Below are 193,393 nucleotides of genomic sequence, written 5' to 3'. Positions count from 1 at the left end.
CGACGACTGGAACGGCGCCAACCAGCAATGGCAACTCGCCCGCGTCGACGGCGGGGGCAACCCGACCACCGCGCCGCCGACGACGCCGCCGCCCGGCACCTGCGCCCTGCCGTCGACGTACCGCTGGAACTCGACGGGTCAGCTGGCGAGTCCGAGGTCGGGATGGGTCTCGCTCAAGGACTTCACCCACGCCCCGTACAACGGCCGGCATCTCGTCTACGCGACGACGCACGACACCGGGACGAGGTGGGGCTCGATGAACTTCGGGCTCTTCTCGAACTGGTCCGAAATGGGCTCGGCCAGCCAGAACGCGATGCCCTTCGCCGCTGTCGCGCCCAGCCTGTTCTACTTCGCCCCGAGGAACATCTGGGTCCTCGCCTACCAGTGGGGTGGGACCGCCTTCTCGTACCGGACCTCGACCGACCCCGCGAACGTGAACTCGTGGTCGGCGCAGCAGACCCTCTTCACCGGCAGCATCTCCGGCTCCGGCACCGGGCCGATCGATCAGGCGATCATCGGTGACGACACCAACATGTACCTGTTCTTCGCCGGAGACAACGGCAAGATCTACCGGGCCAGCATGCCCATCGGCAACTTCCCGGGCAGCTTCGGGGCCACCTACACGACCATCATGAGCGACACGACGAACAACCTGTTCGAGGCGGTTCAGGTGTACAGGCTGCGGGGCGAGAACCGGTACCTCATGCTCGTCGAGGCGATCGGCTCGCAGGGTCGCTACTTCCGCTCGTTCACGGCCACCAGCCTGGGCGGTACGTGGACGCCGCAGGCCGCCACCGAGAGCAACCCCTTCGCCGGCAAGGCCAACAGCGGTGCCACCTGGACCAACGACATCAGCCACGGCGAACTGATTCGCAGCAGCGCAGACCAGACCATGACCGTCGATCCCTGCAACCTCCAGCTGCTCTACCAGGGACGCGCCCCCAACTCCGGCGGCGACTACGGTCTCCTGCCCTACCGACCGGGCCTGCTGACCCTGCAACGCTGAGGGTGTGACGCGGGCACGGCCCGAAAGTTCCTGACCGGCGGGCTCGGCGCAGGGCCGAGCCCGCCCGGTTCGTACGGAGAGCCGCGTACGTCCCGCGATCCGGACGCCGAGCCCGCCGGACCAGCGGCGCCGAGCCCACCGGCTACGGGTACACCGCCGGCGGTGTCGCCGCGACGCCGGGTGTCCCGGTGACCGGCCGGGCGGCCCAGCGCCGGGTCGAACACCACCACCTGCTCGGCAGGCCGGCCGGGCGCAACCGGCCCGGGGCGTACGACGGCTCGGCGACCCCGCGTACCACCGACCGACGCACACCCACGAGGAGGAACACATGTCCGGACCAAGGAGATGGCTGGCCGCCGTCCTGGGCGCCGTGGCGGTCGCGGCCGCCGTCGGCGGCGGGGTCGTCGCCCCGCGACCGGCGCAGGCGCTGGACAACGGCGTCGCCCGCACCCCGCCGATGGGCTGGAACACCTGGAACACGTTCGGCTGCGACATCGACGAGACACTGATCCGCCAGATGGCCGACTCGATCGTGCACAACGGCCTGCGGGACCTCGGGTACCGGTACGTCGTCGTCGACGACTGCTGGTTCGACCCGAACCGGGACGCGCAGGGCAACCTGCGGGCCCACCCGCAGCGGTTCCCGAGCGGGATGAAGGCACTCGGCGACTACCTGCACTCGCGGGGCCTGTTGTTCGGCATCTACCAGGCGCCGCTCGACCAGACCTGCGCCCAGTACTTCGACGCCTTCCCCGGCTCCACCGGCAGCCTGGGGCACGAGTACCAGGACGCCCGGCAGTTCGCCGCCTGGGGCGTCGACTACCTGAAGTACGACTGGTGCTCCCCCACCGGAACGATCAACGACCAGGTGGCGAGGTTCGGCATCATGCGCGACGCGCTGGCCGCCACCGGCCGGCCGATCGTCTACAGCATCAACCCGAACAGCATCCACGAGAAGACCGGGCCGCAGCGCGACTGGAGCGACGTGGCGAACCTCTGGCGGACCACCGAGGACATCACCAACGCGTGGAACACCGGCCAGACGAACGGCTACCCGATGGGCATCCAGAACATCGTCAACGTCAACGTGCCACTGGCCGGCTACGCCGCACCGGGCGGCTTCAACGACCCGGACATGCTGGAGGTGGGCAACGGCGGGATGACCGACACCGAGGCGCGCAGCCACTTCGCGCTCTGGTCGGTCATGGCGGCGCCGCTGATGATGGGCAACGACCTCCGCTCGGCGAACGCGGCCACGTTGGCGATCCTGAGGAACCAGAACCTGGTGGCCATCAACCAGGACCCACTCGGTCGCCAGGCGGTCGAGGTCTCCCACGACGGCACCCGGCGGATCCTGGCCAAGAGACTGGCCAACGGCGACGTCGCGGTGGCCCTGTTCAACCAGGGCGGCTCCCCCACGACGATCTCCACCACCGCGGCGGCGATCGGCAAGACCGGCAGCTCGTTCACCCTGCGTGAGGCGTGGACCAACGCCACCTCCACGACGGCCGGAGGCATCTCGGCGAGCGTCCCCGCCCACGGCACGGTGGTCTACCGGGTCAGCGGCGGCGGCACCACCGACCCGCCGCCCCCCACCACGTTCCGGCTGCGCAGCGAGTCGGCCGGCCGATGCCTCGACCTGGACAACTCGAACAGTGCCAACGGCACCGGAACCCTGATCTGGGACTGCCACGGCAACCCCAACCAGCAGGTCACCCAGAGCGGCCAGACGCTGCGGATCCTCGGCAAGTGCCTGGACGTGCCCAACAACGCGACCAACGGCACCCGGGTCCAGATCTGGGACTGCAACGGTGGCACCAACCAGCAGTGGACGTCGAACAGCAACGGCACCGTGAGCAACGTCCGCTTCCCGTCGCTCTGCCTCGACGTCGACAACGGCGGCACGGCCAACGGGACTCCCGTGATCGTCTGGTCCTGCCACGGCAACACCAACCAGCGGTGGAGCCGGCTCTGACTGCCACCGGGAACTGACGGCCGGGTGGTGTCGTTCACCGACGCCACCCGGCCGGAGGCCGTCGTCAGCTCCGGGGTGCCGCGTCGGCCACCCGTCCCGGCAGGCCGCGGTGTGCGAGTATGTGCGATGCACGGCCCGACGCGGACTGTGACAGTCGCGACCCTGTCGGTGACGGGCGGTGGCCACGCCGCCGCCGGCCAGGCTCCGTGCGTACCCGGCACGAGCCGGTGACCGCCGGCCCGCTGGGGGGCGCGGCGGTCAGGCGAGGGCCGCCCGGCGGTCGTGCGCGACGTCCGGCGGTCGGCGGTCGGCGGTCGGTGGGAGAGGATGAGCGTGAGCAGTCTGGAGTCGCTGCGGCAGTTGCTGCGGCAGTCACACCACGCGCGTCCGGACGACCTGCCGGAGATGGCGATGCGGGCGGCACCCCTGCTGGACGCGCGTGCCCTGGTGATCTACCTGGTGGACCACCAACAGCGGCTGCTGCTACCGCTGCTGGGCGGCAGCGCGCCGGACCGGGAACCGGTCGACATCGACGGCACCGTCGCCGGGCGCGCCTTCAGCACGGCGTCGACCTGCGTAGGCAGCCGCGACGAGGACGGTGTCCGGGTCTGGGTGCCGGTGGTCGACGGCAGTGAACGCATGGGCGTGCTGGAGGTCGTCGCCGACAGCTCGCTGGGAGACGACAGCATCGACGACTGTGCCGCGGTCGCGTCCCTGCTCGCCGAACTGATCATGACGCGTAGTGCCTACAGTGACACGATCGAGCGGATCCGCCGCCGCCAACCCATGCAACTGGCGGCGGAGATGCTCCGCGCGCAGCTACCGCCCCTCACCTTCTCGACCGGACACCTGATCATCAGCGGCATCCTCGAACCGTGCTACGACGTCGGCGGCGACGCGTTCGACTACGCCGTCAACGGCGACACCGCGCATCTGGCGCTGTTCGACGCGGCCGGACACGGTTCCAGTGGCGGGATGCGCGCGGTGGTGCTCGCCTCCATCGCCCTGGCCGCCTACCGCAACGCCCGCCGCACCGGCCTGGACCTGACCGACACCTACCACCACATCGACGTGGCGGTCCGCCACCACGACCGGTACGGGATGATCACCGCGGTGCTCGCCGAGCTCGACCAGCGCACCGGCGTCCTGCAGGTCATCTCCGCCGGCCATCCCGGCGGGATCGTGCTGCGCGCCGGCAAGGTCGTCAAGATCCTGCCCACCCCGACCGCGCTCCCCGTCACCCTGGGCGACCATCGTCCGCCGGTGGTGGTGGAGGAAGCCCTCGAACCCGGCGACCAGGTGCTGCTCTACACCGACGGCATCATCGAAGCCCGCACCCCCGAGGGCGAGACGTTCGGCGTGCACCGGCTGGTCGAATTCGCCACCAGAGCGCTCGCCGATCAGCTGCCCCTGCCCGAGACCGCCCGCCGGCTCGTGCACGCCATCCTCGAACACCAGGACGACCGACTGCAGGACGACGCGACTGTCCTGCTCGCCGAGTGGCGCAGCCCCGCGCCCGCACACTCGGACTCGGAAACGGTCAACTCGCCCACCCACCACCCCCTGCGGACGCAGTCGTGACCGGACCAGCCGCGCGGGCCGCACGGCGGCTCGTCGCCTAGGCGTACCGCACCGGCCCGCCGGACGGCGCACACCGCACGCGGCATCGTCACGTGCGGGGTTGAGCGAACGCGACGGAAGGCGGCCGCTCCCCAGCGGGCGCGGTTGCGCGCCGACCGGTCGGGCGGCGGGCCTCGGCGGCGGTACCGGGTCGCACCAGCCAGGTCGCGGGGCCCGCACCGGGCAACCGTCCAACCTGTGTCAGGGCGCGGGGAAGCCGTTCTCCAAGTCGAACGTCGCGCCCTCGGTCTTCGCCCTCAGCGCCGCCAGTATCCTGCGGGCCAGCGACTCCGGCGTCCGCACCCTGATGTCCTCCTGCCCGCACCAGGCCCAGCTGCGCAGCTCGTCGGGGGGCAGGCGGATGTCCGCGGTGTCGACCTCGTCGAGGACGCCGCCGTCGAAGACGAACATGACGCCCTCGGTGCGACCGGGCCGCGGCGGCACCCAGTCCACCACCAGCAGTCGACCGGGAACGAGCGGCTTGCCCAGCTCCTCCTTGACCTCGCGCACCGCCGCCTGCCGAGGTGACTCGTCGGCGTCGACGCAACCACCGACGATCTCCCAGTAGTCCTTGTAGACGGGCTCGACCAGCATCGCGCGCCCGAGAGCGTCGGTGAACAGCACCGCCGCGCCCATCCGCTTGCGTGGCAGCGTGGCCGTGTAGTCGCCGGATGGTCCACTCACCTCCGCAGGCTACCTCCGGCAGCGGGCCCGCTGACCGGTCGCGGTTCCCGTCGCCGGGCAGGTCGGGGCGCTGCGACCAGTTCGGGGATGCGTCACCGGCACGTGGCCGCCGGGTGTTTGCTGTCGGTATGAAGCCATCGTCGCTCCGGTCGCTGCGACGTCGGTCGTCCCGGCGTCTGGTGCCGCGGCTGGCCGCCGAGCGGCACATGCTGCTGATGTTGGTCAGCTTCGCCGCTTCGGTCCTGGGTACCCGGGCGTTCCTGGCGCTGACCGGCTACCCGCGGGCTGGGGGTGGGACACTGCACATCGCGCACGCCCTGTGGGGTGGTCTGCTGCTGTTCCTCGCCGCGCTGATCCCGCTACTCGTCGTCAGCCGGGTCGTGCTGGTCTGGGCGGCGCTGCTGACCGGGATCGGCGCGGGACTGTTCATCGACGAGGTCGGCAAGTTCATCACCGCCGACAACGACTACTTCTTCCCCGCCGCCGCGCCCATCGCGTACGCGCTGTTCCTGCTCGCGGTCTGGCTGTACGTGCACGTACGTGACGCGCGGTCCCGCGGCGCGCGTGCGCAGCTGCTCGCCGTGCTGGAGCTGCTCACCGCCGCCGTCGACGAGGGCCTCAGCGAGCGGGAGCGCGCCCAGCTGCGGCGGCGGCTCGCCAACGCCGCCGCGGACCCGGCCGGCGACCGTCTGCAGCCGCTGGCCGCAGCGCTGCGGGAGGTGACCCGGCCCGGGGTGCTGCCGCTGCGGGAGCACCGACCGGGACGGCTCCCCCGGCTGACAGCGTCCGTCCGGGCCTGGCTGGACCGGGCGCTGACCCGGGGCCGGCTGCGCGCCGTACTGGTCGCGACCCTCGCCGCGCTGGGCCTGACCACTCTCGCCGACCTCACCGCGATCGTCGCGGTCGCCGTCGACCTGCGTGACGGGACCACCGGGGAGGTGCTGACCACCGCCAACGAGTTCACCCGCGTCGACATCGAGGACCGCCGCGGCGTTCTCCTCCTGCTCGCCCGGGCGCTGCTGGACACCTGCGTCGGGGTCGCGCTCCTCGTGGCCGCCGGCCTGCTGCTGCGCGGGGTCGTCCGACGCGCCGTACGGCTCGCCCAAGCCGGCCTGCTGACCTCGCTGAGCGTGGTGAACCTCCTGGTGTTCTACCTCGACCAGTTCGCCGCCGCCGTCACCGCGCTCGGCCAGCTCGCGGTGCTGCTCGCGGTGCAGCGCTACCAGCGACTGTGCGCCCAGCCGAACGAGCGGCCAGCGCAGCCACCAGCCTGACGCGGGGCGATGAGAAACTCCTGGCTCTTCGAGCGTTGGGCACCGACCTGTTCCGGGCACGCGTCGGCGGGCTGACGCCCCGTCCGGTGCTCGTGGTCACCGTCGTCATGGCCTCGCCGTCGACTCGCCTCGGCCCGATGCCGCGTCAATCACCTCGTCCAGGACCTCCCGCGACCGGATCAGGTCGCTGATCATCCGATCGACACGGGCTCGTTCCGTGGCGAGGTCACCGACCAGCTGCGGCGTGGCGATCTCGGACGGGCCGCCGTCCGAGTCCCGCATGCAGGGAAGCAGCTGTGCGATCTTCGCGCTGCGTATTCCCGCGGCGAAGAGCTCCTGGATACGGATGACCCGGTCGACCGCGCTCTCGGCATAGTCGCGATGGCCGCCGGGAGTGCGCTCGGCCGTCAGCAGCCCCTGCTGCTCGTAATAGCGCAGCGACCGCTCGCTCACTCCGGTGCGCTGGGCCAGTTCACCTATCCGCACTCCCCACCCACCCGCCTCGCGTCTTGAAATTGACACTGATGTCAGGTTTTACCGTACGGGCATGACGAACCAGTGGCGGCCCGCCCTGAACCCGCCCACCTCGGCGCCCCGCACCCGCCCAACCGTGTGGTGACGGCGGATGAGAACCGGATACCAGGTCGAGCAGGACTCCCCTGCCGAGAACAAGGATCAGAAGCTGCCCGTGGCAGCGCTGCTGGCGTTGGCCACGGCCGTCTTCATCACCAGCCTGACCGAGACGCTGCCCGCGGGTCTGCTGCCCGCGCTGAGTGCTGACCTCGAGGTCAGCGGGTCCGCGATGGGGCAGTCGGTGACGATCTATGCGCTCGGGACCGCGCTCACGGTGATTCCGCTGGCCGCGGCCACGGCGGGTTGGCGGCGCAGACGCCTGTTGCTGACGGCGATGGCGGGATTCGCCCTCGCCAATACGGTCACCGCAGTCTCGACGAACTATCCCCTGACGATGGCGGCCCGCTTCGTCGCCGGGGTCGCCGCAGGACTGGCCTGGGCGATGCTGGCCGGATACGCCCGCCGCATGACCCCTGTTCATCTACAGGGCAAGGCGATCGCGATCGCGATGGCCGGCATTCCGGTCGCGCTCTCCCTGGGGGTGCCTGCGGGTACCTTCATCGGCGAGGCGTTCAACTGGCAGACGGCTTTTCTGATCGTTACGGCGCTCACCGTCGTCCTACTGGCGTGGATCACCGCGACGGTCCCGGACTATCCCGGGCAGCGGCCGGAACGCCGAACCCGGATGCTGCGGACCCTCCACATCCCCGGCGTGGCACCGGTCCTGCTCGTCACCCTGGTCTTCGTGCTGGCCCACACCATTCTCTACACCTACATCGCCACCTTCCTCGACGGCCTCGGCATGGGCGGCTCCACCGACCTCGTACTTCTGGTCTTCGGCGTCACCAGCCTGCTGAGCATCTGGATCGTGGGCGCTCACGTCCACCGTCGGCTGCGCGCTCTCACCATCGCAAGCGTCCTCCTGGTCGCCGTGGCAGCCGCGGTCCTGGCCCTGCCGGCCGACAGCCGCGCGCTGGTCTACGCCGCGGTGGTGCTGTGGGGGTTCGGGTGGGGAGGCGCTCCCACGCTCCTGCAGACCGCCGTCGGCGACGCGGGAGGCGAGTCGGCGGACGCCGCACAGGCCATGCTCGTCACGCTGTGGAACGCGGCCATGGCCGGCGGCGGAGTCGCCGGCGGAATCCTTCTCGACTTCCTCGGTCCCACCTCCTTTCCCTGGAGCGTCCTGGTGCTCCTGATGCCGGTGCTGGCGGTGGTGGTCGCCGCCCGCGTCCACGGTTTCCCCACCAGACGCGTGGGTACGGCCGCATGACCCGCCGGCTCCGACCGCCACTCCCCGCCGGACGGGCACCGCCACACCTTCCGTCGGGGTGCCGTCCAGCGGATGACGCCCCTCGGCGGGCGCCTCACGCGAGCAGCGTGACGGTGCGGCACGCGACCGGCGTTTCCGCACTTGTGTCGCGTACCGCGCGGCACGGCCGCGGCGGTCGAGGAACCACCAGCGCCGGGCAGGGCTCAGCGGCGGTGCATGACGCGGGGCGGCACGGGTATCCCGGGTGGTCGAGGCGGGTACCGGTGCGGTCCTCTGCCGAGGCCCGCGCGCGAGCGGGAAGGTCAGGTCCTCGGGCAGGGGTGCCTGGCCCTGACACCTGGGGGTTGACGTCGTGCGCATTCCTCGCGGCATGATCGACGATCTTCGCTGGAGCATCGTCGCGCCGCCGGCCGCCGACCCTGCCGCTGATCGGGTCGGGGACCGCGTGGCTCTGCGTCCGGCGAGGTCTGGGGATCTTCCGGCGATGGCCCGAGCCCACGTCGAGCTGCTCCCGATGGGGCTGTTCCCGTCGCTCGGCGCCCGCTTCGTCCGCCGCTGGCAGCGTACCTTCCTGCACTCGCCGCACGGCGTGGGTGTTGTCGCCGTCGACACCGCTGCCCCGCGCGACGAGGTCGTCGGATTCGTGCTGGGTACCAGTGCACACGCCGCCTACACCGCGGAGCTGGCGAAGGATCGGCGCGCGATGGCATCGCTCTTCCTCGCCGCGCTCGTCGCGCTGCTCGTCCGGCCCCCGGTCGCCCTCCGGGCACTGCGGACGCGGGTCCGGCCATGGGCGCGCCGGGCGCTGCGCCGCCGGACGGCCGCGGTGGCACCGGAGCGAGCCGGGTCACGGGCTGCTCCGCGCGTGGCGGTCATGACCGCGCTGGCGGTGCGGCCGGACTGGCGCAAGAGCGGTATCGGGGTCGTGCTGGTCGAACGTTTCGTCGAGCTGGCCCGGGACGCCGGCGCGATGTGGGTGGAGGCGCAGACGTCGACCGGGCCCCTGGGGGCGACCGGATTCTACGAGCGGTTGGGTTGGGAGGCCACAACTCAACGGCCCACCCCCGACGGTGACAGCGTACGCACGTACCGTCGCGACCTCGGTGGCGCACGTTGAGCCTCGACGGCGCGGGCGGTTGCGCAATCCCGCCGGCGCTGCCCCGTCCCGGGCCGACGACCCCGTCGACCGCGACCGGCCGCGGCCGGCGCACGCGTCGCGGGCCGGACGCCGGCTACGGCCGCGTGGACGGAGGTCGCTCCCCCAGCATGCGCACCGCGGTCGAGGACACCACGGCCAGTTCGGGCCGCGCGGGCAGAAACACCGTGGGGACGCCCAGCGACTGGTTCATGGCGGCGAGCTGGTACTCGTTCTGCAGGTCGGTGGTGTTACGCACGCCCCGGACGATCACTCCCACCTCGTGGCGACGGCAGTAGGCGGAGGTCAACCCGCTCCAGGCCGCAACGGTGACGCTGGTCCACTCGACCGGCAGGACGGCCCGGACAGCGGCCGCCCGCTCCTCCTGGTCGGCGCCCGGATGCTTGATGCTGTTGACCGCGACGAGCACGACCACCTCGTCGAAGAGGTCGCGCGCCCGGTCGACCACATTCAGATGCCCGGCAGTGAAGGGATCGAAGCTGCCGGGGTAGACCGCTCGCACGCGTACGCGACCGGGGGCGCGTGCCGTCGATGTGCTCATGGCCCGACTGTAGGTATCGGCTGTCGGCATCGCCGGCTCCCGGGTGTGGGCGATATGTCACAGCGCCGACGAGGCAGACCTGCCGCCGTTCAGGACGCGGGTTGAAGGGCCGGGTCGATCGCCGCGGCCCGGGGGGCCGGGGCGGCGTTCCAGTCCATCCGCGACCACGGCAGTCTCATGCCAGCCAGTTCGGTGATCTCGTGTGGCCGCAGGTCGTGCGCGGTGAGTGCCTGGGCGTGCCGGGCGTAGGCGGCGTCGACGTAGCGGTGACCGGTGTCGGGAGCCAGTATCACGGCGTGCCGCCGGGAGTCCGCCTGCCGCTCGAAGCGGGCGGCCAGGTAGGCGGCGCCGGTTGACAGGCCGGCGAAGATGGCGTGTCCGCGCAGCAGGGCGATGCTGCCGGCCAGTGCGGCGTCGAAGCCGATCCAGTGCAGTGTGTCGTACAGGGTGTGGCGGACGTTGGCGAACGGGATGGCGCTGCCGATGCCGGCGATGATGATCTCGGGGTCGCGGACGTGGTCGCTGCCGAAGGTGACGCTGTCGAACGGCTGGACGCCGACGAGGGCCACGTCGCGGCCGGCGTCGCGGAGGTAGGTGGCCAGTGCGCCGGTGGAGGCTCCGGTCCCCACCCCGCCGACGATCGTCAGCGGCTGCCCGTCGATCTCCCGACGGATCAGTTCGGCTATCGGGCCGTAGCCCAGGTAGTGGATGTCGTCGTGGTACTGGCGCATCCAGTGGTGGCGCGGCCTCGCGCGGAGGATCTCCTGGACCCGCGCGACCCGGCGGTCCTGGTCCAGCTTCAGGTCTGCGGTCGGTGGCATGGGCTCCACGGTGGCGCCGAGGATCTCCAGCTGGGTGCGCAGAGTGCTGTCGACCGTGGTGGAGGCGACGATGTGGCACCGTAGGCCGTGGCGGTGGCAGGCCAGGGCCAGCGCGTGGGCGTAGATGCCGCTGGAGCTGTCGACGAGGGTGTCGCCGGGTGCGATGACGCCTCGGTGCAGCAGGTGGCGTACGGCGGCGAGCGCGGAGGCCACCTTCATGGTCTCGAAGCGTACGCAGGTGGTGTGGTCGTCCAGCCGGATCAGGGCGGGCCGGCTGAGTGTCTCGCTGATGTGCTCGTCCACGTCTTCCCCTCGAGGTGGTCAGGACCGGGCGTGGTACCGGTACAGCACGGTCTGTTCGGCGCTGAACTGTGAGAACGGGAACGGCTCCGCGGAGAGCGCGGTGACGCCGGCGCCGAGGAAGTGTCTGGCCACCGCGCTGGCGGTCTGGGCGTAGACGATCAGCGGTACGCCGCGGTCGTGGCAGGTGTGCAGGATCTCGTCGAAGGTGCCGTTGCCGATGGTCATCCCGGTGGCGACGACCGCGTCTGCGACGTCCAGGACCTCGCGCATGTCGGCGGTGACCGGGTCACCCCACCGGGTGGTGCGCAGGGTGAGGTCGCAGGGCAGGCACTCGGCGCCACGTTCGCGGATGGCGGCCACGAGCGGGTCGACCACGCCGATCAACGCGACCTTCGCGCCGGGCGTGACGTCGAGGAGCCCGGCGACCGCGGCGTCGCGTGCCCGCGCCCGCGTCTCCGGGGTGCCGCTGGGCAGTACGACGGGTTCGGCGTCGGACTCCCGGTGCGGACGCACGTGGGCCAGGTACGCGTCGAGGGTCGCCACCCGCACCGCGGGCGGTGCGTCGGTGAGCAGTCGGGCGACCGGCTCGCCGGAGTACCGCGGACACACCGTCGGGTCCACGTCCCCGGCGGCGGCGAAGGCACACGCGCCGATGGCGGTGCCGACGCGGGCGAGGACGTACTGGTTGCGGTAGGTGGTGTTCCCGCCCGCGAGGCGGGTGCCGTGGTGCACCCAGAAGACGCTGGTGGCCACGACGGATGCCGGGTCCGGGCCGTGCTGGCCGTCGAGGACCGCCGTCACCAGGTCGTCGACGGCTGTCATCGCTGGCCCTGGGCGAGCCGGAACAGGAACGTGACGACGCCGTCGTGCCAGTCGTGGCGGTGGTGGACCGTCGTGGCGAAGCCGCGCCGGATGGCGTGGCCGAAGATGGTGCGCAGGTCGGCGGTGTTGGACAGGATCAGGTACACCTCACTGTGCTCGGCCAGCAGATCGCGGTCGACGAGCTGGTCGAGGAACCGGGTGACCAGGGGGGCACCGACGCAGACGTTGCGCACGACGTCCGGGTCGTCGCTGACCGGCTGGCTGACCGCGGGCGGGTTGAAGGTCACGACGTCGAGCCGGGGGCCCTCGGGCAGTGCGTCGAACAGGTCGGACACCAGGGGGACGAAGCGGGTGTCGGGTCGTTCCCCGGCGTGGGTGCGGTAGTGCCGAGCGGCGGCCCGCACGCTGGCGGGGTGCACGTCGAGCGCGTAGACGGTGTGCGCGCCGCGCAGCCCGGCCGCGACGGCCTCGACCCCCGCGCCGACGCCCATCGCGGCGTAGACGCGGCCGCGGGTCTCGATGTCGCCGTCGAGGAGCCGCTGGTGCAGCATTCTGCTGGTCTCGCCGGGGTGGAAGACACCGGGCGGCAGGTCGAACCTCATGCCGTTCCAGGCGTAGTCGCGGTGGGTGTGCAGGTCGGCTTTCGGTTGGTTGATGGCGATGACATGCTCGGCGGGCAACACCGGTGGCAGGTCGGCCAGGCTGATGTTCATGGTCCTCCCTCGGGTCAGCGGGCAGGGCTGCGGTAGGCGACGCTCAGGTGGCCGAGGCTGTCGCGGCCGATGTCGGCGTCGACGTCGAACACCGCGCGCAGCAGTGCGGGGGTGAGTACGTCGACGGCGGGACCGTCGGCGGCGACGGTCCCGTGGTGCAGCAGCACGAGCCGGTCGCAGTAGCGGGCGGCGAGGGCGAGATCGTGCAGCGCCACCACGACCGTCTGCGGGGTGCGTGCGACCAGTTCCATCAGGTCGAGTTGGTGGCGTACGTCGAGGTGGTTGGTCGGCTCGTCCAGCAACAGGCCCCAGGTGCGTTGGGCCAGTGCGCGGGCGAGATGGCTGCGCTGGCGTTCCCCGCCGGACAGCTGCTTCCACGGCCGGTCCGCCAGCGCGGCGAGGTCGAGCCGGTCGAGGGCGGCGGACACGATCGCCCGGTCGGTGGCGTCCGGGGCGCGCCAGCGAGACCGGTAGGAGGTTCGGCCGAGCATGGCGACCTCGGCGACACGCAGGTCGCTTTCGGTGTCGGCGGTCTGTTCCACGAACGCGACCCTGCGCGCCCGCTGGGCGGCCGGCCACGCCGCGATGTCGGCGCCGTCGTAGCGCACCGCGCCCGCCGTCGGGGTACGCAGGCCGGCCAGGCAGCGCAGCAGCGACGACTTGCCGGAGCCGTTGGGCCCGATCAGTCCGACGGTCTGGCCGGGCTCCACGGTGAGGTCCACGTCGCGCACGATGATCCTGCCCGGAACTCCCCAGCTCAGTCGCTCGGCGTGGATCCTCACAGCTCTCCCCGTCTGCGCAGCACCAGCAGGAACAGGGGAACGCCCAGCAGCGCGGTGAACACCCCGACCGGCACCTCCAGTGGCGCGAACGCGACGCGGGCCAGCGCGTCGGTCCAGACCAGGAACGCCGCGCCGACCACCGCACAGACCGGTAGCAGCAGCCGGTGCAGCGGCCCGACCAGGAGCCGGACCCCGTGCGGCACGATCAGGCCGACGAAACCGATGGCGCCGACCGCGGCGACCGCCACGGCCGTGAGCAGGGAGGTCGTCACCAGCAACACGGCGCGGGTGGTGCGCACGTCGATGCCCAGCGAGGCGGCGGTGTCCGCACCGAAGGCGAATCCGTCCAGCGCCGCCGAGCACAGCCACACCACGAGCAGACCGACCGCACAGGCGACGGCGCACAGCAGCACCGCCGACCAGCGCGCCGGCGCCAGCGAGCCGAGCAGCCAGTGCGTCAGCGCGCGGGTGCTGTCGGCGTCGCCGGAGGACATCAGGATCAGCGAGGTCAGCGCGGTGAACATCTGGCCCACGACCACGCCGGTCAGCACGATCCGCATCGAGTGCAGCCCGCCGCGTCGCAGCAGCAGCATCAGCAGGCCGAAGGAGACCAGCGCGCCGAGGAAGGCGCCGCCGGCGACGCTGAGCTGCGAGCCGGCGAAGCCGAGCAGCACGACGACGACGGCGCCGGTCGAGGCGCCCGAGGAGACCCCCAGCAGGTACGGGTCGGCCAGGGCGTTGCGGGTGACGCTCTGCAGGGCGGCGCCGCACACCGCCAGGGCGGCCCCGACCAGCGCCGCGAGGAGCACCCGCGGTACCCGCAGGTCCCACAGCAGGGAGTCGAGCAGAGGTGGCAGCGGCTGCACGGGCAGCCCCAGCCGGACGCCGACCGCCCGGCCGATCTGCGGCCACCCCAATCCCGCGCCGACGCGTGTCGCGAGGACCAGCGAGGCGGCGAGGAGGAGCAGAGACAGCACCACCGCCAGCGCCCGGCGGCGACGGTTCGGCGCCGGTTGCGCTGGTGGAGCCGGCGCGACGACCGGCTCCACCGCCGGGTCGAGCAGGACGGCGGCGGGGTCAGCCACGGCCGGCTATCCGATCAAGCCCTTCGCTGAACGCGCGCAGCGCGTCCACGGTGCGCACCGACGGGTCCATCTCGATGCCGGGCAGCTCGATGAAGCTGCCGTTCCTCACCGCGTCGAGCTTCGACACCGCCGGATGCTGCCGCATGACGGCGAGCTTCTCGCTGGCCTTGTCGCCGGGGTTGCCGCGCTCGGACAGGTCCCCGACAACGATGACGTCGGGGTCGCGGCGGGCGATCTCCTCCCAGGAGACCTCCGGCCATTCCTGGGCGACGTCGTCGAACACGTTCTCCGCGCCGGCGAGTCTGCTCATGTGGCTGGCCATGCCGTCGCGGCCCGCGACGTAGGGGATGCCGTTGAACACCGAGTAGACCCAAACCACCTTCAGACCCCGGGGTCGCTTCCTCGCCGTGGCTTCGACCTCGGCGACGACGCCGCGCTGCTCGGCGACCAGCTGACCGGCCCGGTCCTGCGCGCCGAGGATCCGGCCGAGATTCTGGTAGTCACGAAACAGCCGCTCGAACGGCGGCGTCGCGCCGTCGGGGCAGTTCACCGCGCTGACGTAGGTCGGAACGCTGAGCTTGGCCAGTTCGTCGCGGGTCCCCGCCCGGTCGGCGGTGAACAGCTCCTTGAACGAGGCGACGACGAAGTCCGGGCCGGCGGCACGCAGCGGTTCCGCGGTCAGGACCTTCGGCGACAACACGGGAACCTTCGCGTACGCCTCGGCGTAGCGGGGGGCGACCTTCGTCTTGAGGTTGGCGGTACCGGCCATCCGCTCCTGCACGCCCAGGGCCAACAGGGTCTCCGTGGAGGACTGGTCCAACGCCACCACGCGTTGCGGCGTGTTGGCGAACGTCAGCCGCTGGCCGCAGCTCTCGACCGCCGTCGTGCCCGCCGAGGCCGCCGGCGTCGCACCGCCCTGCGGGGCGGCGCAGCCGGTGGCCAGGGCCACGGCGACGACCGCCAAGCCGAGCCGGGTGGGACGTGACATGGACACCTCCGGGACGAGACGACGCTACGATCGCTTACTCTAATGAAAATCGTTATCAGGTCAAGGGGTCGAGGATCGATGCGCACGCTCGACAACGCTGTTCGGATTCGCCCGGAGCCACGCTCGGTGCTGAGGAGCGTGGCCTTCCTTCGGCTGTGGACAGGCACGACGGCCTCGGGCATGGCGACGTGGGCCCTGCCGTTCATCCTCGGTCTGGCGGTGCTCGACCGCTCACTGACGGCCGTCCAGCTGGGGATACTGCTGGCCGTACGGACCGTGGGGTTCCTCGCCGCCGTCCCGGTCGGCGGCGTGCTCGCCGACCGGCACTCGCGTCGGCAGGTGGTGTTCTGGTCGGGCCTGACGGGCGCGCTCGCCACCCCGGTGATGGTGCTCGGCCTGGATCGGTCGCTCGCGCTGGCGGCGGTGGCGGCTGCCGTGATGGGCGCGGGACAGGGCGCGTGCCGCCCGGCGTTCCAGGCGTTGACCGCCGAGGTCGTCGCCGAGCCACTACGGCAGCAGGCCAACGCCGCGATCACCCTCGCCGTACGGGTCACGACCCTGGTCGCCCCGAGCCTGACCGCGCTGCTGGCCCTGGCGGTCTCCATTCCGATGCTCCTGCTCGGCGTCGGCGTCCTGTGGCTGGCCGCCGCCCTCATCCCACCCGCCGGGGCCGGCCGACCCGACACGCCCGCCGCCAGGCCCGGCATCCTGGCGGAGTTCGTCGACGGTGTGCGCGAGGCCCGCCGGCACCCCTGGTTCCTCGCGGGCCTGGGCGCGCTGACCGCGGTCATCGCCACCGGATACTCGGCCACCGGCGTGGTGCTCCCACTGGTCAGCCGGGACCGCTACGACACCGGGGCCGTGCTCGCCGCCGCCATGACCGCGTACACCCTCGGCGCGCTCGCCGGCGCCGTGCTGGTCGGGCGATGGCACCCGCCCGCACAGGGCTGGACCGCACTGGCCGGGCTCGCCCTGTACGGGTTCGTACCGCTCAGCCTGCTCCTGCCGGTGCATCCCGTCCTGCTCGTCTCGGCCTACGTGCTCGCGGGACTCGGCATCGAGCTGTTCAACGTCCCGTGGTTCACCGCCACGCAACGCGAGGTCGACCCGACGAAACTCGCCCGGGTGTCCTCGCTGGACTTCCTCCTGTCGTACGGTCTCGCGCCCGTCGGCCTGGCGCTCATCGCCCCCGCGATCGACCGTTTCGGAGCTGCCGCCGTCCTGGCGGCGTGCGCGGTGGCGTGCTTCGCCGCACCCGCCGCCGCGGCGCTGGTGCCTTCGTCTCGCCGGTTCAGCGTGCGGCCATGACCGTCGCCGCGATCGTGCCCGAGCGTCTCGCCGCCGCCGACCCTGCAGCCCGCCGGCTGCTGGCGCAGACCGGTGCGGTGGTGCTGACCGGCCTGCCCGCCCATCCCGACTCACTCGCCGTCGCGGCGGCCACACTGTTCGGCACGGGCCTGCGCGAGCTCTACCCGCACCGCACCCGCCGCTCCGTCGACGGCGGGGCGGTCGGCCTGCACGCCGACAGCTTCGACATCGTCGTCGACCTGGCTGGCGCCGAGACGAGGCGACGGCATCCCAACGAGGACCACGTCCTGGTGATGCTCGCCAGGCAGGCGCCGTCGGGTGGAGAATCCTTCGCGCTCGACGCCCACGCCTTCACCGACTCCCTGCCGGCGGACCTGCGAGCCTTCCTTCGCGGCGTCGATCTCGACCTCTACGGCCGCTGGGCCGGCACCCGGGGCCTCCCCGCGACACCGAGGGTGGGCAGGCTCGTCGAATACACCCGGCTCGGCCGGCGCATCACCCGACGTACCGACGGCGCCGTCCCCCTGCACCGCGATCCCCACGCCGCGCGGACGACGACCGCGCTCGCCCGCCTCGACGAAGAGGTCACCGGGGCGCAGGCGGCTCTGCCCCGCTTCGTCCTCGGCGAGGGCGACATCCTCGTACTGGACAACTACCGGTCCTGGCACGGCCGAGACCCCCACTCCGGCGAACGCGTCGCCCACATCCAGACCCTCCGCACCGAGAACGCGTGACCAGGACCGGTGTGTGGCCGGTGGCAGGTCAGCCACTCCGGGCGGGGGCCGGCGACGCGGCCCGAGGCCCCCTCGAAGGGCCGTCCGGCGGGTCGTCGACGAGCCCCCGCCCGCCCGGACGCCTCCGGCGCCGGGTCAGCGGGCCGTGTCGCGGGACGAGCAGCCAGCCGACGAGGACGACGGCGGTGGCGGCCAGGACGACGGTGCCGCCGACCGGAGTGTCGTAGCTCCAGGATCCGGCGTCACCACGACGCCTTGCGTACTCCGGGCATCTCGCCGCGTAGTGCCAGCTCGCGGAAGCGCACCCGGGACAACCCGAACCGGGACAGCACCCCACGTGGACGGCCGTCGACCTGGTCCCGCGACCGCAGCCGCACCGGGCTCGAATCCCTCGGCAGCCGGCTGAGCCGGCGGACCGCCCCGGCACGTACGTCCGGGTCGGTGTCCGGGTGACCGACCAGCCGCTTCAGCTCCGCGCGTGCTCGCGCGTGCCGAGCCACCAGTTCCTCGCGGCGGGCCTGCCTGTCGACCAGGCTCCTCCTGGCCATCAGCGCGCCTCACGGAACTCGACGCGCCGGCGCGCCACCGGGTCGTACCTGCGCAGCCGCACGATCGGACACACGTCGCTGATGTCGACGGCGCGGCGGGCCCGGAAGTTGCCGAGTGACGACACCAGTCGAGCCGCGCCGGCGCGGACCTCGACCCGCCGAGCCCGACGCCGTTCGGCCCCGCCTCGCGGCTGGCTTCGACCGCTTCCATGTGCCTATAATGACAATCGTTTTCAGCTAAGTCGAGAGGAACCTGATGTCGTCGTCACCACAGGCCCCGCCCCATGCCGTTGCAGCCGACGCCGACACCCGCCCGTCGCTGACCGTGCTGTCCGGGTTCTGGCCGGCGGCGACCTTCGCCGCCGCCCGTACGCTGCTCGCCGCCGACGAGTCGCTGCTGCTGGTGCGACACGACCTCGCCGGCGTCCGCGACGGCGTGGTCCGCCGCGTGGTCCGCACCGGCGCCGGCATCGTCGAGGACGAGCGGGTCGAGCTGGGGCACGGCTGCGTCTCCTGCGCGCTGCGCGAGGACGTGCTGCCCACCCTCGTCCGGCTCGCCCGCGGCAACCCCGGCCACGACCTGGTGCTGATGCTGCCCGAGACGGTGGAACCCGAGGCGGTCGCCGCCGCCTGCGCCCACTGTCTCGTCGACGGCGCGCCGTTCACCGACCTCATCCGCGTCGACTCCTACGTCACCGTTCTCGACGCCGAGCACCTGCTCGACGGCCTGGCCAGCACCGACGACCTCGCCGCGCTCGGCATCCAGGCCGCCGAGGACGACCACCGCGCCCTCGCCGACGTCGTGGTCCGCCAGATCGAGTACGCCGACACCCTGCTGCTCTGGGGGCAGTCCCGGGACGGGGCATTCGACACCAGCCGGATGGCGGTCCTGCTGCGACGGATGGCGCCGTGGGCGGTTCACTTCAGCGTCGACGGGGAGTTCGTCGACGCGACCGCGCTCACCCGCCAGCTTCGCCGCACCCACCGGCACCGGCCGGAGACCCCCGGCATCCTCGCCCGGGGCCTGCGGGGCTATGCGCTGGGTGCGCACGAGCCGGAGTCCGACTGCGGGGTGGTCTCCACCGTCTTCCGGGCCCGCCGCCCGTTTCATCCGCAGCGGCTGCACGACGTGCTGGAGGAGGTCAACGCCGAGATGATCCGCTCCCGGGGCCACCTCTGGCTGGCCAGCCAGCCCGACACGGCGGTGGCCTGGGAGTTCGCCGGCGGCGGTCTGGCCATGGGCTCCCTCGGGCACTGGCTGGCCAGCCTGCCCGAGAACGGTTGGGAACACGTCGACGACCAGCGCCGCCTCGCCGCCGCCCTCGACTGGGACCCCTACTACGGAGACCGGCACCAGCACCTGGTCTTCATCGGCCTCGACATCGACCCCGCCGAGCTGCACCGCACCCTCGCCCGCTGCCTGCTCACCGACGCCGAACTCGCCGACGGCGAGGAGACCTGGCGCACCTACCACGACCCGTTCGCCGGCTGCTTCCCGCTCAGCACCGAGGAACTGACCGACACCGGAACCCGAGGAGCGTAGCCCGCATGAAGCCCGGCATCCACCCCGAGTACCGGCCCGTCGTCTACCGCGACAAGGACGCGGACTTCGCCTTCCTCACCCGCTCCACCGCCACCAGCGACCAGACGATCGAATGGACCGACGGCAACACCTACCCCGTCATCGACGTCCAGATCTCCGCCGCCAGCCACCCCTTCTGGACCGGCAGGCAGCGCCTGCTCGACACCGCCGGCCGCGTCGAGAAGTTCCGCGCCAAGTACGCCCGCCGCGGCCCACAGGGCGGATGAGCACCGACACACCGGCCGACCGGACCGGCCCGGGCGAACTCGCCAGCGGCCTCGGCCACCGCTGCGAGGCCGCGAACGCGGACAGGCGTGCGGCGGGCTCCTCACCCGCAGCGGCGCGACGGACACGCCCCGCCCCGCCCGGCGGACGTGCCCGTCGCGCGCGGCCCGGCGATCTCCGCGCCCCTGGAGCGGCCCCCGGCGGCTGGCGCCGCTCGTCGACACCCGAGCGTCGGGTGGTCGGCTCATCCAATTCGGTGGCACGTCCGGACAGGCAGCGCTAACGTCTGGGCCGATGATTCACGAGCATCCGTTGGCCTACCTGCTCGGGCTTGAGGGCCTCGCCCTGCTGCGCGCCTTCACCGGCGAACACGACCGCGACTTCGTGGAGTCTCGAATCGCCGAGATCCGCGGGTTACTCGACAACGAGGTGCTGTCGGGCGCAGCCGTGGACGTCGACCGGGTGGACACGGTCGAGGGCTATCGGCTGTGGTCGAGAACGTACGACGACGTCGACAACGCGGCGTTCGACATCGACGGACCTCTCGTCGGGAAGATCCTCGACACGCTGCCGACGGGTGTCGCGCTGGACGCCGCCTGCGGCACTGGCCGGTACGCCCGGCGCCTGGCGGACCGGGGCCATCGGGTGACCGGCGTGGACAGCTCCCCCGACATGCTCGCGCGGGCACGCGCCCGTGTGCCGCAGGGCGAGTTCCTGCTTGGCGATCTGCGCCAACTCCCGCTGGCCGACGCCCGGGTGGACCTGATCGTCTGTGCCTTGGCACTGACGCATGTTCCCGAACTCGACGCGGTGGTGGCGGAGTTCGCCAGGGTGCTGCGCCCGGGTGGTCATCTGGTGATCTCCGACGTCCACCCCGAGGCGGTGGCGCGCGGCTCCATTCCCACCCTGCGCGACCCGAGCGGGCGACCAGGGCGCCTCGTCACCTATCGCCACCTGCTCGGCGACTACCTACGCGCCGCCCTGCCGGTGGGCCTGCAACCGCGACGCTGCGAGGAACCCCGCCTGCCGGCGAGGGACCGTTCCCGGCCGCCGACCCCCGCGATGACGTCCGAGGCCGTAGCGGCTTGGGACCTCTGGCCGTGGTGTCTGGCTGAACTGGTGCCCGAGGCGGCGCGCGCCGCCAACGCCGGAGTCCCCGCAATGGTCGTCTGGCACTTCCAACGGGCCGATTCCTGAGATCCCTCGGCGAGACCTCTTCAGGTCGCGGACCGCGGCCGGCCAGGATCCGACCGGGCGTCCCGGACAACCACCCCGACCGGTGCGACGGTGTTCCGGTCGCCCGCGGCACGACCGGGCGAAATTCGGACGGGACCGGGGCGGCCGCCCTGCTAACGTCACCATCGTGGCACGAGGTATCTGGTCGCAGAAGGTCCGCTCCGCCCGCTGACGGCGGCGCGTCCCCTGTCTGCTGGTTTCGCGCGCGCCGTCCCGGTTCCCGCCGGGCGGCCACCTGACGCTGCCCGGCTCCACTGCGAGCTGCGGAGCACCGTTGAACCTGACCCCGAATCCTGAACCCGTGTCCATGCCCGTCGGGGCGGGCGGCAACGCCCACCTGCGCGCCGCTGGTGTCACCGTCGTCCGCGGATCCCGGCGGGTCCTGAACGACGTCACGGTCACTGTCTCCGCCCGGTCACGACTCGCCGTGGTCGGCGAGAACGGCCGTGGCAAGACGACACTGCTGCACGTCCTCGCCGGCCTGATCACGCCCGACGAGGGCACCGTGGACCGCGCCGGCACGATCGGCCTGGCCCGCCAGGAACTCGCCGCGAGCGGCGGTGAGACCGTCGGCACACTCACGTCCGACGCGTTGGCCGGGTCGCTCGCGGCCCTCGCCGCGCTGGACGAGGCGACCGGTGCGGTGGCCGCGGGTGACAGCGCTGCCGACGACCGCTACGCCGCCGCGCTCGACGCCGCCATCCGCCTCGACGCGTGGGATGCCGAACGCCGCGTCGACGTCGCCCTGGAAGCCCTCGGCGCCTGCACGGACCGCGACCGGCCGTTGTCGACGCTGTCGGTCGGGCAGCGCTACCGGGTACGCCTGGCGTGTCTGCTCGGCGCGCGGCACGACCTGCTGCTGCTCGACGAGCCGACCAACCACCTCGACGCCGGCGGGCTGGACTTCCTGACCAACCGGCTGCGCGAGCACGACGGCGGCCTCGCCGTGGTGAGCCACGACCGGGCGCTGCTACGCGACGTCACCGACCGGTTCCTCGACCTCGACCCGACCCGGGACGGCCGGCCGCGGCTGTACGCGGGAGGCTACGACTCCTGGCAGGACGCCCGACGTGGCGAACGGGAGCGCTGGCAGCAGGAATACGAGGAGCAGCAGGCCGAGCACCGGCGGCTGCAGGACGCGGTGTCGAAGGCCCGCGACCGCCTCTCCACCGGCTGGCGGCCGGACAAGGGGACCGGCAAGCACCAGCGCCAGTCCCGCGCGCCGGGCGTCGTGCAGGCGTTGCATCGTCAGCGGGATGCCCTGGCGGCGCACCGCATCGACGTGCCGGAACCGCCGCCGACGTCGCGGTGGCCCGATCCGGGCGTCCGGCCGGGTGCACCGCAGGTGCGTGCCCACGGCGTCGCCGTCGACGGGCGCCTCGCGGGGCTGGCCCACCTCAGTCTCGACGGCGGCGACAGAATGCTCGTCACCGGAGCGAACGGTGCCGGCAAGTCAACCCTGCTCGCAGTGCTGGCCGGCACCCTCCAACCCACCCGCGGTCACGTCCGGGTGGGGAAGGAGGCACGGATCGCCCTGATCACCCAGGAGACCGCCGAGCAGAACCCGGCTCTCACCGCCCGCGAGGTGTACGCCGGCCTCGTGGGGCGGCTGGTGGCCAGCGGGGCGCTCCGCGACGCCGACGCCGTTCCGCTCACGGCCCTCGGGCTGCTGGACTCCCACGCGATGCGCACACCGGTCGGTCGGATGTCACAGGGCCAGCGGCGACGCCTCGACCTGGCGCTGGCGCTTGCCCGGCGGCCGAGCTTGATCCTGCTCGACGAGCCGACCAACCATCTGTCGTCGGCGCTGGTCGACGACCTGACCGACGCGATCCGCGACACCAGCGCCGCCGTCGTGGTCGCCACCCACGACCGGCAGCTGCTACGCGACCTCGCCGACTGGCCGCGCCTGGAGCTCGAAGCGCGGTAGCGACGGGCACCCGGCCGTCCACCGCCAGCGGACGGCCGGGACGCCGACCACGGTCGGCAGGGCGCCCGGACCATTCCCGGTGACCGCTCGGCGATCATGACTTCAGCAACGGGAAGCTTCACTTATGGCAGATGCCAGCCGAGACGCAGTAGTACGTCATCATCGGCTGCGGCACCCGGAACGCGTTTCTGGCGCTCGGGCCGCTCACCGCCGGTCGAGGATCGACCGGCGGTGAGTTGCCGTCCGTTTCGGGCTGGCCTCGGCCAATTCCGGGTACCGCTAGCGGCAATGCTCGACCCGGAATGCCCCGTTGGAGTGCCGCCAGTAGAACCACCTGCTGGAATGCCCCTCCCCGTGGCCCTGAGCCCATACCTCGTGGTATCCCATGAAGTCGTCCACGCGTATCAGCTCACCCCTCTGCACGGTGTAGCTTGGCTCATGCCGGATGTTGTAGAACTGGATGTTCTCCATCGCCTGGCACAGCGCCCCGTCCCACGGAATGTTGTTGTCCGCGTGCGCGGGCCCGGCATTGGCTGTCGCAGCGGTGCCGCTCAGGGTGAGAGCAGCAAGGAGCATGGCGATCCGCATCCTGCGGATCTTCGGTGGCACGCGCAGGCTTTCTACCAGCATTTCCTCTGCCCTTTCGTCGGCTTGCACGGACGTGGGGAAGCAGAACTCGGCAGCCTGCCAAGCGCGCCCGATCCTCACGATATGGGCGCCGGAGCGCACGAGGCAAGGCCCTTGGGTATTTGCGGCAGCAGTCAAACGTCCCCACCAGCGAAAGGCAGTTGAAAATAACTCTCGGTGATCCGGGAACGTGTCGCTCCTCGGCACTGAGAAGTTCCGAGCCGGCTGACCGAACAATCCGCACGCGGTGAACACGGACGAATCACACGTGCGCCGGGTCCCTCACCGACGAGGAGTACGCCGCAGTCCTGCGCAGCGAGTTCGGCCTCGCACTGAGCCACCGGCGATCCGTACCCTCGTCGCCACCCTCCCCCAGCCCGGCGGGGCCACCCCACCTCGATCCCCGACCTGGTGTCCCTCCTCGACGACGGCGTCAGGGCTGACGGATACGTCCTCGGCACCGCGGACACGCCCACGCTGCCACCCGGCTCCGCGACGAGTGGCTGCCCCTGATCACCGACCGACATCCGCCACCGTCGGCGGTCCGAACACGTCGGACGCCGTCATGGCGCACCTGTTGCACACGCCCGAGCGGACGCTCCTGCCGGAACGTGGGGTCAGGAGTTGTCATGCGTGGGGCTCCAGGAGGCTCTTCGGCCGGATGTCGGTCCATGAGGCCTCGACGTACGCCAGGCACTCCGCCCGCCCGGCCGGCCCGAAGGCAGTCTGCCAGCCAGCGGGTACGGCGGCGAAGACGGGCCAGAGGCTGTGCTGACCCTCCGCGTTGGTCAGGACCAGGAACGTGCCGTTCTCGTCGTCGAACGGATTTGCCATGTCGTTTCCTTTCTCGGTCTTCGGTCGCCGTCACGATTCTCGGGTGAGCCTGGCGGCGAGGATCGCGCCGATCTTCGCGAGCGGTTCCTGCTCGGTCATGCGATGGTGGGTGGCGCCTGTGGGGTGGCATTCGATGGTGCCGCGCAGGTGTTCCCCCCAGAGCGTCGCTGACAGGTCCTCGTCGGTTCCGGCCCGGTCCGCGGAGAAGAACAGCAGATCGCCGGAGAAAACCACCGGCCGGTGGGCGGCCATGATGTCGGCGTGGTTGACGGCGGCGAGAACCAGCGCCCGGACCTCCTCCCGGGTGAAGCTGGCGAGGGCCGGGTCACGGCGGCGCAACACCTCGACCGCCACCTCGGGGTCGTACCGGTCGAGGAGCTCGTCCGGCAGGTCACCGGGCTCGTCGCCGATGAGCATCAGCATGGTCTCGCGCTCGCTGCGCGGCCGGGTCGCCTCCTCGGCGGAGACCGGGTAGGCGTCCATCATGGCCAGTAACTCGACCTCCTCGCCGGCCTGCTCCGCGGCAACGGCCATGGCGTGCGCGACGACTCCGCCGAAGGACCAGCCGAGCAGCCGGTACGGGCCGTGCGGCTGCACCCGCCGGATCTCGTCGAGGTACTCCGCAGCGAGCTCCGGCAGGCTTGCCGCCTGGTAGCCGGGCACCGTCAGCGCCCGGGTCTGCAGGCCGTAGATCGGCTGGTCGGGGCCGAGGTGTCGGGCCAGGCCGGCGTACGACCAGCTCATCCCCAGGCCGGCATGCACACAGAACAGAGGGCGGCGCGCCCCGGCGGGTTGCAGCGGCACCAGTACGCCGAGCGTGTTCGCGCCCCGCCCCTCGCCGAGGAGCCCGGCGACGGTGGGCCGCTCGAACAGGTCACGGACCTCGATGTCGCGGCCCAGGGTGCCGCGGATCCGGTTGACCAGCCGGGCGGCCAGCAGCGAGTGACCCCCGAGGTCGAAGAACCCGTCGTCGAGGCCGACCGTGGCGACTCCGAGGACGTCGGCGAAGAGGTCGCACATCAGCCGCTCGTCCGGGGTCCTCGGGGCCCGTCCGGAGTGCCGGTCCTGGTGCGGGGCGGGTAGTGCTGTCTTGTCTAGTTTGCCGTTGGCGGTCAGTGGTAGCCGGTCGAGTAGCACGAAGGCGGCGGGCACCATGTGGGCCGGTAGTGTTTCGGCGGCGGCGCGGCGTAGGTCGGCCACCGCGAGATCCGACCGCGCGCCGGCTGCCGGGGTCAGGTACGCCACGAGTTGCTTCTCGCCCGGTCGGTCCTCGCGGACCACGACGGCCACTCCACCGACTCCGGGCTGGCGGGCGAGCACCGCGGCGACCTCACCGGGTTCGATCCGGAACCCCCGGATCTTCACCTGGTCGTCGGCCCGACCGATGATCTCCACCGCGCCGTCGCGCGTCCACCGCGCCAGATCACCCGTGCGATACATCCGCGCACCCGCACCACCGAAGGGATCCGCGACGAACCGCTCAGCCGTCAACCCGGCCTGACGCAGATAACCATCCGCCAGCCCGCTGCCCGCGACATACAACTCCCCCGTGACACCGACCGGAACCGGCCGCAACCGATCGTCCAACACATAACAGCGACGGTTCACCAACGGCCTGCCAACCGGCACCGGCGCATGCCACGGAGGCGCCTCGATCCGATGACAGTTCGTGAAGATCATGCTCTCCACCGGACCGTAGGCATGCACCAACCGCAACCCCGACAACTGACAGGCCCGGGCCAGATGCTCCACCGAAGCCGCCTCACCACCGGTGATCACCTGCCCGACAGCGGCCAACGCATCCGGAAACTCATCGAGCATCAGATTGAACAACCCCGTCGACAGGAACAACGTCGTGATCCCATGACGAGCAACCAACTCCGCGATCCGCGCCGGCTCCGGCCGCTGACCCGGATGCAACACACACACCGCCCCGTTCAACAACGGACCCCAGAACTCCCACGCGAACGCATCCCAGGAAACCGGCGCGCACTGCAACCACACCTGCCCCGAACCAAAATCAACAAAATCCTGCCCCAGAACAGTGCCGACAATCGCCCGATGCGACGCCAACGCCCCCTTCGGCCGACCCGTCGAACCCGACGTGAACATCACACAAGCCCCATCACCAGGACCACCCGCCACCACCAGCGGATCCACCGAGGACCCGCCCCCCTCCGCATCCACCAACACCACCGGTTCGGCGAAACCGCCGGTGACCGCCCGAGCGAGCAGGTCGTTGTCGGTGATCAATGCGGCCAACGCCGCGTCCTCGGCCATCGCGGCCAGCCGGGCGTCGGGGAACTCGGGATCGAGCATGGCGTACGCGCCTCCGGCACGCAGCACGGCGAGGATGGCCACCGCCATCGGCAGGCCCCGCTCCAGCAGCACACCCACCACGTCCCCACGGCGCACACCGGACGCCACGAGCCGCCCGGCCAGCCGATGACCCGCCGCGTCGAGCTCGCCGTACGTCATCCGGGCCTCACCATCCACCACCGCGACCCGGTCCGGCCCAGCGGCGACCCACCGGGAGAACACCTCGGTCACCCGCAGATCCGACCCCGAAGAACCGGTGGCGTTGAAAACCTCCAACACCTCATGACGCTGCCCGGCGGTGAGCAACTCATGCCGACCGATCCGCACCTCCGGCTCGGCCGTCAACGCCGCGACCAACCGGACGAAAATCGCGCACAACCCGACGACAGTCGCCTCATCGAACAGATCAGCGGCATACTCGACGCCACCGACGATCCCAGCCGGCCGACCAGACACGTCATACTGCTCGGAGACAGCGAACGTCATGTCAAACTTCGCCACCCCCGCCCGAAACGACACCTGATCACCGGCCAACACGCCCGCCGGCGACGCCGAACCGCCATCACCCTCCTGCAACAACATCACCTGCACGAGAGGATGATGCGCGGGGGAACGAACGGGATTCAGCTCCTCGACGAGACGCTCGAACGGCAGATCCTGATTGTCGAAAGCAGCCAGATCGACATCCCGCACCCGAACCAGCAGATCCGCGAACGTCGGATCACCAGAGACGTCAGTACGCAACACCAGAGTGTTGACGAAGAACCCAACCACATCATCCAGGGCCTCGTCGCCACGACCAGCCACAACCGTGCCGATCGGAATGTCGGTACCAGCACCCGTCCGGGACAGCAGGGTCGCCAACACGGCCTGGAACACCATGAACACCGACACCCCGACAGCACGAGCCGTCCGCAACACCACCTCGTGGGCTTCACCGTCCAACGCGAACGGCACCACCGCCCCCCGATGAGTCGCCCGGACCGGACGCGCCCGATCCGCCGGCAACTCCAGCACCTGCGGCGCACCAGCCAGCGTCACCCGCCAGAACTCAAGCTGCCGGGCCAACATGCTCTGCGGATCATCGACATCACCGAGCAGATCCCGCTGCCACAACGCGTAGTCCACATACCGCACCGGCAACGGCGCCCAACCCGGCGCCCGGCCAGCCACCCGCGCCTCATACGCCGCCGAGATGTCCCGCAACAACGGCACCATCGACCAACCATCACCAGCGATGTGGTGCAGCACCACCACCAACACCTGAGCCCCACCGACCGGACGGAACAACCACGCCCGCAACACCACGTCATCCGCCAGATCAAACACATGACCCGCCGCCGCGTCCACAGCCTCGGACAACTCGTCGGCAGCCAGATCCCGCACCGTCAACACCGGCCGGACATCATCAAGCACCACCTGGAACGGCTCACCGTCAACAGTCCGGTAGACCGTCCGCAACGCCTCGTGCCGACCCACCACATCGGCCAACGCCCCCGCCAGAACCTCCGGATCCAGCTCACGATCCAACCGCAACGCCACCGGAATGTTGTACAGCGCACTCGGCCCATTGAACTCATCAAGGAACCACAACCGACGCTGCGCGAAAGACAACGGCACCCGACCCACCACACCACTGGCCACCAACGGCGGCCGCACCGGCACACCAGCCAACTCACGGACACGGCGGACCAACCCCGCCGGAGTGAGCATCTGGAACACGTCACGGATCCCGATCTCCACTCCGAAGGCCGCTCTGATCCGATTCACCAACTTCGCCGCGAGCAACGAATGCCCACCCAGGTCAAAGAAGCCGTCGTCCACGCCGACCCGACTGCGACCAAGCACCGCCGCGAACAGCTCGCACATCAACTGCTCGGCAGGAGTACGCCCCGCCCGCGAGGAAACCCCCACCCGGAACTCCGGGGCGGGTAGTGCTGTCTTGTCTAGTTTGCCGTTGGCGGTCAGTGGTAGCCGGTCGAGTAGCACGAAGGCGGCGGGCACCATGTGGGCCGGTAGTGTTTCGGCGGCGGCGCGGCGTAGGTCGGCCACCGCGAGATCCGACCGCGCGCCGGCTGCCGGGGTCAGGTACGCCACGAGTTGCTTCTCGCCCGGTCGGTCCTCGCGGACCACGACGGCCACTCCACCGACTCCGGGCTGGCGGGCGAGCACCGCGGCGACCTCACCGGGTTCGATCCGGAACCCCCGGATCTTCACCTGGTCGTCGGCCCGACCGATGATCTCCACCGCGCCGTCGCGCGTCCACCGCGCCAGATCACCCGTGCGATACATCCGCGCACCCGCACCACCGAAGGGATCCGCGACGAACCGCTCAGCCGTCAACCCGGCCTGACGCAGATAACCATCCGCCAGCCCGCTGCCCGCGACATACAACTCCCCCGTGACACCGACCGGAACCGGCCGCAACCGATCGTCCAACACATAACAGCGACGGTTCACCAACGGCCTGCCAACCGGCACCGGCGCATGCCACGGAGGCGCCTCGATCCGATGACAGTTCGTGAAGATCATGCTCTCCACCGGACCGTAGGCATGCACCAACCGCAACCCCGACAACTGACAGGCCCGGGCCAGATGCTCCACCGAAGCCGCCTCACCACCGGTGATCACCTGCCCGACAGCGGCCAACGCATCCGGAAACTCATCGAGCATCAGATTGAACAACCCCGTCGACAGGAACAACGTCGTGATCCCATGACGAGCAACCAACTCCGCGATCCGCGCCGGCTCCGGCCGCTGACCCGGATGCAACACACACACCGCCCCGTTCAACAACGGACCCCAGAACTCCCACGCGAACGCATCCCAGGAAACCGGCGCGCACTGCAACCACACCTGCCCCGAACCAAAATCAACAAAATCCTGCCCCAGAACAGTGCCGACAATCGCCCGATGCGACGCCAACGCCCCCTTCGGCCGACCCGTCGAACCCGACGTGAACATCACACAAGCCCCATCACCAGGACCACCCGCCACCACCAGCGGATCCACGGCGCCGTCCGGCGCCGTCCTGCCCGTCGGCAAGGACGAGCGCCCGTCCCAGACGGCGGCCTCGTCGACCAGCACGGACGGGCCCGCACAGGCGAGCCGACCCGCCAGATTCTCGTCGGTGACCAGCGCGGCCAGCCCGGCGTCCTCGGCCATCGCGGCCAGCCGGGCATCGGGAAAGTCCGGATCGAGCATGGCGTACGCGGCACCGGCACGCAGCACGGCGAGCATGGCCACCGCCATCGGCAGGCCCCGCTCCAACAGCACACCCACCACGTCGCCACGCCGCACACCAGCCGCCACCAACCGCCCCGCCAGCCGGTCACCGGCCACATCCAACTGCGCGTACGTCATCCGCACATCGCCGTCGACCAACGCGACCCGATCCGGACCAGCAGCGACCTGCCGGGCGAACGCCTCGGTCAACCGCACGTCCGGCCCAGGAGAACCCGTCTCGTTGAAGGCCTCCACCAACTCGCGACGCTGCGCGACCGTGAGCAACTCATGCCGACCGACCGGCACCTCCGGCTCAGCCACCAACGCCGCAACCAACCGAGCGAGGATCGCACAGAGCCCGGTGACGGTCGCCTCGTCGAACAGGTCGGCCGCGTACTCGACCCCGCCGACGACGCCGGCCGGCCGACCATCCGGGCCGTGAGACTCAAAGAAGGCGAACGTCAGATCGAACTTCGACACCCCCGCCCGGAAGGACACCTCGTTGCCGCCCAGCCCGCCCGCTGAGGGTGCCGGGTCGCCGTCGCCTTCCTGAAGCAGCATCACCTGCACAAGGGGATGGTGTGCGGTGGTGCGGCCGGGGTTGAGTTCCTCCACGAGGCGTTCGAAGGGCAGATCCTGATTGTCGTAGGCGGCCAGATCGGTCTCGCGGACCCGGGTCAACAGGTCGGTGAAGCTGGGATCGCCCGAGACGTCGGTGCGTAGTACGAGGGTGTTCACGAAGAAGCCGACCACGTCGTCCAGCGCCTCGTCGCCCCGTCCGGCCACGACCGTGCCGATCGGGATGTCGGTGCCGGCGCCCATCCGGGACAACATCGTCGCCAGGGCCGCCTGGAGCAGCATGAACATCGACACCCCGGCAGCGCGCGCGAGCCGAAGCATCGCCTCGTGGGTCCCGCCGTCCAGCGCGAACGGCACCACAGCGCCCTGGTGACTCGCCTGCACCGGGCGGGGCCGATCCGTGGGCAACTCCAACACCTGCGGCGCACCAGCCAACGCCGCCCGCCAGAAACCCAACTGCCGGGACAGCAGACTCTCCGGATCATCGGCGGTACCAAGCAGATCCCGCTGCCACAACGTGTAGTCCACATACCGCACCGGCAACGGCGCCCAACCCGGCGCCTCACCAACCGCCCGCGCCTGATACGCCGTAGCGACATCCCGCAACAGCGGCCCCACCGACGCACCGTCCCCGGCAATGTGATGGATCACCACCACCAGCACCTGGGCCGCACCAACGGGACGCAACAACCAGGCCCGCAAGACGACGTCGTCGGCCAGATCAAAGACATGCCCCGCCGCCGACTCCACCGCCTCGGACACCTCACCGGGCGCCAGATCGCGAACAGTCAACACCGGCCGCACATCATCAAGAACCACCTGATACGGCTCACCGTCGACGGTCCGATACACCGTCCGCAACGCCTCATGCCGACCCACCACATCCGCCAACGCCGCCGCCAGAACCTCCGGATCCAGATCACGATCCAGACGCAACGCCACCGGGATGTTGTAGACCGCACTCGGCCCGTTCAACTCATCGATGAACCACAACCGACGCTGCGCAAACGACAACGGCACCCGACCCACCACACCACTGGCCACCAACGGGGGCCGCACCGGCGCACCGGCCAACTCACGGATCCGGCGGACCAACCCGGCCGGCGTGAGAATCTGGAACACGTCCCGGATGCCGATCTCCGTACGGAAGACGGCCCTGATCCGGTTGACCAGCTTGGCGGCGAGCAGCGAGTGCCCACCCAGATCGAAGAAGCCGTCGTCCACGCCGACCCGGCTGCGGCCAAGTGCCTCGGCGAACAGGTCGCACATCAACTGCTCGGCGGGCGAACGCCCGCCCCGCGAGGGGGCCACCGCGCCGTACTCGGGAGCGGGCAGCGCTGCCCGGTCGACCTTGTCGTGGGCATTCGTCGGGATCTTGTCCAGCCACACGACAGCGCCGGGCACCAGGTAGTTCGGCAGCCGCTCCCGCAGGCCGGCGAGCAACTCGCCAGTCGACGTCCGCGCGCCGGGCGCAGCGACGACGTAGGCGACCAGGCGCCGCACCCCGGGCACGTCCTCGCGTACCACGACCACGGCTCGGTGCACGTCGGCCCGTTCGACCAGCTGTGCCTCCACCTCGGCGGGCTCGACCCGGAACCCGTTGATCTTCACTTGGTGGTCGACCCGGCCCAGGTACTCGATCTGCCCGTCCTCGCGCCAACGCCCCAGGTCGCCGGTGCGGTACATGCGCCTGCCCGGCTCGCCGAACGGGTCGGGCAGGAACCGCTCCGCGGTCAGCGCGGGTTGGCCCAGGTAGCCGCGGGCGATTCCGGCACCGGCCAGGTACAGCTCTCCGGTCACGCCGGGCGGCATGAGGTGCAGTCCGGGGCCGAGCAGATAGGCGCGGGCGTTCGGAATGGGGCGCCCGATCGGCGGCAGGCTGCCCGGCACCACCCGGGCGCGGTCGAGTCCGGTGCTGATCCACTCCCCCAGCAGCAGGTCACGTTCGGCGGACGACAACAGGTCGAGATCCCCGATCCGGCGATGCGGGTCGTCGGCGAACGCCTCCAGGATCCGACTCACCCTGGCCAGCAACTCCTCCGGTCCACCGGGCACGACGGCCCCGTCCCGGCGGGTGAGCCTCAGCGTGATCTCCTCCGACGCGTCGACGACGAGGCTCACCGGATAGTGCGTCGCGTCGTGGCCGGTGACGTCGACGACCTTCACGCTTCCTGCCGACTCGCCGTCCCGGGCGGTCGGGAAGTTCTGGAACACCAGCAGCGTGTCGAACACGTCGCCGACCCCTGTCGCCCGGCGGATCTCCGACAGACCGAGGTGGCCGTGCTCGCGCAGTGCCACCCACCGCTGCTGAAGGGTGGTGGCGGTGGTCAGCAACGAGGCCGCGTCCCGCACCCGTACCCGGACCGGCAGGGTGTTGATGAACAGCCCCAGCATCCGGTCGGCGCCGGCCAGCTCCGGCGGACGCCCGGACACCGTCGCGCCGAACACGACGTCCTCGCGGCGGGTCAGCCGGCCGAGCACCACCGCCCACGCGACCTGCAGCACGGTGTTGATGGTGAGGCCGTGCTCGCGGGCGATGGACTTGAGTCGGCCGCCGAACGGCAGGGTGGTCTCGACATGGATCGGCCTCGGCCGGCCACGCTCGATCGGCACCAGGTATGTCGGCTCGTGCAACCCGGCCAACTCGTCGGACCACGCGGCAGCCGCGGCGGCGTCGTCACGGGAGCCGAGCCAGCGCAGGTAGTCCCGGTACGGCGTGACCGGTGGCAGCCCCGCCCGGTGCGCCGCTTCCGCCGGCGAGGGCGCGCCGCCGTCGGCGTACACCGCGTGCAGTGCGGTCAGCTCCCGCACGAGCAACGGCATCGACCAGCCGTCGAGCAGGATGTGGTGGCTCGTGACGATCAGCGTGTGCCGCTCCGGGCCCAGACGCAGCAGCGTGAGACGCAGCGCTGGCTCCCGCGCGAGGTCGAAAGTCTCCGCGCGGTCGGCGGCGGCCACCTCCACCGCGTCAGCCGGGCGGTCGGAGAGGTCGACCACCCGGCGGGGCACCCGCACGCCGCTGGTCACGACCTGCACCGGGTCGCCGTTGCGGCGGCGACGGAACGTGACGCGCAGTGCCGCGTGGCGCTGCAGGAGCGCGTCCACCGCCGCCCACAGGTCGTCGGCCCGCAACGGCCCGTCCAGGACCACCTCGAGCTGTACGGTGTAGATGTCCTCCTCGCCCGTGCTGAGCTCGGAGTGGAACAGCAGTCCCTGCTGCAGCGGGGTCAGCGGGAGAACGTCCTCGATCTTCGGGGCAGTCACCGATGTCTCACTCCCTCGTCAACGGCGAGCCAGGTGGCGCGCGCGCTGCCGGTCTGACGACCGTCTGGTGCGTACATGCTGATGTGGACGGCCGCCATCCGGCCCCGGCGCCGTTCGGCGGCGGCCACCAGGACGTGGCACTCCCCCGCGCGGACCGTGCCCACCCGGGCCGCGAACGTCGAGAGCACCACCGGCTCCGCGACCGGGTCGAGCGTCCATCCGCCCGGGCAGTCAAGTGCCGCGCGGACGAGCGCCGGTGGCACCAGGCCGTCCTCCGCCGCCAGCGACCGGTCCGGGGTCCAGGTGCAGGCCACGAGGCCGCCGCCGACCGGGCCGGGCGCGATGTCCAGCGCCAACGGACGGTCCGGGTCGGTGCCGCAGACGAAGCAGCTGGGGAACGGGTGGCCGTGGCGCCCGGCGAAGCGGGCCTCCGCGGCCCTGGCTGTCCGCTCCGGCACCGGTGGCACGTCGATGATCGGGGGCACCCGGTGTGTCGCCGTCGCGACCAGTTCGCCCTCCGCGTAGACGCGGTCGCGGACCGGGGCGCGTTCCAGCACGAGTGGCACTCCGGTGGGCACCGGTTCGAGCAGCGTCACCGTGGCATCACCGAGGTGGTCGACGAGCAGTCCCGCGAGATAGCCGCCGTGCGCCCGTCCCGGCGGTCCGGCGTACTGCTCGGCCACCACGATCATCGCCGGCTCGTGTCCAGCTCGGCGTACAGGGCGATGTCGGCGGCCTCGGTCGGGCCGTAGACGTTCTGCACGCGGGCCCGGCAACGCGGCGAGTCGAGCCACGGCCGCAGCAGGGACATGTCCGGCGTCTCGGCACCGAGCGCGAGCGTGTGCAACGACTCCAGGGGACGGAAGTCGTCGGCGGACGCCAGCTCGACCACCGGGTAGAACATCGAGGGCACCGACGGGTTGAACACGGTGATCCGCTCCCGCCGGAGCCAGTCGGTGAGCGTGACCGGGTCGAACGGTCCGTCGTCGTAGAGGCAGAGCGTCGCGCCGGTGACCAGCGGTGTCAGGTAGCTGCGGACGGACGCGTCGAAGCTGGACGCGATCACCTGCAGCACCCGCTCGCCCGGCCCGATCCCGCACGCGCCGGCACACCAGTCCAGCAGGTTGACCAGCGACCCCATCTCGAGCTGCACGCACTTCGGGCGGCCGGTCGACCCGGAGGTCTGGATGACGTAGGCCGCGGCGTCGGGGTGGTGCCGGTCCGCCACCGGCGCCGGGTCGCCGTCGCGTGGCACGGTCGCGAGGTCCGCGTGCGGGAGGTCGGACAGCGTCCGGCCGTCGGCGGTGAGGATGACCGACGGCCGCGTCACGTCGACCAGGTCGAGCAGCCGGGCGTCCGGCAGGGACGGGTTGAGCGGTACGTAGACGCCGCCCGCGGCGAGCACGGCCATCATCGACACGACCAGCTCGTAGCTGCGCGGGAGCAGCACCCCGACGTGGACCTCCCACCCGACACCGCGTTCGACGAGGAACCGGGTCACGCGGTCGACGTCCGCGGCCAGCTCGCCGTAACTCCACCGGCCGGCGGCGCTGACCACGGCCTCGTCGTCGGGACGGAGGGCGACCTGCCGGGCGAACCGGGCGGCCACGGTGTCGGGGATCATGCGGTTCCTCCCGCGGGAGCCCACCGGTGCAGCAGCCGGGTGGCCACCCCGACCGGCAGGAGGACGATGGCCGCGAGCACCAGCCACCCCAGCCCGTACGGCACGGCCAGCACGAGCGCGGTGACCAGGACCGGCCCGACGACCTCCTGGACGTTCAGGCCGAAGCCGAACAGGGACTGGTACTCGCTCATGCGCCGCTCGTCGGCGAGGTTGAACGAGAGCCCCCACGCGCCCGCGGACTGGGTGATCTCGCTGATCGTCATCAGCACGACCGCGGCGGTGAGCAGCGTCCACGACAGCGGGTTCAGCCTGCCCCCGGTGAAGACCAGCAGCGCGCACCCGACCCCCATCACCAGGGTGCCGTACCACTGTCTGCGCGCCGCGTCCCGTACGGTGTCGGTGCCCTTGCTGAGCCGCACCTGGAGCGCGACGACGAGCACGCAGTTGAGCGCGATGATCGCGGGCACGCCCCAGCCCGGCCCGTTGGTGCGGTGCAGCAGCCACAGCGGCAGGCCCACGAACAGTGCGGCGTCGTGCAGCGACCCGAACGTGTTCGCGACGGTGGCCACGACGAACGGCCGGTCCTTCAGCGCGGCCCAGCCCCGGCGCTGCCCCGGCTCGACCGGCTCCGGCCTGGTGGAGGGCAGGCGCAGCACGATGAGCACGCACACCGCGAAGGTGGCGACGTTGATCAGCAACAGCGTCCGGAACACGCCGTCCCCGCCGACGAGGAGGAGCGCGCCCGCCGCGAACAGACTGCCGAGGGAGAAGCCGATGTTGTGCGCCACGTACGTCGCCGCCCGCAGCGCCACCCTGTTGACGGGGAACAGTTCCGCGATCACCGCCGCGCGGATGGGACCGATCAGCCGCTGGAACAGCACCACGAGAGCGGTCGTGACGAAGAACGTGACCACCGACGGCGGCAGCACGTAGCCGAGCAGGAACAGGGCCACCGCCGCGTTCATCAGGCCCAGCAGGAGTCTCCGGTCGAACCGGTCGGCCAGCCTGCCGAAGGGCAGGATCAGCGCGAGCGCGACGAAACTCGCGGTCGACAGCGCGGTGCTGGTCTGCTCGGGGCTGCGGTCGAGGACCTGGGTGAAGAACACGATCTGCACCGAGGTGAACGCTCCGGTGCCGAACGACTCCAACCCGTACATCGCGATGATGCCGTGCCGCGCAGAGCGCGCCGCCGGCGTCGTCTCGGCGGTCGAGGTCTGCGCACTCGCCACCGGGCTCACCGCGGGCGCCCGGCCGGCATGGCGCTCGGCAGCTCGGTCGCGGGCAGCCACACCTCGCTGCCGTCGCGCAGGCGGAACCCGAACCTCAACCGGGCCGACACGGCCCCGATCAGCGCGTACATTTCGTCCTGGTCGGCGGCGGTGGCGTTGAGCATGTCCAGTTCCTGGGTGGACACTCCCGGCGTCATGCCGGCGCCGGGGGCGAACAGCACCCGGTGGGCGATCACCCCGTCGAGCGCACGCACCTCGGCGAGGCCCTCGGCGCCGAGCATGGCCACCGCGTCCGGCGGCGCCAGGTGGTTGAACTGGAACACCACCCGGGAGCCGAGGTCGAATTCGAGGTCAGGCCGCTCACCCAGCGCCAGACGGGCGGCGGCGACGATCAGGTCCGGACCGTTGGAGTGCGCGGACAGCTCGTTCATCCACCCGCCGAGCCGGCTGTTCACCTCGATCACCCTCGGACCGTCCGCGGTCAGCTTCAGCTCGGTGTGCGACAGGCCGTAGCGGAAGCCGAGCGCGCGCAGTGCGGCCGTGGTGACCTCGCACGCCCGCTGTTGGGTGGCCTCGTCGAGGTGGCTGGGCCAGAACTGGCCCCGCTCGCGGAACGGCTGCACGAGGGGGTACTTCGACAGCACGGGCAGGTGCGTGGTGACGCCGTCGAAGGTGGCGCTCTCCACCGAGCAGAAGTCGCCGTGGCGGCCCTGGTCGACGCCGACGAGCATCTCCTCCAGGACCATGACGGCCTCTTCGCGACCGAGCAGCCGTTCGACCAGCCGGGCGCCCTCGTCGGCGTCGTCGATCCGGTAGCTGTTGCGGCTGCCCGCACCCGTGCGTGGCTTGAGCACCGCCGGCAGGCCGGTGTGCGCCACGGCGGGCTCCCAGTCCTGCGGCTGGTACAGGGTCGCCGTGCGCAGCGTGTCGACGCCGTGCTCGGCCAGCACCCGACGCTGCACCTCCTTGTCGGTCAGGGCGAGCGCCGCCTCGGGCGACTGGCCCGGCAGGCCGTACCGGTGCGTGAGCTGTGCCGCCGTCCGGGCCAGCAGGTCGGTGAAGGAGACCACGCCGTCGCAGCCGGAGGCGTCCGGCAGCTCGCCCTGTGGATCGAAGATCACCGGTTCGAGGAAGTGGCGCAGCATGGCGACGCCCGGGTCGTCGCGGAACTCTTCGGGCACGGCCACGACGAGGTCGACCACGGGCCGCAGGAGGCGCAGCATCTCGACCGGCCCCAGCGCGCCGGGGGCGTAGAGCAGCAGCAGACGGGGGCGCTCGCCGCTCATCCGTCCACCCGCGTCCGCACCACGTCGATGAAGTCACCGAGCACGGAATTCTCGAACAGGTCACGTACCGACAGTTCGGTGCCGAACCGCTCCTGGATCCGGTTGATGACCTGTAGCACGGCCACGCTGTGCCCGCCGGACTCGAAGAAGTCCGAGTCGGCGTCGACGGGGATCGCCAGGACCTCCCGCCAGATCAGGGTCACGGTCTCGCCGATGTCGGCGTCGGGTCCACCGACCCGGTGCACCCAGTCGCCGGGGGCCCGCTCGGTGCCCCGGTGGATGCCGGCGAGCAGCGCGCCGAGCCGTTCGGCGACGGGTCCTGGACTGCCGTCGCCGATCAGCCACTCGCGGTCGCGGCCCCGGACCCGTCCGACGGAGGTGATCTGGGCGGCCGTGCCGCAGGCGAACACCTCGGTGATGCGGCCGGTCCGGCAACCCTCCTCCCACTCGTCGACGGAGATCGGACGTTCGACGGCGGTCAGGCCGACGGTGCCCGCCAGCTCCAGGATCGACTGCCTTGTCACGCCGGGCAGGATCGTGCCCGCCAGCGGCGGGGTGACCAGTCGCCCGTCCTGCTCCTCGACGAAGAGCAGGTTCATCCCGCCGAGCTCCTCCACCCAGCGGCGTTCGCGTGCGTCGAGCCAGACGACCTGGTCGCAGCCCTCCTCTGCGGCCTGTGCCTGCGCGGCGTAGGTGACCGCGTAGTTGCCCGCGTACTTGGCGGCCCCGACGCCGCCGGGCGCGGCGCGCACGTAGTCCTCGCACAGCCACACGTCGATGGCCCGCTTGGCACCGAAGAACATCTCCGTGACGAACGCCATGAGCACGAACGTGTAGTTGCGCGAGGGGCGCAGTGCCAGGTCGGCGTCGGCCGCGAACAGCAGCGGCCGCAGGTACAGGCTGCGGTCGGCCTCGCGCGGCACCCAGTCGGCGTCGAGGCGGATCAGGTGCTCGATCGCGCCGACGAACTCCTCGGTCGGCAGCTGCGGCATCATCAGCCGCGCCGCCGAACGCTGGAACCGTTCGGCGTAGCGGTCCGGCCGGAACACGCCGATCCCGCCGTCGGCCAGCCGGTACGCCTTGAGCCCTTCGAAGACGATCTGGCCGTAGTGCAGGCCGACCGTCGCCGGGTCGATCGACAGCGGGGCCAGCGGCTCGACGCGGCCGTCGTGCCACCCGGACTCCTCGTTCCAGCGCAGCGTGACCATGTGCTCGGTGAACACCCGGCCGAACGTCGCGTCCCGGCTCCGCTCCGCCCTGGCGGCGGCGTCGAGCCGGGCGGCGGGCTTGATCACGTAGTCGATCCTGCTGGTCATCGCGTCGCTCCCCGCGCCGAGCCGGTGAGCGCACCGGCGATCAGCGACAGGACCTGGTCGGTCCGGTCGAAGTGGAAGAAGTGGCCGCCGGGGAACGTGTGCACGGCGCAGCCCGCCGTCGTCCGCTCCCCCCACGGATCAAGCGTCGCGACCGGTACGCCGGCGTCCTGTTCGCCGCCGAGTACCAGCAGCGGCACGTCGAGGAGCGGGTGCGGCCGATGGACGTAGGTCTCACAGGCCGCGAAGTCGGCACGTACGGTCGGAACGAGCATTTCGAGCAGGTCGGCGTTGCGCAGCACCGAGTCCGGGGTCCCCGCCAGCTCACGCAGGTGACCGACGAGTTCGTCCTCGGACATCCTGTGCACGGGGTGTTCCTTGACCACGGGCAGCTGCGGAGCGGACGCGCCGGAGACGACCAGCAGTTCGGGCGGCCGTCCCGCCGCGGCCATGGCGACCGTGACCTCGTACCCGAGCAGCGCGCCCATGCTGTGCCCGAAGATCGCGTACGGCCGGTCCCGCACCCGCCGCCGCAGCGGTTCGAGGAACTGTTCCGTCATGGCGGTCATGGACCACTCGGCGGGTTCGGCGCAGCGGCCCTCCCGCCCCGGCGGCTGGACCGGCACGACGTCGGCCGTACCGGCCAGCCTGCCGCGCCACGAGCGGTAGGCGGACGCGCCCGCGCCGCCGTGCGGCAGGCAGAACAGCTGCATCCCCTCGGTCTCGGCCGGGGAACCTGGAAACCAGCGCCGGTCCGTGTTCATCACGACTCCTCCCGTGCGAGCTGCTCCTCGGCCTGCTCGTCGGTCATGGTCAGCAGTTGCAGGACGAACTCCGCCTCGGTGGACGCGTTCTCCCCCAGCGCGGCGGCCAGGTGGTCGGCGAGCAGGCGGGGCGTCGGCGCGCGGAACACGGTGAGATCGGAGAGACCTTCCGCCAGGCCGAAGAGTTCCCGCAGTTCGATCGCGATCCGCGACGCGACGAGGGAGTGCCCGCCCAGTCCGACGAAGTCCGCGTCCGGATCGGTCACCTCGGTGTGCAGGTGCGCGCTCCACACCGTCCGCACGACGCGGATCAGGTTCTCGTCGCCCGCCGCCGCCTGGACGGCATCCTCAGCGGGACGCCCGACCCGCGCCGGCGCGGGTACGAACGCGGTCAGCTCGCCGACCGTGCTGTCCGGTCCGGCCAGCGCGGCGTCGAGCAGCGCGGCGAACTGCTCGGCCATCCGCTCGGCCGTCGCGTCGTCGTAGAGCGCGGGCGCGTACTCCACCTGGACGTGGTCGTCGATCACGCTGAACGTCAGTGGGAACGGCGACCGGTTGTTGTCGACCGGCTCGACGGAGTCGACGCCGAGGTCGGCGAACACGTCCTTGCGGGTCGGTTCGACCAGGGCGAACAGCACCTGGAACAGCGGGCTGTAACCGCTAGTACGGCCCGGCCTGACCTCCTCGACGACCGCTTCGAACGGCAGCCGCTGGTGGTCGAGCGCGTCGAAGACGATCCCGCGTTGCCGGCGTACCAGCTCCCGGAACGACACGTCGGCGACCTCGGTCCGCAGCACCACCGTGTTCACGAAGTAGCCGACGAGCCGCTCGAACCTGGCGCGGTGGCGGCTGGACACCGGGGTGCCGACGACGACGTCGGACGAGCCGGTGAGTCGGGACAGCAGGACGTTCAGCGCGGCGAGGTACACCACGTACGGCATGCAGCGCTCGCCCCGCGCGAACCGGCTCACGTCCGGCAGCTTCCGGGCACACGTCCGGCTGACCCAGGAGCGCTCCACGGCGGGTTCCCGGTCCGGCGGCGGCAGCACCACCGGTGGCGCCTCGGCCAGCCGCTCGCGCCAGAACGCCGCCAACGGGACACGACGCTGACCGGTGAGCAGCTCCCGCTCCTCGGTCACGGCGTCGGCGTAGCTCACCTCCAGCCTCGTCGTCCCGCCCCCGCCGTAGGCCAGCGCGAGCTCGTCGAGGAGCAGGTCGAGCGAGATGCCGTCGAACACGATGTGGTGCACGACGACGAGCAGGTCGTACCGGTCGTCGTCGAGGCGCAGCAGGCGGGCCCGCAGCAGTGGGGCGCGGTCGAGCGCGAAGCCGGTGGCCACGTCCTCGGCGCAGCGCAGCGCGGCCTGCCGCGCGGCGTCGGGCAGCCGGCGGAGGTCGTCGACCCGCATCGGCGGTTCGGCCGAGTCCTCGACGATCGCGACGGGCCCGCCGGCGTCCTGCGCGAACCGGGTCCGCAACGGCTCGTGGCGGTCTACGACGGCCACGAACGCCTCGCGCAGCGCCTCTTCGTCCAGCGCGCCCCGCAACCGCACCCGCCAGGCGAGCGTGTGCACCGGCCCGCCGCCGATGAGGCGGTCGAGATTCCACATGCTGCGCTGGCCCATCGACAGGGGATGGGTCTTGCCGGTCATCGTGCCCCCCAGTCCGACTCGAGCTCCAGTCGCAGGGTGTCGAGCTCGTCCTGATCCATGTCGACGAATACCTCGGACGCCGTCACCTGGGGCGTGTCCGGCGTGTCGGCCAGTCCCGCCAGCGTGGCCAGCGCCTCCGCCCACAGGTCGGCGAGCTGGCGCACCGCCGGCTCGTCCAGCACGCCCGGCGCCCACGTGAACGTGGTCCGCAGCCGCGCGCCCTCCGCGTGGTCGAAGGCGATCGCGGTCACGTCGAGCGCGTTGGTGAGCGGGGCGGCGGCGGGAGTCCCGCCGTCCAGCGCGACAAGGCCGCCCGCGCCGCCCGACCGGAACCGGCCCAGGTAGTTGAACGCGACCTCCGGCTCGGCGAGGGTGGCCAGCGGGCTGTCGGTGAGGTGGCGCAGCAGGCCGTAGCCCAGGCCGCCGTCCGGCAGGGCGCGTACCTGTTCCTTGACGGCCCGCAGCGCCGAGGCCGCGGTGTCCGTGGCGGTCAGGTCGAGCACCGCCACGTGCCGCACGGTGAACCAGCCGACGGTCCGGGACAGGTCGAGCCCGACGTCGTGACGCCCGTGACCCTCCACCATCACCCGCAGGACCTGCGAAGGCGTCCCCCGGCGTGCGCGCCAGGTCCGGACGGCCAGCGCCAGCGCGCACAGCAGCACGTGGTCCACGCCCGCGCGGAAGCGGTCCGGCACCTCGCTGAGCAGCGGGCCCGTCTCGACCTCGCACACCAGTTCGCCCGCGTTTCCCGCGGTGTCGGTGGCCGGGTCGAGCACACCGCCGAGGGCCGGTTCCGGCGCGGAGAGCGCGCGCCTCCACACGTCCAGCTCGGCGAGCCGTCCGGGGGCCTCCCGCACGAGCCTGTCCGCCCACGTACGGAACGAGGTCGGCACGGCCGGCAGCCGCACCGGACGCCCGGCGGCGATGTCGTCCCATCCGGCCGCGACGTCGTCGAGCAGGATCCGCCAGGACACGCCGTCCACCGCGAGGTGGTGCACGGCCAGCAGCAGCTGCCCGGGGCGGTCGGGGCCGCGGTCGAACCAGACGGCGCTGACCATGCGACGTGCCGGATCGAGGCTACCGGCCACCGGCACCTCGGCCGGGGAGAGGTCGTCGACCCTGGTGAGCCAGGACGCCGCGTCCACCTCGGACGCCGGCGGCACCGTGAGCGTCCGGCCGTCGTCGGCGGAGAGGGTGGCCCGCAGCATGTCGTGGCGCGCGGCCAGCGCGGCGAGCAGCGCGACGAGTGCGGGCTCGCCGGCGCCCGACGGGAGGTCGAGCAGGACCGACTGGTGGAAGCCGGTGACCGGGCCGCCGCCCGCCATCCACCACCGCATGATGGGCGTGAGCGGGACGACGCCGACGCCGTCGTCGGCTGCGGAGGCGAGGCCGGAATCCGGGACGGGTTCGGTGGCCGCGGCGGCAAGCGCACGCGGCGTACGCTGCTCGAAGACCGTCCGCTCGGAGAAGCCGATGCCGGCGCGACGCGCCTGGCTGACGAGGCGGATGGAGCCGATGCTGTCGCCGCCGAGCCGGAAGAAGTCGTCGTCCGGGCCGACCTCGTCGAGGCCCAGCAGCTTCGCGAAGAGGTCGCACAGCAGCTCCACGCGGGCGTCCCGGGCCACCGCGCGACGGCTGGCGAGCAGGCGCTGCTTGGCCGACGACAGCGGCACCGCCGGGGCCGGCAACGCCTTCCGGTCGAGCTTTCCGCTGCTCGTCAGCGGGAACCCGGCGAGCACCACCACCTGCTCCGGCACCATCACCGCGGGCAGCACGGCGCGCATCCGCGCGATCAGCTCCGGCCCGTCCGGGGTCGCGCCGGGCGCGGCGGTGACGTAGGCGACCAGCTGTGCCATGCCGGGACGGTCGCCGCGGACCACGACGACGGCGGCGGCGACCGACGGGGCGTCCCGCAGGACCTGTTCGATCTCGCCGAGTTCGATGCGCTGGCCGTGCAGCTTCACCTGGTGGTCGGCGCGCCCGAGGAAGACGAGGGCTCCGTCCGGGCGCCGCCGCACCAGGTCGCCGGTGCGGTACATGCGGCTGCCGGGCGGCCCCCACGGGTCGGGCGGGAACCGCTCGGCGGTCAGGCCCGGCCTGCGGTGGTAGCCCAGCGCGAGCTGGACGCCGGACAGGTAGAGTTCGCCGACCACCCCCACCGGCACCGGGCCGAGCCGGTCGTCGAGCACCCGCGCGCCGGTGTTCCACACGGGGTGCCCGATGGGCGGCGCCGCCGCGGTGTCCGCGGGCCCGCACTTCCACGCGGTGACGTCGACCGACGCCTCGGTCGGGCCGTACAGGTTGTGCAGCTCGACACCCGGCAGCACCTCGGCGAAGCGCGCCACCGTCGCCGCCGGCAACTCCTCGCCGCTGCACAACACGCGGCGCAGGCAGTCACCGGCCCGCGCGGCCTCCGGCTCCTCCAGGAACGCGCTCAGCATCGACGGGACGAAGTGCATCGTCGTGATCCGCTCCCGGACCACGAGCCGCGCCAGCGCGAGGGGATCGCGGTGCGCACCGGGTGGGGCGAACACGAGGGTGGCGCCCTCGACCAACGGCCAGAACAGCTCCCACACCGACACGTCGAACGTGGTCGGCGTCTTCTGCAGCACCCGCTCCCCCGGCACCAGACCGTACGCGTGCTGCATCCACCGCAACCGGTTGACGATGCCGCGGTGCGGTACCGCGACCCCCTTGGGCCGCCCGGTCGAGCCGGAGGTGTAGATGACGTAGGCGGGGTCGAGCGGACGCGGCTGGGGCAGCGGCCGCGGCGCGGTCGCCGGGTCGGCGTCGACCGCCAGGACGCGCACCCCGGCGAACACCTGCGCGGACACCGACGTGGTCAGCACACACACCGGGCGCGCGTCGTCCAGCAGGAAGCGCAGCCGGTCGCCCGGGTGGTCGAGGTCGAGCGGCAGGTACGCCGCACCCGCGCGCAGCACCGCACCCAGCGCGACGGCCAGGTCGAGCGAACGCGGCACGGCGACGGCCACGGTGGCGCCGGGCCCGGCGCCCGCCGCCACCAGGCGGTGCGCCAGCGCGGTGGCACGCCGGTCCAGCTCCGCGTACGTCAGTGATTCCTCACCCGACCGGACGGCGACCTCGCCGCAATGGTCGGCGACGGCCGCCGCGAGGGCCCGCGGCAGCGTCACGTCGGGGACGGGGACGAGTTCCCCGCTGCCGTCGGCGCGCCACCGCGCGATCTCGGCCTCGGAGAGCGCGCAGACGTCGGCCACCGGGACGTCCGGGCGCGCGGTGAGCCGGTCCAGCAGTGTCACGAACTGGTCGAGGAAGCGCGCCGCGGTGGCGGCGTCGAAGAGGTCCGTGCGGTAGGTCAGCTCGGCGACGAAGCCCTCCCCGCGCCCCGTCACGGTGAGGCTGAGGTCGAACTTCGCCTCGCGTACCGGCAACACCACGGGCTCGGCGGCCAGGCCGTCCCACTCGGGTGCGCCCTGGTCCGCGACCACGTCCAGGAACACCTGGAAGACCGGGTTGTGACCGGTCGCCCGGTCCGGGCGCAGGCGCGCGACCACCTGCTCGAACGGCACGTCGGCGTCCTCCCGGGCGGCGTGCACCGCCGACGCGACGCGGGCCAGCAGCGAGCGGAACGTCAGCCCGGGGTCGACGGCCGTCCGCACGACCCCGGTCGCGACGAAGCAGCCGGCGACGCGGGCCAGTTCCGCCCGCCCGCGCCCGGCCACCGGCATGCCCACGCAGACGTCGGACTGCCCGGACCAGCGGGACAGCAGCAGCTGGTAGGCGGCCAGCACCGCCGTGAACATCGTGACGCCCTCGGCGCGACACAGCTCGCTCAGCGCCGCCGCGTCGGCGCCGACCGACACCGTGTCGCCCGCCGTCGACAGCTCCGGCCCGCGCGGCCGGTCCGTCGGCAGGTCGAGCAGCGGCGGCGCCCCGGAGAGCCGCGCGACGGCGGCGTCGAGCCGCGCCGCGACCGCGGCGTGGTGCTCCGGCCCGTGCGTGTACGCCGCCCAGTCCGCGAATTCGACCGGTGGCGGCTCGACGTCCCGCCCCGCGTACGAGGCGGTCAGTTCAGCCGTCACCAACTCGACCGACGCGCCGTCGAACACCGTGTGGTGCGCGACCAGCAGCAACACGTGCTCGCGCGGGGACACCCGGAACAGCGCGGCCCGGAACAACGGCCCGGACGCGAGATCGAAAGGCACCGACGCCTCGGCGAGCACTGTCGCGGTGAGGTCGGGACCGGCCGGGCCGACCGCCAGCGCAAAGGCGTCGGGAACGGGCGCGACCCGCAACAACAGCCGGTCGTCCGGAGACTCCGCGAAGGACATGCGCAACGCGTCGTGGCGCGCCACGACCTGCCGCAGGCACTGCCGCAGGAGACCGACGTCGAGGTCGCCGCGCAGCCGCAGTGCGTGGTAGAGGTTGTACGCCGAGTTCGCTCCGGCGCCCAGGTACCGGTCGAGAAACCACAGCGCCCGCTGCTGGTGCGTCGCCTCCACCGGCACGTTCGGATCCCGCCGGGGGACGGCAGCGCCGGCCCCTCGACGCGACGACAGCAGGCGCTGCTTGGCGGCCGACAGCCGGTCGGTCATCGGACTCCCCGTACCAGCAGGTCGAGCAGCCCGTCCGGCGCACCGACGAACTCGTAGTGCCCGCCCTCGAACAGCACCGTCTCCGTCTCACCGCACCGCGACCAGCCGTCCATCAGCCGGGGCTCGACACCGTAGTCGTCCTGCCAACCGATCGACGTGATCGGGCACGACAGGACGGGCGGATCCGGCTTGACGTAACGCTTGTTCACGTCGACGTCGTGCCGCAGCACACCGAGCGTGAGGTCGATGAGCCCGGGGTGCGGCTGGACACCCATGCCGACGAGCAGCCCGGCCAGCTCACGCGACAGCCCTTCGTCGTCGAGGCCGAGAAAGTAGCCGTACGGGCCGTCCTGCGGGGCCACCTCCGAGGACACGAAGAGCCGCGCGGGCGCCGGCCCGGTCTCGCAGAGGCGCGCCGCGGTCTCGAACGCCGCGAGCGCCGAGCTGCAGTGCCCGAACAGCCCGAACGGCACGCCGAGGTACGGCCGCAGCGCCTCGGCGAGATCGAGGGCCATCTGCTCGTAGGAGTCGAACGCCGGCTCGCGCATCCGGTTCTCCCGGCCGGGAAGCTGGACCGCGCAGAACTCCACCCCGTCGCGCATCGACGGCCACTGCCGGTACATCGTCGCGCCACACCCGGAGTAGGGCAGCAGGAAGACCCTCGCGGAGGCGTCGGCGCGCGGCTCCTTCAGGAACCACTTCCCCCGTCGCGGTGTGACAGTCACCCGGAAACCTCGTTCGTCCGGCCATCGGCGATGGCTTCCTCGATCGCGGCGGCCATCTCGGCGACCGTGGGCTGGAGGTAGAGCGTCCGCGCGGACACCTCCACCCTCATGTCCCGGCTCACCTTGGCCATCAGCTCGGCGGCGAGCAACGAGTGGCCGCCGAGCTCGAAGAAGTCGTCCTCGACGCCGACCGGCTCCACGCCGATCAGCTCGCCCCACATCTCCGCCAGCCGCACCTCGGTCGGGCTGCTCGGCGGGACGTAGTCGTTCCACACGTTGCGGGGATGGCGGCGGACGGCGGGCAGCGCGTTGCGGTCCAGCTTGCCGTTGGGTGTGATCGCGAGCCCCGGCCGGACGAGCACCGCCGTCGGGATCATGTAGGCGGGCAGCGAGTCGCGCAGGCGGTCGCGCAGGCGGGCGCCGAGTTCCGGGGCGGCCTCCGCGGAGGGCACGGCGTAGGCGATCAGGGTCGCCGTGCCGTTCTCGTCGCGCTGCACCGTGACAGCGGCCTGGGCGACCTCCGGCTGGCGCAGCAGCACGTCCTCGATCTCTCCCGGTTCGACCCGGTAACCGTTGACCTTGACCTGGTCGTCGGCGCGGCCGACGAAGACCACGGTGCCGTCGGCCGCCCGCCGGGCCAGGTCACCGGTGCGGTACATGCGAGCGCCCGGCACCTCCGGGTGCGGCATGAACCGGTCGGCCGTGGCGCCGGGACGGGAGAGGTAGCCTCGGGCGAGACCGTCGCCGGCCGCGTACAGCTCCCCGCACACCCCCGCGGGGACCGGGTGGAGGCCCTCGTCGAGTACCGCGACCGAGGACCCGCTGACCGGGTCGCCGATCGACACGTTCCCGGTGGCCGGTGGCGTCCGGGACGTCCAGCACGTGGTGTACGAGGTGTTCTCGGTGGGGCCGTAACCGTTGGTGAACAGCAGCCCCGGGTGGTGGCCGAACAGCTGCCGCACGAGCGACGCGGAGGCCACGTCACCGCCGGTCAGCACGTGCCGCACGCCGGTGAACAGGCCCGGGCGTGCCTCGATCGTGTAGTGCAGCAGACCGGTCGGCAGCAGCAGTACGGTGACGCCCGCCCGCCGCACGGTCTCCTCCAGCCGGTCCGGCTCCACCCGGCCGGGCGGCAGCACGGCCAGGTGCCCACCGTTCACCAGAACGGAGAAGATCTCGACGGTGGCCGCGTCGAACGAGAGCGGGGAGAGCTGCAGGAAGACGTCGTCCGGCCGCAGGTCCATCCAGTTCGGGCGGCACACCAGGCGCGCGACGGCACGGTGCGGGACGCCCACCCCCTTCGGCACCCCCGTCGATCCGGAGGTGTAGCAGACGTAGGCCAGGTGATCCGGGCCGGCCGCGGGCAGCGGAGCCGTCGCGATCCCCCGGGTGGGGGCGAGCTCGTCCAGCGGTAGCGTCGCGACGTCCTCGGGCACCGCGTCGGCGAAGGCGGGCTCGGCGGCGACGAGCCGGACCCGGGCGTCCCGTAGCTGCGTGGCGAGGCGCGAAGCCGGGTCGTCCGGATTCAGTGCGAGGTAGGCCGCGCCGGCCTTGAGGATGGCGAGCAGGGCGACGACGCGTTCGGCCGAGCGCTCACCGAACAGCCCGACGACGTCGTCGGGGCGAATCCCGTGCCGCCGCAACACCTCGGCGCCCGCGTTAGCGCGCTCGTCCAGCTCCCGGTAGCTGATCCGGACGTCTCCGCAGCTCACGGCCGGAGCGTCCGGGCGCTCTGCCGCGTGCCTCGCGATCAACTTCTCCAGCCGCTCGGCCGGGACCGGGGCGTCCGGGTCTCCCCAGAAGGCGGGCTCGCCCGGTCGGGTGAGACGCATCCGGGTGACCGGAACGTCCGCCTGCGCGCGGCCGGCGACGAGCACCCGATCGACGAGGTCGGCGAACAGATCGGCCTCGGCGGCGTCCCAGCCGGCCGCCGGGTCACCGGGGTGAACGCGGACGCCCTCCGGGAGAAGCTCGACGACAGGGCCCGCGAACGGGACGACGGCCCCCGGCGGTACGACGCGGACCGAGGGCTCGGGAGCAGCACCGGTCACGGTGCCCGCAGCGCAGAGACGCTCACGCAACCCGGCGAACGTGCTGGTGCCCGGCACGTCGACGATCTCGAGCCCCGCGCGCCCGCCCAGCTGGACGTCGAGCACCACGCGCTCGTCGAGCGAACGTCGGTGCAGCGCCACGACGACGGCGGCGAGCTTCTCGGCCGTACCCAGGTCGATAGCGGCCTCGGTGGTGGAACCCGGGGCGGTCACCATTTCCCTCCGGCTGCCTCGCGGAGGCCGCGCGCGAGCCGGCTCGACCGCTGTCTCTCGTCGTTCAGGACCACCGCGAACCCGCTGGTGGAGGGGCCTTCGTTTGGCACGGTTCTCCTTACGTGACGTCTGCGAGAGGGAGATTCAGCCGATGTCACGGCCACGCAGGGTCCAGATCAGCGCGGCGGCGGCCGCCGACCTCTTGTGGAATACCTGCCGTGCGACCAGCGAGCCCTCGCCGTCGAGCACATCCGAGGTGGCCTCCTGGCCACGAATCGCGGGCAGGTCGTGCAGGAACACGGCCGGTTTCCCGTCGCCGAAGAGGCGCAGCGTCTCGCGCGAGACCGCGAACGGCCGAAAGGCCTCGATCCAGCCCTCGCCTGCCCCCTCGGGAGCGGATCCCATCGACTGCCACCGGCAGGTGTAGACGGCGTCGACGGGCTCCGGGGCCGCGGGGATCGTGTCGAACTGGCGCACCGCCTCCCGGCCGGCCAGCCGGTTAAGCTCGACCAACTCGGCCTCGCCCAGTCCGTGGCCCGCCGGGCTGTAGACGTCGAGCCGCATCCCGTCCCGCAGCGACACGAGCTGCGCGAGCGAACGCGCCGTGTTGTTCACCGGTCCGAGGTACGCGATGCCCGGCCGCGCGTCGGGGCCGAAGTACTCGCGCAGCGCGCTCAGGTCGGCGACCGACTGGGTGGGGTGTTCCTCCTTCGTCAGCGCGTTCACCACGGCGGGCATCGCGGTCGCCATCTCCTCCAGGTCCGCCTGTGGCCCGTTCGTGCGGGCGACCACGGCGTCCAGGTAGGTGGCCAGCACCGAACCCGTGTCGAACCAGGTCTCCCCCGTGCTCACCTGGATGTCGCCCGGCCCGAAGTGGATGATGTGGCAGCCCAGCGTGGTCGCGGCGCTCCAGAACGACGTGCGCGTGCGGGTCGACGGCGCCGTGAAGAGCAACCCGACCCGCGAGCCCGCCAGCAGGCCGGCGAACCGGCCGGGATCGCGGCCGAACTCCGACGCCAGGTCGGCGACGAAGCCGAGATCGTCCGGGGTGAGGCCGGCCAGCGACAGCAGCGGCCGGCCTGCGGGGGCTTCAGCGGACAGTGGTGAATCCGGCATTCTGGAACCTCTCTCGGGCGCCGGGAAGGTCGAGCACTCCGCAGCGCTCCAGTAGCGCCACCGTCTTGGCAGAGGCGACGACGATGCCGGCCATGACCGACGTGCGATCGAATGACTCGGCGACGATCTGGTCCGTCTGGGCCGGGGAGAACCCGGTCACCCCGAGCGCGGCACGCGCCGACTGGGTGGCGGGCTGGAGGGACCGGATGATCACCTCCGGGAGCAGCCGCGACACGAGTTCCCGTTCGGATCTGCCCAACTGGGCCCAGAGTTCCTTGAAGAACACCGCGAAGTAGGCGTGGTGGCGGCGCTCGTCCTCGGCGTGGTCGCGCACCGTGTCGCGTACGACCGTCATCACCTCGGAGTCCTTCGGAACGTCCTCGATGAGCGAGGTGATCAGCGTTTCGAAGACCACGACCTGTAGCAGCTGCACCAGCTCGCGGTGCTCCGGGTAACTGTCCCCGACGCCGTCGAGGTGCGCGAGGAACGGCGTGAAGTCGTACGGCAGCGGCGGAATGCCCGTGCTGTCCTCGATCAGATCGACGACGTCCACGCTGTACAGCGCGTGGTACCGCTCGTCGACGCAGATGCGCATCGCGTCCCGGCGCAGTTCACGCGCCAGCGGCACGCCGCTGCGACCGTCGGCGATCTGCTGCGTCGCGCGCATGACGACGGCGACCTCGAACTCCGCGGTGAAGTTCAGCCACTGGTACAGGTGCTGGGCGGACAGATACCGGCGCAGCTCCTCAGGTGCGGCTCGCACCAGCGGATGTCCCAGGTGCGGGATGAGGTGGTCCGGGAAGAACTTCCTGTCGAGGTCGTCCCCGGGTCGCCGGCGCGGTCCGACACGGACCCCGGCGTCCTCGTACCAGGTCTTGAAGGCACGCATCACGTCCCCCTCTGGCCGGCAACCGCGGCGGGTGAGCTTCGACGACGCCCCGTCACCTTGAGCTCCCGGATGCCGGCGATGATGTTCGACCGCAGCCGTACCGGTTTCGCCGCCAACCGCAGATCGGTGAAGTTGCCCAACAGTTCCGCGAACGCGATCCGCAGTGTCACCCGGGCGATCGTGTGGCCGATGCAGTAGTGCGGGCCGACGCCGAACGCGATGTGCTTGTTCGGCCTGCGTGCGATGTCGAAGTGGAACGGGTCACGGAACACCCGCTCGTCCCGGTTCGCCGAACCGAGCCAGGTGACCACCGCGTCGCCGGCGCGGATCGGCACGCCGGCGAGTTCCGTGTCCCGAACCACGTAGCGCATGAAGTGGTTCGTCGGCGACGCCCACCGCACCGCTTCCTCGACCGCGGTGTTCATCAGGCTCGGGTCGTCCGCCCACCGGTCCAGGTCGCCGGTGCCCGCCAGCTGCGCCACGGCCGACGTGACGACCTGCGGCGTCGTCACGATCGCGCCGATGAGCAGGCTGTAACAGTTGGCCGTGATCTGGCCGTCGGTCAGGCCCTTGCCGTCCACCCGCATGGTCAGCAACGTGCCGATCAGGTCGTCGCCCGGGTGCCTACGCCGGCTCGTGACGACGTCCTGGAAATAGGCGAAGATCTCCCGGTGCGACCGACGCAGCGTCGCCTCCGCACTGCCACGGTACTGGTAGGCGGGGTCGTCGGCGGCCAGCGCGGCGATGGCGGCCCTGGTGAGCAGCGGCCAGTCCGCCGAGGGGATGGCCATCATCGTCCCGGTGACCGCCATCGGGAGGCTGGACATCGCCGCGGCGAGGTCGAACGGACCGCCCTCGCCCAGGGGCGCCACCAACTCGGCCACCAACGCGCGGATGTCGGCCTGGTAGTTCTCGGCCGCACGGATCGACAGCGCGCGCTGCAGCGGCTCACGCATCTCGCCGTGCCGCGGTGGATCGGTGACGGCGAGCTGGCTGCCGCTCGCGGGGTCCCCCGCGCCGAGCAGGTTCAGCAGGGTGCCCTGTTGCGAGCTGAACGTCTCGTGTTCGCGCAGCACACGGCTGATGTCCGCGTGCCTGGTCACCGACCAGAAGCCCCTGTCGGCGCCGACCTGCTGCCAGCGCACCGGCGCGTCCCTGCGGTGCTCGGCCCAGATCGCGTGCGGGTCGCCGCTGCCGTACAGGTCGGCATCGACAAGGTCGACGCCCGCGCCTGCCGCGAACGGGCACCCTGCCACCGTGTCCATGCGGTCTCCACGGGTTGGGTTCGGAGGATCGGTCAGCGCTGCGCCACGAACAGGCGGCCCGTCGGGAAGGCCAGCTCGATCGACTCGACGTGGGTGAACCCGGCCGAGCGGAGCCGGTCCTTCCACTCGTCCTCGCTCTGCAGGCGACGCTTCATGAACTGCCGGTGGTAGTAGGTGACCGCGGCGCTGAACCGACGTTCACGCTCGTTGCGCACGTACGGAACGGCCTCGGTGAGGGCCATGATCCCGCCCTCGCGCAGTGCCTCGCGGCAGTTGGCCAGCACGCGTTCCGCCGTCGCCTCCTCCTCGGGGAACATGTCATGGAACACGAACCCGCCGTGGATGACATCCGCACCCTCCAGCGGCGACGGATCGTCCGCGATGGACTGGATCGACCGCTCCACGACCCGCAGCCGGTCCCCCACTCCCGCGGCCTCGCCCGCCTGGCGGGCAGCCGCACACGACGGACCGTCCAGGTCGAGCCCGACGGCCCGGCTGTGCGGCACCCGCTGCAGGACCTCGATCAGCAGGCGGCACGTACCCGCACCGAGGTCGACGACGACCTCCGGCTTCGACTTGAGGATCGTGGACAGCGCGGCGGGGTAGAACGCCTTGGAGCCCATCCACTCGGAGCTGACCGCGACCTCGCGGCCGTCGCGCATGTCGATGCCGGTACCGAGGGACGGGTCGGTCAGGAACTTCCGGGCGTTCTCGATGAACGGCCGGTTGGCGTTCATCGTCCAGGAGACGAAGCCGGCCTGGTGGCGGATCTGCGCGAAGTCGTCCGCCGCGCGGAAGGCCGTGCCGGAGGTCCCGACCGGGACGATGATGCCGGCCGATTCCAGTGCCTCGCAGTAGCCGGCCACCCCGGCCTCCGGCAGGTCGGCCGCTCTGGCCAGCGATCCGACGCTCACCTCCTCACCGGTCGCGATCAGGGAGACCAGACCGAGCCGATCTCCCATCTCCAGCAGCGCGGCGGCGGCAGCGATCCGTGGCGCCTCGCCGGCCGCCGCGCACTCGGCGTCGAAGTCGTGCTCGTACGTGTAGTCAGGAGTCAGCATGTCTTCCCCCAATGAGTTCGATGACGGCCCGCTCGCGGGCCGGCGGGACCAGGTCAGCTGGAATGGACCTGTGGTCTGGACGACGGTTGCGCGGTCCGAGCGCCACAGCGGGCGGGACCGGACTGCGCGGTGGGACGGTCGCGTCGTGGACGGTCGCCGGCCGTCTCGAACGCTTCGCCGAGTTTTTCCAACAGTTCCTGGATCTCGTTCTCGGTGATGACCAGCGGAGGCAACAACCGCAGCACGGCACCATGACGCCCGCCGCGCTCGATGATCAGGCCCAGTTCGAGGCAACGCCCCTTGATGCGGGCCGCGCGCGCGCCGTCGGCCGGATGGGCGCCCAGCGCGTCGGCGGATTGGCCGGGATCCACGATCTCGATCCCCCACATCAGCCCCCGACCGCGCACGTCGCCGATCTCGGGATGGCGTTCGGCGAGTTCGGCCAACCCCGCGGCGATCAGCTTGCCCTTCGTCACCGCCGCCGCCACCAAACCCTCGTCCTCGATCACGGCCATCGTGGCGGCGCCCGCGATCATGGCGATCTGGTTGCCCCGGAAGGTGCCGGCGTGCGCGCCCGGGCCCCACGTGTCGTAGCGGGAGTCGTAGGCGACCAGCGCGATCGGGTAGCCACCGCCGACAGCCTTCGACATCAGCACGGCGTCCGGGCGGACGCCCGCCTCCTCGAACGCGAACATGGCCCCGGTCCGCCCGAATCCCGTCTGGATCTCGTCGATCACCAGCGGGATGTCCAGCCGGGAGGTCAGCTCCCGCAGTCCGCGCAGCCAGGACACCGGTGCCGGGATCACGCCGCCTTCACCCTGCACGGCTTCGACGAACACCGCGGCCGGCGTCGTGATCCCGCTCTCCGGATCGGTGAGCACCCGTTCCAGGTAGTGCAGGTTCGCCCGCACACCCGCTTCCCCGCCGATGCCGAACGGGCACCGGTAGTCGTACGGATAGGGCAGGAAATGCGTGTCCGGCATGAGCGAGGCCACCGCCTGCTTGGCGGACAGGTTGCCGGTCAGGCTGAGCGAACCCGCCGTCATGCCGTGGTAGGCACCGTGGAAGGCAAGGACCGTACGCCTGCCGGTGGCGGTCTTGAACAGCTTGACCGCCGCCTCCGTCGCGTCCGCGCCGGACGGCCCACAGAACTGGATCTTCGCGGAAGCACTGAAGTCCGCTGGCAGCACATCGAACAGCTGGCGAAGGAACCGGTACTTGGCGGGCGTGGTCAGGTCGAGCGCCTGCTGCACCTGACCGGAACCGATGAAGCCAAGCACCGCCTGGGTGACGGCGGGGTGGTTGTGCCCCAGGGCCAACGTGCCCGCGGCCGAGAGGCAGTCCAGGTACTCCTGACCTTCGGTGTCCCACAAGCGGGCGAGCGAGCCCCGCTCGATGACGCGGTCCACGCTGTCGGCATAGGTACGAGCGCCGGACTCGCGCTCGCGAACATAGCGATAGACGGATTCAGCTGACATGGTTTTTGTATCCCAGCTCAAATGTCATCAGCGATCTCACCGATATTCACGCAACAAAGCTACCGTTCCTGACGTAGGTTCCGAAGGCCTGCCGCGACGCATACCGACTCCCCGAAAACTCCTGCGGCGGCATTGACGGGACTGCGATCTTTCGCTGCCCGTGACGCGCAGGATGCCCTGCATCAGGACCCGCGCCGACCCCCGGGAAGTTTCGACGCGGGACACTTCTTGAGCCAACACTGTTGATCGGCGGCAACGGTATCAGTTCAACCAATTGGGCCTAGTGTGACATGGATCACACCCCCTATTGTGTGGCGTGACCGCGAAAGATGGAGAGTGCGTCACGCCCAGACGGTGAATTTCAGCAAAGCGCAACCGGGCAAATACCCATGGTGACCAGCCGCCCATTCGGCAATAGGGGCCGCCTGCCGATATGGGTCCACCAAAATAGACAACCCCTCAGCGCGAGCACCGCGGCAGGCTGGGAGTGATCCGGATGATCGGCCCACCTTGAGGGGGTGCTCGCCGTTCCGGTTCCACGAAGCGCCGCCCCCGCGCCGACCCCTTCACCTGCCACGACCACGAACACCGCCACCCGGGGATCGTCCCCGCGCTCCGCCCGGACCGCCACGACACCGCCGCGGCGGCCCACGCACACGCCATCCCGTCCGGCAGACCATCGACCGGTCACCCGCCGCCCGACCCCAGTCCCAGCCGCCACCGTCCGGACCAACAACCCGCAACTGAGCCCCGCAGATCGACGAAACGTCCGGCCACGATTACGTCTCACTTGAATTGACGGTTTCCGCAGTCCTTCGTGGCCGCGTCGAGTCCCGGAGACAGGTCGTCGGTGCCCGCCATCCGCAGGTGGACCTGGTCCGTCAAGGGACTCCCGCATCAGGCGATCCTCGACGTAATCGTTGAGGTCGGTACGAAATCTGGCAACGCACCCCGGCTCCCGAGAACAACAGGCACCTGTCCCCGGCAGGCCTGTCGTTGTCACCGCCTCCGCAGCCTGCCCACACCGTCAGTTGCCCGCCGGCGGGCAACTGACACAGCCATACCCATCGAGCACGACGTGCCGCCGAGAGGTCACCAGAACCGGTCCGCTCACGTCCCTTTTCGGCAGCCGCAGCTACCTCTTGCAACAAGAACTCCGACAAGTCGGTCTTCGAGGTGACCCCCAGGGAGACCGGACGCCTCCTGACCGGGTCTGTGGAGGGTGTTTCGGCCCACCCGCCCGGCGTCGCGCCTGGCGGCCAGGGTGCCGGGGCGACCGCGACACCGGACGACCGGACCGGAGGAGAAGCGGCCCCGGCCGCTGGCGGAGGCGGAAGCCGCAGACGGGTCGGTCCGGGCGGCCAAGGAGCACGGCCCACCGCCGACCGGTTCGGACGGGTTGCTGAAGCAGTTGACAAGGTCGGCGCCGTGCTCGTCCGACTCCTTGAGTCACCCCCAGGGGCGTCCGCCGACGGAAGCCACAGGGGTTCCGGTCGGCAGCCGAGACCTCGTCGGGCGTCGTCCCCGGGCGATCATCAACGGGACCCGGAACCACCTGGCCGACAACGATGGCGACCTACGCAACGGCCCTCGAACTCGACCGCGGCTGCCCGCAGCCGCAGAATGAGACGATGGAGACGTCGCGGGTCGGCCTCTACCGATTCCGGATCACGCTCCCACGAGGCGACAAGATCGTCCGCCGGGAGGGCAGAACGACGTTCGTCCGGTGGGACGACGAGCCGGTCGCGGTGCTTACCGTGGTGTGGGTGGACGAGGATTCCCGGTACCGCCACTTCGTCGACCGCGACCTGGCCGACCGGTTCGGCCTGCGCCCCGCCGAGCGGGACTGGCTGTTTCTGGCGGTGGACCTGGACCCGGCGACGGCCGCGCGGTGGCGCAGCGCGGCGGAGAGCTACCTGACCGCGATCCAGGCCGCCGAGCGCGACCGGCACGCGGCCCGGGACCATCCACCGTGGTTCCGGCGCAGGGCCGCCGCCGAGCGCACACGGGTTCGGCACCGCGCGGCGCTCGATGCCGCCGACGAGGCCTACGCGCCGGCGCGGGAGGCGGCCTCGCGGTTGCTCGACGAGGTGTACGCCCCGATCGCGGCGCGGGAGAGGGCCGTCGCGGCAATCATCGGCAAGCCGATCTGGAGATACGTGCGCAGGGGCGACACCGCTCATGTGCACGCGGCCGCCTCGGGTGGGTCGACCGCGGATCAGCTCATCTCGGCGATGGTGCGGCAGAAGGGGATCACCGCGTTCCGGTGGGAACCCGATGCCGTGGCGAAGGCCGTGGAACTGCTCGGTGCCGAAGGATTCGAGCTGTGGTGGCACCGGTTCGCCGGGAACTGGCAGTACCGGCTTCAGCAGAAGGAGGAGCCACGGCGGCTGGGCGGCACCGGCCTCGCCGGCACCGGCGGCTTCGGGATCTGACGACAGACGAGCTCGCGGGGATCGCGTGGGACAGACCCTCGGGCGGATGTCTGGGCCGGGCCCGTTCGATGCTCCGGCAGTGCCGACGGGGGCAGCGGGCCCTACGGGCGACTCAGGAGGTCGGCGGCCATCCGGTCGACCGCGGCCCGGTCCAGCTTGCCGTTCGGCAGTCGCGGCAGTTCCCCGACCGCCTGCCAGCGGCTCGGCAGGGCGCCGCGAGGCAGGTCGTCGCGGAGCAGCCGGCGCAGATCGGGCAGGCTCTCGCGGGCGTCGGCACAGGCCACGAAGGCGACAAGACCGGGAACCGCCGAACGTCGGCCGGCGACGCCGACGGCGGCGGGTCGCCCGCCGACGCGCCGTACGATCGCCCGCTCGATCTCCGCCAGCTCGATCCGCATACCGCCGATCTTGAGTTGGGTGTCGCGGCGGCCCACGAAGTGGACGAGATCCTCGGCGTCCAGGCTGACGATGTCGCCGGTCCGATAGCTTCGCGCCCCCTCGACGTCCGGGAAGTGCGCGAGCCCGCCGGCCGCGGTCGCGTACCCGGCTGCGACGCCCGGGCCCGAGATCCGCAGTTCACCGGTGCGGGAGCCGGTCCGCTCGCCGTCGAGGTCGATGTACGCGGTCGTCCCGGGAATCGGCCGGCCGATCGGCACGTCGGACGAGCCCGCGTCCGCCGGACGGCACCGGTGGACCATCGTCCACACGGTGCCCTCGGTCGGTCCGTACTCGTTGTAGAGCGCCACACCGGGGAGCCGCGCGAAGTGCCGGCCGACGAGGCGCGGCGGGCAGGGCTCCCCCGCGACGATGACCGTGCGGAGGCTCGTGAGCTGCTCCGGGCCGGCCGTGTCCAGTACCGCCTCGTAGAGGGTGGGCAGCAGCAGGAGGTGGGAGCCGCGGAAGCGGTCCGCCGCCGTCACGATGGCCTCGGCGTCGAGCGGGTTGCGGCCGGGGACGACGAGGTGCGCCCCGGTCGCCAGCGACCAGTAGATGCCGGCGACGGAGCTGTCGAAGGATATCGACGAGCAGAGCAGGTAGACCGACGGCGCCTGCGGGTAGTAGTGGATGCGGGCGCGGGTGGAGTATCCGAGGCCTTCGTGGGTCACGACCACGCCCTTCGGCGTACCGGTCGAGCCACTGGTGAACAACGTGTACGCCGGGGACTCCCCCGCCGGCCGGGCGCGCGGGGACGCTCGGGACGGCGCCGCGGCGGCGCCCGTGATCCGGAGTCCGGCCTCGGGATGCTCGGACTCGGTGATGCGGCAGGTCGCCCCGCTCGCCACGATGACGTCCTCCTGCCGCCGGCGGGGGAACAACCGGTCGACCGGCACGTACTGCGCGCCGACCCGCAGCACGGCGAGCATCGCGACGATCGCCCACCGGGACGCGGCGGTCTGGATGACCACCGGTTCCGCCGCGCCGACGCCGGCCGCCCGCAGCTCCGCCGCCAGTGAGCGGGTCTCGGCGTCCAGGGCCGCGAAGGTCAGGCAGCCGCCGGGATCGGACACGGCGGGCCGCTCCCCGAAACGGCCGAGGGAGGCGTCCAGCAACGGAAGAATCGGCTCGCCGACGGCGAGGTCCGCACCCACGAGCCGGATCGATTCCACGTCGCCCCCCGAGCCTCCGCAGACAAGTCAGGGTAGCCGCCCCCAACCCTCCCGTCCAGCCGATGCCGACCCCGCCAATGGTCGATTAGCGCCAATGTGTGATGGCGGCTTTCAGATCTTGGCAAGGGCGCCGTGGCAGGCGCTTGACGAAACTCGGCGGGCCTTGTTGTACTGGGTCGGTCTTCACGATCGTGCACCGCGATTTCAGCGGCGACACGACCGGTAGCGGCGTCCGAGCGGCCGCCAGCCAATTAGCGTCCACCTCATGAATTGTTGGCGATCAGGACTCGCGAGGCCGATTGATGCAGCGTTCGGACGAGGGAACGGAGGTGCCGTCGCGGCCGGAGGCGGTCTCCGCCAGCCAGCGGCGCTTCTGGTTCCTGGACCAGATCACGCCCGGCGTCCCCGTCTACAACAGCTACTCGGCGATCGACCTGTCGGGCCCGCTCGACCCCGCGCTCGCGGTCCGGGCGTTGCAGGGGGTCGTCCGCCGGCACCGCATCCTGCGTTCCCGATTCCCGGACGAGGACGGCCAGCCGGTTGTCGGCACGTCGACGGGTGACCGACCGGCGGCGACACCGTTCATCGACCTCTCCGCGCTTCCGGACGCGGCACGCGGTACGACCGCCGACGGCCTGGTCGACCGACTCGCGCACCGCACATTCGACATTCAGCGTGGCCCGCTGTTCCGGGCGGCGGTCATCCGCACGGAAATCGACCGGCACATCGTGCTGTTCGGCGTGCACCACATCGTCTCCGACGGCTGGTCGGTGCAGGTGGTGTTCCGCGATTTCCGCGATCTGTACGCCGCCCTCGCAGAGAATGACGAATTCCTTCCGACAAATTCTCGGCCGCAGTTCTCGGACGTCGTCGCGAGACAGGAGAAGTGGCGGAACAGCGCCGGACACGACCGTCAGCTGGATTACTGGCGCGGCCGGCTGGACGGCATCCCCGGCGATTCCCGCGTACCGCCGGACCGCGGGGCGAGGACCGATGCCGGGCACGCCGCCGGACACGCCCGGTACGGCATCGCCGAGGACCTGGCCGGGCGGCTGCGGGCCCTCGCCCGCGCCGAGCGGGTCACGCTGTTCATGGTGCTGCTGACCGGCTTGAAGATCACCCTGTCGCGTCACCTGCAACGCGGCGACATCACGGTGGGCACGCCGATCGCGATGCGCGACGATCCGGACGTCCAGGACATGGTGGGGCCGCTGCTGAACACCCTGGCGCTGCGCACCGACCTGTCCGGCGCGCCGACCGTACGACAGGCCCTGCGCCGGGTACGCGACACCTGCCTCGCCGCGTACGACAACCAGGACGTTCCCTTCGACACCGTGGTCGCCGCGCTGGGCGGCGGGCGGGACCTGGAGAAGAGCCCGTTCTTCCAGATCCTGTTCCAGTACGTCGCCGGCACCGGCGAGCGGCACTGCTTCGCCGGACTGCGGGCCGCGCTGAGGGAGGTCGAGCTCGGTCTGGCCAAGCTCGACCTGACCCTCGACGTGGTGGAGGACGACGGCGCCCTGGAGCTCGTCGCCCGGTACCGAACCAGCAGCTACGACCGGGCCACGATCGACCGCCTGGCCGGGCACTGGCAGAACGTGCTCGCGGGCATGTGCGAGCGGCCGGACGCGGACATCGAGGACATCGACGTGCTCACCCCGACGGAACGGTCCGTGGTCGCCGCCGCGTCGACCGGGGCGCCCGTCGTCGCGCCGTCGGCGACGTCGGTGCTGGATCTCTTCGAGCGGATCGCCGACGCCGACCCGTACGCCGAGGCGGTCGTCTGCGGGAGCGTACGGCTCGGCTACGGGGAACTGGACCGGCGGGCGAGCCAACTCGCGCACCGCCTGCGCGAGCTCGGGGTGGCAGCCGAGACGCGGGTGGGCATCCTGATGGAGCGTTCGGTCGAGACGATCGTCGCCGTGCTGGCGGTCTGGAAGGCCGGCGGAGCGTACGTGCCGGTCGACACCGACATGCCGGCCGCCCGGCGGGAGGCGATCCTGGCCGACGCGGGCGTCACCGTCCTGCTCACCCAGGAGCAGCTCGCCGGCGACCTCGCCGACGGCCGGCGGCACGTGCTGACCCTCGACCCGGACCACACGGCGTTCGGCCACCTGCCGACCGACCGGCCGACGCGCACCACGGCGGCCGGGCAGCTGAGCTACGTCATCTACACCTCGGGGTCGACCGGACAGCCGAAGGGTGTCATGGCGACCCACGGCGGCCTGCTGAGCACCTGCCTGGCGTGGGAACACGCGTTCGGGCTCCGGGGGCGGATCCGGTCGCACCTACAGATGGCGAACTTCTGCTTCGACGGCTTCCTCGGGGAACTCGTCCGGTCCCTCACGTCGGGGGCGAAGCTGGTGGTCTGCCCCCGCGAGTTCCTGCTCTCGCCCGACCGGCTGCTCGCCCTGATCCGGGACGAACGGGTGGATGTCGCGGACTTCGTACCGACCGTCCTGCGGGCGTTGTCCGGGCACCTCGAACGCAGCGGCCAGGGACTCGGCGGGCTCCGGCTGGTCATCGTGGGCTCCGACACCGTACCCGCGGACGAGCTGGCCCGCCTCCGGCGGCTCGGCGGGCCGGACACCCAGGTGGTCAACTGCTACGGACTCACCGAGGCGACCGTGGACAGCACCTACTTCGTCTGCCCGCCCGACCGGCCGGAGGACACGTCCGTGCTCATCGGCGAACCGCTGCCCGGAATGACGGTCCATCTCCTGGACCCGGCGTTGCGGCCGGTGCCGCCGGGGATGCCCGGCACGATCTTCGTCGGCGGCCCCACGGTGGCTCGCGGATACCTGGGCGACCCCGGCCGGACGGCGTCGGTCTTCCTGCCCGACCCCTTCAGCCCGCGGCCCGGTGCCCGGATGTACCGGACCGGCGACCGGGGGCGTTACCGCCGGACGCCGCAGGGGTTGCGGATCGAGTATCTCGGCCGCGCCGACCAGCAGGTCAAGATCCGCGCGTACCGGGTCGAGCTGGGCGAGATCGAGGCGGCCCTGCGGCGCCTGCCGGGCGCCCGGGACGCGGTTGCGGTCGTGGACGACAGCGATCCCACCGACCGGCGGGTGCATGCCTTCGTCGCCGCCGCCGAGACCGCCGAGACGCGGGACTGGCATGCCGCGCTGCGCGCGGCACTCCCCCACTACATGCTTCCCGATCGCCTGGTGCTGCTGCCCGCGCTGCCGACCACGGCGACCGGTAAGACGGACCGCCGCGCCCTGGCGGGTCGCCCGGGCCGGGAGATCTCCCTGCCGGACACCGGGACGCCGCCGCGTACCGAGACCGAGCGGCGGCTGGCTCGGCTGTGGACGCGGGTGCTCCGCGGGCGGCGGACCGGTGTGCACGACGACTTCTTCGTCGCCGGCGGCGACTCCCTGCTGGCCATGCAGCTCGTGGCGCGCGTGCGGGCCGAGTGGGGCATCGAGTACGGCCTCCGGCAGTTCTTCCGCCAACCGACGATCGCGCAGGTCGCCGCGAGGATCGACGCCGAGGACGAGCGCGCCGACCGGGACCTCGCCCGGCTGGACGAGATCGTTCCGGTGGCCCGTGAAGTCGTCCGTCACCCCGCTGACGGAACGCCGTGATCCCGCTCGCCGACCGGCGCCGAAGGAGAGGCCGTGGACCTTCCGTACGTCATCCGCAGTGACCGCCCCGGGGAGAGGCTCACCGACCGGATCGCGGCCGACCGCCCCGAGATCCGGCACAGGTTACGCACCAACGGCGCGGTCCTGCTCCGCGCCTTCGACGTCGGCGGAGTCGACGGTCTCGAGGCGGCGGTGCGGGCGCTGTCCGGTGATCCGCTGCCCTACACGGAGCGTTCCTCGCCCCGGTCGACGATCAAGGGGAGGATCTACACCTCCACCGACTACCCACCCACCGAGGAGATCTTCTTCCACAACGAGAACTCCTACCAGAGTTCCTGGCCGATGACGCTGTACTTCCACTGCGTACAGCCGCCCCTGGAGCGGGGCGCCACCCCGCTGGCGGACACCCGCGGCGTGCTGCGGGAGCTCGACCCGACGGTGCTGGAGGAGTTCGCCAGGCGCCGGTGGATGGTCCGGCGCAACTTCACCCCCGACGTGGGCCTCCCCTGGCAGAAGGTGTTCGACACCACCGACCGTGACCAGGTCGACCGCTACTGCGCCGAGCACGGCATCGAGGCGCAGTGGCTCGGCCCGCAATGGCTGCGCACGACGTCGGTCCGCGATGCCGTGCACCGGCACCCGCAGACCGGGGAGCGGGTGTGGTTCAACCACGCCGCCGTCTTCCACGTCACCACCCTCGGGCCCGACGTCCGCTCCGGGCTGCTGGAGATGTTCGGGGAGGACGGCCTGCCCAGCAACAGCTACTTCGGCGACGGAGGCGCGATCCCCGACGACGTCATCGGCCACGTCCGCGACTGCTACCGCGCGGCGGGCACCCGATTCGACTACGAGCGCGACGACGTGCTCGTGATCGACAACATGCTGACCTCCCACGCGCGTGAGCCGTTCCGGGGCCCGCGCCGGATCGCCGTCGCCATGGCCGAACCGGTGCCGACGGTCGGAGCGGCGTCATGAGCGGGGCCGGTCCGGTCGTCTCGGGCGAGGCCTCCTCGGCGCAGCGCCGCATCCACTTCCTCGACCAACTGGTGCCGGACGGCGCGGTGCAGAACATCACCCGGGCCCTCGATCTGCACGGTGAGCTGGACGTCGCGGCGCTCGACCGGGCACTGCGGCGGACGGTGCGCCGGCACGAGAGCCTGCGGACCTGTTTCGCCGTCGTCGACGGCAGCCTGCGTCAGCTGATCACCGAGCGGGAGCCGCGGCTGCGCGTCGTCGACGTCCGTGACGTCCTGTCGGGGGACGCCGCGCCGTCGCCGGCGGGACTGGTGCAGGCGCTGACCGACCAGGAGGCGGTACGCGTGTTCGACCTCGCGCGCGCCCCGCTGCTGCGCCTCACCCTGCTGCACACCGGTCCGCGCCGGTACGTGCTGTTGACGTCGTTCCACCACATCATCGCCGACGCCTGGTCGGTCGACATCTTCTTCACCGAGCTGGCGGCGCTCTACCGTGCCGAACGGACCGGAGAGCCGGCGCTCCTGCCCGAACCGCAGTTGCAGTACGCCGACTACGCCGCCTGGCAGAACCGGCTGATGCGGGCCGGCCGTTGGGAACGCGGCAGCGCCTACTGGCGGGAGCAGTTGCGGGACGCGACGGAGCTGGCCCTGCCCACGGACCGTCCCCGACCCGCCCGGCCCGCGTACCGCGGTGACAGCCACCGCTTCTCCCTCGACACCGTCGTCGCGGCACGTCTGGGGGAAGTCGCCCGCGCGGAGGGTGCCACCGTCTTCATGGCGCTGCTCGCCGGATTCGCGATCCTCCTGCACCGCTGCACGGGCCAGCGGGACATCGTCGTGGGCGGAACGGCCTCGGGACGCGACCGGCCGGAGGTCGAGTCGCTGATCGGCGCCTTCGTCAACATGCTCGCCCTCCGGGTCCGGGTGGACGGCGAGCGGAGCGCCCGCGAGGTGCTCCGGCTCACCTCGGAGACCTGCCAGGACGCGTACGAGTACCAGGACGTCCCGTTCGAGCAGGTGGTGGCGGCGCGGGGCGAGGCACGCCGGTCGGACCGCCACCCGATCTTCCAGGTCGTGTTCCAGATGATCACGGAGTCGGACCCGGAGTTGGCCCTGCCGGGTGTCACCGGCACGTTGCGCGAGGTCGACCGGGAGAACTCCACCTACGACCTGGTCTGCACGGTCACCCGGACGCGGGAGCGGCTCGCCGGGCGGATCGACTACGACACCGATCTCTTCGCACCCTCGTCCGTCGTGGCGCTCGCCGACTGCTGGCTGGCCATCCTCGCCGACCTCGCCAGGGACCCGGACCGGAAGGTCCGCGAGCTGGCACCCGGCGGTGACCGTACGGCCGGCGCGGCACCGGCTCCGGTGCCACGGGCCGCGCTGGACCAGGTGCTCGACGTCGCCGCGCTCGCCGGACCCGACGCGGGAGACGACGTGCGCGGCGAGGTCGTCGACGTGCACGGGCTGCCGACGCCGGTGGGTATGCCCGGCGCGCTGTGGGTTGTCGCCGGAGGCCGGCGGATTCGCACCGGGCGGCTGGTCCGGCGGCGCCCGGACGGGACCCTGGCGCCGGCGTACCTGCCCGACCACCCCGCCGAGGGGGTCGAAACACCGGTCGCGGGCACCGGCCCCACGGACGCGACCGAGGCCGCGATCGCCGCGATCTGGAGCGAGGTACTCGCCCGCCCCGACATCGGCCGGCACGACAACTTCTTCGTGCTGGGCGGGCACTCCCTGCTGGCGACCGTCGTCGTGACCCTCATCCAGGAGCGTCTCGGGGCGCCGCTCAGCCTGGCCGACTTCTTCCTGTACCCGACGGTCGCCGGGCTCGCGGCCGAACTGACCGCGCGGCCGGCCGTCGCGGGGACCGACGGCGAGCTGGCCGACATGTTGGCCGACCTGGAGCGCGAGTCGAGATGACCGAGACGACCGGGGCGCCGACGTCCCGCACCGGGTCCGCGCCGACCAGCGCGACGACGGCAGGTGCCGCCGCCATCCCGGACGTGGTCGGGCTGATCGAGCGGTGTGCCGCGGGTACGCCGGACGCCGTCGCGGTGACCATGGGCGACGCCCACCTGACGTACCGGCAGCTCGACCGGCGCGCCGACGGGCTCGCCCGGCGGCTTCGGGACCTCGGCGTCGGCCCGGGACGGATCGTCGGCCTGCACGCCGACCGGTCGCCCGAGCTGATCGTCGGCCTGCTCGCCGTGCTGAAGTCCGGCGGCGCCTACCTGCCCCTCGACCCGGCGCTGCCCGACGACCGCCTGCGCTTCATGGTCGACGACGCCGCCGCGTCGATCGTGCTGACCCGACCGGGGCGGCACGGCCCGATGACCGGCGGCTCGTACGACCTGGTCTCCCTGCACGAGGACGGGGACGGGGACGGGGACGGGACGAGGCTCGGGGCCCCGGCCGGGGCCGGCCCACGGGACCTGGCGTACGTGATGTACACCTCCGGCTCCACCGGGCGGCCGAAGGGCGTCATGGTGGAGCGCCAAGGGCTGGCGAACTACGTGCGATGGCTGACGGCCGAGTTCTCGCCGGGCCGCCCGGTGCACAGTCTGCTGCACACCTCGATCGCCTTCGACTTCTCCGCCACCAACATCTACCTGCCGTTGGTCACCGGCGGGAGCCTCGCGCTGGCGCCGCCGGACGCCGACCACGAGGCCCTCGCCCGACTGCTCCAGGACTCGCGGCTGGACCTCGTCCGGGTGACCCCGTCGCACGCCGAGCTGCTGGACGCCGCGACGGGCGGGCGGACGCCACCACCCGGGCCGCGGTACGTCGTCGTGGGCGGCGAGATCCTCCGGGCGCACCAGGTGTCGACCCTGCGGCGCCTCTTTCCCGGATCGGTCGTCTACAACCACTACGGACCGACCGAGACGGTGATCGGGCGCTGCTTCCTGCGACTCGACGAATCCGCCGGGTTCCATCTGGACGACTACGCCGCCCATGATCCCGTGCCGGTCGGCGGCCCGATCCCGAACACCCGGCTCACGGTGCGTCCCCGGGAGCCGGAGGAGACCGCGGACGACACCGGCGAGCTGCTGATCGGCGGGCTCGGCCTGGCCCGCGGGTACCTGAACCTCCCCGCGCTCACCGAGCGGAGCTTCGTCACGCTGCCGGACGGTACCCGGGCGTACCGGACCGGCGACCTGGTGCGCCTGGACGACCGGCGGCGGCTCGTGGTGGTGGGGCGGGCCGACGACCAGGTCAAGATCCGTGGCCACCGCGTGGAGCTGGGCGAGGTCGAGGCCTGCCTGCGGGCGTCCGACGAGGTACGCGCCGCCGCCGTCGTGAAGGTCGCCTCCCCCGGCGACGCCCTGGTCGCATTCGTCGTACCCGAACGGGACGGGCATCCCGATCCGGCCGCGCTGCGCGCCGCCCTGGCCCGGAGGCTGCCGAACTACATGCTGCCGCACCGGTTCGTCGTACTGGACGCGCTGCCGCTCTCCGCCAACCGCAAGCTCGACCGGGCCGCCCTGGCCGCGCTGGCGGTCGCCCCCGCGCCGCGGCCGGTGGCCGAGCCGTCCGACCCGCGCCCGGAGAGCCGGGAGGAGCGGTTCCTGCGGTGCGTACGGGACGTGCTGGGGCTGAGCGACTTGTCGGCGGACGACGACTTCCTCGCCCTGGGCGGCGACTCGATCGCCGCGATGAAGCTGGCCGCCCGGTGCCGGGCGATCGGCATCGAGCTGCGGTACACCCAGATCCTCGTCGCCCGGAGCCTCGGCGAGACGCTGGACGGCGCCACCCGCTAGCGCGGCGTCGGCGACACGGCGGCGGAGCCGTACCGTGAGGGCCGCGAGTCCACGCCCGCGTACCAGTCGACCAGGGCCCGCTCCGCGGCCCGGCGGCGCTCCCGGGTGCCGGTGTCCTCACCGTCGTTGAGGACCATGAGGTCACGGCCCAGCCGGTGCAGCTCGACGACCTGCTCCTGGCTGAACCCGCGGCCGAGCAGGTAGGGCAACGCCCAGAAGTCGAAGTTCCACATCGGCATCCACAGCGACTCCGTCACCTCCGCGAAGACGCGGTCCACGGCGTCGCACGCGCCCGCCGAGTCCATCGTCGCGTGCCGCCAGCGGAAGTCCCTGCCGGTCAGCGCGTACTTCGCCGCCTGCTGGTGGATCGGGGCCCGGTGGTTGTACCACCACGGCTCGATCCGGAAGAACGTCGGCGCCACGTCGTTGACGAAGTCGATCGTGTTCTGCACCGTCCGCTCCGTCTCGCCGGGAAAGCCGGCGATGAACGAGGCGAACGACATGATGCCGCGCTCGTTGAGCCGCTCGATGCCGTTGCGGTACCGGTCGACGCTGGCCGACTTGCTCATCGCCTTCAGGACCGTGTCGTCGCCCGACTCGATGCCGAGGAAGACGCCGGCGCACCCGCTGCGCGCCATCAGGTCGAACATGTCGCTGCCCCGTACGTTGCCGCACCGGAAGTACGAGTACCAGCGGAACCCGTACCCCTTGCGGATCATGAGCTGGCAGATCTCGACGAAGCGCGGAAGCGGCACGTTGAAGGTGTCGTCGACGAAGACGACGTCCGTCGCGCCCAGTTCGGCCATGGCGTCGAGTTCCCGTTCGATCGTGGGCAGCGAGGCCAGCGACAGCGCGCCCGCCCGGATCGGGTAGTCGCAGAAGCCGCACTTGAACGCGCAGCTGCGCGCCGTCCGGGTCTGGAGCACGGGTCCCAGGTCGCCGCCGTCGAACCGACCCCACTCGATGGCGCACTCGTCGAGTGAGTTGTTCTCCGGCACCCGGCGGGTGCTCACCACCGTCTCCCCGTCACGCACCCACAGCAGGTTCGGCACGTCCTCGAGCGGTCGTCCTTCGCGGACGGCGGCGGCCAGCCGACGCAGCGTGTCCTCGCCCTGCCCGTCGTGCACGTACACGTCGGCGCCGATCTCGGCCAGCACCCAGGGCAGCGTGGCCGCGTCGGCGTCCACGATCAGGTTGGCGACCAGCGGCCCGCCGACCACCACCATCGTCTCCGGGTTGCGCTCCCGGACGAACTCGACCAGCTCGATCACCGGCCCCGGCGAGACGTAGAACGTGGTGGTGATGACGGTGAGCACGGGGTCTCGGCCGGTCAGCAGGGCCGCCAGCCGGTCCTGCTCCGGGCGGAACGCCGAGACGAAGTCCGCCTCGTACCCGTGCCGGCGCAGGTGGCTGGTCAGGTACACGGCGGCGAGGTTCGGGACCTCGCCGATGTGGTACCCGACGTGGCCGGCGCCCGCGCCGGAGCGGCGACGGTCCAGTTCCGACAGCAGGTCCATGTACGGCAGCCGCTGGCCGTCGAAGCGCACGTGGTCGTGGCGGGCGGTCCGGTACTCGATGGCCTGGCCGCCCTTGCGGCCCACCAGGTCCAGGTGACGCGAGAAGGGCGTGTCGTTGTAGCCGATGATCAGACAGTCGAGCCGCATCGTGCGTCCCTTCGTAGGTCCTCCGACGCGACGCCGCGCTACCGGCGCGCGCAGAGCATGAACATCTGACTCGGTGCCGCGGGGTCCCTGCCGGTGCGCTCCGCGTCCAGGTCGACCAGCCGGGAGAGGTGCGCCGCGCCCGTGCCGGAGACAGTGGAGCCGGCGATCAGCCAGTCCGGGAACGTGCAGAAGCTCTTGGTCGTGACGTCGCGGAACCCCGACCGGGCGCACTCCCCCGCCAGGGTCCCCGGCGGCGTGAGCCGCCCGCGCAGGTCGGCCGCCTCCCGGGGTGAGTAGAAGGACAGGAACGTCTGGAACCGGCAGTCGGGGTTCCACGCGCTCACCACCAGCCGGCCCCCGGGGCGCAGGGTTCGCCGGGCCTCGGCGAAGAACCGCCCGCGCTGCGCGGCCGAGAGGTGGTTGATGGTGCCCATCATGCAGCTGACCAGGTCGAAGGATCCGGTCCGGAACGGCAGGAAGGTCCCGTCGGCGACCGCGAACCGCCGCTGCCACCGCCCGTCGACACAGGCCCGTACGCCGGCGTCGCTCAGGTCGACGCCGAACGAACGGACGCCGTAGCGGCCGAGCACCTGGGGGTAGCGCATGGTGCCGCTGCCCACGTCGAGCGACGTGCGGTAGCGGTCGACGGGACCGAGGGCGTGCAGCAGCTCGACCGACTCGAGCTGCTTCTTCGCGGTGTCCGTCACCCCGGTGTTCTCGAACTGGAGGTAGAACGTGGCGTCGTAGGCGTCCAGCCGGGTCGCGTCGGCGTCGAGCAACCCACGGTCGGCGAGTTCCCCGACCAGCGCCGCCGTTCCCGGCGTACGCCGGGCCGACCCGGGTGCCTCGGCCGGGGCGGGCGCCGCGCGGCAGGCGGCGTGCCGCGCCTGGGCGTCGAGGTAGCTGACGTCCCAGGCCAGCAGGACCTCGAAGCAGTCGGCCGCCTCGCCGGGGCGGCCCTGCTCCTGAAGGCGCCGGGCCCGGTGGTAGAGCTCTCGGAGCTCCTCCTCGCCGGGACCGCCGAGCGACGCCTGCTGGAACGCGATCGCCGCCGCGGCCGGGGCACCGACCCGCTGGAAGCACTGCGCGGCGGCGTACCACGCGGAGGCCCTGAGCCGCGCGGACGCGGTGGCCGCCTGGAAGTAGGCGACCGCCTCGCCCGGCTCGCCCCGGTCGCGCAGCGCGCGGCCCACCTCGTACGCGGCGGACGAGTGGCCGTGCAGGGCCGCCCCGGCCGCCCGGGCCACCGCCACGACCGCGGCGTCGCCCTCTCCGGCGCCGGCCGCGCCGACGCGTTGCAGCTGGCGTATCCGGTGCACGGCGAAGGACGGGCCGGCGGTGGCGGCGTAGAGCCGGGCGGCGCGGTCGAGGGTGCCCGCGTCGACCGTGCCGAGCAGCCGACGCTCCGCGTCCAGGAGAGTCGCGGCCTGGGCGGCCGTCAGCGACGGCCGCAGCGCGTGCACGGTGCCGGTCGCGGTGCCGGCGAAGACCTTCGTGCCGTCGGCGCCCGCGGTGACGGCGGTGATCGGGCCGTCGAGGGTGGCGGCACAGAGCGGCGTGCCGTCCAGCAGCAGGGTGAGTCGCGCGCCGTCGGCGACCAGCTCGCACCACGCCGGGTCCCCGGCGGGCGGGGCACCGGACGACCCGGCGGTGGCCGGCGAGCCGTCGGTGCCGAGGAGGGCACGTCCACCGGGGTAGGACACCTCCAGCACGTCGTCGCGCCGCCACGCGAGCGTGCGCACCGGCATGGCCATCGGGGCCGTCCAGAGCGGCTTCACCGGTCACTCCCGCCGGCCGCGGGCGCCACCGGCTGCGCCCCGATCCAGGCGCTCAGCTTCGCCACGGTCGGGTGCCGCAGGAAGGTCTCCAGCTCCGCCTGGATGCCGAACTCCTCGTTGAGCCGGTTGGTGAGCACCGCCGCGAGCAGGGACGTACCACCCAGCTGGAAGAAGTTGTCGTCCGGGCCCACGTCGACGGCGTCGAGGACGTCCTCCCACAGACGGCGGACCGCGTCCTCGACCGACCCCTCGGCCGTCGCCGCACCGGTGCCGCTGAGCACCACCTCGCGGGCGGCCAGCGCGGCCCGGTCGACCTTGCCGCTCGGCGTCGTCGGAAACCCGTCGACCGGCACGACCGCCACCGGCACCATGTGCGCCGGCAACGCCGACGTCAGCTGCCCGTGAACGTCGGCGGGCCACCCGCCCGGACCGGCGACGGCGTAGGCGACCAGCCTGCGCTCGGCGCCCGGCCGGCCGTGCGCGACCACCACGGCGTCGGCGAGGCCGGGCACGGCCTTCACCGCGACCTCCACCTCACCCAGCTCGACCCGATGGCCGCGGATCTTCACCTGGCCGTCGTCGCGGCCGAGGAACGTGACGGCGCCGTCCACGTCGAGGCGCCCGCGGTCCCCGGTCAGGTAGAGCCGCCCGCTGGCGGCGCCGTGCGGATCGGGCACGAAGCGTTCCGCCGTCAACGCCGGACGGTGCAGATAGCCACGGGCCAGCACCCGCCCGCCGATGGCGATCTCCCCCGTCGCGCCGACCGGCAGGGGCAGCCCGCGGTCGTCTAGCACCACGATGCCGGCGCCGTCGATCGCGGCGCCGATCGACGGCAGCTCGGGCCACTCGCCCGGGTCGCGCCCGAGCTGGATCGACGTCACGATGTGCGTCTCCGAGGGACCGTACTGGTTCACCAGGGTGGCCGCCGGCAGTGCCGCGAAGAAGCGCCGCAGCGCCGGCGTGACGTACAGCTGTTCCCCGGCGGTGATGACCTCCCGGACCGCCTGGGGGAATCGTTGCTGCCCGGCGGCCGCGCCCGCCAGCGCCTGGAGCGCGACGAACGGCATGAAGATCCGGTTGATCCGGTTATCGTCGACGAACCGCAGCAGGCGGTGCGGGTCACGCCGCACGTCCTCGTCCACCAGCACCAGGCAGCCACCGGCGGCCCAGGTGCTGAACATCTCCTGGAAGGACGCGTCGAAGCTGAACGCGGAGAACTGCAACGTGCGGGCGCCCTCCGCACAGCCCGACGCCCCGCGCTGCCACTCGATGAGGTTGGTCAGCGGGCCGTGCGGCATCGCCACGCCCTTGGGGACGCCGGTGGAGCCGGAGGTGTACATCACGTACGCCAGCTCTTCGTCGGTGACCGCGGGCCACGGCTGCCCGGGCGGCGCACCGTCCGACGGCTCCTCGTCCAACCACACCGTGCGCACGCCAACCCGCGACGGCAGGCGCTCGGCGATGTCGGGCTGGGTCAGCAGCACCCGTACGTCACTGTCGCGCAGCATGAACGCGAGGCGTGCCGGCGGGTAGGCCGGGTCCAGCGGCAGGTACGCCGCGCCGGCCCGCAGAGCGGCCAGCACGGCGACGGGCAGATTGACGGAACGGTCGACGGAGACGCCGACGATCCGGCCGGTCACGCCGAGGCGCAGCAGCCGCCGCGCGAGCCGGGACGCCGCCGCGTCCAGCGCCGCGTAGGTGAGGGTCTCGCCGTGGTACTCCACGGCGGGGGCGTCCGGCGCGGCCCGGCAGCGGTCGTCGAACAGACGCAGGACGCTCATGACCGCCCCCCAGGTGCCCGCAGGGCGTCGGTGAGGATCGTGGCCAGCTCCCTGACGTGCGGTTCGGTCAGCATCGAGTAGTGGTCGCCCGGGACGAGGTGCCGCCGCACCGGACGCTCGGTGATCCGCTGCCAGCTGTCGGCGGCCCGGTCCCGTCTCAGCGGGTCGGCGTCCGACGCGAGGACCAACAGGAGTTCCTCCACCGGCCGGACGGCGCGGTGGCGGCGCCGGGCCCGGTCGTGCGCGCGGAAGAGCGTCAGCCAGGTCAGCAGTTCGGTGAGGTCGGTGCCGGGCGGCAGGGCGCCCGCGGCGCGGGCCGCGGCGAGGACCCGGGCGAGGCCGTCGTCGAAGGAGAGCGCTCGCAGGTCGTCGGCCGGCACGGCGAAGGGACGCCCCATGACGCCGCCCAGGTGGGTGGCGAAGGCCGCCAGGATCTCGGTTTCGCCCGGCGCGTCGGTCTCCTCGGCCGGGTAGCTGTCCAGCAGCGCCAACAGGTCGACGCGCGCGCCGGCCGCGCGCAGCCGCCCGGCCATCTCGGCCGCGAGCACCCCGCCCATGGACCAGCCGATCAGCGAGTACGGCCCGGCCGGCTGCGCCTCGGTGAGCCGGGCGAGATGGTGTTCGGCGATGTCGGACAGCTCCGGCTCGTACGGATCGGTCTCCGCCGGCGGCGCCGGCAGCCCGTAGACGGGCCGCTCGGACGGCAGCAGCCGCACCAGCTCGCGGAAGGCGATGAGGTCGCCTCCGGCCGGATGCACGCAGAACACCGGGTCGCCGCCACCGCCGCGCCGCAGCGTCACCGGGCCCGCCGGGGAGTCCGGCTGCCGGCCGCCGAGGCCGCGCCGGACCAGGCCGCTGAGCACCGAGACGCTGGCGGCCTCCTCGTCGGCGTGCTCGAAGAGCACGGAGACCGGAACCACCGTCCCGAACGTCTTCTTGATCCGGGCGAGCAACTGGACGGCCAGCAGCGAGTGCCCGCCGAGCGTGAAGAAGTCGGCGTGGACGTCGACGCCGTCCACGCCGAGCAGATCCTCGTAGATCCGCGTCACCTCCAGTTCCACGCTGTCGCGCGGCACACTCCTCGCGGCGGTCACACCGTCACCTCCCTGTCAGCACGATGGATGGGCAGGAGAACGACCTCGAGCCGGTCGATGCCGTGCAGGAACGTCGAGGCGCTGCGCACCGGCTCCCCGCGCAGCTCGATCCGGTCCACCTTGGCGAGCAGCACCTGCAACAGCACGCGCACCTCCATCCGGCCGACCGACGCCCCGACGCAGTAGTGCGGTCCCGCGCCGAGGCTGAGGTGCCGGTTCGGCCGCCGGTCGATCCGGAAGGCGTCCGGTTCGGCGAAGACCGACTCGTCGCGGTTGCAGGACGGGATCCACAGCACGACGCGGTCGCCGGCGCCGATGCGGGCACCACCCAGTTCCACCTCGCGCGTCGCCGTGCGCATGAGGTGCATCGGTGGTGACGCCCAGCGGAGCACCTCCTCGACGGCCGACGGGAGGAGCGAGGCGTCCCGCCGCAGCCGCAGCCACTGGTCGGGATGCCGGGCGAAGGCCAGCAGGGCGCCGGAGACGGCGTGCCGGGACGTGCCCAGCCCGCCGTTGACCAGACCGTCGCAGCTGAGCAGGATCTCCTCGTCGGTGAGCCGCCGCTCCGGGTCCGGTTCGTGCGCCAGCGCGCTGACCACGTCCGCGCGCGGATCCGCCCGCCGGCTCTCCAGCAGGTCGGCGAAGTAGCCGAAGACGTGTGCGCTGGCGGCGCGGCGCGAGGTGCGCTCCGCCGGGTCGGTCTCCTCGGCGAAGGCCGAGCGGACGAGGGCGGCCAGCCGGGCGGTGTCCGCGTCGTCGGTGCCGAGCATCCGCCCCACCACCCAGATGGGCACCGCGCTGGCGAGGCGCTGCACGATCTCCACCGGTTCGCCCGTCACCATCGGCTCCAGCTCGGTCTCGAGCCGCCGGCGCAGCGCCTCCCGCATCGCCGCCACCTCGTTCGACCGGAACCAGGGCGCGTGCGCCGCGCGCAGCCGGGCGTGCTCCGCGCCGTCGGCGACGACGAGCATCCGGCCGGCCGCGGCCGCCACCGCGGCCTCGTCCGCGCCCAGTCGCATCCCGCCCGTCGAGGTGAACCGGACGGGATCCTCCAGCACCTGGCAGGCCAGGTCGTGGGTGGTCACCGACCAGAACGGGCCGTACCCGGGGGAGTCGAGTCTGGCGATCGGGCGGTGGCGGCGGACCGCCCGCCAGAGCGCCAGGTGGTCGGTCCGGCGGTGGGTCGCCGGGTCGGTGAGATCGGGCTCCGCGAGCCCCCGGTCGGTGGATTCGGGTGTCACGGCCGCTCAGCCCGCCGCCGTACGGTCCGGGCCGGTCCGCCCAGGTCGAGGATCATCGCGTCCAGCGCCGCGGTGAAGTCGGCGATCACCCGGTCGACGGTCGGCCCGTCGAAGAGCGTCGTGTCGTACTCCAGGAATCCCGTCATCGCACCGGGCTCGTCCTGCAGGACGAGCGCGAGGTCGAAACGCACGGCGTCGGAGGCGACCGGCACCTCGGTGACGTCGAGGCCGGGCAGCGTCGACGGCCGGCGCGGCGTGTTGTTCAACACCAGCTTCACCTGGAAGAGGGGGGTGCGCCGGCCGGACCGGCGCGGCCTCAGCGCCTGCACGACCCGTTCGAACGGCACCTGGTGGTGACGCAGTCCGTCCAGCACGGTGGTGCGGGCCCGGTCGAGCAGCTGCCGCCAGGTGGGGTCGCCCCCGGTGTCCATCCGCAGCACGATCTGGTTGACGAAGAAGCCGAGCATGGCCTCGGTCTCCGGCATCGACCGGTTGGCCACGTCCGTGCCGACCGCGACGTCGTCCTGACCGGTGAGGTCGCGCAGGGTCGCCGCCAGCGCGGCCAGCAGCACCATGAACGGCGTGGTACCGGTCGCCTGACCGAGGCTCCGCACGCCGCGGCTGACCGACGGCGACAGCCGGACCGGCACGCTGCGCCCGGCGGGCCGCGCATCGGGTGGATCCGGTCGCTGCGCCGGGCGCGGGAACAGCTCGCGGACGCCGGTGAGCCGCCGGGTCCAGAAGTCCAGCTGGGCGGCGAGGTGCCCGTCGCCGTACGACCTCCGCTGCCAGACGGCGTAGTCGGCGTACTGCGGGGTCGGCGGCGTCGGATCGGGTGGGCGCCCCGCCACCAGGCCGGCGTAGGTCTGCGCCAGCTCGGCCGTGAGCAGCCCGAAGGACCAGCCGTCGTGGACGATGTGGTGCATCGACAGCAGCCACGCGTGGTCCTCGTCGTCGAGCCGGACCACCTGTGCCCGCAGCACCGGGCCGGTCTCGAGGTCGAAGGGACGGTGGTACTCCCGGTCGACCAGCCGCCGCAGCTCGGCCTCGCGGTGCCCGGCCGGCAGCGCGGTCAGGTCGACCAGCGGCATCGGCACCGGCGCGGCGGGCAGGATCCGCTGCCGGGGCACGCCGTCGTCGTCGGCCACGATGACGGTACGGAGCACCTCGTGCCGGGCGACCACCGCGTCCACGGTCCCGGCGAGGGCCCGGACGTCCAGCGGGCCCGCGATCCGGTCGAACACCGGGACGTTGTACTGGTGGTCGCCGGGACGCAGCTGCGCCATGAACCAGAGGCGCTCCTGGGCGAAGGACGCGGGCAGCGGGTCGCGCCGATCGACCGGCACCAACGCCGGGAGGTCGTCCCCGGCGGCGGACAGGCCGTCGAGGTAGCTCGCCAGGTCGGCCAGGGTCCGGTGGTCGAACGGCGCCCGTACCGGCACGTCCACGCCGAGCAGCCCGCGCAGCTTGAACACCACCTGCAGGGTGAGCAGGGAGTGGCCGCCGAGCCCGAAGAAGTCGTCCTCCGGCCCGACGTCGTCGCAGCCCAGCAGCGCGCGCCAGATGTCGGCGACGACCCGCTCGGTTCCGGTCAGCGGTCGCGCGGGGGCCGCCCAGACGTTCTCCAGCACCGCCGGGTTCGTCGCCATGCGGCGCAGCTGGGCGCGGTCGACCTTCCCGTTCGAGTTGAGCGGCAGCTCGGCGACGGGCAGGTAGCGCGCCGGCAGCGCGGGTTCGGGCAGCCGCTCGCGCGCGTACCCGGCGAGTTCCGGGATCGCCGCCGCGCAGGCCCGGCTCCAGAGCGGATCGTTGGCGTACGGCCGGGCGTCCCAGGGCTCCTCCGGCGGGCGGTGGACGGGCCGGCCGGGCGCCCCGACCGGCTCGCGGCGGCGCAGGACGACGTCGTACGCGCCCTCGGCGTGTCCGGCCGCCCAGCTCAGCTCGACGTCGACGGACCCGTCGCCGGCCAGCTCCCACCAGTCCTCCGGGGCGGTCCCCTCCGCCGGCAGGCCGGTGGCGTAGGCCACGAGTTCACCGGCGGAGGAGGCGGGATCCCGCTCGTCCATCGACCGCTTGAGGCGGCGGGCCCAGGACAGGCGCGCGTTCGGGACGGCGGCCAGGCGCACGGCGTCGAGCCGCTCGGCGTCGAGCAGGCGGAGCAGGTCGGCGGGGGTACGGCGATCGGGTCCCCAGTCGTGGGTCGGGGGTTCCTCGGCGGCGACGGGCGTACCGACGGTCAGAATGACGTCGTAGCGGAAGGTGACCAGTTCGTTGTCCTGACGGCCGCGCTTGGGCAGCACCCGGACCCGCGCGATCCTCGGCCACCGCGCGCCGATCTCCCGGAACAGGGCGGGATCCAGGCACAGCTCCGGCTCGTGGGCGACGGCGCGCCGGACCCGCTGGCGCAGCTCGCCCAGGCGCAGCCCGACCGGGGCCCTGTGCACCTCCACCGACGTGTGGAACAGCTCCGACAACGGCAGGCTGCGCAGGTCACCGAGGAAGACGTGGCCGCCGTCGGGCAGCACGTCGACGGCCTGGCGCAGCACCCGCAGCAGGTACCCGACGGACGGAAAGTACTGCACCACCGAGTTCATGACGACGGTGTCCGGCGGTGCGCCCGCCGCGTCGGCCCGAAGACTCTCGTGGGCCGGCGCGGCCCGGGTCTCGACCCGGTCGGACCACGCGCCGCCCACGTCGCGCAGGGCACGCCGGACGTATTCCACGGCGGCGGGCGAGTTGTCCGTCGCCTGGTAGGACTCGCACGTCGGGGCCACCCGGCCGAGGATCATGCCGGTGCCACAGCCGATCTCGAGCACCCGAGACGGGCGCAGCCCTCGGATCCGCCCGGCGGCGTCGTCCAGCCATGCCCGCATGTCGGCGGGGTCGAGGGGCCGCCCGGAGTAGCTGCTCAGCCAGCCGGCGAGGTTGAAGAAGGGGTCCTGGTCGCCGTCGAGGTCGCGGTAGGTGTCCTCGTAGAGTTCCCGCCACTCCCGGACGCGGTCACGGTCCCACCCGCCGTCCCGCGTCCGCTGGCCCTCCAGGCAGACGAAGGCCACGATCTGCTCGTCACCGGTGTCGCGGCGGACCAGTTCCGCGGCGCTGGACCGCACCGCCGGATGACTGTCCAGGACGGCCTCGATCTCCCCGCACTCGATCCGGTGGCCGCGCACCTTGACCTGCTCGTCGCGGCGGCCCAGATATTCGAGACAGCCGTCGGGCAGGTACCGCACGACGTCGCCGGTGCGGTAGAGCCGGCCGCCCGGCTCGGGGCCGAACGGGTCGGGTACGAAGGCCGCCGCGGTGAGCGCGCCCCGGCGCCAGTAGCCCAGACCGACCCCGGCACCACCGACGTACAGCTCGCCGGGCACGCCGATCGGGGTGGGGCGCAGGGCGGCGTCCAGAACGTAGACGCGCGCGTTGCCGATCGGCGTGCCGATCGGCACCCGGCCGTACGGCGTGACCTGGTCACCGTCGTACGCGGTGCAGGCCACGGCCGTCTCGGTCGGCCCGTACTCGTTGACCAGCCGGATCCCGGGCCGACCGCGACGCAGCCCGGCCACCGTCTCCCCGCGCAGCCCCTCCCCGCCGAGGATGACCGTCCGGCACGGCAGGGCCGGTGCGTCGTCCCCTGCGGACTCGACCAAAAGACGTAGGTGGGACGGGGTCAGCTTGACGAAGCTCAGATCGTCGGCCTCGTCGAGCAGGGCCCGCAGTTCCGCTCCGGGCACGTCGCGCTCGGCGGCGGCGAGGAGCAGCTGCTGGCCGGCGAGCAGCGGCGCGAACAGGCTGGTCACCGCCAGGTCGAAGGCCAGCGGCGAGTGCACCGCCACCCCGGTTCCCGCTGAGACGGTGTAATAGCGGGCGGCCCACCGCAGGTAGTTCACCACGTTGCGGTGGGTGAGCAGGGCGGCCTTGGGTCGGCCGGTCGAGCCGGAGGTGTACATCAGGTAGAGCAGGTGGTCGGCCGACACCGGTACGGGGAGGGGCTCCGCCGGCCGCGCCGCGATCGACGCGCGTTCGGCGTCCAGGCTCACCACCCGCAGGGCGCGGCGGTCCACACCCTCCGGCACTCCGTCGGGCACGACGAGCAGGGCGCTGCCGCTGTCGGCGAGCATGGCGCCGGTGCGCAGTGGCGGCTGCCGCGGATCGAGCGGGAGGTATGCCGCGCCGGTCTTCATGATTGCCAGCAGCACGGCCACCGTGTCCGGCGCGTGCGACAGCAGCACCGCCACCGTGCCGCCGGGCCGGGCGCCGGCGTCCCAGAGGTGGTGGGCGAGCCGGTTCGCCCACCGCACCAGCTCGCGGTAGGTGAGCACGGTCCCGGCGCAGCGCACCGCGGGCGCGTCCGGGCTCCGTTCGGCCTGCCGATCGACCAGCTCGTGCAGCGGCGCGTCGACGCCCGGCGCGGCGGTGTCGTTCCACTCGGACAGGATCCGGTGCAGCTCCTCCCCCGACATGACCGGCAACTCGGCCAGGCGCCGACCCGGATCGGCGGTGGCCGCCGCCAACAGCTCGCGGAACGAGGTGGCCAGCCGGGCGACGGTGTCTTCGTCGAACAGGTCGGTGGAGTAGTCGATCAGGCATTCCAGCCCCTGGTCGGACTCCCAGACGTTGACGTCCAGGTCGAAGCGGGCCGACTCGGTGCCCGTCTCCAGCAGCGTCACCGTGAGGTCGGAGAGCGACGCGGCCAGCGGCGGCGTGTTGTGCAGCGTGAAGTTGACCTGGTAGAGCGGGTTACGGCCGAGGTCACGCTCCGGGAACAGCCGCTGGGCGATGAGGTCGACGGAGACGTCCTGGTGGGCGTACGCCGCCAGGCAGGTGTCGCGTACGTGGCGCAGGAGTTCGTCGAAGGTCTGCCCGCCACGCGGGCGGATCCGGAACAGGACGGAGTTGGCGAAGAAGCCGATCAGGTCGTGCAGTTCCGGGTGCCGGCGGTTCGCCACCGCGCCACCGATGACGATGTCGTCCTGGCCGCTCCACCGGTGCAGGACGGCACCGAGGGCGGCCAGCAGGGTCATGTGCGCGGTGCCACCGCGGCGGCGGCTCAGCTCGCCCACCGCCCGCGTGAGGTCGGCGCCGAGCGCGAACCGGTGGGTCGCGCCGCGATGGCTCTGCGCGGCGGGGCGTGGCCGGTCGGTGTACAGCGTCAGGGCCTCGGGCGCGCCGCTGAGCTGGGCCTGCCAGAAGGCGAGCTGCTTGCGCGCCTCCGCGCCGTTCTCCCAGTCCGCCTGCCACCGGCTGTACCCGGCGTACTGCACCGTGAGCGGGCTCAGCGGGCTGGGCCGCCCGGCGGCGAAGGCGCGGTAGAGCTCGTCCAGCTCACGCCCGAGCACGCTGAGCGACCAGCCGTCGACCGCGACGTGGTGGAACGTGACGAGCAGGACCGACTCGTGCTCCGCGAGGAGGACGAGGCTGGTCCGCACCGGGGGGTCGACGCCCAGGTCGAACGGACGGCGCCGCTCGATCGACGCGAGCCGGTCGCTCTCCCGGCGCGCGACGTCCGGCTTCAGGCCCCGCAGGTCGATCACGGGCAGCGCCGGTACGAGGGTCGGCCGGACCCGCTGGCAGGCCACCCCGTCCACGACGGGAAAGGTCGTCCGCAGGATCTCGTGCCGGGACACGATCTCGCGCAGGCAGCGCCGCAGCACACCGACCCGCAGCGGTCCGGCCAGGTGGAACGGGTTGACACTGGTGTAGAACGCGCTCTCCGGCCGCAGCCGGTGCAGGAAGAGGATGCGGCGCTGCGCCGACGACACCGGGGCGTCGCCCTCGGCGGCTCCGCCGTACAGGGCCAGCGGGCCGACCATCCCCCGGTCGCGCAGCCGCTCGGTCAACGCACCACGTTGCTCGGGCGTGAGGCTCTGGATCCGCTGGGTCAGCTCACGCACGGTCGCTCCCCTCTGCCGGTCCACGCCGTGCCGTCAGCCCGCGTCGGCCCGCAACTCGGCGGGCACCTCGAAGCGGAGCTCGGACTCGCAGAACGTCCGCCACCGCGGGGTGTCCGCGTCCCACAGCACGCCCTCGTCGTCCTGCACCGGGTGCAGCACGACGGACAGGTCCTGGCGTACGTAGACGACCGTCTCGTCGGTCAGGCCGGTTCCTTGCGGCTCGACCCAGCCGGGGAACCGGCGCAGCTCGGCCAGCAGGTGCCCGCGGTAGTACGGGATCATCGCGCGGCCTCCCGCCCCGACCGGCGTCGCAGGCCGGGTGCCGGCGTCCCGCCGGAATCCATGTCCACCATCGTTTCCCCTCTCCCGTACCGGATGATCGGCCCCTACGAACGCGCGCCCTCCAGGGCTCTCTCGGCCGCCGGCGTCGCCCCGGCGCGCCCGATGCTGCTGAACGCCCCGGACAGCGCGATGGCGACCATGGCCGTACCCACCGCGAGGAGCACCGGGGTGACGCCGACCCCGGCGGCGACGGCGGTGATCGCGCCCGCGCCGAGCGGTCCCAGCGCGGAGTGGATCGTCCAGAAGGCGGCGGTCACCCGCCCCAGCAGGTGCCCCGGAGTGATCTCCTGGCGCAACGACATCGAGCAGATGCCCGCCACCCCGGTGCCCAGCAGCATGACCGCCATCAGCACCGCGAGCGCGGGCACGCTGCGTGCCAGCCCCATTCCGGCGACGGCGAGGCCGGCCAGGCTGAAGGCGCCGATCCAGCTGGGACCGAAGCCAAGCCGTCCGCGGACCCGGGCCACCACGAACGACGCCACGAAGGTGCCCACCGTCCCGGCGGTCAGGACGTAGCCGACCACCGTGTCCGGTTGCCCGAGTTCGTCCTTCAGCCGGAAGATGACGGCGTCGGTGAGCCCGTAGGTCAGGAACGTCAGCAGCGACAGCAGCAGCGTGAGCTGACGCAACAGCGGGTGGTTCCAGAGGAAGCGCGCACCCGCCAGGAACTCGTTGCGGACGTCGCCCGCGCCCGCGACGGCCGGCCGGGCGGCGTCCGGCCGCCCCGCCGCGAGCCTGATGAACAGCACGCCGACGGCGGCGACGGCGAAGGTGACGGCGTCGAGGCCGATGGCGGCAGCGGGACCGAAGGCGGCGGCCACCATGCCGGCGAGCGCCGGCCCGGCGACGCTCGCGACCGCGTACGTGGCGTAGAGGTGGCCGTTGGCCCTGGTGATCTGGTCCGCCGCGACGATGGCGGGCACCACGGCCACGTAGGTGACCTGGAAGATCATCGAGAAGACGCCGGCCAGCGGCACGACGAGGTAGATCAGCCAGGACGGCTCGGCGACGAGGAAGACGACCGCGACGGCTCCGTAGAGCACACAGCGGGCTCCGTCGCAGATCATCAGGAGGGCCCTGCGGTCGAAGCGGTCGACGACCACCCCGGCGAAGAGCCCCGTGGTGATGGAGGCGACGCCGGTCAGCCCGGTGACGATTCCCATCTGGACCAGCGAGCCGGTGACCTGCAGGACGAGCAGCGGTATGGCCACGTAGGAGAACGAGTCACCGACGGCGGAGAGCGTCTGTATCCCCAGGAAGGTGCGATAGTTCGGATTGCGCCACAGTGAGGTGCCGGGAGCCGCGGCACCGGCCGGGCGGCCGTTCGGCGGGGCTGCATCTCCTTCGACTCGGGCAGCCGCATCCGAAGCGGTTACTGGATCATCATTAGACACAAGCGGCCCCCCAAACCGGACTCGAATAGTCCATCATGGCATCTCCACGTCGGTCAAGGTCGGCGCCAAATCGGTAGACGCAAGATCGTTATGTTGACAGCTTTGAATGGCTGACATACAGTCACAAGGCTCGCTCAACGGTAACGCGGGCTTGGCATGGCTCAACGGGGGCATTTATCTCGGCCATGGATATCTGTCGCCGCAGCGGTAATCGCTGAAACCATCATGGAATGTCCATCATCCTGACGGGCGGAAATGCGGGTATCATTCGTTCACACACCAATGTCCACCGTGCCGGTGCCGCAGCGGAAGTTGTTCTGGCGGAATTTCGACGTCCAATACCACTCGGTGCACCCGGGCCTACGCCACATGAAACGCAACATGTGGGAACTGCCGCACTGGATGCTCTGGCTCGGCGGGGTCCTGGACGCGCACGGCTACTCCGACATGGGAGTCCTCGACCTCTACACCGATCCGAACACCTTCGTCGAGCCGGGTCGCCTGGCGAAGGACGCCATCGAGGAGGCGGCCCGCAGCAGTCCGGCCGACGTCTACCTCTTCTCCCCGATGACGGTGAACCTCTGCTACGCGTACGAGATCTCCACCGTGATCAAGCAGATCCACCCCAGGTCCACCATCGTGTACGGCGGGGTGGCCGCGACCCCGCTGGCCGACGAGGTCGCCGCCCACCCGAGCGTGGACTACGTCGTGGTCGACCGCGGGGAGCGCGCCCTGCCGGCACTGCTCGACGCACTGCGCGACGGGCAGGAGCCGACGCCCGTGGGCAACCTGGTCTACCAGCGCGAAGACGGCACCACCCGGCGGACCGCGACCCGCTACCCCGACGTCGCCCCCGCCGACCTGCCATTTCCGAAGATCGACCTGTTCCCCCGCAGCAGCGGCGAGGACATCCGTTACCTGCGCCAGGTCTACGCGCTCGGCTGCCCGTACCAGTGCACGTTCTGCACCATCCAGACCATCGGCCGCCGCCCCGGATACTTCCCGATCGAGCGGGTGCTGCGGGAGATCCGGGCGTACCGCGCCCATTACGGCGCCCACCACAGCATCTACTGGGGCGACGAGACGTTCACCCTGCACCCGGAACGGACGCTCGAACTGCTCGACGCGCTCGCCCGGGAGGGCGACATCCAATACGACTGCCAGACGCGGCTCAACTGCCTCACCGACGAGCGCGTCCTGCGCAAACTCAAGAGCAGCGGCTGCCAGTGGATCGAGATCGGGATCGAGACCGGGTCGCAGGACACGCATCACACCCACAAACACCACATGAACCTGAACGCGACCACCGAGACGTTGAAACGAGTCCGGGACGCGGGGCTGGCAACGTGCGCTTTCACGGTCAACGGCTTTCCCGACCAGACTCCGGACGACATGGCCCGCAGCATCGACTGGATCAGCGAACTGATCAACGAGGATCTGCTGCAGGCGACCTACCTGTTCGGCCTCGTACCCTATCCCGGAAGCACCATGTACCAACATCCCGAGCGCTTCGGAATGGAAATCCTGCATCGTGACTTCAGCCTTTACCACGAGGACCTGCCGCCGGTCTATGCCACCGACAAGGCCACGCCGGAACAGATCTACCAGGTGTTCCTGGACGGGCTGGAAACATTCGCCGAGGCCATGGGCAAACGGCCCTACTTCAATGACGCGTCGCCGGTCGGCGACCTGTCGAAGTATGGCGGGTTCTGGGCGGACGCCCATGTGTAGCGTCTCGCGGTCCTACCGGACGGGAGCATGATGACACCATCCCCCTGGCGCCTGCTGGCCGACGGCAGCGCGGGCGTGATCCTCACCGTCGCGTTCGAGGCGCGACGCGGCGATCCCGGCTGCGCGGAGCTCGCCCCGCACCTGACCGGGTACCGGGTGCTCGAGGCGGTACCGCCGGCGACGACCGTCACCGAGGTGACGGAGCCCGGCGCCTACATCGAGCCGTGGCTGGCCGGCGCCCTCGCGGACGGGACGCCCGTCGTCGGTGTCCTGGGGCACTGCGCCGCCGCACCGCTCGCCGCCCGACTCGCGGCCGCGATCCGCGGGTCCGGTGCGGCCGACCCGAGCCTCGTCACGGTGGACCCGGTCCTCGTGGACAGCCGGATCGCCCTCGGCGAGTACCGGCAGGCGGTCGACTCCCTCGCCGCCCACCTCGGGCCCGAGGAGCTGGCGACGGCCCTCGCCCCCGCCGCGGCCCGCGACACGCAGGCCGCGACAACGGGCCGCGCGCTGCTGCCGGTCCTGGCCGGCCTGGAGGACGCCTACCGTACGGCGCTCGCCGCCGCCTGCCGCACGATGCCCGTGCCCGCCGCCATGCAACGGCAACTCGCCGACCGGTTCGCCGCCTACCTCGCCTTCCTCGCCGCGTCGTCGCTGTCGGCCGCCCGGCCGCCGGCCGCGGCCCCGCTCGGGTCCGTGGTGCTCTCCGGTACGCAGGACGCCGAATACCCGGCCGATCTCCTGGTCGGCGCGACCACGTTCCCGGTCGACCGCAGCCGCCTGCTGGCGGACGCCGACGTCGCGGCGTTCGTCCTGAAGGTCCTCGGCCGGTGACCGGTGCAGAGGAGCGCATCCGCCGGCAACGGGCGGAGCGCATCGCGCGCGACCTCTCCGAGCACGAGCGGGGATGGCGCTGGTACCCGGGCGACGGCCTGGACCCCGGCACCGTCTCTCCCGAGGCGATGCGGCGCGAGTTGGACCGGGAGCGACAGCTGATCGCCCGACTGGGCACCGCGAGCGGGCCGGAGGCGGAACGGCAGGGACACCGCCTCAAGCACTTCCCGGTCCTGTTCGTCAGCGCCCCCCACATCGAGGAGAACGCCACCGGCGCCTTTCCCGGGATGCCGACCCCCCTGCTGTACGCCACCTGCCTGCTCGACCGCATGCTGCGCATCGACGAGTTTCCCCGCGACCGGGTGCCGGAGGTCGTCGGTGTGCTCAACCCGCCGGCCTACAGCGACGCGTTCGAGAAGGCGCTCGTCGAGTGCGTGGCCGAGCACCTCCCCGTGGTCGTCGGCATCAGCAACCTGTCGGAGGGCCACCACTTCGCGATCCGCATCGCCGAGTTGGTGAAGGCGGTCTCCCCGAACAGCATCGTGCTGCTCGGGGGGCAACACGAGGACGCCGTGAACCCGGATGCCTACCGGTCCACCTCCGAGCGGGTCGGGGCGATGAGCGAACGGCAGCGCGGCGTCCACGGGTCGTACTCGTTGACGTCCCCGCAGCTGGCCCGGCTGGCGGCCCTGCAGACCTTCGCCCAGGAGCGGGAACGCGCCATCGTGGACGTGGTCTTCGCCGGGGACGCTGTCTTCGCCCTGCCCGAGGTGCTCATGGTGATCGCCGAGGACCTGCCCACCGATGCCCGCGCGCTGCGCAAGAGACTGCTGGCCAGTCCCGAACGCTTCGCCGCCCTTCCCGGGGTCGGTCAGCTCATCCTCGTCGACGACGACACCGAGCGGATCACGCCGATACCGCTGAGCGGCACGCCGATCGACGGCAACAGGCTGCCGTTCATCGACGTCACCCGGCTCACCCACGAGAACCTCTTCCCCGTCTTCGACAACCGGCGGACCGCTCAGGTCATGGCCGCTCTCGGCTGCAAGTACTCCTGCTCGTTCTGCCACGAGTCCGCGGACGCGTTCCTCTACAACCAGCCGAAGATCCGGCAGCGTACGCCGGGGCACGTGATGCGGGAGATCCGCCTCCGCGGAGACCAGGGATTCGAGGCGGTGTTCTTCGACGACAGCACGTTCACGCAGAACCGCCGCTGGCTGTCGGACCTGCTCGCGATGCTCGAGACGGACCAGGCGGCCGGCCGGCGGGTCGAGTGGGGCTGCCAGACCACCATCAACGACGTGGACGAGAAGCTGCTGCACCGGATGGGCCGGACCGGATGCAGCTACATCTACTTCGGCGTGGAGTCGGCCCAGCCGGACGCCGAACGGGTGCAGAAGGTGCAGCGACTGCGGCTGCTCGCGGAGCCGACGGACTGGACGGAGCAGTTCCGGCGGGTCGCCCGCTGGTGTCGTGCCGCCGGTGTCCGGGTCGGCACCTCGCTGCAGTTCGGCCTGGGCGAGACCGACGAGCAGCGGGTACGGACGCTTCAACTCATCGCCGACATGCACCGGGAGGGCTGCATCCCCGACGGGTGTGTGGCGCTGAACATCAACAGCCCCTACCCCGGCACCCGCCAGTGGCTGGACCTGATGAGGTCGGACGCGCCGCTGCCCGACTACCGCGACAAGCTGGAGCGGCACCCGGCGTTCGAGACCGCGCACCAGTTCTCCGCCATCACCGGGGAGGCCGCCTCCGACCTCTACCGCCTCGCCGCGGACATCCTGGGCTCCGCGCTGCACCAGCAGGCCGTCCCGACCCAGCAGTGAGACCGCCGCCCTCGCCCCACGTCCGGTGCTGGTCCGGCGTCGCCGTAGTCCTAGGGCGTGATGATCACGTGGAGGCTTCGCGGGCCGTGCACGCCCTCCACCCGGTCGGGTTCGATGTCACTGGTCGCGGAGGGGCCGCTGATCCAGGTCAGCAGCCGCCGCGCGGCTAACCAGCTCTCCGTCCCCCGCTCGGCGAGCCACCCTGGCATGCTGGTGACGCACCGAGCCGACGCATGAACCGGATGGCGCGACGACCACGTCGAACGGCTCGAACGCGCGTACGTGCCGTCGCACCAACGACAGGGCCTGCGCCTGATGTCCGGAGTTGACGTGCGTCTGCCCGCAACACGTCTGGCCCTCCGGGAAGACCACCGCATGGCCCAGCCGTTCCAGCAGCCGCACCGTCGCCATCGCGGCCTGGGGGAACACCGTGTCCGCCAGGCACGTCACGAACAACGCCACCCGCGTCCTCAACCACCCATCCGGGTCTCGGCGGCCCGCCACGCCACCTCGTCGCCGCGTGGTTCGTACCGCACCAGGTGCTGCGTCTCGCGGAGAAGGGCCCGCAGGCCGGCCAGGTCACCGCCGGCGGCGCCGAAGACCCGCGCCTGTACCAGGATGTTGCCCAGCGCGGTGGCCTCCACCGGCCCGGCGATCACCGGCAGGCCACACGCGTCGGCGGTCAGCTGGCAGAGCAGTTCGTTGCGGGCCCCGCCGCCGACGATGTGCACGACCTCGACGTGCCGACCGGACAGGTGCTGCACCTGCCGCACCGCCCGTCGGTGCGCCAGCGCCAGGGAGTCGATGATGCAGCGGACGGTGGCCGCCGGGCTCACGGGTACCGGCTCACCCGCCCGCCGGCACGCCTCGGCGATGCGCGCCGGCATGTCGCCCGGTGGCAGGAACATCGGGTCGTCCGGGTCCACCACCGACCGCAATGACGGTTCCCGGGCGGCCCGCCGCAGCAGGTCGGACAGGTCCGGGTCGGCCCAGCCGCGCAGCGACTCCTGGAGCAGCCACAGGCCCATCACGTTGCGCAGGTAGCGGATGGTCCCGTCGACGCCGGACTCGTTGGTGAAGTTGGCCCGTCGGCTCTCCTCGGTGAGCACCGGGGCTTCGAGCTCGACCCCGACCAGGGACCAGGTGCCGCACGAGACGAAGGCGAACCGTTCCCCCGCGGCGGGTACGCCGACCACCGCGGACGCGGTGTCGTGCGAACCGACCGCCACCACCTCGGGTGTGCCGGGAAGCTCCAGGTCGACTCGGATCGGGCCCAGCCGGGTGCCGGGGTCGTGCAACGACGGGAACAGGTCACGGCTGACGCCCGCGTCGGTCATCAGGTCGGTGGCCCAGGTCCGCCGGTTCAGGTCGTACAGCTGGGTCGTCGACGCGTTCGTGCGTTCGGCGCCGATCCGGCCGGTGAGCCAGTAGCCGATGAGGTCCGGAATCAGCAGCAGTCGACGGGCCGTCTCCAGCTGCGGCGTCCCGGCCGCCGCGACCAGCTGGTAGAGGGTGTTGAACGACAGCTGTTGCAGGCCGGTGGTGCGGTACAGCCTCTCCTCCCCCAGGTGCCGGGACACCCGCTCGGCGACGCCGACGGTGCGCGCGTCGCGGTAGTGCACCGGGTTTCCCAGCAACGTCCCGGCCGCGTCGAGCAGCCCATGGTCGACGGCCCAGGAGTCGACGCCGACACTCGCCACCGGACCGGCCGTCCGCAGGCCCCGGCGGATCTCGTGCCACAGGCGGAGGATGTCCCAGTGCAGCGTCCCGGCCACGTCGACCGGGTCGTTGCCGAAGCGATGCGTCTCGGTCACCTCGACCCGGCCCGCACCGACGTGACCGACCATGATCCGGCCGCTCGACGCGCCCAGGTCGACGGCGGCGACGGCGACGCTCCTGTGCTCCGGACGGTTCATCGCGGTCAGCGCAGGAAGGCCGCGGCGACGCCGGCGTCCACCGGGATGTGCAGGCCCGTGGTGTGCGACAGATCCGGGCCGGTGAGCACGAAGACGGCGTTGGCGACGTGTTCGGGAAGCACCTCCCGCTTCAGCAGGGTGCGCTGGGCGTAGAACTCTCCCAGCCGCTCCTCCGGCACGCCGTGGACGGCCGCCCGCTCGGCACCCCAGCCGCCGGCGAAGATGCCCGAGCCGCGTACCACGCCGTCGGGATTGATGCCGTTGACCCGGATGCCGTGGCTGCCGAGCTCGGCGGCGAGCAGTCGGACCTGGTGCGCCTGGTCGGCCTTGGCCGCGCCGTAGGCGACGTTGTTCGGGCCGGCGAAGAGCGAGTTCTTGCTGGAGATGTAGACGATGTCGCCGCCCATGCCCTGCTCGATGAGCCTGCGGGCGGCCTCGCGCGAAACCAGGAAGGAGCCCTTCGCCATCACGTCGTGCTGGCTGTCCCAGTCCTCCTCGGTCGTCTCCAGCAGAGTTTTCGACAGCGACAGCCCGGCATTGTTGACCACGAGATCCAGACCGCCGAACGCGAGCACCGCGGCGTCCACGGCGGCGGCGACCGCCGCGGCGACGGTCACGTCGACCACCACGGCCACCGCGACGTCGGGACCGCCCAGTTCAGCGGCGACCCTCTCGGCGGCGGCGGCGTCCCGGTCGGCGACAGCCACACAGGCGCCCTCGGCGGCGAGCCGCTTCGCTGTCGCCCGGCCGATGCCGGAGCCGGCGCCGGTGACCACTGCGATCCGGGTGGCGAGCGGCTTCGGCTCGGGCATCCGGGCGAGCTTGGCTTCCTCGAGAGCCCAGTATTCGATGCGGAACTTCTCGGCCTCGTCGATCGGCGCGTACCGCGACACGGACTCGGCGCCGCGCATCACGTTGATCGCGTTGACGTAGAACTCGCCGGCCACCCGGGCGGCCTGCTTGTTCGCCCCGTAGCTGAACATGCCCACGCCCGGAACGAGGACGACGGCCGGGTCGGCGCCACGCATCGGCGGGCTGGTCGGATCGGCGTGCCGTTCGTAGTAGGCGCGGTAGTCGTCGCGGTAGGCCTCGTGCAGTTCCCGAAGTCGTGCGACGGTGTCCTCGATCGGTGCCGTCGGTGGCAGGTCGAGCACCATCGGAAGGACCTTGGTGCGCAGGAAGTGGTCGGGGCAGGACGTGCCGAGCGCCGCCAGTGCGGGGTGCCGCTCGCGGGCGACGAAGTCGAGCACCACGTCGCTGTCGCTGTAGTGGCCGACCTGCGGGCGGTCGGTCGACACCAGGCCCCGGATGACCGGCGCCAGCGCGGCGGCCCGGGCCCTGCGCTCGGCCACCGGCAGCGGCGCCCAGCCGGCGATGACCGGACCGAACGGCTCAGGCCGGCCCCGCCGGTCGAGGTGCGCCTGGGCGGCGCGAATGATCTCCCGTGAGTTGTGCTCGCACTCCTCGCTGGTCGCGCCCCAGGCGGTGATGCCGTGCCCACCGAGGATGACGCCGATCGCCCGGGGGTTGGCCCGCGCCATGGCGGCGATGTCCAGGCCGAGCTGGAAGCCGGGCCGCCGCCACGGTACCCAGGCCACGCGGTCGCCGAAGATCTCCTCGACCAGCGCCGGGCCGTCGGCGGCGGTGGCGATGGCGATGCCGGCGTCGGGGTGCAGGTGGTCGACGTGCGGGGCGTCGACCAGGCCGTGCATCGCGGTGTCGATCGACGGCGCTGTGCCGCCGCGGCCGTGTAGGCAGTAGTCGAGGGCGGTGACCATCTCGTCCTCCCGGTCGACACCGGGATAGACCTCGACGAGGGCACGCAGCCGGTCGAGCCTGAGCACCGCGAGGCCGGCCTCGGTGAGGGTGCCGAGGTCACCGCCGGAGCCCTTGACCCACAGGAGGTCCACCGGTGCGCCGGTCACCGGGTCGGTGGCCCTGCCCTTGGCCGAGGTGTTGCCGCCGGCGTAGTTGGTCGTGGTCGGGTCGGCGCCGAGCCGATTGCTGCGGGCGACCAGTGCCTGAACTTCGGAGTGCATGGTCCTCGTGTCCCCTGTCCCCGTTCCCGGGTGTGCTCAGGCGCCCCAACCGGCCTGCTGGCCGCCGACGCGTTCGGCGCGGATCCTCTCGAAGTAGCCGGAGCGGGCGTAGGCGGCCATCGGGTCCGGGTCCAGGCCCAGCTCGGTGCGCAGGTCGGCGAGCAGCGGCCGCACATCGCTGTTGTACGCGTCCATCAGCACGGCGTTCGCGCCGAGAACGTCACCGGCCTGCTGTGCGGCCGCGAGGGCGTCGGCGTCGACCAGCAGCGCCTTGGCGGTGGCCTCCTGCACGTTCAGCACCGATCGGATGATCGCCGGGATCTTCGCCTCGACGTTGTGGCACTGGTCGAGCATGAACGCGATGCCGGCCTCCGCACGCAACGCGTCACCGCGGACGATCTCGTACATGATCCGGAAGAGCTGGAACGGGTCCGCGGCGCCGGCCATCAGGTCGTCGTCGGCGTAGAAGCGTGAGTTGAAGTCGAACCCGCCGAGCCTTCCGGCGCGCAGCAGGAAGGCCACGATGAACTCGATGTTGGTACCCGGTGCGTGGTGCCCGGTGTCGATGACGACCCGCGCCCTCGGTCCGAGTTCGAGACAGTGTGCGTACGCGGTGCCCCAGTCGGGCACGTCGGTGGCGTAGAAGGCCGGCTCGAACAGCTTGTACTCCAGCAGCAGGCGCTGGTTGTCGCCGAGCCGGTCGTAGGTCTCGCGCAGGGCGACGGCCAGCCGGTCCTGCCGGGCGCGGATGTCGTCCTGGCCCGGGTAGTTGGTGCCGTCGGAGAACCACAACTTCAGGTCCCTGGAGCCGGTGCGGTCCATGATGTCGACGCATTCGAGCAGATGGTCGACCGCCTTGCGCCGTACGCCGGGGTCGGGGTTCGTGACGCTGCCGAGCCTGTAGTCGTCGTCCTGGAACACGTTGGCGTTGATCGCGCCCAGCGTGACGCCCCGGTCGGCCGCGTGGCGGGCCAGATCGGTGTAGTCGTCGACCCGGTCCCACGGGATGTGCAGGGCAACCGTGGGCGCGATCCCGGTGAGCCGGTGCACGACGGCGGCGTCGGCGATCTTCTCGTACGGGTCGCGCGGCACGCCCTCCTGGGTGAAGACCTTGAAGCGGGTGCCCGAGTTGGCGTACGCCCAGGACGGGGTTTCGATGCGCTGGGCACGCAGGGCCCGCTTGACCCGGTCGCGGGTCACGTCGGTCCGCGTCATGCTGTTTCTCCCGTCCGGGCGGCGAGCTGCGCCTCGAGGTTGAAGACCTCGTCCAGCGGCCGCATGGCGCGGTCGGCTGTCTCGTGGTCGAGGCCGACGAAGAAGGGCGCCATCTCCGCCTGCCAGCGGGCGTTGACGGCGTGTGCCCGCATGGCGGCCCGGGCCGCCGCGAAGTCGTCCGTCACGAGGAACCCCACCAGCAGGCCGTCCTCGCGGAGGAAGAGCGAGTAGTCGCGCCAGCCGCTCGCGGAGAGGGCGGCGAGCATGTCCGGCCAGACGTGCGCGTGCCGGACGCGGTACTCGTCCAACCGGTCGGGGCGGACCTGGAGGGTGAAGCAGATGCGGCGCATGGTTCTCCCGTCGCTTCCGGCCCGCGCCGGCGGTCAGGCCCGACGCCGGCCGGACGGCTCGGAACTGGAACTGGTCGAGGTTGCTCTGGCGGCCGGGCCGGGCGTAGCCGATGCCGTGCTCGGGGGCGCAAGGGCTGCGAGCAGCGCCAGTGAGTCGCCGACGGCGAGCAGCCGGCGGGTCCGAGCGGGACGGACGGGGGTTGCCTGCGGCATCTCGGAAGCCTCCAGGGGCCGGCAGTGAATCTCCGGAGCGCTGTGAACCGTTTCAAGTCCTTGCCGCAACGTATCGGTCAGCTCCCATGGGTGTCAAGGCTGCTGGCGCGGCGCAGGCAAGGCGCCCGAACGCCGATCTGGGCACACGGCGCGTTGACACCCCCAGGGGCCGCCGGTAGCTTCCCGATGATTGAACTGTTTCACTCACCGGATCCACTCGCTCCGGCGGTGGGCGATCGGAAGCTGAGCCGATGACAGTGCAGACACTCGACGCGGCGGCAGCGCCGCCCGCCGGGGCCGGCGCCGGCGGGCCGCGCCAACGGCGCAGGCGGGACCGCCCCGGCATCGCCTTCCTGTTCCTCTCCCCCTGGGTCTGCGGGGCGCTGCTGCTCACCGTCGGGCCGATGCTCGCCTCGCTCTACCTGTCCTTCACCGACTACGACCTGTTCACCACCCCGCGGTGGGTCGGCCTCGACAACTACCGGCGGCTGTTCACCGACGACCCCCGGTTTCTCGCCTCGGCCGCCGTCACCGCGAAGTACGTGCTGCTCTCGGTGCCACTCAAGCTCGCCGCCGCGCTGGCCGTCGCGTTGCTGCTCAACAGGCCGCGCCGCGGCCAGGGCTTCTATCGCTCATCGCTCTACGCCCCGTCGCTGCTCGGCACCGGCGTGGCGCTGGCACTGGTCTGGCGCGCGCTCTTCACCGACGAGGGAGTCGTCGACTCGCTCACCAACACCGTCGGCTGGGACAGCGGCGGCTGGATCAACGAACCGGACTACGCGCTCTACGTCCTGATCATCCTGGCCGTGTGGCAGTTCGGCGCGCCGATGGTGATCTTCCTGGCCGGCCTCAAGCAGATCCCGCAGGAGCTGTACGACGCCGCCGCGGTGGACGGCGCCGGTCGGTGGCGCACGTTCCGCTCGGTGACGCTGCCCATGCTCTCCCCCATCATCCTGTTCAACCTGGTGCTGGAGACCATCCACGCCTTCCAGGCGTTCACGCCGGCCTTCGTGGTCAGCGGCGGGCGCGGCGGGCCCGGCAACTCCACGCTGTTCTACACGCTCTACCTGTACGAGCGCGGGTTCTCCCAGTTCAGGATGGGTTACGCCTCGGCGATGGCCTGGCTCCTGCTGCTGACGGTCGCCGTGATCACCGCGCTGTTCTTCGGCACCGCACGCCGATGGGTCTTCTACTCCGGGGAGGACAAGTGACGGCGACTCCAGCCGACGCGCCGGCGACCCGCCCGGCAACCCGCCACCGACCGGCCGCGCTCGCGTGGCACGCCGGCATGATCCTGCTGGTGCTGCTGCTGCTCTATCCGGTCTTCTGGCTGCTCACCGCCTCGGTCAAGCCGACCTCGGAGATCCTGTCCAGCCTCAGTCCCGTGCCGAGCCGGCTGGCTCCGGAGAACTACCGGGCCGCCTTCGACGGCATCGCCGGCATCAGCGTCTGGCGGTTCTTCGGCAATTCGCTGATCGTCTCGATCGGGGCGGTGGTCGGCAACCTGATCTCCTGCTCACTGGCCGCGTACGCCTTCGCGCGGCTGCGGTTCCGGCTGCGCGGCCCGCTCTTCGCGCTGACCCTGCTGACCATCATGCTGCCGTACCACGTGGTGCTGATCCCGCAGTACACCATCTTCCAGAAGCTCGACCTGGTCGGCTCCTTCGTGCCGCTGATCCTGCCCAAGCTGCTGGCGACCGACGCCTTCTTCATCTTCCTCATGGTGCAGTTCATCCGGGGGCTGCCGCGCGAGCTGGACGAGGCCGCGGAGATCGACGGCTGCGGTCCGATCGCCACCTTTCGGCACGTCATCCTGCCGCTGCTGAAGCCGGCCCTGGTCACCACCACGATCTTCACCTTCATCTGGACCTGGAACGACTTCTTCAGCCAGCTCGTCTACCTCAACGACCCGGACACCTACACGCTGCCGCTGGCCCTGCGCCTGTTCATCGACCAGACGAGCGAGTCGGCGTTCGGCCCGATGTTCGCCATGTCGGTGTTGAGCATCCTGCCGGTGATCTGCTTCTTCCTGGCCTTCCAGCGCTACCTGGTGGAGGGCATCGCGACGTCCGGGCTGAAGGGTTGACCCTGACCGGCGGCCTCGACGGCCCACCCCCGGACCGGGGTGACCGTGTCGCGCTACCTGCGCGCGTTCGCAGCGGTCGCCCGCAGCGGCCCGTGGCCGTACGCCGTGGTGCCGGTCCTCGGCACCCTGGCCCTGGCCGACCTGGCCGCCGTGCTGTCCGGACTGCCCGGCGCCCGGCTGGTGGGACCGGCGCTGGTGGTCACGCTCGCCCTGGTGTTGGCGCTGCTGCTGCGCACCGCCGGACGGTGGAGGAGCGGGCCCGGCGGGCAGCGCAGCTGCGCTGATCCGCCCGCGGCGGTGGCGGGCGCGACACGTCGGGAGCGGCCGGGGGCGACGGGCGGGCCGATATGCTCGAACCGTTTCAACAGCCGTCCCCTCCGCCGGGGCGTTCGGGAGGAGAGCGGTGACTGCGCCGATGGCGAGTATCAAGGACGTGGCCAGCCGCGCCGGCGTGTCGGTGGGCACCGTCTCGAACGTGCTCAACCGGCCCAACCTGGTCTCCGAGCTGACCCGGGGCCGGGTCCGGGCGGCGATCAACGAGCTCGGCTTCGTGCCCAACGACGCGGCCCGCCACCTGCGCCGTGGGCGCGGGCGCACGCTCGGGCTGGTCGTGCTGGACGTGGCCAACCCGTTCTTCACCGACATCGCCAAGGGCGTCGACGACACCACCGGACCGGCCGGCATGGCCGTCATCTTCTGCAACAGCAACGGCGAGGCCGCCCGGGAGGGCCGCTACCTCGACCTGTTGGAGGAGCAGCGGGTCCAGGGCGTCCTGATCACCCCGGTCGGCGACGACAACGCCCGGCTGGACCGGCTGCGCAGCCGGGGCATCCTGGTGGTGGTGTTGGATCGACCGGCGCCCAGCCGTGACTTCTGCTCCGTCTCCGTCGACGACCGGCTCGGCGGGGAGTTGGCGGTGCGGCACCTGGTCGAGGCCGGGCACGAGCAGATCGCGTTCGTCGGCGGACCCTGGCGGCTGGAGCAGGTCACCGACCGCTACCACGGCGGCGTCAAGGCGCTGGAGGAGGCCGGTCTGGGCGCTGACAACCTGCGCCGGCTGGACACCCCGAGCCCGACGGTGGCGGCCGGGCGGGACGCCGTGTCGCGCGTCCTGGGCCTGCCCCGCTCCGCACGCCCCACCGCGATCTTCTGCGCCAACGACCTGCTGGCCCTCGGCGTGTTGCAGGGGCTGACCCGCCAGCAGATCCGGGTACCCGACGACATCGCCCTGGTCGGCTACGACGACATCGAGTTCGCCGCCGCCGCGGCGGTCCCGCTGACCTCGGTCCGACAGCCACGCCAGGAACTCGGCCGCAGCGCGGCGGAGCTGATCCTGGACGAGGCCAACGACCCCGCGGGCCACCAGCACCGGCAGATCGTCTTCGAACCGGAGCTGGTGGTCCGCGAATCCAGCCAGCACTCCTTCCGCCGCGGCTGAGCGGGACGCCGCTGGCCCGTACGCTCCCGCTCCTCGGCGGGCAGCACCGCCGAGGAGCCGACGTGCGTACCGTGCGCCGTCGCCGGGGCGGGAGGGCGCACAGCGTTGCGTCGGATCAGCCGAGCTGGCCCTGCGCCTCGTTGACGAGCTGCTCCGCGGCCTTGTCGACCGGCAGTCGCCCGAATATGACCTCGTCGTACACGCGCTGGAACTCCGCCTTCACGGCGCCGCCACCCTTCGGCTGCGCGGGCGGGGTGGGCAGCAGCAGCGCGGCCACCGACTGCTCGTAGTCGTAGACGACCTTGTCGTTGGCGGGCAGGATCGGCGCGATGGCGTCGCGGACCTTGCCGTTGGCCGGCAGCCCGCGGCTCACGCCCATGACCTTGCCGGCCTCCACGTCGTTGACCAGGAAATCGACCAGCTGCGCGGCCTCCTTGGGGTGCTTGCTGGCCCTGGCGACGCTGAGCGACATCGACTTCTGCGCCAGCATGCCGCGCTTGTCGGTGTCGCTGGGCACCGGGCCGATCCTCAGCGGCTTGCCGTACGCCCCCACCAGGGCCGTGTACGAGGAGTCGTAGTTGACCTCCGCGCTGACACCCTTCTTGATCAGCGACGAGTTCTGGATGGACCCGTCGAGCTGCGTGGTCAGTGCCGCCGGAGCGAGCGCCCTGCCGTCGCGCAGCCGGCCGGTGAGCGTCCAGAACTCGGTCAGCTCGGCCGCGCCGAATCCCAGCTTCCCGTCCGCCGTGTAGATCGACTTGCCCCGCTGGTTGAGCCAGACGTCGAACCAGTCGATCGCGTAACCGAAGTCGCCGAAGCCAGCCACCTTTCCCCCGGTGGCCTGGCTGACCCTGGCGCCGGCGGCGAGCATGTCGTCCCACGTCCAGCTCAGGGTCGGCGCGGACACGCCGGCCTGCTGCCAGATTGCCGGGTCGTAGATGACGCCCTGGGTGTTCTGGCCCATCGGGACGGCGAAGGTGGCGTCACCGACCTTGCCGGCGGGCAGCAGCGACGGACTGATGTCGGTGACCTTGAGAATGCCGTCCTCGATGGACCTCGTCAGGTCGAGCAGCGCGTTGCGCTCGGCGTACTCGCGGAGGTAGGCGCGGTCCATCTGCACCACGTCGGGGGCGTCACCGCCGGCGATCTGGGTCGACAACTTCTGGAAGTACGCGTCGAAGGCCCCGAACGAGGTGTTCACCTTGACATCGGGGTACTTCTTCTCGAAGAGGTCGATCGCCCTCTCGGTCACCTCGGCCCGGGCGTCGTTACCCCACCAGGCGAAGTCGAGGGTCACCGGTCCCCCGTCGTCCCCCTCGTCGCCGCAGCCCGCCAGCGGCAGCACGAGCAGTGTCGCCAGCAGCGACGCGGCGATCCGGGTGGTGCGCCCTCCGCTACGTACCTGCACAGTCATCGGTTCTCCTCCGCAATGGCGCTCGGGACGAAGCGGGGCGGCTGCACGGCTGCACGCCCAGCGGCAATGAAACGATTTAAACCAATGCTAGGGCGGACGCTAGAGGTACGGGTTGAGCAGTGTCAAGGGGAAGCCACGTCCCCGCCACCACGCCGTCACGCCGAGACCCGCATTCGCCGAAGCGGGCATGAGACGTTGTCCGAGGCTGCCCAACGCGAGCGGGAGGTCCGCATCCCCACCCGGCGCGCCCTGGTCGGCGCCGCCGTACCCGCCCGTCATCACTACCCTGTCGCGCCCTCCGGTCGGCCGGGGGCGCGGCAAGAGATCGAAGCAGACCACTTGAAGGCGATGATGGTCCGGAGTAGGGTCCAGGTACGCGCCGCCGGCCGAATGATCTCAGGCGCCTCGGGCTATGGGCACGCCCACCAGGCGCCGTCATGGTTGCGGTATCGCCTGCCGTTCTTTGGGCGGGATTTTTCATCTCACCAAATGAAACCTTTCAGTCGATCGGGCTGAAGGCGCGACGGCAACGCCTCCACGAGCCTGAGACGGCCACGATCAGACCACCGCGACTTCTCCGGGCGGAGCCGCGGCAGCGACCCTTGCCAACGATGGAGTCCACCATGCCAGTTTCACGACATCGCTCCGCCCTGCTCGCCGCCACGGCCGGCCTTCTCACCGTCGCCGGGACGTTCACCACCGTGGTCGCCTCCGCCGCCGCCGCCGGCTGCCGAGTCGACTACCAGGTGATCAACCAGTGGCAGGGCGGGTTCGGCACCAACGTCACCCTGACCAATCTCGGTGACCCGGTCAGCGCCTGGACCCTGACCTGGTCGTACGGGGCCGGGCAGCAGGTGACCCAGGCCTGGAACGCCGCCATCACCCAGAGCGGCAGCCAGGTCACCGCCAAGGACGTCGGCTACAACGGCGCGCTCGGCACCAGTGCCGGCACCTCGTTCGGGTTCAACGGATCGTGGAACGACTCCACCAATCCGGCCCCGACGAGCTTCGTCATGAACGGCACCACCTGCACCGGCGGAGTCGCGCCGACCACCCCCGGCGACCCGACAACACCACCACCGACCACTCCCCCACCGACCACTCCGCCGCCGACCAGTCCGCCGCCCACGGACGGCAGCATCCAGATGGAGGATCTCGATCGGGGCCTCATCAGTGTCCGGTCCGGCAGCGGGAACCTGGTCTCCTGGCGGTTGTTGGGCACCGAGACGTCGGGGGTGTCGTTCAACGTCTACCGTGGCTCGACCCGGGTGAACTCCTCGCCGATCAGCGGGGCCACGAACTACCTGGACTCCGGGGCGGCAGCCGGTTCGACGTACACCGTGCGGGCCGTGGTGAACGGGGTCGAGCAGGCCGCTTCGGGCGCGGCCCTGCAGTTCACCAACGGCTACCTCGATGTGCCGATCTCGCCGCCCGGTACCTCCTACTCGGCGAACGACGCGTCGGTCGGCGACCTCGACGGCGACGGTCAGTACGAGATCGTGTTGAAGTGGGACCCCGCCAACGCGAAGGACAACTCGCAGGCCGGCGTGACCAGCAACGTCTTCGTTGACGCGTACCGCCTCAACGGGCAGCGGCTGTGGCGGATCGACCTGGGACGCAACATCCGGGCCGGGGCGCACTACACCCAGTTCCAGGTGTACGACTACGACGGCGACGGCCGCGCCGAGGTGGCGATGAAGACGGCCGACGGTACCCGGTCGGGGACCGGACAGGTGATCGGAAACGCCAGCGCCGATCACCGTAACGGCGACGGGTACATCCTGGCCGGGCCGGAGTTCCTGACCATGTTCAACGGCCTGACCGGTGCCGCGATGTCGACCGTCAACTACGAGCCGGGTCGGGGCAACGTGGCCTCGTGGGGCGACTCGTACGGCAACCGGGTGGACCGGTTCCTGGCCGGCACGGCGTACCTCGACGGGGAGCGCCCGTCGCTGATCATGGCGCGGGGGTACTACACCCGGGCCACGATCGCGGCGTGGGACTTCCGCAACGGCTCGTTGACCCGGCGGTGGTTGTACGACTCGGGCAACAGCAATGTCGGCGCCTACGGGCAGGGCAACCACAACCTCTCTGTCGCCGATGTCGACGCCGACGGCCGACAGGAGATCATCTACGGGTCGGCGACGATCAACGACAACGGAACGCTGATGTACCGCACCGGGTTCGGCCACGGCGACGCCCTGCAGGTGGGTGACCTGATTCCGGCTCGCGCCGGACTGGAGGTGTTCACCATCCACGAGTCCGGTAACCAGCCGGGCGCTGATGTGCATGACGCGCGTACCGGTCAGGTGATCTGGCAGCGGCCGAACAACGGTGGGGCCGAGGGACCCGGCCGGGGTGTGGCCGCGGACATCTACGCCGGCAGCGCGGGCGCGGAGTTCTGGGGTGCCGGACCCGGCATGACGAACCTCTTCAACACCTCTGGTCAGTCGGTGGGGAGGAACCCGTCGTCGGCGAACCACCTCGCGTGGTGGGACGGTGACCCGGTCCGGGAACTCGTCGACGGCACCCGCGTCGACAAGTACGGCACCAGTGGCGAAACCCGGCTGCTCACCGCCAGCGGGGTCGCGACGAACAACGGCACCAAGTCCAACCCGGCGCTGTCGGGTGACATCCTCGGTGACTGGCGGGAAGAGGTGATCTGGCGGACCAGCGACAACACCGCGCTGCGCATCTACAGCACCCCGACCCCGACCAGCACCCGGATCTACACCCTGATGCACGACCCGCAGTACCGGGTGGCGATCGCCTGGCAGAACACGGCCTACAACCAGCCGCCGCACCCGAGCTTCTTCATCGGGAGCGGCATGTCCACCCCGCCTCAGCCCGACATCCACCTCCGCCGAGGCCCGTGGCGTGGGACGGCCGTACCGCCGTCCCACGCCACGGTCAGCAGGGAGCGTCTCTGACGGCGGGCCCCGCTGCGCCTCCTGGCTGAACTGGATCGAAGCCGAGTTCGCCGCCGACTCGGAGATCCGACACCCCCGCTCGCCCGTTCAAGGCTGCATGACGAGGCACCAGCTTCTCCGGGTGCGTAACCGGGCCCCTGGACGGACCGGCGCAGCTACGCGGGCTGGCCCCGCGGCACCACCGCCAGACCCTGGATCAGGGTGTCGCCGTACAGCTGGATCAGGTCGATGCTCGCCCGGCCGTCCGACACCGTCACCGGCAGCGGCCCGTACCGTTGCCAGGTGCCGACGGCGCCGGTGCTGACGGTGGTGGCGTAGGCGGACTCCAGCCGCACGTCGAAGCTGCGGTACCCCGCCCGGTAGTCCTCCATCACCCACAGGTAGACGTCGTAGGCGCCGTTCGGGACCGGGACGGAGAGATTGAGGTCGCCGGTGCGCCACAACTCGGTGCTGAGCATGGCCGTCACGCCGGCCGGGGCGGCCGGGTTCGGGCCGACCGCGTTGACGGCGTAGTTGGCCGGGCCGACGGTCATGCCGGCGTGCAGCGCGTCGCCGTGCGAGTGCCAGGGCCTGCCGTCGATGGTGGTCGAGGAACCGTTCAGGTTGACCCGGAAGGTGCTGGCGGCGGTGCTGTCGGAGTAGACGGCGAAGCCCTGGATCAGAGTGTCGCCGAAGATCCGGATCAGGTCGAGGTCGAGGGTGCCGTCGCTGACGGTGACTGGCAGCGGCCCGTACCTGTGCCACGAGCCGACGGTGCCGGTGCTGACAGTGGTGGCGGTCGTCCCCTCCAGGTTGACGTGGAAGGAGCGGAATCCGGCCTGGAAGTCCTCCATCACCCAGATGTAGACCTGATACCCGCCGTTGGGCAGGGACTGGTTGATGCCGATGTTCCCGGTGCGCCACAGCTCGCTGCTGAGCATCGAGCCGACCCCGACCGGCGGGTCCGGCTTCGGGGCGACTGTGTTGGTGGCGAGGTTCGCGCCGGGGTCGACCGAGAGGCCCTGGCCGAGCGCCGCGCTGTATGAGCGCCAGGACGCCCCGTCCACGGTGACGGCCGGGCCGTTGAGGTTGACGCCCAGGACGAAGCCGGGCGGCGGGTTGCCGTTCCGCGGCGGTTGGAGCATGAGGGCGTCGATGGCCCTGGCGACGGTGCCGTCGGGAACCACCATGGTCAGGTAGTTCTGGTCCTTGTCGACGGAGGTGTTCCAGTAGTTCGAGCCGTTGCCGGCGTCCACGCTGATCGAGCCGGTGCCACCCGCGTGCCCGAACAGCCCGGCCGTGCCGCGCACCGCGTAGTAGACCGAGGTCTGGTCCCAACTGCTGCGGTTGTTGCCGGCGCCCTGATACAGCTCGTAGGAGCGTCGGATCGGGTTGGTCGCCGGGGTCTGGGTGAGCGCCCCGCCGGTGTAGATCGAGTCGCCGATCTCGTAGCCGCTGAACACGGCGCGTCCCGGCCAGTTGTTCAGCGCCGCCGCGGCGGCCGAGGGGCGCTGGTTCAGGTTGAACTCCGAGCCGGACGGGAATGCGCCGGCCATCGCCGAGAGCAGCCGCACCTTACGGGCGACCAGTTCACGCCCGCCCAGCGGGCTAGCCCCGTCGGCGCCGGAGGCGAGCAGGTTGGCGAGGTTGGTGAGGAAGCCGACCGAGACGATCACGACGCTGCCGTCCGGCTGCGCGGCCAGGACCTGCCGGTAGAGCGTGGTGGCGTCGGGTGCGTTGTGGCCGGTGCGCAGGTCGTTCGGGAACTCCTGGGCGATCTGGCGGGTGTACCGGGAGCTGGTGCCGTCGGTTGTCGGCTTCAGCGTGCCGATCGGCACGCTGGGCCGGCCGTACCAGGTGTTCATCGCGTCGAGTGCCGGGGCACCCCACTGGCTGTTGGTGTTGACCATCATGGCGAGGATCTGCGCCTCGCCGTTGTCGGCGAGGGCGTGCAGGGTGGCCACCGCCCCGGCGTCGTCGACGTCGTCCTCGACGTCGGTGTCGAAGATGATCCGGACGGGGTCGGCGGCGTGGGCGGGGGCGGTCGGGCCGGCGACGATGAGTGTTGCGCTCACCATCAGGCCGGCGCAGGCGATGCTGAACCATTTCCGGGTACGGCGCATGGCGGTCTCCGTTGGGGACGGGGTGGGGCGGGGGTGAGAAGTAGGTGGCTCAGCTGGTGGCGAGCCGTAGGGACAGGCGGCGGCGGTACGCATCGAGGATGACCGCGACGATGATCACGCCACCTGTGATCATCGTGCGCTGGAAGTCGGAGACGCCCATCAGCAGCAGTCCGTTGCTGAGGACGCCGAGCAGGCAGGCACCGAGCAGGGTCCCGATCACCGAGCCACGACCGCCGGTGAGGCTGGCGCCACCGATGACGACGGCGGCGATGGCGTTCAGCTCGTACCCCTGCCCGAGGATCGGGCTGGCCACACCGAGCCGGGCCATGTAGATGATCGCGGCGATGCCGACGGTGGCGCCTCCGATGGTGAAGCAGGCGACCTTGATGGCGGCGGTCCGGTGCCCGGACAGGCGCACCGCCTCCTCGTTGTTGCCGGTGGCGTAGACCATCCGGCCGAACACGGTGCGGGACAGCACGAACCAGGCCGCCGCCACCATGGCCAGCGCGACCACGAACACCGCGGGCAGCCCGGCGACGGTGGCGGTACCGAACCGGGTCAGGGCCGGCGGCAGGTTGTAAATGGTGGCCGCCCCGGTGAACTCCTGCGCCGCGCCGCGCGCCACGTACAGCATGCCGAGGGTGACGATGAACGACGGCACACGCCAGAACTCGGTGACGAAGCCGTTGATCAACCCGACCGCCGCCCCGATCAGGATGCTCAGCCCGATGGCGAGCAGCAGACCGGTGCCGCCGGTCGCCCCGGAGGTGAGCGCGGTGCCGGCGACCACCGCACACAGCGCGATCCCGGAACCGACGGAGAGGTCGATGCCGCCGACCAGGATCACGAACGTCATTCCGACGGCGAGGATGGTGTTCAGCGTGATCTGGGTCATGATGTCCCGCACGTTCTGTGCGGTACCGAAGTACGGGGCGAAGGTCAGGAAGAAGGCGGCGAGCACGACCAGCGCCACGCCGATACCGGCCTCACCCAGGACATGGCTGGCGACGCGGCTGGTACGCGGTCGGGCTGCCGGAAGGCTGAGCGCGGTCATCGGGAATCACCATCCACATTGGTTTCCTTGCGATAGGCGGAGTAGGCGAGGTTTAGGACCCGCTCGGCGTCGAAGTCGGCGCGCGCCACCTCGCCCGCGATCCGGCCCCGGGAGAAGACCAGCAGCCGGTCGCAGATGCCGAGCAGTTCCGGCAGATCGGAGGAGACCACCAGCAGGCCCTTGCCGGCGGCAGCCAGGTCGAGCAGCAGCTGGTGGATCTCGTAGCGGGCACCGACGTCGATGCCACGGGTCGGCTCGTCGACGATGAGCAGGTCGCTGTCGGCCGCCAGCCAGCGACCGAGCACCACCTTCTGCTGGTTGCCGCCGGAGAGCGCGCGGGGATGCTGCCGTACCCCGGTGGCCTTGACCCTCAGCCGACGGGACAGGTCGGAGGCCGAGGCGGCCTCCGCCGAGCGTCGCAGCAGGCCCGCCCGGCTGACCTTGCCGATGCTGGCCAGGCTGACGTTGGCGGCGATCGGTAGGTCGAGTACGAGACCCTGGCTCTTGCGGTCCTCGGTGAGGAAGCTGATCCCCCGGCGGATCGCCGAGCCGGGTGAGCCCGGACGTACCGGTACGCCGCGCATGGTGATCCGGCCGGCGGCCGGGCGGTCGGCACCGAAGATGGCGCGCATCGCCTCGGTACGCCCGGAGCCAACCAGACCGGCCACGCCCACCACCTCGCCGGCCCGTACCGACAGGGAGATCGCCGGAGCGGTCGGGGTCACCCGCAGTTCGTCGACCCGTAGCAGCTCCTCGCCGACGTTCCGGGGCAGCACCGGCGGGTACTCGTGCGCCAGATCCCGGCCCACCATCAACCGCACCAGGTCGGCCGGGGTCAGTCCGGCCAGTTCCTGGGTGGCGACGTGCCGACCGTTGCGCAGCACGGTGACTCGGTCGCCGATATCGAATATCTCCTCCAGGTGGTGCGAGATGTAGACCACCGCCACGCCCTGCGCGGTGAGCTGACGCAGGATGTCGAAGAGTCGGGACACCTCGCGCGGGGTCAGCGTCGCCGTCGGCTCGTCCATCACCAGGAGCCGGCAATCCGCCGACAACGATCGGGCGATCTCCACCAGCTGCATCTGCGCGATGCCCAGCCGCCCCACCCGTACCCGGGGGGAGATGTCCAGCCCGACCCGATCCAGCAGTTCCCGCGAACGCCGCTCCAGGCTGGTGCGGTCGACCAGCCCGAACCGGCGCGGCAAGCGCTGCAGGAACAGGTTCTCCGCCACCGACAGGTGGGGCAGCATGGAGAGCTCCTGGTGCACCACCTGGATGCCGGCGCGCAGCGCCTCCGCGGGCCCGGCCGGGGCGTACGGTGCCCCGTCGAGAAGCATGGTGCCAGCGCCCGGGCGGTCGATGCCGGCCAGGCAGCGGACGAGGGTCGACTTCCCGGCGCCGTTCTCGCCGACGAGAACGTGTACCTCGCCGGCGCGGACGTCGAGGTCGACGCCGTCCAGCGCCGTCACGCCGGGGTAGTGCACGGTCAGTCCGGTGGCGCTCAACAGGGGCACGACGATCACCTCACCTCGCTAGCCGTCCGGTGGGGCCGGTCGTCGACCCCACCGGTGGTCGGGGATCCTCAGCCGACGTTCTCTTTGGTGATGAGCTTGACCTCGGTCTTCTGCCAGCCGGTCAGCTGCTCGCCGCCAATCATCTTCATCGCGTGGTCGATGCCGAACGCGGCCTGACGTGAGCCGAACTGGTCCAGGGTGGCGACCATCACCCCGCTGGCCAGGTACGGCTTCACGGCGGGGATGTTGTCGAACGAGGCGACCTTCACGTCGGCCTTGCGCTCCTCGATGACCTTCAGCGCACCGAGCGCCATCGAGTCGTTGGACGCCAGGACGCCCTGGATCTCCGGGTGCGCGGTGAGCATGTTGCCGAACACGGCGTTGGCCTCGTCGGTCTCCCAGTGCGCGGTCTTGGAGTCCACCAGGGTCAGCCCGCCCTCGGCGATCGCGTCGGTGAACCCGGCCTTGCGCTGGGCGGCGTTGTCCGCGCCCGGGTTGCCCTCCAGGATGACCACCTTGCCGCCCTTGCCGAGCAGCGTGGCCAGGACGGCTCCGGACTGCTTGGCGCCGTCGCGGTTGTCCGGCCCGACGAACGGCACCTCGACCCCGGCGGCCTTCAGCGCGGCGTCGTCGAGCTTCACGTCGATGTTGACCACCTTCACCCCGGCCTTCATCGCCTTGGCGACGGACGCGACGAGGGCCTTCGAGTCGGCCGGCGCGATGACGATCGCCTGGACCTGCTTGGTGATGCAGGTGTCCACCAGCGAGACCTGACCGTCGACGTCGGTCTCGTTCTGGATGCCGCTGGCGCTGAGGGTGAAGTCGCCGCGCGTGGTCTCGTGGGCCTTGGCCCCCTGCTGCATCTGCTGGAAGTACTCGTTCGCGAGCGACTTCATCACCAGACACACGGTCGGTTTGCCGGCCTTCGGGGGTGCCGCCGCGGTGTTGTCACCTTCCTGGCCGCACGCGGCCATCGGCACGGTCATCACCAGGGCGAGCGCCGTCAGTGCGATTCTCGATTTCACCGGGGGTCCTTTCCTACGTCTTCCGGGGTGGAGGTGGGGTGGGGGAACGGTCGGATCAGAAGGGGACGCCGCAGTGCAGGATCACGTTGGCGTACGGGGTCGCCTCGCCGGTGCGGACGATGACCAGGGCATCGGCGGTGCGTCGTTTCAACTCGGCGTGCGGGACCAGCTCCAGCGGCACGGGCCCGAGGGCGTCGGTGAGCCCCTGCCGGATCGTCGGGTCGGTCAGCCCGGTGGCGGCCACGGCCGTCTCCACCACGCATTCCGCCAGTACCGCGGTGAGTACCGGTAGGAAGCCCGGCTCGCCGCGTCTCCACAGCAGGTCGATGGTCTCCACCCCGACCGGAACAGGCAGCCCGGCGTCGGCGACGACGATCCGGTCCCCGTGCCCGGCGGCGGTGATCAGCGCGGTCAGCCGCGGGTGCCACAGCCCGTCAGCGCGCATGGCTGCCCACCCCCCGCTGCTCGGCGACGAGCCGGTCCACCTCGGCGCGCCAGGGGGCTGCGGTCTGCGCCCCGGGCCGGGTGGTGGCCAGGGCACCCGCGGCGCAGGCGCGACCGGTGGCGGCGGCCAGCGCGTCGGCGGTGTCGCAACCGGCGCGGGCGAGGATCAGTTCGGCGCAGAACGCGTCGCCGGCACCGACCGCGTCCACGGCCTCCACGGTGAACGGGGGCACCCGGTGTACGCCGGCGGCGTCCGCGGCGACGGCGCCCTGTGCGCCGAGTGTCAGGACCACCTCCGGCGGGCCCAGCCGGCGCAGCGCCATGGCGGTCGCCGCCGGATCTGCCCGGTCGAGCCCGGTCAGCCCAGCGGCTTCGGTCTCGTTGACGACCAGCAAGTCGGTGAGGGGCAACAGGTCCAGCAGCTCGGCGTTGACCGGCGGCAGCGGCGCGGCGTTGAGGATCACCGGGACGCCGTGGCTGCGGGCGGTGCGGGCGGCGGCGCGGACGGTCGCCAACGGGATCTCCAACTGGAGCAGCAGCGCGTCGGCGTCGGCCAGTATCGGCCCGAGCCCGGCCAGGTCAGCCGGACGCAGCTCTTCGTTGGCGCCCGGAGCGAGCGTGATCATGTTCTCGCCGCTGGCCTCTACGATGATCATCGCCACTCCGGTGGGCGCCGTGGAGGAGTAGGTCACCGCCGCCACGTCCACCCCCTCGGCGATCAACCGCCGGGTCAGCTCGGTGCCGAACGAATCGGTCCCGACCGACCCGACGAGCGACGCGCTGGCGCCCAGTCGGCTTGCCGCGACCGCCTGGTTGGCGCCCTTGCCGCCCGGTGAACGCTCCAGCGACCGCCCGGCGACGGTCTCGCCGGGCTCTGGCAGCCGGGGCACCCGCACGCACAGGTCCATGTTGAGGCTGCCCACCACGACCACCCGGGTGGCCCGCCCCGCGCTCATGGCCGGTCCACGTCGATGGCGTGGTCGCCGCCGGCCGGGTCGACGCAACCGCACGAGCCCCGGGCCACCAGACGTGCGGCCAGAACGATCCGCGCGGCCGGCGTCGTCGGTGTCTCGACCCGACTGACCAACCACTCCACCGCAGCCCGCCCGAGCTCCTTGAACGGTTGCCGCATCGTGGTCAGCGCCGGCACCGTGTACGCGCTCGCCTCGATCCCGTCGAACGAGCACAGTGCCAGGTCGGCCGGCACGCGGACATCCAGCTCCGCGGCTGCCCGCAACACCCCGACGGCCTGTTCGTCGCTGGCGACGAAGAGCGCGTCCGGCGGCTGCGCGCTGCCGAGCAGTTGCCGCCCGGCCCGGTACCCGTGCGCCCGCCCGAACGGCACGTGCACCAGTGGTGAGGCCTCCGGGTCCAGCCGCGCCTCAGACAGCGCCCGCCGCCAGCCTGCGACCCGGTCGACCGTCGGGTACAGGTCCGCGGGGCCGGCCAGGCAACCGATGCGGCGGTGCCCGTGCGACAGGAGGTGGGCGGTGGCCTCGTACGCGCCCGCCTCGTTGTCGACCAGCACCTGGGTGGCGTGCGGGATGGCAATCTGCCGGTCGAGGACCAGCCGGGGGACCGGGGTCTGGGACAGCTCGGCGATCCAGGTCCGCGCCCCGTGCGCCGGTACCAGGATCAGCCCGTCGACCTGCCTGTCGAGGAGAGCGCGGACGTAGGTGGCCTCGCGTTCGTCGTCGTCCATCGCGTTGCCCAGCAGCATCGTGTACCCGTACTCGAACCCGACATCTTCGATGCATCGGGCGAGCTCGGCGAAGAACGGGTTGGAGTTGTCTGGGATCACCAGCCCGAACGTCATCGTGCGGCTCATCCGCAGCGACCGGGCCACCGCGTTCGGGCGGTACCCGAGTTCGGCGATGGCCGCGAGCACCCGTTCCCGGGTGGCCGGGGCGACGCCGCGGGGTCCGTCGTTCAGCACGTAGCTCACCACGCTGGGCGACGTGCCGGCGAGGCGCGCGACATCAGTGCGATTGGCCATGGTTGTCCCGTCGAATCGATATATCAACTCGTGTTGATGGGGAAGTATTCAGAGCCGCGGAGGAGTTGCGCAACGGTTGCGTTCGTTACAACCGGGTAACGTCGGCGGGTCTTACGGTCCGAGCGGGCGCACCACCGTTCCCGACGACCCGACCTCTTCCGCCGGCACCACGGGCGATCCGGATGTGCCGAGGCGGTCGCGGCTGGCACGACACGTCCCCAGGGTTGGTCGAACGCCGTACGCCCGAAGTGGAGTTCTTCGGCCAGCGTCAGGAAGAGCTCGATACGACGCAGCTCGACCGGGCCGTCTCCCCCGCAGCGCGTCCCGGAGCCCGGCCCTGAGCTGCGCGATGCGGACGGGCACGACGGTGGCGACGGCTCGTTCCGGCCGCGTCCACGGCCGGGACGGACCCGGCTCGATGGTCACGAGGGCGACGCCGACACCAGTACCGCGCCAGATAAGCGGTGAGATCTACAGCCCCAGGCATACTCGCTCGCGTGATGGATGACGATCTCACTGCAGAGGTACAGAGGGTTGCGGCCGCCGTAGTCGAGGCCCACCAGGCCGGGGCCGACGGGAGACTCGACTACTCCGAGGAGAGCTTGGCCGCGGTCGAGGCACTCCTCCACGAGGCGTCGGATTTCGTCGATGGCATGTCCGAGAAGCAGGTGGATGACGTTGCCCGCCAGTTCGGCTGCTACATACTTGAGGTCGCGCGCCGGAAATGGGGCGGCCGTTACCAGTGGTACCCGGACCGGGACGCGCCCGTGCTGGTGGTCGGCGAGCCCGGCTTTCGGGTGGCGATGCTGACCTGGGACAAGACCAAGGGCCGGCTGTTGGGGGACGAGGCTGACAACATCCCCTTCTTCTATGCCGGGTTCGCCGAGCGGGTGCGCGGCGCCGCCAACGGCGTGAACGTGTTGTACGTCTGAACCGGCGTGTCCAGGCCTCGGAGACGTCGAACGCACTGACATCGGCAGTTCGTACGCCAAGCCACGAACGACACTATGGTGCGTGACGTCAGGCTGCCTGTCGGCCCGCACGCTCGGCGGCACGTGCGGGCACCGGACCAGGGGCGATCAGGGTGACAGATCCGGGTCCCACTGTGCGGAGCCTGGCGAGGGTCGACGCTGTCGTCGGCGTCTTCGACTGAGCTGCCGGGCAACTGCGGAGTGCTCAGGGCCGTCGGGAGTCGAGCAGCGCGATCCTGCGCGCCCCGGCCGTACGTCGGTAGCTGGCCTCGAGTAGCTCGCCGACCTCATCCCAGCCGATGTCATCGGTCAGGTCCACCCCGACCCATCCATAGGCACCCAGGTAGGCCGGTACGAAGCAACGGTCTTCCGCCAGCAGCGCCGCGCGCTCTGCGGGGTCAACCAGCACGATCACCGACTGTTCGTGCTGTTGATAGACGCCGTCGACCTTCACCGATCCCCCGTAGTAGGCGAAGACCTTGGTGGTGTAGAAGGCGGGACGCCCGTGGGAGACCTTCTCGGCCGCGTCGGGGAAGGCCAGGGCCAGCGTCCGTAGCCGGCCCAGGAGCGGGTCTGCCTCGTCAAACATGATGGGATGCGGCATAGCAGAAGGTAAGCACATCCTGGGCGGCCACGGTGCCCTGCATCGCGCGCCTCGCGGCAGATCCGGATGGCGGATCGTGACGGCGCCGGACATCATCATCACGTGGATGCCCGCCGAACGATCGTTCTGGTCGATGACCTTCGTTCGTTCGTCGATGCTAATCAGGAGCTCCGAAGGTGATGCGCTCGCCTATCCAGGCAAGCAGCTTGCTGGTGTAGTCGCGGCTGACCGATTCGAGATTTCCGGCGCCGCTGCTGGTGGGCAGGTGAGTGCAGCCGGCAAGGCGGTGGATGGTCAAGTCGTCCGTACCGGCGACGCGTCGCCACACGGCGATGCTCTCCTCGGCCGGGGTCCACTCGTCGGACTCGCCGTAGAACAGCAAGGTCGGGCAGTTCACCTGCGCGATAACCGGCTGCGGATCGTAGTCCATGTCCTTCCACGTACCGCGGTGTCCGAGCAGATCACGCGGGACGTACGCGAGCGGGAACCACGGCCTGCCGGCGTACCGGTCGACGACTGCCTGGGCGGTCACGAGATCGATGCGACCGCGGACGGCGCCTTCGAGCGCCTCGCGTAGCCGGGCCAACTCGGCAAGGTCGGCGTCGCCGTAGCCGCGCCGGAGCAGCTGCTGCGCCGTTCCGTACCGCATCTGGACCGCTGGGCTCACGCCGCTGGTAGCGACCAGCACCAGGAAGGCGACCAGCTCGGGCCGGCGGGCCGCGATCGCGGACGCGGGCCAGGTGCCCTGGCTCCAGCCCCACAGACCCACCGGGATGTCGCCCACCCGACGGCGCAACTCGGCGATGGCCGCCACCGCGTCGTCGGCCTGGACGGCGAACGGCACGTCGCCGTGCTCATACGGGCGACGGTCGAAGCGCAGCACCGCCACGCCGACTTGCGGAAGCTCGCGCGCCAGATGCTCGTACAGGAAGTACGAGCGCTGCGGCGCTGCGGAGCCGTGCAGGACGACCACCGCACCACGCGCCCAGCCGACGGGCGGCACGTCCAGCGTGGCGGACAACAACGCGTCACCGGCGTCGATGGACAGCTCCACGCGCCCCAGTTAAACATCTGCTGCAGTGATGGCACGGGCTCGCCCGTGGCGTACCCGGGGAACCAGTTCTCGGTCAGGCCCGCGGTGTGGCCAAGAGCTGACGTACGGTTACCGTGCCGGTTCCCGGCAGCTGCCAGGCGGACAGGTAGGCGTTGACGTCGGTGTCGAGGTCCAGGGTCGCGTCGGCGACCAGCCGCAGCGTGCCGAACGCGACGACGTGCTTGCTGATCGAGCACGCCGGGAACAGCAGGTCGTGACCGGCAGTCCAGACGTCACCGTCGAGCCCGCCGACCGCGACCCCGATGCCGGAAATGCGGCCGGTACCCGGAACCAGATCCTGCCCCTCCTCCTCGAATCCCATGACTCCCGAGTATGCCGTGGCCAGAACAGACTCATGAGTTCAGCAGCCGGGCCCCGCCTGGCCGCAACCGCCCCGGGAGTGCGACGGTCTCTCTGAAAGAGTGGCTACCGCCGGCTGCGTCCCGCCCTTCCTGCCGCAAGGCGCGCGACGGTGGAGCCGCCGATCAGCAATGGAATGGCCCGCACCGCTTCGCGGCGAAAGAGGCTGCCAAGGTAGAGGTCCTGGCCGGCGAACCACGACCGTGCGGGCGGACTTCTACCCCACCAGCGATATCAGTGCCCATGTTCAGCTCGCCTTCACCGACGATGGCCCGAACGATGCCAGCGCGGAGACCTCCCACAGCTCGGGCCGACACCGCGCCCGCAACGCCTTCTGCGCATCCTGAGATCGCCCCCGTCAGGCCGCGTGACCCGGACCGCCGGCCCAGTGGGGTTCGGTCTCATTGCATCAATACTTAACTATCCTTATAGTTCGATGGCACCAGGTTCCCTCCCCGATCACCGGAGGTGTCCCCGTGCGACTTCGCGGCAGAACGATACTGGCCGCCGGCCTGCTGGCGGCGGTGGCGCTGGCACCACTGACCCTGACCGGCACCGCCGGCGCGGCAGCGGCACCGACCGCGAGCTTCACCAAGGTGAACGACTGGGGCTCCGGCTGGGAGGGCAGCTACCGGATCACGAACTCCGGCAGCAGCACGATCACCTCTTGGCGGCTGGAGTTCGACCTGCCCGCCGGCACCACCGTCGGATCGCACTGGGACGCGCTGCTGACCAGCAGCGGCCAGCACCACACCTTCACCAACCAATCCTGGAACGGCACGGTCGCCCCGGGCGCGTCCGTGACCTTCGGCTTCGTCGCCACCGGCACCGGCACCGGCACCCCGACCAGCTGCACGCTCAACGGCCAGCCCTGCGGCGGCGGCACGACGCCGCCCACCACCGCGCCGCCGACCACCGCGCCGCCGACCACTCCCCCGCCGACGACCGCGCCACCGACGACCCCGCCGCCCACGACCCCGCCGCCGACCGCCGACTCGCCGGTCGCGGCCAACGGCCAGCTCCGGGTCTGCGGTCGCCAGCTCTGCAACCGCGCCGGCCGGGCGATCCAGTTGCGCGGCATGAGCACGCACGGCATCCAGTGGTACGCGAACTGCGCCACCCCGGCGTCCCTGGACGTGCTCGCCGGGGAGTGGAACGCCGACGTGCTGCGCATCTCGATGTACATCCAGGAGGGCGGGTACGAGACCGACCCGCGCCGCTTCACCGACCTGGTGCACCGCTACATCGAGCTGGCCACCGCCCGGGGGATGTACGCCATCGTCGACTGGCACATGCTCAGCCCCGGCGACCCGAACCACAATCTGACCCGGGCGCGCACGTTCTTCGCCGAGATCGCCGACCGGCACAAGGACAAGGTCAACGTGCTCTACGAGATCGCCAACGAGCCCAACGGCGTGCCGTGGAGCGCCATCAAGAGCTACGCCGACCAGGTCATTCCGGTCATCCGCAGCCGAGACCCGGAGGCCGTGGTGCTGGTCGGCACCCCCGACTGGTCCTCCCTCGGCGTCTCCGGCAGCGGCGGCGGGGTGGACACGATCGCGGCGAACCCGGTTGCCGGCGGCAACCTGATGTACGTGTTCCACTTCTACGCCGCCTCGCACGGCGACGCGTACTACGACACGTTCGCCCGGGCCGCCGACCGGCTGCCGCTGTTCGTCACCGAGTTCGGCACCCAGGACTACTCCGGTGACGGCCCGAACGACTTCGCCATGGCCCAGCGCTACCTCGACCTGATGGCCAGCAAGAAGATCAGCTGGACCAACTGGAACTTCTCCGACGACTTCCGCTCCGGCGCGGTCTTCACCACCGGTACCTGCGGCAGCGGCCAGTTCGGCGGCACCAGCCGCCTCAAGCCGGCCGGTGCCTGGATCCGCGACCGTATCCGCACCCCCGACATCTTCTAGGTGTGCTGTTCAGTGCGGTTGGCCAGCTGGACCTGCCGACGCCTGCCGGGTTGTCCGACCCGCAACCTACGATCAGGCGATGATCGACGCTTCGTTGTCTCGGGCCGATGCCTGGCGTCCGTTCGTGACCGCGCTGCGCAACAGCATGCCCCCCGAGGTGGGGGAGGCCGAGTTCCGTGGCACCGTGGCGCCGGGCGCGTTCGGCGGCTCGATCGCCTACGACGGCGACCACCGCCTCCCCGGGCTGGGCCTGGAGCGGGGTGAGCGGCCGACGGACATGCTCGGATCACTGGTCGAGCTGACCGGCGGGCAGGCCGTCGCGGTGCGCGGCGTCACGACGCGCTCCGGGGCGGCGGCGGTGAGCATCGTCCCCAGCGCGCCGCGGGTGTCGTTCGGGATGGGCAGCGACCTGCTGGAGGACGTGCACCTGGTCGCCGGAGCGCATCCGGAGCCGTACCGCCGCGTGCCGGTCCGCCACGACGTGGCCTGCTCCGCCGGCGCCGACGCGGCCACGGTCACCGCGCTGGTCCGACAGCTGCTGCCGGACGCGCGGCCGGCCGACCCGTCGGAGCTGGCAGCAGCGGAGGCGGCCCTCGGCGTCGCGCTGCCCGATGACGTCCGGGCGCTCTACCTCGCCGCGGCCGAGGGCGCCCTGGTCCTGCGGCCCGCCGACCGGGGGCGCTTCTACGGCTTGCGGATCGTGCCGCTGGCCGACGCCGCCACCCGCGCCTGTCTGGAACCGCAGGCCCGGTACCTGTCCTGGAGGTACGGCGCGACCGAGGTCGTCGCGCCCGATCCGGATGGCCGGATGCAGCAGTTGGCGGCCTCGCCGGCGTGGTTCGTGGTCGGAGAGGACGGCGGCGGCAACCTGTACGTGGTCGACCTCGCCCCCGGGCCGCAGGGGACGTTCGGCCAGGTGCTGTTCGTGGACCACGAGATGTCGGCCGGCGCCCGCTGGCTGGCCCCCTCGCTGACCGAGCTGCTCACCGAGCGGCCCGCCACCCTGGCGAAGCTGGGTCCGGAAGGCGGGCTGCTGGTGCGGGTCGGATCGCGCGGCGGCAAGACGCTCGCCGATGTCCAGCCGACGACCGAGGTGCTGTACGTCAGAGCCGGAGCCGTGCCCTTCGACCTGTCCGCGCTGGCCGGCCACCGGCTGCGCACCCTGGTCACCGAATCCGCCGTCGTCGCCAATCTTCGCGCCACCACCGAACTGCCCGCACTGGAATACCTGCAGCTCGACGTCGCGGGATGGCAGCAGCTGCTGCGCGCCGGGCAGGTCCCGTCGACCCTGCTGGCCGCCGGCCTGAGTGGCCGGGCCGGCTGGACGGACACGGTCGACGTGGTCAACGGTCTGCTGGCGGCCTGGAGACAGGAGCCGATCCAGGTGATCGACGTTCCGGTGCGGCTCTGATCGCCGGGCCGGCGCAGGCGGACACCAGCCGGACGGCGAGACCGACGAAGGCGGCAGCGGCAGTCCGGTGAGCACCCCGGTCACGTCGCTGTTCATGCCGGCCCTGTGCTCAGCGTGCCGGTGAGCGCGGATAAGTCCGCCACGTGGCCGTTGCCCGTCTGCCGGACGACTCGCCCCATGTCGATCGCGCTGCCCCGCAGCCCGCTGGCTGCTGGCTGCTGGCTGCTGAGGAGCGTTTCCGCACGTCGAGGGCGGGACCGGCGGGCCACTACCATGCGAGCGTGACTCCTGTCGCTCTGGCCCGCAGGCCGTACCCCCTGCTCGTCGCCGCAGCGGTCCTGTTGGCGCTCGGCGCGGCCACGGCCTGGGGGTTCGGCCACACGCTGGGGCTGAGCCACGCCCCCGCCGCCGTGCCGCGCGAGGACGCCGTCGCCGCGCCGGCGCGGACGCCCGCACCGGTCCCGCCGTTGGCGTCCCTCGTCGTGCCCGACGAGCCGCGCGTCAGGAAGGCCGCAGCCGCCGTCGCCGACGCGGTCGTCTCCCGCGGCCTGCCCCGGCCGGTGCTCGCCCCGGCCGCGCCGCGCCCGGCCAGGTCCGCGACGGCCGCGCCGGGCACCGGCGCGGCGCGCGGCGCGGCACCGGACCTGTCGGCGGTGACCACGCTGCGGGCGGGCGTGCTGGCCACCCTCGGCGGGGCGCCCGAGTCGTACCGGCTCGACGTGTACGGCGCCGAGCTGGCCGTCCAGGGCGGCGACGTCGCGGGCGTGGCCGCGGGAATGTACCGGCTGGCCGACCGGATCCGCTCCGGTGCCGAGGTGCTCCCCGCGGCGGACGCGGGTCGGGTGGTCGTCCCCCGGCTCGGCCTGCGGCTGACCGACGCGGGCTCGGTGGGGCGCGAGCCCGACCCCGCCGCCTTCGCCGCCGGCGACGACTACGGCCTGAACACCGACGTGGTCGGTTCGGCGGTGCTGCCCGGTGCGCCGTGGGTGGACGCCGGCGCGGTGGCCCGCATCGACGCGCAGTTCCGGCAGTTCGTCGACCACTCGGTGGCGCAGGGGTTCAACGGGATCGTCGTGCCCGGTTTCCTGGAGTACGTCACGTTCACCAGGGTCGGCGACGGGCGCGCGGTCTACCCACCCGGCGACCCGCACGTCGACCGCGCGCGGGCGATGGTCGCGGCGTTCGGCCCCGTCTTCCGGTACGCCGAGGACATGGGCGTGCGGGTCTTCCTGCTGACCGACATGCTCGCGGTGTCGCCCCCACTGGAGGCTTACCTGACGCGGACCGTCGGCGGCCTCGACGCGGCCGACCCTCGGCTGTGGGCGGTCTACCAGGCCGGTCTGGCCGAGCTCTTCGAGAGCATGCCGTTCGTCGACGGCCTGATGGTCCGCGTCGGCGAGGGCGGCGAGGCGTACGCCGGGACCGGCTGGGACTACTCGTCGAGGCTCGCGGTAACCACGGAGACGTCCGTGCGCGCGATGCTGCGGGCACTGCTGGACACCGCGGGCGCGGCCGGCAAGGAGATCGTCTTCCGCACCTGGACAGTGGGTGTCGGCGCCGTCGGCGACCTGCACACCAACCCGGAGTCGTACGCGCGGGTGCTCGACGGGCTCGACGACCCGCACCTGATTGTGTCCACCAAGTACACCCTGGGCGACTTCTACAGCCACCTGCCGCTGAACACCACCCTGCTGGGGGGCGGGCACCGTCGCATCGTGGAGTTCCAGGCCCGGCGCGAGTTCGAGGCGTTCGGCTCGCTGCCCAACGACCTCGGCCCGCTGCACCGCCAGGCGTTGCGCGCGTTCCTCGCCGCCAACCCGAACGTCGAGGGCGTCTGGAACTGGACCCAGGACGGCGGGCCGCTGCGCGCCGGGCCCATGTCGCTGTACCTGCGCGCCGGCTTCTGGCAGCTCTACGAGCTCAACACGTACGCCGTCGGCCGCCTGGCCTGGGACCCGCACGTCGACCCGGCGCAGGTCACGGCGGACTGGGCGTACCGCACGTTCTCCGACGACCCCGCCACCGTCGCCGCGATCGGGCAGGCCATGGCGCTGTCCCGGCAGGCGGTCACCAAGGGTCTCTACATCGGCCCGTACGCCGACCGGTCGGTGCGGGCGCTCGGGCTGGAACCGCCACCCATGATGTGGATCTTCGAGTGGGACATCCCGACCGGCGACTCCGCCGCGCTGGACAGCATCTACGCGGTGACCGGCGGCCGCGTCGACGAGGCGATCGAGGAGGGCGGGCAGGCCGTCGCGCTGGCCCGGCGCATGCGCGACCTGGTAGCCGCGACCGACCCGGCGACCTGGCGCGACGCCGAACTGCGCGGGCACTTCACCAGGACGCTCGACTACCAGGTCGACCTGTTCGAGACGCTGGGCGCGTACCGGGCCATGGTGCTGCGGCACGCGCAGTGGCTGGACACCGGCTCCCCGGCCGCCCGCCACGACTGGCGGCTGGCCGCGGCGGCGTACCACGAGGCACGCGACGCGCACCGGCAGCGCTACGGCGCCGACCTGGACCTGCCCGCGTACAACTTCACCGCCGCCGACCTCGGAGCGCGGCGCGCGGACCGGGACCCGGCGATGGCCTGGGCGGCCCGGGCGTTGCTCGGGTCGATCCTGCTCGTGGTGCTGCTCGGCCTGCGCGGACGCGGGTTCGGCGCGGCCGCCGCGCGCGGGTTGCTGCTCGGCGCGCTCCGGCCGTGGCGGGTCGCCGCGCTGCCGACGCCCGGTGCGCGGGCGGACCGGGTGCTGGTGTGGCTGGTCCCGGCCGTGGTGCTGGTGGCGAGCCGGCTCGTGCTGACCTGGTTCGCCGCGCCGGCGCACCTGCTGGTCACCCTCGGCGGGTGGGCGCTGTTCGCCCTCGTCGTACGCCTCGTCGTCGGCCGGCGGGACCCGTTCCACCTGTGGGCCGTGGTCGGCGGCGTCGCGCTGCTGCGCAGCGTGCTGCTGCTGGCCGCGCTCGCCGGGCGCGGACCGGGCGGGTACTGGTTCGCCTTCTGGACCGCGCCGAGTCTGCGCGCGGCGTACGTCACCGTCGCGTTCGCGGCGTTCGGCTGGCTGTTCGTGGCCGCCGCCGTGGTCCTGCGGGACCGGTACGGCCTGCGCCGCCGGAGCGCCGTCGGGCGGACCCTCACCGCCGCGGGCGTGCCCCTCGCCGTGTTGTCCGCTCTGGTCTCGGTGGTGGGCCTGGAACGCGCACTGACGGTGTGGAACGACCAGCTCGCGCTGCTGCCCTGGGGCCTGTCCCGCATCCTCGGCATCACCGTCCACCTGGGCATTCCCGCCCAGCTCCCCGCGTACACCGCCGCGGCCGGAGCCGCCCTCGCCGCCGCCGGCCTGCTCCTGTCACTCGGCCGCGCCGGCGATCCGCCTGACCGCCCCACCCCGACCCGCGCCCCGACGTCGTAGCGCCCTGTCCGGTCAGGCGAGGGTGCCGACTAACGGCTGTCGACCTGCCGGACGGTGGCCGGCCGGCGGGGGCCCGCCGGCCGGCCTTCGGCGTCACCGACCGTAGACCTCGAACTCGTGGAGCGAGAACCCGTACGAGGTGGCCCGTTTGAGGCCGTACACCCGCACGTAGCGGGCGGTGACCGGGGCGAAGGTGACGTTGTCGACGCCGCCGTTGCCGGTGGTCGTGGCGAACACCGGCGTCCAGGAGCTGCCGTCGCCGGACACCTCGATCCGGTACGACGTGCCGTACGCCGATTCCCAGCGCAGCACCGCCCGGCTGACGGTGCGGGCCGCCCCGAGGTCGACCCGCAGCCACTGGTTGTCGTTGTAGCTGCTGGCCCAGCGGCTGCCCAGGCTGCCGTCGACCGCCTTGTCCGGCGTGTGGCGGGTCAGGAACTGGGTGCTCGACGCGGTGGCCGGGCGGCCCTGGGCCAGGTTGGTGACGTCGTCGCCCCGGCGTGCCGGGAACGAGACGACCTGCTGGTAGGTGGGGCGGTTCTGCCAGGCGATCAGCGGGTGGGTGATGCCGCCGAGCCCGGAATGGGCGATCGAGTCGGCGCACCACTGGTCGCCGGCGGAACAGGACTTGTCGCCCGGGTAGACGGTGGTGGCCGGCACGACCGCCGCCTGCCCGAGCGCGCCGAGCAGCGCCGTCCGGCACGCGGCCAGGTCCCCGCCGCCGCAGTACGCCCGCCCGAGGCCGCCGGCCACCGGGTCGCCGAGCACGGTGCGTACGTCCTTGTCGACGTAGCCCCACCAGCCGTACTGGAACGACGAGCCCTTGTGCGCCTGCCCCTGCGACGCCCAGCTCGCGGCGCCGTCGCGCCCGCCGTTCTGGCCACCCGACGGCGCCTCGTTGACCTCGATGGCGTCGACCAGCGCGGCGTAGAGGTCCGGCCCGAGTCCGGGGCGGAACTGCGCCGAGGCGAGCAGCGGCCACCACGCGTCGAAGATCCGGATGGCGTCGGCGTGCTGGTAGACCTTGGAGCCGGGCGTGGTCTCCACCCGCCGGGCGCCGGCCTGCTGCCAGGCCCGCAGCCTGCCGATCGCGTCGGCCAGGGCCGGGTCGCTGACCGGCGCGCTGTCGAGCACCCGCAGCAGGTCGCCGAGGACCTGCTGGCCGCGCAGGTCGGTCACCGCCGCGTCCGCCATGATCTTGACGACGTCGGCGCGGCCGAGCTTGCGCTGGGCGATCGCCGCGCGCACCGGACCGTCGAGCAACTGAGCCCGGTGTACGGAGCCGAAGCTGAAGTTGCCGTCCGCCGCCCCGAAGTCCCGCGCCTGCTTGTTGTTCCAGCTCACGTAGTAGTCCTGGTTGACCGACTGCGGGTGGGCCGAGAGCGGGAGGTAGGTGGCGTCGTTGGTGTCCGGGTTCCAGCCGATCCACTCGTACGCCGGTTCGGCCTTCGTCGGCAGGTTCGGGTCGGCGGTGGCCGGGCGGAGCGGGTTCGAGCCGGAGTTGAAGTACGCCGCCTCGGTGGAGTTGACGTAGAACCAGTTGAACGCGTACCCGACGCTCGCGGCGGACGCCTGGAACGCCGCCGCGCTGCCCATCGCCGACGGGTCGTTGTAGGCCTGGAAGCCGATCGCCGAGTCGGCCTCGTGCCGGTAGGTGGAGCGCAGCTTGGTGAACGCGGTCGGCTGCCCGTTCACCAGCCCCCGGTAGGCGACCAGGCCGTACTTGGTGCGCAGCGCGCGCAGCGTGTAGGAGCCGGCCGGGGTGGAGTCGGCCAGCGTCGGTGACCAGGAGTTGCGCTGCTCCAGCGTCTCCATGGCCAGGCACTGGCCGTGGTAGAGGTAGCGGTTGGTGCGCAGCGTCGGCACGCTGCCGTCGGTGGTGCACAGCGGCACCGCGTAGGTGTCGGTGAGGTCCTGCGAGGCGGAGGTGGCGCTCCACGCGTAGTCCTGGCCGCGGCCGAGCAGCACGTAGAGGTTCAGCCCGGCGAACGCGGCGCCGCGCGCGCTGATGCCCGGCCCCTGCAACTCCTGGAGCATCAGCAGTTGCGGGGCGAAGTAGCCGGTCTGCGGGCCGAACACGGCGACCGGGTTGCCGGTGGTGGTGTGCCGTCCGGAGACCACGACGGCGTTGGACATGCCGTGTGCGCGCAGGTTGGCCAGGCCGCCGATCAGCCCCTGGGTTGCGGTGCTGGCGCCGGTGCGCGCGGCGGCCCCGCCGGTCTGGTCGTAGGCGAGCGGCTCGGCGACCACCGTGCCGGCGTCGGGGAGCACCGCGCTGGTCGCGCCGGGCGGCGTCGCGCCGTAGGGGAAGCTCTGCCCGTCGTGCAGGGTGAGCACGGTCTCCGGGTCGTTCTGCGACCGGAACGCCGCCCACACCCGGTCGCCCTCGGTGGCGCCGTACTTGGCCCTGGCGGCCACCCGGACCAGCGCGGACTGGATCTCGCTGCCGCCGCCCCCGCCGAAGAGGCCGCCGATCACGCCGGCGGTGGCGATCAGGTCGGTCATGGTGAAGTGCTTCGGTTTGCCGGCGCCGGCGAGCACGTACTCGCCGGGGTAGTTGTCGTCCGCGATCGACTTGTCGATGTAGGCGTTGATGCCGGCGATGTAGTCGACCACGTCGGTGTAGAGCTGCTGGCCCCGGGCGCCCTTGGTGCGCAGCGCGTCCACCTGGGCCTGGAGGTCCGCCTCGGTGTAGGGCGAGTTGGCCCAGACGCTCTGCTCCAGCTCCCGGTTGCCGGGGGCTCCGCCGGCGAACGAGGTGACGTTGCCGCGGCCGACGTGCCGCAGCAGGTCCATCACCCAGAGCCGGTCCTGGGCCCCGGCGTAGCCGGCGCCGAACATGGTGCCGGCGCGGGTGGTGCCGGTGACGTGCGGGACGCCGGTGGCCTTGTCCCGCACGATGGTGACGTCGGCGCGGGGCGAGACGGTGCTCTCGACCTGCCCGGCGGGGACGCCGAAGGAGGCGTCGTTGTAGAAGTGGGCGATCTGCTCGTCGGTCAGCCCGGCGTAGTTGTAGACCAGGTTCGCGTACTCGTCGAGTTGGTCGCTGGAGTGCGCGGGGCGGGTGCCGAGCGCCTGGTGGGCCAGGATGGCGGCCAGCGTGGCGTTGCCGTTCTGCCCGGGGGGCAGGATGTCGGCGCACTGGCCGAGGCAGTAGTCGTCGGCGGCGAACGTGCCGGCGGCCAGCACCGGTGACGGCGGGGTGACGCTCAGAACGCTCGCGGTCAGGGCGGCGGCGGTGAGCGCCGCGAGCCGGGCGCGGAGTGTGGGACGGGGCATGGGATTCCTCCGGGGACGCGGAGTCGGGCCTTCGGTACGCCCGGCGGCCGTGCCGACATCTCGCCCTCCGCGCCCGGGCGTTACACCCGGAGGTGAGAGTGACTCATATCTATCTCCGGGCAATGATCGGCGGCCGACCGCCGTCCGGGATAGCAGTCGTTCACCAACCGCCAATGCCGACGTTTCGGCCGCGGGCGACGGCTGGTGGTACGTGATCCTGGACGGGAACCGTTCGACTGCGACCGACCGAGACAACACCGGGCTGGCATTGCCGGTCGCTGACCGGACGACGGCCCGGGCTGGAGGGCCGGAAGCCCGCACGTGCGGCATTGACGTAAGTCATTGGTATGGACGAGGGTATCCAGACGACCGATTGCCACACGGCTGGCCAGTCCGGTGCTGAGATCATCGTCCGCCCCAGTCCTGGCAGGCCCTCCAGGCCGGCCGGCATCTCTCATGCGAAGGAGCCCACCCCCCATGGGGCTTACGCCAACGCCAACCCGCAAGATCGCCATTGGTGCGACCCTCGCCGCAACCGTCGCAGCCCTCACCGGCATCGGTATCGTCGCCGCGCCGAGCAGCAGCGCCGCGGTCGGCTGCGGCGTGCTCTTCGATGACTTCAACTACTCATCCCGTACGGACGCGGCCCTCGGCCAGCGGGGCTGGCGCATCCGGAGCAGTCCCGGCGGCCCGGGCGTGAGTGGTGCGCGCTGGCTCGCTGACAACGTGTCGTTCCCGACCGTCGACGGGCAGAAGGCCGCCCAGCTGCGAGCGGTCACCGACGGCACCGCGGGCGGTACGACGCACGCCGAGTTCTCGCAGAGCAACCGCCGCTTCTTCGAGGGCACCTACCTCGCCCGGATAAAGTTCGCCGACGCCCCGGTCAGCGGCCCGGACGGCGACCACGTGAACCAGACCTTCTACGCCATCTCCCCGCTTGCCGCTCCGCGTGACCCGATGTACTCCGAGCTGGACTTCTCCGAGTACCTGCCCAACGGCGGCTGGGGCGAGCCGGGCCCGATCAACTACCAGACCAGCTGGTACACCTACGTGGCCGATCCGTGGTACGCCGACAACCAGCACAGCAAGCAGGCCGGCAGCATCAACGGCTGGCACGACGTCATGGCGACGGTCTCCGGTGGTCACGTGAAGTACTACATCGACGGCGCGCTGGTCGGTGACCACTCAGGCAAGGTCTACCCGCGGCAGAACATGTCGCTCGACTTCAACCAGTGGTTCATCGACCTGACGGGGCACACGGCGGCCGGCACCAGCACCTGGGTCCAGTCGGTCGACTACGTGTACCACGCCAAGAAGCAGGTGCTGAGCCCCACTCAGGCGGCTGCGGCGATCAACGCGTACCGGTCCGGAGGCACCGTGCACGCCGACAGCGTCGTCACCACCAACGACTGCGACCCCGGCGTACCGCCGGGCACCAACCCGCCGACGACCCCGCCGGCCACGCCCGGCGCGACGATGCTGCAGTCCAACTTCAGCGGTCGCTGCATCGACATCCCGGGCGGCAACCCGGTCGACGGAGCCCGCCTCCAGATGTTCGACTGCAACGGTAGCGCCGCGCAGAGTTGGGCGTTCCACGGTGACGGCACGCTGCGGGCGATGGGCAAGTGCATGGACCCGGCCGGTGGCGCCCTCGCCAACGGCACGCCGATCCAGCTGACCGCCTGCAACACCAACCCGGTGCAGCGGTTCACCCTCACCTCCGCCCGGACCCTGGTGAACGTCTCCTCCGGCCGATGCGTGGACATCAGGGACTGGGTCGGTAGCAACGGCGCCGCGCTACAACTGTGGGACTGCGCCGGCACCGCCAACCAGATCTGGGGCAAGCTCTGACCGGATGACAGCAGGAGGAAGGCCCGCGCCGGCTCGGTGCGGGCCTTCCTCCTGTACGCGGAGGCTCGGCCTCGACCCCGGAGCGACCACCGCATCCGTATGTCCCTGGCCGAGCAGCCGTGCGAGTTCGCGTGGTCGGGCGACGAGCTGCGCGGCGTCGTGCCCCCACCCTGCTCGCGTTCGTGCGACAGGGCTGGCGTGCCGAGCGGCTCACCGGCGCATGGCACACCGTCAAGTCGAACCCGGCCAGCCCTGGGTGCCCGACCGCCTCCACACGCGATCCCGGTTCGCAGCATTCGTCAAGTTCTGGATCGGGGCGTCTCCCGGGGGACTGCATCCGGATGCACCTGGTACCGCCGCAGATCGCCCCCGAGTCAGGAGGCGAGCTGAGCCTCGATGCCGGTCCTGCAACAGCGGAGATCCTCGGCCGGCGCACGCTGAGAGCAGCGTCGGCCTACGCGCTGTTCGGCTCATCGCGGCCGTGACGCTGGTGGTCGCGGCCGGAACTCCGACCGATGACCGGCCACACGCCTCACTCACCTCGCGGGGGCCCCGCGTCATTCCGACCCGACGTCAGGAGAATGTCATGCGTTTCACCTCGATGATCAGAACTGCGCTGCCCATGGTCGCGGTCGGTGCAGTGTCGGCCGTCGGCGGCTTCGCGATCGCCGCATTCGTCCAGGAGAGCACCACGGATCCGGTTGCGGGGTCGGCCGAGTCCTTCTCCGCCGTTACCGTCACCGGCTCGCAGACCGGCACCCTGCTGCCCGGCGAAACCGCGTACGTCACCCTGACCCTCACGAACCCAAATGCGAACGTGAAGGCCAAACTGGTATCCGTCGTGCCCGGCAAGGTTGTTGTCGACACCGTCGTCGACAGCGCGGACACGGCCTACTGCCAGGGCCAGATCGAGCTCTCCACGCTCGGCGCCGACCCCATCTTCCCGACGCTCGCCGTCAGCGAGGCGAACTTCCCGTTCAAGCTGACCGACGCCGTGAAGCTCAAGCCCGACACCGACATCCGTTGCCAGGGCATGACGTTCCACACCACGTGGACGACCACGTTCGAGGCGGTGCGCTGAGGGTCGCCGACAGCCGAACATGGATGAGGTCGGCAACTCGTCGACCGTGCTGGCGTCAGCGTCCACGGTCCCGGTGTGTCCGTTTCGACGCCCTCCGCCCGCTGGCGCGTTTCCGCCCCTGCATTCCGCACCCGCCTCAACTCGGGCACCTGCCGCCCCCTCTCGCCGTTGGACGCAGTGCGGCTGGCGCGGGAACAGCGAGGCCGACGCCCGACGCGACATCCTCCGCTGGATCGCCTTCCACCACCACCGCCGTCGCCACTCCCCCTCGGCTACCGCAGCCCCGCCGAGTACGGACGAACCCTCGACCCCACTCCGCTGCTACCGATCGCAGCACAACCCGGTGTCCACACCCAGGGGAAGCCCAGCTCTGCCACCCACACAGCGCGCACGTCGACACGCCGCCCGGCCGACAGGCCGAACAGCGTGTCGACCACCGTGAACGTCTGTGGTCAGGGCACTAGATCATGCGGCGCCGTACCCGCCACACCACCACACCGATCAGGACCGCAGCGACGGCGACGAACAGGGCCGCCTCGATGAGCTGGAACGTCCAGAACCGGTCGGCCGGGTGGTAGACCCCGAACTGCTGGATGCCCCGCGCGTGCAGGAACTGGTTGAGGTTGGTGCCGGCCCGGTCGGCGGCGCCCTCCAGCTCGTAGTACTCGGTCGAGCCCAGCCTGCGCCCGGTGGCGTCCGCGTAGCCGTGTTCGATCAGCCAGTCAGCGGAGCTGGGCGCGGGATGGTGCCCCGCCTGGTCCTTCGAGCCGCCGACGGGGACCGGCTCCATGGTGGTGAGCGGCGTGGCGTACGCGGGACGGGCCAGCAGCGCCACCGGCATCCGGGCGGCGAGGAACGCCCCGAACGCGACGCCGAACGCGGGCAGGCTGCGCCGCAGGATCGCCCCTGCGGCGGTGGCGACGCCGAACGCGAACAGCGCGTACGCCATCGGAACAAGTCCCTCCACGTCGAAGGCGTCGTACTGGAACCGCCCTTCCCACGCGTCGAACGGCTGACGGAACCAGGTGAGCACCGCGGTGAACATCCCGGTGAGCGCGACCGTGACGCCGGCCAGTGCCGCGAGCTTGGCCGCCAGCCAGCGCATCCGCGGCACGGCCTGCGTCCAGGCGAGCTGCCAGGTGCCGTCCTCCAGTTCGCGGGCGAGCAGCGGCGCACCGAGGAACGCACCGATGACGACGGGGACCAGATAGAAGACCGCCAGGAGGTTCTCGACGTACCCGTACTCCTCGTCGAGCCGGCGGAAGGAGGCCGCGCAGGCCTCGTTGCCGGCCTCTCCCGCACACCGGGCGGGACCGCCGGGGAACAGGTCGTGGGCCTGCGTCCCGAGCACGAGCAGGGCAACGCCGAACATGCCGACAAGCAGACCCAGGACGCAGACCTCGGTCCGGTGCTGGCGCCAGATCAACCACGTCATGCCGCCACCCCCGACGTGACCGCGGCGCTCGGCCCGGACGGCCGCCGCAGGTACGCCAGCACCAGGTCCTCCAGCGCGACCGGCTGGGCCTGCCACCCGGGCGCGGCCGGGATCGCGCCGTCGCGTACCAGCAGGGTCGTGTGCCGGTCGCTGTGGACGGCCTCCACGACGGTGCCGGCCCGGTCGAGGTCGGTGGCGGTGCGCGGGCCGACGAGCAGCCGGTGCTCGGCGAGGAGGGTGTCGATGTCACCGGTGAGCGTGACCCGGCCGTGGTTGAGCACGACCAGGTGGTCGCAGACGCGCTCCAGCTCGTGCACGACGTGGGAGGAGAACAGGACGGTCACCCCGTCCTCGGCCACCGCGCCCATGAGGACCTGCAGGAACTCGTGCCGGGCCAGCGGGTCGAGGCTGGCCACCGGCTCGTCGAGGACGAGCAGGTCCGGCCGCTTCGCCAGGGCCAGAGCCAACGCGACCTGGGCCTGCTGCCCGCCGGAGAGCGTACCGGCCCTGCGGTCGAGCGGGATGCCCAGCTTCGCCAGCCGGCGCTCGGCCAGTCCCTGGTCGAACCGCAGGTTGCAGGCCCGGCCGAAGCGGAGCATCTCGGCGACGGTGAAGCGCTTGTACAGCGGGTGGTCCTGGGCCAGGAACCCGACCCGGGACAGAGTTTGCGGGGTGCTGGCGGTGACGTCGTGGCCGAGGACCTCCACCGTGCCGGTGCTCGGTGCCAGCAACCCGACGACCAGGCGCAGCAGCGTGGTCTTGCCCGCGCCGTTCGGCCCGACCAGGGCGATCACGCCGCCCGCCGGCAGGGCCAGGGTGCAGTCGCGCAGCGCCCAGCCCTTCCGGTACCGCTTGCCCACACCGTCGGTGCGCAGCGCGAACTCGGTCGCTGTCACGCCACGTCCTCATTCCTCGTCTGCTGGTGGACGGAAGTAAAGAGCGCGTCGACCGCCTGCTCGTCGAGGCCGGCCGCGTAGGCGCGGCGCAGCCAGGTCGCCAGGCCGCGGCGCAGCGACGTGTACGTCGACGCCGACATCGCGGCCGACTGCTGTTCATTGACGAACGTGCCCTGGCCGGGTCGGCCGGTGACCAGGTTCTCCTGCTCCATCTGCCGGTACGCCTTGGCGACGGTGTTCGGATTGATCGCCAGGTCCTCGACCACCTCACGGATGAGCGGGAGGCGGTCACCTGGTTGGAGGAAGCCCAGCAGCACCGCCTGGCGGACCTGCTGGACGAGTTGCAGGTACGGCGGCACGCCGGAGTGGGTGTCGAGCCGGAAGACGAACACGGTAGCTCCTTGCTGCTTTACTAGTACGATAGTAAAGGAGCGAGTTGGCGGTCAAGAGAGCCGACGCGCCCGCACGACCGCGGCACCGGATCCGGGCGCACGCCTGCCCCGGCCGCCGGCGGGTACCCGCGCGGTCGGGGCGCGGCGGCGACAGTGACAACGGACCGGCGATGTACGCGATGAGGCGGCTGGCCGCGTGGACCGCGGCTGGGGCACCGGAATGGCCGTCCTCAGGGGCGTGGCGGGATGGCACTTGCTCTGTTGCCGGCCCAGGGGGTGCTCCCCGCCGGGAAGACGTAGTTGTTGACCGTGGCCCCGGTGACCAAGGACAGGCCGCCGTCGTGAAGCGCCCGGTACGCGCCGCGGCCGAGGCCGGGCTGGAGCGAGCCTGTGCAGGTTGTTGGCTCGGAGTAGTACCGGTCAGCCGTCGTGGGTTCGGTCATCGTGGCCAGTACGCTCCTCCGGTTCTGAACACGGCCTAGCCCAACACCTCGAAGGAGCCACCCATGGGATGCGACATCCACGCGTACGTCGAAACCCGCACCAACGGCACCTGGGCCTATGCCGGAGACAACACCTTCCCCGACAACGAGTTCCCCAAAGAAAAGCAGTGCCCGTTTGACGGCGCCCGCGACTACGGCCTGTTCGGGTTCCTCGCCGACGTCCGGAACTACTCCGAGTCGCCGGTCATCGCCGAGCCGCGCGGCCTGCCCGCCGACGTGTCCGCCGAGGTTCACGCCAAGAGCGACGACTGGAACGTTGACGGGCACAGCCACACGTGGCTGACCCTCGCTGAACTGCTGGCGTTCGACTATGATCAGTCGTTCGCTGATCAGCGTGGTGAGGGTGAGCCGCAGATGAAGACGGTTCGCGAGTTCCTCCACGACTGGTACTTCGGTCGGCTCGACCTGCTGGCGAAGCTGGGTGCCCCGGAGGACGTGCGCATCGTGTTCTGGTTCGACAACTAGCGGTGGAAGCCCTCATGGCCCCAACTCGACCCCGCGCCGGAGGCACCCCGATGACCACCCGCCCGTCATGCGCGGCTGGCCCAAGCACGGCCCGGAGGTAGCCCGATGATCGACATCACCGCCCGCGCCGCCCACTACTTCCACCGGAACATCGCCCCCGCCGAACGGGCCACCGGTCCTTCTGACGACATGACCGAAGCTGGACGCATCCGCCACATCCGCGACACCGCAGTCGACCCGGAGGCGGTGCGGCAGCTCACCGACATGTACCCCCGCACTGCCGCCGTCTGCTTCTCTTGTGGCCACGACGTGAAGTGACCCCAATCGGCCGGGCCGCACGTCCGAGCACCCCCTCGCGCGTGTGGGGAGGGCAGGGTGCTGGCCGGCGTTGCCGGATCCGCAGCCCGGCTCCAGCATCGCGTCCTCCCCACGCACGTGGGGTGCTCTGGCACGCTCCCGAGCGACCCGCGACGGCCGTCCGTCCCTTCACCACGCCGTGGACGAAGATCCGACCTTGATCGACGTCCTCGACCTTCCGCCGGGAAGTAGCGCACAGCGCACCCGTCTCGGAGAACCTTGGACCGGCCATCCCGACTACCCCAGCCTGAGCCGATCGGGTAAGGGCTTCCCTGACCGGCGGCAGCAGGCGCGGCGAGACGCACGCACGTAGGTGCGCACGCACGCACCACTTGCCGCGTGCCGGGCGTGCCGGCCCTGCGTCGTTCACCTCGGTGAAGCGATGTTGTGCCTGCGGAAAGACCGTTGAAGAAGGCCGCGACCAGAGGGCGCGCCTGGCCCTCGTCGTGGAGTTCGTTCGTGCCGAACCGATAGACCTCGTAGCCGGCAAGGGTGAGGTCACGGCTGGCCGCCACGGGACGCGCTACTCGTTGCCATCCGGGAGCCAGCGCCGTTGGCCATCTGCGGCCTCGCGCTCGCTTGCGTAGTGCGTCTGACCATCGACCTCCAGCACGATTCGGGCGCCTGCCGGCGCCACGTAGCTGTCGTTTCTCCCGTTCACCCGCCAGGACGGTCCCGCCGTGCATGCTCGTCCACCGGCGCCCGCCGTGATCGTCACTCAATTTGAACGCTTATGCGCTCGCCTCACCTTTCTTAGGTGCCGGCGGTCGCCCCGCACCGTGACGGCAGGCCGGAGTTGGTGAGGTCGATGCGCCAGTCGATGTGGCTATCGTCAGCCACGTATGCCCATTAGGGTCGGCGGCATGACGCCAGCCGCTGCCGCCAGCGCCTTCGACTCGCTGCGCCTCGACGCCGTCCGCGACCAGGAGGCGCTGCGCCGTGCCTACGAACTCCCCAGCGACGCGGCCGTGCGGAAGCAGATGACCGAACTCACCGAGCAGACCCGGCGGTTGATCGGCTGCTCGTCTCTGGTCCTGGTCGCCAGCGTGGACGCCGAGGGCAACTGTGACGTCTCCCCGCGCGGAGGCCCCGCCGGGTTCGTCGCCGTCCTGGACGCACGGACGGTGGCCATACCGGACGCCACTGGCAATAAGCGTCTGGACACCCTGCAGAACGTCGTCGCGACCGGACGGGCCGGGCTGCTGTTCATCATCCCCGGGCGCACCACGACGCTCCGGATGAACGGCCGGGCCTGTGTCTCCACGCGCCCCGAACTGCTGTCTCAGCTGACCGCCGTGGGCAAGCCGCCGGCCAGTGCGCTGGTGGTGGGGATCGAGGAGGTCTACCCGCACTGCCCCAAGTCGCTCCTACGCGCCGGGGCCTGGAAGCCGGAGCAGTGGCTGCCGGCGGACGCCCAGCCGACCTCGGCCGAGGTGACGCTGGCCCAGCTGCGGATGCCGGAGCTGACGATCGCTGACATCGAGCAGGCGGAGGCGGACTCGCTGAAGTACCGGTACGAGTGACGGGTCGCACAGGGCTTGTGCCGAGCACCGCGGGTGCGGCCAAACTCACCGAATCACCCCTGCCGGATCAGCCGGTGGGGCCAGCACCCGCTCGTACCTTGCCGTCTGAGGAACTCCCGAAGAAGCTGGCAGAGCTTCGTGACGGCCAGCAGATGGTCGGCATCGCTGGCAAGGCGGTCCTCGGTGGCACCCTCACCGTGGGTCTCGGCTACAGAGGTTGAAAGGCTGACGTCCCTCCGGCGCGGCAACCTGATCCGGGTCGATGGGTTGACGATGAGAGAAATCGCCCGACCCGTACTTCATACTGAACGGCAGTTCTCGTGGAGGGCACGCCGGTTACCCTCAGCCCGTACGACCCGCAATGGGCTGTGCTGTTCGAGTAGGAGCGGGCCATCCTCGAAACCGCTCTGACGCAATGGCTGGTCGGGCCAGTCGAGCACATCGGCTCTACATCGGTTCCCGGCCTGGCAGCAAAGCCGATCATCGACATGATGGCGCCGGTGCGGAGTATGTCAGGGGCAGTAGCCGCCATCGAGGCGGTGACCGCTCTCGGCTACCGCAACGGCGTGCACCGTCCGGAGGAAGCGCACTACTTCTTCAAGCCGGAGGCCGCCAACTGGGGGGAGCGCACGAACCAGCTCCATCTCACCGAGCCGACCTGCCTGCTGTGGCGGCGACAAGTCGCGTTCCGCGATGCGCTGCGGTGCCGGGCGGATTACCGGTCCCGGTACGAGCGCCTCAAGCGCGATCTCACGCACGCTCACGGCGCTGACCTCATGGCCTACGCGCGCAACAAGGCGACTTCGTCAACGAGGTCCTCGGCGCGCGCGACAAGACGCAAGCTCCGACCGTCAGCTACACCCGGAGACCGGGACGGTCTCTGACACCCGACGGATGAGGCCGAGTGGATCCTCGGCCCAATAGGAGGCGAAAACCAGTTCCCGGGCCGAATCTGCCCACAGCAGGTGCCGCCCGCCGTTGCCCCGGGCGCTGCGACCGGTGCTCGGGGCACGCGCGCCACGGGATCTGCTCGTCGTGTGTGAAACGCCTTCTTAACTTGATCTTTAACCTGCGGCGGTTGGTCGGTGACCCCGACTGATCATGAGGACAGCCCTTGGTTGATCATTCTTCTTGTCGAGGGAAGACATCAATAGCCAAGGGCCGCCTCGGTAATCAGTATGCATGATCCTTATCCGGTTGGAGGCGTCGGGGAGCTGGGCAGGTTCCGGCGGGAGTTCTACGGCTGCTTGACCGCACGGGCGGACGCGTTGTTCGTGCTGGCCGACGTGATTTTGTGCGTCGATGGGCCGGTGCGGTCGTTGGTGGAGTTGTCGCTAGTGGGTGAGCACGCCGCGCGGTCACGGCGCGTTTCTCGTGATTCCGGCGGGCACGTTGCAGGGTGACGAGGTCCGGCCATTCCGCGTCCACCAAGAAGAGCCCGTCGGTGACCACCAGAATGCCGTTGCGGGTGTCCGTGGCCCGGATCTCGGTCAGGTGCCGGCGTACCGCCTCGACGTTGAGGTGCTCGTAGCCAGAATGCGGAGAAGGTCGCCACCTACCTGTGGACCAACGACATGATCATCGTATGCGACCACCACACCTGCACCCTCGAAGCCGAGACCGCGGTCCACCCGCTCGCCCCTCCGGGGATTTTCCTCGCCACGACAGCAAAAATCCCCGCCCAACGGGACAGGGATCACGTAAAACACGAAGAACCATCACAGTTCGTGTCGAAATAACGCGTCCGGGGCGTTCACGACAATGATTTCATGATCGTCGTCCGGGAAGAACTGCAAACTGGCACCCAGATAATCACCGCAGCCGATGCTGCGCCGTCGGGGTTTGGTTCGTGTACGAGGATCGACACAAACCGATGCCCATCAGGGGATGCGCCTTGTCGGCGCTATCCCACTCGGATGAAGTTCAGCCCATCTTGACGGGTCGCGAGCCAGGCGTTGGGGACCAGTCTTTGCGCGCGAGCCCTCTCAGCCGGACGCACCTTCACGACCCGACACGGTGCGCGCTCATGCCGATGAGCGCACGTCGTGCAGTCGGTGACGGTGTTCGGACTACGGGCCCACGCTCGCAGTTGCGTCAGCGGTGTTATGGCTGTATGGGCTGGGCCAATGATCGGACCAGTCGCTCGCCGTCGGGCCACGCGCCGAACCCGGTCTTGGAGTCCAGGTGCCCGACCGCGCCCGCGTCGAACAGTTCCGAGCCCCAGTCTCGCGCGTACGCTTCGAATTGCTCGAACGTGGCAAATGGATCGTTGTGACTGGCGACCAGGATCGAGCGGAAGGGCAGCGGCTCGCGTGGCACGTGGTCGATGAAGACATCGACGGTCTCGTGAGGGTCGGGAGTCCAGTCCGGATCCAGGTACGGTGGCGTGACCAGCAGGGCGGCACGGACGGGACCCACGTGCTGGCTGGCCCAGACGGCGACGGTCAGGCATCCCGCACTGTGCGCCACGAGGATCGCCGGCTCACCGTCGGTGCTTATGGCACCGTGCAGCGCGGCGACCCGTTCGGCGGCGACGTACGGTGGCCCGGGCGGTTCGGGGGCCCACTGGTACTTCGGGTAGTCCCTCACCCAACTGCGCGACCAGTGGTCGGGAAACGGAACTCCTCGACCGGGCACGACAAGGTAACGCGTCATGCTGGGGAGGGTAGCGCGACGATCCCCGGACTCGCAGGGCGCCAAAGGTGGTGGTTGAGTCGACGGCCGGAGCGTTAAGAAGAATGTAAGCACGCTGAGCACACGACGACCATTCTGCGAACGATGTGGAAGATCAGATGCACGCTTTGCCGCCGATCGTGCGCACTCTCCACCGGGCCGGGCGTCAATGTCGGCGGGCTGGACGTCGCTGCCAGTAACAGCCCGCGGTTCCGTGAGGTCCGGACCCTACGATGGCTTCGGCGGCCGTACGTACGGAGCCAGTCGTTCTCCAGCAGCGAGGTTGTCGCGCCAGTAGCGGTAGATCAGGCCGGGTATCACCTCAACCGGTCCTGCTGCGACGAGGCAGGTCAAAAGATCAGTCCCTGCCGGTGCGTCGACGTCAAAGGCAACGATCAGGTGGTTCGTCACCGACGTGCCGACGCACCAGTGCGCGCTCGTCGAGGTCAGGTTCCCGGAACCGATCATTCTGGAACTGGGTCGGGCAGGCCAGGTATGCGACGTCGGTGAAGACCATCTCCAGGCTGTGGTGGTAGGTCAGGTCATATCCCGCGGCCAACCGAAGCTGGGAGCCGTCGAAGTTCTGCACGTCCCAGTCCCACCAAGATCCCGCAGGCAGTTCGCCTCGGACCGCTGCCGCGCGACCGATGGCATCGGCAACGGAGCCCGACGCAGAGGCGCGTGGGAGTCACGAGGGTTGCTTCGACCACGGTCCGGCAGAAGACTTCGACCACGGTCCGGCAGGAGAACCGCGGGAACGACAGAAGTCAGAGAGGGCTCAGCCACAGCGACCACCACCGTCGACCGCCAGAGGGTCAGCGAGGTTGGCCGCGAAGATCAGATTCACGTGGTCAAAGAGCCCTGACCACCAGTACGTAAGAGACGGCATGGATGCCGCAAATTTGTGTCCGAGGGGGGATTCGACCACAAATTTACGGCACCCATGCTCAGCATGGGTGCTCATGACGTAATGCTATAGCAGCCAGCGGGCACTGTGGAAATACGAGTCGGGCGCAGCGATGGCCGAGGGGGCATGTCCATAGCCGTCGGTTCGGATGATCAGTTACGGGAAACCCAGGCTACAGTGCAAACCGACGGCACAACCGCCGGCGAAGGCAAGCCGATGTGCGGCAGCCACAGGGGTTACCGGGGGCAGAGGGTGCGATGTCTCAAACTGCCCCGCAAACGGCCAGCGTTCCATGACGCCTGGTAGATCCAGCGCCCCCGTCCGGTACAGGTCACCATCTGTGGTATCTGCAGCAGGAGGCCGACCCAGATCCTCAGCTCGGTGCCGACACCTCCTGACGTAATCTCCAAGTCCTGGTACTGCCTAAACAGCTGCGCATACGACAAACCGTATCCGTAGCGTTGAGCGGCGAGGCGCCGCAAGTCGCCCCGTAACCGGTAGCGGATCACGGCCTGCGGCACGTACCCGAGCCGGTACGACGCCAACTGTGCCCGCCAGCAGAACTCCACGTCGTCGTGGCTGCCTCGGTAGGCCTCATTGAAACCGCCTAGGGCTCGATACACGGCCGTTCGCACCCCGATGTTGGCACCGATCGCGTACGGCAGGAAATCCATCGTGGTGGGAAGGCGGTCGAGCGCCGGGTCAACCCGCCATGCCCGCACCCGCGGCGGGTTCAGGGTGTCTAAGTCCAGGCGCCCGCCGACGACGTCGGCCTGCTTTAGTCCATCAACCATGGCCTGTACCCACCCCGGGGAGGCCTCATCGTCCGCGTCACAGAACAGCACGTACTCGCCGCCGGCCGCCGCCACACCGGTGTTGCGGGCATGGCTGATGCCTGGCCGCGCGCTGGCGTCCACCACTTGAAGACCGGGAATGCGGTCTGCCCACCCGACAGCGACCGCTGCAGTGTCATCGGTGGAGCCATTGTCCGCCACAATAACCTCGAAGCGCCCGTCGAACTCCTGCTTTCGGAGCGCCGCCAACTGTCCCTCGAGTACCGCAACGGCGTTGCGCGCTGGAATGACCACCGATGCCGTCGGCGCGCCGGTCACGATGTCAACCACTTGGCCAGCGACGCGGCGAACCATTCGTGTCCCTCGGCCAACGGATGCCCGCCGGGTCCTCGCGCCATCCCCTCAGGCATCTCAAGGAAGGACCTGCCATGTGTGGGCGGTAACCCACCCCAGACTGTTTCGCCTTGCAGCTGACGCAGGTACTGCAGCGCGGGCTCGGGGACTTCCGGCGCAACTGGGAACGCGAACGCGTAGCGGGCTAGATACCCTTCGTAACTGAGAAACCGATCGAGCAGGACCCAGTCGAGGAACAGATTGGTCAGTTGGCCTTCGTCAGACCAGAGATGGTCGTAGAAGGCGCGGGACGCCCGGTGGCCGGCATCTTGCCGCCACGGGCCAATTCGTTGCCAGTTGCGGTCGCCTGGATGGTCGGCGGGGCCACCCCGCGCCTCCGGGCGCTCCCCCGGCGAGTAGTACTCGTGCCGGGAGCTTTGAGTCCACGCAAGCAACACGAGCACTTCGTCGGGTCGCGCGGAGAACTTCCGACGGGTGCCATCGACCCTGGCGACTGTGCTGCGGACGATGCGCCGGTTCGAGGAACCGTCTTGGGCAAGATTGACGTGTGGGATGCCGAGGAGTTTCCCAAGCACGACCGGCCAGGCCTGGGTGACCGGGTCGGACAGCTCTTCGCCCCGCGTGCAGCTGCAACCGTTGGTAACCAGTAGTCGAATCATGTGGCCCCTAGTAGACCTGAAGCCCGGTACGAGCAGTGAAGGCCGCAACATCTTCCGCCGAGTTCAGCAACGGCTCGCCCCGGGAGTTGAGGCTCGTATTGAGCAGCAGCGGACATCCGGTCTGCTCCTCCCACGCCTCGAGCAACGCGTACAGCCCGGGATGCGCAGCCCGGTCCACGGTTTGGACCCGGCTCGTACCGTCCCGGTGCACAATAGCGGCATACTCGGCGGGCCTCCGACAGGTCGCCGTGAACTGCATGAATGGCGACGTGGGCACGGGCATGTCGAACAGCTCATGGGCCCGCTCCACCCGCACCACCGGGGCAAACGGACGGAAGGGTTCGCGGCCCTTTATTCGATTGACCTGATCCTTCATGTTGAGTGGCCGTGGATCCGCAAGCAATGAGCGGTTGCCGAGCGCACGGGGCCCGAACTCCGCCCGACCATTGGCGACGCCAACGGCGCCTCCGGCCGTTAACTCCTTGACAAGCGCCTCCACCGGATACTCTCCGGCGAGCGGGGTCCCGAGGTACGGCCCAGGCCATCGCAATCGAGCACCCGTAACCGCTGCTACGGCCCCGACGCTCGAGCCGGCATCGCCAGGGTTGGGGAAAATCCAAACATTGTCAAAGCCCGCCTCCCGTGCGACCTTTGCGTTGGCCACACAGTTCAGCGCGATACCACCGGAGAGCACGAGGTTCCGCGACCCGGTGCGGTGCCGGGCCCAAGTGGCGGCGTTCACCATTAGATTCTCGACAACGTTCTGGATGCTCGCCGCGAGATCCTCGGCGCTCGCATCCGGCATCCAGTTTCCGATACCGCGGTGCGGATTAATCTTGAGCCGAAACGACGGCGACCTCACCTCAACAAAGTCCTCGTAGATGGCGTCGACGTACCGCGGCTGACCATAGGCAGCCATGCCCATAACGATGTATTCGTCCTCGTTAGGACGGTAACCACATCTGCGGGTGAACGCACTGTACAGCAGGCCCAGGCTATCCGGGTAGGAGCGCCGGTGCAATATTGCGTATGGGCCACGTTGCCGGAAATAACCGACGGTAAATGTACGGAACTCGCCGATAGCATCAGCGACGATGACCGCAGCTTCATCGAAATTGCTCGTAGCGAAACTTCCGGCAGCATGACTTTGATGGTGGCTGGCGTAGTGAATCTCAGGTATTGGAAACGGGAGCCGCAGCGCGCGAAGATACTGCCGAGGTAGGTCAGCTCGCGACCGTGCCTCCGCCCACTGACCCGCCCGGATATGCCGAACCCTTTTGAGCAGGGGCCGCTCGTACCATGCAATGGCGTCGGGTGGTCCGTAGGTCAGGGCCTCAGCGATCAACGCCTCAGCAAGAAAAGGGTCGTTCTTTATGCGCGAATAGCGCTCCGAATGTGCTGCAAATACGACTTGGTCGTTCTCGACAACCGCAAGCGATGCGTCGTGCGATAGCGCGGACAGGCCCCAGTAGCGCATCTCTATCCACCACCCAACAACGGCACATCACTTGTACAAGAAGGGGTCATGACGCCGCAGTTTGCGATTGCGACGACGACGTCGCCAAACCGCAGCGAGCCGCGAGATTAGTCTGACCAAAGGGGCCTCCCGACCTTCCCGTAGGGGGGACACTGGCAGCAACATACGTCACGCGGGAAGCGATGGAAGTGTCGGCATGTTGACATCGAACCGACGTGTACATCAGATCCGGGCAAGGCGAGACTGCTGCTCAAGGCGGACCGGAAGGAAGGAGCCCCAGGCTGGTGGCGAGGAGCAGCTCCTTCGCGGGGCAGGGCCTGCTAGGCCGCATGAGGATTGTCTACATAACAAACCAATTGCCTTTTCCCCCTTACAGCGGGGGCCAGCTCCGAGAGGCTCGACTGCTGTCCCTGGTGGCCGACGCCGTAGACGTCGAACTCTTCGTTCTAACCAACCGATACGACCGGGACTTCGCCCACGCCCAGCTCACGCTGCCCCATTGCGCCAACCTGTGGTTGTTTGAGAGCGTGCCGACACCGCCAGAACGACCACCCGACGACGTCCCGGAACGCGTGTGGGGCTATCGTTCTGCGGCTTTCGACGAGCGGCTCAGGCAGCACCTGCGCGACACCGAAGTTGACCTGATTCACGTGGAGGGCTATTTCCTAGCCGGGCATCTTCCACCAGATCGCAGAGTGCCACTCCTAGTAGTCGAGGAAAATATCGAGTACCTCCTGGATCGTGAGCACGAGGCGGCAGGGCAGCGGCGCGGTGCCAGCTGGCAGGCGAGCCGAGCACTGGAACATGAGGTCTGGTCCGTTGCCACGCTCGTCGCCTGTGTCTCGGCTCAGGATGCCGCCGTCGTCTTGCGCGACGCCCCTGATGTCGAGGTCGCTCTCATGCCGAACGGGTTCGACCACCTGACAGGTGCGGAATTTAAGACCCACACGGGGGTGGGGTCTCGCGTAGTGTTCGTCGGCAACTACAGCTGGGCGCCCACCAGACACGGGGCATCCGAGCTCATAACCAGGATTTGGCCAAAGATCAGTCAGGTCGTTCCCAACGCCCGGCTCGCCCTCGTCGGCGCTGATCTGCCCCCTGATCTCGCCGCTGCCGCTGCCGCTGCCGAAAGGATTGACATTGTCGGTGAGGTCGACTCAGTGTTGCCAGCGCTGGCGGACGCCGACGTGTTCGTCTGTCCGATCCAGACCGGGTCAGGAGTCAAGGTCAAGGTGATCGAGGCCATGCATGCCGGGTGCCCCATCGTCTGCACCGATCCCGCGATACGCGGCCTTCCTGACGGGGTTGACTCGGCCGTCGTGCTGGCTGACGGTCACCAGGAGATTGCGGATGCCGTCGTACGGCTCCTCCATGATCCGGCCCGTCGGAATCAATTGTCCCGCCGGGCGGTGGATCTGATCCGCGGTCTTCCGACCTGGGACGAAGCAGCGAAGATGTTGTTAGACGGTTGGCAGCGTGCGGCTTTTGCACGGGGTGAGGGCCAGCGATGAGGGTGGCGGTCGTCACGCTCCACACACCCCTAAACTTCGGCTCAGCCCTACAGGCCTACGCCCTTTGTCGCGTGCTACAGGATCTCGGACATGACGTCGAGCTGGTGGATTACCATAGGCCGACCCACAGCGGCTGGCAGATGGCCAAGCGTCGCCTCGCCGATCACTCGGGCAGCAGCATCACCCGCGCCTGGCACCTAGTTGATCGCAGCATTGAAGCCATGATCGCCGGCCGGAGATTTCGCGCGTTCCTGCAGGCCACGACCCCGCTGTCCCGCCGACGGTACCGGAGCGTCCACGAGCTGACCGCCAAGCCACCCCTCGCCGACGTCTACTTGACCGGTAGTGACCAGGTCTGGAACAGCGTGTACAACGAAGGAGTCGAGCACGCCTTCTACCTTGCGTTTGCGCCACCGTCAGCGCGGCGGGTGTCCTACGCAGCGAGCTTTGGCCTCGACGAATTGCCCTCCGATGAGCATGAGGCCACTTGCGCGCTTTTGAAAAGATACGATGCGGTGGCGGTTCGAGAGCAGGCTGGGCTGCGTATTCTACGTAAGCTAGGTCTGGGTGGGACAAGAGTTCTCGATCCGACCCTGCTCTTGTCTCAAGAGCAATGGACAACAGTGGCAAGCTCACATACCGCCACTGACGACTACGTCCTCGTCTACTCCGTGGAGCAGGACCGGATGACCGCTGCGGCGGACATTGCCCGAACCGTAGCCGACGCACGCAACGCTCCAGTCTACCAGGTAACTTTTGGCGGCTATCGACGGCATATTGTGGGCGTCGACCGCACCTTTCACTTCACGTCGCCGGCCGAATTCCTGGCACTGTTCGCCAATGCTGGCTTCGTCGTAACCAGTTCCTTCCACGGCACAGCCTTTTCGTTGATCTTCAGCAAGCAATTCTACTCAATCGCCCCACCGCAGTACGGCGGGAGGACAGGCGATCTACTTAGCATCGTCGGCCTCGCGCCTCGCCTTGTCACCCCCGATACTGTTGTCGATCCGGCCGCCCCAGCAATTAAATACGACCGAGTGCACTCCCTGCTCGATCAAGAGCGGGCCCGATCCAGAAATTATTTGACGACAGTCCTGTCGCGCTAACAGCGAAGGGAGGGGTCTTGAAGGTGCTTGTGACGGGCGGTGCAGGCTATATCGGCAGCGTCGTAACACAGCGGCTTGCCGCGAGGGGGCATGAGGTTGTCGTCGTCGATGACCTCTCGACCGGCTACCGGGATAACGTCCCAAGCGACGTTGAGTTCCACCAGTTATCGATTCACAAGGTGGACCGCGTGCTCACTCCCGGGGCCGGCTTTGACGGCGTCCTGCATCTCGCCGCCAAAGCCCAGGTGGCGGAGTCCGTTGCCCGCCCCGACTTGTACTGGAACACGAACGTAGCCGGCTCGCTCGCGTTGCTGTCAGCGGTGCGAGCTGCCGGGACACCCCGTCTTATCGTCTCCTCGACCTGCTCCATCTACGCCGACGCTGGCCCGGCGCCGCTCACGGAGGACAACGTTGTCCAGCCCGCAAGTCCCTACGCCGCCAGCAAACTGATGGTGGACATGCTCCTAGCGGCCGAGGCCAAGGCATTCGGACTCGCGGCCGTGAGCCTGCGCTATGCGAACGCAGCCGGGGCGGTCGGTGGCCTCGGAGAGCGACACCTACCGGAAAGTCATTTGATCCCGATGCTATTGCAGGTCGCCGGAGGGCAGCGGCGTAGGCTGATCATCCACGGCACTGACTACCCGACCCGGGACGGGACCTGTGTACGCGACTACATCCACGTCGACGATCTGGCTAGTGCCCACCTGCTCGCCCTGCAGGCCGCCGAACCGCGCCGGCATGCGATCTACAATCTGGGCAGCGGTGATGGGTACAGCAACGCCGAAATTATCGAGGCAGTCCGCGTCGTGACTGGACGGACAGTGCCGGTCTCGGATGGCCAGCGTCGGGATGGCGACGCGGTAGCGACGATCGTCTCCAACGAACGGGCCCGCCGAGAGCTAGGCTGGATGCCCAGCCACACCGAGCTGTACGGCATCGTCCGAGACGCCTGGCAGTTCTATCTCGCCCGCCTCGGCACCAAGGGATACCACCGAGGCGGGCTGGAATGAGCGATCACTCCTGGTCGCGTGCCGCGTCACCGGGTCTGCTGCACCGGCAGGTGACAGGTGTAGTCACGCGGCCTGACTGGCCGGTGGGTGCATGATGGTATCGAATTCAACGGGGGTCAACCGGGACAGCGACCGCTGGCGTCGGCGGCGGTGGTAGGTCCGTTCGATCCAGGTCACGATCGCGATCCGTAGTTGCTGGCGAGTGGCCCACGATCGCCGGTTCAGGACGTTGTTCTGCAGGAGGCCGAAGAAGGACTCCATGGCGGCGTTGTCTCCGGCGGCGCCGACGCGACCCATCGATCCGGCCATGTGGTGGCGGTTGAGGGCCCGGACGAACTTCCTGGACCGAAATTGGGATCCGCGGTCGGTGTGCAGGATGCAGCCGGCCAGGTCACCGCGTCTGGCGGCGGCGTTGTCAAGCGCCGCGACGGCCAAGCGAGACTTCATCCGCGAGTCGATGGAGTAGCCGACTATCCGGTGGGACCAGACGTCCTTGATCGCGCACAGGTAGAGCTTGCCCTCGGCGGTGTGGTGCTCGGTGATGTCGGCCAGCCACAGCCGGTTCGGGCCATCGGCGGTGAAGTCCCGCTGGACCAGGTCGTCGTGCACGGGTGGGCCTACCTTGCCGCCCTTGCCGCGACGCTTCTTACCGAACGCGCTCCACCAGCCGTTCCCGGAGCAGATCCGCCACGCGGTACGGTCGGCCATCGGCTGCCCGGCGTCGCGGGCCTCGTCGACCAGGAACCGGTAGCCGAACTCCGGATCGTCACGGTGGGCGTCGAACAACGCGTTGGCCCGATACGCCGCCACCAGGTCGGTGATGGTGACTGGTCGGCTCAGCCCACCGGTAGTAGGGCTGGCGAGCGATGTTCAACACCCGGCACGTCACCGCCACGGGGATCCCGTCGGCGGCCAGCTCGCTCACGAGCGGGTAGAGCCTTTTCCCGGCAGATGCGCCTGCGACAAGTAGGCAGCGGCCCGGCGCAGGACCTCGTTCTCCTGCTCCAACAACCTGATCCGCTTGCGCGCCTCCCGCAGCTCGGCCGACTCGGTGCCGGTCGTCCCGGGGGTGGCGCCGGCGTCGATGTCGGCTTGACGCAGCCACTTGAACAAGGTCATCGGGTGCACCCCGAAGTTGAACCGCATCACCATCATCGGCTGCGGTGGCGCCGGCAAAACGGCGGGGCCGAAGGCCCAGGCCTGGCCGTCCCGGCGGGTGACGGTCACCCGGGTGTGTCTTCCACACCGGCGGTGCGGACTTTCCGGTCCACCGCGACCTCGGCCTGCTCGATCAGCTTGTGCCGCACGGCGACGGCGACACCGTCGGCCGGCGCCGTGGACGACGCTCGGTACGGCGCCGGTGAGGGTGGCATCGAGCAGGAGCGCCGCGGCGGTGCCGAGCCAGCGTCGGGTGCTGATCATGCCTTTTCCAGACGGGGTCGAGAGGCTGATGCGTACCCGAAGGACGACAGACTTGAGATCGAAATATGTCGACCACAGCCGTGGTCGCGCCGCCCGGACGGTCGTTTGCGCCATCGGCCGCCACGGCCTGGGAGTCGGGCTACCGGACCCGCAACCCCGACCGGACGGGCGTGACGACCGCGCGGCCCGACTCAACCGGACCATCGGTCGACCCCCGCGTCCGCAGGCGTAACCAACGAAACAGACCCCGGGATGACATCGCAGCCGGAGCCGGAGCCGGGTTGCGCCACCTTGACCAACCATTCAAGGCTGCCTGACGGCGCGTCAGCAGGAACCGTGCCAATTCACCTTGGTCACGATCACCTGAAGGTAGAAAATATTGCCGCGCGGGGCAGCACAGTGCGTGATCACCGTCGATTCGTTTTGCCACGTGTGGTGGTATTCCAGTTCGACGTTCGCGGTCGTGTAATTGTAAAAGGTCTTCGTCGGGGCGTTGCCGGTCCACGGACCGGTGGTCACCAGGGACGGGGTCTCCGTGGGGCCGGTGTTCACCGGAGCCCAGCTGGGCCAGGCGCAGAAGGTGCCCTGCTGGCAGTTGCCCGGCGGCCACGGTTCCTCGTCCGGCCACGGCCCGCCAGCCGAGGCCGGCGCGGCGGGGACGGCGGCCAGCAGGCCCGCAGCGGACAGGGCGAGAGCGAGGGATTTCAGTCGCACAGTTGCCTCTTCTCCCAGAGAAATCGGTCGATAGGAAAGTTAACAGCGAGATCATTGAGCAGTCAAGTACCTGACGTGACCCGTCCGAGCTTGGAATATTCTGTGTTGCCCCTGAAATTGCCTGTCATCGAGATTTCCCCCATCCCATCAGCGCTGCTCCCGACGACCCGCCCGGGGTTCGGTGCCCGGGGTGCGGTCCCAGGCCGTCAGCGGGGTTTGCGGCCAGCAGCACCCGGTCGCCGGCGGTGAGCCCGCACCAGTGCCGGACGGCCGCGGGTAGGTGGAGGTGGGGGTGGCCCTGGCCGGTGACGGTGAAGACACCCTGCCGGTCCAGCCGGGCGAGGATGATTCTGGAGTCCTCGCGGATGTGCAATCGCGTGCCCGGCCCCATCCGAGGGCCCGGATGACCGTGCGGTCGGCGATCCTGCCGCTGTTGTCGATGGCAGCCAGGCCGTACACCATCGTGCCAGCGCGTGACGTCGACAGGGCCGGCATGGGCAACGACGGGCGGCGAGCAACTCCACCACGTGGCCGACGCTGGCCCTGCTCCCGGTCCGACAGCCGCACGGGAGGGAAGACAGGAGCCACGGAATTATCAGCCCACGACAATCGTCCCCGATCGAGACAGGGTCGATCGGGGGGTAGCTGCGCTGAGATTCGCGTGATCAAGCGTGCTTAACCACAGTACGCGAAACACAGCATGGATGCTGTAATTTGGTGTCCGAGGGGGGACTTGAACCCCCACGCCCTATACGGGCACTAGCACCTCAAGCTAGCGCGTCTGCCATTCCGCCACCCGGACCTGCCCGTCCAGCCTACCCTGTCGGCCGGGGCGGTCAGATCACCCGCCGGCCGCCCTGGTGGGCCGCACGGGGAGTTACTGTACACGTCCCGGATGGATCATGCACATCAGCAACCGGCTGCCGGGTCGGCGCAGGCCGGAAGGCCCTCGTCACCGGCGTCGGCCGTGGCCAACCGGCGGGCCTGGGTAGCGTCCGGCGCCCCTCACGCGGCAGCATGACCACGTGTCCCATCCCTCTCCCCTGGCCGCCGTGCAGCACCGGGCCCTCGCCCTGCGCGCCGCGGGCGATCTCAACTCCGCCCGTCGACTGCTCTCCGACGCCGTGGACGCGGCCCGGCCGCCGTACGGCAAGGATCACCCGGATGTGCTGAGCACCGCGCACCTGCTGGCCCGCCTGCACCGGGAGGCGGACGAGCCGGGGGTCGCGCGTCGGGTGCTGGAGGAGGCTTTCGCGGCCGGCGAACGCCTCTGGCCGCACGCCGATCCCCTGATGCTGGCGCTCTCCTTCGAGCTGGCCGCGGTGGCGGACGAGCTGGGCAACCGGCACGAGGCGCGTCGCAACTACACGCGCGTCGCCAGCCTCGGGCCCGCCGTGCTCGGCGCCGACCACCCGGCCGTACGCACCGCCCGGCAGTATCTCGGCGACGCCGCTCCCGCCCCCCAGCCCGCCCCGCCGGCCGTGCGGCCCGACACGTCGGCGCTCTCCGAGCCGACCATGTCGCTGGCGGTGCTCTCCACCACCTGGCGGCCGCACGAGCCGGCCGCCGTCGCCCGCGTCCCGCAACGACCGACCACGCCGCCGACGCCGCCGCACCTCACCGGCGCCCCGCCGGCACCCCCGCAGCATGCGCCGGGCCAGCCGCACCCGCCCGTTCCGGGGCCGCCCGGCCGTGCCGCCGCCGTGCCCCCGCCGCCGGACCCTTTGCCGCCCCCGTACCCGCAGCAGCCGGCCGCCCACCCGCCGCAGATGCCGCCCGCGCCGCCGTACCCGGCCCCGTCCCGGTCCGCCCAGATCCCGCCTCCGCCGGTGGTGCCCGCCCCGCCACAGCACGGCTGGGCGCCACCGGCCCCACCGCAGGCGCCGCCCCTGCCGCAGGCCGGGCCGTCCCCCACGTCACAGGCCGCCGGGCCCGGGCCGGCGGCCCCGTACGCCACTCCGCCGCAGCGGACCCCGCCGGCGCACCCGACGATCCCGCCGCCACCGATCGCGCCCGCGCCACCGGGGTCGGCCCGTGGCGCTGCCACCGTGCCCGCCCGCGCGCCCGTGCCACCGGGGCCGGGCCGCGCCACGGTGCCGCCGCCTCCGGTGGTGCCGCCATCCTCGACCGACGCCCAGGCGCGGGTGCCCGTGCCGGCGCCCCCGGTCGTGCCGGCGCCCCCCGTCGTCCCGTCGCAACGCCCGGGGACGGCGGCGGGGCCGGCGTCGTCGCGGTCGCCCTGGGCGCCTCCGCCCGTGCCGTCGCCACCGGCCACCACGCGGGGTACGGCCACGCCCGTGCCGCCGCGCCCCGCTCCGCCGGCGACGCCGCCGGCCGTTGCGGGCATGCCACCGGCCGTCCCGGACATGCGGACGCCGCCCCCGGCGGCGGAGGCCGCGGTGTCCGCTCCGCCCGGCGGGGCGAGCGTGGCACCGCCCGCCCCGCCGCCCCCGCGGCACGCGGCGACGACCGCCGGTCCGGTCGCCGCTCCGGAACCCCTGGCCGCCCCCGCGCCGGCACCCGCGATCCCGGGCCGAACGGAGCCGACCGCGCAGTCGGGGGGCGGCGGGCCCCGGCCGGGCTCCGCCGCTCCGCCACGGCAACGGACCGCCGACGAGACGTGCTCACCCGGCGGGCCGCCGGGAAGGACGCCACGGGCCGCCGCGACGCCCTCGGCCACCGGGTCGTCGGCGACGCTGCCCGCAGCCGACGCGCCCCCGACCGCCGGGCCGCCCTCCGGGGCGTCACCCGCGACCGCGGCGACCGCCCAGCCGTCCGCGGCGTCGACCGTGGCCGCGTCGACCGCCAGCCCGTCGTCGACCGGCAGGCCTCCGTCGGAGACGGGGTCGCCCGCAGCCGAGGCACCGTCGACCGCCGGGCCGGTCGCCGCGCCGACGGCGGGGACCCCCGGGGCGACCGGGCCCGCCGCCGAGCCGCCGGTGCCTCCCGTCGAGACGCCACGGGCGTCCGCGCCGGACACGTCGGCGGGGGCGGGCGCACCGGCGCCCGGGTGGGCCAAGCCGACCATCCAGGTCAAGCAGATCGAGCCGCTGCTCGCCGAGGAGATCGCCCGCGCCGCCGGCGGGGCGGCCGGGTCGGGCGCGGCGGAAGGCCAGCCGCGACCGCTACCGGAAACGCCGCCCCTGACCCCTTCCGCGGGCGACCCGCACGCCGCACCGGCAGGACGGCACTCCGCGCCGGTCAGCGCCCCACCAACCGTCCCGACGCCGGTCAGCGCGCCGCCGGCCCACCCGATCCCGAGCCCGCCGGTCAGCGCCCCGCCGGGGCCCGTCAGCGCGCCGCCGCGAGCCGTCAGTTCCCCACCGGCGCCTCCGTATCCGGTCGTTCCGTCCCCCCCGGTGCTCCCGCCGCCGCCGGTCATCCCCCCGCCGGTGAGCGCGCCACCCGGTCTGCCGCGGCAGTTCGCCGCGCCGCCGCAGCGCCCGCAGTCGATGGACGCCCCGCCGGCGGTGCCGCCGCCGGTGAGCGCGCCGCCCGTACCGCCGTGGGGCATGACGGCGCCGCCGTGGAGCAGTACGGCTCCCCCGCAGGCGCTGACCTCGCCGACGGCCGACGAGGGGGCCGACGACCTGGACGTCGAGGAGGAGCTGGAGCGGGCGGCGGCGCAGCGGGCGGAGCCACCGCCGGAGGAGCCGCGTCGGCGGGAGGACGACGAGCCGCCCGCGTACCTCGACATCGACGAGACGTTCCCGATGCGGGCGCAGCCGTACCGGGCCGGATCGGGCTCGGGCGGTTCCGCCCACCCGGCGTCGCCCCTCCCGCCCCCGCCGGTCGTGCCGCCGCCCCCGGCGTACCCCGCGGTGGCGGAGCCCGACGGGGGCGGCCGGAACCGGACGGCGGTGCTCGTCGCGGTGCTCGTCGCGGTCCTGGCCGTCGTGGCGCTCGTCGGCGTGGGCGTGCTGGTGCTCAACCGGGGCGCGGCCGCCCCGGCCGGGCCCACCTCACCGCCGTCGGCGGGGGTCACCACCGGTCCGCCGCCGGGCGGCCTGACGCTCAAGGACGACTCGGCGGCCGTCACCCTGAACTGGACGGACCCGACCAGTGGCGGGGTGCCGTTCATGGTGGCCGGCGGCCGGGCCGGGCAGACGTTGGGGGTGATGGCCACGGTGGACCCGGGTCGGACCAGCTACCGGGTGAACGGGCTGAACTCGCGGGTGGACTACTGCTTCACGGTGCTGGCGGTCTACTCGACGGACTCGTTCGCCACCTCCGGGCAGGTGTGCACCGAACGCGGGGGCGGCACCCCGTCGAGCTGACGGCGCACGCCGGCGGCGCACACGCTGGGTGTCCACAGGGGGACGGTGCGGGTTCCCAGGCCCCCGGCCGGGCCATATGATGGCACCCGGCTCGGGGAGGGTCGCCGGACACGGCGCACCACCTGCCCAGGGACGACACGGGAGGCAGCCGGCAGTGGCCACCATCGATGAAGTCGGGCACGCCGGTGCCGGCACCCCGCGTCCCCGGCCCCGCCGCGTGCGCGGCGGCCTGGTCACCGTCGCGACGGTGGCCGCGCTGCTGGCCGCCATGGGGTTGACCCTGCACGGGCTCGGCGCGGCGGACAACGCGGTGGCGAACTACGACGCGAGCTCCTGGCTGTGGAGTTCCGCGCGCAGCGAGATGGCCCGGGTCAACGGCGTCACCGCCCGGGTCGACACCCGGGTCGGCATCCCGGGTGCCCGCCGGCACCCCATGCAGGTCACCCAGACCGACCGCCTGCTCGTCCTGCGGGACCTGAACACCGGTCAGGTCAGCTCGCTGGACCTGGCCACCCTCCAGATCACCGCGACCACGCGGACCACCCCGGGCCTGGGCGTCAACGTCGCGCTGCACAAGGAGGCCGCGTTCGTCGTCGATGCCGTACAGGGCATCGTCCGGCAACTCGACCCCCGGTCGCTCAGCCCGGTCGGCGAGCCGGTGCGCTACCCGCCGGGCATCACCGGCGGCTCGTTCGACGGCGAGGGCCGCCTCTGGATCGCGGTGCCCGGCGAGGGCACCGTCTCGGCGATCACCGCCGCGGCGCTGCCCTCCGCGCCCGCCTCGGCCGCCGCGGCGGGGGCCGGCCTGAGCCCCAAGCAGGTCGCGACGTACGACGTGGCGGAGGCGAGCCACGAGCTGGTCGTCTCCACGCTGGACGACGGCGTCGCCGTGCTCGACCGCACCGCCGGGGCGCTGGTCACCGTGCAGGGCGGCAAGGTACGCCGCACGCCGCTGACGACGACCGCGCCGGGCGCGCTGCCGGAGCGGACCAGCGGGCCGGACGTGCCCGTGACGGTGCCCGGCGAGCGGCGGGTGCACGTGGTCGACGGCGGCGGCGCGGTGCGGGCGTTCACGGTGCCGGGCACGGGTGACCGGCTCAGCCCGGCCGTGGCGTGGGCGGGCCGGTACTACTGCGCCGACGAGGCGTCCGGCACGGTCTACGCCTTCGACTCGCAGGGCCGGCTCGTCGACACCATCCGGGGCAGGGGCACCGGGCCGCTGGAGCTGGAGGTGCGCGAGAACCACCTCTTCATCAACGCCCCCGAGGCGGCCACGGCGCGGGTGGTGGACGACCGGCACCAGGTCCGCGAGGTCGACAAGTACGCCAACGACGTGCTCGGCGGCGACCCGCCGCCGGCTCCCCCGCCGCCGCCCCCGCCGAAGAAGCCGAAGGTGGGCAAGCCGGGCGCGCCGCGCGCCGTCACCGCCGCCGCCGGCAACGCGCAGGCCCGGGTGAGCTGGCGGCAGGCCCCGGCCAACGGCGCGGAGATCACCCGGTACGTGGTGCAGGGCGCCGGCCAACGGGTGCAGGTCGGTGCCAACCAGCGGGCCGTGGAGATCAAGGGCCTGACCAACGGCGAGACGTACCGGTTCTCGGTGCACGCGGTCAACGCGAAGGGCGAGGGTCCCGCGCGTACCAGCAACCCGGTCACGCCGACGGCCGCGGTGCCCGACCCGCCGGCCGGCGTCACCGCCCGGGAGCGGCCCGACGGCACGGTGCTGGTGAAGTGGCCGGCCGCCGACGGGCAGGGCAACAGGATCGCCAGGTACGTGGTCACCGCCACCTCGGCGGGCACCAACGCCCCGGCGGGCGAGTCCCGCCGGACGGAGCTGGTGGTGCCGGCGGGCGAGCTGGACTACGGCACCCAGTACGCCTTCACGGTGGTGGCGGTCAACGACCGGGGCGCCGGATCGGCGGCCTCCCCGGTGAGCAACACGGTGGTGCCGTACGCGCCGCCGGAGCGCCCCGCCGACCTGCGGGCGACGACGGTGGCCGACCGGCCGGGCACCGTCGCGGTGCAGTGGTCGCCGGCGGTGGCGAACGGCCGCCCGGTGACGAAGTACGTCGTGGACGTGGGCGGGCGCACCAGCGAGGTCACCGACCCCCGGGCCACCGTGGACGGGCTGGGCAACGGCCAGAACGTCACCGTGAAGGTGAAGGCGGTCAACGAGGCCGGCCCCGGCCCGGAGGCGACCGCGACGGCCCGTACGGTGGCCGAGCCCCGGGTCACGGTGACCGGCTCCTCGGCGGCGGCCACGTCGGCGACGGTGACGTTCACGGTGGACGCCGGGGGCGGCAAGGCCACCTGCTCGCTGAGCACGGGCGGTGAGCCGGCCAAGACCGGGAACTGCTCCAGCATCACGATGACGGGCCTGACCCCGGGCACGAAGTACACCTTCACCGTGACCGCGAGCAACGCAGCCGGCAAGGGCAGCGCCACCCGCGCCCAGCCGACCGACGCCCTCTACGGGATCGCGACCTGCAAGAACGGGCCCGACGGCGAGCAGCGGACGTACTGCGACAGGGACGTCGAGGGCCGCAACGGCAACGAGATCTTCAAGGTCACCCGCCAGGACAACGACCAGCAGGCCGGCTGGGCGAAGCCCGGGACCCGGTTGAAGGCGTACTGCAGGAAGTCGGGCGAGAACGTCGACTCCTGGATCTACAACAACCAGAAGCAGAGCACCTGGTGGGTGCAGGTCGCCTACGGGGGGCGCAACTACATCCCCTGGGCCTGGCTCAACCTCGAGGGCGGCGACGACATCGACGTCCTGCCCACCTGCTGACCCACCAGGCAAGGAGCACCACCGCGTGAACACCCCAGAACCGCTCACCCAGGCGGAGGTGCAGGGCTTCGCCGCCCTCGCCGCCCGGCTGGCCGAGAACGTCAACGCGGTGGTGCTGGGCAAGCCGCAGGTGGTACGGCTGGCGCTGACCGCGCTCTTCGCGCAGGGACACGTGCTGCTGGAGGACGTGCCGGGCGTCGGCAAGACCACCCTGGCCCGGGCCGTCGCCGCCACCGTGAAGGGGCAGTGGCGGCGCATCCAGTTCACCCCCGACCTGCTCCCCTCGGACGTTTCCGGGGTGACGATCTTCAACCAGGCCACCCGGGGCTTCGAGTTCCACCCCGGTCCGGTCTTCGCCAACATCGTCATCGCCGACGAGATCAACCGAGCGTCGCCGAAGACCCAGTCGGCGCTGCTGGAGGTGATGGAGGAGCACACCGTCACCGTCGACGGGGTCCGGCACCCGGTGCCGCAGCCGTTCCTCGTGGTGGCGACGCAGAACCCGGTGGAGATGGACGGCACCTACCGGCTGCCCGAGGCCCAGCTCGACCGGTTCCTGGTGAAGCTCTCCGTCGGCTATCCCGACGAGGCGGTCGAGGTGGAGGTGCTGCGCGGGGCGACGGTGCGTTCCCCGGAGGCGCTCACCGCGGTCACCGACACGGCCACCGTCGGGGAGATGGTCCGGATGGCCCGCCGGGTGCACATCGCCGAGCCGCTCTACGCGTACGCGGTGCGGCTGGCAGCGGCGACCCGCAACCACCCGCAGGTGCGGGTCGGGGTCAGTCCCCGGGGCGTGATCGCGCTGACCAGGGCGGCGTGCGCGTACGCGCTGATCGACGGGCGGGGCTGGATCATGCCGGAGGACCTGAAGACCCTGACCGAACCGGTCTTCGCGCACCGGCTGCTGCTCACCCCGGACGCGCAGGTGCGCGGGTTCACCGCCGCCGAGGTGCTGCGCCAGGCGGTCGCCTCGGTGCCGGTCCCGCTGCCCTCGGGCCAGCCGGCCCCGGCCCAGGGCTGACCGGCGACGCCGGTGTCCGCGCTCACCGCCCGGGGTTTCGGGCTGCTCGTCGCCGCCGTCGTGCTGCTCGGCGCCGGCTTCCGCTTCGCGTACCCCGAGCTGGTGCTGCTGGGCACGGCGGCCGGCACCGCCGTCGGCTACGCCGTGACCACGGCGGTCTGGCGACCCCGGCTGGTGGTGGTCCGCAGCGCGGACCCGGACCGGGTGGCGCGGGGCGAGCCGGCCGCGATGACGCTGACGGTGCGCAACGCCGGGCGGCTGCGGTCGGCGAGCCTGGTGGCGGAGGACCGGTGCGGGGACCGGGCCGTCCCGGTGCCGCTGCTGCGGCTGCGCCCGGGCCGGGACACCACGGTCCGCTACGACGTGCCGACGTCCCGCCGGGGGGTGGTGCCGGTGGGCCCGCTGCGGGTGACCCGGCGCGACCCGCTGGGCCTGGTGGCGCTGGCCCGCCCGTACGGCGGCACCGTGCCGGTCTGGGTGCATCCGCGCGTGCACCCGCTGAGCGCGGTGCCGACGGGAGCGGGGCGCAGCCTGGACGGGCGGGTGGACCGCGTGCCGCACGGGTCGATCACGTTCGACTCGCTGCGGGAGTACGTGGTCGGCGACGAGCTGCGCCGGGTGCACTGGCGGACCAGCGCCCGGGTGGGCGAGCTGATGGTGCGGGAGAACGTGGACACCAGCCTGCCCCGGATCGTGGTGCTGCTGGACAACCGGGCGGGCGCCCACCCGGGGCGCGTCGACGGGGTGGCCGAGTCGTTCGAGTCGGCGTGCGAGGCCGCCGCCTCGGTGCTGGTGGCCGCGTACCGCGAGGATCTGCCGGTGGTGCTGCTGCCGGTCGCCCCCGAGCCGCCCGGGGCGGGTCCGGCGGACGACCCCGTGACGCGCGGCGGCGGGCCGCTGGACCTGCTGGCGGCGGCGCGGCTCGCCGACGACGACGTGCTGGGGCCCGCCACGACCCGGCTGCGGCGGGAACGGCTCGGCGACACGCTGGTCTTCCTCACCGGCCCGGGGGGTCGCGAGGACCTGGGCACGGTGGGCGCGCTGCGCGCCGCGTACCCCTCGGTGGTGGTGGGGGTGTTCGGGGCGCGGGGGCCGGCGCCGTCGGGCGCGCCGGGCCTGGTCGTGATCGACGCCGCGGACGGCGCCGCGTTCGCCGCCGAATGGGACGGGGTGCGCAGGTGGTGAGGGCGAGCGGCGCGGTCCGCGACGGCGCGGCGCCTCCCGCCGGCGGCAGCGACGGCGCCCCGGCCGGCGACGGGCGCCGGGCGAGCGGCGCGGGCCGGGCGCTGCCGCGGGTGCTGCGGCAGGCCCCGGTGCCGGTGGCGCTGATCGCGATGATCGGTTTGGCCGGGGCCGTGCTCGGCCGGGTGTACGCCGGCCCGCTGCTGGGCCGGCTGGTGCTGGGGGCGGCGATCGGCGCGGTGCTGGTCAGCGTGGCCGCCCGCCGGCTGCCCTCGTGGCTGGTCGCACCGCTCTCGGTGCTCGCGATGGCCGGCTGGACGGCCTGGTCGCTACGGCTCACCGCGACCCGGGCGGCGCTGCCCGGCGGCCTGGCCGAGATCACCGCCGACGCCGCGGCGAACGGCATCCCCCGGCTGCTGACGGCGATGATCCCGGTGGAACCCACCCCCGACACGGTGCTGGTGCCGCTGGTGGCCGCGTGGCTGGCCGGCCTGGCCGGGGCGGAGGTGGCGCTGCGGGCCGGCCGGGTGCTGCTCGGCTACCTGCCGCCGGTGCTGCTCTACGCCGCCGCGCTCTACGTGGTCGGCCCGAACGCCGAGCCGGCGATCGGTCCGACGCTGGCTCTCGTGGTCGTGGCGGCGCTGGGCCTGGCGGTGCCGGCGGGCGGCGCGGCCACGGCCGGCGGCGACCCGGCGGCCGGCCTGACTCCGGCGGTCCGCGCCGCCGTCCGGGCCCGGCTCGCCGCCGCCACGGCCGCCGGGCTGGTCGTGGTCGTGGCGCTGCCCGCCCTGCTCGGTCCGCTGCTCGCCGACCGGGTCGGGGGGCGGCCGGTGGATCCCCGGCGCTACGTCGAGCCGCCGCAGGTGGAGACGCTCGACGAGAATCCGCTCATCCGCATCTCCGGCTGGGCGCTGAACCCGGGGCAGCCGCTGCTCGACGTGCGCACCGACGGCCCCGGCCCGGCCGTGCCGGGCGGATCGCCCGGCCCGGACCGGGACACCGACCCCGCGTCGGGCACCGACCGGCCGGCGCCGATCCGGCTGGCCGTGCTCAGCGACTACGACGGGGTGACCTGGCGGGTCGGCGCGACGTACCGCAACGCGGGGCGGATCCTGCCGGCGACGGCGCCGGCCCCGGACAGCACGGTGCGGACGGTACGGCAGGAGATCACCGTCGCCGAGCTGAGCGGCCGGCTGCTGCCCGCCGTCGCCACGCCGCGCGAGGTGACCGGGGCGAGGGTGGCGTACGACCCGGCGACCGGCACGCTGATCCGGCCCGAGGGGCTGACCCCGGGGCTGCGCTACACGGTGACCTCGGCCGCGGAGACGCCCGACGGCAACCTGCTCAGCACGGCGGACGTGCCGGCCGGCGAGGAGGTGGCCCGGGTGCTGCGCGTCGCCGACGGGGTGCCCGATCCGCTGCGCCGCCTCGCCGCCCAGCTCGCCGAGTCCAACGGCGCCCCGTACGCGCGGGCCACCGCCGTGGAGCAGTTCCTCGCCGAGCACTACCGCCTCGTGGCGGACGCGCCGAGCGGGCACGCGTACCCGAACCTGAACTTCTTCCTCTTCGGCCCGCGCGACGCGGGCGGCCAGCGGGGCACCTCGGAGCAGTTCGCGGCGGCGTTCGCCGTGCTGGGCCGGTTGGCCGGGCTGCCGACCCGGGTGGTGGTGGGCTTCCGCGCGGCCGGCGACGGCCCGGTGCGGGCGGGCGACGCGTACGCCTGGCCGGAGGTGCTCTTCGCGGGGCTGGGCTGGGTGCCGTTCGACCCGCTGCCCCGGCCCGACGAGGAGCCGCGTCCGGTGGAGGAGGACTTCCGCCCGACGCCGGACGAGCCGCCCCCGTCGGAGGTGCCGGAGCCGACGGTCGAGCCGACGGAGCCGCCCGCCCCGGTGGCCGGGCCGGGCCGGCCGGCCGACGCCGGCGGCCCGTCGACGGCGCTCCTCGTCGGCGCCGGGGCGGTCAGCACGCTGCTGCTGACCGTGGCCGCGCTGCTCGCCCTGCTGCTGATGCGCCGGGCGCGGAGCCGGGCGCGGTTGGAGCGGGGCGACCCCGGCCAGCGGATCGCCGGCGCCTGGCGGGAGGTCACCGACGCGCTGCGGCTGGCCGGGCAGCCGGTCGGCGGGGACCTCTCCGCCTCCGAGGTCGCCGCCCACGCCCGCCGGGCCGTCGCCGACGCCCGGGCCGGGAGGTCCGGTCCCCCGGCCGCCGGCGCCGGGCCCGCCCCGACCGGGGCCGGGCCGCCGCACTCCGGGGACCTCGACGCGCGGGTGGACGAGCTGGCGGGGCTGCTCAACCAGACGGCCTTCGCTCCGGCGACGGCCACCGCGGAGCAGGCCGCGCGGGCCGTGACGACGGCCGGCGACTACGTCGCCGCGCTGCGCGCCGCCCGCCCCTGGTGGCGCCGCGTCCTCTGGGCCGTGCGTCCCGGTCCCCTGCGCTGGCCCCGCTGAGCCCTCCGCGACGCGGCGATCGAGCGCCGTCGCTGCCCCCGGCGCCGGCCACGGGTGCGGCCGCCTCGTGCGCGATTCGCCCGTCAACCCGGAGACCGAGTGGGATTTTGCACTCACAGTGCACTTGTCTCGGCGCCCGGAGCTGCTTAGCGTCGCACCATGCCTGCTTCCTGGACCTTCGCCGTGGCCCGTGACGACCTGAGCCGGACCACCCTCGTCGAGGGCGGGACGCCCGCCCTGTCCGACGGCGAGGCACTGCTGCGGGTCGACCGCGTCGGCCTCACCGCCAACAACGTGACGTACGCGGTGCTCGGCGACTCCATGCGGTACTGGGAGTTCTTCCCGCCGGGCCCCCGCGGGCTCGGGCCACGGTGGGGACTTCCGCCGCTGTGGGGCTTCGCCGAGGTGGTCGAGTCGACGGTGCAGGGGGTCGCGGCGGGGCAACGGGTCTACGGCTACCTGCCGCCGGCGGGTCACCTGGTGCTACGGCCGGACCGGGTGGACGCCTCCGGGTTCCGCGACGCGAGCGCGCACCGCGCCGACCTGCCCTCCCCCTACAACGTGTACCGGTCGACCACGGGCGACCCGGCGTACCGGCCGGACCAGGAGGACCTGCTGGTGCTGTTCAGGCCGCTCTTCTTCACCTCCTTCATGCTTGCCGACCAGGTCGTCGACAACGACTTCTACGGCGCGCGGTCCCTGGTGCTGTCGTCGGCTTCCAGCAAGACCGCGTACGCCGCCGCCTTCGAACTGCACGGCCGAGGCCCCCGCCTGGTCGGGCTGACCTCACCGGGCAACCTCGCGTTCACGCGGTCGCTCGGCTGCTACGACGACGTCGTCTCCTACGACGACGTCGACGCCCTCGACGCCGTACCGACCGCCTACCTCGACCTCTCCGGCGCGCCCGACACCCGCGCCGCCCTGCGACGGCGCCTCGGCGACCGGCTCGTACGCGACGTCGCGGTCGGACTCACCACCCAGATCCCGAACGCCGACGCCGCCGGGGAGGTGTTCTTCGCCCCCGTGCAGATGCGCAAGCGCCGCCAGGACTGGGGGCGCGAGGGACTCGACCAGCGGTTCACCGACGCCTGGCAGCGGTTCACCGGTGTCGTCGGGGCATGGCTCGACGTGCGGACCGGGTCCGGGCCCGACGCCCTGGCGCACGCCTGGCTGGAGGTGCTCGCCGGCCGCACGCCCCCGCGCGTGGGTCGGATCGTCCAACTGTGAACGGTGCCGGCGCGGAACCCGCGAGGGCGGACGCGCCGTTCCGCCCGACCGGTCGCCAGACCCGGGCCCGTGGTCACCCCCGCAGGCGGCGGACGAGCTTGCGCAGGCCGGACTGCCAGCCGTCCGGGTCCTCCGCCTTGCGGCGGGCGTAGGCGGCGACCTCGGGGTGCGGGAGGATCAGGAAACGCTCCTCGGCGAGGCCGGCGACCACCGCGTCGGCGACCTGGTCACCGGTGAGCACCGCGCCGGAGGCGGCGACGACGCGGGCGCCCAGGTGTCCGGCGGCCAGCCCGTCGGCGAGCATCGGGGTGTCCACCCCCTGCGGGCAGAGCGCGCTGACCCGTACACCCTGGTCGCGGTAGGTGACGGAGAGCCACTCGGCGAAGCCGACGGCCGCGTGCTTGGTCGTGGCGTACGGGGCGTCGCCGACCGAGGTCAGCACGCCCGCCGCCGAGCAGGTGTGCAGCAGGTAGCCGCCGCCCCGGGCCAGCATCGCCGGCAGCGCCGCGCGGGCCGCGTAGACGTGCGAGAGCACGTTCACCCGCCAGGCGCGGTCCCAGCCGGCGTCGTCGACCTCGATCCCGCCGCCGGAGGTGACGCCCGCGTTCGCGCAGAACAGGTCGATCCGCCCGTACCGCCGCTCGGTCTCCGCGACCAGCGCGCGGACCTGCTCCTCGTCGGTCACGTCGAGCGCGACGGCGTGGGCGGCCGGGCCGACGCCGTCGGCCACCGCGCGGGCGGCGTCGGCGTCGAGGTCGGCCACGACGACGACGGCGGCGCCCTCGGCGGCGAAGCGCCGGGCCAGGGCGGACCCGATGCCGCCGGCCCCACCGGTGATCACCACCACCCGGTCGGTGAGGTTCACCGCGCCCCGCCCGGGCCCAGCCGCGCGATGAGATCGGGCAGCGCCGCGCCGCCGCCGGCGGCGAGTTCGGGGGTGGGCAGCAGGGCCAGCACCGGCACGTCCACCCCGGCGTCGGCGTAGCGGCGGACCTGCGCGCGGCAGTGCTCCGGTGACCCGTGCAGCACCAGCGCGTCGACCACCTCGTCGGGCACCGCGGCGCCCGCGCCGCGCCGGTCGCCGGCCTCCCAGGCCCGCCACATCGGCCCGAGCGTCTCCCCCCGGCCCAGCCAGCGGTGGAACGCGGCGTACGCGGGGACGGTGAGGTAGCTGGTGATCAGCCGGCGGCCCAGGGCGCGGGCGTGCGCGGCGTCCTCGGTCGGGCAGACGAAGATCCGGGCGACCACGTCGAAGCCGGCCCGCTTCTCGCCGACCTCGGCGAGGGCCCGGGGCACGTCGTCGGCGGCGAGCCAGTTGAGGATCACGCCGTCGGCCTCGGCCCCCGCCAGCCGCAGCATCCCCGGGCGCAGCGCGGCGAGCAGCACCGGCGGCGGCACGGCCGGCCTGCGGTCGAGGGCGAACCGGCGCACGGCGAAGGTGTCGTACTTCTCGTCGACGGTCGCCCCGGAGAGCGCCGCGCGGAGGAACCGCAACACGTCGCGGGTGCGCCGGAACGGCTCGTCGAACGGCACGCCGTTCCAGTTCCGCACGACGACCGGCGAGGACGCGCCGATGCCGAGCGCGAAGCGGCCGGGGGCGGCGTCGGCCAGCGCCGCCGCGCTCATCGCCAGCAGGCCCGGGCCCCGGGTGAAGACGGGCGTGATGGCGGTGCCCAGGCGCAGCCTCGGCTGCCAGGCGGCGGCGAGCGTCAGCGGGGTGAACGCGTCCGCCCCGTTGACCTCGGAGGACCAGACGTCGGTGAAGCCGGCCCGGTCGAGGGCCGCGTAGAGCGCGGCGTGGTCGGCGAGCGGGATGCCGTCCAGCGGCACCGTCATGCCCCATCGCGTCGTCATCGGTCGATCGTGCCCGCTCGACGCGCCGCGGAGCAAGATCCCGTCAGACATACCACAGATCGAAATAGGCTGATGCCTACGCGGCGGCGGGAGCTAGTCTCCATGCGTGACCTTCTCCCTCGTCGCCCGCTCGGCCGACGGCCGCCGGCACGGCGTGGTCGTGGCCAGCAGGTTCCTGGCGGCCGGCGCGCTCGTCCCCGCCGCCGAGGCCGAGGTCGGCGCGCTGGCCACCCAGGCCCACGTCAACCTCGCCTACCGCCCGCAGGGGCTGGCCCTGCTGCGCACCGGGGTGGCCGCGGCCGACGTGGTGGCCGGGCTGGTCGCCGCCGACCCCGAGCGGGACCATCGCCAGCTCGGCGTGGTCGGCACCACCGGCGCGGGAGCGACCTGGACCGGGCCGGGCTGCCACCCCTGGGCGGGGGGCCAGGCCGGGCAGGGTTGGGCGGCCCAGGGCAACATCCTGGCCGGCCCGCAGGTGATCGACGCGATGCGGGACGCCTGGCTCGGCGGCGGGGCGCTGCCCTTCGCCGAGCGGCTGCTCGCCGCGCTGCGCGCCGGGGACCAGGCCGGCGGCGACCGGCGGGGCCGGCAGAGCGCGGGCCTGCTGGTGGTCGAGCGCGGCGGCGGGTACGACGGCACCGGCGACGTCCTGGTCGACCTGCGCGTCGACGACCACCCCGATCCGGTGGCCGAGCTGGGCCGGCTGCTCGGGGTGCACACCCTGCTCTTCAGCCGCCCCGACCCCGCCACCCTGCTCGACCTGACGGGCGCGGTCGCCGCCGAGGTCGGCGCCCTGCTGGCCGCGCTCGGCCATCGCGTCGACCCGGGCCGGCCCGAGGAAGCGCTCTTCGCCTGGGCCGGCCTGGAGAACCTGGAGGAGCGCCTGGTGCCCGGCCGGATCGACCCGGTGGTGCTGGAGCACCTGCGCGGCGCCGCCCGGCACGTGCCAGCGCCCCGCCCGGCGCCGGACGAGCTGGGCGTCGAGGCCTGACCCGCCCGCGCCGCCGGTTCGCGCCGGTCAGCTGCCGAAGGAGAGCCAGCGGAAGCCGGCGGCCTCCACGACGGAGCGCTCGCGGTCGGTGAGGCCGGCGCGGCCGGTCGCCTTGCGGATCAGCGTGAGCCGGTCCCAGCCCAGCTCCGCCGGGACGGCCCGGCCGCCGGTGAGCAGGTCGGCGACGACGGCCGCCGCGCCCGGCGTCAGCCACGGCGGGCGGTCCAGCGCCGCCGCCAGGTCCAGGCCGTGCACGCCGACCTCCACCACGCGGGTACGCAGGAACTCGGCGAGCGCCATCGCGTCGCCGTGCCGGGTGCGCACCACCCGGCCCGGTGGCGCGGCGTCGACGGCGTCGAGGGCACCGCGCCAGGCCCGGTCGAAGTCCGCCACCAGGGCCGGTCCGTCGAGTTCCCGGCCCTCCCGCCGGCCGCTGTCGATCCGGGCGGCGTCCACGGGCGGGGTGAACTTCGCCGCGCCGTAGTAGCGGGCGGCGTCCACCTCCGCGTGGGGCGGGGGCGGCGCGGCGAGCATGTCGACCAGCCGTCGGGCCCCGGTCCGCACGTGCGCCAGCAGCTCGCGTACGGTCCACGGCCGGCAGTCGGTCGGGCGGTCGAAGTCCGCCCCGTCGACGCCGCGCAGCTCGTCGCCGAGGCGTTCGCACTCGTCGCGGAACGCCGCCCGTACCGCCCGCACCGGTCCTCCCCCGTCGCGCCCCTGCCGCACCCGCGGCGGGTCAGCCCTTGACCCGGGGCACCAGCCGGTGCACGGCCGCCAGCACCAGCGCCATCACCACGCCCATGGTCCCGGCGATCCCGGCGGCGGTGCCGGCGTACCCGACGAGCAGCGGCCGGCGGGCCAGCTCGCTGGGCGGGGTGCCGCGCAGGTCGACCAGCCAGGCCAGGGCGAGGCCGCAGGCCACCACCGCCAGTACGCCGCCGACGCCGAGCACCACCGCGGCGACCCGGTGCGCGTCGGCCGACTCCACCTGCGCCTGCTCCCGCTGGGTGATCAGCAGCAGCAACCCGGCGAGCGCCGCCCAGACGCCGACCACCAGGAACGCCGCGACCGCGTCGCTGGGCCGGTGCCAGCCGGCGGAGAGGGTGGCCACCCCGGCGATCGCGGCGTAGCCGGCGCCGACGAAGGCGCCAACCACCCGTACCGTGCGCGGCAGGACGAGCACGAGGGCGACCGCGACCGAGGCGGCGACCGTGGCGTGGCCGCTGGGCAGGCTGTTGCCGGCGTAGATCCGTTCCGGGTCGATGCCGAAGTCGGGCCGGACCAGGGTGTACTTGAGCAGCTGGGTGGTGGCGTTGGCGCCGGCGATCAGCAGGGTGGCCGTGACCGCCAGGGCGATCCGGCCCCGGATCAGCGCGATGAAGCCGATCGTCGCGGTCGCCGCGAGCAGGGAGACGACCGACATGGCGTTGAGGATCCGGTCCACCGGGCCGTCGATGCGGTCCTGGCCGATCCGGTTGCCGGTCAGCGCGACGGTGTCCACCCACTGGCCGACCTCGACGTGCACGGCGACCCGCCAGACGGCGATGAGGGCGGCCGCCTGGACGATCGCCAGGACGACCAACCAGACCGCGGTCCAACCCCTCGGCGTCGCTCGCACCCGCACACCGTAGCGGCCGGTCCGTCCCGGTTCGCGGGTGGCCTGCCGCTCGGCGACCGCTAGGTTGGTGACGGACGTGAGGAGGGTGCGGTGACGCGTGCACGGGGGCGGGAAATGGCGCCGGCGGACCGGCCGGAGACGCTCGCGGACCTGCTCGGCGGGCGCCGGGGGGCGGTCGACGCCACCCTGCCGCCGGTGGCGTTCGCCGCGGGGTGGCTGCTCGGCGGGCACTCGCTCTGGACCGGGGTGGGCGCGGCGGTGGTCGCCGGCGCGGGGCTGGCCGGCTGGCGCCTGCGCCGGGGCGACCGGCCGCGCTCGGTGCTGGTCGGGCTGCTGGCCGTCTGTCTCGCCGCGCTGGTGGCGTTGCGTACCGGCCGCGCCGAGGACTTCTTCCTCGTGCAGTTGCTCTCCAACGCGGCGAGCGCCCTGGTCTGGGTGGTCAGCATCGTGGTGCGCTGGCCGCTGCTCGGGGCGGTGGTGGGTGCCGTGCTCGGGCAGCGGGCCCGCTGGCGGCGCGATCCGGCCCTGCTGCGCGCGTACGGCCGGGGCAGCTGGGTCTGGGTCGCGAGCTACGTGCTGCGGGTGGCGGTGTTCCTGCCGCTCTGGCTGGGCGGCCAGGTGCTCGCGCTGACGGTGGCCCGGGTCGCGCTCTCCTGGCCGTTGGTGGCGGCGGTGCTCGCGGTGAGCTGGGTGGTGGTGCGCCGGTCGCTGCCGGCCGGGCACCCGGGGCTGCGTCACCCGGTCGCCCCCGCCGCGGCGGAGCCGCCGGGCGAATAAGTGGAGAGGCCGCCACGGGGGGAGCGGCCTCTCCGGTGACGTACGTTACTCCGTCAGGGCCTTGCGCGTGATCCCGCGGCGGCCGGTTTTTGCGGGCGTTTTCGCGCCGGCTGCGTATCCGGGTGGTGGGGTGGGTCGGCGGCCCCGCTGCGTCGGCCACGGCCGCCGGCCCACCCCGGCCTGACCGTGGGAGTCAGGCCGCCTGCCGACCGGGCGTCGCTGTTCCCCCAGCCCCGGTCGGCTCCCGGGTGGACGGTCGCGCCGCCCACCCGGAGGAGTCGGCTCAGCCGTTGGGGAACAGCTTGCCGTAGTCGGCGTACGCCATGGCGACGTCCGCCTGCGCCCAGAACCGGTGGTACTTGAACTCCGGCTCGGGGCCGCCGTCGAGGTACGCCTGGACCTTCGGCCAGGCCGGGTCGTTCTTGTAGAAGGAGCGGATGTCCAGGAAGCTCTTGCCCGCGGCGATGGTGTCACCGTTGGGCATCTTCCCCGTCCAGCCCGGCGGCACGTAGAGGCCCTGGCCGGTGCCGGCGTCGTAGACGTCGTCGAAGCGGCGGTAGTCGCCGCGCTTCTCCACGGTGGAGACGCCCTGGGCGTCGCTGGCCGCGTGCAGCGCGTCCAGCAGCCCCTTGGCGGTGGTCTTCGCCGCCGCGTTGCCCGACTTGGCCGCGTACGCGATCAGGGTGCGGGCGTAGGCGGCGGCGATGCCGACGTCCTGGCCCTTCACCGTCACCTCGACGTGCAGGTTGGTGTTGGGCTGCGGGTTGGCCGGGTTCCAGGTGGTCGGCTGGCCGGTCCACTTCATGTCCGACGGGATCGACCAGTTGGTGCCGAGCGTGGTGTTGGCGATCGCCCACGGCACCCACTTGTCGAGCAGGGCCTTGGCCTTGGCGTTGCCGGTCTCCAGGTAAAGCTCGGCGATGCGCTGCATCGACCACGCCTGCATGCCGAACCACTGGTTCGACGGCGGGTCGTTGTAGACCGGGTCGACGTCGTAGTACATGCCGTAGAAGGTCGACGTGCCGGCCGGGGGCTGGCCGTAGTTGCCGCCCCAGCTGTTGGTCGCGCCACCGGCGATGCCGCCCTCGGCGGACTGGAGCCAGGTGTAGAACTCCAGCTGCCGCTCCAGGCTCTTGGTCCAGTCGGTGACGGCGGTCGGCGACTTCGGCTTCAGCTCGTTGACGTTGGTCAGCGCCCAGGCCGCGAACGGGTTCTGGTAGCCGAAGTGGTTGTGGCTGGAGCCGATCCGCCACGACCAGTTCTGGTTCGGCTCGTACGCGCCGCCCCAGGCGTAGTACCACGACATCAGGTAGTGCGCGGAGTCCTTGCCGGTGCCGGCCGGGCAGGCGCTGGCCCCGACGCAGTTGCCGATCTTCTTGAAGTACTTGTCGAACATGGCGTACCGCAGGTAGTCACCCATCTTCGCGGCCTTGGCCACGGTGGCCGCCACGTCGGCCTCCTTGCCCTGCTCCTTGGCCCAGGTCAGGGCCCAGTACGCGGCCTGCACGGCACGGGCGTCGGCGTCGGGGGCGTTGGTGTACTTCCACTGCTTCGCCGGCGCGCTCCCCTCCTTGATGAACAGGTCGAGGTAGCCCTTGCTGCCGCCGTGGACGAAGGTGTCGCAGGACGGCTGCGGCACGGTCTCCCACACCGACTCCTGGGTGCCCCGCTGGAAGGTGTTGATGTAAGCCGGCCGGGTGGTGCCGTCGCCGCAGCGGCCGAAGCCGTAGGTGTTGTCCACGTCGAGCAGCCAGTGCATGCCGTAGATGTCGCCGGTGCCGTAGGTGGTCTGCAGCTCCGCGCGCAGCGGGTCCTGGCCGACCGGTACGGACGGCTCCAGCTGCGACGGGTACTGGCTGGGCAGGTCGTGCTCGGCGGCGTACTGCGGGGTGCCGGGCGCGCCCGCCGTCGGCTGGTCGGCGTGCGACGGGATGATGTACTTCTCCATCACCGTCCAGGCGTTGTTGAACGGCGCCCAGTTCTGGGTCACCCGCCCGTACTGGGCCTCCAGCCACAGCCAGAAGCTGAACGCCTCGGAGGTGGTCTCGTGGCCGTGGTCGGGTGCCTCGACGATCAGCGTCTCGATCGAGTGGTACGGCACGCCCTCGGGGCTGAAGTAGCCCGAGTTCTTGATCTTGCCGTACTGGTCGAGGAAGCGCTTGACGTAGGTGTTGTCCCCGCCGCCGTTGTCGTTGTCGATCTCGGTGGCGGTGATCGCCAGGGGCGCGTAGCCCGTGGCCGACGCGGTGACGGTAGCGGTGCCGCCGAGCGTGTCGGTGTCCTCCGCCGCCGCGACGCTCACGTTCACCCCGGTGTTCCAGTTGCTCGGGGTCAGCGTCACCGAGGCCGGCGAGACGGTGATGTCGGTGTCGCCGGTGCGGGCGAGGGTCACCGGCACGTTGGCCGTGGGCGCCGCGCTCAGCTTGAGGTTGACCGCCGAGCTGCCGCCCTCGGCAACGCTCACCGCCGACGGGGTGGCCACCAGCACCGGGCCGGACGCCGCCGTGACGGTGAAGGACTTCTCCGCGGTGGCGCTCAGGTTCGCGTTGTCGTACGCCTTGGCCTGCACCGTGTACGCGCCGGCGGGCAGGTCCTCCAGCGTGTAGCCGTACGGGGCGGTGGTGTCGGTGTTGACCAGCAGGCCGTTGCGGTAGAACTCGACCTTGCTGATCGTCCCGTCCGGGTCGCTGGCGGTGGCGCTCAGCGGCACGTCGGCGGGGGCCTCGAAGGGGCCGGCCGGCACGCTCAGCCCGACCGTCGGCGGCTGCTGCTGCACGCCGCCGCAGGTCACGCCGTTGACCGAGAAGGACGTCGGCTTCGGGTTGGCGCCGCCGTGCGTGCCGTTGAAGCCGATGCTGGTGGAGGCGCCGGTGCCGAGGTTGCCGTTGTAGGACTCGTTGGTGGCCGTGACCTGGTTGCCGGTCTGGCTCCACCTGGCCGACCAGCCCTGGGTCACCCGCTGGTCGCCGGGGAAGGCGAACTTCAGCGTCCAGCCGTTGATCGGGTCGCCGAGGTTCTTGATGGTGACGTTGGCGGTGAAGCCGTTGTTCCAGTCGCTGGTCGCGTAGACCACGTCGCAGGCGGGGGCGGCCTGTGCGGCGCCGGCCGGCAGGGTCACCCCGCCGACGGCGAGCGCGGCGGCGGCGACCATCGCCAGGCGGCGACGTCTTGCCAGATTTCTCATGTGCGCGGTGTCTCCTCGGACCTGGCCGGGGACGTGGGCCCCGGCGGGGCGCCCTCCCGCGAACGGGGGATTCGGGGCGCCCGGGGATGGTGGTCGCCCCGGCCCGGGGCCGGGGTGCGGCGAAGGGCGCCCCTGGCGGGGGCGGTCACTCCGCCGGCTGCGTCGGATGCCGTACCGGAGACACCGGCTGCCCTCGGCGACCCACGCTTGCGCGATCTGGCTCCGCGTCGCGGTGGCGTCAGTGTGCCATGCATGGAAGCGCTCCCACAATGGTCGGACGCGCACCGGAGCAGCTACATGTTTCGATCTCGTTTTGGGGCTTTCACAAAGCCGTGACGGGCGTTACAGTCGCAGCATCGGTCGATGGGAGCGCTTCCATCGACGGAGTTCCAACTGGAAGATCACCTGGGCCCCGTCCCTGACGGAGCCCGGGGAATCAGCCCGAGGGCTGACGGCGGGCCAGCCCGGACGCCGCCGTCAGCCATCCCGCCAATGTGGAGGGAGGTGGATCCTCTAGCCACTCGCGTGGCCCGGCTCCCGCGCGACACGCACGGCAGGACGCCAATTCCGCCCGTGCGTGTGCAGCAACGGTGGGGACGGGGGTTGCCCTCCCCCGTCCCCACACTAAACCCCCCTGCACGATGGGAAAAGAGGCCGACGGGACTGGCCGTGTCGCCGTTCCGACCGGCCTCGTCCGCTGTCCGCCCGTGCCGCCCGGTCGACGCCCGCGCCCCGGCGCCCCCGGCGTCCCGCGCCCGACCCGCCGAGCGCCGGCGCCACCTCGCGCCCGCGCCCGCGCCGCCCCCACGGGCGCACGCCACACCCCTCCGCCAGCTCCGCTCACCACCGCCCGGCACCGGCCGGGGCGGAGGAGACCGGCCGGCAGCTCCTGCCTTATGCTGGGAGCGCTCCCGGCCCCGGCGGTGGCCACGCAACCACGAGGAGACCCGATGTCCATGCCCAACCGGCGCCCGCCTCACGGCGCCGCGCTCTCCGCCACCGCCCCCAGGGCCGCCGCCACCACCGCCCCGGCCGCCGAGGCCGGCGGGGACCGCTCCGACGGCGGCACGCCGCAGGCCGACGACGCGCCGGCGGCCGGCCTACGCTTCCCCTCGGACTTCGGCTGGGGCGCGGCCACCTCGGCGTACCAGATCGAGGGCGCCGCCAAGGAGGACGGCCGGGGCGAGTCGATCTGGGACACCTTCAGCCGTACGCCGGGACGCACCCGCAACGGCGACACCGGCGACGTCGCAGCCGACCACTACCACCGGTACGTCGAGGACCTCGACCTGATGCGCGACATGGGGCTGCGCAGCTACCGGTTCTCCATCTCCTGGCCCCGGGTGCAGGCCGACGGCACCGGCGCGCCCAACCAGCGCGGGCTCGACTTCTACCGCCGGCTCATCGACGGGCTGCACGAGCGCGGCATCGCGCCGATGGCGACGCTGTTCCACTGGGACCTCCCGCAGGCCCTCCAGGACGCCGGCGGGTGGGAGTCGCGCGACGTCGCACACCGGTTCGCCGACTACGCCGAGATCGTCTTCCGCGCGCTCGGTGACCGGGTGCCGGTCTGGCTGACCGTCAACGAGCCGAAGACCGTGGTGCAGAACGGCTACCTGGAGGGGCACCACGCCCCGGGCCGGCAGGACCCCGACGCCGCGTACCTGGTGGCCCACCACCTGCACCTCGCCCACGGGCTGGCCGTCGCCGCGTACCGCACGACCGGCTCCGGCCGGATCGGCCCGGCGCTGAACCTGCACCCCTGCTACCCGGCCGACGACTCGCCCGCCGCGGCCCGCGCCGCCATCCTCCACGACGGCTACGAGAACCGCCTCTACCTCGACCCCGTCCTCACCGGCCGCTACCCCCAGGACGTGCTGGACGACCTCGGCCCCGGCAGCCGGCTGGTGCGCGGCATCCGCGACGGGGACCTGGCCACCATCTCCGCGCCGGTGGACCTGCTCGCCGTGCAGTACTACACGCCGTACTACGTCACCGCCGACGGCGCGACCGTCCCCCGCTGGCCCACCTCGCAAGCGTCCTGGCAGCAGATCCACCCCGACGGGATGTACGACGTGCTGACCCGGGTGACCCGCGACTACGGCCCGCTCCCGCTCACCGTCACCGAGAACGGGCTGCCCAGCCCCGACACGCTCGGCGCCGACGGCACCGTCGACGACGCCGCCCGGGTCACCTTCCTGCGCGACCACCTCGCCGCCGTGCACCGGGCCGTGGCCGACGGGGTGCCGCTGGAGAGCTACCACGTCTGGTCGCTGCTCGACAACTTCGAGTGGGACGCGGGCTACGACCAGCGCTGGGGCCTCGTCTACGTGGACTACCCGACCCAGCGGCGCGTGCTCAAGCGCAGCGCGCACTGGTACCGCCGGGTCATCGCCGCCAACGGCCTCTGACCGCCCGACGCCGCCACCCCGGCACCGCTGGACGGTCGCCGGGGTGCGACGGCGCGGGCGGCGCGCCGGCCGGTCAGCGGGGCAGGGCCTGCTGGAGTTCCGCCCGCAGCGCCGGGGTGAGCATCTCCCCCGTCTGCTTGGCCAGCCGCGCCATCTCGTAGCCGACCACGCCGATGTCGGCGTCCGCCCCGGCCAGGGTGGCCAGGATGGACCCGTCGCGCACCTGCATGACCAGGAAGTAGCCGCGTCCCATCTCGACGACCGTCTGCTTGACCACGTCCCCGTCGAACATCTGCGCCGCGCCGGCGGTGATGCTCATCAGCCCGGAGGTCACCGCGGCGAGCTTGTCGGCGTGGTCCCGGGGCAGGTGGTCCGAGATCGCGACCAGCAGGCCGTCGGAGGAGACCACGATCGCGTGCACCACCCCCGGTACCCGGTCCGCGAACCCGCTGACCAGCCAGCTCAGGTCGCGGGCCTCCCGGCTCAACGTCGTCATCGATGTCCCCCTTCGGTGCGTACGCCGCCCGGCGGCATGACAATCTCCGTGGTCTCCTCGGCCTCCGCCCGCCGTACCCCGCTGTAGAGCCGGGACAACATGTCCCCGACCGAATCCGGGTCCGGATCGTGGCGTACCGCCGGCTGCTCCGGCCGCGCGGGCCGGCCGGCGGCGGGAAGCTGCGCCATCGGCACCCGTACGGGCAGGCCGCGCTCGTTGGTCCCGCCGGTGATCGGCACGGCCGGCGGGGTGGGCGAGGTCTCCGGCACCGGGCCGGCCGCCGGTCCCTGCCGGGACCACCAGCTCCCACCGGCCGGCGCGGACGGCCGGGCCGGGGTGAGCACGTCCTCGGCGCGCACCGGAACCGATCGGGCCCGCGGGGGCGGAGCCGACCGTCGTCCGGCGACCGGGAGTTCGCCCCGCGTGGGCGCGCCGTCCCGGCCGGGCCGCCGCCCGGCCACCGGAAACTCCCTGCGCGGCGCGCCGGTCCAGGGCGCGGCGGTCAGCATCCGCGCGGTGACCGGCCCCTCCCGCTCCGGCGCCGACGCCAGCAGGTCGCCGGGCAGCCGCACCCGGGCGACGATGCCGTCCTCGCCGCCGCCCAGGCGCACCTGCACACCGAGCCGGGCGGCCAGGTGGCTCACCACGAAGAGGCCCATCCGCTCGACCGTGGCCACGTCGGCGGCCGGCGGGGTGGTGAGCACGGCGTTCGCCTCCGCCAGGGCGTCCTGACTCATGCCGAGCCCCTCGTCGGTGATCTCGACGACCGCCCCCGGCCCGTCCGCGTCGGCCGTCACCCGCACCAGCGTGTCGGGGCGGGAGAAGGCGGTGGCGTTCTCCAGCAGCTCCGCGAGGATGTGGACCAGCTCACCGACGGCGTGGCCGACGACGTGCAGGTCGGCCACCGCGTCGTGCCGGACCCGCTGGTACTGCTCGATCTCGGCGCTGGCGGCCAGCAGCGTCGCCCCGAGCCCCACCGGCCGGTTCCACCGGCGGGTCGACTCGGTGCCGGCCAGCACCAGCAGGCTGTCGTCGTTGCGGCGCATCCGGGCGGCGAGGTGGTCGAGCTTGAACAGGTTCTCCAGCTGGTCCGGGTCGCTCTCCTCGCGCTCCAGCTCGTCGAGGAGCTCCAGCTGGCGTTCCACCAGCACCTGGCTGCGCCGGGCGAGGTTGACGAACATCGCGTTGACGTTGCGCCGGGTGGTCGCCTGCTCGACGGCCACGGCGACGGCGCTGCGGTGCACCGCGACGAACGCCTCGGCCAGCTCGCCGATCTCGTCGAGCGAACGGACCACCGCCGGCGGGACCTCGATCGTGGGGACGCCGCCGGTCACGGTGCGCAGCCGGTCAAGGGCGTCGGGCAGCTCCAGCTGGGCGATCCGCAGCGCCTGGCCGCGCAGCAGCCGCATCGACCGGGCGATGGACCGGCCGACGAGGACGGAGATGAGCAGGGCGACCAGCAGCACGGCGACGATCACGCCGACCACCAGCAGCGTGGTACGCAGCTGCGTGGCGCTGACGTCGTCGGCCTGCCGTACGGCGTCGTCGAGCACCGACTCCTCGACCCGGCGCAGCAGTTCCTGCCGCTGCTCGCTGGCCGCCCACCACTGCGGCGCCGGCAGCACGGTCGACGTGGCGGTCCCGTTGGGCAGGCTCTGCTCCTCCAGCCGGGTGGCCGACAGGAAGGCCGGGTCCGCCGACGTCTCGTCGTAGCGGCGGACCTGCTCGGCGGTGGCGGTGACCCGGAACGCGCCCAGCGCCGTCAGCTGCTGGGCACGCAGGTCGGTCAGGACCACCTGGTCCTCCACGCCGTACCGGCCGGCGCGGGCGGCCTCGTAGAGCTGTGCCCGGACCCGCGAGGAGAGCTCCTTGACCCGGGCGAGCTGCACGTAGCGCAGCACCGCGTCGCTGAGGGCGGGCCGGTCCTCGCCGGGCGACGGCTCGGCGAGCAGCCGCAGCAGCGCGTCGACGGCGCGGTGGTAGTTGCTGAGGATGGTGTCGCTGCCCAGCACCGCCGGGGGGATCGCGGCCCGGATGTAGACGACCTGCTCGTACGCCTCCAGCACCTCCGAGTAGGCGATCCGCCAGGAGGCGTCGGCGTCGGCCAGCGGCTCGGCCGCGCGGCGCAGCTCACGCAACGCCTGGTCGGTGGCGCCCTGCAACGGCTTCAACGCGACGATGGCCGCGTCCCGCTCGGCGCCCGCGCGGCCGCGGCGCAGCTCGCCCAGCTCACCGGCGGCGCGGTCGCGTTCCTGCTGGAGCCCGTGCACCACCGCGACGATCTGCCGGCCGATCCCCACCTGCTGGGCGAAGTCGCCCAGCGCGGTCGTCCGTCCGACCAGGGTGTGCGTCTGCACGCCGGCCAGCACCAGGAACGAGACCGACGGGATGACCAGCACCGTGGCGAGCTTGGTGCTCATCCGCCAGTCCCGCAACCGGAACGGGGAGCGGCGGCGGTGCGGGACGACCCGGACGTCGAACCGGCGTCGGCGGTGCTGCGACACGCCGCCGTCCACCGGATCCGGTCCTGCCGCCACACCTGCCTCCTCCGTGTCTCGCGTCCGCCGCGAGCCGGGGAGCGAGTCCATCCAACCAGTCCCCGGAGCCGTGTCAACGGGCCGGGCTGAGGTGCCGATCAGGAGGGTGAGGCGGCCTCGTCCGTCCGGACGATGGCGGCGAGTCGGGAGGCGTCGCCGACCCGGTCCAGCGCCACCAGCGCCGCGCCGCTCGCCCCGACCTCCGGGTTGCGCCCGTACCAGACGGGCCGGGGGGCGAGCGCCACCGCGAACGTCGTACGCCACCAGTGCGAGGCGGCCATCGCGCCCCCGCCGAGCACGACCTCCACCGGCTTGTCGACGGTGGACTCCAGCACGGCGAGGTCGTCGGCGACGAGGTCGCACAGGCCGCGCATCAGCCCGGCCAGCAGCTCCACCGCCGTGGTGTCGAAGCTCAGGCCCCGCAGCTCGCCGGAGCCGGCCGGGACCAGGCCGGGCGGTCGGTCCCCGCCGAAGCGGACGTTCACCGGCCGCCCCCCGCCGGGCGGCACCCGGGCGAGGGCGGCGTCCAGCTCGGCGCCCTCGGGCAGCCGCAGCTCCCGGTTGGCCCAGGCGAAGAGGTTCCCGCCGGAGGAGTAGGCGGCGCCGGTCACCACGTGGTCGTGGTCGACCCGGTAACGCCAGAGCGTGCCGGGCAGCGGGGGCAGGACCCGCCCCGCCGGGACGCGCTGCATCAGCCGGACCGCCGCCGACGTGCCGACCGTGACCGCGACGCGGTTCGGCTCGACGCAGCCGGAGCCGACGTTCGACGCGGCGCCGTCGCCCACCGGGCCGGCCCACGGCGCGTCGGCCAGCTGCGGCCAGCGCCGCGCGTACGTCGGGCGCAGCCGGCCCCGCCAATCGTTCGGGGCCAGCTCGGGCAGCTCGTCGGCGCGGCTGCCGGCCAGCTCGCAGGCCTCGGCGTCCCAGTCCAGCGTCCGCAGGTCCAGCAGCCCGGTGCCGGAGGCCTGGGAGATCGACATGGGCGCCCGGTCGAGCAGTGCGCCCAGCACGTACTCGGCCAGGCCGACGAACCGGGAGATCCGGCTGCCGGCGTGCTCGCGCAGCCAGGGCAGGCGGACCGACCAGTAGCAGCGGTGCCACCACGTGCCCGTGCGCTGGTGGAAGTCGTCCGGGTCGGCCGGCCCGGTCACCCCGGCGGGGGCGGCCGGGCGGGTGTCCAGCCAGGTCAGCACCGGCCCCAGGGGTGCGCCGTCGACGCCCAGGGGGAGCACCGAGTGCCACTGCGCGGACGTCGCCACCAGCGACACGTCGCGCAGGTGGCCGCCGGCGGCCAGCTCGTCCAGGCACTCGGTCAGCCGGGCCAGGTAGCCCGGGCCGTCCAGGGTGCCCGTCCCGTCGTCCTGCACGACGAGGTCGACCCTGCGCCGGGCCAGCGCGCCGGGCAGCGGCAGGGCGTCGGTGTCCAGCACGAGCCCGCGCACCGAGGAGGTGCCCAGATCGAGCGCGAGAATGTTCATCGCGGGTCAAGTTACCCGGTGCGCGCCGCCCCGGCGTCCCACCGGGTGGGCCGTACGCCCGATCGGCTTCCCGGCGTGCGCGGCGGACCGTAGGGTGAGCGCATGCTCGCGCACCTGTCCTGCTGGTGGCCCGCCGACCCGGCGGCCATCCCCCGCGCGTAGCTTCCCACGCGGCCGCCCCACGAGGCGGCCGCCGGTCTCTCCCCGGCCCTCCGGCCGCCCGGCCCGGCGCCGCCCCGGCCCGAGGAGACCCGATGACCCACCTGCCCGACCTGCTCGCCGCCGTCGCCGACGGCGTCGACCCCGGCCCGTTCGCGCTCGTCCGCCGCGAGGGCGCCGCTCACCTGGAGCTCTTCACCGGCACGGTACGCGCCGTGCGGCGGCTCGCCGACATTCCCCTGCCCGACGGGGCGCCCGGCCCGAGGACCCTGGCGCTGGTGCCGTTCCGACAGGTCACCGAGCGGGGTTTCGCCTGCGTGGACGACGGCGCCCCGCTGGAGTGCCTGGAGATCGACCGGCACGAGCGGGTGGGACTGGTCGAGGTGCTCGCCGCGCTGCCCGAGCCGCCCGTGCGCACCGCCGACGCCGGCTTCGACGTCAGCGACGACGACTACGCCGCCACGGTCGGCCGGGTGCTCGCCGAGGAGATCGGGCGCGGCGAGGGCGCGAACTTCGTCATCCACCGGGCGATGCGGGCCACCGTGCAGGGCCCGCCGCTGCTCGCCGCGCTCGCCGCGCTGCGCCGGCTGCTGCTGGGCGAGCGCGGGGCGTACTGGACCTTCCTGGTGCACACCGGCACCCGGATCCTGGTGGGGGCGAGCCCGGAGCGGCACGTCAGCGTGGACGACGGCCTGGTGATGATGAACCCGATCAGTGGCACGTTCCGGCACGCCGGGGCGGCCCCCGACCGGGCCGCGCTGCTGCGCTTCCTCGCCGACCCCAAGGAGGTCGAGGAGCTGTACATGGTGCTCGACGAGGAGCTGAAGATGATGGCCACGGTCGCCGAGCACGGCGGCCAGGTGGTCGGGCCGTACCTCAAGGAGATGTCCCACCTGGCCCACACCGAGTACCTGCTGGCCGGCCGGAGCACCCGGGACGTCCGGGAGGTGCTGCGGGAGACGATGTTCGCCCCGACGGTCACCGGCAGCCCGATGGAGAACGCCTGCCGGGTCATCGCCCGGCACGAGCGGACGGGACGGCGCTACTACGCCGGGGTGCTGGCGCTGCTCGGGCGCGACGACGCCGGCCGGCAGACCCTGGACGCGCCGATCCTGATCCGTACCGCCGAGATCTCCCCCGCGGGCGAGCTGCGGGTGCCGGTCGGGGCCACCCTGGTCCGGCACTCGACGGCACAGGGCGAGGTGGCCGAGACGCACGCCAAGGCGGCCGGCGTGCTCGCCGCGCTGGGCCTGGGCCCGCAGGCGCCCGCCGCCGGCCCCGAACCCGCCGGGCGCCTCGCCGACGACCCGGAGGTCCGGGCCGCGCTGGCCGCGCGCAACGCCCCGCTGGCCCGGTTCTGGCTGGACCAGCGCTCCCCCGGCGACGCCGGCCCGCCCGGGCTGCGCGGCCGGACGGTGCTGATCGTCGACGGCGAGGACACCTTCACCGGCATGCTGGCCCACCAGCTGGGCGCCCTGGGCCTGGCCGTGACGCTGCGGCCGTGGCACGCCGCCGGCCCGGTGCAGGCGTACGACCTGGTGGTGGTCGGCCCGGGGCCGGGCGACCCGGGCAGCACCACCGAGCCGAAGATCCGGGCCATGCGCGGGCTGCTCGCCGGGCTGCTCGCCGAGGGCCGGCCGACCCTGGCCGTCTGCCTGGGCCACCAGCTGCTCGCCGGCCTGCTCGGGCTGGCGCCGCACCGGCGCGACGCGCCCTACCAGGGGCTCCAGCGGGAGGTTGAGCTCTTCGGCACGCCCCGCCGGGTCGGCTTCTACGCCACCTTCACGGCGCGCGCCGACGTCGACCGGCTGGCCACCCCGTACGGCCCGGTGGAGCTGGCGCGGGACGCGGCGGACGGCGCGGTGCACGCGCTGCGCGGGCGGGGGTTCGCGGGGGTGCAGTTCCATCCGGAGTCGGTGCTCAGCCCCGACGGAGTGGCCGTCCTCGCCGAGCTGCTGGCCGGCCTGCTGCCGGCGGAGGCGGGCCGGTCGGGGGCCGGGCACCCGTCGGAAGCGGCCGAGCGCGCATAGTCACCCCGATCGTGGGTAGGGGTGCCTGCGACCGGCGGTCCGGACGGGCCGAGAGCCCCCGCCCGGGCCGCCGGTCGCCGCGCTCAGCCGGCCAGGCCCGCCTTCAGCGCCGTACCGATCAGCACCGCCCGCCTGGTGGTCAGCGCGGTGGCGCCGAGCGCGACGTGGTCCGGTGCGGTCTCGCCGTTGTTGCTGGTGTGCGAGGCGCCGTAGGGGTTGCCGGCGACGAACTGGCTGGGGTCGGTGTAGCCGGGGGTGACCACGACGCCGCCCCAGTGGTAGAAGACGTTGAACATCGACAACAGGGTCGCCTCCTGCCCGCCGTGGGAGGTGGCCGTCGAGCAGAACGCGGAGTACACCTTGTTCGCCAGGGCACCCTGTGACCACAGCGGCCCGGTGGTGTCCATGAACTGCTTGAGCTGGGCGGCCATCACGCCGTACCGGGTCGGGGTTCCGAAGATCACCACGTCGGCCCAGGACAGGTCGTCCAGTTGCGCCTCGGGGACGTCCTGGGTCTCCAGGTGGTGCGCCTGCCAGCCCGAGTTGGAGCGGATCGCCTCGTCCGGCGCCAGCTCGTGCACCTTACGCAGCCGCACCTCGGCGCCGGCCTCACCGGCGGCCTCACACGCCGCCTGCGCCATCTGGTAGGTGATGCCGGTGGCGCTGTAGTAGATCACCGCGACCTTGGTCTGGGCAGCCATCGGATGTTTCCCTCCTCGTGTCGGGTCAGCTCCGGCGACTACCCGTTACTTGCGGCGTCAAACGCTCTCCCGGGGTCAGCCGTCCGGCCGGCCCGCCGCACGCGCGATGCTGGAGGCATGCAGATCAGAGCCGCCACCATCGACGACTGGCCGCTGGTCTGGCCCTTCCTGCGGGAGATCGTGGCGGCCGGGGAGACGTACACCTGGCCGCGCGACGTCGCCGAGGAGCGGGCCCGAACGATGTGGCTGGTGCCGCCACCGGGTCGCACCGTCGTCGCGGTCGACGCCGACGGCGCGGTGCTGGGCTCGGCGAAGCTGGTGCCCAACCAGCTCGGCCCGGGCGACCACGTCGCCAACGCCAGCTTCATGGTCGCGCCGGCGGCCGGCGGGCGCGGCGTGGGACGCGCCCTGGGCGAGCACGTGCTGGCGCTGGCCCGGGCCGAGGGCTACCGGGCCATGCAGTTCAACGCCGTGGTGGCGACGAACACCCGGGCGGTGGCGCTGTGGCGGTCTCTCGGCTTCGAGGTGGTCGGCCGGGTGCCGGAGGCGTTCCGGCACCCCGGCGAGGGACTGGTGGACCTGCTGGTCATGCACCGCCGGCTCTGAGGCCGCCGCCCGGACAGCTCAAGATATCCGCAAGACTCGATGGGAATGCGTACCGGTGGGCCCCCGGGGCGGGATGCTGGTCGCACCGGTGCCGGCGGATCCGGCAAGCCGCCGGGCACCGGGCGACCTGAACGGGGGATCGCGCTCCGTCGGCGACGTCGCCGGAGCGCGATCAGGGGCGGCGCCGGTCAACGGACCAGCGCGTCCATCAGCCTCTCCAGTTCGGCCGCCGGATCGGCGGTCAGACCCGTGTGCACCGGCCCGGTCTGGATCATCGTGCTGCGCGGGGCGGCCAGCCAGCGGAACCGCTCCCCCAGCCGCATCCCGCCCGACGGGCCGTCGCCGGCGCAGGTCCGGTCCCACGAACTGAGCACCGCGGCCACCGCGGCCAGGTCGACCTCCGGGGCCAGCGCCCGCACCCGGCCGGCGTCCAGATGGGTGCGTACGCCCAGGAAGTCCCGATGCTGGCAGTAGAGCAGCACGCCGACGTTGACCTGCTCGCCGCGCTCGACCCGGGGCACCAGCCGGACGACGGCGTACTCGAAGGGCCTCCTCACGCCGCACCTCCCCGCGGCAGCCAGTCGGCGGTGCGCGCCACCCGGCGGGCCAGGTGGTCCACGTAGGCGGCGCGAGCCGCCCCGGCGGAGTCGAAGTCGGCGCCGGCCAGCCAGCTCTCGGGCACCAGGGCCAGCACCTCGGTCAGCAGGTCCCGGTCCACCCGAGGCGCCAGTTCGGCGTCCGCCTCGGCCAGCTCGCTGGCGTAGGACGCCAGCACGTGGTCGCCGGCCCGGTACGGCCGGTGCACCGCCGCCTCGGCCCGCGGCCAGTTGTGGTGGAAGTACAGGGACGCGCCGTGGTCGATCAGCCAGAGTTCGCGGTGCCAGACGAGCAGGTTGGGATTGCGCCAGCTGCGGTCGACGTTCTCCACGTACGCGTCGAACCAGAGCACCCGGGAGGCGAGCGCCGGCTCGACGGGGTGCGCGACCGGGTCGTAGCCCAGTGCCCCGGGCAGGAAGTCCATACCCAGGTTGGCGCCGCCGCTGTTGCGCAGCAGCTCCTGCACCTCCTGGTCGGGCTCGGCCCGCCCGATCACCGGGTCGATGTCGAGCACCACCAGCGGCGGCACCGCCAGGCCCAGCCGACGCGCCAGCTCACCACAGATCACCTCGGCGACCAGCGCCTTGGGGCCCTGCCCGGCACCCCGGAACTTCGCCACGTACGTACCGAGGTCGTCGGCCTCCACCACGCCGGGCAGCGAGCCGCCCTCGCGCAGCGGGGTGACGTACCGGATCCCGGAGACCTCGCGGAGCACGGCACCACCCTAGTCGGACGGGCACCGCGCGGGCCGCGCGACCCGGCCCGGCGGCGGGGCCGGGCGGGTCGCGAGCCGCCTGGCGGCGGGCCGCGCGGTCAGTTGTCGAGGCGGTCGCGCAGGTCGTCGACCTCCTGCTGGATCCGGTCCACGCCGCCCTCGTTGTTGAGGAAGGTGGTGACCCCGGCGGCGAAGGCCAGCCCGAGCAGCACCGCCAGGGCGCTGAGCACCAGGCCGCCGATCGCCACGCCCCGGCCGGTCACCCCGGGGCGGCCGGCCATCTTCAGCCCGACGATGCCCAGGATCACTCCGATGATGCCGAGCAGCAGACCGATCCAGGACAGGATCACGGTCAGCACGCTGATCAGCGCGGCCACCCCGAAGACCAGGGCGAAGGCCGCGGCGGCGCTGGTCTTGGCCGCCGGCCCGGAACGGCCGGCACGGGTCGGTACGCCGGCACCGCGGGCCGGCTCGCTGGACGCGGTCATGTCGCTCCCTCCGGGCGCCCGCGGGTGGTGCGCCCACTGGCGGCCCGCTTTCCCGCCCCGCCGCCCGTCATGCGTCGGATGTCGGAGGAGGACCCTAGGCTGGTGCCCGGCCGACCGGAGGAGACCCCGTGCCCGTTGAGCTGACCGGGCGCGAGGCGCTCGCGCTGCGGATGACCAGCCTGTTGCTCCGCCCGCACCCCACCGTGCGCCCGGGCGGCGTCGCCGAGGTGGTGCAGTGGTTCGGGGCCATGCAGGCGCAGGACCTGGCCAGCGGCATGTGGTCGCTCGGGGTGCGGCTGCCCGCGCTGCGCCACGCCGACGTGCACGCCGCGCTGGAGCGCCGGGAGGCGCTGCGCACCTGGCCGATGCGGGGCACCGTGCACCTCGTGCCGCCCCGCGACGCCCGCTGGATGCTGGAACTGACCGGCGTACGCTCGCTGGCCGGCGTCGCGGCGCGCCGCGCGCGGCTCGAACTGACCGAGGCCGACGCGGACCGCGCCGTCGAGGTGCTCGGCGCCGCGCTGGCCGGCGGCGGGCGGCTCACCCGGGCGCGCTGCCTGGCCGCGCTGGAGGCGGCCGGCATCGGCACCGGCGGCCAGCGCGGCTACCACCTGCTCTGGTACGCCAGCGTCCGCGGCGTCACCTGCCTCGCGCCGAACGTCGGCACCGAGCAGACCTTCGCCCTGCTCGACGAGTGGGTGCCCGATCGGCACCGGCCGGAGCGGGACGAGGCCCTGGCGACCCTCGCCCACCGCTTCGTGCGCTCCCACGGCCCGGTCGACGCCCGGGAGTTCGCCGGCTGGACGGGGCTGACCCTCACCGACGCGCGGCGCGGTCTGGCCGCCGCCGGCGACGCCCTGGCACCGGTGCGCGTCGGCGGGGAGGAGGCGCTGGTCGACGCCGCCCTGCTGGACGCGCCCCGCGAGCCGGTCGACGACCTGCTGGTGCTGCCCGGCTTCGACGAGTACCTGCTGGGCTTCAAGGACCGCGCGCTGATGCTTGATCCGGCGCACCGGGCCGCCGTCGTGCCGGGTGGCAACGGCGTCTTCCAGGCCACGGTCGTGCGCGACGGCCGGGTGGTTGGCACCTGGAAGCGGACGCTCGGCAAGACCCGGGTGACGGTCGCGGTGTCCCCGCTGGCACCCCTCGACGAGCGGGCCCGGGCCCGGGTGGAGGCCGCCCTGACCCGGTACGCCGACTTCCTCCAGCTACCACCCCACCTGACCTGGACCGCCTGAACACCCCCCTCCGCCCCTCACGCCGCACTCCGCCCCCACTGCGTCGATCTTGCACTTTCGGCCCCGGATCTGACCATGACGCGTCATTCGTCCGGGCGCAATACGCAAGATCGACGCAGCCAAGGGGCGGGGTGCTGCTATTCGACGGGGTGGCGACGAATCCGGGCCGGCCCACCGGGTATCCGGCCGGTGCACACGAGAGGGAGGTTGACGACCATGATGCTCAACGCACAGCAGGCCAACTCGCTGTACGGACAGGACGTCACGGACCGCTCGGGGTCGAAGATCGGAAGCGTGGGTCAGATCTGGGCCGACGCCGCCGGCGAGCCGACCTGGGTCAGTGTCAAGACCGGGCTGATGGGCCACAAGGAGTCGATGGCTCCGCTGGAGAAGGCCCAGGTCACCGATCGCGGGCTCGCGGTCGACTACGACAAGTCGACCGTGAAGAACGCCCCGGCCGTGGACGCCGGCACCGACCAGCCGCTGGACACGGACCAGATCGAGCAGCTCTACGCGCACTACCGCCTGGCGCCGCAGGCGCCCCCGACCGCTGGCCGGGGACGGGCACCGGCTGCCGGCGAGGACATGATCCGCTCCGAGGAGCGGATGCGGGTCGGCACGGAGAGCCAGCCGGCCGGTACGGCGCGACTGCGCAAGTACGTGGTCACCGAGGACGTGCACACCACCGTGCCGGTGGAGCACGACGAGGTGTACGTGGAGCGGGAGCCCATCGCCGCCCGCGACGCGCGTGGCGTACGCGCCGACATCGGCGAGGCCGAGCAGGAGATGAACCTGCGGGCCGAGCGGCCGGTGGTCGCCAAGGAGACGGTACCCGTCGAGCGGGTCCACCTCGCCAAGGACGAGGTCGTCGAGGAGCAGGCCATCGACGACCGCATCCGGCGGGAGCGGGTCGACGCCGACATCCCGGAGCCCAGCCGGCGACGTCGCTGACCGCTGACGCGGTGACGGGCGGGTGGGTCGGTTCGACCCACCCGCCCGTGCCGTCGTACGTCAGTCCGCGAGCGCGCCGGCCGCCCGCCCCTCGTGCAGGGTCAGGTTGCGCCCGTTGGACGGGTCGAAGAGGTGGATCTTCTCCAGGTTGAACCAGACCCGCCGGCTCCGCCCCTCCTCCACCGGGGACTCGGCCGACAGCCGGGTCACCAGGCTGGTGCCACCGCCGCTGAAGTCGGCGCCCGCGTCGGCCGCCAGTTCCTCAAGCTCGGCGGCGCTGGCCCGCTCCCCCTCGACGCTGAAGTAGACGTACTTGTCGGAGCCCATCGACTCGACGATGTCGACCGGCGCCTCGAACTCCACGCCCCGCCGGCGGGTGTCGTCGTCGATCAGCGCGGCGTCCTCGAAGTGCTCCGGGCGGATGCCGAGGATCAGCTCGCGGGGCGCGTCGGCGCCCTCCAGCTCCCGCCGGATCCGCTCGCCGATCGGCACGTCGCCCAGGGCCGTACGCAGCCTGCCGTCCTCGACCACCGCGTGCAGGAAGTTCATCGACGGCGAGCCGATGAACCCGGCGACGAAGAGGTTGCGCGGGTGGTCGTAGAGCTCCTGCGGCGGGCCCACCTGCTGCACGGCGCCGCCCCGCATGATCACCACGCGGTCGCCGAGGGTCATCGCCTCGGTCTGGTCGTGGGTGACGTAGACGGTGGTGGTGCCGAGCTTCTTCTGCAGGCGCGACACCACCGTGCGCATCTGCACCCGCAGCTTGGCGTCCAGGTTGGACAGCGGCTCGTCCATCAGGAACGCCTTCGGCTGCCGGACGATGGCCCGGCCCATCGCCACCCGCTGCCGCTGGCCGCCGGAGAGGTTGGCCGGCTTGCGGTCCAGCAGCGCGGAGAGCTCCAGGACCTTCGCCGCCTCCTCCACCTTCCGGTGGATCGTCTCCTTGTCCAGCTTCGCCAGGCGCAGCGGGAAGGCCATGTTCTCCCGCACGGTCATGTTCGGGTAGAGGGCGTAGGACTGGAACACCATCGCGATGTCCCGGTCGCGGGGGGCCTTGTCGTTGACCCGCTGGCCGGCGATACGCAGCTCGCCGGAGCTGATGTCCTCCAGGCCCGCGATCATGTTGAGGGTGGTCGACTTCCCGCAGCCGGACGGGCCGACCAGGATGACGAACTCGCCGTCGGCGATCTCCAGGTCGACGTCGGCCACGGCGACGGTCCCGTCCGGGAACTTCTTGCTCACCTTGTCGAGCACGATGTCAGCCATGAGTACCACCTATCCCTTGACTGCGCCGGAGGTCAGGCCGGAGACGATGCGGCGCTGGAAGAAGAGGACGAACAGGATGATCGGAATGGTGATCACCACGGCGGCGGCGCAGATCGCCCCGGTGGGATCCTCGAACTGCGACTCGCCGGTGAAGAACGACAGCGCCACCGGCACCGTGCGGGCCCGCTCGGTGGAGGTGAGGGTGATGGCGAAGAGGAAGTCGTTCCAGCAGAAGATGAAGACCAGGATCGCCGTGGTGAAGAGCCCCGGCGCGGCCAGCGGGGCGATGACCCGCCGGAACGCCTGCGCCTGGGTGGCGCCGTCCATCTTCGCCGCCTTCTCCAGGTCCCAGGGGATCTGCTTGAAGAACGCCGACAGCGTGTAGATCGCCAGCGGCAGCGCGAAGGTGATGTACGGCAGGATCAGGCCCGGCCAGGTGTCGAAGAGGCCGAGCTGCCGCTCGATCTCGAACAACGGCGACACCAGCGACACCTGCGGGAACATCGCGATCAGCAGGGAGACGCCGACCAGCAGCCGCTTGCCGGGGAAGTCCAGCCGGGAGATCGCGTACGCGGCCATGGCGCCGAGCACCACCGCGATCACGGTGGCGATCAGCGCGATGCCGATCGAGTTGACCAGGGCCCGGACGAACTGGTCCGTGGAGAAGATCGACCGGTAGTTGTCCAGCGTCCACTCCCGCGGGATGAACCTCCCGTCGGTCAGGGTGGCCGGGGTCTTGAACGACAACGACATGATCCAGAGCACCGGCACCAGCGCGAAGACGACCACGATGGCGTCCAGCAGGCCCCAGCGCAGCCTGGCCCGGGTGGTGGTTTCGGCCATCTCAGCGCCTCTCCCCGTCGTCGCTGCCGGGGGCAGCGGTACCGAACAGCTTCACGAAGACGAAGGCGATGATCGCCACGGTGAGGAAGATCAGCACCGACATCGTCGACCCGATGCCGAGGTTCAGACCCCGGATCAGGTTGTTGTAGGCGAGCATCGACACCGACGAGGTCTCGTTGCCGCCCGCGGTCAGCACGAAGATGTTGTCGAACACCCGGAACGCGTCCAGGGTGCGGAAGAGCAGCGCGACCAGGATCGCCGGCTTCATCACCGGCAGCATCACCTTGGTGAACCGCTGCCACGCCGTGGCGCCGTCGGTGGAGGCGGCCTTGAGCAGGTCCTCCGGCACCAGGGCGAGGCCCGCCATGAGCAGCAGCGCCATGAACGGCGTGGTCTTCCAGATCTCGGCGAGCATGATGATCGCCAGCGAGCTGGCCCGCTCGGTCAGCGGCGCGCCGTCGCTGAACAGGTTGGCCAGGTAGCCGGTGCCGGGCGTCCACGCGTACCGCCAGGAGAAGGCCGCGACGACCGTGACGATGCCGTACGGGATCAGCGCCGCGGTCCGCACGATGCCCCGGCCGACCAGGGTGCGGTGCATGATCAGCGCCAGTCCCATGCCGAGTGCCAGCTCGACGGCGACGGTGACCACCGTGATCAGCGCGGTCACCCCGAAGGCCGTCCACCAGAACTCGTTGGTCAGCACGGTCGCGTAGTTCTCCAGCCCGACGAACTCGCGCTCGGCGGGGAAGCGCAGGTCGTAGCGTTGCAGGGAGAGCCAGACCGAGTAGATGATCGGGTACGCGGTCACCAGCAGCATGACCAGCGCGGCGGGTGCGCAGAGCAGCCAGCCCAGCCGGCGCTCGGCCTTCTTGTTCTCGCTCAGCGGGGCCCTGCGGCCCCGGCCGGCGCGCTGGGCCGGCACCTTGGCGGCCCGGCCGGGCCGGGCGGCCGTCTCGGCGGCGGCCGCCTCGGCGCCCGCCGGCGTGGCGTTGACGCTCATGCCGCCGCCTCCGGGCGGTCGGCGTCGAGTCGCCGGATGCGCTCACTCACGGCAGGACCCCCTTCGACTCGAGGGCGTCGGCGATGGCGTCGCGCAGCTCGTCGGCGGTCTGCTGGGGACGGATCGCCGACGGCGGCGACAGGATCGCCGACATGACGGTGGAGATGCTCTGGTACGCCGGGGTCAGCGGGCGCACCGCCGGCTCCTTGAGCTCTTCGAGGATGGTCTCCCGCATCGGGTACGCCTCGGCCATCTCCGGGTCGTCGTAGACGCTCTCGATGGTCGGGGGCACGCCGTCGTTGACGGCGGAGAACTTCTGGTTCTTCTCGTTGCGGATGCACCGGGCCGCCTCGAAGGACTCCTCGGGGTGCTCGGAGTAGGCGCTCACCGCGAGGTTGACCCCGCCGATGGTGACCTTGCTCGGGGTGTTCTCGTCGACGCCCGGGATCCGGGCCCAGCCGACCTGCTTCGCCAGCTCCGGGTCGGCCTCCTGGAGAGCGGGGTAGACGAACGGCCAGTTCACCTGGAAGGCGCCCTTGCCGGACTGGAACTCCAGCCGGACCGGGTCCTCGGTGGCGTTGCTGAACGACGGCGAGGTCACGCCCGACGTGGCGAAGCGCTGAAGCTGCTCCAGCGCCCGGACCGTGCCGGCGTCCATCACGGCCTGCTTGCCGTCGTCGCTGAGGATCTTGCCGCCGGCGCTCTCCGCGAGGGTGTTGTAGAGGACGACGAGGCCCTCGTACTGGGCGCCCATGGTGAGCACCTGGTGCGGCTTGCCCTGCTGTTTCAGCTCCTGCGCGACGGAGATCATCTGGTCCCACGTCCTCGGCGGTCGCGGCACCAGGTCCTTGCGGTACCAGAGCAGCTGGACGTTGGTGTTCTTCGGCGCGCCGTAGAGCTTGTCCTGGTAGCGGGCGGTCTCCAGCGGGCCGGCGAGGGTGCCCCGCTCGACCTCCGCCCGGTCCTGCCCGGTCCACTCCCTGATCCAGTCGGCGCTGGCGAACTCCTGGGTCCAGGTGACGTCGAGGCCGAGGACGTCCATCCCGCTGTCCTGCGCGGCCAGCCGACGCACCATCTGCACCCGCTGGTCGTCGGCCTGCCGGGGCAGCACCCGGTAGACGATCTCGTAGCGCCCCCGGGCCTGCGCGTTGCAGTCGTCGACGACCTTCTGCAGGTTCTGCTCGGGCGGGTAGTACAGGTTGATCGTGGGCGTACCGCCGTCCCCACCGGAACCGCAGGCGGCCGCCACCGGTGCCACCAGCGTCAACGCCGCGGCGGCGGCCACCGCGCGTACGCGTGGCCGCCGTCGGCGTCGGGCCCTGTCAGCGTCGCTCATCACCCCTCCCCTCGTGTCGGCCGAGGGCCGGGGTGAGGCTTCCGCGCCCCGGCGCACGGCGAGCCGCTCGGGGCCTCTGACCAGTGCTTTCCTCGCCCCGGACGCTTCCTGGCCCCCACACTGCCCGACCCGGGAAGGCGCGAAACCTGACGCGTCCGCGACGCCGGCGACCGCGCGGGAGGTGACGGCCGTCACCGCCGTGCGGGGCGGCCCGTGCGCCCGTACGCTCGGCCGATGGACGCCACCTTCTTCTTCGACCCCGCCTGCCCGTGGACCTGGCGCACCTCGCGCTGGCTGGTCGCGGTCGCCGACGCCCGAGGGCTGCGCATCGAGTGGCGGGCGTTCAGCCTGGCCATCCTCAACGAGGGCCGGGTGCCACCGGAGTTCGCCGCCGCGACGACCGCCTCCAGCCGGGCGCTGCGGCTGGTGGAGGCGCTGCGCGCCGAGGGCCGCCACGACGACGTCGCGCGCTTCTACGCCGAGCTCGGCACCCGCACCCACGACGCCGGCGAGCCGCTGTCGGCCGAGACCGTGGCCGCGGCCGTCGAGGCGGCCGGCCTGGGTGGGGCCGCGCCGGCACTCGACGACGACCGCTGGGACGAGGCGGTACGCGAGTCGCACGCCCTGGCGTACGCCTCGGCGGGCCCGGACGTCGGCTCCCCGGTGCTCATGGTGCCCGGCGCCGAGCGCGGCGTCCACGGCCCGATCCTGACGGAGGTCCCCGGGACCGACGACGCCCTGACGGTCTGGGACTCGCTGCTCCCCCTGATCCGGATGCCCGCCTTCCACGAGGTCAAGCGCGCCCGCCACTGACCGGCCCGTCGGCGGTGCCGGAGTCGGCGTCGGCGGCATGATGGGCGGATGATCGCTCGCTTCAAGGACCTCTGCCTGGACGCCGCCGACACCCACGCGCTGGGCGCCTTCTGGGGTCGGATGCTCGACGGCGACGTGGTGGACCTCGGCGACGGGGACACCCGCGTCGACCCGCGGGCCGCCCGCTCGGACGCGGAGTCGCTCTGGGTCAACCGGGTGTCCGAGGCGAGGACGGTCAAGACCCGGGTGCACCTCGACCTGCGGCTGGCCGACGCGGGGCCGGCGGCGCTGCTGGCGGCCGGCGCCCGGCTGGTCCGGGAGCCCGACGCGGAGATCGACTGGTGGGTGCTGGCCGACCCCGAGGGCAACCTGTTCTGCGCGTTCCCACCCCGGGCGGGTGCCCGGCCCGGCCCGTTCGAGCTGGTCGTCGACGCCGCGGACCCGGCCGCCCAGGCCGCCTGGTGGGCCCGCGCGACGGGCGGCACGGTCGACGCGGGCGACGACGGCGCCGCGTCGGTGGTGGGTGCGGCCGGCTTCCCCTGGGACCACTGGGTCTTCGACCCCGTGCCCGAGCGCAAGACGGTCAAGAATCGCCAGCACTGGGACGTCGACCTGACCGACGCCGAGCCGACGGCACTGATCCGGGCCGGTGCGACGCTGTTGCGCGAGCCGGACGACGCGATCAGCTGGTGGATCCTCGCCGACCCGGAGGGCAACGAGTTCTGCGCCTTCGCGCGTTCCGCCGGGTGAGCGGCGCGGCCGCCGGCCGCCGGCGGCCCGCCCTGATCGGTTGGTTCTCGCGGGAACACCCCTCCGCCGCCCCGTCGGTTGGGCAGGATCGTCCCCACGGGGAGGTGCCGTCGTGCGGGACGCCCGTGCTCCCGCGCCGACGCACGCCGGCGGGCTCCGCTGTCCGGGCCGGTCGTGGTGGTTTGACCGCGGGCCGCGGCGGGGTACCGCGGACGCCGACGAAGGGAGTGCCGATGTCGGAGCCACATGTCACGTTGGACCCTCGCGGGCTGGACGCCGTGCAGCAGAAGCTGCGGGGCCCGCTGGAGGACCAGCTGACCTCGGCCCTGCAGGCCGCCACGGAACGGGTCACCGCCAGCTACGCGGGCGAGCCGGTCGAACAGGTCTGCCAGCGGCTGCTCGAGGAGACCCGCTCCGGCCTGCACCCCGACATCGCGGCCGGCTTCAACCCGGACATGGACGAGTTCTGCCGGGTGGCGGTGGCGATCGTCCGGGGCGAGGCCTCCTGAGACACCCGACCGTCGACCGCGCCGGGCCCCCGGGCCGGCGCGGTCGACGCGCGTCGGCCCCGTGCGCGTCCGCCGGTCGTCCGCGTGCTCGCCGATCCGTCGTCGCCGGGGGGTCAGTAGCGGCCGAGGTTCGCGTACGGACTGATCACGATGCGCGGGGAGAGCGCCGGGTTCAGCCAACGCAGGACGCCGACCAGGTGGCGGTGCGAGAGGCTGACGCAGCCGGCGGTGGCGTTGCCGCCGCTGGTGCTGAACTCGTGCAGGAAGATGCCGCTGCCCGCGTACGGCACGGGCTTCGCCACGTTCGGCGCCATGTTGTAGGTGATCACCGCGAAGTGCGTGTACGCGGGAACCTCTTTCCACAGCGCCTCGCTGTAGCCGCCGGGGTTGGTGGCGCTGTGCTGGAAGGTGTTGTACGCGGCCGACTGCGGGTTCTCGTTCCACCAGTCGCCGCTGACCAGCCGGTGGTACGGGTAACGCACCCCGGGGTCGGCCGCGATGCCGTACATGGTCGGGCCGATCGAGTAGACCCCGGTCGGGGTGTTCGGCACGCCCTCCACGTGGTTGTCGCTGAACCCCTTCGAGCCGATCCGGGCGGGCAACGCGCCCGAGACCGGCCGCCAGTGGCCCAACACCTTGGCGTACGTCTCCAGGGTCGCGTGGGTGGTGGCGTAGCCGTTCCCGCCGACGATGACGACCTGCCTGGTCTCCACCGGCAGCGTCCGCAGCCGGGCCGCGCGGTTGCCCGGCTCGACCCACCTGCGCCGGTCGGAGGGGTGGCGGGCCACGGTCGTGGTGCTCCAGGTGGCGTCTCCGGTCGCCGCGGCAGCAGGCGTCGCGGGGGCGACGAGGGCGGGGGCGACCGCGCCGCCGACGGCGGCGAGGATGAGAGTTCTCCGCTTCATGTCGGCCATCCTGGCAGCCGACGTGCCCTGCGGTGGTCCACTGCCGGCACGCGCTCCCGATCTCCGCGTGGCGACCGGGGTGGGAACGGCCGCCGGAGGCGATCAGGACCGGGGCCGCAACTCCCCGGTCCTGATCTGAGCCGTCCGGCGTGGTGGCTGGCGTCGCCGGCCGGGCGCGCGGGCGTGGCACCGCCCACGCCGGGCTCGACACGGCGAGCCTGCCGCCTGCACTCAGCTCCTCGGTGCCCACCACCGGACTCCCCGCACACTCCCGACTCACCCCGAAGAGCCGTGAGCGCCGAATCAGGCTAGGCGTGTCAGTCCCGCCCGGACAAGGACGAAGCGGGCCGACCGAGCGTGATTGATGGCAAGGCGAAAAAGCGGCATCTCGACGTAACGCGGCCCTACGGGCCGACGCTGTTTCCCGTCGAGGCGACCACCGCGCCCGGGTCGTGCGGAGCCGTTGCCCGAAGGCAGGATACGGCTCAGAAGTGGCGCAGCAGCTCGGTGAAGGCCGACAGCCGCAGCACGCCGGTGTCGGCCGGGTCCAGCTCGTCGTGCTCCAGCACCCATGTGTTGTCGTTGGGGATGAACACGGCGTTCAGCCCGGCGGCGCGCGCGGGCCGGATGTCGGACTTCGGGGAGTTGCCGATCATCCAGGTGACGGCCGGGTCGAAGCCGTGCTCCCGGGTCAGCCACCGGTAGGTGTCGACGTCCTTCTCCCGCACGACGTGCGCGGCCCGGAAGTGGTGCAGCAGCCCGGAGGCGTCGAGCTTGCGCTGCTGTTCCTCCTGCTCGCCCTTGGTCAGCAGCAGCAGCTCGTGCCGGCCGGCCAGGGCGTCCAGGGCCTCGGCCACCCCGGGCATCAGCTCCACCTGGTGTGCCACCAGGGCCGCCGCCAGATCCTCGATCTCGCGCTGCTCGGCCACGGTGGCGGGCCGCTGCCGCAGCCGCTCCAGACACTCTCCGAGGCTGCGCAGGAAGACCTTGCTGCCGTAGCCGTGCGCGACGGTGTTGGCCCGCTCGATGTCGTCCAGGATGGCCCGGGTCGCGGCCCGGTCGAGGGTCGGATGGTCCAGCCACTCCAGGAAGTCGTCGATCACCCGCTCGAAGAGGACGTTGTTCTCCCAGAGCGTGTCGTCGGCGTCGAAGACGAGCACCTGTCCGTCGCGCCGGCGCGTCGTGTCCCCCATCGCTTCCCTCCTGTCGGCGGCCGGGCCACGGTACTGCGGGCCGCCGGCCCCGCTCACCCGGTTTTCGGCGGCCCGTCGCGCCGCCGCCATCCGCGCCGCGCCGTCGGCGCGGTGGGGCGGGTGGCGCGGCGGGGGCCGTCCCGACCGGGCGTCCGACCGGGTCACGGGCCGGCGAGCAGCCGGGCCACGATCAGCTCCTCGCGCTGCTCCTGCTTCTCCGGGCGCAGCCGGCCGCCCCGGGTCAGCATGACCGTGCCGTGCAGCAGCGCCCAGCCGACCTCGGCGAGCGTGTCGGGGTCGCGGCCGGCGGCCAGCGGCGCCAGGGCCGCGCGCAGCTCCGCGAAGGCGGCGCGGGGCGCCCCCGGTCCCGGGTCCCGGCCCAGGGTGAGGTCCGCGGTGTGCGCGAGCATCGCGTCGTACACCTCGGGACTGGCGTACGCGAAGTCCAGATAGGCCGTCACCACGGCCGACCAGCCGCAGCCGTCGTCCTCGGCGGCGACGGCCCGGGCGGCGGCCAGCGCGGCGGCAAGGTCGGCGAAGCCGCGCACCGCCACGGCGGACATCAGCGCGGCCGGGTCCGGGAAGCGGCGGTACAGGGCTTCGATCTCGATCCCGGTCCGCTCGGCCAGCCGGCGGTGGGGTCACCGCCGCCCAGCCCTCGGCCTCGGCCAGCCGCCGGGCGGCCAGCACGGCGCGCTCGCGCTCGGCCGGGGCGGCGTCTGCTCCGTCTGCTGACGACACCCCGTCGATGCTAGCGAGCGTCACCGTGCGCGACAGGTTCGCGACGGATTGGCGACTCCGCGGGGCGGCCGGGCGGCACGCCGCACCCGGGGCGGACGCGGCGTGTGGCCCCGACGGGCACGGGGCGGGCGGTGGGCGGCCTCGGCGGCGTGGGTGCGGGCGGCGGCCGGCCTCAGCGGCGCAGGGTGAGGATCAGGTCGGCGACCAGCGCCGTCCAGCCGGTCTGGTGCCAGGCGCCCAGGCCGGCGCCGTTGTCGCCGTGGAAGTACTCGGGGAAGCAGATCAGGTCGCGCCAGTCCGGGTGGGTCTGGAAGAGCTGGGCGGCGCCGTAGATCGGCCGCCGGCCCCAGCCGTCCCGGGTGAAGAGGGAGATCAGCCGCGCGGAGAGGTCGTCGGCGATCTCGTCGAGGGTCCGCTTCACCCCGGAGCGCGTCGGATACTCCACCTGGAGGTCGTCGCCGAAGAAGGCGGCATAGTCGCGCAGCGCGCTGATCAGCAGGAAGTTGGTCGGCATCCAGATCGGGCCGCGCCAGTTGGAGTTGCCGCCGAACAGCCCGCTGGTGGACTCGGCCGGCTCGTAGCCGACGCTGAACTCCTGGCCGCCGAGGGTCACCGAGAACGGCTTGTCCAGGTGGGCCCGGGAGAGGGTACGCAGGCCGTAGTCGGAGAGGAACTCGTCGGTGTCGAGCATCCGGGCGAGCAGCCGGACGATCTGCTCCGGGCCGACCATGGAGAGCAGCCGGTGCTGGCGGCCGTCCGGCCCGAGCCGCCGGGCGCCGATCACGTCGGCGTACTCCGGGCGGTTGGCGAGGAACCAGCGCAGCCGGGCGCCGAGCTCGGGCAGTCGGTGCAGGGTGCGGGCGGTGAGCCGGGTCGTCGCCGCGAGCGGCAGCAGGCCGACCACCGAGCGGACCCTCAGCGGCACCTTCGAGCCGTCGGCGAGGCGCAGCACGTCGTAGAAGAACGCGTCCTCGGCGTCCCACAGCCCCTGCTCGTACGCGGCCGCGGCGATGTAGGCGAAGTGCTCGAAGAACTTGGTGGCGGTGTCGACCCAGGTGTGGTCGTGCTCGGCCAGCACGACGGCGATGTCGAGCAGGTTCAGCGCGTACATGGCCATCCAGCCGGTGCCGTCGGACTGCTCCAGCACGCCGGCCACCGGCAGCGCCGCCGACCGGTCGAACGGGCCCACGTTGTCCAGCCCGAGGAAGCCGCCCTCGAAGACGTTGTTGCCGCCGGTGTCCTTGCGGTTGACCCACCAGGTGAAGTTGAGCAGCAGCTTGTGCATCACCCGGGCCAGGAAGTCGTGGTCCCGGCCGCCGTCGATCTCGAAGACCTTCAGCGCCGCCCACGCGTGCACCGGCGGGTTCACGTCGCCGAACGCCCACTCGTACGCCGGGATCTGGCCGTTGGGGTGCAGATACCACTCGCGGAGCAGGAGCAGCAGCTGCTCCTTGGCGAAGCCGGGGTCGACGCGGGCGATGCTGACGCAGTGGAAGGCCAGGTCCCAGGCCGCGTACCAGGGGTATTCCCACGGGTCCGGCATGGAGATGACGTCGAAGCTCGTCATGTGCCGCCAGGAGCTGTTGCGTCCGTGCCGGCGGCCCGCCGGCGGGGGCGTGGAGCCGGGATCGCCCTCCAGCCAGCGCGTGACGTCGAAGTGGTAGAACTGCTTGCCCCACATCAGCCCGGCGATCGCCTGCCGGGCGACCAGCGCCTCGTCGGGGGTCGCCGCGGCCGGGATCACCCCACCGAAGAAGCGGTTCGCCTCCGCCCGCCGGGCCCAGAGCACCGCCTCGAAGCCGTCACCCAGGTCCGCCGGCGGGGGCGTGCCGCCGCCGGGCGGCGGGGCGGTGCGGGTCAGCCGCAGCCGGATGCGCCGCTGCGCCCCGGCCGGCACGTTCAGCACGTAGTGCAGCGCGCCCTTGGTGCCCTCCCGCGCCGGGTTGACCGTCGCGGCCCCGTCGACGACGTGGTCGTTGATGCCGTCCTTCGGATAGCGGGAGCGGCCCGGCAGCCCCCAGAGCCGCTCGGCGTTGGTGTCGTTGTCGCAGAGCAGCGGCGTGGGCTCGCCGTCGCCCTCCAGCAGCAGCTGGCCGAGCACCCGGTGCTCGCCGACCAGCCGCGACCCCTCGCCGACCAGGCGGGGCACCCGGTCGCCGCCGGGCAGACCCCACGCCCAGGTGTTGCGGAACCAGAGGGTGGGCAGCACGTGCAGGGTGGCCGCCCGGTCGCCCCGGTTCGCCACGGTGACCACGACGCAGAGGTCGGTCGGTGCCGCCTTGGCGTAGTCGACGGTCACCGCCCAGTACCGGTCGTCGTCGAAGATGCCGGTGTCGACCAGCTCGTACTCGGTGTCGTCGCGGCCGCGCAGCGCGTTCACCGCGACCAGTTCGTCGTACGGGAAGGCGGCCTGCGGGTAGTGGTAGCGCCAGCGCATCCAGGAGTGGGTGGGGGTGGAGTCCTCGTACCACCAGTACTCCTTGGCGTCCTCCCCGTGGTTGCCGCCGTCGCCGCCGAGACCGAACATCCGCTCCTTGAGGATCGGGTCCCGGCCGTTCCACAGGGCCAGCGCGAAGCAGAAGGTCTGCCGGTCGTCGCAGACGCCCGCCATGCCGTCCTCGCTCCACCGGTAGGCTCTGGACCGCGCGTGGTCGTGCGGGAAGTAGTCCCAGGCCGTACCGTGCTCGCTGTAGTCCTCCCGTACCGTCCCCCACGCCCGCTCGGAGAGATAGGGACCCCATGCGCGCCAGTCCTGTTCCCCGGCGTCGGCCTGAGCCAGCCGGAGCCGTTCGGGGTCGGGCGCGGAGTCGTCGGGGGGCGGCGCGTCGGTGATCACTCGGACATCTTCGACGCCCCCGGGGGACTTCACCACAGGAGCCATTCTCGTCGTGGTGTGTCACACCCCGCCGTCGGTGGAGGAAAGTTGATCGACATTAGCTTCGGTCCGCAGGTCTGCGCCGAGCCGACCGGCGGGGCCGCCCGGGAGTGGCTGGTCACCGACGGTCTCGGCGGCTACGCCACCGGCACGGTGAGCGGGTTGCGTACCCGCCGGTACCACGGCCTGCTGGTGGTGGCCGGCGAGACGCCGGCGTCCCGTCGGGTGGGACTGGTCGGCCTGGACCCGGCCGTGGTGCTGCCCTCGGGCGCCCGGGTGCGCCTGGGCGCGCACGAGTGGGCCTCCGGCGAGATCGACCCGCGCGGCTTCGAGCTGCTGGAGCGCTTCGACCTGACCGACGGCCTGCCCCGGTGGCGGTGGCGGATCGGCGACGTGGTGATCGAGCGGGAGCTGGCGATCACGTACGGCCGCCCGTGCGTGGCGGTGGTGCACCGGCTGGTCTCCGGCGGCCCGGTCCGGCTCGACCTGGCGGCGGTCTGCACCTGGCGCGACGCGCACGGCGAGCGCCGCGCCGACGGGCCGGCCCCCCGGGTGGAGCCGGTGCCGGGCGGGGCGGTGGTCGAGGGCGGGTTCCGGCTCGCCGGGCCGGACTGGACCCCGGAGGGCCAGTGGTGGCTGGGCGCGCACCACCGCGAGGAGGCCGCGCGGGGCCTGAACCCCGACGAGGACCTCTGGTACGCCGGCCGCTTCTGCGGCGAGCTGGAACGCCCCGGCGACACGGTGGCGGTGCTCGCCTGGGCCGGCGACCTGGCCGAGGAGCCACCGCCGGCGACCGAGGTGGTCGCGGCGGCCCGGGCCCGCAACCGGCGGGTGGTGGCCGCCGCGCGGCCCGCCGACCCGGTCGGGGCGACGCTCGCGCTGGCCGCCGACGCGTTCGTGATCCGCACGGCCACCGGGCCGGACGTGGTGGCCGGGTACCCGTGGTTCGGCGCCTGGTCGCGGGACACGATGATCTCCTACGAGGGGCTGTTCCTCTGCACCAACCGGCACGACGAAGGGCGTGAGCTGCTGCGGGCGTACGCGGCGACGCTGTCGGAGGGGATGCTCGCCAACACCGCCGACACCGGGCGGGTGGAGTACAACACCGTCGACGCGACCCTGTGGTTCCTGCACGCGGTGAGCCGGCACGTCACCGTCACCGGCGACACCGACCTCGGCGACGAGCTGCTGCCCGCGCTGCACTCGGTGGTCGGGGCGCACCTGGCCGGCACCCGGTTCGGCATCGCCGTCGACCCGGCCGACGGGCTGCTCACCCAGGGCGGCACCCCCGGGACGGCGCTGACCTGGATGGACGCCCGGGTGTACGGGGTGCCCGTCACGCCGCGCACCGGCAAGCCGGTGGAGGTCAACGCGCTCTGGGTCAACGGGCTGGCCGGCCTGGCAGAGCTGACCGAGCTGGCGGGGCGGGACGCGGGCGAGCTGTGGCGGCTGCACGGGCGGGCCGTGGCCGCGTTCCGGGACCGGTTCCCGGCGCCCGCGGGCTGGCTGCACGACGTGGTGGACGCGCCCGCGCCGGCGTACCCGCTGGGCGGGGCCGCGCACCACGACGACGACCTGCTCCGCCCGAACCAGCTGCTGGCCTGGTCGCTGCCGTACGCCCCGCTGGAGCCCGACGAGCCGACGCTGCGGCGGATCGCCGGCGGGCTGCTCACCCCGCTCGGTCCGCGCAGCCTCTCCCCCGACTCGGCGGAGTTCGTCGGGCGGCACCGGGGCGGTCCGGCCGAGCGGGACGGCGCCTACCACCAGGGTACCGTCTGGCCGTGGCTGCTCGGCCCGTACGCCGACGCGGCCCGACGCGCCAAGATGCCACTCGATGACCTTTTCGTCGGCATCGAGGCGCATCTGACCGAGTATGGACTAGGATCGGTAAGTGAGACGGCGGACGGCCTCGCCCCGCACGCCGCGACCGGGTGCCCCTTCCAGGCGTGGTCGGTCGCCGAGCTGCTGCGCGTCCGCACGATCAGCCGGTAGCGCTTTACACGACCGCAACGGCGGCGTCTCCGCCGGTTATCCAGCCACCAGCAGGATGGGTCCCGATCCAGTCGCGACAGTCGACGAGCACCGGCCACGGTGCCGGCCGGCGCGCGCTCGGGGACAACTCAAAGGGGGCCGCATGTCACCTGACGCCGACGTGATCGACATCCACCCCGCCCGGCGACAGCGGGTGCTGATGCTCTCCTGGGAGTACCCGCCGGTGCTGGTCGGCGGGCTGGGCCGGCACGTGCACGCCCTG

Annotated in this window: 140 protein-coding genes, 1 tRNA gene and 4 pseudogenes; 55 read left to right on the top strand and 90 right to left on the bottom strand. The window is 72.0% G+C overall.

The window, feature by feature from the left end:
- From V6V16_RS05125 to V6V16_RS05115, 3 genes are all read left to right on the top strand, one after another.
- A partial coding sequence (locus tag V6V16_RS05125) for a non-reducing end alpha-L-arabinofuranosidase family hydrolase (protein ID WP_334559839.1) occupies window positions 1-1,006 on the top strand: 1,006 nt, incomplete at its 5' end.
- A 328-nt stretch (window positions 1,007-1,334) separates the two neighbouring features.
- Window positions 1,335-2,981, top strand: coding sequence for a glycoside hydrolase family 27 protein (locus tag V6V16_RS05120; RefSeq protein ID WP_334559837.1), 1,647 nt, complete (start codon window positions 1,335-1,337; stop codon window positions 2,979-2,981).
- 333 nt (window positions 2,982-3,314) lie between these two features.
- Window positions 3,315-4,562: a PP2C family protein-serine/threonine phosphatase gene (locus tag V6V16_RS05115; RefSeq protein WP_334559835.1), complete on the top strand. Its 1,248-nt coding sequence runs from the start codon at window positions 3,315-3,317 to the stop codon at window positions 4,560-4,562.
- 240 nt (window positions 4,563-4,802) lie between these two features.
- Here V6V16_RS05115 and V6V16_RS05110 read toward each other — a convergent pair whose 3' ends face one another.
- On the bottom strand, window positions 4,803-5,285 hold the full coding sequence (locus V6V16_RS05110; RefSeq protein ID WP_334559834.1) for an NUDIX hydrolase: 483 nt from the start codon (window positions 5,283-5,285) through the stop codon (window positions 4,803-4,805).
- A 128-nt stretch (window positions 5,286-5,413) separates the two neighbouring features.
- Here V6V16_RS05110 and V6V16_RS05105 point away from each other — a divergent pair, with 128 nt between their 5' ends.
- Window positions 5,414-6,559, top strand: a complete 1,146-nt coding sequence (locus V6V16_RS05105; RefSeq protein ID WP_334559833.1) for a hypothetical protein — start codon at window positions 5,414-5,416, stop codon at window positions 6,557-6,559.
- Window positions 6,560-6,664: 105 nt separating this feature from the next.
- Here the strand turns inward: V6V16_RS05105 and V6V16_RS05100 are convergent, their stop codons facing one another.
- A complete protein-coding gene (locus tag V6V16_RS05100) occupies window positions 6,665-7,045 on the bottom strand; it encodes a MerR family transcriptional regulator (protein ID WP_334559832.1) in 381 nt (126 codons plus the stop codon).
- A 139-nt stretch (window positions 7,046-7,184) separates the two neighbouring features.
- Between V6V16_RS05100 and V6V16_RS05095 the strand changes: the two genes are divergently transcribed.
- Together V6V16_RS05095 and V6V16_RS05090 are read left to right on the top strand one after the other, a co-directional pair.
- Entirely contained in the window at window positions 7,185-8,402 is a 1,218-nt protein-coding gene (locus V6V16_RS05095) for an MFS transporter (protein WP_334559830.1), read from the top strand.
- A 484-nt stretch (window positions 8,403-8,886) separates the two neighbouring features.
- A complete protein-coding gene (locus V6V16_RS05090; RefSeq protein WP_334559828.1) occupies window positions 8,887-9,519 on the top strand; it encodes a GNAT family N-acetyltransferase in 633 nt (210 codons plus the stop codon).
- Between the two features lie 115 nt (window positions 9,520-9,634).
- On the opposite strand, the gene coaD is transcribed toward V6V16_RS05090, so the two are convergent.
- The 7 genes from coaD to V6V16_RS05055 all read right to left on the bottom strand — a co-directional run bounded on the left by coaD (window position 9,635) and on the right by V6V16_RS05055 (window position 15,613).
- On the bottom strand, window positions 9,635-10,099 hold the full coding sequence (gene coaD / locus V6V16_RS05085) for a pantetheine-phosphate adenylyltransferase (RefSeq protein ID WP_334559826.1): 465 nt from the start codon (window positions 10,097-10,099) through the stop codon (window positions 9,635-9,637).
- 89 nt (window positions 10,100-10,188) lie between these two features.
- Window positions 10,189-11,223 carry a pyridoxal-phosphate dependent enzyme gene (locus tag V6V16_RS05080; protein WP_334559825.1) on the bottom strand — a complete coding sequence of 345 codons (1,035 nt, stop codon included), beginning with the start codon at window positions 11,221-11,223 and terminating at the stop codon, window positions 10,189-10,191.
- Between the two features lie 18 nt (window positions 11,224-11,241).
- Complete coding sequence (locus V6V16_RS05075; protein ID WP_334559824.1) at window positions 11,242-12,045, bottom strand: Rossmann-like domain-containing protein; 804 nt, start codon at window positions 12,043-12,045, stop codon at window positions 11,242-11,244.
- Window positions 12,042-12,758 (bottom strand): hypothetical protein, encoded by a 717-nt coding sequence (locus V6V16_RS05070; RefSeq protein WP_334559823.1) that lies wholly within the window; start codon window positions 12,756-12,758, stop codon window positions 12,042-12,044. Before V6V16_RS05070 ends, V6V16_RS05075 begins: the two co-directional genes overlap by 4 nt.
- Before the next feature lie 14 nt (window positions 12,759-12,772).
- The gene (locus V6V16_RS05065; RefSeq protein WP_334559822.1) at window positions 12,773-13,540 is read right to left on the bottom strand and encodes an ABC transporter ATP-binding protein; all 768 of its coding nucleotides are present in this window, start codon (window positions 13,538-13,540) and stop codon (window positions 12,773-12,775) included.
- Window positions 13,537-14,625, bottom strand: coding sequence for a FecCD family ABC transporter permease (locus V6V16_RS05060; protein WP_334559821.1), 1,089 nt, complete (start codon window positions 14,623-14,625; stop codon window positions 13,537-13,539). The genes V6V16_RS05065 and V6V16_RS05060 overlap by 4 nt, the downstream gene beginning before the upstream one ends.
- Window positions 14,618-15,613: an ABC transporter substrate-binding protein gene (locus V6V16_RS05055; protein ID WP_334559819.1), complete on the bottom strand. Its 996-nt coding sequence runs from the start codon at window positions 15,611-15,613 to the stop codon at window positions 14,618-14,620. The genes V6V16_RS05060 and V6V16_RS05055 overlap by 8 nt, the downstream gene beginning before the upstream one ends.
- A 42-nt stretch (window positions 15,614-15,655) precedes the next feature.
- Between V6V16_RS05055 and V6V16_RS05050 the strand changes: the two genes are divergently transcribed.
- Together V6V16_RS05050 and V6V16_RS05045 are read left to right on the top strand one after the other, a co-directional pair.
- A complete protein-coding gene (locus tag V6V16_RS05050) occupies window positions 15,656-16,921 on the top strand; it encodes an MFS transporter (RefSeq protein ID WP_442934033.1) in 1,266 nt (421 codons plus the stop codon).
- On the top strand, window positions 16,918-17,655 hold the full coding sequence (locus tag V6V16_RS05045; protein WP_334559815.1) for a TauD/TfdA family dioxygenase: 738 nt from the start codon (window positions 16,918-16,920) through the stop codon (window positions 17,653-17,655). Before V6V16_RS05050 ends, V6V16_RS05045 begins: the two co-directional genes overlap by 4 nt.
- 242 nt (window positions 17,656-17,897) lie before the next feature.
- On the opposite strand, the gene rpsN is transcribed toward V6V16_RS05045, so the two are convergent.
- On the bottom strand, window positions 17,898-18,203 hold the full coding sequence (gene rpsN / locus V6V16_RS05035; RefSeq protein ID WP_334559584.1) for a 30S ribosomal protein S14: 306 nt from the start codon (window positions 18,201-18,203) through the stop codon (window positions 17,898-17,900).
- Complete coding sequence (locus tag V6V16_RS05030; RefSeq protein WP_334559813.1) at window positions 18,203-18,328, bottom strand: hypothetical protein; 126 nt, start codon at window positions 18,326-18,328, stop codon at window positions 18,203-18,205. Before V6V16_RS05030 ends, rpsN begins: the two co-directional genes overlap by 1 nt.
- 131 nt (window positions 18,329-18,459) lie before the next feature.
- On the opposite strand from V6V16_RS05030, the gene V6V16_RS05025 reads away from it, so the two are divergent.
- The 4 genes from V6V16_RS05025 (at window position 18,460) to V6V16_RS05010 (ending at window position 23,176) form a co-directional block, all read left to right on the top strand.
- A complete protein-coding gene (locus tag V6V16_RS05025; protein ID WP_334559811.1) occupies window positions 18,460-19,746 on the top strand; it encodes a CobW family GTP-binding protein in 1,287 nt (428 codons plus the stop codon).
- Between the two features lie 5 nt (window positions 19,747-19,751).
- Entirely contained in the window at window positions 19,752-20,012 is a 261-nt protein-coding gene (locus V6V16_RS05020) for a type B 50S ribosomal protein L31 (protein WP_334559809.1), read from the top strand.
- A 292-nt stretch (window positions 20,013-20,304) separates the two neighbouring features.
- Window positions 20,305-21,207: a class I SAM-dependent methyltransferase gene (locus V6V16_RS05015; RefSeq protein ID WP_334559807.1), complete on the top strand. Its 903-nt coding sequence runs from the start codon at window positions 20,305-20,307 to the stop codon at window positions 21,205-21,207.
- 346 nt (window positions 21,208-21,553) lie between these two features.
- Entirely contained in the window at window positions 21,554-23,176 is a 1,623-nt protein-coding gene (locus V6V16_RS05010; RefSeq protein WP_334559851.1) for an ABC-F family ATP-binding cassette domain-containing protein, read from the top strand.
- 279 nt (window positions 23,177-23,455) lie between these two features.
- Here the strand turns inward: V6V16_RS05010 and V6V16_RS05005 are convergent, their stop codons facing one another.
- The 19 genes and pseudogenes from V6V16_RS05005 to V6V16_RS04920 form a co-directional block, all read right to left on the bottom strand.
- Window positions 23,456-23,806: a hypothetical protein gene (locus tag V6V16_RS05005; protein WP_334559805.1), complete on the bottom strand. Its 351-nt coding sequence runs from the start codon at window positions 23,804-23,806 to the stop codon at window positions 23,456-23,458.
- A 624-nt stretch (window positions 23,807-24,430) separates the two neighbouring features.
- Window positions 24,431-24,637, bottom strand: coding sequence for an MbtH family protein (locus tag V6V16_RS05000; RefSeq protein ID WP_334559803.1), 207 nt, complete (start codon window positions 24,635-24,637; stop codon window positions 24,431-24,433).
- A 30-nt stretch (window positions 24,638-24,667) separates the two neighbouring features.
- A complete protein-coding gene (locus V6V16_RS04995; protein ID WP_334559801.1) occupies window positions 24,668-34,024 on the bottom strand; it encodes an amino acid adenylation domain-containing protein in 9,357 nt (3,118 codons plus the stop codon).
- Window positions 34,021-34,716, bottom strand: coding sequence for a hypothetical protein (locus V6V16_RS04990; protein ID WP_334559799.1), 696 nt, complete (start codon window positions 34,714-34,716; stop codon window positions 34,021-34,023). The genes V6V16_RS04995 and V6V16_RS04990 overlap by 4 nt, the downstream gene beginning before the upstream one ends.
- On the bottom strand, window positions 34,713-35,648 hold the full coding sequence (locus tag V6V16_RS04985; protein ID WP_334559797.1) for an AMP-binding protein: 936 nt from the start codon (window positions 35,646-35,648) through the stop codon (window positions 34,713-34,715). The genes V6V16_RS04990 and V6V16_RS04985 overlap by 4 nt, the downstream gene beginning before the upstream one ends.
- Complete coding sequence (locus V6V16_RS04980) at window positions 35,645-36,877, bottom strand: MFS transporter (protein ID WP_334559795.1); 1,233 nt, start codon at window positions 36,875-36,877, stop codon at window positions 35,645-35,647. Before V6V16_RS04980 ends, V6V16_RS04985 begins: the two co-directional genes overlap by 4 nt.
- A 5-nt stretch (window positions 36,878-36,882) precedes the next feature.
- On the bottom strand, window positions 36,883-38,163 hold the full coding sequence (locus tag V6V16_RS04975) for an ATP-grasp domain-containing protein (protein ID WP_334559793.1): 1,281 nt from the start codon (window positions 38,161-38,163) through the stop codon (window positions 36,883-36,885).
- Window positions 38,160-38,366: a phosphopantetheine-binding protein gene (locus V6V16_RS27875; protein ID WP_442934035.1), complete on the bottom strand. Its 207-nt coding sequence runs from the start codon at window positions 38,364-38,366 to the stop codon at window positions 38,160-38,162. The genes V6V16_RS04975 and V6V16_RS27875 overlap by 4 nt, the downstream gene beginning before the upstream one ends.
- A 30-nt stretch (window positions 38,367-38,396) precedes the next feature.
- Window positions 38,397-39,479: pseudogene (locus V6V16_RS04970) on the bottom strand (branched-chain amino acid aminotransferase); the annotation flags it as partial.
- Window positions 39,476-40,240, bottom strand: a complete 765-nt coding sequence (locus V6V16_RS04965) for a thioesterase II family protein (RefSeq protein WP_334559789.1) — start codon at window positions 40,238-40,240, stop codon at window positions 39,476-39,478. The gene V6V16_RS04965 and the pseudogene V6V16_RS04970, both read right to left, overlap by 4 nt.
- The gene (locus tag V6V16_RS04960) at window positions 40,240-41,892 is read right to left on the bottom strand and encodes a condensation domain-containing protein (protein ID WP_334559787.1); all 1,653 of its coding nucleotides are present in this window, start codon (window positions 41,890-41,892) and stop codon (window positions 40,240-40,242) included. Before V6V16_RS04960 ends, V6V16_RS04965 begins: the two co-directional genes overlap by 1 nt.
- Window positions 41,889-46,466: an amino acid adenylation domain-containing protein gene (locus V6V16_RS04955; protein ID WP_334559786.1), complete on the bottom strand. Its 4,578-nt coding sequence runs from the start codon at window positions 46,464-46,466 to the stop codon at window positions 41,889-41,891. Before V6V16_RS04955 ends, V6V16_RS04960 begins: the two co-directional genes overlap by 4 nt.
- Entirely contained in the window at window positions 46,463-47,191 is a 729-nt protein-coding gene (locus tag V6V16_RS04950) for a thioesterase II family protein (protein ID WP_334559785.1), read from the bottom strand. Before V6V16_RS04950 ends, V6V16_RS04955 begins: the two co-directional genes overlap by 4 nt.
- Entirely contained in the window at window positions 47,188-49,455 is a 2,268-nt protein-coding gene (locus tag V6V16_RS04945) for a non-ribosomal peptide synthetase (RefSeq protein ID WP_334559784.1), read from the bottom strand. The genes V6V16_RS04950 and V6V16_RS04945 overlap by 4 nt, the downstream gene beginning before the upstream one ends.
- Window positions 49,456-49,599: 144 nt before the next feature.
- Window positions 49,600-50,571 (bottom strand): ornithine carbamoyltransferase, encoded by a 972-nt coding sequence (locus V6V16_RS04940; protein WP_334559783.1) that lies wholly within the window; start codon window positions 50,569-50,571, stop codon window positions 49,600-49,602.
- The gene (locus V6V16_RS04935) at window positions 50,546-51,460 is read right to left on the bottom strand and encodes a diiron oxygenase (protein WP_334559782.1); all 915 of its coding nucleotides are present in this window, start codon (window positions 51,458-51,460) and stop codon (window positions 50,546-50,548) included. The genes V6V16_RS04940 and V6V16_RS04935 overlap by 26 nt, the downstream gene beginning before the upstream one ends.
- The gene (locus V6V16_RS04930) at window positions 51,460-52,725 is read right to left on the bottom strand and encodes a cytochrome P450 (protein ID WP_334559780.1); all 1,266 of its coding nucleotides are present in this window, start codon (window positions 52,723-52,725) and stop codon (window positions 51,460-51,462) included. Before V6V16_RS04930 ends, V6V16_RS04935 begins: the two co-directional genes overlap by 1 nt.
- Before the next feature lie 32 nt (window positions 52,726-52,757).
- A complete protein-coding gene (locus V6V16_RS04925; protein ID WP_334559778.1) occupies window positions 52,758-53,786 on the bottom strand; it encodes a class I SAM-dependent methyltransferase in 1,029 nt (342 codons plus the stop codon).
- Between the two features lie 53 nt (window positions 53,787-53,839).
- A complete protein-coding gene (locus V6V16_RS04920; RefSeq protein WP_334559776.1) occupies window positions 53,840-55,264 on the bottom strand; it encodes a diaminobutyrate--2-oxoglutarate transaminase family protein in 1,425 nt (474 codons plus the stop codon).
- Window positions 55,265-56,895: 1,631 nt separating this feature from the next.
- Between V6V16_RS04920 and V6V16_RS04915 the strand changes: the two genes are divergently transcribed.
- A complete protein-coding gene (locus V6V16_RS04915) occupies window positions 56,896-57,699 on the top strand; it encodes a hypothetical protein (RefSeq protein ID WP_334559774.1) in 804 nt (267 codons plus the stop codon).
- A gap of 101 nt (window positions 57,700-57,800) precedes the next feature.
- Here the strand turns inward: V6V16_RS04915 and V6V16_RS04910 are convergent, their stop codons facing one another.
- Entirely contained in the window at window positions 57,801-59,306 is a 1,506-nt protein-coding gene (locus tag V6V16_RS04910) for an AMP-binding protein (protein WP_334559772.1), read from the bottom strand.
- Window positions 59,307-59,608: 302 nt separating this feature from the next.
- On the opposite strand from V6V16_RS04910, the gene V6V16_RS04905 reads away from it, so the two are divergent.
- The 4 genes from V6V16_RS04905 to V6V16_RS04890 are packed head-to-tail and all read left to right on the top strand — an operon-like array spanning window position 59,609 to window position 67,634.
- A complete protein-coding gene (locus V6V16_RS04905) occupies window positions 59,609-62,896 on the top strand; it encodes a non-ribosomal peptide synthetase (RefSeq protein ID WP_334559770.1) in 3,288 nt (1,095 codons plus the stop codon).
- A 33-nt stretch (window positions 62,897-62,929) separates the two neighbouring features.
- Window positions 62,930-63,871, top strand: a complete 942-nt coding sequence (locus V6V16_RS04900) for a TauD/TfdA family dioxygenase (protein ID WP_334559768.1) — start codon at window positions 62,930-62,932, stop codon at window positions 63,869-63,871.
- Window positions 63,868-65,796: a condensation domain-containing protein gene (locus tag V6V16_RS04895; protein WP_334559766.1), complete on the top strand. Its 1,929-nt coding sequence runs from the start codon at window positions 63,868-63,870 to the stop codon at window positions 65,794-65,796. The genes V6V16_RS04900 and V6V16_RS04895 overlap by 4 nt, the downstream gene beginning before the upstream one ends.
- Entirely contained in the window at window positions 65,793-67,634 is a 1,842-nt protein-coding gene (locus V6V16_RS04890) for a non-ribosomal peptide synthetase (protein ID WP_334559764.1), read from the top strand. The genes V6V16_RS04895 and V6V16_RS04890 overlap by 4 nt, the downstream gene beginning before the upstream one ends.
- Here the strand turns inward: V6V16_RS04890 and V6V16_RS04885 are convergent.
- The 8 genes from V6V16_RS04885 to V6V16_RS04850 form a co-directional block, all read right to left on the bottom strand.
- Complete coding sequence (locus V6V16_RS04885) at window positions 67,631-69,298, bottom strand: PhpK family radical SAM P-methyltransferase (protein WP_334559763.1); 1,668 nt, start codon at window positions 69,296-69,298, stop codon at window positions 67,631-67,633. The genes V6V16_RS04890 and V6V16_RS04885 overlap by 4 nt on opposite strands.
- Before the next feature lie 38 nt (window positions 69,299-69,336).
- Window positions 69,337-71,076: a class I SAM-dependent methyltransferase gene (locus tag V6V16_RS04880; protein ID WP_334559761.1), complete on the bottom strand. Its 1,740-nt coding sequence runs from the start codon at window positions 71,074-71,076 to the stop codon at window positions 69,337-69,339.
- Window positions 71,073-72,857, bottom strand: a complete 1,785-nt coding sequence (locus V6V16_RS04875; RefSeq protein WP_334559760.1) for a non-ribosomal peptide synthetase — start codon at window positions 72,855-72,857, stop codon at window positions 71,073-71,075. The genes V6V16_RS04880 and V6V16_RS04875 overlap by 4 nt, the downstream gene beginning before the upstream one ends.
- Window positions 72,854-73,951, bottom strand: a complete 1,098-nt coding sequence (locus tag V6V16_RS04870; RefSeq protein WP_334559758.1) for a thioesterase domain-containing protein — start codon at window positions 73,949-73,951, stop codon at window positions 72,854-72,856. The genes V6V16_RS04875 and V6V16_RS04870 overlap by 4 nt, the downstream gene beginning before the upstream one ends.
- Window positions 73,948-75,192: a cytochrome P450 gene (locus V6V16_RS04865; protein ID WP_334559756.1), complete on the bottom strand. Its 1,245-nt coding sequence runs from the start codon at window positions 75,190-75,192 to the stop codon at window positions 73,948-73,950. Before V6V16_RS04865 ends, V6V16_RS04870 begins: the two co-directional genes overlap by 4 nt.
- Window positions 75,189-81,080: an amino acid adenylation domain-containing protein gene (locus tag V6V16_RS04860; RefSeq protein ID WP_334559755.1), complete on the bottom strand. Its 5,892-nt coding sequence runs from the start codon at window positions 81,078-81,080 to the stop codon at window positions 75,189-75,191. The genes V6V16_RS04865 and V6V16_RS04860 overlap by 4 nt, the downstream gene beginning before the upstream one ends.
- Window positions 81,081-81,113: 33 nt before the next feature.
- Entirely contained in the window at window positions 81,114-81,362 is a 249-nt protein-coding gene (locus tag V6V16_RS04855; RefSeq protein ID WP_334559754.1) for a hypothetical protein, read from the bottom strand.
- 104 nt (window positions 81,363-81,466) lie between these two features.
- Entirely contained in the window at window positions 81,467-82,816 is a 1,350-nt protein-coding gene (locus tag V6V16_RS04850) for an MFS transporter (RefSeq protein ID WP_334559753.1), read from the bottom strand.
- 369 nt (window positions 82,817-83,185) lie between these two features.
- Between V6V16_RS04850 and V6V16_RS04845 the strand changes: the two genes are divergently transcribed.
- From V6V16_RS04845 to V6V16_RS04835, 3 genes are read left to right on the top strand one after another with little or no spacing between them, the layout of a single operon-like run.
- Window positions 83,186-84,547 carry a B12-binding domain-containing radical SAM protein gene (locus V6V16_RS04845; protein WP_334559752.1) on the top strand — a complete coding sequence of 454 codons (1,362 nt, stop codon included), beginning with the start codon at window positions 83,186-83,188 and terminating at the stop codon, window positions 84,545-84,547.
- A gap of 30 nt (window positions 84,548-84,577) precedes the next feature.
- On the top strand, window positions 84,578-85,381 hold the full coding sequence (locus V6V16_RS04840; RefSeq protein WP_334559751.1) for a hypothetical protein: 804 nt from the start codon (window positions 84,578-84,580) through the stop codon (window positions 85,379-85,381).
- On the top strand, window positions 85,378-87,210 hold the full coding sequence (locus V6V16_RS04835; protein WP_334559750.1) for a B12-binding domain-containing radical SAM protein: 1,833 nt from the start codon (window positions 85,378-85,380) through the stop codon (window positions 87,208-87,210). The genes V6V16_RS04840 and V6V16_RS04835 overlap by 4 nt, the downstream gene beginning before the upstream one ends.
- 50 nt (window positions 87,211-87,260) lie before the next feature.
- Here the strand turns inward: V6V16_RS04835 and V6V16_RS27870 are convergent, their stop codons facing one another.
- The 6 genes from V6V16_RS27870 to V6V16_RS04805 are packed head-to-tail and all read right to left on the bottom strand — an operon-like array spanning window position 87,261 to window position 92,730.
- Window positions 87,261-87,326, bottom strand: a complete 66-nt coding sequence (locus V6V16_RS27870; protein WP_442934034.1) for a hypothetical protein — start codon at window positions 87,324-87,326, stop codon at window positions 87,261-87,263.
- Between the two features lies 1 nt (window position 87,327).
- Window positions 87,328-87,672: a heterodisulfide reductase-related iron-sulfur binding cluster gene (locus V6V16_RS27865; RefSeq protein WP_442934032.1), complete on the bottom strand. Its 345-nt coding sequence runs from the start codon at window positions 87,670-87,672 to the stop codon at window positions 87,328-87,330.
- Window positions 87,673-87,680: 8 nt separating this feature from the next.
- A complete protein-coding gene (locus V6V16_RS04820) occupies window positions 87,681-89,126 on the bottom strand; it encodes a rhamnulokinase (RefSeq protein WP_334559748.1) in 1,446 nt (481 codons plus the stop codon).
- Window positions 89,127-89,131: 5 nt separating this feature from the next.
- A complete protein-coding gene (locus V6V16_RS04815) occupies window positions 89,132-91,165 on the bottom strand; it encodes a bifunctional aldolase/short-chain dehydrogenase (protein WP_334559747.1) in 2,034 nt (677 codons plus the stop codon).
- A 36-nt stretch (window positions 91,166-91,201) separates the two neighbouring features.
- Window positions 91,202-92,380, bottom strand: a complete 1,179-nt coding sequence (gene rhaI / locus V6V16_RS04810; protein ID WP_334559746.1) for an L-rhamnose isomerase — start codon at window positions 92,378-92,380, stop codon at window positions 91,202-91,204.
- Complete coding sequence (locus V6V16_RS04805; RefSeq protein ID WP_334559744.1) at window positions 92,377-92,730, bottom strand: L-rhamnose mutarotase; 354 nt, start codon at window positions 92,728-92,730, stop codon at window positions 92,377-92,379. Before V6V16_RS04805 ends, rhaI begins: the two co-directional genes overlap by 4 nt.
- A 464-nt stretch (window positions 92,731-93,194) precedes the next feature.
- On the opposite strand from V6V16_RS04805, the gene V6V16_RS04800 reads away from it, so the two are divergent.
- A complete protein-coding gene (locus V6V16_RS04800) occupies window positions 93,195-94,154 on the top strand; it encodes a carbohydrate ABC transporter permease (protein WP_334559742.1) in 960 nt (319 codons plus the stop codon).
- Window positions 94,151-95,029, top strand: coding sequence for a carbohydrate ABC transporter permease (locus tag V6V16_RS04795; protein ID WP_334559741.1), 879 nt, complete (start codon window positions 94,151-94,153; stop codon window positions 95,027-95,029). The genes V6V16_RS04800 and V6V16_RS04795 overlap by 4 nt, the downstream gene beginning before the upstream one ends.
- Before the next feature lie 53 nt (window positions 95,030-95,082).
- Here the strand turns inward: V6V16_RS04795 and V6V16_RS04790 are convergent, their stop codons facing one another.
- Window positions 95,083-95,265, bottom strand: a complete 183-nt coding sequence (locus V6V16_RS04790) for a hypothetical protein (RefSeq protein ID WP_334559740.1) — start codon at window positions 95,263-95,265, stop codon at window positions 95,083-95,085.
- A gap of 179 nt (window positions 95,266-95,444) precedes the next feature.
- On the opposite strand from V6V16_RS04790, the gene V6V16_RS04785 reads away from it, so the two are divergent.
- Window positions 95,445-96,467: a LacI family DNA-binding transcriptional regulator gene (locus V6V16_RS04785; protein ID WP_334559739.1), complete on the top strand. Its 1,023-nt coding sequence runs from the start codon at window positions 95,445-95,447 to the stop codon at window positions 96,465-96,467.
- A 115-nt stretch (window positions 96,468-96,582) separates the two neighbouring features.
- Here V6V16_RS04785 and V6V16_RS04780 read toward each other — a convergent pair whose 3' ends face one another.
- A complete protein-coding gene (locus V6V16_RS04780) occupies window positions 96,583-97,881 on the bottom strand; it encodes an ABC transporter substrate-binding protein (RefSeq protein WP_334559737.1) in 1,299 nt (432 codons plus the stop codon).
- A 623-nt stretch (window positions 97,882-98,504) separates the two neighbouring features.
- Here V6V16_RS04780 and V6V16_RS04775 point away from each other — a divergent pair.
- On the top strand, window positions 98,505-100,811 hold the full coding sequence (locus V6V16_RS04775; RefSeq protein WP_334559735.1) for a rhamnogalacturonan lyase family protein: 2,307 nt from the start codon (window positions 98,505-98,507) through the stop codon (window positions 100,809-100,811).
- Between the two features lie 155 nt (window positions 100,812-100,966).
- On the opposite strand, the gene V6V16_RS04770 is transcribed toward V6V16_RS04775, so the two are convergent.
- The 7 genes from V6V16_RS04770 to V6V16_RS04740 form a co-directional block, all read right to left on the bottom strand.
- A complete protein-coding gene (locus tag V6V16_RS04770) occupies window positions 100,967-102,913 on the bottom strand; it encodes a nucleoside hydrolase (protein ID WP_334559733.1) in 1,947 nt (648 codons plus the stop codon).
- A gap of 49 nt (window positions 102,914-102,962) precedes the next feature.
- A complete protein-coding gene (locus tag V6V16_RS04765; protein ID WP_334559732.1) occupies window positions 102,963-103,967 on the bottom strand; it encodes an ABC transporter permease in 1,005 nt (334 codons plus the stop codon).
- Window positions 103,964-105,481, bottom strand: coding sequence for a sugar ABC transporter ATP-binding protein (locus V6V16_RS04760; protein WP_334559731.1), 1,518 nt, complete (start codon window positions 105,479-105,481; stop codon window positions 103,964-103,966). The genes V6V16_RS04765 and V6V16_RS04760 overlap by 4 nt, the downstream gene beginning before the upstream one ends.
- 68 nt (window positions 105,482-105,549) lie before the next feature.
- The gene (locus V6V16_RS04755; RefSeq protein WP_334559730.1) at window positions 105,550-106,506 is read right to left on the bottom strand and encodes a sugar ABC transporter substrate-binding protein; all 957 of its coding nucleotides are present in this window, start codon (window positions 106,504-106,506) and stop codon (window positions 105,550-105,552) included.
- Between the two features lie 55 nt (window positions 106,507-106,561).
- Window positions 106,562-106,951, bottom strand: coding sequence for a D-ribose pyranase (rbsD, locus tag V6V16_RS04750; RefSeq protein ID WP_334559729.1), 390 nt, complete (start codon window positions 106,949-106,951; stop codon window positions 106,562-106,564).
- On the bottom strand, window positions 106,941-107,906 hold the full coding sequence (locus V6V16_RS04745) for a ribokinase (protein ID WP_334559728.1): 966 nt from the start codon (window positions 107,904-107,906) through the stop codon (window positions 106,941-106,943). Before V6V16_RS04745 ends, rbsD begins: the two co-directional genes overlap by 11 nt.
- Entirely contained in the window at window positions 107,903-108,946 is a 1,044-nt protein-coding gene (locus tag V6V16_RS04740; protein ID WP_334559727.1) for a LacI family DNA-binding transcriptional regulator, read from the bottom strand. The genes V6V16_RS04745 and V6V16_RS04740 overlap by 4 nt, the downstream gene beginning before the upstream one ends.
- Window positions 108,947-109,443: 497 nt before the next feature.
- Here V6V16_RS04740 and V6V16_RS04735 point away from each other — a divergent pair, with 497 nt between their 5' ends.
- Window positions 109,444-109,878 carry a hypothetical protein gene (locus V6V16_RS04735; protein ID WP_334559725.1) on the top strand — a complete coding sequence of 145 codons (435 nt, stop codon included), beginning with the start codon at window positions 109,444-109,446 and terminating at the stop codon, window positions 109,876-109,878.
- 244 nt (window positions 109,879-110,122) lie between these two features.
- Here V6V16_RS04735 and V6V16_RS04730 read toward each other — a convergent pair whose 3' ends face one another.
- From V6V16_RS04730 to V6V16_RS04720, 3 genes are all read right to left on the bottom strand, one after another.
- Window positions 110,123-110,506 (bottom strand): MmcQ/YjbR family DNA-binding protein, encoded by a 384-nt coding sequence (locus tag V6V16_RS04730; RefSeq protein WP_334559724.1) that lies wholly within the window; start codon window positions 110,504-110,506, stop codon window positions 110,123-110,125.
- 172 nt (window positions 110,507-110,678) lie between these two features.
- A complete protein-coding gene (locus V6V16_RS04725) occupies window positions 110,679-111,575 on the bottom strand; it encodes an alpha/beta hydrolase family protein (protein WP_334559722.1) in 897 nt (298 codons plus the stop codon).
- A gap of 73 nt (window positions 111,576-111,648) precedes the next feature.
- Window positions 111,649-111,936 carry a serine hydrolase gene (locus V6V16_RS04720; RefSeq protein WP_334559720.1) on the bottom strand — a complete coding sequence of 96 codons (288 nt, stop codon included), beginning with the start codon at window positions 111,934-111,936 and terminating at the stop codon, window positions 111,649-111,651.
- A gap of 535 nt (window positions 111,937-112,471) precedes the next feature.
- Here V6V16_RS04720 and V6V16_RS04715 point away from each other — a divergent pair.
- From V6V16_RS04715 to V6V16_RS04705, 3 genes are all read left to right on the top strand, one after another.
- Window positions 112,472-113,899 carry a cellulase family glycosylhydrolase gene (locus tag V6V16_RS04715; protein ID WP_334559850.1) on the top strand — a complete coding sequence of 476 codons (1,428 nt, stop codon included), beginning with the start codon at window positions 112,472-112,474 and terminating at the stop codon, window positions 113,897-113,899.
- 79 nt (window positions 113,900-113,978) lie between these two features.
- Entirely contained in the window at window positions 113,979-115,310 is a 1,332-nt protein-coding gene (locus V6V16_RS04710) for an SMI1/KNR4 family protein (protein WP_334559718.1), read from the top strand.
- Between the two features lie 281 nt (window positions 115,311-115,591).
- The gene (locus V6V16_RS04705) at window positions 115,592-118,723 is read left to right on the top strand and encodes a hypothetical protein (protein ID WP_334559717.1); all 3,132 of its coding nucleotides are present in this window, start codon (window positions 115,592-115,594) and stop codon (window positions 118,721-118,723) included.
- Between the two features lie 93 nt (window positions 118,724-118,816).
- Here the strand turns inward: V6V16_RS04705 and V6V16_RS04700 are convergent, their stop codons facing one another.
- Entirely contained in the window at window positions 118,817-122,002 is a 3,186-nt protein-coding gene (locus tag V6V16_RS04700) for a penicillin acylase family protein (RefSeq protein ID WP_334559716.1), read from the bottom strand.
- Window positions 122,003-122,479: 477 nt separating this feature from the next.
- On the opposite strand from V6V16_RS04700, the gene V6V16_RS04695 reads away from it, so the two are divergent.
- Together V6V16_RS04695 and V6V16_RS04690 are read left to right on the top strand one after the other, a co-directional pair.
- The gene (locus tag V6V16_RS04695) at window positions 122,480-123,853 is read left to right on the top strand and encodes a ricin-type beta-trefoil lectin domain protein (RefSeq protein ID WP_334559715.1); all 1,374 of its coding nucleotides are present in this window, start codon (window positions 122,480-122,482) and stop codon (window positions 123,851-123,853) included.
- A 586-nt stretch (window positions 123,854-124,439) separates the two neighbouring features.
- On the top strand, window positions 124,440-124,934 hold the full coding sequence (locus tag V6V16_RS04690; protein WP_334559714.1) for a hypothetical protein: 495 nt from the start codon (window positions 124,440-124,442) through the stop codon (window positions 124,932-124,934).
- Window positions 124,935-125,394: 460 nt separating this feature from the next.
- Here V6V16_RS04690 and V6V16_RS04685 read toward each other — a convergent pair whose 3' ends face one another.
- The 3 genes from V6V16_RS04685 to V6V16_RS04675 are packed head-to-tail and all read right to left on the bottom strand — an operon-like array spanning window position 125,395 to window position 127,657.
- A complete protein-coding gene (locus tag V6V16_RS04685; RefSeq protein WP_334559713.1) occupies window positions 125,395-126,369 on the bottom strand; it encodes an ABC transporter permease subunit in 975 nt (324 codons plus the stop codon).
- Window positions 126,366-127,265, bottom strand: coding sequence for an ABC transporter ATP-binding protein (locus tag V6V16_RS04680; protein ID WP_334559712.1), 900 nt, complete (start codon window positions 127,263-127,265; stop codon window positions 126,366-126,368). Before V6V16_RS04680 ends, V6V16_RS04685 begins: the two co-directional genes overlap by 4 nt.
- Complete coding sequence (locus tag V6V16_RS04675) at window positions 127,262-127,657, bottom strand: GntR family transcriptional regulator (protein ID WP_046568276.1); 396 nt, start codon at window positions 127,655-127,657, stop codon at window positions 127,262-127,264. The genes V6V16_RS04680 and V6V16_RS04675 overlap by 4 nt, the downstream gene beginning before the upstream one ends.
- Window positions 127,658-128,163: 506 nt before the next feature.
- On the opposite strand from V6V16_RS04675, the gene V6V16_RS04670 reads away from it, so the two are divergent.
- The 5 genes and pseudogenes from V6V16_RS04670 to V6V16_RS04650 all read left to right on the top strand — a co-directional run.
- Window positions 128,164-128,625, top strand: coding sequence for a hypothetical protein (locus tag V6V16_RS04670; RefSeq protein ID WP_334559711.1), 462 nt, complete (start codon window positions 128,164-128,166; stop codon window positions 128,623-128,625).
- A gap of 105 nt (window positions 128,626-128,730) precedes the next feature.
- Window positions 128,731-128,943, top strand: coding sequence for a hypothetical protein (locus V6V16_RS04665; protein ID WP_334559710.1), 213 nt, complete (start codon window positions 128,731-128,733; stop codon window positions 128,941-128,943).
- A 902-nt stretch (window positions 128,944-129,845) separates the two neighbouring features.
- Window positions 129,846-130,505, top strand: a complete 660-nt coding sequence (locus V6V16_RS04660) for an MSMEG_1061 family FMN-dependent PPOX-type flavoprotein (protein WP_334559709.1) — start codon at window positions 129,846-129,848, stop codon at window positions 130,503-130,505.
- Between the two features lie 392 nt (window positions 130,506-130,897).
- A complete protein-coding gene (locus V6V16_RS04655) occupies window positions 130,898-131,389 on the top strand; it encodes a GrpB family protein (protein WP_334559849.1) in 492 nt (163 codons plus the stop codon).
- 294 nt (window positions 131,390-131,683) lie between these two features.
- Window positions 131,684-131,918, top strand: a pseudogene (locus V6V16_RS04650) (NF041680 family putative transposase); the annotation flags it as partial.
- On the opposite strand, the pseudogene V6V16_RS04645 reads toward V6V16_RS04650, so the two are convergent.
- The 6 genes and pseudogenes from V6V16_RS04645 to V6V16_RS04620 all read right to left on the bottom strand — a co-directional run.
- A pseudogene (locus V6V16_RS04645) lies at window positions 131,877-132,035 on the bottom strand (aminotransferase class I/II-fold pyridoxal phosphate-dependent enzyme); the annotation flags it as partial. The pseudogenes V6V16_RS04650 and V6V16_RS04645 overlap by 42 nt on opposite strands.
- Before the next feature lie 573 nt (window positions 132,036-132,608).
- Window positions 132,609-133,160: an RBBP9/YdeN family alpha/beta hydrolase gene (locus V6V16_RS04640; RefSeq protein ID WP_334559708.1), complete on the bottom strand. Its 552-nt coding sequence runs from the start codon at window positions 133,158-133,160 to the stop codon at window positions 132,609-132,611.
- A gap of 400 nt (window positions 133,161-133,560) precedes the next feature.
- On the bottom strand, window positions 133,561-133,767 hold the full coding sequence (locus V6V16_RS04635) for a hypothetical protein (RefSeq protein ID WP_334559707.1): 207 nt from the start codon (window positions 133,765-133,767) through the stop codon (window positions 133,561-133,563).
- A 554-nt stretch (window positions 133,768-134,321) separates the two neighbouring features.
- Window positions 134,322-135,209, bottom strand: a complete 888-nt coding sequence (locus V6V16_RS04630; RefSeq protein ID WP_334559706.1) for a glycosyltransferase — start codon at window positions 135,207-135,209, stop codon at window positions 134,322-134,324.
- Entirely contained in the window at window positions 135,194-135,892 is a 699-nt protein-coding gene (locus V6V16_RS04625; RefSeq protein WP_334559705.1) for a DUF6071 family protein, read from the bottom strand. The genes V6V16_RS04630 and V6V16_RS04625 overlap by 16 nt, the downstream gene beginning before the upstream one ends.
- A gap of 7 nt (window positions 135,893-135,899) precedes the next feature.
- Entirely contained in the window at window positions 135,900-137,369 is a 1,470-nt protein-coding gene (locus tag V6V16_RS04620) for a carbamoyltransferase family protein (protein WP_334559704.1), read from the bottom strand.
- Window positions 137,370-137,782: 413 nt separating this feature from the next.
- Here V6V16_RS04620 and V6V16_RS04615 point away from each other — a divergent pair, with 413 nt between their 5' ends.
- From V6V16_RS04615 to galE, 3 genes are read left to right on the top strand one after another with little or no spacing between them, the layout of a single operon-like run.
- A complete protein-coding gene (locus V6V16_RS04615) occupies window positions 137,783-138,880 on the top strand; it encodes a glycosyltransferase family 4 protein (RefSeq protein ID WP_334559703.1) in 1,098 nt (365 codons plus the stop codon).
- Window positions 138,877-139,986 (top strand): polysaccharide pyruvyl transferase family protein, encoded by a 1,110-nt coding sequence (locus tag V6V16_RS04610; RefSeq protein ID WP_334559702.1) that lies wholly within the window; start codon window positions 138,877-138,879, stop codon window positions 139,984-139,986. Before V6V16_RS04615 ends, V6V16_RS04610 begins: the two co-directional genes overlap by 4 nt.
- A gap of 17 nt (window positions 139,987-140,003) precedes the next feature.
- Window positions 140,004-140,996 (top strand): UDP-glucose 4-epimerase GalE, encoded by a 993-nt coding sequence (galE, locus tag V6V16_RS04605; RefSeq protein WP_334559701.1) that lies wholly within the window; start codon window positions 140,004-140,006, stop codon window positions 140,994-140,996.
- 63 nt (window positions 140,997-141,059) lie between these two features.
- Here the strand turns inward: galE and V6V16_RS04600 are convergent.
- The 3 genes and pseudogenes from V6V16_RS04600 to V6V16_RS04590 form a co-directional block, all read right to left on the bottom strand.
- Window positions 141,060-142,154, bottom strand: a pseudogene (locus V6V16_RS04600) (IS3 family transposase); the annotation flags it as partial.
- A 588-nt stretch (window positions 142,155-142,742) separates the two neighbouring features.
- Window positions 142,743-143,132 carry a hypothetical protein gene (locus V6V16_RS04595; protein WP_334559700.1) on the bottom strand — a complete coding sequence of 130 codons (390 nt, stop codon included), beginning with the start codon at window positions 143,130-143,132 and terminating at the stop codon, window positions 142,743-142,745.
- 715 nt (window positions 143,133-143,847) lie between these two features.
- Window positions 143,848-143,934, bottom strand: a tRNA-Leu gene (locus V6V16_RS04590).
- Window positions 143,935-144,157: 223 nt separating this feature from the next.
- Here V6V16_RS04590 and V6V16_RS27860 point away from each other — a divergent pair.
- From V6V16_RS27860 to V6V16_RS04560, 6 genes are all read left to right on the top strand, one after another.
- Window positions 144,158-147,409 carry a tetratricopeptide repeat protein gene (locus V6V16_RS27860; RefSeq protein ID WP_442934031.1) on the top strand — a complete coding sequence of 1,084 codons (3,252 nt, stop codon included), beginning with the start codon at window positions 144,158-144,160 and terminating at the stop codon, window positions 147,407-147,409.
- Between the two features lie 154 nt (window positions 147,410-147,563).
- The gene (locus tag V6V16_RS04580; protein WP_334559699.1) at window positions 147,564-150,197 is read left to right on the top strand and encodes a fibronectin type III domain-containing protein; all 2,634 of its coding nucleotides are present in this window, start codon (window positions 147,564-147,566) and stop codon (window positions 150,195-150,197) included.
- 25 nt (window positions 150,198-150,222) lie between these two features.
- Window positions 150,223-151,218 (top strand): AAA family ATPase, encoded by a 996-nt coding sequence (locus V6V16_RS04575; RefSeq protein WP_334559698.1) that lies wholly within the window; start codon window positions 150,223-150,225, stop codon window positions 151,216-151,218.
- Window positions 151,219-151,230: 12 nt separating this feature from the next.
- Window positions 151,231-152,403, top strand: a complete 1,173-nt coding sequence (locus V6V16_RS04570) for a DUF58 domain-containing protein (protein WP_334559697.1) — start codon at window positions 151,231-151,233, stop codon at window positions 152,401-152,403.
- The gene (locus V6V16_RS04565) at window positions 152,379-154,850 is read left to right on the top strand and encodes a transglutaminaseTgpA domain-containing protein (protein ID WP_334559696.1); all 2,472 of its coding nucleotides are present in this window, start codon (window positions 152,379-152,381) and stop codon (window positions 154,848-154,850) included. The genes V6V16_RS04570 and V6V16_RS04565 overlap by 25 nt, the downstream gene beginning before the upstream one ends.
- 159 nt (window positions 154,851-155,009) lie before the next feature.
- Window positions 155,010-156,077 carry a DUF2855 family protein gene (locus V6V16_RS04560; RefSeq protein WP_334559695.1) on the top strand — a complete coding sequence of 356 codons (1,068 nt, stop codon included), beginning with the start codon at window positions 155,010-155,012 and terminating at the stop codon, window positions 156,075-156,077.
- 73 nt (window positions 156,078-156,150) lie between these two features.
- On the opposite strand, the gene V6V16_RS04555 is transcribed toward V6V16_RS04560, so the two are convergent.
- Both V6V16_RS04555 and V6V16_RS04550 read right to left on the bottom strand, forming a co-directional pair.
- Window positions 156,151-156,942, bottom strand: a complete 792-nt coding sequence (locus V6V16_RS04555) for an SDR family oxidoreductase (protein WP_334559694.1) — start codon at window positions 156,940-156,942, stop codon at window positions 156,151-156,153.
- Complete coding sequence (locus V6V16_RS04550; protein ID WP_334559848.1) at window positions 156,939-157,913, bottom strand: LLM class F420-dependent oxidoreductase; 975 nt, start codon at window positions 157,911-157,913, stop codon at window positions 156,939-156,941. Before V6V16_RS04550 ends, V6V16_RS04555 begins: the two co-directional genes overlap by 4 nt.
- Before the next feature lie 124 nt (window positions 157,914-158,037).
- On the opposite strand from V6V16_RS04550, the gene V6V16_RS04545 reads away from it, so the two are divergent.
- Entirely contained in the window at window positions 158,038-158,922 is an 885-nt protein-coding gene (locus V6V16_RS04545; protein ID WP_334559693.1) for a DUF1028 domain-containing protein, read from the top strand.
- A 27-nt stretch (window positions 158,923-158,949) separates the two neighbouring features.
- Here V6V16_RS04545 and V6V16_RS04540 read toward each other — a convergent pair whose 3' ends face one another.
- The gene (locus tag V6V16_RS04540) at window positions 158,950-159,648 is read right to left on the bottom strand and encodes a maleylpyruvate isomerase N-terminal domain-containing protein (protein WP_334559692.1); all 699 of its coding nucleotides are present in this window, start codon (window positions 159,646-159,648) and stop codon (window positions 158,950-158,952) included.
- Window positions 159,649-159,658: 10 nt separating this feature from the next.
- Window positions 159,659-160,546 carry a phosphatase PAP2 family protein gene (locus V6V16_RS04535; RefSeq protein WP_334559691.1) on the bottom strand — a complete coding sequence of 296 codons (888 nt, stop codon included), beginning with the start codon at window positions 160,544-160,546 and terminating at the stop codon, window positions 159,659-159,661.
- Between the two features lie 108 nt (window positions 160,547-160,654).
- On the opposite strand from V6V16_RS04535, the gene V6V16_RS04530 reads away from it, so the two are divergent.
- Window positions 160,655-161,317 carry a DUF3159 domain-containing protein gene (locus tag V6V16_RS04530; RefSeq protein WP_334559846.1) on the top strand — a complete coding sequence of 221 codons (663 nt, stop codon included), beginning with the start codon at window positions 160,655-160,657 and terminating at the stop codon, window positions 161,315-161,317.
- A 283-nt stretch (window positions 161,318-161,600) separates the two neighbouring features.
- Here V6V16_RS04530 and V6V16_RS04525 read toward each other — a convergent pair whose 3' ends face one another.
- Window positions 161,601-164,492 (bottom strand): glycoside hydrolase family 48 protein, encoded by a 2,892-nt coding sequence (locus tag V6V16_RS04525; RefSeq protein ID WP_334559844.1) that lies wholly within the window; start codon window positions 164,490-164,492, stop codon window positions 161,601-161,603.
- Window positions 164,493-165,451: 959 nt separating this feature from the next.
- Here V6V16_RS04525 and V6V16_RS04520 point away from each other — a divergent pair.
- Window positions 165,452-166,912, top strand: a complete 1,461-nt coding sequence (locus tag V6V16_RS04520) for a GH1 family beta-glucosidase (RefSeq protein ID WP_334559690.1) — start codon at window positions 165,452-165,454, stop codon at window positions 166,910-166,912.
- 73 nt (window positions 166,913-166,985) lie between these two features.
- Here V6V16_RS04520 and V6V16_RS04515 read toward each other — a convergent pair whose 3' ends face one another.
- From V6V16_RS04515 to V6V16_RS04505, 3 genes are all read right to left on the bottom strand, one after another.
- Window positions 166,986-167,408 carry a roadblock/LC7 domain-containing protein gene (locus tag V6V16_RS04515; protein WP_442934030.1) on the bottom strand — a complete coding sequence of 141 codons (423 nt, stop codon included), beginning with the start codon at window positions 167,406-167,408 and terminating at the stop codon, window positions 166,986-166,988.
- Window positions 167,405-169,945, bottom strand: a complete 2,541-nt coding sequence (locus tag V6V16_RS04510) for a sensor histidine kinase (RefSeq protein ID WP_334559689.1) — start codon at window positions 169,943-169,945, stop codon at window positions 167,405-167,407. The genes V6V16_RS04515 and V6V16_RS04510 overlap by 4 nt, the downstream gene beginning before the upstream one ends.
- 98 nt (window positions 169,946-170,043) lie before the next feature.
- Window positions 170,044-171,423: an FGGY family carbohydrate kinase gene (locus V6V16_RS04505; protein ID WP_334559688.1), complete on the bottom strand. Its 1,380-nt coding sequence runs from the start codon at window positions 171,421-171,423 to the stop codon at window positions 170,044-170,046.
- Between the two features lie 254 nt (window positions 171,424-171,677).
- Between V6V16_RS04505 and V6V16_RS04500 the strand changes: the two genes are divergently transcribed.
- Window positions 171,678-173,612 (top strand): anthranilate synthase family protein, encoded by a 1,935-nt coding sequence (locus tag V6V16_RS04500; RefSeq protein ID WP_334559687.1) that lies wholly within the window; start codon window positions 171,678-171,680, stop codon window positions 173,610-173,612.
- A gap of 83 nt (window positions 173,613-173,695) precedes the next feature.
- Here V6V16_RS04500 and wrbA read toward each other — a convergent pair whose 3' ends face one another.
- Window positions 173,696-174,313 (bottom strand): NAD(P)H:quinone oxidoreductase, encoded by a 618-nt coding sequence (gene wrbA, locus V6V16_RS04495; RefSeq protein ID WP_334559686.1) that lies wholly within the window; start codon window positions 174,311-174,313, stop codon window positions 173,696-173,698.
- A 117-nt stretch (window positions 174,314-174,430) separates the two neighbouring features.
- Between wrbA and V6V16_RS04490 the strand changes: the two genes are divergently transcribed.
- Entirely contained in the window at window positions 174,431-174,919 is a 489-nt protein-coding gene (locus tag V6V16_RS04490; protein WP_334559685.1) for a GNAT family N-acetyltransferase, read from the top strand.
- Between the two features lie 188 nt (window positions 174,920-175,107).
- Here V6V16_RS04490 and V6V16_RS04485 read toward each other — a convergent pair whose 3' ends face one another.
- The 3 genes from V6V16_RS04485 to V6V16_RS04475 form a co-directional block, all read right to left on the bottom strand.
- A complete protein-coding gene (locus tag V6V16_RS04485) occupies window positions 175,108-175,476 on the bottom strand; it encodes a DUF3037 domain-containing protein (RefSeq protein ID WP_334559684.1) in 369 nt (122 codons plus the stop codon).
- Window positions 175,473-176,231, bottom strand: coding sequence for a HipA family kinase (locus V6V16_RS04480; protein WP_334559683.1), 759 nt, complete (start codon window positions 176,229-176,231; stop codon window positions 175,473-175,475). Before V6V16_RS04480 ends, V6V16_RS04485 begins: the two co-directional genes overlap by 4 nt.
- A 98-nt stretch (window positions 176,232-176,329) precedes the next feature.
- Window positions 176,330-176,719: a hypothetical protein gene (locus V6V16_RS04475; RefSeq protein WP_334559682.1), complete on the bottom strand. Its 390-nt coding sequence runs from the start codon at window positions 176,717-176,719 to the stop codon at window positions 176,330-176,332.
- A 170-nt stretch (window positions 176,720-176,889) separates the two neighbouring features.
- Here V6V16_RS04475 and V6V16_RS04470 point away from each other — a divergent pair, with 170 nt between their 5' ends.
- Window positions 176,890-177,957 (top strand): winged helix DNA-binding domain-containing protein, encoded by a 1,068-nt coding sequence (locus V6V16_RS04470; RefSeq protein ID WP_334559841.1) that lies wholly within the window; start codon window positions 176,890-176,892, stop codon window positions 177,955-177,957.
- Between the two features lie 216 nt (window positions 177,958-178,173).
- Window positions 178,174-178,908, top strand: a complete 735-nt coding sequence (locus V6V16_RS04465) for a YsnF/AvaK domain-containing protein (protein WP_334559681.1) — start codon at window positions 178,174-178,176, stop codon at window positions 178,906-178,908.
- Window positions 178,909-178,968: 60 nt separating this feature from the next.
- Here V6V16_RS04465 and V6V16_RS04460 read toward each other — a convergent pair whose 3' ends face one another.
- Genes V6V16_RS04460 through V6V16_RS04445 form a run of 4 tightly spaced genes read right to left on the bottom strand, consistent with a single transcriptional unit; the run spans window position 178,969 to window position 183,353 of the window.
- Entirely contained in the window at window positions 178,969-180,174 is a 1,206-nt protein-coding gene (locus V6V16_RS04460) for an ABC transporter ATP-binding protein (protein ID WP_334559680.1), read from the bottom strand.
- 9 nt (window positions 180,175-180,183) lie between these two features.
- Window positions 180,184-181,017, bottom strand: a complete 834-nt coding sequence (locus tag V6V16_RS04455; RefSeq protein WP_334559679.1) for a carbohydrate ABC transporter permease — start codon at window positions 181,015-181,017, stop codon at window positions 180,184-180,186.
- 1 nt (window position 181,018) lies between these two features.
- Window positions 181,019-182,017: a carbohydrate ABC transporter permease gene (locus V6V16_RS04450; protein ID WP_334559678.1), complete on the bottom strand. Its 999-nt coding sequence runs from the start codon at window positions 182,015-182,017 to the stop codon at window positions 181,019-181,021.
- Between the two features lie 46 nt (window positions 182,018-182,063).
- Window positions 182,064-183,353 (bottom strand): ABC transporter substrate-binding protein, encoded by a 1,290-nt coding sequence (locus V6V16_RS04445; protein ID WP_334559677.1) that lies wholly within the window; start codon window positions 183,351-183,353, stop codon window positions 182,064-182,066.
- 234 nt (window positions 183,354-183,587) lie between these two features.
- Between V6V16_RS04445 and V6V16_RS04440 the strand changes: the two genes are divergently transcribed.
- From V6V16_RS04440 to V6V16_RS04430, 3 genes are all read left to right on the top strand, one after another.
- Entirely contained in the window at window positions 183,588-184,166 is a 579-nt protein-coding gene (locus V6V16_RS04440) for a DsbA family protein (RefSeq protein WP_334559676.1), read from the top strand.
- Window positions 184,167-184,214: 48 nt separating this feature from the next.
- Complete coding sequence (locus tag V6V16_RS04435; protein WP_334559674.1) at window positions 184,215-184,916, top strand: VOC family protein; 702 nt, start codon at window positions 184,215-184,217, stop codon at window positions 184,914-184,916.
- 233 nt (window positions 184,917-185,149) lie between these two features.
- Window positions 185,150-185,425 (top strand): hypothetical protein, encoded by a 276-nt coding sequence (locus V6V16_RS04430; RefSeq protein WP_334559672.1) that lies wholly within the window; start codon window positions 185,150-185,152, stop codon window positions 185,423-185,425.
- A 113-nt stretch (window positions 185,426-185,538) separates the two neighbouring features.
- On the opposite strand, the gene V6V16_RS04425 is transcribed toward V6V16_RS04430, so the two are convergent.
- The 4 genes from V6V16_RS04425 to V6V16_RS04410 all read right to left on the bottom strand — a co-directional run bounded on the left by V6V16_RS04425 (window position 185,539) and on the right by V6V16_RS04410 (window position 191,145).
- On the bottom strand, window positions 185,539-186,330 hold the full coding sequence (locus V6V16_RS04425) for a L,D-transpeptidase family protein (RefSeq protein ID WP_334559670.1): 792 nt from the start codon (window positions 186,328-186,330) through the stop codon (window positions 185,539-185,541).
- A gap of 485 nt (window positions 186,331-186,815) precedes the next feature.
- On the bottom strand, window positions 186,816-187,523 hold the full coding sequence (locus V6V16_RS04420; RefSeq protein ID WP_334559668.1) for an HAD family hydrolase: 708 nt from the start codon (window positions 187,521-187,523) through the stop codon (window positions 186,816-186,818).
- A 161-nt stretch (window positions 187,524-187,684) separates the two neighbouring features.
- Window positions 187,685-188,086, bottom strand: coding sequence for a TetR-like C-terminal domain-containing protein (locus V6V16_RS04415; protein ID WP_334559666.1), 402 nt, complete (start codon window positions 188,084-188,086; stop codon window positions 187,685-187,687).
- A gap of 350 nt (window positions 188,087-188,436) precedes the next feature.
- Window positions 188,437-191,145, bottom strand: coding sequence for an MGH1-like glycoside hydrolase domain-containing protein (locus V6V16_RS04410; RefSeq protein WP_334559664.1), 2,709 nt, complete (start codon window positions 191,143-191,145; stop codon window positions 188,437-188,439).
- 42 nt (window positions 191,146-191,187) lie between these two features.
- On the opposite strand from V6V16_RS04410, the gene V6V16_RS04405 reads away from it, so the two are divergent.
- Window positions 191,188-193,131: an amylo-alpha-1,6-glucosidase gene (locus tag V6V16_RS04405; RefSeq protein WP_334559662.1), complete on the top strand. Its 1,944-nt coding sequence runs from the start codon at window positions 191,188-191,190 to the stop codon at window positions 193,129-193,131.
- Window positions 193,132-193,393 lie beyond the last annotated feature (262 nt).

This window comes from Micromonospora sp. CPCC 205561, from assembly GCF_036906775.1.
Taxonomy (GTDB): Bacteria; Actinomycetota; Actinomycetes; order Mycobacteriales; family Micromonosporaceae; genus Micromonospora.
This window is presented reverse-complemented; position numbering and strand designations above follow the sequence as displayed.

Bases quoted from the DNA above. Each gene is read 5' to 3' on its own strand.
- V6V16_RS04965 (WP_334559789.1), bottom strand. From the start codon at position 40,240: ATGAACACGGACCGGCGCTGGTTTCCAGGTTCCCCGGCCGAGACCGAG.
- V6V16_RS05095 (WP_334559830.1), top strand. From the start codon at position 7,185: ATGAGAACCGGATACCAGGTCGAGCAGGACTCCCCTGCCGAGAACAAG.
- V6V16_RS04770 (WP_334559733.1), bottom strand. From the start codon at position 102,913: ATGCGCCGTACCCGGAAATGGTTCAGCATCGCCTGCGCCGGCCTGATG.
- V6V16_RS04565 (WP_334559696.1), top strand. From the start codon at position 152,379: ATGGGACGGGGTGCGCAGGTGGTGAGGGCGAGCGGCGCGGTCCGCGAC.
- rbsD (WP_334559729.1), bottom strand. From the start codon at position 106,951: ATGCGCGCTGACGGGCTGTGGCACCCGCGGCTGACCGCGCTGATCACC.
- V6V16_RS04840 (WP_334559751.1), top strand. From the start codon at position 84,578: ATGACACCATCCCCCTGGCGCCTGCTGGCCGACGGCAGCGCGGGCGTG.
- V6V16_RS04665 (WP_334559710.1), top strand. From the start codon at position 128,731: ATGATCGACATCACCGCCCGCGCCGCCCACTACTTCCACCGGAACATC.
- V6V16_RS04415 (WP_334559666.1), bottom strand. From the start codon at position 188,086: ATGTCCGCCGTGGCGGTGCGCGGCTTCGCCGACCTTGCCGCCGCGCTG.
- V6V16_RS04430 (WP_334559672.1), top strand. From the start codon at position 185,150: ATGTCGGAGCCACATGTCACGTTGGACCCTCGCGGGCTGGACGCCGTG.
- V6V16_RS04410 (WP_334559664.1), bottom strand. From the start codon at position 191,145: ATGGCTCCTGTGGTGAAGTCCCCCGGGGGCGTCGAAGATGTCCGAGTG.
- V6V16_RS04960 (WP_334559787.1), bottom strand. From the start codon at position 41,892: ATGACCGGCAAGACCCATCCCCTGTCGATGGGCCAGCGCAGCATGTGG.
- V6V16_RS04780 (WP_334559737.1), bottom strand. From the start codon at position 97,881: ATGACTGTGCAGGTACGTAGCGGAGGGCGCACCACCCGGATCGCCGCG.
- V6V16_RS05105 (WP_334559833.1), top strand. From the start codon at position 5,414: ATGAAGCCATCGTCGCTCCGGTCGCTGCGACGTCGGTCGTCCCGGCGT.
- V6V16_RS04890 (WP_334559764.1), top strand. From the start codon at position 65,793: ATGACCGAGACGACCGGGGCGCCGACGTCCCGCACCGGGTCCGCGCCG.
- V6V16_RS04690 (WP_334559714.1), top strand. From the start codon at position 124,440: ATGCGTTTCACCTCGATGATCAGAACTGCGCTGCCCATGGTCGCGGTC.
- V6V16_RS05000 (WP_334559803.1), bottom strand. From the start codon at position 24,637: ATGGCAAATCCGTTCGACGACGAGAACGGCACGTTCCTGGTCCTGACC.
- V6V16_RS04775 (WP_334559735.1), top strand. From the start codon at position 98,505: ATGCCAGTTTCACGACATCGCTCCGCCCTGCTCGCCGCCACGGCCGGC.
- V6V16_RS04455 (WP_334559679.1), bottom strand. From the start codon at position 181,017: ATGGCCGAAACCACCACCCGGGCCAGGCTGCGCTGGGGCCTGCTGGAC.
- V6V16_RS04990 (WP_334559799.1), bottom strand. From the start codon at position 34,716: ATGATCGTGGTGGCCGAGCAGTACGCCGGACCGCCGGGACGGGCGCAC.
- V6V16_RS04460 (WP_334559680.1), bottom strand. From the start codon at position 180,174: ATGGCTGACATCGTGCTCGACAAGGTGAGCAAGAAGTTCCCGGACGGG.
- V6V16_RS04875 (WP_334559760.1), bottom strand. From the start codon at position 72,857: ATGAGCGTCCTGCGTCTGTTCGACGACCGCTGCCGGGCCGCGCCGGAC.
- V6V16_RS04620 (WP_334559704.1), bottom strand. From the start codon at position 137,369: ATGCGCTACTGGGGCCTGTCCGCGCTATCGCACGACGCATCGCTTGCG.
- V6V16_RS04685 (WP_334559713.1), bottom strand. From the start codon at position 126,369: ATGACGTGGTTGATCTGGCGCCAGCACCGGACCGAGGTCTGCGTCCTG.
- V6V16_RS05015 (WP_334559807.1), top strand. From the start codon at position 20,305: ATGATTCACGAGCATCCGTTGGCCTACCTGCTCGGGCTTGAGGGCCTC.
- V6V16_RS04500 (WP_334559687.1), top strand. From the start codon at position 171,678: ATGACCCACCTGCCCGACCTGCTCGCCGCCGTCGCCGACGGCGTCGAC.
- V6V16_RS05005 (WP_334559805.1), bottom strand. From the start codon at position 23,806: ATGCTGGTAGAAAGCCTGCGCGTGCCACCGAAGATCCGCAGGATGCGG.
- V6V16_RS04670 (WP_334559711.1), top strand. From the start codon at position 128,164: ATGGGATGCGACATCCACGCGTACGTCGAAACCCGCACCAACGGCACC.
- V6V16_RS04520 (WP_334559690.1), top strand. From the start codon at position 165,452: ATGTCCATGCCCAACCGGCGCCCGCCTCACGGCGCCGCGCTCTCCGCC.
- V6V16_RS04820 (WP_334559748.1), bottom strand. From the start codon at position 89,126: ATGAACCGTCCGGAGCACAGGAGCGTCGCCGTCGCCGCCGTCGACCTG.
- V6V16_RS04975 (WP_334559793.1), bottom strand. From the start codon at position 38,163: ATGAGCGGCGAGCGCCCCCGTCTGCTGCTGCTCTACGCCCCCGGCGCG.
- V6V16_RS04505 (WP_334559688.1), bottom strand. From the start codon at position 171,423: ATGAACATTCTCGCGCTCGATCTGGGCACCTCCTCGGTGCGCGGGCTC.
- V6V16_RS05045 (WP_334559815.1), top strand. From the start codon at position 16,918: ATGACCGTCGCCGCGATCGTGCCCGAGCGTCTCGCCGCCGCCGACCCT.
- V6V16_RS05025 (WP_334559811.1), top strand. From the start codon at position 18,460: ATGTCGTCGTCACCACAGGCCCCGCCCCATGCCGTTGCAGCCGACGCC.
- wrbA (WP_334559686.1), bottom strand. From the start codon at position 174,313: ATGGCTGCCCAGACCAAGGTCGCGGTGATCTACTACAGCGCCACCGGC.
- V6V16_RS05070 (WP_334559823.1), bottom strand. From the start codon at position 12,758: ATGAACATCAGCCTGGCCGACCTGCCACCGGTGTTGCCCGCCGAGCAT.
- V6V16_RS04800 (WP_334559742.1), top strand. From the start codon at position 93,195: ATGACAGTGCAGACACTCGACGCGGCGGCAGCGCCGCCCGCCGGGGCC.
- V6V16_RS05075 (WP_334559824.1), bottom strand. From the start codon at position 12,045: ATGACAGCCGTCGACGACCTGGTGACGGCGGTCCTCGACGGCCAGCAC.
- V6V16_RS04740 (WP_334559727.1), bottom strand. From the start codon at position 108,946: ATGGCCAATCGCACTGATGTCGCGCGCCTCGCCGGCACGTCGCCCAGC.
- V6V16_RS04660 (WP_334559709.1), top strand. From the start codon at position 129,846: ATGACGCCAGCCGCTGCCGCCAGCGCCTTCGACTCGCTGCGCCTCGAC.
- V6V16_RS04550 (WP_334559848.1), bottom strand. From the start codon at position 157,913: ATGACGGTGCCGCTGGACGGCATCCCGCTCGCCGACCACGCCGCGCTC.
- V6V16_RS04445 (WP_334559677.1), bottom strand. From the start codon at position 183,353: ATGAGCGACGCTGACAGGGCCCGACGCCGACGGCGGCCACGCGTACGC.
- rpsN (WP_334559584.1), bottom strand. From the start codon at position 18,203: ATGGCCAGGAGGAGCCTGGTCGACAGGCAGGCCCGCCGCGAGGAACTG.
- V6V16_RS04420 (WP_334559668.1), bottom strand. From the start codon at position 187,523: ATGGGGGACACGACGCGCCGGCGCGACGGACAGGTGCTCGTCTTCGAC.
- V6V16_RS04710 (WP_334559718.1), top strand. From the start codon at position 113,979: ATGATCGACGCTTCGTTGTCTCGGGCCGATGCCTGGCGTCCGTTCGTG.
- V6V16_RS05050 (WP_442934033.1), top strand. From the start codon at position 15,656: ATGAAAATCGTTATCAGGTCAAGGGGTCGAGGATCGATGCGCACGCTC.
- V6V16_RS04920 (WP_334559776.1), bottom strand. From the start codon at position 55,264: ATGTCAGCTGAATCCGTCTATCGCTATGTTCGCGAGCGCGAGTCCGGC.
- V6V16_RS04855 (WP_334559754.1), bottom strand. From the start codon at position 81,362: ATGATCCCGTACTACCGCGGGCACCTGCTGGCCGAGCTGCGCCGGTTC.
- V6V16_RS04845 (WP_334559752.1), top strand. From the start codon at position 83,186: ATGAAACGCAACATGTGGGAACTGCCGCACTGGATGCTCTGGCTCGGC.
- V6V16_RS04805 (WP_334559744.1), bottom strand. From the start codon at position 92,730: ATGCGCCGCATCTGCTTCACCCTCCAGGTCCGCCCCGACCGGTTGGAC.
- V6V16_RS05055 (WP_334559819.1), bottom strand. From the start codon at position 15,613: ATGTCACGTCCCACCCGGCTCGGCTTGGCGGTCGTCGCCGTGGCCCTG.
- rhaI (WP_334559746.1), bottom strand. From the start codon at position 92,380: ATGACGCGGACCGACGTGACCCGCGACCGGGTCAAGCGGGCCCTGCGT.
- V6V16_RS05090 (WP_334559828.1), top strand. From the start codon at position 8,887: ATGGCCCGAGCCCACGTCGAGCTGCTCCCGATGGGGCTGTTCCCGTCG.
- V6V16_RS04465 (WP_334559681.1), top strand. From the start codon at position 178,174: ATGATGCTCAACGCACAGCAGGCCAACTCGCTGTACGGACAGGACGTC.
- V6V16_RS04985 (WP_334559797.1), bottom strand. From the start codon at position 35,648: ATGATCCCCGACACCGTGGCCGCCCGGTTCGCCCGGCAGGTCGCCCTC.
- V6V16_RS04940 (WP_334559783.1), bottom strand. From the start codon at position 50,571: ATGCCGGATTCACCACTGTCCGCTGAAGCCCCCGCAGGCCGGCCGCTG.
- V6V16_RS04530 (WP_334559846.1), top strand. From the start codon at position 160,655: ATGGCGCCGGCGGACCGGCCGGAGACGCTCGCGGACCTGCTCGGCGGG.
- V6V16_RS04745 (WP_334559728.1), bottom strand. From the start codon at position 107,906: ATGAGCGCGGGGCGGGCCACCCGGGTGGTCGTGGTGGGCAGCCTCAAC.
- V6V16_RS04695 (WP_334559715.1), top strand. From the start codon at position 122,480: ATGGGGCTTACGCCAACGCCAACCCGCAAGATCGCCATTGGTGCGACC.
- V6V16_RS04625 (WP_334559705.1), bottom strand. From the start codon at position 135,892: ATGATTCGACTACTGGTTACCAACGGTTGCAGCTGCACGCGGGGCGAA.
- V6V16_RS05120 (WP_334559837.1), top strand. From the start codon at position 1,335: ATGTCCGGACCAAGGAGATGGCTGGCCGCCGTCCTGGGCGCCGTGGCG.
- V6V16_RS04815 (WP_334559747.1), bottom strand. From the start codon at position 91,165: ATGCACTCCGAAGTTCAGGCACTGGTCGCCCGCAGCAATCGGCTCGGC.
- V6V16_RS04515 (WP_442934030.1), bottom strand. From the start codon at position 167,408: ATGACGACGTTGAGCCGGGAGGCCCGCGACCTGAGCTGGCTGGTCAGC.
- V6V16_RS04785 (WP_334559739.1), top strand. From the start codon at position 95,445: ATGGCGAGTATCAAGGACGTGGCCAGCCGCGCCGGCGTGTCGGTGGGC.
- coaD (WP_334559826.1), bottom strand. From the start codon at position 10,099: ATGAGCACATCGACGGCACGCGCCCCCGGTCGCGTACGCGTGCGAGCG.
- V6V16_RS04765 (WP_334559732.1), bottom strand. From the start codon at position 103,967: ATGACCGCGCTCAGCCTTCCGGCAGCCCGACCGCGTACCAGCCGCGTC.
- V6V16_RS04930 (WP_334559780.1), bottom strand. From the start codon at position 52,725: ATGGACACGGTGGCAGGGTGCCCGTTCGCGGCAGGCGCGGGCGTCGAC.
- V6V16_RS04915 (WP_334559774.1), top strand. From the start codon at position 56,896: ATGGAGACGTCGCGGGTCGGCCTCTACCGATTCCGGATCACGCTCCCA.
- V6V16_RS04730 (WP_334559724.1), bottom strand. From the start codon at position 110,506: ATGTTTGACGAGGCAGACCCGCTCCTGGGCCGGCTACGGACGCTGGCC.
- V6V16_RS04610 (WP_334559702.1), top strand. From the start codon at position 138,877: ATGAGGGTGGCGGTCGTCACGCTCCACACACCCCTAAACTTCGGCTCA.
- V6V16_RS04905 (WP_334559770.1), top strand. From the start codon at position 59,609: ATGCAGCGTTCGGACGAGGGAACGGAGGTGCCGTCGCGGCCGGAGGCG.
- V6V16_RS04720 (WP_334559720.1), bottom strand. From the start codon at position 111,936: ATGGGATTCGAGGAGGAGGGGCAGGATCTGGTTCCGGGTACCGGCCGC.
- V6V16_RS04700 (WP_334559716.1), bottom strand. From the start codon at position 122,002: ATGCCCCGTCCCACACTCCGCGCCCGGCTCGCGGCGCTCACCGCCGCC.
- V6V16_RS04935 (WP_334559782.1), bottom strand. From the start codon at position 51,460: ATGCGTGCCTTCAAGACCTGGTACGAGGACGCCGGGGTCCGTGTCGGA.
- V6V16_RS04955 (WP_334559786.1), bottom strand. From the start codon at position 46,466: ATGACCGACCGGCTGTCGGCCGCCAAGCAGCGCCTGCTGTCGTCGCGT.
- V6V16_RS04450 (WP_334559678.1), bottom strand. From the start codon at position 182,017: ATGAGCGTCAACGCCACGCCGGCGGGCGCCGAGGCGGCCGCCGCCGAG.
- V6V16_RS04885 (WP_334559763.1), bottom strand. From the start codon at position 69,298: ATGCGGCTCGACTGTCTGATCATCGGCTACAACGACACGCCCTTCTCG.
- V6V16_RS04435 (WP_334559674.1), top strand. From the start codon at position 184,215: ATGATCGCTCGCTTCAAGGACCTCTGCCTGGACGCCGCCGACACCCAC.
- V6V16_RS05020 (WP_334559809.1), top strand. From the start codon at position 19,752: ATGAAGCCCGGCATCCACCCCGAGTACCGGCCCGTCGTCTACCGCGAC.
- V6V16_RS04925 (WP_334559778.1), bottom strand. From the start codon at position 53,786: ATGCTGACTCCTGACTACACGTACGAGCACGACTTCGACGCCGAGTGC.
- V6V16_RS05010 (WP_334559851.1), top strand. From the start codon at position 21,554: ATGCCCGTCGGGGCGGGCGGCAACGCCCACCTGCGCGCCGCTGGTGTC.
- V6V16_RS04475 (WP_334559682.1), bottom strand. From the start codon at position 176,719: ATGACCGCGTCCAGCGAGCCGGCCCGCGGTGCCGGCGTACCGACCCGT.
- V6V16_RS04440 (WP_334559676.1), top strand. From the start codon at position 183,588: ATGGACGCCACCTTCTTCTTCGACCCCGCCTGCCCGTGGACCTGGCGC.
- V6V16_RS04470 (WP_334559841.1), top strand. From the start codon at position 176,890: ATGACCAGCCTGTTGCTCCGCCCGCACCCCACCGTGCGCCCGGGCGGC.
- V6V16_RS04490 (WP_334559685.1), top strand. From the start codon at position 174,431: ATGCAGATCAGAGCCGCCACCATCGACGACTGGCCGCTGGTCTGGCCC.
- V6V16_RS04560 (WP_334559695.1), top strand. From the start codon at position 155,010: ATGCCTGCTTCCTGGACCTTCGCCGTGGCCCGTGACGACCTGAGCCGG.
- V6V16_RS04640 (WP_334559708.1), bottom strand. From the start codon at position 133,160: ATGACGCGTTACCTTGTCGTGCCCGGTCGAGGAGTTCCGTTTCCCGAC.
- V6V16_RS04895 (WP_334559766.1), top strand. From the start codon at position 63,868: ATGAGCGGGGCCGGTCCGGTCGTCTCGGGCGAGGCCTCCTCGGCGCAG.
- V6V16_RS04425 (WP_334559670.1), bottom strand. From the start codon at position 186,330: ATGAAGCGGAGAACTCTCATCCTCGCCGCCGTCGGCGGCGCGGTCGCC.